Here is a 230,686-nt window from a genome sequence, read left to right as displayed (position 1 = left end):
TGACGGAGAGCTCACTGAGCGCGAACTCGAGTGCTGCCTCCACCGAGGGATCGAGACGGTCATGGCCCACGGCGTTACCTACAACGTTGCCCACGTTGCGGACGGTAAAGAGGTCTCCGGGGCCGCTGCTTGTGATCAGGTTCGGCACCAGGCGGGAATCAGCACAGGTCAGGAAGAGCGTGTCCGGGTTCTGGCCTGCGGCCAGTTCCTGCACATGGGGACGGAGCAGGTGCGCGTGGCGGCGGTGGTAGTTGTCCACGCCGGCCAGCACGGGACGCAACGGAGCCGCCGCCTCCGCCGTCGGGCCTGATTGTTCCGCCCGTCCGTGCTGCTGCCAGCTGCGCCAGGGGGCAAAGCCGCCGCGGAGCGCCGACCGTGAATTGCCGCGTGCCGGCGGCCGGTCCTGGGCGGCGCGAAGGGTGGCGGTACCGCTTTCCTCGATCTCCACGGTGCCGCCATTGCTGACGTGGCGTCGGCGCCAGGCGTCAAGGGTGTCATGGACCGGGTGGTCAAGGAAGTCGACCTCCAGCTCGACGGTCACGTGCGATCCTGGCGGGACGGAGGCCAGCACATGGCTGAGGCGGGGAAGTGCCAGGAAGCTGCAGGAGCCGTCGATGACCACCCGCCAGCGCTGTTCGTCCCGGGCGCCGAGGGGCTCCGCGTGGATCCCGGCGCGGACCACCCGCCACAGCACGGCCGCCATGGCCAGGGCGAGCCCGGTCACGACGCCGGCCAGGAGGTTGACGAACACCACGGAAAGGAGCGTGACGGCGTAGACGGCCAGGTCTCCGGTCGCGCGGGCGGTGTTGAAGTCCGCCACCTTCACCAGCCGCACGCCGATGATGATGAGCAGTCCCGCGAGGACGGCCACCGGAACCAACTCGATGACACCGGCAAGAAGGAGGGAGAACACCAAGACCCAGACGCCGTGAAGTATGGCGGACTTGCGGGTCCGCGCCCCCGCCTCCAGGTTTGTTGCGCTCCGGACGATCACCCCGGTGACGGGCAGGCCGCCCAACATCCCGGATGTCAGGTTCGCGGCGCCCTGGCCGACGAGCTCACGGTTGAAGTCCGTTCGTTCACCGTGGTGCATCCGGTCCACGGCCACCGCGGAGAGCAACGATTCGACGCTGGCCACCAGGGCGATAGTAACGACGCCGATGACGACGGCGCTCCAGTGCCCATCCGGCAGCTGCGGCAGGGACAGCGCGTCCAGCAGGGACCCGTCGAAGGTGATCCGGTCGACGTCGGACGCCAGCGGCAGCGAAAGCGCCGTGGCGGCGACAACCGCCACCAGCGGTGCGGGGATGCGCCGCAGGGACGAAGGCATGTACTTCCAGCCCAGCAGCAGGAGGATCACGGCGACGCCCAGCACCGCGGCCTGCGGGTCCAGCGAGGCGATGCTGGCCGGGAGCGCCGTGACGTTCTGCCACGCCGACTCCCCTGCCTCGGCGCCGAGCAGCACGTGGGTTTGCTGCAGGACAATGATGATGCCGATTCCGGCAAGCATGGCGTGCACGACCACGGGGGCGATGGCCAGGGCGACGCGGCCCACCCGGGCGAAGCCGAGGAGCGCCTGCAGGACGCCGGCGGCCGCCGTGATGGCGCACGTAGCCGGCCAGCCGAACTGTTCAATCAAGCCCGCAACGATGACGGTCAGCCCCGCGGCGGGACCGCTCACCTGCAGGGGCGAGCCGCCGAGGGTGCCGGCCACGAGACCGCCGATGGCTGCGGCGATCAGCCCGGCCATGACCGGCGCCCCGGACGCCGCCGCGATGCCCAGCGAGAGCGGGACCGCAACGAGAAACACCACAAGGGACGCAGGTAAATCCCAACGGAGCCCGGAGGTCAGGACTGTTCGGAGGGGAATCCGACTGCCGGTGGCAGGAGCGGAGCGTGGATCCGGGGCGGCAGGTGCGGGCATTTCAGTCCTTGGCTCGTGGGGCGGGTCCTGATCCACGCTATGGACGCCGCCGCCGGACCCGCAAGGGTATCTGTCGTGAGAAGAAACACGAGGTCAGAGCCGTATTGTCCGCGTCATAGAGCCTTCATTGCACCGTCCCGGCAGCGGCCCCGACCCGGTCTCCGGGGGCCGCCGCGGCCCCGAAAAAATCCCGGACAAATTCAAGTCACACGGGATTTTGAGCCGTTATGAAGGGGGCTGGGCCTCAAAAAGAATTTGCCCGAGCTTGGGCCGCGCCCGGGAAATGAGCAGGGGCGGCCCGGGACATGCCCTTCCCTGTCCGCACGACTGGACATGTCCCGTGTTGCCGCGAGCCGGACCGGGACATGCCCTTCCCTGGGCCGCCCGACTGGACATGTCCCTCGTTGCCGCGAGCCGGCCCGGGACATGCCCTTCGTTGGTCGTAGCCGTTGGACATAGTGGCATTATGTCCAGTCCTCGCTGCCGGAACTGGGCATGTCCCGCGGACAAACAAGTGAAGGAAACATGGAAGAACGAGCAAGGCCGGGCCAGGTCCCTTGCAGTTCAGCTTGAGGCCGGACCCCGGACTGAACTGGGCCCCGGCCTCAGGGATCCGTCTAGGCTGCAGCCACTGTCGCGCGGCTGCGCACGAACGCCTGGACGCAGGCCTCGACGTCGTCGGAGCTGTGCGCGGCGGAGAGCTGAACGCGGATCCGTGCGGCGCCCTTGGGCACCACCGGGTAGCTGAATGCCGTGACGAAAACGCCGTTGTGGAGCATGGCGTCGGCCACCTTGGCCGCCATGACGGCGTCGCCGAACATCACCGGGACAATCGCGTGCTCGCCGGGGAGCAGGTCGAAGCCTTCCTCGCTCATGCGGCTCCGGAAGAGCTCAGCGTTCGCGAAGAGCTTGCCGCGCAGTTCGCCGGAGTTTTCCACGAGGTCCAGGGCCGTGAGCGTGGCCGCGACGATTGCCGGGGCCAGCGAGTTGGAGAACAGGTACGGGCGGGCCTTCTGGCGGAGCATGGCGATGACTTCACCGCGGCCGGAGACATAGCCGCCGGACGCGCCGCCGAGGGCTTTGCCGAACGTGCCCGTGTAAATGTCCACGCGGTCCGAGACGCCGGCGTGCTCCGGCGTGCCGGCACCGGTGGCGCCCATGAAGCCCACCGCGTGGGAATCGTCCACCATCACCAGGGCGTCGTACTTTTCGGCGAGGTCGCAGATCGCTTCGAGCGGCGCCAGGAAGCCGTCCATCGAGAAGACACCGTCCGTGACGATGATCGTGCGGCGGGCCGGGTTCTCCTGCGTGGTGGCAGCGATCAGCTTGGCCTCGAGGTCGGCCATGTCCTGGTTGGCGTAGCGGAAGCGCTGGGCCTTGCAGAGCCGGATGCCGTCAATGATGGAGGCGTGGTTCAGGGCGTCGGAGATGACGGCGTCTTCCGGGCCGAAGAGGGACTCGAACACGCCGCCGTTGGCGTCGAAACAGCTGGAGAACAGGATGGTGTCCTCGGTGCCGAGGAACGCCGAAACGCGCTGCTCGAGGGCCAGGTGCAGGTCCTGGGTGCCGCAGATGAAGCGCACGCTGGCCATGCCGAAGCCGCGCTCGTCCATCGCGGTCTTCGCCGCGGCGATGATGTCCGGGTGGTCGGCGAGGCCCAGGTAGTTGTTGGCGCAGAAGTTCAGCACGTCGGCACCGGATTCGCCGATCTGCCCGGCCTTGATGCGGTTGGCCTGCGGCGAGTCGATGTGCCGCTCGGTCTTGAAGAGTCCGGCGCTGCGGATCTCATCGAGTTCGTGCTGCAGCTGGTCCTTGATGGCTGAATACATGGGTTGGCTCCTCAGCTGGTTGGATGCGGGGGCAAAGAATGCGGTCTGGAAGGACGGTGTAAAACGGGCCTAAAGAGCGGCTGGCCTAGAAAACGGTCCAGTCGAGGACCACCTTGCCGCCGACGCCGGCGCGGGCCACCTCGAATCCCTTTTCCCAGTCGGTGGCCGGCAGCGTGTCCGTGACGACGGCCGAGATGTTCGCGTGCAGGACCGGGTTGGAGGAGAGCATGGCGCTCATCGCGTACCAGGTCTCGAACATTTCGCGGCCGTAGATGCCCTTCATGGTCAGCATGTGCGTGACCACCTTGCCCCAGTTGATGTCGATGGACTGGCTGGGCAGTCCCAGCATCGCGATCCGGCCGCCGTGGTTCATGTTGTCGATCATCTCAGGCAGTGCCGTGGGGTGTCCCGACATTTCCATGCCGATGTCGAAGCCTTCGCGCATTCCGAGCTCGCGCTGGGCGTCCTTGACCCGCATCTTCGAGACGTCGATCGCGAGGTCGACGCCGAGCCTGCGGGCCAGTTCCAGCCGGGGCGCGGAGACGTCGGTGATCGCGATCTTCCGCGCGCCGGCGTGCCGGGCGACGGCGATCGCCATCAGCCCGATGGGTCCGGCGCCGGTGATCAGGACGTCCTCACCGACCAGCGGGAAGCTCAGGGCGGTGTGCACGGCGTTGCCGAAGGGATCGAAGATGGCGCCGAGTTCCGGCGTGACGGAGGGATCCTGGTGGACCCAGACGTTGGTCTCGGGGATCACCACGTACTCGGCGAAGGCGCCGTCGCGCTGAACGCCGACGCTGACGGTGTTGATGCACATCTGGCGGCGGCCGGCGCGGCAGTTGCGGCAGATGCCGCAGACGATGTGGCCTTCGCCGGAGACCCGGTCCCCCACCTTGACGTCGAGGACGTCCTCACCGGTCTCCACGACCTCGCCGTAGAACTCGTGGCCGGCGATCAGGGGTGCGTTGATGATGCCCTGCGCCCAGGCGTCCCAGGCCTGGATATGAAGGTCTGTCCCGCAGATGCCGGTGGTCATGACGCGAATCTTGACGTCGCCGGGGCCGGTTTTCGGCTCGGGACGGTCGACGAGCTCGAACCCTGCATGGGCGCCGGCCTTGTAGAGAGCCTTCATGGGTCTTCCTAACTCTGAGATTCGCTCCGCCGCGTTCTGTTCCGCCGGCACGGGCGTGTGGGACAACTCACCCCATTAGACCCATCAGAAAGCATTAGCACAACCGAATTTTTCTCAATCGACGAATTAGGAATTGCTATTGCATAGAATGGCTGGCATGGAAATCCACCAGCTGGAGATGCTGCGCGAACTCGGGGCCCTGGGCAGCGTCAAAGCCGTCGCGGAAACCCTCCTTGTGACGCCGTCGGCCGTGTCCCAGCAACTGGCCGCGCTGCAGAAGACCGTTGAGGTGCCTCTGACCCGCAAGGAGGGCCGGAACCTGGTGCTCACAGAGGCCGGGCAGGTTCTGGCGGACGCCGGAGCGGCAGTGGTCAGCGCGATGGCGGATGCGAAGATGGCCATCGGCGCGTACCACGGCTCGCCGGTGGCGCCGGTGACCCTCAGCGGTTTCCACAGTGCCGGCCAGGCGCTGTTCGCGCCGCTGGCCCGGCTCCTGGACGGCCCCGGCCAACCCCGGATCCTGCTCTCCGACGAGGACGTGGCCCAGCAGGATTTCCCGGCCCTGACGGCCCGCTACGACCTGGTGCTGGCGCACCGGATGGATCACAGCCCGCGCTGGCCCGAGGAACGCGTCGCGGTGATTCCGCTCGCGCACGAGCCGCTGGACGTGGCCCTGCCCGCCGGGCACCGGCTTGCCGGCCAGCGGGCGGTGACGGCCGACGACGTCGTCGGCGAACCGTGGGTGACCAGCCGCGCCGGCTACTCCCCCGCGGACGTGCTCTCCGCCGTCGCAGCGGTCTCCAGCCGCGAGCTGAACATTGTGCACCGCATCAACGACTACTCCACGGTGGCGGCCCTCGTGGCGGCCGGCGGCGTGATCGGCCTGCTGCCGCGGCACACCGCGCGGCCTGTGTTGAACCCGGACATTGTGCTGCGGCCGCTGGAAGGCATCAGCACCCGGCGCAGGATCGACCTCCTGGCCAGGCCGGAGAACCTTAAACGCACATCGGTCATGATGGTCTGCGAAGCACTGCAGACCATCATGACCGATTTAGTGGGCGGCTAGGGGCTAGCCCTCGACGCCGAGGCGCTGGAGGATCAGCTCCTTGACGCGGCCGGCGTCGGCCTGGCCGCGGGTGGCCTTCATGACGCCGCCGACGATCGCGCCGATCGCCTGGAGCTTGCCGGCGCGGATCTTGTCCGCGACGTCGGGCTGCGCGGCGAGGGCCGCGTCGATCGCTTCCAGAAGGGGGGCGTCGTCGGAGACCACGGCGAGGCCGCGCTTCTCGACGATTTCCGCCGGGGTGCCTTCGCCGGCGAGCACGCCGTCCAGGACCTCGGAGGCCATCTTGTTGTTGATCTTGCCGTCCTCCACCATCTTGTTCAGTTCCACGATGGTGGCCGGTGCGACACCGAGCTGGCCGGGATCGACGTCGGCGTTCTTGGCGCGTCCGACAATCTCGCCCATCCACCACTTGCGGGCCACGGTGGCGGTGGCGCCGGCGGCGATGGTTTCCTCGATCTCGTCCATCACGCCGGCGTTGACGACGTCGCGGAATTCCAGGTCCGAGTAACCCCAGTCGGCCTGCAGCCGCTTGCGGCGGGCGGCCGGCGGCTCGGGCAGGGTGGCCCGGAGTTCCTCGACCCATTCGCGGGACGCGGTGATCGGGACCAGGTCCGGTTCCGGGAAGTAGCGGTAGTCGTCGGCGTCGGACTTGGCCCGGCCAGATGTGGTGGTCCGGGTGTCCTCGTGCCAGTGCCGGGTTTCCTGGGTGACCGGCTCGCCGGAATCCAGGACGGCGGCGTGCCGCTGGATCTCGTAGCGGACGGCGTGTTCGACGGCGCGCAGCGAGTTGACGTTCTTGGTTTCCGAGCGGATGCCGAAGCGTTCGCGGCCGTGCGGGCGCAGCGAGACGTTGGCGTCGCAGCGGACGTTGCCGCGTTCCATCTTGGCGTCGGAGACGCCGAGGTTCTTGACGATTTCGCGGACGGCGGCCACGTAGGCCTTGGCGAGTTCGGGCGCGCGGCTGCCGGCGCCCTCGATCGGCTTGGTGACGATCTCGACCAGCGGCACGCCGGAGCGGTTGTAGTCCACCAGGGAGTAGTCCGCGCCCTGGATGCGGCCGGTGGCGCCGCCCATGTGGGTCAGCTTGCCGGCGTCCTCCTCCATGTGCGCGCGTTCGATCTCGACGCGGAACATGGTGCCGTCGGAGAGCTCGATGTCCAGGTAGCCGTCGTAGGCGATGGGCTCGTCGTACTGGGAGGTCTGGAAGTTCTTCGGGGTGTCCGGGTAGAAGTAGTTCTTCCGGGCGAAGCGGCACCTCTCGGCGATCTTGCAGTTCAGCGCCAGGCCGATCTTGATCGAGGACTCGATCGCGGTCTTGTTCACCACCGGCAGCACGCCGGGCATGCCGAGGTCCACCTCGTTGACGTTGGTGTTCGGCTCGTCCCCGAAGACGTTCGGCGCCGAGGAGAACATCTTGGTCTTGGTGTTGAGCTCCACATGGACCTCGAAGCCCAGGACGGGATCGTACTTCTCCATCGCCTCTTCGAAGCTGAGGGTTGCGTCAGTCATTAGTGTGAACCTCCGTGGCTCGCGGGGGCGCCAGCAGCAACCGCCGGTGCAGAATCGGTCAGAGAAGGAGCCTTGTCCAGCAACGGGCCGCCCCACTGCGCCTCCAGCAGGGATTCCAGGACCGCGCCCACGCGGTACAGCCGGGCGTCCTGGCGGGCCGGGGCCAGCAGCTGGATGCCCACCGGCAGTCCGTCCTCGTCGGCCAGGCCGCCGGGCAGCGAGAGCCCGGGGACGCCTGCCATGTTGGCGGGGATGGTTGCGACGTCGTTGAGGTACATCGCCAGCGGGTCGTTGAGCTTCTCGCCGAGCTTGAAGGCCGTGGTGGGGGCCGTCGGGGAGATCAGCACGTCGGCCTTGGCGAACGCGGCCTCGAAGTCGCGCTGGATCAGGGTGCGCACCTTCTGGGCCGAGCCGTAGTAGGCGTCGTAGTAGCCGGCGCTCAGGGCGTAGGTGCCCAGGATGATGCGGCGCTTGACCTCATCGCCGAAGCCGGCGGCGCGGGTGGCGCCCATGACCCGTTCGATCGTCAGCGGTCCCTGTTCGGGCAGGACCCGCAGGCCGTACCGGACGCCGTCGAACTTGGCCAGGTTGGAGGACGCCTCGGAGGGCATGATCAGGTAGTAGGCGCCCAGGGCGTACTTGAAGTTGGGGCAGGAGACCTCGACGATCTCGGCACCGGCGGCCTTGAGCAGCTCGAGGGATTCATTGAAGCGGTTTTCGACGCCGGCCTGGTAGCCCTCGCCGTGGAGCTCCTTGATGATGCCGATCTTCATGCCCTCGACGTTGCCTGTCCGGGCCGCGGCGACGAGGTCCTCCAGCGGGTCCGGGAGCGAGGTGGAATCGCGCGGGTCGTGGCCGCCGATCACCTGGTGCAGCAGGGCCGAGTCGAGCACGGTGCGGGAGACCGGGCCGATCTGGTCCAGCGAGGAGGCCATGGCGATGGCGCCGTAGCGGGAGACGCCGCCGTAGGTGGGCTTGACCCCGACCGTGCCGGTGACGGCGCCGGGCTGGCGGATGGAGCCGCCGGTGTCCGTGCCGAGTGCCAGCGGCGCTTCGAAGGCCGCGACGGCGGCGGCGGAACCGCCACCGGAGCCGCCCGGGATGCGGTCCAGGTCCCACGGGTTGCGGGTGGGGCCGTAGGCGGAGTGTTCGGTGGAGGAGCCCATCGCGAATTCGTCCAAGTTGGTCTTGCCCAGGATCGGCATCTTCGCGGTGCGCAGGCGCTCGACGACGGTGGCGTCGTAAGGGCTGTGCCATCCCTCGAGGATCTTCGAGCCGGCCGTGGTGGGCTGGCCGATGGTGACAATGAGGTCCTTGACGGCGATCGGCACGCCTGCGAGGACGTGGAGCTCTTCGGCGGCGGCACCGCCCGCGGCGCGGATCGCGTCCACTTCGGCGGCGACGGCGAGCGCCTCATCCGTGTTGACATGCAGGAAGGCGTGGACCTTGCCGTCCACGGCCGCGATGCGGTCCAGGTACGCCTGGGTGACCTCGACGGCGGTGACCTCGCGTGCGGCGAGCTTCTCGGCGAGCGCGGCGGCGGAGAGGCGGATCAGTTCGTTGTTCTCAGTCATGGTCTTAGTCCTCATCCAGGATTGCCGGGACCTTGAAACGGCCTTCGTACGCGTCGGGGGCACCGGAGAGGGATTGCTCGGCCGTAAACGTGTGGCCCACGACATCCTCGCGGAACACATTGGTCAGCGGAATCGGGTGGGACGTGGCCGGGACGTCATCACCGGCAGCTTCACTGACGGACTTCACTGAATCCACGATGACGGCGAGTTCGCCGGCCATCCTGTCCAGCTCTTCAGCACTCATCTCGATGTGCGCGAGTTGCGCGAGATGCGCGACGTCGTCGCGGTTGATCGCAGCCATGGATCTCCCCTGCAAGTTCGGATTATTTTCCGTCCCAGTCTACGTGGGTTGAACTGCTGTTACCGTCGGACGCCGAGACGACAGTTCGCGGCAATGTTTTGGACAAACACTGCCGCGAACTGTCGTCTGGTGGGGCTTGTTAGCCGATGCCGATGGCTCCGGTGAGGACTCCTACTCCGAGCATGACCAGGGAGATCACGGCCGTGCGCCAGAGGACCTTCTTGTGGTGGTCGCCCAGGTCCACCTTGGCCAGGGAGACCAGGAGCAGGATGGCCGGGACCAGGGGGCTCTGCAGGTGGAAGGGCTGGCCGGTGATGGAAGCGCGGGCCATATCGGCGGCGCTGACGCCGTAGTGGGCCGCCGTCTCGCTCAGGACCGGCAGGACGCCGAAGTAGAAGGCGTCGTTGCTCATGAAGAAGGTCATCGGGATGCTCAGGACGCCGGTGATGACGGCCATCAGCGGGCCCATGTCGGACGGGATGATCTGGACCAGCCATTCCGACATTGCCTTGACCATGCCCGTGCCGTTGAGGACACCGGTGAGGACCGCGGCGGCCATGACCATGCTGACGACGGCGACGATCGAGGGTGCGTGGGCGATCAGCTGGGCGCCCTGGTCCTTGACGTTGGGGAAGTTGACCAACAAGGCAATGGCGGCGCCGACCATGAAGACGAACGGCAGCGGAATGATGTTGGCGACGAGCGTCACCATGACCGCGACCGTCAGGCCGAGGTTGAACCAGAACAGCTTCGGACGCAGGGTCTTGCGGTTGGGGTCCAGGGCGGTGTCGGCCATGGCGGAGTCCTTGTCATCGACGAGGACCTCGGTGCGCTCAAGCACTGCAACGGAGGATCCCTCCGGGGAAAGGGGCGAGACGCCGGGGCCCTTGCGGCCGTGACGGTTTCCGGAACCGCCGGCCGTGCTGCCACCTGCTGCGCCGGCAGCGCCGCCGTCGAACCCTTCAGCTGAATCCGGGACGCCCCAAATCTCGGGGGCTGTGGCGCGGAGGCGGTTGCGTTCCTGCAGGCCGAGCAGCCAGGAGAAGACCAGCACCACAATGAGCCCGGCGATGAGGGACGGGATCATGGGCACGAAGACATCGTTGACGTCGAGCTTGAGCGCGGTGGCGGCGCGGGCGGTGGGGCCGCCCCAGGGCAGGATGTTCATGGTGCCGTTGGCCAGGCCGGCCACGCAGGTCAGGACCACGGGGCTCATCTTGAGCCGCAGGTAGACCGGCAGCATCGCCGCGGTGGTGAGGATGAAGGTGGTGGAGCCGTCGCCGTCGAGGGACACAGCTGCGGCGAGGATGGCCGTGCCGAGGACCACCTTGGCAGGGTCATTGCCGAGCTTGCGGAGGATGAAGCGGACCAGCGGGTCAAAGAGCCCGACGTCGATCATCAGGCCGAAATAGATGATCGCGAACATCAGCAGGGCGGCCGTGGAGGTCATGGACTTCATGGAGTCCATGACCATGGGACCGATGCCGAGGCCCGCGCCGGCGAAAAGCCCGAAGATTGTGGGGACGATGATGAGCGCCAATACGGGCGTCAACTTCTTCGTCATGATCAGCACCATGAATACCGCGATCATGGCGAATCCTAGTAATACCAGCACGGCCGGCTCCTTCTTCGTTGAATGACACCACTCCGGTGTGATGCGCACTACAGACGTTAGAGTGGCGCCCGTCACGACTGGGCCTTTGGCTCAATTGATTGGCATACTGCTTATTGGATGCATTTTGCGCATTTTGCTCACGTCCGTACTAACCCCAGGCAGGAGCCCGATGAAGCGCCGCACAGCTATGCCGGCCCTGCGCTTTTCGACCCAGACACTGCTGCTGCAGCTCGGCGTCGTGGCGCTGGTGGTGCTGCTGAGCAGCGCCGTCCACGCCTGGCTGACCTACGACCGGCTGGGCCGCGAGGCGGAAAGCCAGGCGCTGACCCTGGCCCGGACCGTGGCCTCGGACCCGTCAGTACGGGCAGAGGTCCAGTCCATCAGCGCCCTTCCCGCCGCTCCCCCGGCGTCCGAGTTGTTGTCCGGTCCGTTGATGGCTGCCGCGGAGGGTGCCCGGACGCGCACCGGGGCCCTGTTCGTGGTCATCACGGACGAGACCGGCATCCGGTTGGCGCACCCGGAAGCGGAACGGCTGGGCGAAAAGGTCAGCACCGACCCCTCCGAGGCCCTCGCCGGCCGGGAGGTCACCACCCGCAACACGGGCACGCTAGGCCCGTCCGCCGGCGCCAAGGTCCCGGTGTACGCCCCGGACTCCGGGACGGTGGTGGGTGAGGTGAGCGTGGGGTACTCCACCGAAACCATCAGCCAAAGCCTGGCCCGGGACATCGTCCCCATCGCTGCCACGGCCGCCGGCGCGCTGCTGGCCGGCGTGCTGGCCTCCTTCCTGCTGCGGCGGCGGCTCCAGCGGCTGACGCTCGGGCTGGAGCCCGAGGAGATCAGCACGCTGGTGCACGACCAGGTGGCCGTCCTGCAGGGGGTCGACGACGGCGTGATCGGCGTTGCGGCCGACGGCAGGGTCAGTGTTTTCAACGCCGCCGCCCAGCGGCTTCTCGGCGTCCCCGACCTCGCGGGCAGTGCCTGGGCCGACGCACCGGTGCCGGCCCAGCTGAAGGCCCTGACCCGGGCCGACGCGGCGGAGGGTGAAGCCGTAGAACTCGTGGCCGGGGGCCGGGTCCTGGTGGCGAGCGCCCGCAAGGCCCTGCACCGCCGCGAGGACCTGGGCTGGGTGGTGATGCTCCGGGACCGGACCGAGCTGCAGCAGCTGACCCGCCAGCTCGACGCCGTGGGCACCATGTCCGCGGCCTTGCGGGCGCAGCGCCACGAATTCGCCAACCAGCTGCACACGATCGCGGGCTTCATGAGCATCGGCCAGCCCCAGCAGGCCCAGGACTATCTCGCCAAACTGGCCGGCACCGGGCCGCTGGCGTTCCCGGTGGACCAGGCCGAGCTGCTGCAGGATCCCTACCTGCAGGCCTTCCTGGGCGCCAAGGGAGTCGAGGCGGACGAGCGCGGCGTGAGCCTGCGCCTCGGCCCGGAATCCGTGGTCCGCGGCCACGTCACCGAGCCACAGGACGTTACCACCGTGCTGGGGAACCTGATCGACAACGCCGTGAACGCCGCCGTCGCCGGTTCCGCGGCCGAGCGCTGGGTGGAAGTGGAAGTGCTGGACGAACCGGGCATCAACGGAGGCCCCGGCACACTTCACATTGTGGTGGCGGATTCCGGCGACGGCCTGGGCGCCGCAATGACAGCCGAGGAGGCCGAGGCGGTCTTCGCGGAAGGCTATACGACGTCGGACCGGCCGGCTCGGGCTGGCGCCGGCCACGGCCTGGGGCTGGCGTTGTCCCGGCAGCTCGCGCGCCGCCGCGGCGGAGATGTGCGGTTGCTCGAGGCGGGAACCCCCGGCGGCCCGGGCGCCGTGTTCGTCGCCACCCTGCCGGGAACCACCGAACCGACCACCGCTGAACCGGCTACCCGGAACCCGGCCACTGAATCAGCTGTTGCTGAACCGGGAACCACCGAACCGACTACCACCAAACCCGGCGGAGAGGACAACGATGTCTGAGGATTTCAGGGTGCTGATTGTCGATGATGATTTCCACGTCGCCAAGCTGCATGCCGCCTATGTGGATTCGGTGGCGGGGTTCCTGGCCCTGCCCCCGGCCGGGTCGGCGTCGCAGGCGCTGCAGGCCATCCACAGCCTGCGCCCGGACCTGGTGCTGCTGGATGTCTACCTGCCGGACGCGTCGGGACTGGACCTGCTGCACCAGCTGGACGTGGACACCGTGATCCTCAGTGCGGCCTCGGACACGGCGTCGCTCCGGCTCGCGTTCCGGCGCGGGGCGCTGGGCTACCTGCTCAAGCCCTTCACGGCCGAAGCCCTCTCGCAGCAGCTGCGCTCCTACGCCCGCTACCGCCGGATCCTGGCGCAGCCGGGATCGGTCAACCAGGAGACGGTGGAACGCGCCAAGCGCGCCCTGATCCCGGGCGACGTGGTCGCGTCCGCGCGGCCCCGCTCTGCCACGGAGGCCGCGGTGCTGGAATCCCTGGTTCCCGGCGAGCAGTATTCCGCCGCCGACGTCGCCGCTCGGGTTGGCGTGTCCCGGGCCACCGCCCAGCGGTACCTGTCGGCGCTGGCGGACGACGGCGCCGTCGACATCCAGCTGCGCTACGGCACCACCGGGCGCCCCGAGCACCGCTACGGGATCCCCGCCGGAACCGGCCACTAGGAACGCAAGGTGCCCGGGGTTGCGGGCTCACTGCGGCTGGCCGGCGGTGCCGTCGGGCCGCTTTTGTGCCGCCGCCTGCTCCGCCTGCACGGCCCGGTGGATGTTGCCGTGGATCATGTCCGCCCCGATGCGCCCGATCACGCCGTCGCGCTCCAGGACCGCCCGAACCGCGGGCTTGAGCCGGGTCAGGCGCAGGTTGACGTCCGACTCGCGGGCGAGGCGGGCAATGTCCGCCATCTTGGCTGCCCCCTGGGAGTCGACGAAATTGATCCCGCCGCAGTCCAGCACAATCCCGGTGAGCCCCGGCGTGGACTGGATGACCTCGCGCAGGCGGTCCTCCAGCGCGTCGGAGGTGGCGAAGAAGAGCCCGCCGTCGAACCGGATCACTGCAATGCCGGGAACGATCTCGTCACCGGGATGCTCACCGGTTTCACGGAAGACCTGGGTGCCCGGTTCGCGGCCGAGGGACGGCATCTGCGGGTGGGTGGCCACCCGGACGAGCCAGAGGAGCGAGAGGCCGATCCCGATCACGACGCCTGCGAGCACACCGAAGATGAGGGTGCCGATGATCGCGGCGACCGCAATCCAGAAGTCGAACCTTTGCACCCGGGCAAGCCGCCGCATCTCGGGCACGTTCATCATGCCCATGACGACCGCCTCGATGATCAGCGCGGCCAGCACCGGCTTCGGCAGGATCGAGAACAACGGCGCCAGGAAAAGCAGCGTGAGCAGAACAGTGGCCCCCGACGTGAGGGAGGCGAGGCCGGTCTTCGCCCCGGAGTGGTCGTTCAGCGAGCTCGCTGACAGACTCGTCGACACGGGCATCCCCTTGAAGAGTCCTGCGGCAATGTTTGCCATCGATTGGGCAATCGATTCCTGGTTGATATCGATCTGATAGCGGTGCTTGGCAGCGAACGCCCTCGCATCCCCGGCGGTCTGGGAGAAGCCGATCAGGACCAGTGCCACCGCCGCGACGGCCACGGTGGCTACGTGGTCCCACATCAGCTGGCCGTTCGGGACCTGAAGTGAGGGCAGCCCGCTGGGCACGTCGCCCACCAGGGCCACCCCTTTGGCCCCCAGATCGAACAGCGCCGCAGCCAGGAGTCCGCCCACCACCAGGACCAGGGCGCCGGGGACTGAAGGCGCGACGGCCTTCAGTCCGAAGACGACGGCCAGAGCGACGACGCCCACCACCACGGTGGTTGGCTGCGCCTCGCCTAGGGTGCCGAGCCAGGACCGCAGTTCCTGGATCGGGTTGGAGCCGGTGACCTCGGTCCCGGTGAGTTTGGGGAGTTCCCCGATGACGACGTCGATCGCCGCGCCGAATAGGAAGCCGGTGACCACGGCCTTCGAGAGGAACTGCGCGATCCAGCCCATATTGAGGACGGCAAGGAGCAGGAACAGGATGCCGGAGGCCAGAGTAATTCCGGCAACGAACGAGGCGACATCCTGATCGCCGGTGATGCCTGCGGCGAGCACGGCACTCGCGGCCACCGCCGCGAGGCCCGAGCTCGGCCCCATCGAGATCTGCCGGCACGTGCCGAAGATCGCGTACACGATGGCGCCGGCGGCCGCGGCGTACAGGCCATTCTGCAGGGGGATCCCCGCGATGCCTGCATATCCCAGGTTCTTGGGAACGATCAGGGCCGCGACGGTGACGCCGGCGATCAGATCGCCGCGCAGCCAGCTGCGGTCATACGAGCGGAATTGGCCGATGAGCGGGACCCGGGCCGGGCCCCTGACATGCGCCGTCTTCATGCGCCAGTCATACTCCACGCCCGGAGGTTCCGCCAGAGTCCAGGCGGTCCCTGCGTTGGTTCCTAGCTGGCGCTCTTCTGCGCGACGAGTTCGATCTCGACGAGCATCTTGGGGTCCAGGAACGGCAGGACGTGAACCAGGGAGAGCGTGGGACGGATGTCGCCGAAGACGTCGCCGTGGGCGCGGCCGGCCTCTTCCCACTTGCTGATGTCCGTCAGGTACAGCTTGGACTGCACCACGTCCTCGAAGCCGAAGCCGGCGTCGGCGAGCACTGCGCCGAGCTTCTGCAGGATGTAGCTGGTCTGGGTATAGAAGTCGTCGCCGACAATGCCGTCCTCGCCGCTGGCGGCGGTTGCGGAGATGTAGAGGGTGTTGTCCACCTGGACAGCCCGGGAATAGCCGAGGGCCTGTTCCCAGGTGGAGCCGGTACCGAAGGTCTTGCGCATGGTGGGCCTTTCGCAGTTGCCGCAGGGATCGGCACAACTTTAGGTCGCCAGGCGCTTGAGCCGCCAAACCGGGTTGGTTTGTGTCGGCGGCCCGGATGGTCGGCGGGGCTGGCCGACGGGCCTGCGCGGGGCCACTGCCCGGGCTAGGGGTTTTGGCTAGAGCTTCTGTCTAGAGCTCTTGGCGGTAAACGAGCAACTTGATGTCCGTGCCAGGCACCAGCCAGTCGCGCTCCGGCGCCCGGAGGAAGCCGGTCTTCCGGTAGAGGCCGTGGGCACTTTCCCAGCTCTCGCCCGTGGTGAGGGCCACGGCGTGGATTCCGGGCAGGGATTTGGCGTGGTCGATGATGGCCTGGACCATGGTCCTGCCGGCGCCGCTGCGTTGGACGGACGGGTCCACTACGAGCATCCGGAACTCGAGTTCATCGCTTTGGGCGATGTCCGCGTAGGGCTCGCCCTTGACCGCCAGCGTCACCGAGCCGAGGATCCGGCCGTTCCGCTCCGCGACCCAAACCGTCGCGTCCGCCGCACGCTGCTGGACGTTTTGGATCTGCCGCATGTACGGGTGGTCGGCGTTCTCAAAGTAGCCTGCCGCCAGGTAGGCGTCCCGGGTGATGCGCGCTATGGCGTCGTAGTCGGCCGGAACGGCGGGGCGAATGAGGATCTGCGAAGGCACCTGTCAATGGTACGGGCGCTCTGCCCGGGCCTGGACCGGAAGGGCCGTTTCCGTGACCGAACTATCACTCAGGTCACCCGCACTCAGGCCCGGGGCCGACTGGCGGAAACGACTCGCGGAAACGATTTAGAGTGGGAACTTGCCGGAGAGTTCCAGCGGCCCGGCGCACGTCCAGGCGGCCAGTCGCTCGTCGTCGGAGGGGCCGCCGGCCAGGGGGCTGGTGAGCCGCGGCCGGCGCACCCAGCAGCCTGCTTCCTCGGCGATCAGGGCCCCGGCGGCGAAGTCGTGTTCGTTGAGCCCGCGCTCACCGAAGGCGTCGAGCGTGCCGTCCGCCACAAGGCAGAGGTCCAGCGCCGCCGAGCCCAGCCGGCGCATGTCCGCGAAGCCGTCCAGCAGGTCGCCCAGGCCGGCGGCCTGTTCCGCCCTGACGTCGGGGTCGTAGCTGAAGCCTGTGGCCAGGATTTGCCCGGCCCGTCCGGGGACGGGGCCGAACAGGGAGGTCAGTGTGCCGTGCTCCTGGAGCCAGGCCCCCTCGCCGCGGGACGCGTAGTACGTGCGCCCGAGCGCCGGTGCGCTGACGACGCCGGCCAGCCAGACGCCGTCGGCGTCCGCCACCGCCACGGAGGTGGCGTAGTAGACGATGTTGCGGATGAAATTGGTGGTGCCATCGAGCGGGTCGACGGACCAGCGGTAGCCGCTGGGCTGCGCCGGCAGGACGGTGCCGCCCTCCTCGCCCGTGATGATGTCCCACGGCCGGGCCGCGGTGATGACGTCCCGGACGGCGGCTTCGGCGGCGAGGTCAAAGGCCGTCACCCAGTCTCCTGAGTCGCCCTTGTTGCTGACGTCCAGGGCTGCGGTTTTGCGGGTGGCCAGGACAGCGGCCCCCGCCGCCGCGGCCGATTTGGCCAGTTCCAGCAACGCCGGGATGCCGGGCGCGGACTCGGGAGGGACGCCGGGGCGGGCGCTCATTCGGCCGCCGCAGCGTCGACGCCGTCGGACTCGCCGTCGGCTTCAGGGGCCAGGGCGCTGTTCTCGACGCCGTCGGCGACGCTATCCGCGGAGCTTTCCGCGCCGGCGCCGGCAGGCCCGTCCGCCAGCAGCGCCCGGAAGCCGTCCTCATCCAGAACCGGGACGCCAAGCTGTTCGGCCTTGTCCAGTTTGGTGCCGGCGTTCTCGCCCGCCACCACGTAGCTGGTGTTCTTGGAGACCGAACCGGCCGCCTTGCCGCCGCGGATCAGGATGGCTTCCTTGGCTTCGTCGCGGCTGAAGCCCTCGAGGCTTCCGGTCACGACGATCGTGAGCCCTTCCAGGGTCCTGGGCTTGGACTCGTCGCGTTCGTCCGCCATCCGGACGCCTGCGTCCGCCCAGCGGTCCACGATGTCGCGGTGCCAGTCCTCGGCGAACCATTCAGTCAGCGCCTGGGCGATGACCGGACCCACGCCGTCGACGTGGGCAAGCTCCTCCTCGGAAGCCCCACGGATGCCATCCATGCTGCCGAACGCGGTGGCGAGGGCACGCGAGGCCCGCGGGCCGACGTGCCGGATGGACAAGGCCACCAGGACCCGCCACAGCGGCTGGGACTTCGCCTTCTCCAGTTCCCGGAAGAGCTTGTCCGTGGTGGCCGTGGGTTTGGACGGGGTCTTGGTGGTGGCCTTGGTGTAGAAGTAGGGCACCAGCTCGAATTCCCCTGTGCCCACGCCCTTGGACCGCTTCTCGCGGCGGACGCGGACGTCCGCGAGCTGCTCCGGAGTGAGATCGAACAGTGTCGCTTCAGTGGTCAGCGGCGGCGTGGCCGGCTCGGCGGGCTGGGTCAGCGCGATGGCGGCTTCCCAGCCGAGGGCCTCGATGTCGAATGCGCCGCGGCCGGCGAGGTGGAAGACGCGTTCGCGCAGCTGCGCCGGGCAGGACCGGGAGTTGGGGCAGCGGATGTCCACGTCCCCTTCCTTCCCGGGGGCCAACGGGGTGCCGCAGGCGGGGCATTCGGTGGGCATGATGAAGTCGCGGACGGGCGGGACCTGGGCGTCCCGGAGCGCCAGGACCGGGCCCACAATTTCCGGGATGACGTCTCCGGCCTTCCGCAACACCACGATGTCGCCGATCTTCACGCCCTTGGCAATGACCACCTCCTGGTTGTGCAGGGTGGCCATTTCCACGGTGGAGCCGGAAACCTTGACCGGTTCCATCACGCCGTACGGGGTGACCCGGCCGGTGCGGCCGACGTTGACGGCGATATCTAGCAGCTTGGTGTGGACTTCTTCCGGCGGGTACTTGTACGCCACGGCCCAGCGCGGCACCCGGGTGGTGTAGCCCAGGGCCCGCTGTGTGGCGAAGTCGTCCACCTTGATGACAATGCCGTCGATCTCGTGGGTGAGGCTGTGCCGCTTGTCGCCGTAGCGCTTGATGAAGTCCAGCACGTCGGCCAGCCCGGCGAGGACCTCGAAGTAGGGGCTCGTGGGCAGGCCCCACTCGGCGAGCTTGCGGTAGGTCTCCGACTGGCTGGCGATGTCGAGTCCCTCGCGGGCGCCGATTCCGTGGACGTACATCCGCAGCGGACGCTTGGCGGTCTCGGCCGGGTCCTTTTGCCGCAGCGAGCCTGCGGCGGCGTTGCGCGGGTTGGCCAGCGGCGCCTTGCCGGCCTCGATCAGGGCCTCGTTGAATTCGGCGAAGGCCTGGGACGGGATGAAGACCTCGCCGCGGACTTCCATTTCGGCCGGGAAGCCGGAACCGCTGAGCTGCTGCGGGATCTCTTTGATGGTCAGGACGTTGTGCGTGATGTCCTCGCCGGTGGTGCCGTCGCCGCGGGTGGCGGCCCGGACCAGCACACCGTCGCGGTAGAGCAGGTTGACGGCCAGGCCGTCGATCTTCAGTTCGGTGAGCCACGACGGCGGATTGCCGCCGTTGCTGATCTTGGCGACGCCGGCCTCGGCCTTCACCATCCAGGCCTCCAGCTCCTCGAGCGAGAAGACATCCTCCAGGCTGTACATGCGCTGCAGGTGCTGGACGGCGGTAAACGCCGCCGAGACCTCGCCGCCGACTTCCTGCGTGGGCGAATCGTTGGCCACCAGTTCCGGATGCATGGCCTCGATCGTTTCCAGGCGCCGGTAGAGCTCGTCGAACTCGGCGTCGGAGATGATCGGAGCGTCCTCCTGGTAGTACGCAAAGCGGTGTTTGCGGACCTGCTCCACAAGGTCCTCATACTCCTCGCGGATGTCCCCGGACGGCACCTGCTCCCCCTCGGGAGGTTGAGGATCCGTGGCGTGCCCCGGGGCTACTTCGGCTGCTTCTTCAGTCTCTGCTGCGGTCTTCCCTGTGCTCACAGACCTATCCTGCCCTAGATCCCCGACATTGTCCGGTCCAGGGCCGGGCCAGCGTCCGGTCAGGCCGGCGCATCCTCGCTTGCAGTCCGGGCGTCAACCACGATCACCGTGATGTTGTCCCGGCCGCCGCTATGCACCGCCGCCTGGATCAGTACGTCCACGGCCGTCTGGGGGTCCGCCTCGGCCGCAAGGATGCCGGCTATCTGTTCATCGCTGAGTTCTCCGTTGAGGCCGTCGGAGCAGACCAGCATCCTGTCACCGTCTTCAAGCGGAAGTAGCCAGTAGTCGGCCTCGGAGTCGTCACCGGTTCCCAGGGCTCGGGTCACGACGTGCCGGCGCGGATAGACGGCGGCCTCGGCCTCGGTGATGTGTCCGGCGTCGAAAAGTTCCTGTACCTCGGAATGGTCCACGCTAACCTGTGTGAGTTTGCCGTGGCTGTACCGGTACGTGCGCGAATCACCGATGTTCAGCACCAGCCAGTACGGGCCGTCCATTTCTTCCACCACAACGACGCCGGAGAGGGTGGTTCCGGCGCGGGATCCGGTGGCATGACGGATGCCGGCGTCGGCCATGACCACGTACTCCTGGAGGAGGGCGGCTGTTGCGTCCCGGACGCCGGTGGTCACCTGCGGCAGCTCGGCCAGGGTGCGCACGCAGATGCCGCTGGCAATATCGCCGGCCTCATGTCCGCCCATGCCGTCCGCCACCGCGAAGACAGGATCGGTAGCGATGAAGGAATCCTCATTCACCTCGCGGCGCAGTCCCCGGTCCGTGCCGTACCCGCAGCGCAGGCGCAGTCCCCGTTTCCCGTCCGACGGCGGGAGGGTGGCGTCTGGCGTTGGGTTCATGGCGGTCCTCAATAGGTCATGCGCGGCTGCAGTGGTGCGCGAGGGTTCACGGCGGTCACAAACCCAGCCGGATCGCAACTGCCGGTCCGACTATTGCATATGCGCCGCAGAGTGAGAAGCCCGCCACGGGCTACCGCCGGGCTTATTCTGTGCTCAGTCCAGGATCAGGCCGCGGCCGCTGCCGGGCTGCAACTGTACCGGGTGGATTTCACCGAACCCGCGGACGTCCTCGGCCGGGCGGGGCACCAGGACGAAACGATCGTCCTGTTCCAGCGCGGCCGCGGTCATCGAATCCACCAGCACGGTTCCGGGGTCCGCGAGGGCCGTCAGGCGGGCGGCGAGGTTGACGGTGGGTCCGTAGATGTCGCCGAGGCGGGAGAGGATGCGGCCCCAGACCATGGCCACGCGGGCCTGGGGCAGGATCTCGTCCTCGGTGAAGGCACGGCACAAGGCCAGGGAAATCTCGGCACCGGCCGCGGGGGTCTCGGCAATGTAGAGGACTTCGTCGCCGACGGTCTTGACCAGCCGGCCGCCGCCGACGGAGATGATTTCGGCGCATTTGTTCTCGAAGCGCTGCACCAGCTGGGCGAGGGTTTTCTCGTTCATCCGTCGGGACAGGCTGGTGTAGGACACGAGGTCGGCAAAGCCAACGGCCCGGGCCAAGGGCAGCGGCGAATCGTCCTCGTCGCCTTCACGGCCCTCTTCGCTGGACTGCAGTCCGGCCTCGGCCCGGACGGCCAGGCGCTGCACAGCGGCGTTGAGCTGCCGGCGCCAGGAATAGACAAGCATTTCCTCGAGGGCGTCAATGAGGTTCGGCAGCTCGCTGACCAGCCGCTTGCGCGCGACGGCGTCCGGCACGCCCTGTTCCTGGACCATGTCCTCCACCAGGGCCTCGATCTGCCACACGACCATCCGGTCGGTCATCTGGCCGATGGCCCGGGTGATGGAGATGGCGGCTTCCTCGGTGAGCTTGCCGTCACGCACGAGGTCCACGATGGTGGACAGGGCGGACTGGTCGCGCTCGGTGAAGGCGACGTCTTCATCCCCGAGGTTGGGAAAGCCGAGGGCACGCCAAAGTTTCCGCGCAGAAAGCAGCGAGAGTCCGGCGCCTGCGGCAACCTCACGGCGCCTGAGTTTGCGTTCACCGCCCAGCAACCGGGCCTCCAGAGCCTTGGCCGCGAGCCGTTCGGCGGACACAGTCCCCGTTGGCGGGGCGGCAGGTTCCGGGGCCGCAGGTTCGGGATCGGGTTCGGCGGGTTCGAAACCGGGTGCGGGGTCAATTCCAAGTTCGGACTCGGCGGGTTCGATGAGCGCGCCGGTTTCGGTGTCGAAGCCGGTCTCGGCGTCATCGCCGGGCGCAGCCGTGCCGGCGACGTCCTCGGGCTCCCGGGGCAAATCCGGGGCAGCGAGGTCGATGTCCTGGTGGACGTTCTCAGCGTTCATCTCTTCCACCTTCTCTCGTCTCCCACGGCCCGGCCTCGCCCGTGTTGTAGGTCATGTCATCGCCCCCGAACGCCTCGTCCCGGGGGAGATCGCCGATGGCGTCCAGAATGAAGTTTCGGAATGTCGCGACCTCCGGGACATCGGGAACCACCATTCCAACGGGGTACCCGGTCTCCAAGGATATATTCCCGGAGCGCAATAGCCGCTGCAACAACGATTGCTCAATGGCCACATGGCGGACGGCAGCGAGGGCAACCTGTTCATCGCGCCGCCTTAACATGCCGTAGCGGGTAACTAAGCGCTGGCTGGTCAGGATGTAGCGCGTGGCGTGCCACGCTATGGCCCGCGGGAGGCAATAGCCCAGCAGCACCCACGCCGCCAGCGCCAGGGCCACGGCCACCAGCCAGGGCGTCCATTCCTTCGGAATCAGGGGCATGAGCCGGGCCGGGCCGCCCTTGAGAACCCAGGCGCACGCGTAGGCGGCCAACGCCGGAACAACAATGAACGTCAGCGCCGGGACAATAAGCATCCTGGGCTGGGGCCGGGTCACCACAATCACTTGCTCTCCCGGCAGGAGCACTCTACGCATAACCGCTTTCTGCTCCGCCGTGGCCGCCGCGGCCGTCGCCCTGCCCGCCGGTCCCGGCCGGGTTCCAAGGCCTCAGGTGTACGACGTCGCCGGCAGTCACCACGTGTTCATGGCCCGCGGCGTCCACCACCAGGAGCGAACCGTATTCGTCCAGCCGCGTGGCGTGGCCAATGATTTCGTGGTCGCCGGGGAGCTGGGCACGGACCTGCTTGCCGAGGGTCGTTAGCAGGTGTTCCACCCTCTTGTGCAGCGACGGGCCGCCGGCCATGCCGGCGGCGGGGTCGCCGTCGGCGTTGCAGAAACTCCGGTAGAGGGTGGCGAAGCGGGACAGGTAGCTCTTCAGGAGCTCGGTCCGGTCCACGGTGTCGGCATTCTCCAGCAACACGGACGTCGCGGTGGGGACTGGAAGTTCGGGCTCGGTCAGCGTGACGTTCAGGCCGGTGCCGAGAACGACCGGCGGCGTGCCCGCGCCGCCGAGCGGGCCGAGCTGGGCCAGGATGCCCGCGATCTTCCGGCCCCGCACCAGGACGTCGTTGGGCCATTTCAGTTCCGCCGGAAGGCCGGCCGTTTCCGCCAAGGCCTCGCGCAGGGCGAGGGCGGCCAGGAGGGAGAGCCAGGAGAAGCTGTGGGTCGGCAACGGGCGGCCGGCCGCGTTGACCGGCCGGAGCACGAGCGAGACGGAGACGGAGCTGCGGGCCGGCGCCTCCCAGCGGCGGTCGAGCCGGCCGCGCGCGGCGCTTTGGTACTCGGCGGTCAGCACCGACAAATCCGGCCAGGCGCCGGGATCCTCGGTCACACCGCGGAGGAGGTCGGCATTGGTGGAGCCGGTGGAATCGACCACTGTCAGGCGCGGAATTCCGTTGCCGGACAGAAACGCCTCATCGCTGAGGACGCTCAGGTCCAGGGGCGGACGGTCCGGGGTTTCCTGCACGGCTTCCATGCTTGAATCCTACCGAGGAAAGCGCACCGGCTCCCGCCCCTGTTGAGTCAAACTCCGCCGAAACTCCCCACCTTTGGCCGGCAAGTCCGGCGGGTCGGCCGCACTTGCCGGGGATTTTCGGCGTCGGATCATCAAACATGGGGAATTTGCGCAGGGCAGGCGGCCGGGAAACACTCAGCAAGTTCAGAGGAAGATGTCCGGCACCAGCTGGTCCTCCGGCGCGCCGAGGCTGTACGGGCTGAAGTCCGTCACCCCTGCCGCCGCGAGAACCTCTTCGTCGGTGTAGAAGTTTCCGCTCCGGCTGCCGTGCGCCGGGACCGCATTGCTGCCGGTCAACACGGCGTGCGCGGCGTCGGCCATGATTTCGGGGCTGCGGGCACCCTTGACGATCATGTCGCCGCCGGGCATGTTGCGGATGGCCGCGGTGTCGATCAACGTGCACGGCCAGAGCGAGTTCACACTGACGCCATCGGCCTTGAGTTCCTCGGCCAGTCCCAGCGTGGTCAGGCTCATGCCGTATTTGGCCATGGTGTAGGCCAGGTGCATCCCGGCCCACTTGGGGTCCAGGTTCAAGGGCGGCGAGAGCGTGAGGATGTGCCCGGCCTCGGACGCCCGAAGGGCCGGCAGTGCCAGCTTCGAGAGCAGGAAGGTGCCGCGGACGTTGATGTCCTGCATGAGGTCATAGCGCTTCATGTCCACGTCATCGGTGGTGGAGAGGTCGATCGCGGAAGCGTTGTTAATGACGACGTCGATCCCGCCAAAGCGGTCCACGGCGGCACCGACAGCGCCGGCGACGTCGGCGTCGTTGCGCACGTCACCGACCAGCGGCAACGCCTGGCCGCCTGCGGCCTCGATCTGTTCGGCGGCGCTGTAGACGGTGCCCTCGAGCCTGGCGTGCGGCTGGCCGGTCTTGGCCATCAGGACAATGTTGGCTCCGTCCCGGGCTGCGCGGAGCGCGATGGCCAGGCCGATGCCGCGGCTGCCCCCGGAGATAAGGACAGTGCGGCCCTGGAGGGAACCGGCGGCCTGGTACGGCCCTGCGGCGGGGCCCGAAGCATCATTGCTAGAAGTCATGCCCCACACTCTAGCGGAACGATGTTACTGACGGGTAACAAGAAACTGCCGGCGCTCCTGCCCGGTTGCTTTCCTCTTAGGCGCCGCGAAACGTTGCCGCTCCCCGGAAATCCGCGGGCCGACTCCGGGCCGCCCGAAAGCAACAGGGAAGGAGCGCAGCGCCGGGGCTGGCCCGAGCCGGCCACGATCATCTTTAGCGGTCACGGCGGGAGAGGGAACGAAAATTGTAGGTTTTCTACAGCCGCGTTGGCCGATGGCGTCACTAGACTTGCCATCGAGGCCTTGCTTTTGTGCATTCCAGCTAAAGCGCCCCACGGACCAGGGCCAGCGAGTTTACAGCGACCGAACGACCAGCGACAGAGCCGGAGACACTTGATGAGCCACGATCTGACCACGACTGCGGGAAAGATTGCAGATTTCCGCGACCGCCAGGCCCGTGCAGAGCAGCCCTCCGGTCCGGAAGCGATCGCCAAGCAGCATGCGCGCGGCAAAAACACCGCCCGCGAGCGCATTGACCTGTTGCTGGACGCCGGCTCCTTCGTCGAATTCGACGCGCTGGCCGTGCACCGCTCCACCGCGTTCGGCATGGAGAAGAAGAAGCCGCTGGGCGACGGGCTGGTCTCCGGCTACGGCACCGTCGACGGCCGCCCGGTCGCCGTCTACAGCCAGGACTTCTCCGTCTACGGCGGTTCACTCAGCCAGGTCAACGGCGAGAAGATCGTCAAGGTCCAGGAATTCGCGCTGCGCAACGGCTGCCCCGTGGTCGGCATCCTCGACGGCGGCGGTGCCCGCATCCAGGAGGGCGTCGCCTCCCTGGCCATGTTCGCGGACATCTTCCGCAACAACGTCCATGCCTCCGGCGTCGTCCCGCAGATCTCCCTCATCATGGGCCCCTCGGCCGGCGGCGCGGCCTACTCCCCCGCCCTGACCGACTACGTGGTCATGGTGGACAAGACCTCCCACATGTTCATCACCGGCCCGGACGTCATCAAGACCGTCACCGGCGAAGACGTGGACATGGAAACCCTCGGCGGCGCCCGCCAGCACAACGCCAACACGGGCACCTCGACGTACCTGGCCTCCGACGAGGCTGACGCTGTCGAGTTCGTCCGCGAGCTGCTGGACTTCCTGCCCTCCAACAACCTGGCCGAGGCCCCGGTGCTGGAGCACTCCCAGGAGCTGGAGGTCGACGACGACGACCTCGCCCTGGATGCGCTGATCCCGGACTCGGCCAACCAGCCGTACGACATGCGCAAGGTCATCGAGCAGATTGTCGATGACGCGCACTTCCTGGAGATGCAGTCCCTCTACGCCCCGAACGTGATCATCGGCTACGGCCGGGTCGAGGGCCACACGGTGGGCATCGTGGCCAACCAGCCCATGCAGTTCGCCGGCACCCTGGACATTGCGGCGTCGGAGAAGGCGGCCCGTTTCGTCCGGCACTGCGACGCCTTCAACATCCCCATCATCACGCTTGTGGATGTCCCGGGCTTCCTGCCGGGCAAGGACCAGGAGTTCCAGGGCATCATCCGCCGCGGCGCGAAGCTGCTCTACGCCTACGCCGAGGCCACTGTGCCGAAGCTGACCGTGATCACCCGCAAGGCCTACGGCGGGGCCTACATCGTGATGGGCTCCAAGAAGCTTGGCGCGGACCTCAACGTCGCCTGGCCTACCGCCCAGATCGGCGTCATGGGCGCCCAGGGCGCCGTCAACATCCTGTACCGCCGCGAACTCGCCGCTGTGGCTGAGGACGGCGGCGACGTCGAGGCCAAGCGCGCCGAGGTGATCCGGCAGTACGAGGAAGAGCTGCTGAACCCGTACCAGGCCGCCCAGCTCGGCTACGTGGACGCCGTCATCGCGCCGTCCGAGACCCGGGTGCAGATCATCAAGGGCCTGCGTGCCCTCCGGGACAAGCGGGCTGCCCTGCCCGCCAAGAAGCACGGGAACATCCCGCTGTGAGCCCCACCGGCCCCCTCACCTCGCAAGTCCCCACCGGCTCCCAGCCTTCGCAAGCTCGGCCAGGGAACCCTGCCGGCGTGGGCCCATCCACCCCGCTCGAGCCAGCCACTGGGCCGGAGGCCACGCCCGAGGTCCTGTTCTCGGTCGCCAAGGGCGAACCGACGCCGGAAGAGCTGGCGGCGCTGACCGCCGTCGTGCTGTCCCTGGGGCAGAGCCAGCAGGCCGCACCGGAACGCCCCGGGGTCCGGCACTGGGTCCGCCGGCAGCAGCTTCGGCTGGCTCCGAGGCCCGGCCCGGAGGCCTGGCGCCGCAGCCTCGGCTGAGCGTCCTCGCCGGGCGCGGTGGCCTGTCCCTGAACCGGGCCCCGAAAAAGTTCAGTGACTCTTTCATAACCACCGCGGCCGGGCTAGTCTCGTCGGGTGACTACCGAAACGATTGCCTCAGACAACACTGCCCCCGTGCGCCAGCAGACGGCCATTGACGCCGTCGCCGACGCCTACACGGACACCCTGATCCGGTTGAACCCGAGCTTCGCCACGGAGCTCGGCCTGCCCGGGCACGAGACCGAGTACCAGGACTTCTCCCCCTCCGGCCACGAGGAATTCGCGGCCGCCGCGCGCGAGGCACTCGCCGCGCTGGACGGGCTGGAGCCGGTTGACGACGTCGACGCCGTCACGCTCGACGCCATGCACGAGCGGCTGGGCCTGCAGCTGGAAATCCACGAATCGGGCTGGCACACGGCCGATCTGAACAACATCGCGTCCCCGTCCCAGGACATCCGCGCGATCTTTGACCTCATGCCCACGGATACCACCGCGCAGTGGGAGCACATCGCGGGCCGGGCCCACAATGTCCCCGCCGCGATCGACGGCTACATCGAGTCGCTGCGGTCGGCGATGCAGGACGGCAAGGTGGCCGCAGCCCGCCAGGTGTCAATCGTGATCGAACAGGCCACCAAGCACGCCGCGGACGACGGCTTCTTTGCGAAGCTCGCCGCCGGCGCCAAGACCGCGGAGGGCCCGCTTCCGGCGGAACTGCAGTCAGAGCTCGACGCCGGCGCGGCGGCTGCCCGGGTGGCGTACTCCCGGCTGGCGGGTTTCCTCGAGTGCGAACTCCTGCCCGTCGCGCCGGCCAAGGACTCGGTGGGCCGCAGCCGCTACGCCCTGGCATCCCGGGACTTCCTCGGCGCCACCGTGGACCTGGAGGAGACCTACGCGTGGGGCGTCCAGGAGCTGGACCGTCTCATCGCCGAGCAGGAACGGGTGGCCGCGGAAATCCGGCCCGGCGCCACCGTGGAGGAAGCCAAGGAGATCCTGAACAACGATCCCGCGCGCCAGCTCAAAGGCACCGACGCCCTCCAGGCCTGGATGCAGGAACTCTCCGACAAGGCCGTCGCGGAGCTTGCCGGCGTCCACTTCGACATCCCGGAGGTCATGAAGACGCTGGAGTGCCGGATCGCGCCCACCGATGAAGGCGGGATCTACTACACGGGGCCATCGGACGATTTCAGCCGTCCGGGCCGGATGTGGTGGTCCGTGCCGGCCGGCGAGGACACCTTCACCACCTGGGCCGAGACCACCACTGTTTACCACGAGGGAGTCCCGGGCCACCACCTTCAGGTAGCGACAGCGACGTACCGCCGCGAGCTGCTGAACAAATGGCGGCGGAACGTCTGCTGGACGTCGGGGCACGGCGAAGGCTGGGCGCTGTACGCCGAGAGGCTCATGCAGGAACTGGGCTACCTCAGCGATCCGGGCGACCACATGGGCATGCTGGACGCGCAGCGCATGCGTGCGGCCCGCGTGGTGTTCGACATCGGCGTGCACCTGGAACTTGAGGTCCCCGAGCGCTGGGGCTCCGGGGCGTGGACCCCCGACAAGGGGTTCGAGTTCCTGAAGCAGAACCTCGCCATCAGCGAGGGACAGTTGAAGTTCGAGTTCACCCGCTACCTGGGCTGGCCGGGGCAGGCACCGTCCTACAAGGTGGGCCAGCGGCTCTGGGAGCAGATCCGGGCCGAGCTGGAAGCCCGCCCGGACTTTGACCTCAAGGCGTTCCACACGAAGGCCCTGAACATCGGCTCGGTGGGCCTCGACACCCTCAAGCGCGCGCTGCTGGGGTAGTCCCCACCGTCACCCTAACCTCGCAAGTCCCCACCGGGCCGCGGCGAGAGGGCAGTTCGCGGCAGTGTTTCCCAAAGACATTGCCGCGAACTGCCCTCTCGTGTGATCGGGGCTTCGGCCGCGAGACAATCGCCACATTCTGCCCGGGAATAACTTCACAAACGGGCAGTCTTCCGGCGGAATTCCCGGGATTTTGCACTCCCGGGAAAACTACCGCCGCGTAACATTTCTCAACATCCGTTGGTCATGCTATTCGTGGCGGTCCTAGCGTGTTCCGGTGACCACTCAGACAAGCACCCCCGCACCCGCTGGAAAGACCGGGTTCCAGCTGCCCAAATGGGCCGGCTCGTTCGGCTTCCAGATCATCGCCGCCCTGATCATCGGCTTGGGCCTTGGCCTGCTGGCCAAGTACACCGGCAGCACCAAGGCAAACCCCAACGCCCTCGGCGCCACGCTGCAGACCATCGGCTCGAGCTATGTCTCGCTGCTGCAGACCGCCGTGGTCCCCCTGATCTTCACCGCCGTCGTCAGCTCAATCTCCAACCTGCGCGCCGTGTCCAACGCCGCCCGGCTGGCGTGGAACACGCTGCTCTGGTTCGCGATCACCTCGCTGATTGCCGTGCTGATCGGCATCGGCCTGGGTGTTCTGCTGCAGCCCGGCGCCGGCACCGGCATCAGCCAGGACGCCAAGTACGCCGGCAAGTCCGGTGACTGGTGGGCCTTCCTGACCGGGCTGTTCCCGAAGAACTTCCTGGGCCTCGGCGCGAGCACCACCGTCACCGACGGCGTCGCCACCACCGCCGTGAGCTTCAACGTCCTCCAGATCCTGGTGATCGCGATCGCCGTCGGCATCGCCGCGCTCAAGGTGGGCAAGGCGGCCGAGCCGTTCCTGGCCCTGAACGCGTCCGCCCTCGCCGTCATCCAGAAGGTGCTCTGGTGGATCATCCGGATCGCGCCGCTGGGCACCGTCGGCCTGATCGGCAACGCCGTGGCCGTCTATGGCTGGGACACCATCGGCTCGCTCGGCAAGTTCACTGTGGCGATCTACATCGGCCTGGCGCTTGTGCTGTTCGTGGTCTACCCCGTCCTGGTCCGCAGCCACGGGCTGTCCGTCCGGCAGTACTTCTCCGGCGTGTGGCCGGCCGTGCAGCTGGCCTTCGTCTCGCGCTCCTCGATCGGCACGCTGCCGCTGACCCAGCGCGTGACCGAGCGGAACCTGGGTGTCCCCCGCGCCTACGCCTCCTTCGCGGTGCCGCTCGGCGCGACCACCAAGATGGACGGCTGCGCCGCGATCTACCCGGCCGTGGCGGCGATCTTTGTGGCCCAGTTCTTCGGCATCCAGCTCGATTTCACCCAGTACCTGCTGATCGCGCTGGTGTCCGTCCTCGGTTCGGCCGCGACCGCCGGCACCACGGGCGCCGTCGTCATGCTGACGCTGACGCTCTCCACGCTGGGACTGCCGCTTGCCGGCGTCGGCCTCCTGCTGGCCATCGACCCAATCCTGGACATGGGCCGCACCGCCGTCAACGTGGCCGGGCAGGCCCTGATCCCCGCGATCGTGGCCAAGCGCCAGGGCATTCTGGATGAAACCCTGTACAACGCACCGCGGAACGGGGACCCGTTCAGCGACGACGTCGACGGCGTCGACGGCACCACCGCCGCTGATCCGTCCGCTGCCGCAGCTCCCGCGAGTGGAGCTCCCGCGGCCGGACGGGATGAGCGCGAGCTGGTAGACGCGAAGGCGTAGCGACTGAACCGGCGTTCAGTACCAGCGTTTACAGGAGAAGTCCCCGGGATCCCCCGGGGACTTCTCTGGCTTAACCGACGTCTCTAATCGACGTTGGTCCAAATACGCCGGCCCGAATCCGCAGGCCCGAATCCGCGGTGGCCTAGCGGCCGCCGATCACACCCTTTTCGGCGGCCTTGGTGACGGCATCTGCTTCTGTCTGGGACAGGGTGCCGTCCTTGACGGCCTGGTCCAGCCGGGGCTTCAGTGCCGCGGCATGCTTGGCCTGTTCCGCGGTGCGCAATTCCGCCAGGGCAGCGGTGACCTTGGCCTCATCGATGCCGAGCGATTTCGCCAGGGACGCGGCCAGGGCCTTCTCCTTCGCGGCACGGTCCGGCTTCTGTCCATCAACAAGAGGAGTGGCGGGCGGGGTGGCGGGCTTGTTTGCTTCCCGGAAGGCCTTCAGGGCGTCGGTGACCTTGGCCTCGTCGACGCCCAGCTTGGCCGCGAGTTCCTTGGCTCGAGCGCCAAACTCCGCACCGCCGTGACCGTGGCCGTGGCGTCCACCGCGCATGCCGTAGCCGTCGGCGGGGTTGTTCCCCGGGGCACTCGAGCTGGGGGTCGGGGTGGGCGTCGGCGTCGTGGTGGCGGAAGCCATCCCGGCGACTCCGAGCCCGGCGCCCAGTGCCACGGCCGCCGCCCCGAGGCCGAGCGCAATCTTGGTTGTGCGTGACATCTGCTGTCTCCTGGATCTGCCGAGTGGTGACGGCGCTTGAGCTGGTGGTCCTTCCGGGGAAGTCTGCTCCTCGAGCACCTCCAGTCTGCACCAGCCCCCGGCAGAGATAGCTGTTTCCCAGCTTTCGCTTTCCTGTGAATCCGGCAGGGATGCTGTGCCGTCTGGCACCCGCCGCGGGGGTGGCAAAAGTGGATAGGCTCTGGGCATGCTGATCGTGACATCAAATGACATTCCGGGCCACCGGATCGACGCCGTCTTCGGCGAGGTCATGGGCCTGACCGTCCGCTCCCGGGACATCACCGCCCAGGTCATGGCCGGCTTCCGCTCCCTGGGCGGCGGTGAGGTGCTGGAAATGACGCGGGCCCTCTACGACAGCCGGCAGGATGTCATGGCCCGGATGGTGGCCGAGGCGGAGCAGCGCGGCGCCAACGCCATCATCGCCATGCGCTTCGACACTTCAGCGATCGGGCAGAACTGGACGGAAATCTGCGCCTACGGCACGGCCGTCTTTGCCATTCCCCTGTCTCAGGACGAGCCCGGAGCAACGGGCCAGTCGATCTACCTGACCAATTCCGGCGGCGCGGCGACCTCCGGCGGCCTGGCCAGTTCGGAGGTCCTGACCAATTCCGGCGGCGCGGCGCCCCAGCTCAAGCCTTGATTTCCGCCTGCCCGGTCTCCCTCAAAAATACTTGCGCAGAGTGCAAACATGCACGTAGTGTAAGCGCGTGCCCTCCTCACCTTCTTCTTCCGCCGCCCCGGCGGCCCCGTCCGGCGGGTCCGGCGGGTCCGGCGGATCCGCCGCTGCCCCCGGCGCCGCACCGACGTCGCGCCGCGAACCGAGCCGTCGCGAATTAAACAAGGCGGCCACCCGGCAGGCCATCACGGACGCCGCCATGGACTTGCTCCGCACGCGGGGTCCCGGAAACTTCACGGTGGAGGACATCGCCGAGGCAGCTGGCATATCCCGCCGCACGTTTTTCAACTACTTCGCCAGCACCGAGGTGGTCATTGCCTCAGTGACCCACGGGTTCCTGGACAAGGCGCTCCAGCAGTTCCGGCTCCGCCCGGCAGGCGAGCCTATCCTGGAATCCGCGCGGGCGGCCCTGGTTGAACTGGCCGACCCCATGACAGTGGCTCCAATCGCCGAGCTGTACAGCATGGGCCAGACGAACCCCATGCTCAGCCGTTCTGAACTGGAAGCCTGGGACCACTGCACCGTTGAGATCATCGACGCCGCCCGTGAGCGCTTCGCCCAGGTTTCCGGCGTCGAGATCGACGAACTGTACCTCCGCGCCCTCGCGGGCTCCATCATCTCCTGCGGTAAGGCCGCCATGGATGTCTGGTTCGCCCGGTGCGGCGGCGACCTCAGTCCGGCCTCCCTGTCCATCCTGCGCCAGCTCCTCATCGATTCCATGAGCCTCCTCGGCTCCGGTTTCGCTTCCCACTCCCCCGCCACCCCTTCCCCAGATCGGCACTGACATGGCCCTATTGCTCTACCGTCTCGGCAAGTTCTCCTACCGCCACCGCTGGCTCGTCATTTCCCTCTGGCTCGCCGTCCTGGTGGCCGTCGGCGGCGCAGCGGCGGCCTTCCACGGCACCATGTCCAACAACTTCCAGATCCCCGGCACGGAAACCCAGCAGATGGCCGACAAGTTGAAGCGGGAACTGCCCAAGTCCTCCGGCGGCTCGGCCGGCATCGTGTTCGAGTCCAAGGACGGCCAGTTCACCCAGGCCGGCAAGGACGCGGTCTCGGCCGCCCTGGCCAAGCTGAAGGCCCTTCCCGACGTTCAGGGCACCGTGGACCCGTTCGCCACCCAGGCCCAGCTGGACAAGGCCGTCGCGGACCTTGCCGCCGGCGAGCAGAAGGCGTCCGCGGGCAAGGCGCAGCTGGACGCGTCGGCCGCCCAGCTGGCCGCGGGCAAGTCCCAGCTGGCTGCGGCAGAGCAGCAGATGACCGCGGCCGGCATGTCCGCCGAGGCCATCGACGCCCAGCTCGGCCAGCAGAAGGCCGCCCTCACCGGCGGCCAGGAAAAACTCGACGCCGGGACGAAAGAACTCGAGGCCGGCGCGGCCAAGCTCGCCCTCGCCAAACGCCAGCTTGAGGCCTCGCAGGGCATGCGGTTCGTTTCCGAGGACGGCACGGCTGCGATCGCACAGGTCCAGTTCAAGACCTCGATCAACGGGCTGGCCCCCGCGGTGCGCCAGCAGGTCCAGGACATCGCCCATGGAGTCTCTTCGGCCGGAGTCACCGCCCTGGCCAGCAAGGAAATCACCGAGGACGTCTCGGAGCTGTTCGGCATCTCCGAGATCCTCGGCATTGCCATCGCGGCCCTGGTGCTCATCGTCATGCTGGGAACGCTCATCGCCGCCGGGCTCCCGCTGCTGATGGCCCTGGTGGGTGTGGCAGTGGGCGTCGGCGGCACCTTCGCCCTCAGCGGCGCCGTCGACATGAGTTCCATCTCCCCGATGCTGGCCCTCATGCTGGGCCTCGCCGTCGGCATCGATTACTCGCTCTTCATCGTCAACCGGCACCGCGGCCAGCTCCTGGCCGGCATGGACGGTGAGGAGTCCGTGGCCCTCGCCACCGGCACCTCCGGCAACGCGGTGCTGTTCGCGGGCCTGACGGTCATCATCGCCCTCGCGGCCCTCGTCATTCCGGGACTCCCGTTCCTGGCCGTCATGGGCCTGTCCGCCGCCGCAACGGTGGCAGTCGCCGTCGTCGTCGCCCTGACCCTCACCCCTGCCGTACTGTCCCTGATCGGCCCCAGGCTCATTTCGCGCCGCGTCTGGGCCAGGGCGGAGAAGCACAACGCCGCTCCCGGCCATGAGAGGGAGGACCGTGCCCGCGACGAACGCCGTAGCACCCGCGGCTGGGGTGGCCTCGTCACCCGGCACCCCATCCTGGCGCTGCTGGCCGGTGTCCTGCTGCTGGGCATCGTGGCGCTGCCGGCCAGCCAGTTGCGGCTCGCGCTGCCCGACGGCGGATCCGAGCCCGTTGAGTCTCAGGCGTTCAAGGCCTACGACGTCACCGGCCGCAGCTTCGGCGAAGGCATGACAGGCCCCATCGTGGTGGTAGGCGACTTCCCCGCCGGCCTGAGCGAGGACGAAGCCACGGCAAAGCAGCTCGACGTCGCCGACATTCTCCGCGGCACGGCCAACGTCACGGCCGCAGTTCCGGTGGCGTTGAGCGAGGACCGCCGCACCGCGGTGTTCCAAGTCATTCCGAAGGAGGGCCCGGCCAGCGCCAGCACGGTCAAGGTGGTCTCCGAGCTACGCGCCGAAAAGGACCGAATCAAGGACTCCACCGGTGTCAGCATCGGCCTCACGGGCCAGACGGCCGGCAACGTCGACGTCTCCACGAAGCTCGGCGACGCCCTGCCCCCGTACCTGGGCATCGTCGTCGGACTGTCGCTGATCCTGCTGCTGCTCGTATTCCGCTCGATCGTGGTGCCGCTGCTGGCCACGGGCGGCTTCCTGCTCTCCCTGGCGGCCGCCTTCGGAGCCGTCGTCGCGGTCTACCAATGGGGCTGGCTGGGGAGCGTGTTCGGCGTCGAGAACCCTGGCGCCGTGCTGAGCTTCCTGCCGATCATCCTGATCGGTGTGCTGTTCGGCCTGGCCATGGACTACCAGGTGTTCATAACCTCCGGCATGCGCGAGTCATTCATGCACGGGGAATCGGCCAAGCATGCGGTCCGCACCGGCTTCAGCCATGCCGCGTCCGTGGTCACCGCCGCCGCCATCATCATGGTCAGCGTGTTTGCCGGCTTCATCTTCTCGCACCTGAACATGGTCCGGCCGCTGGGCTTCGCGATGGCCTTCGGTGTCCTGGTGGACGCGTTTGTGGTCCGCATGACGATCGTCCCGGCCGTGATGTACCTGCTCGGCGGCAAGGCGTGGTGGCTGCCCCGCTGGCTGGACCGGATCCTGCCGGACGTCGACGTCGAGGGCGCCAAGCTCCGGCCCGCGGCATCGGCCACCTCATCCGAAAGCGAGCCCGAGCCGGAGGGGGTCGGCGCGCGCTGACCCTCACAGCCTGCTTGTGGGTCGCCCGAAAGCCGAGCTCCCTGAAGCCGCCCGCTGATCGTTCCGATCGGCGGGCGGCTTATTCGTTCGCGCGAGTCGGGACCGGTTGTGCGGCCGTTCGACGCCGGTTCTCTCACCGACGTCGCAACGGGTGGACCACGAACTTTGCCCACCGGCTCCTGCCATCAGAACGGTATTCACCCCCTGTAGGATCTCCGGCATGGAGACTTTCCTCTGGCCAGGCTGTGAGTCCCATCAACGTGAGAACAAGGTCGCCGTTCTTGTGCCAGGTGCGGGGTACAAGGTCGAATCCCCTCTCCTTTACTGGCCTGCAGAACAGTTGAGAGACCGCGGCTGGCAGGTTCAGGCAATTCGCTGGACCGGCGACGATGAACCTGGGGATGATCCCCACGAGTTCGCTGCTCGTGCGGTTCAGCAGGCGTTCGCAGAGTCGCCGCCGGCCGACCATCGGCTGATCGTGGCCAAGTCGTTTGGCACGTTCTCTATTCCTTGGGCGGAAGAGGCCCAAGTGCCAGCTATTTGGCTCACTCCTATCCTCACGGATGACCTCATTCGGCGAACACTTACTGAAACTGCCAAGCCGGATCTGCTGATCGGCGGATCCAAAGACAAGTTTTGGGTACCCGACGCGTTGTCAGAGGCGGCAGCTACGTTCGTTGAAATTCAGGACGCCAATCACTCGTTGGAAGTCCCGAACGACTGGCGCGCCTCCATAGCGGCGCACGTTCAGGTGTTCACTGCCATTGAGCAATTCCTGACCAGCCGCCACCCGTGAACCCACCGCAACAGTCCCCCTCTGGAGCCCGTCAACTAGGCTTGAACGGTGACCCGCCTCATTCTTGCCTCCCAGTCCCCCGCCCGCACCAAGCTGCTCAGCCACGCCGGCATCCGGCACGAGGTCCTCGTCTCGGATGTGGACGAAGACGCCGTCCAGGCCCGCTACGGCGTGACCGATCCGCATGACACGGCCCTCCTGCTCGCCCGGGCCAAGGCCGAGGCCGTGGCGTCCCTGCCTGAGGCGGAGGGCGCACTCGTGATCGGCTGCGACTCGGTCTTCGAATTCGACGGCGAAGCCCACGGCAAGCCCTACACGGCCGACGTCGCCCGCGAACGCATGCTCCGCATGAGCGGCAGCATGGGCGTCCTGCACACCGGCCACTGGCTCGTCGACTGCCGCGACACGGACGGTGACACTGACGGCGAAGGCACGGACGACGGCGCCGCCACCGCACGCGGCACCGGCGCCACGCTGGGCTCGGTGTCCTCCGCCGAAGTGCACTTCATGGAGATGAGCGCCGGGGAAATCGAAACCTACATCGCCACCGGCGAGCCGCTCCAGTGCGCCGGCTCCTTCACGATCGACGGCTACGGCGGGGCGTTCATCCGCAAGGTCGACGGCGATCCCCACACCGTCGTCGGGCTCTCCATCTCCACCCTGCGCGCGCTGCTTGGACAGGCAAATGTGGGCATCACCGAGCTCTGGACCGGCGGGGCCGTGGACCCGGCGGACGTCCGAGCTGAGTAAAGACCCGAGCGAGAGCCGAGTGGGCCCGGAGTGAACCAATTCGCCGCCCTTTGTGGCAACCCTACAAAGGAAGGGTCGTATACGCGCGGAATCCGCAAGTAATATCGGCGGAACCCTCAAAACCGCGCTAGGCTCCCTGAAGGAAAGAAGGAGACGCCTTGTCAGCAAATTCGGAGCAGTCCGCACCCACCGTGCCGGGATCAACACAGTCATCTACAGCCGCGGGCACCCGTCGGCTGACCAAGGTGCTGATCGCCAACCGCGGAGAAATTGCGGTGCGCATCATCCGCGCCGCCCGCGATGAAGGCATCGCCTCGGTGGCTGTCTACGCGGACCCCGACCGGGACGCGCTGCACGCCCGGCTCGCCGACGAGGCCTATGCACTCGGTGGCAACACCGCCGCGGAGTCCTACCTCGTGATGGACAAGATCATCGACGTCGCCCGCCAGTCCGGCGCGGACAGCATCCACCCCGGGTACGGATTCCTGGCCGAGAACGCCGAGTTCGCCGCCAAGGTGATCGATGCCGGCATCACGTGGATCGGGCCCTCCCCCGAAGCGATCTCGGCCCTGGGCGACAAGGTCCAGGCCCGCCACATCGCCGAGAAAGTCGGCGCCCCGCAGGTCCCCGGCACCGCCGACCCAGTCGAATCCGCCGAGGAAATCCTCGAGTTCGTGGACAAATTCGGCCTGCCGGTCGCCATCAAGGCGGCCTTTGGCGGCGGCGGACGCGGCATCAAGGTGGCCCGCACCCGCGAGGAAATCCCCGAACTCTTTGAATCCGCCGTGCGCGAGGCCACCGCCGCCTTCGGCCGCGGCGAGTGCTTCATCGAGCGCTTCCTGGACGCCCCTCGGCACGTCGAGACCCAGTGCCTCGCCGACGCCCACGGCAACGTCGTGGTGGTCTCCACCCGCGACTGCTCGCTCCAGCGCCGCAACCAGAAGCTCGTCGAAGAAGCCCCGGCCCCGTTCCTCACCGAAGAGCAGAACCGGCGGCTCTACGAATCCTCCAAGGCCATCCTCAAGGAGGCCGGCTACCTCGGCGCGGGCACCTGCGAGTTCCTGGTCGGCCAGGACGGCACCATCTCCTTCCTCGAGGTCAACACCCGCCTTCAGGTGGAGCACTGCGTCTCCGAGGAAGTGACCGGAATCGACCTCGTCCGCGAACAGTTCCGGCTGGCCTGCGGCGAGGAGCTCGGCTACGGCGACCCGGAAGTCCGCGGCCACTCGATCGAATTCCGCATCACCGGCGAGGACCCGGGCCGGAACTTCATGCCCGCCCCCGGCACCATCACCCTCTTGAAGAACCCCACCGGCCCCGGCGTCCGCATCGATTCCGGCGTGGAGCAGGGCGATGTCATCAGCGGCAACTTCGACTCCATGCTCTCCAAGCTGATCGTCACGGGCGCCACCCGCACCCAGGCCCTGCAGCGGTCCCGGCGGGCGCTCGAGGAAATGGTGGTGGAAGGCATCCCCACCGTCATCCCGTTCGACCTCGCGGTTGTTACCAACCCCGATTTCGCACCGGCCGACGGCGCGTTCAAGGTGCACACCCGCTGGATCGAGACTGCCTTCGTCAACGACATTCCCGCCTGGACCCCCACCGGCACCGAGGCTGAAGCGGCCGACGCCGGCGACCGCCAGCGCGTGGTCGTTGAGGTCGGCGGCAAGCGCTTGGAAGTCGTGCTGCCGGCGTCGCTGGGCTCGGTCAGCACCACGGGCGGCTCCAAGCCGGCCAAGGTCAAGAAGCGTTCCCGCGGCGGCGGCGCAGCCGCGGCCGCGAGCGGCAACGCCCTGACCTCCCCCATGCAGGGGACCATCGTGAAGGTGGCAGTGGCCGAAGGTGACACGGTCGCCGAGGGCGATCTCGTCGTCGTGCTCGAAGCGATGAAGATGGAGCAGCCGCTCACCGCCCACCGCGCCGGGATCGTCATCGGCCTCGCCGCGGCGGCCGGCGAGACTGTGGCCGCAGGCGCCGTGATCGCCATGATCGAGGACGGCGACGCACAGTAAGCGACAGCGACGGTAGGACTTCATGACGCTGCCGGTCGCGGGCGCGCCTCTAGCGCCTCCGTGACCGGCCAGTAGAGACTTGGAGTGTGAAGCCATTCCTGCTCCTCGCCTCCCGCGCGGAAGACACCGCCGCCGAGGACGAATACCGCGCCTATCTTCGCTACTGCGGGCTCAAGCCGGAGCAGCTGCACCGGATCCGGATGGAAGCCGCCCCGCTGCCCGACTTGGAGCTGTCCGACTATTCGGGCGTCATTGTGGGCGGCAGTCCCTTCACTTCCAGCGACCCGGCCGAGCACAAAAGCGCCGCCCAGCACCGGGTGGAGCGTGAACTCGCGGGGCTGCTGGACCGGATTGTGGCAGAGGACTTCCCGTTCCTCGGCGCCTGCTACGGTGTCGGCACGCTCGGACTGCACCAGGGCGCCGTGATCGACCGGACGTATGGTGAAGGGCTCGGCGGCGTAACCATCAAACTGACGGCGGAAGGGCTGCAGGATCCCCTTCTGCGCGGACTGCCGGAGACCTTCATTGCCTTCACCGGCCACAAGGAAGCCTGCACCGTCCTGCCCGCCCACGCGGTGCTCCTGGCGAGCTCAGCCGCCTGCCCGGTGCACATGTTCCGGATCAAAACCAACCTATACGCCACCCAGTTCCACCCTGAGCTCGATGCCGAAGGGCTCGTGACAAGGATCGATATTTACCGCCACGCCGGCTACTTCCCGCCGGAATCGGCCGAAATGCTCATGGAAGACGCCCGGCGGTTCACCGCGACGGAGCCGATGAAAATCCTGCGGAACTTCGTGGAGCGCTACGCGAGCTAGCCCGTGCCGCCGTCCCGCCCCGCGCGCATTCCCGCCCGGCTGCCGGGCCCGTCCGGGCCCCCCGGTTGCCGGCCCAGCCCGTACCCCGACGCTCCTGCCCGGTTCCTTTCGGGCATTCTTCCACCGACACGGAAATGCCCGGCGTGTTCGAGGAACACACCGGGCATTTCTGTCAGCAACTGGGCTGGAGCGTCAGGCTACGTTGTTCTCGTAATCAAGATCGCGGGTTTCCTTGCTCACGAACAGGGCAATCAGCGTCAGCACGGCCATGGCGGCGAGGTAGACACCCACCAGCGCCGGGCTGCCCTTGCCGACTTCCCAGAGCCAGACGGCGATGAACGGAGCCACGGCCGCACCCAGGATGCTGGAGAAGTTGTAGCTGATGGCCGAGCCGGTGTACCGGACGTTGGTCGGGAACAGCTCCGGCAACAGCGCACCCATGGGCCCGAACGTCAGGCCCATGAGGGAGAAGCCGATAATCAGCAGCGCCATGGTGCCCACGAATCCGGCGCTGAACAGCGGGACGAACAGCAGGCCGAAGGCCAGGATGCCGGCCGTAACGACCATGAGCATCTTGCGGCGGCCGAACTTCTCGGCCAGGGGACCGGAAACCAGGGTGAAGATGCCGAAGAACACGACGCCGACAATCAGCATCCAGAGGAAGTCGTTGCGCGTGTAGCCCAGACCGGGGACGAACGCGGCGGCCGCGGCCTCGGTCATCGGCTTGCCCGCCTTCTCGGCTGCGGCCTTGGCGGCATCCAGGCTGGAAGCCCGGGTTCCGTAGGTCAGCGTGAACGTGGTCATCAGGTAGAAGAGCACGTAGGTGGCCAGCATGATGAACGTGCCCAGGATCAGGTGTCGCCAGCTGCCCTTGATGACCCGGGCGAGAGGCAGCTTGGCGACCTCATTGGATTCGATGACCTTGGTGAACGCCGGGGTTTCGATCAGCTTGAGCCGGACGTAAAGGCCGATGATCACCATGACAGCGCTGAGCAGGAACGGCACGCGCCAGCCCCACTCCATGAAGGCCGTCGGCGACAGGGTGTAGCTGAAGACCAGGAAGATCACGTTGGCGATGATGAAGCCGATCGGGGCCCCCAACTGCGGGAAGGTGCCGTAGATGGCGCGCTTGTTCGCGGGGGCATTCTCGGTGGCCAGCAGTGCCGCACCGCTCCATTCGCCACCGAGGGCAAGGCCCTGGAAGAAGCGCATGACGACCAGGAGGGCCGGAGCCCAGAATTCCCAGCCTTCCACCTTCGCGGTCGGCAGGCAGCCGATCAGGAAGGTGGCAATGCCCATGGTCAGCAGCGAGGCCACGAGGGTTCCCTTGCGGCCGAACTTGTCGCCGAAGTGGCCGAAAACGATCGAGCCGAGCGGACGGGCGATAAACGCCACGCCGAATACAGCGAAGGATGCCAGCAGCTGGGCGGTCTCGTTCTGCGCCGGGAAGAACAAGGAGGGGAAGACCAGCACGGCAGCGGTGGCGTACACGTAGAAGTCGTAGAACTCGACGGTGGTGCCGATCAGGCTGGCGACAATCACGCGGCCGCGCGAGTTCACCTGCTTGGTGGACCCATGCTCCGCGGAGGTTGCAGTGGATGACATGTTGTAACGCTTTCAGGTAGACCGGTCGGATGTTCCCCCTGGGCCCGATGCCCGGGGCCGCCGGCTAGGGATTCGTATATGTCTGATGTTAGTTCCCACCGTCCAGTCAATGGACAAATAGTCCGTTATTTGGACGCCGTGTCGTCGTCTCACGTGGTGGTCGTCACACCCATTCTCACACCGTCATAAAAGCCCCGATAGGCAAAAGTCACAGCGCGTTAATAAACCGCGACTGTCCCGGAAACGCGGCATCCCTACCTTTGAAGGGACAACACCCCCCAAGGAGGTCTCCCAAGTGACTGCTGAACGCACCGCCGAAATCGGCACCGCAGATGCCGGCGCCGCCCGCACCGGCGCCCTTACCCTCGACCACCGGCCCGGCCGCTGGATCGCCAACTGGGATGCAGAAAACAAGGAACAGTGGGAATCGGCCGGCCGCTCCATCGCCCGGCGCAACCTGAACTGGTCCATCTTCGCCGAGTTTCTGGGCTTCGTGGTCTGGCAGCTCTGGTCGATTGTGGTGGTACAGCTCCCCGCGGCCGGCTTCACCTTCAGCACTTCGGAAATCTTCTGGCTGATCTCCATGCCCAGCCTGGTGGGCGCCACGCTGCGGATCCCCTACACGTTCATGGTCCCCCGCTTCGGCGGCCGCAACTGGACCATCGTCTCGGCCCTGCTGCTGCTCATCCCCTCGATAGGCCTGGCAATGTGCGTCTCCAACCCGGAGACCCCGTTCGGCACCATGCTGCTCGTGGCCGCCCTCGCCGGCTTCGGCGGCGGCAACTTCGCCAGCTCGATGGCCAACATCACTTTCTTCTACCCGGCCCGTGAAAAGGGCTGGGCGCTGGGACTGAACGCCGCCGGCGGCAACCTCGGTGCCGCCGTCGCGCAGCTGGCCGTTCCGATTGCCATCACCCTCCTGGCCGCCGGCACCGTGAACCTGCCCGTGGCCGGTCTCATGTGGGTCCCGCTGATCCTGCTCGCCGCCTTCGGCGCCTGGAAGTACATGGACAACCTCACCAGCGCCAAGGGCGATGTCGCTGGCTCGCTCGCCGCGCTCAAGGAACCGCACCTGTGGATCATGGCGCTGCTGTACATCGGCACCTTCGGCTCGTTCATCGGCTTCGCCGGTGTGTTCCCCAAGCTCATCAAGGACTACTTCCCGGCTTTCTCCTCGATCGGCGTCGGAACCGTAGCCCTGTCCCTCGCCTTCCTCGGCCCGCTGGTCGGCTCGCTGGCCCGCCCCTACGGCGGACGCATGGCGGACCGCATGGGCGGCGCCCGGATGACCGTTTCAGCCTTCGCCGCCATGGCCGTCATCACCCTCACCATGATCTGGACGCTGCCGCTGAAGAACTTCTGGCTGTTCCTGGGCCTGTTCCTGCTGCTCTTCACCGCCAGCGGCTTCGGAAACGGTGCCACCTACCGGATGATCCCCATCATCTTCGCCACCTCAAGCCGGGCAGCAAAATCAGGCGCCAGCACGGTAACCACCCAGCGGCTCGCGTCCTCGGCCCTGGGCCTGGTCTCGGCCATCGGCGCCTACGGCGGATTCGTCATCCCGCAGGTGCTCAACGCCTCGAACTCCGCCAGCGGCTCCTACACCCCGGCGTTCTACGGATTCGTGGGGGCCTACGTCCTGATGCTGGCCGTCTGCTGGTTCTTCTACATCCGCAACGCCAACCGAAATGCGATGGGACACGTCTAACATGACCAAAAGCGCCGACACGCACTGCCCTTACTGCGCCCTGCAGTGCGCCATGACGCTCACATCTCCAGCGGCTCTGACCCCGGCTGTCCAGCCGGGGTCAGACCCCGTGACGGAACAAGCTGCACCCGCCGTCGCCGCGCCGCTCCTGACAGTCGCCGGACGGGATTTCCCCACCAACCGCGGTGGCCTGTGCCGCAAGGGTTGGACCTCCGCCTCACTCTTGAACCACACCGGCCGCGTCACGGAGCCGCTGCTGAGGGGCGCCGACGGCGTCCACCGCCCGGTCAGCTGGGACGAGGCCCTGACACGGATCGTCGCGGCCGTGAAGCAGGCCCGCGCCGGGCACGGGCCGGACGGCGTCGGCGTGTTCGGCGGCGGCGGCCTCACCAATGAGAAGGCCTACCAGCTGGGCAAGTTCGCCAGACTGGCCCTGGGCACCTCGCGGATCGACTACAACGGCCGGTTCTGCATGTCCTCGGCCGCCGCAGCCGGCATGCGCGCATTCGGCCTGGACCGCGGGCTCCCGTTCCCGCTGGCCGACCTCGACGCCGCCAGCACCATCCTGATGCTCGGCTCCAACGTTGCCGAGACCATGCCGCCCTTCGTCCAGCACCTCCAGGGGGCGCGCGACGCCGGCGGGCTGATCGTCGTCGACCCGCGCCGCTCCGCCACCGCGGCGTTCACTTCCGACGGCGGCGGCCTGCACCTGCAGCCGCTGCCCGGCACCGACCTCGCCCTGCTGCTGGGCATCTCCCACGCGGTGATCCACGAAGGCCTCGCCGACGCCGGGTACATCGCGGACCGGACCACCGGGTACGAGGCCATGGCCCGCAGTGTCGGAAGCTTCTGGCCGGAACGGGTCCAGTCGATCACCGGCGTCCCCGCCGGGCTGATCCGTGAAACCGCCCGGCGGCTGGCCGACGGCGCCGGCAAGGGCGGCAGCTACATCCTCACCGGCCGCGGCGTCGAACAGCACGTCGACGGCACTGACACCGCCACGGCTGCCATCAATCTCGCCCTCGTGCTGGGCCTCCCGGGCTCGGCGCGCAGCGGCTACGGCACGCTCACCGGGCAGGGCAACGGCCAGGGCGGCCGCGAACACGGCCAGAAGGCGGACCAGCTCCCCGGCTACCGGAAGATCACCGATCCCGCCGCCCGCGCCCACATGGCAAAGGTCTGGGACGTGCCGGAAACCCTCATCCCGGGCCCGGGCCTGCCCGCCGTCGAACTCCTCAAGTCCCTTGGAGAGCCCGACGGCGTCCGGTGCCTCTTCGTGCACGGCGCCAACGTGGCTGTGTCCGCCCCGGACGCGAACGCCGTGATCGCGGGCCTGCGCAGCCTGGACTTCCTGGTGGTCTGCGACTTCTTCCTCTCCGAGACCGCTGCCGAGGCGGACCTGGTCCTGCCTGTCACGCAGTGGGCCGAGGAAGAAGGAACCCTGACCAACCTCGAGGGCCGCGTGCTGCGGCGCCGCCGGGCCCTCACTCCCCCGCCCGGGGTCCGCAGCGAACTGTGGATCATGACCCGGCTGGCCGAATTGCTGGATGCGCCGTCCACGTTCAGCGAGGACCCTGAAACCGTGTTCGAGGAACTTCGGCTCGCGTCCTCCGGCGGCCTGGCCGACTACTCCGGGATCGACTACGCCATGCTGGACCGCGGCGAGGCCGCCTACTGGCCCTACCCCGCCGGAAGCGACGGAACGCCGCGGCTGTTCCTGGACGCCTTTGCCCACGCCGGCGGCCGTGCGGTGTTCACGGCGGTGACGCCCCGACGTCGTACGCCATCTGCCGGCGCGGCCCCGGTGGCCGCTGCGGAACGCACCGGCCACGGACCTTCCGCTGCGGATCGCGCCGGGACGCCGATGACCCTGATCACCGGCCGCCTCATGGAGCATTATCAGTCCGGCGCGCAGACCCGCCGGGTGGCCGCGCTGGCCGAAGCCCAGCCCGAGGCGCGGCTGCAGCTGCACCCCGCCGCGGCCGCCGCCCAGGGCATCGCCGACGGCGACTACGTCTCGATTTCCAACGAACGCGGCGTGGTCAGCTGCCGTGCCGAGCTGAGCACGGACATCCGGCCGGAGACGGTGTTCCTGCCGTTCCACTTCCCGGAACTCGAGAGCGCCAACCGGCTCACCGAGGCCGCCACGGACCCCATTTCCGGGATGCCCGAGTTCAAGACCAGCAAGGTGTGGATCCGCCCGGCGGTTTCCGGAGGCGCTGTCTCCGGGGGCGCGGCCGGCAATCGCAGCGGTGCTTCAGCCCGCGTTCTTCAAGCAGAGGAGACCTCATGACTGAGCGGATTGTGGTGGTGGGCTTCGGGCCCGTCGCCGCGCGGCTGATCGACGAGTTGCTGCCGGCCGTGCGCAGCGGCATCGCGCATCTGACGGTGATCGGCGAAGAGTCCGAGGCGGCGTACAACCGCGTGCTGGTGGCCGATCTTGGCGTCGGCCGGACCACGCCGGCCGCCCTGGCCCTCGCCGACGCGGCAGCGCTGGTGGCCGACGGCGTCGATGTCCGGCTGGGTGTCCGCGTCCGCCGTGTGGACCGCGCCCGGCAGCGGGTTTTGCTGAGCGACGGCACCTCCCCCGGCTACGAGCGGCTCGTCTTCGCCACCGGTTCGCGCCCTGTCATCCCCAACCTCACCGGGCTCAACCCGGATCCCGCCGCGCCGGTGCTGCCGCCGGGTGTGACCGCCCTGCGGGATCTCCGTGACGCGTCCGAGCTCCATTCTGCGGTGGCGGGCGGCAAGCGCGTGGTGGTCCTGGGCGGCGGCGTGCTGGGCCTGGAGACGGCCCTGGCCGCGGCCGAGGAAGGTGCCACGGTGACCGTCGTGCACAACGGCCCGCATCCCCTGGGCCGGAACATCGACCGCGGCGGCGGCTCCGTGCTCGCGGCTTCCTTGCGGAATTGCGGCGTGCGGGTGGCCGGCAACGCCCGCTCTGTCGGCGTGGAGCACAACGCGCCCGCCGGCGGTTTCTCGGCCCTGCTGCTCGATGACGGCTCCGCGATCGACGGCGACCTCCTGGTGCTCTCCTGCGGTGTCCGGCCCCGGACCGAACTGGCGGAAGGCTGCGGGCTCTCCACCGCCGCCGGAATCTTGGTGGACCACAAGCTCCGCGCCCACCACGAGCCCCACATCTTTGCCATCGGCGACTGCGCCGAGGTCCGCTGCCCGGATCCCGAGTGCGTTCAGTGCCGGACCGCGCGCGGCCCGTCCGGGCTGGTGGGGCCGGGCTGGCGGCAGGCCGAATGGCTCGCCGACTATCTGACCCTGTTGGCCTCCGGCGCCGACGCGGAGGCCGAGTCCCTGCCGTCCCTTCCCGCGGAGCTGCCGGGCGTGATCGTGCTCAAGGCCCGCGGCATGAACATGGCCGTGGCCGGGGATGTTTCCGCGGACCCGTGGGACGACGAAGCCCTGACCGCCGGGGCCGTGAACGGCCGGGCCAGGCTGCAGATCGCCCAGTGGGCCGATCCTGAGCACGGCCGCTACGTCAAGATGACCACCCGCGCCGGCGTGCTCGAAGGCCTCGTGTCTGTGGGCATGCCACGCACCTCGGCCGAGCTGGTGCAGCTGTTCGAACGCGGCGCCGAACTGCCCGCGGACCGCTCACTGCTGTTGCGCCTGGACGGGCCGGACCAGGCCGCCTCGGCTGGCGCCGTCGACCCTTCCCGGACGGTCTGCAGGTGCGCAGGCGTCAGCGGGACGGCCATCGCTTCTGCTGTTACGGAGGGCTGCGGCACCGTGCCCGAGGTATCCACGGCCACCCGAGCCGGCACGGGCTGCGGCGGCTGCCACGACGACATCAAGGGGATCATCGAGGCCCACTTTCAGGGGGCGGTTGCCTGACCCTTCGCCGGGGCAGGCGCTAAGCCCTTAGCTGCCCAGATTTCCGGGGGCGCTGAATGGAAAGTAGGCTTACGATGTAAACGGCGGCACAGTTTGAGAGGACGAATCCATTGGAAAAGAACGGCAGCAGCGAAGACGGCTTCATAATTCCGGACCCTTCGAAGATTCGGGAGGACATTCCGGGCGACGCCGGCGATGAGGCCAACGTGATCCGCTTCAGTGAAGAGCAAGCCCTCATCGAGGAACAGGCTCACGGCATCCGGCCGGAGCGTTACGACGTTCCCAGCGGCGGACCCACCATGGCGGAAGCGCGCGGGAACATGGTTCTACCCCCCGAAGACGCGGAAAGCTCTCCCTCCAGCGACAGCAGCGACGACGGCCTTCACGGCGGCGCTGAAGAGTAGTTCCGCGGTCTGCCGAGCGCTCCGGCACCCCCTTCGGTGAAACTCAACGCCAGCCCACCGGCGCGGCCGAGTCACCCCTTTGTGGACACCGACCCGGCGGGGTCCTACTGCGCTGCGTTGTCGAACTTCTCCTGCCACAGGGCATGCTCGCGGCCCGCGTCCAGCCGGCGGTTCGGAGTCCACCTGGGCAGATATTCGGGCGCGGGCAGCTCGCGGGCAGGCTTGGGCCTGGACTTGGGCTCAGGCCGAGTCTGGACAGGCTTGGGTTTAGGACGGGTGGTGACAGGCTTGGCCACAGGCCGGGTCTGGACGGGCCTCCGGGGGTAGTTCGGCTTGGGGTCGGCCAGCGTCCAGTTGACCACGGCTCGCATGATGAGCACGAGCACCCACAGGACGAGCCCTGCCAAGATGTATTGCCAAAACACGACCAGTAACAAGATGGCCAATAGCACGAAGATAAACATGGCGACATTATGCATATGCGACACGCCCGGAGGTAGGGGCCTTACTCCCTGATCGCCCGCACGGGAGTTGCCGTCCGCATGGTCCTCCCCCGTGTAATCCGCTTCTCAGCTGGGCACCGGCGCCCGAGCTACCTGTTTGTGGACCCTCTGCCCGGCGGAGCAGGCCTTACCGCAATAAGCTGTCGAACAGCTTCTGCCACTGCGCGTGCTCGCGGGCGGCGTCCGCCCGGCGACCGGCATTCCACCGGCGCATGTGGTCCTCGGGTTCGGGCTTGGGCTCCGGCCTGACCGCCGCAGGAGGAGGAGGATAGGCCCGCTTGAGTTCTTTCCGCGGTGCCACGAGGTTTAGGTAGTCTTCCTGCCGCAGCCCCAGGCGTGTAGTGGGTGCGGGCGGCGCCGGGGCAACCTCGTCCGCGGTAAGGCGCCTGTACAAGGTCGCAAGACCCAAAAAGGCGAAGAAGGCGATGGTGAGGACCACGCCCAGAAAGATTGCGAGCAGGGATGCCAAAACCACCATGCTGAAACTCGCCCTCCAAGCCCCCTCAAAGGATTAATGCCTCATTGTCCCACCTGAGACCGATACCCAACCAGACCCGTTTAGGCCCTTTCTGATTGCACGGCGGTACCGGTAACTCTGCAGGGCATACCGGAGCATGGAGCAGTCCGCGGAAGCCCGAGTTGACCGCGCTCCTCCAGCAACGCACCCGGCCGCGGCAACGGTGGGCCTTTCTCCCATTGGCACGCCCCTGAGCCGGGGTTGGAATGAACGTAGGCTCCGTTCGTCAACAGGAGGCATCCCATGAACGTTCCGGTTATTTTGGCGCTCGGCGCGATCGTTGTGTTCGCCGTCGTCGTGGTCATGACGCGAGGCAAGGATCCGCAGCAGCGGGCCGCGGTGCTGCTGCGCACCGGGGCGGCCATCATGGCGGTGTTCACGGTCCTTGCGGGAATCGTCATTGTCGGCGACTCGCTGCAGAACCCCGGCGGAACGGCCGCGATGCTGATTACCCTGGCCTGGGTGGTGCCGATGCTCATCCTCGCGGCCGCAGCGTGGTTCTGGCCGGCTCCTACCGCTCCTATGCTGCTCGCCCTGTCTTCGGCCTTCATCGCCGCCTGCATCTGGCTGGCCTTCGACCCCGCGGCCCTGCGCAGCTTCGTCAGCGAGAACGGACCTCTCATTGCCGTCAGCGTCGTCGCGCTGGCTTTCCCGGCCGCCGTACTCGGCCTGAAGCGGACCGTGCTGGCCGGCTGGCTGCTGGTGGCCCTCGGCGTGCTACCGCTCGTGATCACCATCATCGCAAGGTCCGGCCCGGTCGGATCGATCGTCGCTGCAAGCGTGGTCCCCCTGATCGCGGGGATCAGCTACCTCCTCTCCGACCGGATGGCCCACGGCAGCACGGCATCCGGGAAGCAACAGGCAACCACCGCCTGAAAACGTCCGGTTACCCGGCCGCGTAACGCGAATCGGGCCGGAAACAATCGGCGGGTAGCATCGGGAGCATGAGCGCCGACGACGACGACATCACCGAAGAACTACTGGCGGACGCCGGGAAACTCACCGGACTGAGCCTGGAACTGCTGGGGCTCGACCCGCACCCGGACGACATGACGGCCGAGCAGCGGCTCCAGTTCGATCCCGAGGACCTGGCCGAGATGGCCGCCGTCTCACCGGAGGACCGTCACATAGCCGTGCGCCAGACCCGCCTGCTGGCCGGGCTCCTGTGGAACTCGTCCAGCATCCTGATCGATCAACTGTTCCGAGACCTCGGAACGCTCAGCACGCTCGACGTTCTCACGCCGACTGACATCGCCGGCACCTCGGTCCTGTCCTCGCTGCCGCCACAGTTCGCGGCCAGCTACGACGCGAAGTTCACCCAGAAGTTCATCGTGGTCGCCGCAGACGTCACCGCATCCCTGGCCCGGGGCTGGACCGCCCCCGGATGCCTTGCAGCCGAACTGGCCATCCGATGCCTGCTCGATCAGGCGGAAATCACCGAGGACATCTACGAACTGGACCTTCCGGAGGACTGGCGGGCCGACGTCGAGGAAGTCCTGTTGGAGGATGCCGACAGTGAAGCACTGTACTCCGAGAACCTCGACGTTCTCGAGGACGACGCCGCGAGTCTAGGCTTCGAGCAGTGGTTCAAACCCTTCGCCTCCGGCGACACGGTTCCCCCGTACGCCTACTCCTGAGTTCTCCGCCCGAGCCCTACTTCCGATCACTCCCCCGCGGCGGCGTGCGTGGCGGGGTCGTAGGGCTCGAACACGGACGAGCCGAGCATGAAGATGCCGCGCTGCGGGATCCAGAAGTCGCCGAGCCTGTCTTGGACAGGAAGGGCCGCAGTATGTCCCAGGCTGTGTCCCCTGAGGCGTGCCGTGCTTTCGCGGACAAACCACATCTGCCGCGGGCGCGCCCCAAAGCTTTGGCCGTTGGGCACCCTGCCGGTCAATCCGGTGTGCCCCGCCCCCAGCGCCGGGCCGGCGATGGCCCCCATGACGCGCAGGAACGTCCGGCTGCGCCACAGCCGCTCCGGAACGGCGCCGGACACCGCGGACATGAGCCGGGTGACCGGAGTCGCCGCCAGCGTCAGGTCCCAGACCAGGTCCACGCCGTCACCGACCTCCACGCTGAAGGAGTAGTCGTCGCGCCACCGGATCGAGATCCCGCCCGTCGACGCCGCCCCGAGGGCGCTGCCGAAGTAGCGGGGGCAGGACGACCCTGGCCCGATGGTGCTGTGCATCGTCCAGACCCCCGCGGGGTCACGGATCCAGACCGAGTTGTACCCCGGGCCGACCGAAGAGGCCGGAAAATGCCGCAGGGCCAGGATGTAGCCGGAACTGAACGGAACGCCCATCACGCCGTAGCCGGCAAAGCATTCCTCCGGGCCGGAGGGCAGCACGGGGTGCTGTTCCACGGAGTCAACAACGGTGCGGGGACTCTGCATGGCTACGGCCTCCAGTAGTCACATCTGGCCTCTTGTCACATGTGGACGTGGAGCCGCCGGGCTGCTTCGGAGATGGAGCCGCTCAGCGACGGGTACACGGTGAAGGTGCTGGCAATGTCGTCGACGTGCAGCTTCTGCGTCACGGCAATCGAGATCGCGAAGATGAGCTCGGATGCGTTCGGGCCCACCACCACCCCGCCGATGACGGTGCCGGAACCCTTGCGGGCGAAGATCTTGATGAAGCCGTCGCGGTGGTTGCGCATCTTGGCGCGGGCGTTGCTGCGCAGGGACAGCTTGATGATGTCGCCCTGGTATTTGCCGGAGTCGATCTCGGCCTCGGACACGCCCACGGAGGCGATCTCGGGCGAGGTGAAGATGTTGGATGCCACCTGGTGCAGCTTGATGGGCATGACGGCGTCGCCCAGGAAGTGGGCCACGGCGATCCGGCCCTGCATCGCGGCCACGGAGGCCAGGGCCAGGACGCCGGTGCAGTCGCCCGCGGCGTAGATGTTCGGCGCCGTGGTGCGCGAGACGCCGTCGACCTTGATGTGGCCGCTCTCGGTCAGCGCGACGCCGGCTTCCTCCAGGCCGATTCCGGCGGTGTTCGGGATGGAGCCGACGCAGACGAGGCAGTGGCTGCCGGTCACTTTTGAACCGTCGCCGAGGGTGACCACGACGCCGTCATCCGTGCGCTCCACGGTCTCGGCGCGGGCCCGCGAGAGGACCTTGAGTCCGCGGCGTTCGAAGACGCCCTCGAGGACCTCGGCGGCGTCGGTGTCCGAGCCCGGCAGCACGCGGTCGCGGCTGGAAATCAGGGTGACTTTGGAGCCCAGGCCGTTGTAGGCCGAGGCGAATTCGGCGCCGGTGACACCGGAACCCACCACAATCAGCTCTTCGGGGAGTTCGTCCATGTTGTAGATCTGCGCCCAGTTCAGGATGCGCTCACCGTCCGGACGCGCCGTGGGCAGCTCGCGCGGGTGGGCGCCGACCGCCAGCAGGATAGTGTCGGCCTCCACTATCTCGGTGCCGTCCGCGGTCAGGACCTCGATGGTGTGGTTGTCCAGCAGCTTGCCGGAGCCGATCACGATGCGGACGTTCTGGTGTTCCAGCCCGGCCTGGATGTCCTCGGACTGCTTCCGCGCCAGGCGGAGCAGTCGGTCGTTGATGTGCTTGAGGTCCGCGCGCATCGCCGGGGCAAAGTCGCCGCCGTCGACGTCGAACTTGACGCCCAGCTCCCCCGCCTCACCCATGCGGGTCATCAGGTCTGCCGTGGCGATCAGGGTTTTAGAGGGGACGACGTCGGTCAGCACCGCGGAGCCGCCGAGTCCCGCACGCTCGATGATGGTGACCTGCGCCCCCAGCGAGGCGGCGACCATGGCGGCTTCGTAGCCGCCAGGCCCTCCGCCGAGAATTGCGATGCGGGGTGAGCTGAAGTCAGGGTGCGTAGTCACAATCAACCATTGTCCACCATCCGAACCGAAGCCACCAAGAATCGGGGCCGCCGCGGGTCCGGCCGGGCATGCTGGGCAGCAGGGCCGAGCCGCGATAACTTGTACCAGTGAGTTATACAGAATTCCTCAACACGGACCCTTTCGACGCCGCCCGCGACGCCGCCGCCTACATCGCCGAAGAGACGGGCGTCGATTCCCATGACGTCGCGCTGGTCCTCGGCTCGGGCTGGGGCGACGCCGCCGAGCTCATCGGCGAGACCACCGCCACCTTGTCCGCCACCGAAATCCCCGGCTTTTCCGCCCCCTCCGTGGTGGGGCACGTGGGCACCATCCGCTCGGTGCTGACCAAAGAGGGAAAGCGGGCCCTGGTCCTGGGCGCACGCACGCACTACTACGAGGGCAAGGGCGTCCGCTCCGTGGTTCACGGCGTGCGCACCGCCGCGGCCGCCGGCTGCAAGACCCTCGTGCTGACCAACGGCTGCGGCGGGCTCAACGAGGACTGGACGCCCGGCACCCCGGTGCTCATCAGCGACCACATCAACCTCACCGCCACCTCTCCGCTGGAAGGCGCCACGTTCGTGGACCTGACGGACCTGTACTCCTCCCGGATCCGCGCCCTGGCCCGCGAAGTGGACCCGTCGCTGGACGAGGGCGTCTACGCCCAGTTCACCGGCCCGCACTACGAGACCCCCGCCGAGGTGCAGTACGCCAAGCGGATCGGAGCCGACCTGGTGGGCATGTCCACGGCCCTGGAGGCCATAGCCGGCCGCCACGCCGGCATGGAGGTGTTCGGCATCTCGCTGGTGACCAACCTCGCCGCCGGGATCAGCCCGGTGCCGCTCAGCCACGGGGAAGTCCTTGAGGCCGGCCAGGCCGCCGGACCGCGGATTTCGAAGCTGCTCGCAGAGATCATCGCCAAGCTCTGATCCGGTCACTGATGTAGGCCCTGGTCCGTGCACCGGCCGGGGGCCCACAAGCCCGGCAACAGGTCCTGGAGTACCCGCTGCGGTCATTCCACCGCGAGGTAGTCCAGGATCTTTTCCTTGTCCGACGGGAACCGCCGCTCGATCGAGTCCGCGATCCCGGCGATGCTCTGGCGCGCCAGCGCCTGCCGCCAGGCGAGTTCGGCCTGACGCATGGTCTGGGAAATAAGGCACGTCCGCGCGAAGTTCTCCTGCCGGTCCGGCTCCGGAACATTACCAAGGATCGCCTCACACCGGAAGGCAGCGTCCTGGCCCTCCAGCGCCAGCACGATGTCCAGCACCGTGATGTTCTCCGGCCTGCGCGCCAAAAGAAATCCGCCGCGAGGTCCGGAGACTGATTCCAGCACGCCGGCCCGGACCAGCGACTGAAACTGCTTGTTAAGGTAGGCGGCCGGGAGTTTGTAGAACTCGGCCAGCCGGGCGCTGTTCACCGGCTCCCCGGGCGGTGTCCATGCCATGTTGACGCAACTGTGCACGGCCCATTCCACGCCCCGGCCCATCTTCATATTCCAGACGCTACGTGTCCGGAAATTTGGGTGTCAAGGTCCCGCTGGAAGCTTTGAGATGGAACTGAAACCCCAACTCTCGATTATCTGGACGGGTATCGCTCGCGATTGGCGATAGTTTGGTTCCTATGACGTCTTCTGATGCCGACCTCGCCCGACTCCTGAGCGATGCCCGCGACTGGGCAAACCAGGACCCGGACCCCGCCACCGCCGCCACCCTGGCTGAGCTGATCCGCCTCACCGATGGAGGCGTCGCCGCGGCCCGCCAGGAACTGGCCGACAGCTTCAGCGGCACCCTCCAGTTCGGCACCGCCGGGCTGCGGGCGGCCCTGGGCCCGGGACCGAACCGGATGAACCGTGTCGTAGTCCGCCGCGCCGCCGCCGGCTTCACCGCGTTCCTCACCAACGCCGTCCAGCAGGCCTCCCCCGGCACCCGGCCGCGCGCCGTCGTCGGCTATGACGCCCGCTACAACTCCGATATTTTCGCCGAAGAAACCGCCGCGATCCTCACCGCGGCCGGTGTCGAAACCTTTCTCATGCCGGCGGCGCTGCCCACCCCGCTGCTCGCGTATGCGGTGCGGGCGCTGGACTGCGACGGCGGCGTCATGGTCACCGCCAGCCACAACCCGCCGCAGGACAACGGGTACAAGGTGTACCTCGGCCGTCACGCGGTTGAGGACAGCGGCCGCGGCGCCCAGATCGTGGAGCCGTACGATGCCCTGATAGCGGCGAAGATCGCTGGCGTCGGCGCCCTGGACTCCATCGTTCTGGCCGCGGACGGGTGGACCGTGTTGGAGCCCTCGATCGCCACCGAATACCAGGACGCCGTCGCGGCTCTGGCGGTTCCGCAGCACTTTCCGGCCCGCGGGCTGAAGATCGTCCTGACCCCCATGCACGGCGTGGGCGGGGAAACGGCTGTGGCTGTACTGAAGGCCGCCGGTTTCACCGACGTCACGCTCGTCACGGAACAGGCGCAGCCGGATCCGGACTTCCCCACGGTGAACTTCCCCAACCCGGAAGAGCCCGGGGCGCTGGATCTGGCTCTTGCGGCGGCGACGCGCGAGGGCGCCGACATCGTGATCGCCAACGATCCGGACGCCGACCGGGCGGCCGTCGCGGCGAAGGACCCGGCCACCGGCGCGTGGCGCATGCTGCGCGGCGATGAGGTGGGCGCCCTGCTCGGCGCCCACATCGTGGCGCGTCAGGCCGCCGGCGGCGAGGCGCCGGGCGGCGTGTTCGCCAACTCGATTGTGTCTTCCCGCTTGCTGGCGCGGATCGCGGCCGCGGCAGGTTACGCCCACGAGGAAACCCTGACCGGCTTCAAATGGATTGCCCGCGTGCCGGGGCTGGTCTACGGCTACGAGGAGGCGCTGGGCTATTGCGTCGCCCCGTCCCTGGTGCGCGACAAGGACGGCATCTCGGCGGCGGTGTTAATCGCCGAGCTCGCGGCCGCTGCTAAGGCAGAGGGCAAGACCATCTTCGACACCCTGGACGAGCTCTACCTGGTGCACGGGTTGCACGCGAGCGACCAGCTCAGCATCCGGGTGGCGGACCTCGGCCTGCTGGACGCGATGATGAACCGGCTGCGGGTCAGCCCGCCGGAATCGTTCGGCGGCTCCGGCGTCGAGGCCGTCACGGACCTGGCCGTGGGCACCGAGGAACTCCCGCCCACTGAGGGCCTGCTGTACCTGACCAGGGACCTCAGCCGCGTCATCATCCGTCCCAGCGGCACGGAACCGAAGCTCAAGTGCTACCTGGAAGTCATCCGCAGTGTCGGTTCGGCCGCCGAACTTCCGGCGGCCCGGGACGAGGCCCGCGCCGCGCTGGACGGCGTCCTGGCCGACGTCCGGGAGGCCCTGGGCCTCTAGAGTCCTACCTCAATGTACCCGCCCACAATCCGGGCACCGAAGGTGGCGAGCCGGAGTTCCGGGTTGCCGAGGCACTCCCCCGTGTCGAGGTCGTAGACCTCCTTGTGCAGCGGCGAAGCCACCGTGGGGCGGTCCCCGCGGGATCCGGTGATGCCGCGGGCCATGACGTTCGCCCCGGTGGCCGGGTCTTCCTGCGCGACGGCGAAAACCTCACCGGTCACGGTGCGGAACAGGGCAATCTGGCGGCCCGCAATCAATGCCGCCTCGCCCCACGCCGGTTCCAGGTCCGTCACGGCGCACACCCGGTGCCAGCCGGCGGTGGATCCAGCCTGCTCGGCGGCCTGATCCTCAAACTCGTGTAGTGCGGTTTCAAGTACGGCGGTCATCCCGGCCCCTCTCTGATACATCCCTTACGGGCTCAGCCGCTGCTGCGGCCACATATTCAAGCTAGGCCCGCGGTGTTTCATCCGGACGCGCCGGATGTGTCCGGCGCGTAAAAGAGAGCTCACACGGCCGGAAATGCGATCGTGATGCAGAAGTTAAGATCACGAAACATAAGGGAAACTGAAGCGAAATTCCCTTTGCCTAGTCTGGGACGACAAGCTGCAGAGCACCGTCTGCGGCCCATGCGAAAGGCCCACCGTGACCGGACACCCCTCAAGCCACCCGAACCAGGGCGCAGCCAGCGCCGCCCCGCGCCGTATTGTGGTGGCCGGCGGCGGCCCTGCAGCGCACCGTTTCGCCGATGCGATGCATGCCCGCGGACTCGATGGCTGGCACGTTACAGTCCTCACCGAGGAAGCCCACCTCCCCTACGACCGCGTCGCGCTGAGCAAGGCACTCACCGACAGCGACGTCGACCTCACCCTGGGCAGCGCTTCCATGTGGGACCACACGGCCCTGACCCTGAAGACCGGCGAGCGCGTCATCAGCATCGACGCCGCGAACAAGACGGTCAACACCGCAGCGGGAACCGTCTATCCGTATGACGAGCTCGTGGTCGCGACGGGCTCGGACGCGGCCCGTCTGCCCATCCCGGGCTCCGAACTCACCCACGTGTACCGCACCCTTGAGGACGTCTGGGCCATCAACAAGGCGATCGCGGACCTCACCGTGAAGCTTGGCCGCAAGGTCAACGCAGTCACCATCGGCGGCGGTCTGCTGGGCCTGGAATCAGCGGCCGGCACCGAACAGCTCGGCGCCACTCCCATCGTCATCAACGGCTCGCCGTGGCTCATGAACACCCAGCTGGACGAGGGTGCCGGACAGTCGCTCGGCCGGCTCATCGAGGCCAAGGGCTTCACCGTCCACGGCGGGGTGTTCCCCTCCGAGGTCCTCTCCGACGACGACGGCCAGGTCACCGGCGTCCTCATGGCCGACGGCCGGATCATCGACGCCGACATCGTGATCGTTGCGATCGGTGTGCGGCCCCGCGATGAACTGTTCCGCGCCGCCGATGGCCCGGATGGGCAAAAGGGAGTACAGCAGTTCCAGCTCGGCCCGCGCGGCGGCGTCGTCATCTCCGATGACTGCTCCACTGAGGTCCCCGGCATCTGGGCAATCGGCGAGGTCGCCAACTTCGGCGGCATGTGCCTGGGCCTCGTGGCCCCGGCCAACACGATGGCCGAGATCGTCGCGGACCGGCTGCACGGCGGCGACGCAACCTTCCCCGGCTTCGACACGGCCACCAAGCTCAAGCTCTCCGGCGTCGACGTCGCCAGCTTCGGCGACGCCTTCGCCCGCACCGAACACGCGCTCGAAATCGTCTACGCCGACCCCGCCCGCGGCGTCTACCAGAAGATCGTCACCACCGACGATGCCAAGACCCTGCTCGGCGGCATCTTCGTCGGCGACGCCTCGCCCTACACGTCCCTGCGCCCCATGCTGGGCCGCGAACTGGCGGCCGAGCCCGGCGCCTACCTCACCGCGGCCGGCGGCGGCGACGCCCCGGAGACCGAACTGCCGGACGACGCCATCCTGTGTTCGTGCAACAACGTCTCTGCGGGAACCATTCGCGACACCGTCAACGGCTGCGGTGCCTGCGACGGCAACGCCCCCGTCCAGGAACTCGGCGAGCTGAAGGGCTGCACGCGCGCCGGAACCAGCTGTGGTTCCTGCGTGCCGATGCTCAAGAAGCTGCTTGAGACCGAGCTGACCAAGTCCGGCGTCGAGGTCTCCAAGGCACTCTGCGAACACATCGAGCTCTCCCGCCAGGAACTCTTCGACGCCATCCGGGTTCTGGAACTGACCTCCTTCGAGGAGATCATGGCCAAGTACGGCACCGGGTCCGGCTGCGATATCTGCAAGCCGACCATCGCCAACATCCTGGCCAGCCAGAACAGCGCCTACGTCCTGGACGCTGGCCGCGGCACCCTGCAGGACACCAACGACCGCGCCTTGGCCAACATGCAGAAGGACGGCACCTACTCGGTGGTTCCGCGGATCGCCGGCGGCGAGATCACCCCGAAGAAACTCGGCGTGATCGCCGCGGTGGCCGAGCAGTACGGCCTCTACACCAAGATCACCGGCGGCCAGCGGATCGACATGTTCGGCGCCCGGCTGGAGCAGCTGCCGGAAATCTGGAAGCTGCTGGTGGATGCCGGCTTCGAATCGGGCCAGGCCTACGGCAAGAGCCTGCGCACGGTGAAGTCCTGCGTCGGCTCCACGTGGTGCCGCTTCGGGGTCCAGGACTCGGTGGCCATGGCCATCGCGCTTGAGCTGCGCTACCGCGGCCTCCGCAGCCCGCACAAGCTGAAGATGGGTGTCTCCGGCTGCGCCCGCGAATGTGCGGAGGCCCGGGGCAAGGATGTCGGCGTCATCGCCACCGCGGACGGCTGGAACCTGTACGTCGGCGGCAACGGCGGGGCCACCCCGGCGCACGCCCAGCTGCTGGCCAAGGACCTCGACGGCGAAACCCTGATCAAGTACATCGACCGCTACTTCATGTACTACATCCGCACCGCCGACCGCCTGCAGCGCACCGCGCGCTGGCAGGAAGAGCTCGACGGCGGCATCAAGCACGTCGAGGACGTGGTGGTGCACGACACCCTGGGCATCGCCGAGGACCTTGAGGCCGCCATGGCCAAGCACGTTGACACCTACGTCGACGAATGGGCCGACACGCTGAAGGATCCCGAGCGGCTCCGCCGCTTCCGCTCCTTCGTCAACGCCCCGGACCAGAAGGACGATTCCATCACCTTCGTCTCCGACGAGCGCGGCCAGATGCGCCCCGCCACGGCAGAAGAAAAGGCGCTGGCCGGCCAGCAGCCAGTCCTGATCGGCGCTTCCATCCCGGTCCGTGCCACCACCCCGGGACTGCCTGACGAGAACGAGGTATAGCCATGCAGCTCACCATTGACCTCACCGGACGCGAAGTCCTGGTCGCGGGCGCGGACCACGCCGCGCGCCAGGCCGTGCGGCGCTACGAGGCGGCCGGCGCCATCGTGTTCCGTCTCAGCTCCCCGCAGGGCGCCGGTATTGACGGCCCCCTGCCCGAGCGCCCGTTCCTGGTGGCGGCAGTCGACGACGGCCAGCCCGGCTGGGAGGCCCTGCTGGTCCGGTGCCATGCCGCCGGCATTCCGGTGGCGGCCGAGCCCGCGGGCGGCCCGATCGGACACGTCACGCTGGTCGGCGGCGGCCCCGGCACCGCCGAGCTCCTCACGGTCGCCGCCGTGGCGGCGCTGCGGGATGCCGACGTCGTCTTCTACGACCGGCTCGCCCCGTACCAGGACCTGCCGTCCCTGACCTCGGCCGAGCTCGTGGATGTGGGCAAGAAGCCCGGCCACCACAAGGTCAGCCAGGCCGACATCGAAAAGCTCATGGTGGAAAGCGCGCTGGCCGGCAACAATGTGGTCCGCCTCAAGGGCGGGGACCCCTATGTGTTCGGCCGCGGCGGCGAGGAAGTCGCGTCCTGCGTCGCGGCCGGGGTTCCGGTCCGCGTCATCTCCGGAGTCACCAGCGCCATCTCGGTTCCGGCCGCCGCCGGCATCCCGGTCACCCACCGCGAAGTCAGCCACATGTTCACCGTCGTCTCCGGCCATGCGCCGCTGACCGAGAACGAATTGACGCACCTTTCCGGGCTCGGCGGGACCATTGTGGTCCTGATGGGCATCGGCACCCTGCACCACCTCGCGGCCGGACTCCGCCGGGCCGGGATGCGGGCCGATATGCCGATGGCGGTCGTCGAACGCGGCTACCGCCCCGGCCAGCGCACCACGATCGCCGAACTGGGCACCATCACCTCCGCAGCCGCCGGCTGCAGCAACCCCGCCGTCCTGGTGATCGGGGAGGTTGTCCGGGTAGCCGAGGCCAACCGGGGCTGTGCCGAAGCCACAGCAGAGCTCGACCGACTGGCCGCGTCACTGATGGAGGCGTAAGGATTCCCATGAGCGCATTGAACGCCGTCGCCGCTACCTTCCCGGAACCCGGCACACCCTTGACACCGTTAATTCCCGCAACGTCCGGAGCACCCGCGCCGGAACCTGCGGAGGATCCGACCGAACGGGACCTTCCTTTGGACGGCTTCCGGATCGGCGTCACCTCGCACCGCCGCTCGCAGGACCTCATCGAGGCCCTCGAGCGCCGCGGTGCCGAGGTGCTTCACGCCCCGGCTCTGAAGATCGCCCCGGTCCGGGAGGACGAAAGCCTGATCGAGGACACCCGGGCGATCATCGCCGCTCGGCCCGATCTTTGCATCGCCACCACCGCCTACGGCATGCGCCGCTGGTGCGAGGCCGCGGACACGTTTGGCATCGGCGACCAGCTGCTCGAGACCCTCTCCGCCACCCGGATGTTCGTCCGCGGGCCCAAGGCCCGCGGCGCCGTGCGCGCGGCCGGGCTTGCCGACGTCGGAATCAGCAGCGACGAAACCACGGCGACGCTCGTGGACATGCTCCTCGCCGAGGGTGTGCGGGGCAAGACTGTCGCGGTGCAGCTGCACGGCTACACGGATGTCCGCCAGCTTGAGCGCCTGCGCATGTCCGGCGCCACCGTCCTGACCGTCACCCCGTACCGCTGGGTCAAGCCCGACGGCGCCGACCGGCTGCCCAAGCTCATCGAAGCCGCGTGCAGCGGCAACCTGGATGTCCTGACCTTCACGAGCGCCCCCGCCGTGGACGCCATGTGGAGCACCGCGCACGAGATGGGCGTCTATAAACAGCTCGTGGAAAGCCTGAAGACCACTGTGGCGACCGCCGTCGTCGGGCCCATCACCGCTCAGCCGCTGCTGGATGCCGGGCTGCATCCGCTGATCCCGGAACGCTTCCGGATGGGCGCCCTGATCCGGCTGGTCTGCGAGCACCTGGCGCTCAACCACGTGCGCCGGCTGGATACCGCTTCAGGAAGCATTGAGCTGCGCGGCCGCTCCCTGCGGATCAACGGCGAAGCAGTCGACATGGCACCGGCACCCCTGTTGCTGCTGCGCGCGCTCATCGGCGCCGGCGGGGCCGTGCTGTCCCGCGAAGCGCTCTCGGACCTCCTGGAACTGCGCGGTTCCGTGCATGCCCTAGACATGACCGTCAGCCGGCTGCGGTCCGCGCTGCCGGACACCCGTCTGGTGGAAACCGTGGTGAAGCGCGGCTACCGGATCCGGGTATAACGGAGGCGGCATAAAGACCCGGCCGACCAGGTGTGACGCACGACATTACCGGCCGGTAAATACTGGCGAACAGGCAGGGAAAAAGCGGCAACACCCGGGAAACACCCCGGAAAAATCGGACGCCTACGCTGGGGTTCATCAAGCACACCGGCCACACGATGGCCACCCAGCGAAAGGGCCTGCACATGTCCGCTCCGGCATTGTCTCCCACCACCGGCACGTCCCCCTCGACGGCAGCCGCTCCCGGCACCGCCTCTCCGACGACAGTCACAACGGCCGCGCGGCCCAGGATCGTCATCGCCGGCGCCGGCACGGCCGCCCAGGCCCTCGTCCGGCAACTCACCCGGACCCCGTTTGCCGGCGCCATCACGGTCCTCAGCAACCGGGACGACGCCCCCGAGGAACTGCTGGAACTCGCCGTCCTGCCCCACGTGTCCGTCCGCTTTGGCCAGCCCGCCAGCTACATCGACGCGGAAAACCGCCGGGTGACCACGGCCGACGGCATGGAATTCGACTACGACGAGCTCGTCATCGCCACCGGTTCGGCCCCCGCCGAGGCGCCGGTGGAAGGGGCCGCGCGGTGCCTGAGCTATTCCACGATCGACGACGCCGCCCGGCTGGGCGAGGCCGTCAAGGACGTCACCCGGGTCCTGGGCCGGCGCCCGCTGGGCATCCTGGTCGGCACGGGCTCCGCTGCCGGCCAGGCCGAGGCCGTGCTCCGGGCCCGGGGCGTCCGCCCCATCCGCACCACCGTCCGCCCCGCCGCCGTCGTTCCCACCATCGCCGGGTCTGTACTGCCGGCGTCCGGCGTCGTCTTCGAAGACGGCTCCAGCATGAACGGCGACCTCGTGATCCTGGCCGAGGAGCGCATCGCCCGCGACGAACTCGCCGCCACGGCCGGGCTCACCACCGCGCCGCGTGGCGGGATTGTCATCGGCCAGGACTTCCGCACCTCCGTGCCGGGGATCTGGGCGATCGGTGACGCCGCAGCCTACGATGGCGTCCGGCTGGGTCTGCTCGTGGCCTCCGGTTCGGCCGCGTCGGTGTGTGCTTCCCAGCTGCTTCAGGCCACGATGGCCCGGCCCCTGGCGGCCGCCGCTTAGCCGTGCGGGGGCGGCCCGGCTGGAACATCCACGGGGCATGTTCCTATGGCAAGATGGTTCCCTGATAAGCCGCGCACCATGCGGCGCCGCCAGGGCCCGCAGGCCCACAAGGCCCGGGAAGGGACCGCCGCGTCCCAGGCCCGCCACGAAAGGGACCACCATGAGCCACGACGCCGCCACCGCGGGCACGCCCAACATCGCCTCCTACATCGACCACACGCTGCTCAAGCCGGAGGCCGGCGAAGCGGAGATCCTCAAAGTGTGCGCCGAGGCGGCCGAATACCATTTCAAGTCGGTCTGCGTGAACCCGGTCTGGGTCAAGACCGTCAAGACCGCACTCAAGGGCTCCGGCGTCCTGACATGCTCCGTGGTCGGGTTCCCGCTGGGCGCCACGCCGAGCGACGTCAAGGCCTTCGAGGCCCGCGGCGCGGTCCTGGACGGCGCCGAAGAAGTGGACATGGTCATCAACATCGCCGCCGCCCGTGCCAATGACAAGGGCACGCTGGTGGATGACATCGCCGCCGTCGCCGACGCTGTGCACGAGGGCGGAGCCATCCTGAAGGTCATCATCGAAACGGCCCTGCTGAGCGATGACCAGAAAGTGCTCGCCTGCGAGGCCGCGGTGGAAGCCGGCGCGGACTTCGTGAAGACCTCCACCGGCTTCAACGGCGGCGGGGCCACGGCAGAGGACGTCGCACTCATGCGCCGCACCGTCGGTCCGGACCTTGGCGTCAAGGCCTCGGGCGGCGTGCGTTCCCTGGCCGACGCTCAGGCTATGATTGCTGCAGGTGCAACACGTATTGGCGCCAGCTCCGGCATTGCGATCGTCAAGGGTGAACAGGGTTCGTCCGCGTACTGATCCACGCCGGCAGCGCCCACAGTTTTGAGAGCCCCCAGGGGCCGAGGAGGAACGAATGTCCAGCAACACCACCCCGTCCCGGCGCGTCGAGAACAGCCTCGGATCCAGCATCGCCCTGTTCGTGCCCATGATGGTCCTGTTCCTCGGCGCGATCTACTCGCTGGCCTTCCTGACGCTGGAAAACGTCTGGCCGATGGCCGTCTGCCTGGTGCTCTTCGCCCTCTCGTTCTGGATCCCGCAGACGCTGATGGGCCGCTCGGATTCGGCCGGCGAAAACTAGCCTCTCCCTTTCTTAGTTGATTGAAGCTCCGGATATTCCGGAGCTTCAATCATTTAAGGACCTTCAGTCATCCAAGCAGCGCAGCTTAGCCGGGCACCAGCGCGAACAGGCCCTTGACCAGCCCCGTGCCCAGCGCCAGGGCTGCCGGGAAGTGCGCTTTGGCCACGGCCAGGCCGGCGCCGAACATCCCTACCATCGCGTAGGCGCTCACCGGGATGAGGACGAACCATTCCCGCCGCGAGCCCGCCCGGCCCAGCAGCGGGATGGAGAACGCCCCGTTGGCTCTCCAGATGTTCTTGAGCAGCGGCAGTTTCCGCAGGACCTTCGGCGGCTTGATCACCAGTGGCCAGAGCAGCGGCACTCCCCCGGTGGTGATCATGTCCCCCACAATGTGCACCAGCACCCCGGTGAGCATCGAGACCGGCAACCAGGTCCACTGGTGCGGCGCAAACCACGTCACCACGCCTGCCATAAGCAGCCCGAAGATCCAGTTGCTGATCCAGCCGTATTTCGGAAAAAGCTTCAGTGCCTTCACCGCGATGTTGATCATGAACATGCACAGCAGGCCGGCTCCAACGGACAGCAGTCCCCACTGGGTCTGCACCTGCCACTGCCCGGCGATGGTGGCCAGCAGCACGAAGAACGCCGCGCCCAGCACCGAATGGGTGCCCTGCCGGTGGCCCCCGCTGACGTTCTCAATGCCGCGCGCCACCAGGTTGGACAGCGGCGGCAGCGCATGCGCCACTGTGCTGGCCCGGTGGTCCCAGTCGCAGACAAGCGCGGTCCCCGCCGTCGCCATGGCGCCGATCACGATTCCCGTGGGATCCAGCGGGTACCAGCCGAGCGCGTACGGGCCGGTCGAGGCAATGGCTACCCACGCCGCGGCTCCCGACGCGGCGTGATGTCCTCCCATCATGCGGTTATTTCACCGCCGGTGTCGCAGATACAGCGGCATCAGCGAAAATGTTGCGGATGACGCCGTTGGCCCACTCAAGGATCTCGGCGTCCTGCAGGTCCCGGCCGCCGATCCTGGCGGTCTTGGGCTTGGGGACGAGCACGGCGTCCAGGGCAGGCTTCGCCTGCGCGCCGGGGTACATCCGGGTCAGGCGCATGAGCTTGGACTCCGGCAGCTGCGCCGGGGAGAACTTGATGAAGTTGCCCTGCAGCGCGACGTCGGACAGTCCGGCCTCGCGGGCGCCCACCCGGAACCGGGCGACGTCGATCAGGTTGGTGGCGGGCAGCGGCAGTTCGCCATAGCGGTCCACGAGCTCCGCGAGGACCTCGTCGATCGCCTCGTAGGTGATGGCGCTGGCCAGCTTGCGGTAGGCCTCCAGGCGCAGCCGTTCGCCCGGCACGTAGTCGTGCGGCAGGTGCGCGTTGACCGGCAGCTCGATCTTCATTTCGGCGGCCTTCTCCTCGGCCTCGCCCCGGTACTCGGCCACGGCCTCGCCCACCAGCCGGATATAGAGGTCGAAGCCGACGCCCTGGATGTGGCCGGACTGCTCGCCGCCGAGCAGGTTGCCGGCCCCGCGGATCTCCAGGTCCTTCATGGCCAGCTGCATGCCGGCGCCGAGCTCGTTGTGCGTCGCGACGGCCTTGAGCCGTTCCAGCGCCACCTCGCCGAGCGGCTTTTCCGCGGGGTAGAGGAAGTAGGCGTAGGCGCGTTCCCGGCCGCGGCCCACCCGTCCGCGCAGCTGGTGCAGCTGGGAGAGGCCGTACTTGTCCGCACCGTCCACGATCAGGGTGTTGGCGTTGGAGATGTCCAGGCCGGTCTCGATGATGGTGGTGCAGACCAGGACGTCGAAGCGCTTTTCCCAGAAGTCCACGATGATCTGTTCCAGCCGGCTCTCGGACATCTGCCCGTGCGCCACCTCCACCCGCGCCTCCGGGACCAGTTCACGGATCTTCGCCGCGGTGCGGTCGATCGTGGACACCCGGTTGTGGACGAAGAACACCTGGCCTTCGCGCATCAGTTCGCGCCGGATCGCGGCGGAGGTCTGCTTCTCCGTGTACGGGCCCACGTAGGTCAGCACCGGGTGCCGTTCCTCCGGCGGGGTGGCCAGCGTGGAGGTCTCGCGGATGCCGGTCAGGGACATTTCCAGGGTCCGCGGAATCGGGGTGGCGCTCATGGCCAGGACGTCCACGTTGGTGCGCATCTTCTTGAGCGCCTCCTTGTGTTCGACGCCGAAGCGCTGCTCCTCGTCAACGATCACTAGGCCGAGGTCCTTGAAGCCGAAGTCCTTGGACAGCAGGCGGTGCGTGCCGATCACGACGTCCACGGAGCCGCTCTTGACGCCGTCGGCGGTTTCCTTGGCTTCCTTGCCGCTCTGGAAGCGGGACAGCGGCTTAACCACCAGCGGGAAACCGGAAAACCGTTCGGTGAAGGTCTCGTAGTGCTGCTGGGCAAGCAGCGTGGTGGGCACCAGCACGGCCACCTGCTTGCCGTCCTGGACGGCCTTGAACGCGGCCCGGACCGCGATCTCGGTCTTGCCGTAGCCGACGTCGCCGGAGATGAGCCGGTCCATCGGAATCTCGCGCTCCATGTCTGCCTTGACCTCGTTGATGGTGGTGAGCTGGTCCGGGGTCTCCACGTACGGGAAGGCCTCCTCCAGTTCCCGCTGCCACGGGGTGTCCGGGCCGAAGGCGTAGCCGCGGGAGGCCATGCGGGCCGAGTACAGCCGGATCAGCTCGCCGGCGATCTCCTTGACCGCCCTGCGGGCCTTGGACTTGGTGCTGGCCCAGTCCGCGCCGCCCATCTTGCTCAGCGCCGGGGTGTCGCCGCCGACGTACCGGGTGACCTGGTCCAGCTGGTCGGTGGGCACAAAGAGCCGGTCCCCCGGGGCTCCGCGCTTGGACGGGGCATATTCCAGGACCAGGTATTCGCGCACCCCGTCGCCGCCACCCGCCACCCGGCGCTGGATCAGCTCCACGAACCGGCCAATGCCGTGCTGTTCGTGGACCACGGAGTCCCCGGCCACCAGCTGGAGCGGATCCACGGCGTTCCGCCGCTTGGACGGCATCCGCCGCATGTCCTTGGTGGAACCGGCGGAGGTACGGCCCAGCAGGTCAGCCTCGGTCAGCAGCGCCAGTTTGAGCGGATCCAGAACAAATCCGCGGCCGACGGCGGCGGTTGTCACCTCGATCAGTCCGGCCTGCGGATCCGCGTCGAGGGTGTCCACCCGCGCGCAGGGGATGTCGTTGTCGTGGAAGAGTTCGGCGAGGCGCTGCGCCGGGCCGGGGCCCTCGGTGACCACGACGATCCGCCACTGGTCCCGGACGCGGGAGCCAATGAAGTCCATCATTTCCGCCACGTCGCCCTGGTAGCCGCGGGGTTCCCGGGCATGCAGGTTCAGCACGTCGACGTCGGGCAGCAGCTCTTCGTCGCTGGCCAGTGAGGTGATGGACCACCAAGAGACGCCGTGCTCCAGAGCGGCGGTGCGGGTTTCGGTCAGCGAGCGGAAGCTGGCCGAATGCAAAGCTTCTGACGCCGCGGAACTTAAATCGAGCGGCGCCGTACCGCCGTCGGAGGCCTTCGACCAAGCGGCCTCGAGGAATTCTTCGTTGGTGGCGGCGAGGTCGTGGGCCCGGGTGCGGACCTTCTCCGGCTCGATCACCACCGAGATGGAACCGGCCGGAAGCTGGTCCAGGAACGGCACCATCGCATCCACCAGGACGGGGGCCAGCGATTCCATGCCTTCGACGGCGATGCCGCCGGCGATCTTCTCCAGCATGTCCGCGGCGGCCGGGAGCTGGGACTTCAGGGTGGCCGCGCGGGACATGACGGAGGGCGTGATCAGGATTTCGCGGCACGGCGGGGCGTGGAGTTCGGTGGGATGGTGCAGGCCGGGCCCGGTCAGCGAGCGCTGGTCGGCGACGGCGAACCAGCGCATCTGATCCACCTCGTCGCCGAAGAACTCGACCCGGATGGGGTGGTCCTCGGTGGGCGGGAAGACGTCCAGCATGCCGCCGCGGACGGCGAACTCGCCGCGGCGCGTCACCATGTCCACCCGGGCGTAGGCGGCGTCGGCGAGGCTCTTGACGACGCTGCTGAAGGGGGCCTCCTGGCCGAGCTTCAGGGTCACGGGCACCAGTTCGCCCAGGCCGGCGACGATCGGCTGGACGACGGCGCGCACGGGGGCAACTACGACGCGCAGCGCACCGGCAGTGGACGACTCGGGGTGAGCGAGCCGCCGCAGCACGGACAGCCGCCGGCCCACGGTGTCCGAGCGCGGGGAGAGCCGCTCATGCGGCAGGGTCTCCCAGCTGGGGAACTCGGCCACGGCGTCGGCCGGCAGGAAGGCGCGCAGGGCCTCGGTCAGGTCCTCGGCCTCACGGCCGGTCGCGGTGACGGCCAGGACCACGGGCACCGGACGGACGGCGCCGGCAGCGCCGGTTTCGTTCGCCGCCTGCGTCGTGAGTCCGTCCGCCATTTCGGCGAGCAGCGTGGACCGCATTCCGGCCGGGGCGCTGATCTGGTAGTCCTCGCTGCGGGCGGCGAACCCGCGGGCGGCCTCGGCCTGGACCCGCGCGTAATTCCGGTCTTCGGCGAGGACACGGCGCAGGCCGGTGAGAGAGGGGCCGTTGAGGCTCATAGCTGTTGCTCCTGATGTGATCACGGGGTGCAGGCAACACGAATAGCCGCAATTCGTGAGAATCCCGGGTCCTCCAAGCCTACCGCGGAGGCCACGGCCAGGCCGACGGGCTGGACCGGCGGGGCTAGGCTGGCAGGAGGAGCGGGGCCCATCCGAAGTGGCCTGGGCACCGAATGGCTTGGTAGGCCACCCGCCAACTGCTGGCTGACAAGGAGTCACCATGAACGGCACAACCGCTACCCCTGGACCCACCCGAACGCCGGCTCCAGCCCCGCAGGCAGCTTCCGCGAAGGCCGCCTCCCGGAAAACTGTGCTGGTCACCGGGGCCACCGGCTACATCGGCGGGCGGCTGGTCCCCCGGCTCCTGGAAGCCGGGCACCGGGTCAAAGTCGTGGTCCGGACCCCGGCCAAGATCGGCGGCGTGCCGTGGCTGGACGAGGTCGAGGTGGTTCACAGCAGCCTCGACGACGGCGAGGCTCTGCAGGAGGCGCTCGACGGCGTCGACGTCCTGTACTACCTGGTCCATTCCATGGCGGCCGGAGCCGGCTTCGAGGACAAGGAAAAGGCGATGGCCGGGACGGCTGCCCGCGCCGCGGCAGCAGCCGGAGTGGACCGGATAGTCTACCTCGGCGGCCTGCACCCGGCCGGGGCCGAACTGTCCACGCACATGCGCTCCCGCGAGGCGGTGGGGAAAGTCTTCCTGGACAGCCCGGTGGACGCAGTGGTGTTCCAGGCCGGCGTCGTCATCGGCTCAGGCTCGGCGTCGTTCGAAATGATCAGGCACCTGTCCGAGACGCTCCCGCTCATGCCGGCCCCAAGCTGGGTGCGCAACAAGATCGAGGCGATCGCCGTCCGCGATGTCCTGTACTACCTCGTGGCGGCGGCCTCGCTGGAAGGTGACATCAACCGGACGTTTGATATCGGCTGCCGCCAGGTGCTCAGCTACGCCGGAATGATGCAGGAATACGCCGCAGAGGCCGGACTCCCCCACCGCTGGGTCCTTGCCCTGCCCGTGCCGGCCCCCAAGCTGGCCGGCCTGTGGGTGGCGCTTGTAACGCCGATCCCGCTCTCCATGTCCCTGCCGCTCGTGGAATCGCTGCAGCACGACGCCGTTTCCCGGGAGCACGACATCGATGCCCACATCTCGGTCCCCGAGGGCGGCCTGACCTCCTACCGGCGTGCCGTGGCCCTTGCCCTGGGTAAGGAACGCGACGGCCAGGTGGAAACCACGTGGGCTAGCGCCGGGGTCGACGCCGATCCGCTGCCGAGCGACCCGGACTGGTCCGGCCACACAGTGTTCGTGGACGAGCGCAGCTTCCCCAGCGACGTGGACCCGAAGCACGTGTGGACCATCATCGAAGGAATCGGCGGCCGGAACGGCTGGTACTCCCTGCCGCTGGCGTGGCAGGTGCGCGGCTGGCTTGACAAGCTGACCGGTGGGGCAGGGCTGCTGCGCGGCCGCCGGCACCCGCATCTGCTCGCGGAGGGCGAAGTGGTGGACTGGTGGCGGGTCGAGCAGATCGACCGCGGCCGGCTGCTGCGGCTGCGGGCCGAAATGCGGGCTCCGGGCCGGGCTTGGCTCGAACTTTCCGTGGAGCCGGAGGGCACGGGTAGCCGCTACCACCAGCGCGCCATTTTCTTCCCCAAGGGCCTCAGCGGCCGCCTTTACTGGCTGGCCGTCCTGCCGTTCCACAGCGTCATATTTCCCGCCATGTCGCGGAACATCACAGCGGCCGCCAAGGATCTGGAAAACCTCGAATCGAAGCCTGCCGGGCACACCACGTAGGATGTTGGAGCCCGAAACGTCCACTTCCACATCATGGAGGACCCCCTATGGCCCTGAGTGCATCCACCACCGTCCCGCACAGCGTCGACCTTGTTACCGCGGTTTTCGTCAATGAAGACTTCCTGCGCCACACGAGCGAACTCGTCGGCGGCACCTTGGAATCTTTCGCCCTTGACGGAGATCCCGCCGGCGCCTTCAGCACCACCACCGTGCGGACCATCCCTACCACCCGGATGCCCGACATCGCCCGGAAATTTGTCGGCGAAAGCCTGAAAGTGACACAGCTCGAAGCCTGGGAGGCTCCCGCCGCCGACGGCTCCCGGCAGAGCAAGATCTCCCTGAAGGTCTCCGGCGCTCCGCTGGACGTGAACGCTGTCCAGCGCCTGGTGTCCGACGGCGGCAGCACCCGGATCGAGCTCGAGGGCAACGTCACGTCCTCGGTGCCGTTCCTGGGCGGCAAGATCGCCGACGCCGCCGAGCCGATGGTCGGCAAGGCCCTGAACCTGCAGTCCCAGCAGGCCCAGGCCTGGCTCGAGAGCCACTAGCGTCGTGGAGTTGCCAGCGTTCCTCGCCGTCGTTCTGATCATTGCCGGCCTCTGGTCCCTGGTGGTCTGGCCGCAGTTCCTGCGCCGAGTCATGAAGGACCCGCGGGCCCGCGACGCCGACGGCAAGGCCACGCGCTTCCTGACCGTTCACGTGGTCCTCGTCAGCATCTCCATGCTGCTGGGGGCCGCGACGGCCGCGATCGGCATTGCCGGGCTGGTCAGCTAGGATCCGGCACACCGGCGGCAGTAGCCGCCGGTGTGCCGGGACTCCTGCCCCGGTCAGGTTCCGGCGCTAGAATCAGCAAAAAGTGGACCGCTGAAAGGGGACCGCCACTTGCTACCCCGCCGTGCGGCCATGTGGGCACTGGGCGCCTATCTGCTGGGCCTAGGCCTCATTGCCCTCTGGCCCGTTCCCGTGGACCAGGGCGCATCTGATTTCCTGACGCGGTCGCTGCGGCAGCTGCACCGCTGGGGCGTCCCTCCATGGTTCAACTATTCGGCCGTGGAGATGGCCTCGAACGTCATCCTGTTCCTGCCACTGGGCGCCCTGGTCTCCCGGATCCTCGGCCCGCGGCTCTGGTGGGGCGGAGTTGCCGTCGGATTCCTGCTCTCCGTCCTGGTTGAGCTGGCCCAGCTCGTCTTCCTCCCGGCGCGGTTTCCCTCGGTCGTTGACGTCGCCGCGAACACCGTCGGCGCCCTGTTGGGGGCCCTCTCGGCGTTGCCCTTCATGGCACGCCGCGGGACTGTGTGATCCCCGGGCGCACCGCGTACGCTGTGAACAGGCCATAACGGGAGGACATCGGAACTGTGCGGATCTCGGTTATCGGATGCGGTTATCTCGGTGCAGTCCATGCTGCGTGCATGGCAAAGCTGGGCCACGACGTTGTGGGCATCGACCTCGACGAACACAAGGTTGCGCAGCTGTCAGCGGGCCATGCCCCCTTCTACGAACCCGTGCTGGACGAGCTGCTCTCCGAGCTTGAGGAATCGGGGCGGTTGCGGTTCACCACGGACATGGCGGCGGCCCGCGGGTCTGAGGTCCACTTCATCTGCGTGGGCACGCCGCAGAAACGCGGCGAGAACGCCGCCGACCTCCGATTCGTCGACGCGGCGGTCGCATCGCTCGCCGAATACGTATCCCCGGGCGATGTCGTTGCAGGAAAGTCCACGGTGCCGGTGGGCACCGCGGCGCGACTGGCCGAAATGCTGGCGGAGACAGAACCCGGTGCGATGCTGACCTGGAATCCCGAGTTCCTGCGCGAAGGCCACGCGGTGACGGACACCTTGAATCCGGACAGGTTTGTGTACGGCGTGCCGGACGGGAGCGAAGACCACCCCGCCGTTGCCGTGTTGGACCAGGTGTATGCTCAGCCGCTCGCGGATGGGAAGCCCCGGCTGGTGACGGACTACGCCACCGCAGAACTCGTCAAGACTGCCGCCAACTCGTTCCTGGCCACCAAGATTTCCTTCATCAACGCCATGGCCGAGGTCTGCGAAGCCACGGGGGCCGACGTCACCCGGCTTGCCGATGCCATCGGACTCGATGAGCGGATCGGCAGGAAATTCCTCAACGCAGGCATCGGCTTCGGCGGCGGCTGCCTGCCCAAGGATATCCGTGCCTTCATGGCCCGCGCCGGCGAGCTCGGCGCGGACCAGGCGCTGACTTTCCTTCGCGAGGTTGACGCCATCAACATGAGGCGCCGGACCCGCGTCGTGGAGCTTACCCGGGAGCTCTGTGGCGGCACCCTGATGGGACAGCGGATCGCCGTGCTCGGGGCGGCCTTTAAGCCCGAAAGCGACGACGTCCGGGACTCCCCCGCGTTGAGCGCCGCCGCGCAGCTGCAGCTGCAAGGCGCCGTTGTGACGGTCACCGACCCCCAGGCGCTGGCCAACGCCGCAAAACGCTTCCCGGAGCTTCCGCTCGAACCGGATCTGGAGACGGCGCTGCACAGGGCCGACGCCGTGCTGCTGCTGACCGAGTGGCAGGCATACCGGGAACTGGACCCGCACGCAACCAAGGCGTTCGTGTCGGCGCCGCGCATCCTGGACGGCCGCAACGTGCTGGACCCGGCCAAGTGGCGGGCCGCCGGCTGGACCTACAAGGGCCTGGGCCGGCCGTAACGCAGGCCGCCGTAGCGGGCCGGCCCTAGCTCGGTTCTATGAGGCTGCCGTCAGGCTGCCAGCGCCTGGCCGAGAGCGTCTTCCGCGGCCACCCATGAGAGCATGGCGCACTTGACCCGGGCGGCATAGCGGGACACGCCCTCAAACGCGGCCGCGTCGCCCAGCACCTCCGGATCGGCCGGCACCTTGCCGCGCGAACGCAGCACTTCGCGGAAGCTGTCAATGACGGTGCGGAGTTCCCCGACGCTCATGCCTTCGGCGAGGTCCGTCAGCACAGACGCCGAGGCCATGGAGATGGAGCAGCCATCGCCGTCCCAGCGCAGCTCACTGACTTTCCCGCCGGCCACGGACACCCGGACGGTGATCTCGTCACCGCAGGTCGGGTTCAGCTGGTGGGACTGGCCGCTGCTGGCGTCCTCCGGCGCGGCCGCCGCGGCCAGGCCGCTGCCGTGCCGGGCCTTGGCGTGTTCCAGGATGATCTGCTGGTAGAGCTGGTCAAGACTCATGGATGTCCGTCCTAGGCTTGGAAGTAGGCACGGACATCGGCGGCCGCGTTGAGGAACGCGTCCACATCGTCCGTGGTGTTGTACAGGTACGTGCTGGCGCGCGTCGTGGCCGTCAACCCGAGCCGGCGGTGCAGCGGTTGGGCGCAGTGGTGGCCCACCCGCACGGCAATGCCCCGGCTGTCCAGGAACTGGCCGACGTCGTGCGCGTGGACGCCGGCGACGTCGAACGCCGCCAGGCCGATCCGTTCCTGCCCCGCCGCGGGACCCAGCACACGGATGCCCGGGATGGATTCCAGGCCCTGCACGAGGCGCTGGCCGAGTTCGGCCTCCCAGGCGTGGATGCGGTCCATCCCGGTTTCGCTGAGGTAGTTCACCGCCGCGGCGAGTGCCACGGCCTGCGAAATGCGCTGGGTGCCGGCCTCGAAGCGCTGCGGGCTTGGCAGGAAGCCCGCCCGTTCCATCGTGACGGTGGTGATCATGGAACCGCCGGTCAGGAACGGCGGCATCGCGTTAAGCAGCTCCGAGCGGCCGTAGAGGGCGCCGATGCCGGTGGGGGCGAGCATTTTGTGGCCGGAGAACACCGCGAAGTCGACGTCGAGCGCCTTGAGGTCCAGGGGCAGGTGCGGCGCGGACTGGCAGGCGTCGAGCACCACCAGGGCGCCCGCGGAACGGGCCAAGGCCACCAGGGCGGCGACCGGGTTGATGGTGCCCAGGACGTTGGACGCGTGCGTGAACGCCAGGATGCGGGTGCGGGGGCCAATGATGCCGGCGGCGGCCTCCAGGTCCAGGGCGCCGGCGTCGTCGATCGGGATGAACCTGATGACGGCGCCGGTCCGGGCCGCCAGCTCCTGCCAGGGAATCAGGTTGGCGTGGTGTTCCATCTCCGTGACCACGACTTCGTCGCCCGGGGCCAGCGCGAACCGGGCTGCTTCGGGGGCGGCGCCGGGCAGGGACGCATTGAGGAAGGAGTAGGTGAGCAGGTTCAGGCCCTCCGTGGCGTTGGAGGTCCAGATCAGTTCATCCCACTCCGCCCCGACGAAGTCCGCCACGGTTTCCCGGGCGTTTTCGAACGCTTCGGTGGCCTCGACGGCGAGGTGGTGCGCCCCGCGGTGGACCGCCGAGTTCCGCTGCTCGTAGAACTCTTGCTCGGCCTCGAGCACGCTGAGCGGGTTCTGCGAGGTAGCCCCGGAGTCCAGGTAGATGAGCGGCTTGCCGTTGACGTGCTGCTGCAGGATCGGGAAGTCGTTGCGGATCCTCAGGACCTCGTCGTTCCCGAGCGTGATGGCAGAGCTGCGGAGGTGGGCTGGTGTGGCAACCATGGCGGAGACTCCTGGATCGGCGTTCGCTGCGGCGCCTCGAGCGCGCCGGCCGGAAGGCAGGCGTCGCCATTACGTCACGCAGATTAATCCTAATTATTCCATGCGTGGATGTCCCCGCAGTGCGGGTGCCTGTAGAACCGTCCCACCCCGGGCTGAGTTTGAATTGCGCCCCCGCGTCATGCGGAAAACCACTAAGCATATTTATAGTTCCTGCAGGTCTTGGCCGCTACGATGACTTCATGCAATGGAATAAGGCAGTCTCCGGGCTTCGGAATTGGGCCGCGACCGAAACTTCCCCGTGCAGGTAGACCAGACCCAGCAGCCGCTGGCCCCCTCAACTTCTCACCGCGAACTGGTTCAGGCCCTGCGATCGAAGCAAAAGACATCAAAAGGCGCCTCCGCCTACGCACGCTTCCTGAACCGTCCCGCGGGCCGCCATCTTGCCGCGCTGGCGTACAAGTTGCATATGACGCCCAACGGCGTGACGGCGGTGAGCGCCCTGTGCAGTTTCGCCGGGATAGGGCTGATCGCGTTTGCTCCGGCGACGCCGGTGATCAGTGTGCTGGTTGCCGTGCTGCTCATTCTCGGCTACGCCCTGGACTCGGCGGACGGCCAGCTGGCTAGGCTGCGCGGCGGCGGAAGCTTTGCCGGCGAGTGGCTGGACCACGTTGTCGACGCGGTCAAGATGGCTTCCCTCCACTTGGCGGTGCTAGTGGCTTGGTACCAGGGCTACGTCGAGAGGGGCGCCTGGCTGGCCGTTCCCTTGCTCTACCAGTTGCTTGCCGTGGTGCTTTTTTTCGCGATCATTTTGACCGACCAGATGAGGCGGGCGCACCGCGGATCCACCTCGACCCGATTGGCCGGGGAAGGCAGCTCATCAATTCTCTATTCCCTGGCCGTCCTGCCCACTGAGTACGGGGTGCTGTGCCTGGCATTTTTCCTGTGGTCCATCCCGCCGCTTTTTTCCGTTGTCTATGCAGTCTTTTTCGGCATCAACGTGTGCTTCCTCCTGCTGGCGATGCCGCGCTGGTACGGTGAAATGCGAAGTTATGGCTCAGCCGACAGGGCCCAGGCAGCGGCCCCCACAGAACTCTGAGGCTATTGCCGGACCGACTCCTGCATCCGGTACCACTCCACGGTGCCGCCGATGCCTTTCTCCAGGGGGACACGGTATCTCCAGCCGGAGTCCGCCAGCTTGGAGACGTCGAGGAGCTTCTGCGGAGTCCCGTCGGGTTTGGCCGTGTCCCACACTGTCGTTCCCGTGAACCCGACCGCATCCGCCACCATTGTGGCCAGCTCGGCAATGCTCACATCCGTCCCGGCGCCAACGTTGACCTGTTCCGGGCCGTCATAGTGTTCCATCAGGTGCAGGCAAGCCTCTGCCATGTCATCGACGTGCAGGAACTCCCGGCGCGGTGTTCCGGTGCCCCAGTTCGTCACCGACTCTGAGCCCGCGGCCACCGCTTCCGCATAGCGTCGGATCAGGGCCGGCAGCACGTGCGAGCCTTGCGGCGAGAAATTGTCGCCCGGGCCATAGAGGTTTGTGGGCATAGCCGAGATCCAGGCTAGCCCGTGCTGGCGCCGTACGGCTTGGACCTGGAGGATGCCGGCGATTTTCGCAATGGCGTAAGCGTCATTGGTCGGCTCCAAATGACCGGTGAGGAGGTATTCCTCCTTGATGGGCTGAGGTGCCAGCTTGGGGTAGATGCACGACGAGCCGAGAAACAGAAGCCGCTCGACTCCTGCCTCCTGCGCCGCATCCAGCACGTTGACCTGAATCTGGAGGTTTTCGCTGAGAAAATCCGCGGGATAGGTGTTGTTGGCCATGATCCCGCCCACCTTGGCGGCAGCCAGGACCACGTACCTCGGCTTCGCTTCACGAAAGAAGGCGAAAGTGGCGTCGCGGTCTTTCAGATCCAGCTCATGCGAGCTACGGCCGATCAGGTTTGTGAACCCTGCCTTGGCCAGTGAGCGCCAAAGCGCGGATCCGGCCAGGCCACGGTGGCCGGCGATGTAGAAAGGGGCCTCGCGCTCTAGCGGACCGGGCGTGAAGTGTGTGGCCTCAGTCATCCCCGCTGCCCCAGCTGCCGAGGTCGACGGTGTCGATCCATCCGCCGGGATGCTTCAGGACTTCCATGTCGGCCTCAACCATCAGCCGGGCCAGTTCCGGGGTTTCGACTGTGGCTTTCCATCCGAGTTTTTCTCTTGCCTTGGACGCATCGCCCACCAGCGCATCCACTTCGGTGGGACGAAGGTAGCGCTCGTCGAACTCGACGTGGTCTTCCCAATTGAGCCCGGCGTGAGTGAACGCAATTTCCAGGAAGTCACGGACCGTGTAAGCGGCGCCGGTAGCGAGCACAAAATCGTCGGGCTCATCGGCCTGCAGCATCCTCCACATGCCTTCGACGTACTCGGCGGCGTACCCCCAGTCTCGGACCGCGTCGAGGTTGCCCATGTAGAGCGTGTCCTGAAGTCCGGCACTGATGGCGGCCACGGCCCGGGTGATTTTGCGCGTGACAAAGGTTTCGCCGCGCCGAGGGGACTCATGGTTGAACAGGACGCCGTTAACGGCGTACATTCCGTAGGCTTCGCGGTAGTTCTTCGTCACCCAGTAGCTGTAGACCTTTGCAGCCCCATAGGGAGAGCGTGGGTAGAACGGAGTTTCTTCGCTTTGCGGCGGCGGCGTAGCGCCGAACATCTCCGACGAGGATGCTTGGTAATACCGGGTGTCGATTCCGGCCAGACGCACAGCTTCGAGCATGCGCACAGAGCCCACTCCAGTGGTGTCAGCCGTGTGCTCTGGTTCGTCAAAAGAAACCCGGACGTGCGACTGGGCCGCCAGGTTGTAGACCTCGTCAGGCTTGATTTTCGCGATCAGGGTGACAAGCCGTGCCCCGTCGCTCAGGTCCCCGTAGTGGAGGAAGAGCCTCGCATCCGGCTCATGCGGATCAACGTACAGGTGCTCTATCCTCACCGTGTTGAAGGTGGAAGCCCTGCGAATGAGGCCGTGGACCTCGTAGCCCTTCTTGAGGAGAAGTTCGGCCAGATATGAACCGTCCTGACCCGTTATACCGGTAATAAGCGCGCGTTTAATCACAAGGTCCCCCGAAGTCTCGAACGATGATGAACGGCAAATGTCCGGACCCCGGTCCTAAGGGCTCCACACGATCTGTGCTGTCATGATAGATGAGGCAGATCACACTTGCGAGCACTTTTCAGAATTCAAGATGTGCAAATTCGCAGATGCCCGGGATTGGCGCAGCCCATCACGGCCCGATGTGGCGGGAGCCATCGGCTCCCGCCACATCGCCGTCGGCAGTTAGGCGGCCGGGACCACACGCCCGCTGCGCTCCTGGCCGGCGGCCTGAAGCGAAGCGAACGTCATGTACGACTTGTTCCACGAGAAGCGCTTGGCGCTCGTGGCGTCCATCCGGTACGTGTTGAAGTCGAACCGGTTGTTCTTGGCGGTGTAGTACGGCGTCGGCGAAACGGGAGACAGTGTGCCCAATCCCTGAACGCCCTCGCCAGTCCTGGTTCCGGTGGCGAGTGTTACATCGTTGTGGTGGACGTAAAGGTTGTGCAGGTCCCAGGCGCCGTAGGTACCGCTGCCCCGGCTTCGCATCTGCGCGGCGATGCCGTTCTGGTTTTTCCCGATAACGTTCTGCCGGATCTCAACATCGGGCGAGGAGTTGACGTTGATGGCGGCCACCGCATACAGCGAGTAGTCGCTTCCCCGTCCACCCCCGGTCGCCATGCCGTAGCCGTTGCCGGTCAGCTTGTTGTCGCTGATGAGCGCCTTGTAGCTGATCTCATACCGGATTCCATCGGCATAATTGTTATTGATGGTGTTTCCGAGAATATTGACGTTGATGTTGTTGATGTCGAACCAAACGCCGGAGCCCCGATTGTTCAGGACGTTGTTACCCCGGAACGTCACGCCGTTGGAAGAGGTGGCCTTGAATCCGCCGGCTTCCCAGTCGGCTCCCCAATACCCTGCGGTGTTGTTGTTCGTGATCGAATTGTTTTCAACAACGGTGCCGTTGGATGCGTAGTGGCCCATGCCCAGCTGGCCGTTTTCAACCATCGTGTTGTTGCGGACGACAGCCCGGTGCGCGTTGGCCAACTGCAGCCCAATTCCATTGTTTCTTTTGAAAAGACAGCCTTCAACGATCCAGTCGGATCCGCCAACAAGAACCGCTCCCTTTTGGGACGGTGCGGCAAAGTTGCTGAAGGTCAGGCCGCTCAGCGTGACGCCCTGTGCCGAGGAATTGATGGCATGCGGTGTCCGCGCAATTTCCATGGTTGCGTTGGCAGGATCAGTCCCCAGCCATGTGCGGTTGGTTTGGTAATCCTGGAAAAAGCCATTGGCGCGCAGATTGCCAAGCTGCATCACACGCTTCATGGCGACGCCGTTCCGGTACACCTGCTCGCGCTTCTGACAGGGGTTGGCTTCCGCTCCACTGTTGACTTCACACTGTCCGGCATCCGAATAGGCAGCCGGCAACAGTCCGTTCTTGTACCAGCGGGCGTTGGATCCATCCTTCACCCATCCGGAGACAACATTCGATCCCTTGATGACTGCAGTGCCTGCGCCGCCAAGTGCCAGCAGCTTCTGACCGCGTTTGGGACTGATGGGGCTGCTAATCCGGTAAGTACCAGCCGACAGCCCGATGCGGGCACCTTCCGGTGACGCATTGATCACGGTCTGGATCGAAGCCCCGGGGGCCACCGTGGCATCCACAACGGGAGTGGCCGCGGAGGATGGGGCAACGAATCCGAGGCTGAACACAGCTGCCAGCGAGGCCACCGCCGCCGCTCGTCGGCCGCGGCCGGGCCGGGGTGGATTCATACCGGGCATAGGTATAACAGGGGAGAACAACATGAGAAATTTCTTTCTGTCGGCGAGCCCGTCTGTGCGCCCTTTGACCGCGATTCCCCCAGCGAAAATCGCGTCCCGGGTATGCAAGGGGCATTACGGTTGGACACTCTAGCAAGAAATTGTTGCGAAACAGCATCCAGTCGGTCGTTGACAGCACACTTCGGCTACGGTAAGCCGGGCACTCGGAGAAATGGAAAGGCCAGCCCTTATCAGGCCGGCGCGACCGATCCTACGGTGTCGTTGCCGGCACCCTGCCAACCTTCGAAATCCAGTTCATCGCCCTGGTATTTGAATTTGGGCGCAGTGACGTCCTTGAGGACGTAGCGGTTGCTTTGAAATCTGATGCTGCCCACGTCCGGCGGACGCGTCAGTGAACCGGCCTCGACATAGCCGGTGGTCGCGGTGTCCGGCCCTCGCAGGTCAACGAGGTTCCCCGCGACCACCACATTTTTGAGCACGTACTCGCCCCACGGCCCCTCGCCCCGCGGGCGGGCCTGGATTCCTATCCCGTTGAGGTTCCCGGAGACAGCGTTCTTCTCGATCGTGACATCGCTGCTGGTGTTCACGGTGATTCCCGCCCCGGTGAGCAGGCCGGTTCCAGCTCCGCGCTTCAAGGCCAGTCCGTTCCCGGTCACGGCGTTACCGGTTATGCGCCCGTTGCGGCTAATTTCGTACCGGACACCATCTGCGGCGTTGCCGGCTATTTTGTTATCGGTGATGCCGACGCCGTCGCCGGCCACGTCCACCCACACGCCCACGCCAAGGTTGTTGCTGATGTCATTGTTGGCGATGGTCGAGGACGATCTCGTGACTTTAATTCCGCCCGATTCCCAGTCCGCGCGCCAGAACTCCGCCGTATTGTTGTTGACGATGCGGTTGTTTTCAATACGAACACCTTGGGAACGGTATTGACCTAGGCCCAGCTGGCCATTAGCCACAATGGTATTGCCGGTGATGCGTGCCTTGTCTGCTTCCACCATCATGATGCCGACGCCGTGGTTAGCCGTGACGGTGCAATCCCGAACCGTCCAGTCCTGGCCGCCGACCACAACGGCGCCCTGCTGGGCCAAATTAGCGAATCCGCGAATGGTGAGGTGCTCGATCGAGACCGCTGGAGCGGTCGAAGTGATCGCAGTTCTGGTGCGTGCCAGCGTTGCGGCACGCCCAGTTGGATCCTGACTAAGATAAAGGACATTGGCCGCGTAATCCGCATAGAAGGTGGCTGCGGCGACGGCGTTTCTTGTCATGACCCGCCGTATGGGGTGGCCGTCCAGGAAAAGCGTTTCGGCGACCTGACAAGGGTTCGATTGAGCATCCTCACACTGCCCGGACTTTTCATAATCGGCCGGCAAATGGCCCCGGGCAGTCCAAACTGCCCCCACGGCTCTCCAGCCTTCGACAGGAACGTCGCCGGCCAACACAGTGTTCTCGCTGCCACGGAAGGTCTGTGAGGCCTTAGGCCGGATGGGCCGGTCCACCATGAAGCGCCCTTGCGCCAGGCAAACCACGGCGCCTTCGGGCTGAGATTCCGCCACCTGGGCGAGGTCTGCTCCTGGTTCCACGGAAACTGTGCAGGGGGCGGCGGCAGTTTTGCCAGAGTTTTCGGACGTAGGGCCCGCGGCAGTGGCGACCGCCGTCGCCGTCGCCGTTGTGGGCGGGATGCCTGCCGGGCGCGCTGGCTCTGCCTCGCTGCAGCCGCTCAGCATGAGTGCGACGGCCAGCAACAAGGCTCCCGGGTATCCCCAACAGGCACGGATCACATACTCGTCCTTCTCTAGTAAGAACCCGTTGAATCCGATAGCATGCGGTGAAATCACCGACTGCGAACGGAACCACTTGCGCGTTTTACTGGTCCACAACCGCTACCGCTCCGATCATCCTAGCGGAGAGGACACCGTAGTGGAGCAGGAGCGCAGACTGCTTGAGGGTGCCGGGCACGAGGTGGTTGAATACACCCGCCGCAGTGATGACATCGCTTCAATGCCTGCCACCCGGAAGGCAGAATTACCGCTGCGCGTCACCTGGTCCCTGCAGGATCAGGCCGCCATGCACGCCGTGCTCAGCAAGCAGCCATTTGACGTTATCCACCTGCACAATTCCTTTCCGCTCATTAGCCCGTCCATTCTGACGTCGGCCCGGCAAATGTCCGTCCCGGTCGTTGTAACGCTCCACAACTATCGGCTTGTCTGCGCCGCCGGAACGCTGCTGCGCGACGGGCAGCCCTGCTTCAAGTGCTTGAACGGTCCTCCGACGCCGGCCCTGGTCCACGCGTGCTACCGCAACAGCCGCCTGGCGACCGCTCCACTGGCCCTGTCCATTGGAACTCACCGCGCCCTGCGCACCTGGCAGCGGGGCGTAGACCGGTTCATAGTGATGAGCAATTTTGCCCGCGGAATAATGACCCAGGCTGGAATTCCAGCGGAACAGATCTCCATAAAACCGCACTTCATACCCGCCCCTGCCCAGGTTCGTGCGGGTACGGGATCCTATGGCCTCTACCTTGGACGGCTTTCTGTGGAGAAGGGCGTCTCGACGCTGATCAAGGCCTGGGATTCCTCGTTGGGCACCCTCATGATTGCCGGCGACGGACCCCTGCGCCGGGAGTTGGAGGAAGAGGCGGCCGAGCACGGGTCGTCCATCCGTTTCGTGGGGTCGCTTGACCGTGCTGACGCGCTGGACCTGCTGCTCAACGCCCGTTACCTGGTCAACCCGTCCAGGGCCTTCGAGACTTTCGGTTTGAGCGTCGTGGAGGCATTCGCACATGGCGTCCCGGCGGTGGTGCCGAGCCAGGGAGTGTTCCCGGAACTGGTGCGCGATGGCGAGAACGGCTTCACTTTTGAGCCGGGAAATGCGCTTTCCCTCCGGGCAGCCCTGCTCAAGATCAACGACCCCGCGGTATCGCTGCGCACCGGTGCGATCGCCCGCCAGGACTATCTGTCCCTCTTCACTCCGGCAAGCAACCTGAGCGCGCTTGTAGCCATTTACGATGATGTCATCGCGCGCAAGGGAAGTCCCCGGGCCTAGAAGGTCAGGTGGCGATCTTCCAGTTCAGCCGCACTCCGATTCAGCTGACCTCGACCTGACGGAACTCCACCGGCTGCTTGCCTTGATAGTTCTTGTTCAGCCCGAAGTAGCCTCCCCGGTAGGTTGAATTGTTGGCTACCCCGCTGGCTACGGCACCGTCCAGCCGCGTAAACGTAATGGTGCGCGGGGTGACGTCCACGCGGAAGCGCATCCAGGCGCCGACCTTCGGCGCGTCCGAACGCGTCTCACCCAGCAATTCCCCCTCCAGCGCTCCGACCCCGCGGGAAAATAGCCGCATGGTCCCTGCCGCGTCCAGGGTCAGGTGGTAGCCGCCCACCGTGGCCTTCGCCGTCGGGCGGTACGGCTGATCATCGGCCTGGCCGAATGCGATTCCTGCGGTCCCGCTCCTGTCCGGGACCGCCATGGGCCATCGCATGTCGAAAGCCAGCGAGTAGGTATCCCTTATGACGGGTCCCATGGATCCCAACGTGTAGGTTGAACTGGCCTCGTTGTTGAGGCTGACGGAGGAGAATTCGGGCTGCAGTGTGGGCTGATAGGTGGGGACCAGGATCCACGGCAGGTCCCCCGCCGCACGTACCCCGGATGAGAAGCTGTCCCGTTGACTCATGGCTGCCTTGCCCGAAACATACGGATAATTCGAACTCATCAGCCCGGTCACGCCCAACGCGGTCACCCTGTCACGCATCCAGCGGGTATGGATTTCCCAGCAGATGACTGGCTTGCCAAAGGCAACGAGAGCCTTGATTTCGTTGTCCGTGGCACCGTGGTAAATGCCCAGGTAGTCAAAGCGGTCCGCGAAGTCAGCGAACCGGTTCCCGAGGTTGTCGACGAAGTACCCCCACGTCTTGTAACCCCGGGCCTTCGCCTCTGCGTAATGTTTGCCGCCGGCCGTTTGCTTCCACACAAAGTGCTCTTTGGAATCCGGATAACTGTCCATCAGGTCAAGCAGGGCTTTCGTGTTTCCGCCCTGTTTGTCCTCGATGAAGATCACGCTGGTGGCCGCGTGTGCGTCCAGCACGTCTTTGAGCCGGGGAATGGGCTCACGGGGTGTCTGCGGGCCGATCCATGCGCGCGAGTCATTCCGTAGTACGCCCAGGTCCTCGTAGGTCACCTCTCCGATCTGCAGGTTGCGGCCCGTCATGCGTTCGGTATTGCTGTCATGGTGGCAGACCAGCACGCCGTCACTGGTGGCGCTGACAGAGACTTCTATGGCCTTCGCACCGCTTTGAATTGCGTGTGAATAGGCCCCGGCTGTGTGTTCGGTCCAGTTGTCCCCCGAGCCGCGATGGGCAATGTAGAACGGCGCGGTGGACATCAGCTCGGTCAGCGTGTGCATCTGCTGCGCAGCAGCAGGCGCTCCGGACGTGGAGGGCCGGCTGTTTGATGGCCCGCTCCCGCAACCGGTCAGGACGGCTGCCATTCCTGCCGCCGTCAGGAGCTGCCGGCGGGAGAGCCACCGTTGCCCAGGGGCTTCTTCAGGGACGTGTCGAAACAAGACCAGTCACCCCCGCAGCGTCGGGCGTTCCGTGGCCTGCGGCGGCCCCGTGTGCCGGGACCTTTTGGGCCTGCCGGTACCAGGCATCAAGAAGGAGAGGCAGCCGGGAGGACGACCAGCGACCCGACGGCGCCGGCCGCGGTGATGACTCGGCGTCCCTGAGTGCTGCGGCCAATCTTGCAGGCAGCCCCGGCCCGACGTCGACGATGTGGCTGATCCCGGCCGCCGTCCTGCTGACAAGGACAGGAGGGCCGGCCAAGTCAACGCAGATCACGGGCAAGCCCGCTGCGCAGGCCTCCGCCACAGCCCAGGGAGCGGAATCATGCAGGGAGGGGAAAAGCATGGCGTCGGCATCGGCCAGCGCTGCCAGGACATCCTGTCGCGGGAGCTGGCCCCGGCAGGTCACCCTGTCGGCCAGGCCGCGTCGGGCAGCTTCCGCCTCGATCCAGCGCTGGTCGGGGCCGCTGCCAATGAACTCCAGCCTCCAATTCGCCGCCGACGGATGGCTTAGGGCATTCACGGCGAGTCTGGTTCCCTTCCAAGACACCAGGCGGCCGACGAATACCGCCGTGTGGACGCCGGCCGGGGGGATGCTGCGGACGACGGCCGCCCCGGCAGGTTCCACCATTGCGTTTGGCTCGACCACCACGGCGGCCGCACCGGCGAAACGCCGCCGGACGTCCTCATTCAGGCCCACGACAATCTGGGCACGGCGGGCCATCCTTTCCGCGAAAATCCGCCGGCTCGCCCCAGTTACCGCCCGCCGGCCGAGCTCGCCCAGCGCTCCCCTGAGCCCCAGCCAGCGCAGGAGCCTGACTGGGACATAGGAGGCACCCCCGACCGGGCCCCACACCAATGGCACGGTCGAAGGAAGTGCCATCAGACCACACGGCATCCAGTCCGAAGCGAAGGTCACGTGGTGGGCCACATCGAACGGTGTCTCCTGATGGAGTTCGAGTGCTTTCTGCCCTGCCAGCCGTTGCCACAGGGGGTAGTACCAATAGACGTCCCGGTGGTGCTTCTTGAGACGAAGGCACCAGTCCGGCAGATCCAGGTAAACCACGTGGAGCCTCGATGCCAGCGCGGGGTCCGCGGCGATGGCGTCCCTGATCAGCGGTTCAAAACGACGCCTGGTGATCACCCAAACCTCGCTGTGCTGTGCGGCCGCCAGGGCAAAGGCCCAGCCTGCACCGGGCTCCGAGCCCATCCCCGGGCCGCACGCGTACGCACTGATGAGTACGCGGCGCCGGCCGGGGACGGGTCCGCCGGCGCCGCTGGCGTCGATGAACTGCTGCACGGTTGGTTCCTATCTCAACGGGGAGTGGTCAGGGACAATTCGGACAACCGGGCAGTGACGGGAGCGTTGGTTGCTGAACCCGACAGCTGCGACAGGACGCCAGTGTAACCGGGCGCCTGAAGTTCGGCCGTGGTATCGGTGGTTTCCAGCTGCCACGCAACTGGTTCCGCCCCGCTGGTTGCCCACAGTTTGGCCTTGATAGCGGTGGTTCCCTGGCCTGTGACCTGGATGCGGACCCCCAGCTGCTGGCTGTTGGTGCCTGTCAGGCCTGCAATCACGGTTTCCGGGGCCAGGTAGGTCTCAACCCCGGCAGCGGTGGTACGGACTATGGCGAGGGACACCCTGCCTGCCGAGGTGAACCGGACCTTGGCCCGGTACTCGCCCTGGTTGGCAACCGAACGTCCCACAGCGGCCAGATAAACTCCGCCGCCGGTTGCCGGCTTATCGAGTGAGACCTTGAACGAGAGGTCGGTGTCGGCCGCCAGGACATTTTTCAGGTAGGCGCCCGGCGCGTTCCCCGGACCCTGCATGATCCAGTTGCCCACGCCGCCGGAAACGGAATACCGGCTAACCGCGCCACTTACTGTCCAGGCCCCTCCGACATCCGCTGTGCCGAGCCCCTGTGCAACGACTCTGGCAAACGTATCTTTGGCAAGCGCCGAGCCAGCCGGAGCGAGCTGGGGTGTGACGTTCTGGGTGGCCTCGGCCGAGGCGCCCTTGTCGTCGGTCACAGTGAGCTTCACGGCATAGTTTCCAGCAGTGGCGTACGCATGGGTGACGGTCTTTCCTGTGCCCGTCTGCCCGTCACCGAAGTCCCACAGCCAGGAGCTTACGGTGCCATCCGGATCGGACGACGCCGAGGCGTCAAAGGAGCAGCTGAGTGCGTTGCATGCGGCGGTCAGGGCCGCCACCGGCGCCTTGTTGGGAGCGGTGACTGACACCGGTTGCGTGAGGGTGGTGCTCGACCCGAGGTTGTCAGTCACCGTCAGCCGAACCTGAAAAGTCCCGGCTGTTGCGTACGTATGGGACGGCGTGGCGCCGACGGCGGTCTGACCGTCGCCGAAATCCCATGCCAGTTCCGAGATCGTGCCGTCCGAATCCGCAGACGCCGAGCCGTCCAGGGCGCAGCTGAACGCGGTGCAGGCTGAGGTAAATGAAGCAACCGGGGCCTTGTTGCCGCTGCCGAGGTTGTAGTGCCACTGGACGTCCGACGAGGTCAGCTGGACTGGGTAGATGGCCACTTCGTCGACGCTGCCCACCATGGCACGCGATGCCGGCTGATTCGGCCAGCCGTTGAGGTTGTCCGCTCCTACCCTCCAGTAACCGTCGTAGCCCTGCGCAACCGTCGGGGTGTTGGTGCCTTGGCTGACGCCGTCCACGAACAGTTCGGAACGGCCCGGCACCATCGTGGCGACGAGGTGATGCCATTTCCCGTCATTGAGTGCTGCGCCGCTGGTGACAGTGGTGGCTGAGCCGGTCCACACACCGAAGACCACTTTGCCGTCGTTCTGCATGAAGATGTGACGGTCGTAGTTGCCGCTCTGGTCGGCCTGGCTGTTGCCGAAGCCGACAATCCGGCCGCCGGACGTAGTGGTCGTCTTGATCCATGATTCCACCGAGAAGGTCTGCGGACCGGTCTGGGACAGGCTGCTCGCCATGCTGCTGTTGGTATCAGTCAGATCAGCCGACGTGGTGCCAGCCAAGATCCCGGGCCCGCTCAGGTTCATGGTCCGGTAGGTGCCCGCGTTGCTGCCGGCGAAGTCCGCCGCTGCCGTACCGCTGGCCTCCTCAAAGCGCCAGAAGCTGGTGGCGCCGTCGCCCTTCACCGTGTCCTGATAGTTCGCGGACTGTGCGGCAACAGTGACATAAGGGGTCCACGAGGACAGCACCGCTACTGTGCCGTCGGATGCCTCAACCCGGTACGCTGCCTGCGTTCCGGGGGTAAGGTTCTTGTCGATGAACGTCAGGGTGGGGATGTCCCAGAAGCGGGAGCGGATGACCTGGGTGAAGATCGGGGCAGTGGTGCCTGCACGGTACAACTTGTAGGTGAGGTTTTCGTCGTCCTTGTCGGTAGTGGCCTTGAAAGTGACCTTGACCTGATTTGCCCGCGTGCTTGAGGCAGACGGGGTCAACGGCTTGGTCGGAGCTGTTTCGGGATCCGCCTGGAAGCGTGTTAGGCCCTGCTGGCCCGCTCCGTTGACCAGAGTGAAGTCGCCGCCCACCCACAGCTGCTTGCCATCGGTGGCCATGGCCAGCGGACCCACCTTGGTGGTGCCGGCCGCGTTGGTCTGGGGGTACCAGCCGGCGAGTTTTCCGTCATCAGGGCGCTGAACCAGCAGCATGCGGTTTGGTCCCTGGGGGAAGGCTCCGTCACTGCTGCAGTCGTGGGCATGGGAGCCCTTGTAGAGCCACCCGCCAACGAGGGCGATGGCTTCGGTGGCACCGAGGCAGTTGTTCTTCCACTTCAAGGCGCCGCTGGTGAGGTCCGCGGCGAAGGTGCCGTCGAAGCACCCTCCGCCGTTGCCGGAGTTGGCGAAGTAGACGGTGTTCTGATCGGTGATGATGTCACGCACTGTTGATTGGCAGGAGGTGGTCTTGGGCGGAACCGCCGTCGCTGCGGGGAGGGGCAGCAGGGCGCCCTGCGCGCTGTCGACGAGGCCGACCGCCCAGGAGCTGATGCCGCCGAGAGTTTCAAAGGAGCCGCCGACGTAGACCTTGCTCCCGTCGGGCGCCGGCCGCACCACCTTCACGTCGGCGTTGGCGTCCGGGTTCCAGGGCAGGAGGGCTCCGTCGCTGGCCTGCACAGCAGCCAGCCGGTTCCGGGCGGCGCCGGACACGACTCCGAACGAGCCGCCGAAGTAGACATTGTTAGCCTGGGCAGCGATGGTGGCCACGCGGAAGCTCACGTTGGGCCTGAAAGTGGAAACCAGTGCCAGGCTGGTGGTGTCAAAGGCCGCCAACCGTTGGCGGGACTGACCCGCGATTTGGGTAAAGTCGCCGCCGACGTAAACCCTGCTTTGGTCTTCCGATGCTGCAAGCGACCAGACCCTGCCGTTGGGTTGGGGCGCGAAGGAAAGCAGGTTCCCGCTTACGGCATCCACGACGGCGAGGTAGCTCCGGGGGCTCTCTTGGGTCCCCGCGGCAGCCCCGGGCGGCCGCACCGACGTGAACTCGCCGCCGATAAAGACTTTGCCCTTGGCGTAAGCCAGGGCCCGGACGTTGTTGTTGGTCTGCCAAATTGATGAGCTGGTGGCTGACAGCGTCGTCTCCCGTGCGAAGGCCGGTGAAACAAGTCCTCCCAGCAGCAGCAGCACAGCTGCCACTACTCCGGCAGGGCGCACTATGCGTCTCGTGTACATCTCGTACCTCTCTTAGATTGACCCTGGCTGCGTGGAAGACCGGCGCAACCGATGGAGGGTGTGACCGTGCCGGACCGGAATTCCGGCGGCACGATCCCGTTTGTCAGCCCTGTCAACTGCACTTATCAGGACTGAAACGAGAACCAGGAGCGTCATCGAGGAGAAGTCACAAAGACCGCTCTCGTTGACAGATGCGACCAGAACGTAGGTCATCAGGAATCCGGCGAACGTCCTGGCGGCGTATCCGGGTGTTTTGAGGGCGTAGACCAATGCGGCCACAACGGCCAGGGCGACGAGGGCGGTCCCCACAGCTCCGGTCTCCCAGAAGCTGTCCAGCCAGCTGTTGTCGATCGCCATGACGTTTATGTCGCCTTCTCCACGGCGAAGAAGAACCTTCTTGTTCCCGATACCGTGGCCGAGCCAGAACATCTGTGGATCGTAGGGCTGGCTGAGAATGAATTCCCACACCGTGGTGCGACCGCTCAACTTCTGGATTTGCGCGCTGTCCTGGTCCCGGAGGGTCCATTCGATGATCCCGGGCAGAAACGGGAGTGCCAGGCAGAGTGAGCCACCCACGAGTCCCAGCCCGCGGCGACCGGCGGGCGAAGTAAGGGTTGCGCCGAACGCAACCAACAGCCCCAGCAACAGGGCCAGTGCCGCTGTCCGGGTGTGGCTGAAAACGATCAGGGCGGTGCCAACTGCCGCGGCCGGGACCAACACCAACAGGCCAACTTTCCGTTGCGCCCACAAAAGGACTGTCAAACCTGCCAGCACAGCGCCTATTTCGCCAACGCGAGGGGCCATCATGGGCAGGAAAGCTCCTATCAGACGGGCTGACTGGAAGGGCCGGCCGTCCTGCCAAGCCAGCCCCGGCGCCAGGACTACACCGGCCAAAACGGTCAGAGCCAAGGCCGCATATGCTGCCACGGTCCCGTAGACCATCAGCCGGAAGCGCCCGCGCACGACGGACCAGAGCAAGACGGGTACCATCAGGCCCATTACAAGCCGGGTGCCCCGAAACATGGATTGCAGCGCGTCAGGCTGCACTGCGGACGAAATCACCACGTACGTTCCGTACAGCAGGTACAGGGCCAGGGGTGGTGGAATGCGGAGCCCTGCCCGCGGCGGCAGCACCATCAAAAGCGCCACGATGCAGAGCATCAACACGGCGCCTTTGAGTGAACTGCTGCTGTCGGCTCCTCCAGCTGGGTCTGCTTTGGACCAGGGCTGCACGGTGAGAAGCAACAGACCCCAGACCAGGAGGACCACAATGAAGGCTGTCCGGTCAGTGAGCCGGCTGGTTCCGGACCCAGCTTGAGGTGGCCGAACGTCCCGGGACTGTCCAGCGAGGTTTCCCCCGGCTCCCGGCAACGAACGGAGCAAGGTCATGACTTGGTCCCCGCCGTCGTGCGCGCCTCAACATCCGGCATACCGGAGCGCACCGCGGGACTCGGGCGTGCGCCCTCAGGGCTGGAATTGCGCGGTTTTGGGCGTTCTGACCGGCCAATCCCCCTCTTTCGTGTCTTATTTTTAGCCTGATCCACCATCAGGACTGCCACCACCGGGAAATTGGCCGCGTTTAGCTCGCCGATGGCCTGTTCCAGATCCTGGACCCTGTCCTTCCGTGCATGCACCACCAGTACCGTGGGGCCGGAGAAGCCCGCCGGGAGGCTGTCTTGGTTGCCGCCGGTTCCGAAATGAGAGCCGGTTGCCAGCAGCAGAAGATCGTAAGTTCCGGTCGGAGTCGGAGCGGTGCCGAAAGCGGCTGAAGCTTCACAGCCGATCTCACTGTTGACCGTGGCGAGGTCGTGGCCGGTCAATGCGCTCAGTGGTGTGGAGTCGCGGCCTGCGCCCAGCTGGCGGGCGATATCGGCCCCGGTCTCCCTGCGGAGGGCCACAACGGCCACGGACCCCAGGCTCGCATGCCCGCCGGCGGCCAGCCCCAGCAGTCCGGCAGCGCCGTGGTTGGAGTGTGTCAGCGGCCGGACTGCTATCTGCGCGGAAGAAAGTCCGAGTTTGGCGCTGGAGTTCTCTACGGAACGGAGGAGCATCTGAACGGAGCCGTTGCCATCCCGCTGACCGCCCAGTTCGAAGATCTCAGTAAGCCCGCTGGCGCGCATGATGTCGCGCCGGTCCATGATCCGATCGCTGACCTGCCGACGGATCACGGCAAAGGCCACGCCGCCCATCAGGCCCACCGCGAGGCCGAGCAGGATAAACATGAGCATCGATGGCGATTCATCGACCGCCCCCGCGGTAGCGGGCCGGACCACGGAACCGCCGCCGTTGAAGTTCTTCACTGCATCGTCCAGTGCCGCCGCGGTGGACTCTGCGCTGCTCGCCGCGTGTTCCAGTTCTTCCCGTTTGGCCAGAATACCGGCCGCATATCCGGGGTTGGTGGCCTGGGCGCTGGCAAGCGGACCGGCGAGCGAAGCCGCCGAGGCGAGACTGTCTTTGGCGGCGGCGTGTGCACGCTCCGCCAGAACGTTCATGTCAGCACGGCCAATGTCGGCCCGATACTGCAGGAAGGCGGCGGCGACTGCATTGACATTCGCCGACGCTTCCTCCGGGGTTAATCCGGCCGCTGAGATGGCGAAGGAATTGTCCGTCGTCGCGGTCGCTTTGACACTGCCCCGGAGAGCCGACGTTTCCCTGTCATCAAGGCGCAAGGCCTGGGCTGCCACGTCCACAATGGTCGGGCTCGCAATGATGCGCGCCTGGGTTTCAGCGGGGAGCTCGAGGCCAAGGGCCCCTGCCTTGGCGATCGCCGGTTGAGAGGCAACTTCCGCCGGGAGCGAGTAGTTCCCGGTGACGAGCTCTGCCCGCGCGGTGTAGGTGACTGGGTTGCGCAGCGCCCATCCTGCACCGACAAGCCCCCCAACGAGCATGACGGCAACGATTGCCTGCCAGTGCATTCTGATCACTTGCTTGGCTCCATGCCAAACAGACCACGATTCATTCATCAGGGATACCCACCTTTCCGGGTTGAGACCGATCCGCCCTGTGGCGGAAGAAACCAGACTTGTCAGTCTTGAATGGATACTGCGCGATGACATTCCTGAATTGCAGGTACCAGAGCATTGCGTTGAGAGCGGCAGCGAGGACAAGCCCCCAGGCCGCTCCCTGCACTCCGGCGGCGGCCGCCCCCGCGACCGAGACAATAACCACCAGAGACGACGTCGCCATCCGGGTCCACATGCTTCTTCTTGCGGCCCCCGCGGCGCGCAGGCCAACTACTGGGCCGGTGTTTGCCCCGTTGAATACCTGCACGAGGAACATGGGAAGGACCAGTGCCGAGGCCGCCAACCAGCCCTGACCCACCAGCGCAGCCCCCCAGGAACCAGGCAGCAGCGTGACGGTGATCCCCCACAACAGTGCTCCGGCTGCCACGGCCACGGAAAAACCGGCCGTGACACGCAGCACGCGGGAGCGTCCGCCGGCGAGCGCCCTCGCGGCCTCCGGCACCGCCACCACCCCGATGCCCTGGACCAGGACATTGACGGGTCCGAGCAGTACAAGGACCAGTTTCATTTCGCCCACGGCAGCGAGGCCGGCAAAGACTCCAAGTGCCATGAAAACGATCTGCTGGGAGCCGTTGATAGCCGCTCCCTCGAGGAGGTACCGAGGCCACAGGCCGCGCTGGGAGCGGAGCCAGGACGCCGCCATTCGGACACCCGGCACCACGCGGCAGCGGTAGCATCCCGCAATCGCCGCCAAACTTGCCGCGCCGCCCCAAGCGAGGATCAGGGTGGCCGCGTTGATACTTCCAGACAGAAAGACGATGCCGAAGGCCGGCACCATCAGCACCGCCCAGAGCAGATCGTTGTTAAAGGCAGACCTCCCCTGCCCCGCAGCGAAGAGAACCTGGCGCATGCTGTCCTGGACCAGCAACCCCGGGAGCACAGCGCCCAAGCACAGGACGAGGGATCGATACTCCGCCGGCAGCAGCTGGCTGAGCACCGCAGCCAGGGCCAGGAAGGCAACTCCGGTAAGGAGCGCCACACCGGCGACGCCGACCCGTGCCCGGTGCAGCTGCTCCGGCTCGGAAATGACGAACCTGACGGCGAAGGGTTCCGTTGCGAGGGCTCGGGAGATCCCCAGGATGAAGCAGTAAGCCGAGAAGGCCAGTGCATAGGCGCCGAAATCGGGAACGCTGACGGACCTGGCCACGAGAATTCCAACTGCGAAGTTGGTCATGCTGCTGAGCGCCTGATCTCCAAGCCCCCAGCCAACCCGTTTCACCGCGCCGGCGTGCCACGACCGGGCGCGATGCCCGCCCATCGTGCCGGCCGCAGCGTGGGTTCGGGTCATGACTTTCACTTAGGTTCCACGAGCTTGGGAGCACGGCGGCACAGCGCCAGCGCGAAGACGGGGACGTTCCGGGTATAGCGCTTCCACAGCCGGCGGGGCTCCTGGGAGAACCGGTAGGCCCATTCGAGGCCGCTCCGCTGCATCCAGCGTGGAGCCCGGCTCACCCGCCCGGCGTGCATGTCGAAGGCCCCGCCGACGCCGACCAACAGCGGCGCGGTGAGGCGGCCGCGGTAGTAATCCATCCAGGTTTCCTGCTTGGGTGCCCCGAGACCCACCCAAACGATCTGGGCGCCCGACGCGTTTATCTCCTGGACCAGAGCCGTTTCCTCCTCCGGAGTAAGCTCGCGGAAAGGCGGCGATTGGCAGCCGGCGACCTCGAGGCCGGGGATGGTGCGTCGGAAGTTCTCGATCATGTCTTCGGCAACGTGCGGCGCGCCGCCCAGGAAGTACGAGGACCATCCGTAACCGGCCGCGACCTTCAGGAGCGCGGGCATCAGGTCGGGTCCACAGACGCGGCCCATCCAGTCGGCACCTGCACTTTTACCGGCCCAGACCAGGGGCACACCGTCCGGAACGGTCATGGTCGAGCTGTTGAAGATCCGGCGGAGTTCCGGGTCGCGGCGGGCATGGAGCAACGCGTTGACGTCCGTGACGCAGACGTAGCCGCGGTGGCCGCCACTGATGTGCCGGACCAGGCGGTTGAGGGCCTGCGACATATTGACGGCGCTTATCCGGATGCCCAGGATGTCCACCCTCGGGTCTGGCGACGGGAGACCGAAACCGCCGTCGAGCCCGGGATGTGCAGTTGAGACCATGTAGATTTTCCCCCTCGGAAAATGTGTAATTGAGCAGCTAAGCGAAGTTCGCCGCCGCGCTTCCGTGCTCAGACTCCAGAATCTGCCCCAGCGCGCGGCGCAAGACCGTGCTGGACGTGTGCATCGTGTAGGGGAAGTAGACGACTTCCACGCCCACGCTCGACAGCTGCCGTTCGAGCGAGACCCCCTTCTCGGTACCTCGCCAGTCGTCACCCTTGAAGAAAACGTCGAAGTGATTGTCCCGCCAGGTGTCGAGACGGTTCGGATGAACCTCGGACACCGCTTTGTCCACGTACCGGATGTTCCTGACGATTTCGAGTCGTTCGGCCAGCGGAACAATGGGCGCCCGGCCTTTGGTTGCCCGGAGCAATTCATCGGAAACGACTCCGGCGATGAGGTAGTCACAGTGCTGGCGGGCCTGGGCCAGAAGGTTGAGATGTCCGACGTGGAACAGGTCGAAAGCTCCGGCTGCGTAGCCAATGCGAGTGGTCATTGGATGTCCTTACTTTCCAGTGGCTGTCTAAGGGAGTTCGTACCGGTGCTGGCGGTCAGTACGCGCCGACGGGTTTGATCATCTGCAGTGCGGTGCGCCAGATGATGATCAGGTCGCCGGCCAGTGACCAGTTCTCCACGTAATACAGGTCCAGCCGCACACTGTCCTGCCAGTTCAATTCCGACCGGCCGTTCGTCTGCCACATGCCGGTGAGTCCGGGCTTGATGTAGAGCCGGCGGTGCACCCGGGTCTTATAGCCGTCGACCTCACGCTGAAGCGGTGGCCGGGGACCGACCAGGCTCATATCCCCCTTGAGGATGTTCCAAAATTGCGGGAGCTCGTCCAGGGAGTACTTGCGCATCCAGCGGCCCACCCCAGTCACTCGGGGGTCGTGCTCCATCTTGAAGAGCATTCCGGCTCCCTCGTTCTGATCCAACAGCCGGGCCAGATCGTCCTCGGCGGACTCCACCATGGAGCGGAACTTGATCATCAGGAACTTCTTGCCGCCCTTGCCAACCCGTTCCTGGCGGAACAAGACCTTGCCGGGGCTGTCGCGCTTGATCAGCAAGGCGAGTAGCAGGAAAACCGGAAGCAGGAAGATCAGTGCCGAGGCAGAAGCCACGATGTCGAAGAGGCGCTTCAGGGTGTGCCGTGCTCCCGTGTACTGCGGAAGTTCGACGTGCATCAGCGGCAAACCCTCAACCGGGCGGGCATGGATCCGCGGGCCCGCCACATTGGTCAGTCCTGTAGTGAGGATCAGTTCGGTAGCCGATTCCTCCAGCTGCCAGCCAAGTTCCTGGATGTACTTACCGCCGCCTTTGCCGGGACCGGCCACGATCACCGCATCGGCACCGAACGCACGGACGGCGTCAACTATGGAGCCGGATTCCGGCACGATCGGAACTGTCCGCCGGCCGAGGTTCAGCCATTTCATGCCAGGGTTTCCCGTCAGGCATACTCCGACAACGTGATAGGCGGCTCCGGATTTCTTTTCAATCTGGTTGACGACATAGCTCACGTCTTTGGGCTTCCCGAGCACGAGAACCTGCGAAAGATAGTGCCCCTTGGCGCGTTGCCGGGTCAGCCAGCGGCGGAGCACCCATCGGGAGGAGATGAGGCCGGCCACTCCCAGAGGGAAGGCCAGGGCAAAGTAGCTACGCGCGATGTCGACGTGGAACAGGAGGCAAAGCATGGCGAGGATACCCAGAAGTGCCACCGTAGCGCTGACCACTCGCTTGTACTCGTCAACACCGATCCCCACGATTCGGGGGTCACGGGTTCGGTAGGCACCCAGGGCAAACATCCAGGCCGCCGAAATGAGTACCGAAATTTGGAAGTAACCGACGTCGAACCATCCGACTGTGACCCGAGCCTCGTCGAGCCCAAACCGGGCCGTCTGGGCGATGAGGGCGACAGAGAAGATGACGCAGACGTCACTAACGGCCAGCAGCCGGCGGTACCTGTTGCTCCAACGCGTGCCCTCCCCCAAGACGCGGGCCCGGTGCTGCAGCAGTTGGGGAGCGACGACCCCCGCAAAATCGAGACTGGGCCGGGTCAGGGCCGGGGCGGCATCCGTGTCGCGGACGGCGGTCACGGCCGGACTCCGGCACAGGATTTATCGCCGCGACGCGCGGCAGGCAGACAATAGCGCATTTTGAGACCCAACTAGTAGCCGAAGCGGTTACTGACAGATTGCTATCGCAAACCTATGAGCCGGACGCGGGGGGCACACGAGTACGTTCCACCTAACTTCGCGGCCTCATTCTTGCGGTTGGCGCGGCGGACTACCCGTTGGAGTTGCAGCCTCCGAGTAGTCACTACGTGCCGCTTCCGGCGGAGTACCCGGAGAAGGGCTTTCCCATGGTCCTTCCCGAGCAACCCGCGGGGTGTGTAAAGCTGACCGTGGTCAATGCGAAACACGTCCGACACCAGGACCTCCGCGAGGGGGCCCTGATGTTCTTCAGGGAAATTGACACGGCGCCGGCCGCCGTCGGGCGTTCCAGCTGCACACAGCGAAGGCGTCGCGGCAGACGAATGCGGATTCGAGTCATTGCCCAGTCGGAAATCCGAGGGCGATCTGGGCACGGACGTAGTCCGGCCATCAGACCCCGATGACGCGGGTGGCGCTCCAAACCTGGTTGCGGTGGGGGCAGCCGGTGCATGCCCTCCGCGATCGCCCGTGCCGCTCCTTGACGGGGCTCACGTTGACGGGGCTCACGTTGACGGGGCTCACGCCGGGTCCGCGCCTCAGAGCGGCGCGGACCCGGGAACAACCCGTTAAGGGAGCCGGCGGCGGCTGGGGGGAGAGCCTCGGTCTCAGAAGGCTCTGACGCCGCCGGCTCCGACCTTGGCGTACGGCTGCCGGCTGGGGCACCGTACGATTCCAACGAAGGAGTTGGGGGGTAGGGAGGTTATGGCCCGACCACCTCTAATGGTGGCAGTGGCTGCTTCAGCAGGCAAGAGGGTCTTTAGGACCAACTTCCCCGCAGATCATGCCATCCGTAGTCTGCCGCCCTGAAGTTTCCTCATTTTGAGACAGTTTCCTCATTGAGACCATTTCCTCATTGAGACCGTTTCTGCATTTAACACTTCGTCCTGATTGAGACCTTATGGGTTGTTCGTAGGACTGGCTTAAGTCAATCGCCCGGAGCGGATCTGCACACGAGTAGCGTTTACCTGATTTCTGTAGGCACACGGGCCATGGCACTACTTAGGGATACTCCCCCGGCCCCCCGGGCCACCCGGCCTGTACGCACCGCCGGCGCTGCCGCCGGCCAAGGGTCCAAAGTTCAGGGTTCAGGGTTCAGGTTTCAAGGTCCAGGGAGCCGTGGCCCAGCAGGTCCGCGCGCCGGCCGACGCCGAGCTTGGCGAAGATCCGGGACAGGTGCCCCTCCACGGTCCGCTGCGATACGCACAGCACCGAGGCGATCTCGGCATTCGTGGCACCGTGGGACACAAGTTCCAAGACCTCGGCTTCGCGTCCGGTCAGCGGGACCCCGTGATCGCTGTGGACCACCTCCAACTGCGCTGACATGCCGGCTTCCACGAGCCGGTGGTGAACCCGGCGCTGGACCGCGGTGAGCCTCCACCGGTCCGGGTCATCGACCAGGATCCGCTCGGCCTGCTGGGCGGCTTCAAGGGACAGGAGCCCGTGTCCACCGCCGAGCGCGTCGTCGCTGATGCCAATGAGGTCGGCAGCGTCGGACGCCGATACCGCCAGCGCGTAGGATTCCAGCAGGCGCGCCTCTGGCCCATCCACTGCCCTGCTGCTCAGGGCCAGGGCCTCGGCGTCGGCTTCGGAGACGCCACCACAGCGGAACGCGATCCGCCTGATATCGGTTTCAACGCCCCGCAGGCCCTCGTGCAACGCTTCGTCCGCCAGCCGTGCGAGTGCACTTTCGCCGCTCCCCTCCTGGCCGCCTCTGGGTTCCGCCGCCTGACAATACGCCTCCGCCAGCAGGCGAAGGGTCTTGGGCTCCCGGTAGTCCGAAAGCCGGAAGGCCAGACAATGCTGGCTCGCCTCATAGTGCCGTCCGACGGCGGCAGCCGCGTAGGCGGCCACCGCGTGGGCAAACGGCAGCAGGTTCAACGGGTCGGCGATGGCAAGTTCCTCTACGCCAAGCCGCAGTTCGGCCAAGCTTTCGCGCATGCGGCCCTGGCGCAGCCTGGAGTATCCCCGCATGAGGTGGAGCATCCCGCCGCTGTACAGCAGCCGTCCGGGCTCGCGGGCCGCGTAGTCGTCGAGGACGCTGCCGAGCCCGTCCCAGTCACCGGCCCCGATCAGGTTCAGGCAGTGTCGCACCATTAGGTCCTCGTACATCAGGGGAAGCCCTTGGCTCCCGCTGCAGGCGCCGTTCCATGCCTCGAAGTCCAGGCGCAGACCTGCGCGCAGCAGGCCTTGGGCCGACAGCAGTTCGGCGAGCAGGGATAGTGCCGGGACGCGGATTTCGGGAGGAGTGCCGGGGGTATCAACGAGTTCCCGTAGCCCGGAGTCGGCAGCCACGGACCTGCTGTCCCCCGTGCGGCTGAGGAACTCAGCGGCCACCCGGGCAGCGGCCCCCTCGTCCCACGGCCCGTCCCACGCTTCGTCCCTCTGATCTTCCTGCGGGACACGTCCCGGAGGCTGCGTGGAAGCCACGGCATCCCGGTCCGGCCTGGCGGACCCGAGCCGGGCCACGAGCAGGGCCGCCAGATACGACGATCGTCCGACGGGCACGGGGTGCGCGGACTCCAGGCACGCCGCGGCGGCCCCCCGGCGCCCGGCAATGAAGTGGGAATAGGCCAGCTGGATCCTGGCTTCGGGGAGGAACCGGGCGTCCCGGATGGCGCCCGCGGCCCGGGCAGCTGTGGCAGGATCCAGGGCCGTGTTCGCCGCGACGGCGGCTTGGAGCAGCTGCGCGGGCGGGATCTCCACACCGCAGTCCAGGGACCAGCGCAGCCGGTTCAGCGCGGCGCCGGGGAGCAGGGCACGCTCTGAGGGCAGCGACAGCACGCTCGAACGCAGGGCCGAACTGCGCCCGGCGGGGACCCGGAGGCGGATAATCTCGCCGACCATCGGGCTCGCGGGCCGGACGAGCCGGTGGTGCCCGGCCGAAACAGCGATTATTCCCGCTGTGTCCAGCGCATCGACGGCTTTGGGCCCGCTGATCTGCAGGATCTGGGCCAAAGAAAGCGGCCCAGCCAAGGCAACGATCGTGGCTGCGGTCTTTTCCTCCGGCGTCATGGAGCGCAGCTGCCGGTCAACGACGTCGGCGGCAGGAACCCGGGCCATGTCCGGGTTGGCCAACAGGTACCATACTCCGTGCCTGCAGCCCAGGGCGCCGGTGCTACGGGCATGCTGGATCAGGGACATCAGCATGAGCGGGTTCCCGTCCGCAGCGTCGTGGAACAGCGCGCTGACCCACGGTGAGACGTCGGCCCGCAAGACCTGCTCGCACAGCTGGTGTGTTCCGGTCCGGGTGAGCGGGGCAAGATCGAGCTTGGCAATAATTCCGTCGTCCCACAGCGACAGGAATTCTTCCGGGATCATCGGCCCGGGCCTGCAGGTCGCCAGGATACTGGCAGCGCCGGTGGCTGCGGCCTGGGCGAGCTGCCCGACGGTCCCGTGATCGAGGCAATGCGCGTCGTCGACGACGAACAGAGGGCGCTCCGCCTCGGATTTCAGGCTTCCCGCCATTGCCCCCACGACGGCGGCGTAGGAGTCCAGTTCCCGGTCAGGAAGCCGGGACAGGTACGGCGCCAGGGCGCCAAAGGGAACAGCGGCCAGGGCCGGGGTGGCCATCAGCCGAATCACGTGTCTGCGGGTCCCGAGTTCGCGGAGGGCGGCCTTGAGGACCGCGGTCTTGCCGGTCCCGGCGCCGCCGACGACGATCGCACCTGATCGAGTGTCGTCGCGCAGGCAACGCACCAGATCCTTGAGCACTGTTGACCGCTCGATCAAAGGTGCGGTCTCAGCCATGCTTTCCATTGCCGGTTCTTCCTGCCGCCCTCTGCCTTCCCCGGAAAGCCGACCGGGATGCCGACCGGATTCTGCCGGGTTCAGCCGAGCCGGGCGCTGTCTGCCGGAGTTGAGATGACATCTTTGAGTTCCGATCGGCTGGCGACATGCAGCTTCGAATACACCTGGTAGAGGTGCCCCTCCACCGTGCGGACCGATACATGCATCTGTTCTGCGATCTTGCGGTTCGCCGTGCCGGCAGCGGCCCGGACGGCCACTTCACATTCCCTCGCCGTCAGGGTCGAGGTGGTGAGAGAGTGCAGACCGTTCTTGGGGCTGCCGAACTTGTCATCAAGCGACTGTTGCGTCCGCTGGGCGATCCGCAGTGCGATCCGGTTACCGGCGTCGTTCGCGCAACTGACGGCCTTCCGGGCCGCATCCCGGGCGAAGACGGCGTTGCCTGATGTGTCGGCGTCCTTGGACGCCCCCAGCAAGAGTTCGCTGTCGGCCTCCCGCATGCCCTCGGCCAGCCTCGAGCACAGGGCCGCGAATTGCCCGGTCACCCGGCCACCGAGGCTGCCGAGCTTGTGGCCCATCTGGCGGTCTCCCAACCTGGTGGCGGCGGACTGGAACAGGAGCGCCGGGGCCACGGCCGAGGATTCCGTGTCGCTCTCCGCCTCGGCTGCCAGGGCGCGGATGGATGCTGCCCGCTGGCCGAGCTCGGCCTGGGCCGAGAGTTCGAAGTAGCGCGTGAGCCGTTCCGCCAGCCAGGCCGCGGGTGGCCGCGGCTGGTCCAGGTCGCCCAGCAGGAGGCCTGCCGTCTCTTCTTCGCCTTGGAGCGCGGCGGCATAGGCACAGACTGCCGTGGCCAGCCCGGTCAAAGCATCGGTGTCCTGGGCCCGGAGCTGCCACCTGCCGGCCTGCAGCCGGGAGAGGGCGTCGTCCAGGTGGCCGGCGTACAGGTCAACGACGCCGTGCCCAATCTCGAACATCCCGCCGAGCCGGGTCTGGGGCTCGGCGCCCCCGTAGGTCTCGTCAAGATAGGCGGATGCTTCCCGGAAATTTGCCGAGAGCAGAAGCAGGAGCAGGAACCTGCCCCTTACCTCACGGATTGCACGGTCCGTGAGGGGCACGTTGGTTGTGGCCGCCAGGACCTGCTTTCCCAGGGCCAGCGCCATCACGGCGTTGCCGGTGACGGCGAGGGCCTCGGTGCGGACGCTGGCAGTCACGATGCGCAGTTCGCTGCCCAGGTCCGTGGTGTCCACATGCTCGGTCGCGGCCAGGACATCGGCGTAGCGTCCCTGGAATGCGGCGAGCTCGGCCTCGGCCAGGCGCAGCTGCTCGCGGGCCGCGTCCACCGCAGGGGTGTGCTGCTCCGGATCTGCCGCCAGCCGCTCCGCGAGCTCGCGCAGCCGGGCCTTGGGATCGGATCCCGGGACCGGGCTGCGCTTTTCCAGCTCTGCCCGCAGGAGCTGTAGGGCCGCCCAATCGGACACTGGCAGCTCCCGGCAGGCGGCGTCATCCAGGGCGTCCAGAACCCGCCGCGCGGATTCCGCGTTGTTCACCAAAATGTGGGCATTCACCGATTCGATGGCCGTCAGGAGGGGGCGTTCGCTTCCTTCCGCCTCCTGAATGAACCGCAGCGCCGCCGCGGGGTCGGACGCGCTGTTCGCGGTGTGGGCCGCGGCCAGGGCCACTTCCGGGCGCACCTGCTCTCCACAGTCCAGCGCCCAGGCGACGCCGGTCGCGCTGCCGGCCTCTAGGGCGGTCGGCTCCTGGAGCACGGCCGTAAGCCGGCGGCGGAGTTCGGCGCTGCGGCCGGGCGGGACTACGCTGGCGACGATCCCGGCCGTCACGGGGTTGGCGACGCTAACCATCGGCGGATGGTCATGGGTGACCCGGATCAGGGCCCGCTCCTGGAGCGCGTCCATGTCCTGCGGGTTGGCGATCAGCATGAGGGTCTGCAGCGGGACCGAGCCCGCAAGTGCCAGCAGTTCAAAGACGTCGCGCTGGCCGGTGCCAAGCCGGTTCAGGCGTGCCTTCACGACGTCCCGGATCTCGCCGGTCAAGGCAATGGGGCCGTTGCCCAGGAACCATACGCCGTCGTGGCGGACCACTGTGCCCAGCTTGATCTGTTCCCGGGCGAGCGAATGGAGGAACAGGGCGTTGCCCCCGCTCGCGCTCCACAGCGCCCGGGCTGCGGTCAGGGAGAATCGGCCGCCGTATTCGTGATTCAGCGTTGCGGCCGTCTCGGCGAAGTCGAACGGTCCAAGGTCTACCCGCCGGAGCAGGTCATCCTTCCACAGGCCCATGATGTCGCCGCCGACGTGGGGCATGTCCACGCACGCCGCCAACAGGGTGACATGGGCCCCCGCGCTCAGCTGGGCCACCATCATGCTCGAGAGCTCATCGAGGTCATGGGCGTTGTCCACAAAGAGGATGATTCGCCGCCCCTCGGATTTGTTGTGGAGCAGCTGGGTCAGTCCGCGCAGCACCATCAGGGGGTGCTCGAGATGGGAGGCGTCGAGGTCGTTGAGGAGGACGCTCAGGGCCCCGTAGGGAAGCTTGGAGGAAATGGAGCTGCCCCTGACCTGGACAACCAGGTAATCATCGCCGAGCTGCTCAAGGGCGCGCTGGGCGATAAAAGACTTGCCGGCCCCGTGGTCGCCCACAAGCACTATGCCGCAGCCGGAACCTGACGTCAGGGTTTCGATGACGTCGGCAACAACCTGCTGGCGGGTGAAGGGTTTGTCTTTGTTCCGTCCATATCCGTTTCTTGGCGCGGGAAAAATGGCTTCTGTCTGACCGCTGCCCGCGGGCAAGCCGGCATCTTGCTGGAACATATGAGAGACCTTCGCTATCAAAGTGTGAGCGGTGATACCTCAACGGTAGGGACTACGCGTTTTTTCGGTATGCGTAAGTAGTACTCGATTACGCACCAAGTATTCCGCTGGCTCTACGTAGCTGTACTCAGTTGGACCCGAGCGCCGCGTGGCCGAAAGCAAGTAGTCGGAATCCCGTCTCGCGTGTCCCTGACGGTATCGTCCCGGAAACCGGAAAATCGGCCTGCCGCAGGCCCGGCAGGCCGCCTTACACGGCCGGAAGCCGCCCCCGGCCGGCAGCTTGTACGCTGGCCTCCGTCTGCTACCGTCCGCCGATGCCGGGAAGTTCTTCGCGGCCCTTGACGTTGAGCTTGGCGTAGCTGCGGTAGAGATGGCCTTCAACCGTGCGCACGGACACTTGGAGCTCGGCGGCAATCTGCCGGTCGGTGAGGCCGCGTACCGCGAGCGCCACAATGTCGCGCTCGCGACGGGTCAGTATGCCAAGCGAGTCATCGCTCTTGGCCGCGTCCTCACCGGGGAGGTCGTCGGCCCGGTCCAGGCACCGCTTCCGCTGGGAGTTCGCCATGCGCTCTCTCAGTGTGTCCCCCGCGGCCCGGTAGGCGTGCGCCGCGGCGTCGTAGGCAAGGGCGGCAAAGGTCCACAGTTCCGCAGCTTCACTGGTTTTCGCGGCCTCAAGGTGGTCTGCGGGGTTGTCCGTGCTGATGGCTGCGGCGTACGCGCAGATCGCGGCGGGCCGTGGGCCCTCAAGCCCGTCCCGGAGTTCGAGCAGCCTCGGCGCCGAGTCCGTGTCCCCGAGTTCCAGGCAAAAGGCCAGCGCGTCGAGTTCGAGGCCTGGGGTGTCCATGTCCGGGTCCGGGTGTCCGAGCCGCTTCAGTTCCGCGATGGCGCCGGGGTAGTTGCCGAGCCGGGCTTTTCCGTAGACCACGGCCATCGCGGCCAGCGAGCGCATGTACCGCGGCAAGGCCGCAGGTGCCGCCTCGAAATCGGCGAGGAGAAGCTCCGCCTTCGCCTGGGCGCCGACTTCGGCGGCGGCCGCGAAGGCCATGGCCGCCGTGAGGGCGAACAGCTGCTGGGGGTCGGTCAACCGCAAAGCCTCGAGCGCGGCGCTCAGGGTGTTCAAGGCCTGGGCGGCCTTGCCTTGGTAGAGCAGGATGATGCCGTGGGCCGCGTGGACTCCCCCGCCAAAGGAAATCAGGCTGGGCCCGGATGCCGCGACAAAGCTGGTCAGGAGCGTTTCCGCCCCCTGCCAGTCCCCGGAGTGGATTGCGGCGGCGGCGGAACGGACCACCAGGAAGTCGGTGAGGAAGTAGAGCTCATCGTGATCGGCTCCGGCGGCCTCGATTGCCCGGGACATCACCGCGAGGGCGCTCAGTCCCTTGCCGCCGGCGAGGAGCCGATCCGCCTCGAGGCAGAGTAGAAACGCCTTTTCGAGGGTGTTGGCCGGCCGGGTAGCGGCACCCGTCTCTGCCGCAGCCGGGGCGTCCGCCGTGGCGGCCGCGGCATACTCGCCCGCCAACGCCAGGACCATGGCTTCCATCGTGGCCAGGCGCTCCTTTGTGGCGCGAATAATGGCTTCTGCGTCATCCGGCCTGGCCTCGGCGAGGCGTTCGGCGGCACGTTGGAGCACCTGTGCCCGTTTCATGATCTCCGTCGGCGCGTGGCCCAACGCCGACATCACGGCGGCCCACAGGAGCGATCCCGCCAAGAGCCCGGGGATGCTGTCACCCTTGCCGAAATCGGCGTCGAGGATGTCCCGCGCCGCCAGGTAGTCGGAGGCGTTGTAGCGCGTCCGTGCTATCACGGCGCGGGCCGCCATCTGCAGTTCCGGATCCTTGACCAGGGCGGCAGCCTTTCGGGCGAGCTCATCCTCGTACAGCCGGCTGGCCAGTACGGCGGCCCGAAGGAGCTGCCGGTCCTCGACCTCCGCACCGCATTCGATTGACCAGCTCACGTGGCGCAGCAGTCCTTCGGCCGACGTCGGCTCGCTGTCCATCTTTCGCAGCAGGCTCTGCCGAAGTTGCAGGCTCCGCGCCGGCGAGATCAGGTTCCGCAGCGTATCGCCGTACACGGTGTGCCACAGCCGCAGCTCTCCGGTGGCGCGGTCCGTCACGCGGATCAGTTCGCTGTCGATCAGCGATCCCACGGCCTCTTCGCCGGCCACAGACTCGATGAGGTCCCTGGCCACGGGTTCCGCCAGCGCCACCAGATTGAGGGCCTGCCGTTCTTCCGGCGAGCGCAGCAGCAGCTGGCGGCGCACGACGTCGGTCAGCCGTTCGCCGTGGCTGTTGAGGTGTCGGGTAAACAACCAGACACCGTTGCGCCGGAGCAGCGTCCCGTCGTTCTTGGCGTCGTCGAGGAGCCCGTTGAGGAGCATCGGGTTGCCGCCGGAGGCCTCCCAGAGGATCTCGGCGACGTTCGGCAGCACTTGCGAGCCGAGCTCCCCCTCCAGCATCTCCGTGGTCTGCGGAAGGGTGAGCGGGCGGAGGTCGTGCCGTTCGGCGATGCCTTCAAACCACAGCTGCAGGAGCGGTTCCGGCAGGCCTGGCCGGGCGGCCGCCCCCACGAGCAGTTTCGCCCAGCCGGCCGCAGCCAGTTCCGCCAGGATCCCGGCCGTCGCCTCGTCGAGGTCGTGGGCGTCGTCGACGACGAGCAGCAGGGGCTTCTGGGTGGCGCGCTTCTGCTCCTCCAGGTGCGCCCACAGCGTCCTCAACACGGCCAGCTGCGATGTTGCTTCCTGGACCGGCAGTCCGACGATGAACGGGCCAAGGACACCGTACGGCACCTTGGTCAGCGACGCGCTGCCGTGGATCGGCACCGGCGTCACCTCGCCGCCCAGCTCCGCCACAACGGCTTCGATAAGCCTGGACTTGCCCATTCCACTGTCGCCGAGGACGAACACGGCCACATGGCTGCCGCCTTGAAGGGCCTCGACTGCCGACAACAAATCTTCCGACCTCCCGGTCAAGGCGCGGGTCGGCGCCGTGCCGGGGCTTCCCGCCGGCCCCCTAGATGAGTCCAAGCAGATCACTTCGCGAAGAAACGCCGAGCTTCGTGAACACCTGGTACAGGTGGCCCTCCACAGTTCTGACGGAAATGCCCACTTCCAGGGCGATGTCCTTGTTGGAGACCCCGTTCCCGGCAAGGGTGGCGATTTGCCGCTCCCGTTCCGTCAGCAGCGGGCCCTTGTTGCGGGGCATGACGGGCAGCGCCGGAACGGATTCCGAGAGACTCTCGAGCATGCTGTACGCGGCGTTGGCGCTGGCGGTCAGTCCGGCGCCCTTCGCGTAGTCGAACGCGAGTGCCGCGCACCTGGCCTGGACGGCGTCCAGTTCCAGGGCCGCGGCCTGCCCGGCCGCTTCGAGCATGATCGCCGCGTCCTTCTTCCGGCTGCCGACGGCGACGGTTCGGGACAGCTCGGCAAGGGGACCCTGCCGCAGGCCGGCGAGTTCCTCCATGAAAAGAAAATCCTTGACGGTTCCGTTGACGGTGGCTCCGAACATGCAGATGCCGGCAAGCGTGTGGCGGCCCTTCCGGAAATGTGCTTCAGCCGACCGCACCAGCCGGTCCTTGGCGTCGGGGTCACCGAGCCATCGCGAGGCCATGTCCAGGCAGAACTCCGTGGAAGTGGCGACTGTGAAGCGAGCCGGGCCGTCAGCCGAACGGGCCCGGTCCAGGTAGATGGTGGCCTGGACGGAGTTGCCGGTCTGAGCGTAGGCAAAAGCGGTGGCGGCGTAGGCCTGGCGCAGGGACTGCAGGCTCGCCCGGACCTCCAGCTGGGCGATCGCGGCCAGCAGCGGGTCCAGTGCCATGTATCCCCGGCCGGCATAAACGTAGGCGAGCCCGACGGCGAGGTCGGTTGCGGCGCTGCCGGAATGCAGCCCGTGCCCTGCCCGGCCGCTCGCGTCCTTGAGCATGTCGATGGCCTGGCGCCACAGGCCGGAGATGAGCAGAACGTTGAAGGAGCGCCAGGCGAAGTTTTCGCGGATGCGCGGCACGTTGGACCACTCGCCCAGCTGTCCGCCGATCTCCCGCATGAGTTTGCGGGCATCGAGTTCGTGGCCGGTCAGGGACCAGGCCTCCATCAGGATGATGGCCGATCTGAGCCGGTGCACGGGATCGGCGCCCGGGACGTCCGTGGTGGCCGCGGTGGTGAGCCGCTCCATGATGGGCTCGAAATCCCCGATGAAGGAGAAGTAGTTGAACTCGCACAGATCCAGGGACAGCGCGGCCCGGGAAAGTGCCGCCGGGGCGGCGGGCGGCTCGTCCAGGCTAAAGTCCTGGAGCCGGACTCTGGCCTGCCGGAGCAGTTCGGGGACCTGGCCGGAACGGTCCTCCAGCCAGGCCATGCAGTCGGCTTTCGCCGCTATGAATTCGGCGAAGTTCTCGGCCGCGAGGCCGTTGACCTTCCGTTCGGAGACATCGTCCAGCGCGGACATGGCCTGCAATGGCAGCCCGAGCTGGAGGTAGGCGGCCGATTTCTGGAGCTGACCCTCGGCCCACTCAGGGTCCGAGGGAGACAGGCTGCCGGCGCACTTGAGGGCAAACTTCGGGTCGAAGAGCTTGACGGCGGCCCTGGCAGCCGCGACAGCGTGGGCGGGCGCGAGCTGGGCGTTACAGTCGTGGGTCCACGCGGCGTAGGCCAGCAAATCCTCGACTGTCAGCTGATCCAGCTCATGTTCCTGGTGCCCGGGGACCTTGTCCCGGAGCTCCAGGCGTCGCTCCACGCTCAGCCAGTTGCGGACAATGTCACCGAGGTAGCGGTCGCCCAGCGTGACGAGGTGCCGGTCCGTGCGGTCGACCACGATCTGGCCGGCTTCTTCCATGTCCGCGATAACTCCGGGGCTGTACATCCTGGCGAGCCGGGACAGGGGCAGCGTCCGGGCGCATGAGAGGACGTCGATGACCTCGCGGGCCTCCGGCGATTCCCTGGCATACCTGGCCCGGACAATATCCTCCAGCGCCGTCCGGCCATCGAGCACGACCTCGTCGACGAGTGTCCACACGGATCCGGACAAGACGAGGTTTCCGCGTTCGATTTGTTCGGAGACGACGGCCTGCAGCAGCGTGGGGCTGCCGCCGACCAGCTGATGCAGCTGGCTTGCCAGGGCCGTCGAGACCCGATGGCCCAGAGCTGACTGCAGGACCTCGAGCGTTTCAAGTTCGGTCAGGTTGGCGAGCCGGACCTCGGCAAGCTGGCCCGAGGTGATGAGCCAGTAGAAGTCCGGCGGAAGGTCTGTGGTGCGCTGGGCCGTTGCGATCAGCCGGGCGGTCCGGGTCTGCAGCAGGTTCAGCAGAACCCCGGTACTGAGTTCGTCGAGGGACCCGGCATTGTCGAGCAGGATCACGCACTGGCGGCCGGCGGCGTCGTCGCGGATCAGCGAGGTAATCCCGTGCAAGATGGCGGTCGGCGAGCCTAGGGAGCTCTGCGGGAGCCGCGCAAGGGTGAAGGCGAGGCAACCGTACGGGGTTGCCGAACCAGGCCCCGAGCTGCGGAGCTGGATGGTGTACACCTCGGGGCCGAATCCCCCGAGGGCAGTCCGGCCGACCAGCGTCTTGCCGACACCCCGGTCGCCCGTGATGACAACGCCCATCCGGTCTTGCGCCAGCAGTTCCTTGCGGACACGCTCGGCATCAGCGTGCCGCGCCAAACCGGACCAGCCGTGCCTCGCGACCGGACCGGCAGCATGTTCTTCTTCGGCGGGTGCCAATGTAGTGGAAACATTCCCCCAGCCCAGCGAATCCCTCGACATGTAGTTTCCTTCGTACTGCTTTGCAGACAGCAACCCCAGACTGCCCACTTAGAAGTAGCGTATCCCTATCCCCCGACATGAGAGTAGACAGATCATAGCTGGAATGCAGAAAGCTTGGAAAGGAAACACGTAATGCGTATGCAACTAATCCGTGCGGCGCCTGCCGCGCGGCCGGATGGCTGCGCTGGAGGGCACTTGGCCACGCTTAGGTTCGGGCCGTAATTACGTGGCCTTGGCCGGGTGGAACTTTTGTTGGGCGGCCAGCAGTCCATCCCTGACCAGGACTTCGACGGCGTCGGCCGCTGAGTCGATGAGGAAGGGCAGTTCCTTCTTCTCCGGGGCGGAAAAATCGCGCAGGACGAAGTCCGCCGTCTCCATCCGGCCGGGCGGACGCCCGACGCCCACCCGCACGCGCAGGTAATCCTTGGTGGCCAGGGCCTTGGAGATGTCCCTGAGACCGTTGTGGCCGCCTTCGCCGCCGCCGATCTTGAGCCGAACGGTGTCGAAGGGGATGTCGATCTCGTCGTGGACGGCAATGACATGGTCAGGGTCGATGCCGTAGAACTGGGCCAGGGCCGAGACGGGGCCACCGGAGACATTCATATAGGACAGCGGCTTGGCCAGCACGATCCGGGGTCCGCCGATGCCCAGCCGCCCTTCCAGGACCTGGGCACGCGACTTGTGCGATTTGAAGCCGCCGCCGACGCGCGAGGCGAGTTCGTCCAGGACCATCTGACCGACGTTGTGCCGGTTGTGGCTGTACTCGGATCCGGGGTTGCCAAGGCCTACGATCAGCCAGGTGTCGGTCATGGATCAGTCCTTCGGTGGGACGCGGCAGGGTGGGACGGTCAGGCGGGACGTGTCAGGCAGGGAAGCCGGCTCCGGGAGTGGGCGGCGCGGCAGCCGACTGCACCGGAGACGACGGCGGCCGGGCCCCTGAGGGACCCGGCCACCGGTAAATTCGCCGGAATTACTCGGCTGCTGCTTCGGCTGCCGGGGCAGCTGCTTCGCCTTCTTCGCCCTCTTCGGGGATTTCGATGGCCTCGGAGATGTTGACCACGAGCGCTTCGGGGTCGGCCAGCAGGGTGGCGCCCTTAGGCAGGACGAGGTCGGAAGCGTGGATGTGCTCGCCGGCGCTGCGGCCTTCGATGCTGACCTCGACGGCGGTCGGCAGGTGGGTTGCCTCGGCCTCAAGGGAAACGGTGGTCATTTCCAGGTTGTGGACATTGCCCGGGGCCAGTTCGCCGCTGAGGTGGACGGGGACGTCAACGGTGACCTTCTCGCCGGTGCGGACGGTCAGCAGGTCGAGGTGCTCGATGATCTGCTTGATCGGGTTGCGCTGGATGTCCTTGACCAGTGCGAGGTGCTGCTCGCCGTTGATGTCCAGGGTCAGCAGGGCGTTGGCGGTGCGGACAGCCAGGGTGGTGGCCTTGGCCGGCAGGGTGATGTGGATCGGCTCGGCGCCGTGGCCGTAGATGACGGCCGGGATCAGGTTGGCCATGCGGGCGCGGCGGGCGAAGCCCTTGCCGAATTCGGTGCGGACTTCTGCTGCGAGCTTCTGCTCAGACATGGATATCTCCTCGTGGGATTTCAAGCTGTGGGACTAAACGGTGTTCAGCAAGGGCGGAGGTCTGTTCACGACCTTCAACGCCGGGCTGCTGTGCAGCTGCCCTTCAGAAGGAGATTCAGACCCAGTCGATAACGGAGACCAGCAATCCGGTTGACCGTGAATACAGCTAATGCAAACGGTCTACCGGCGCTCTCCCTCGCCAAGGTTTCGGTACAAGGCTACCAGCGGAGGGCCCGGTTTCTAAAACCGGGCCCTCCGGCCGGCCGGCGGGACGAGGCGCGGCTCAGGCCTGGCCGTCGAACAGGCTGGTGACGGAGCCGTCGTCGAACACTTCACGGATGGCGCGGGCGATCAGCGGCGCGATGGACAGCACGGTCAGCTGCGGGAAGCGCTTGTCCGGGGTGATCGGCAAGGTGTTGGTGACCACTACCTCGCGGGCGCCGGACTCAGACAGCCGGCGGGCCGCCGGATCGGAGAACACGGCGTGGGTCGCGGCGATGATGACATCCTTGGCGCCGGCGTTCTTGAGCACCTGGACGGCGCCGGAGATGGTTCCGCCGGTATCGATCATGTCATCGATCAGGACGCAGGTGCGGCCTTCGATCTGACCGACGACCGTCTTGGAGACGGCCTGGTTGGGCACGGTAAGGTCCCGGCTCTTGTGCACGAAGGCCAGCGGCGCGCCGCCGAGGCGCTCGGCCCACTGCTCGGCGACGCGGACGCGGCCGGTGTCCGGCGAGACGACCGTGACCTTGTCCGAGCCGACCCGGGTGCGGATGTAGTCGGCCAGGAGCGGGATGGCCATGAGGTGGTCCACGGGGCCGTCGAAGAAGCCCTGGATCTGGGAAGTGTGCAGGTCGACGCTCATGATGCGGTCGGCGCCGGCGGTCTTGTACAGGTCGGCGACGAGCCGCGCCGAGATCGGCTCGCGGCCGCGGCCCTTCTTGTCCTGGCGGGCGTAGGGGTAGAACGGGGACACGACCGTGATGCGCTTGGCGGAGGCCCGCTTGAGCGAATCGATCATGATCAGCTGTTCCATGAGCCAGTTGTTCAGCGGGGCCGGATGGGCCTGGATCACGAAGGCGTCGGTGCCTCGGACGCTCTCGCCGGCCCGCACGTAAATCTCGCCGTTGGCGAAGTCGTAGGCGTCCAGGGGCAGCAGTTCGGTGCCCAGCTCCTTCGCGATCTCCTTGGCCAGCTCAGGGTGCGCACGCCCCGCGGCCAGCACCAGCTTCTTCTCGCCGTGTGCCGTAATTTCGCTCATTATTGCTAGCCCTCTTCTGTCGGTGCCGGAGTAGTGGAGGATGTTGGGGCGGCGCCCGCGGCGCTGTCGGATCCGGCGAGGGCGGACTCGGCCAGGGCGGCGGAGACGGAACCGGGGCGGTTGGCCGCAACCCAGCCGTCGGAGTTCCGCTGCTTGGCCAGGGTGACGGCGAGGGCGCCGGCCGGGACGTCCTGGCGGATGATCGCGCCGGCACCGCTGTAGGCGCCGTCGCCCACACGGACGGGAGCGACGAACACGGTGTTGGAACCGGTGCGCACACCCGAGCCGATCACCGTGCGGTGCTTCTTTTCGCCGTCGTAGTTGGCGGTGATGTTGCCGCAGCCGATGTTGGTGTCCTCGCCGATTTCCGCGTCTCCGGCGTAGCCGAGGTGGGACAGCTTGGAGCCGCGGCCGATCGTGACGTTCTTGGTTTCGTAGAACGCCCCGATCTTGCCGGTCTCGCCCAGGACGGTGCCGGGGCGCAGGTAGGTGAAGGGGCCCACGCTGGCGCGCGGACCGATCGTGGAGCCGGAGCCGTGGGTGCGGATCACCTTCGCGCCCGCCCCCACTGTGACGTCGGTCAGCGTGGTGTCCGGACCGACGACGGCGTCGCGCGCCACCGTGGTGGCACCGTGCAGCTGCGTGTTAGGCAGGAGGCGGACGTCCTCGTCGAGGCTCACCGTGGCGTCGATCCACGTCGTGGCGGGATCCACGACGGTCACGCCGGCGCGCATCCAGGCTTCGACGATGCGGCGGTTGTGTTCGGCTCCGAGCGCCGAGAGCTGGACTCGGTCGTTGGCGCCCTCGACCTGCCAGCGGTCTTCGGTGACGACGGCGGCGACGCGCCCGCCCGCGGCGCGGGCCAGGGCGAGGACGTCGGTGAGGTATTTCTCGCCCTGGACGTTGTCCGTGGTGACGTGGACCAGCGCGTCGCGCAGCACGGCGGCGTCGAAGGCGTAAATGCCGGAGTTGACCTCACGGATTTCGCGTTCGGTGCTGGTGGCGTCCTTGTGCTCGCGGATCCCTGTGACGGTCCCGTCCTCGGCGCGGAGGATGCGGCCGTAGCCGGTGGCGTCGTCGAGCACGGCGGTGAGGACGGTGACGGCGTTGCCCTCGGCCTCGTGCGTGGCGACGAGCTCGGCGAGGAGTCCGCCGGTGAGCAGCGGGACGTCGCCATACGTGACAACGGCTGTGCCGCTCAGCGGACCTTCGGCGTCGAGCGCATCGAGGGCTGCCAGAGCGGCCTCGACCGCGCGGCCGGTGCCGGGCACATCGTCCTGGTCCACGATCAGGGCTTGCGGATCGAGGGCGGCGACGTGGGCGGCGACGAGGTCGCGTTCATGCCGGACCACGAGGGCCAGTTCGCGGGGGTGGATACTGCGGGCCGCCTGCAGCGCGTGGCCGACCAGGGAGCGGCCGCCGATCTCATGGAGAATTTTTGGGGTACGGGATTTCATCCGGGTACCGGCCCCTGCAGCTAGGACAATCACGGCGGCTGGGCCAGTGTTCTCGGGGCTCACGTATTGGCTCTCCTTGCTTGGTTGCGCAGTGTGTCTCGCCAGTTCCGCCCATAGGACTCGAACCTATACTCCACGGCTCCAAAGGCCGGGGTGCTGCCATTACACCAGAGCGGATCGTGCCGGGCATGACCTGTGGCACGAGAACCAATTCTGCCACGAAGGTTGATGCTCGTGCGACTCAGCGCCGCGAGAAGGGCGGCGTGCGGTGCGGCCGGACGGTAGCGGGCGGTGCGGCCGGACTGTAGGGCATGGTGCGGGCCGGTGCGGGCCGGTGCGGGCCGGTACGGCCGGACGGTAGGGCATGATGGTGCCGTGAGCAAGAGTGCAGGCGCATCCGGCGGGGCGGACGGCGGTAGCCGCAGGCACGCGCGTGCCCCTCGCCACGTTGTCCGGCCCCGCATGACGGGCCTGCAGCGCCGCACGCAGTTGATCGGTATCGGCCGGGGGCTTTTCGCTCTCCGCGGCCTGGACGGCACCACCATCGACGAAATCGCCGCCTCCGCGGCGTCTCAAAACCGGTGATCTACGGGCACTTCGGCTCCAAAGAAGGCCTGTATGCGCAGGTGGTGGAATGTGAGTTCCACTTCCTGCTGGCCTCCATCAATGAAGCCCTGGCCGAGGACGCCAAGCCACGGGTCCTGCTAGAACGGGCCGCCGTGGCCCTGCTGACCTACATCGAGGACCGGACCGACGGCTTCCCCGTCCTCATGCGCGACGCGCCGACGTCCCATCCGGACGGCGCCTTCTCCACGCTGCTCTCGCAGGTGGCGGCCCGGGTGGAGCGCATCCTCGAGGGCGAGCTCGGCCGCCGCGGCTTCAGCCCCGCCGACGGCGCCATGTACGCCCAGATGCTCGTGGGAATGGTTGCGACCACCGGCCAGTGGTGGCAGGGCAGCCGCACGCCGGACAAACGCGAAGTCGCCGCGCACCTCGTGAACCTGGCATGGAATGGCCTGACCGGGCTGCAGAAGGATCCGGGGCTCCACAGCCAGAACTGAATCCCGGGGTGGTTGGGGCGCGGATGCTGCCGCGGGACATGCCCAGTGCTGGTCCCCAGGAATGGACATATCACCAACATGCCCATCACTTGCCCGCGCCGTGGGACATGTCCAGCGGGTTTTCAGCCCTCCAAGGGACATGCCCAGTGTTGGTCTGCGCCGTGGGACATGTCCTGTCGGTTTTCAGCCCTCCAAGGGACATGCCCAGTGTTCGTCTGCGCAGTGGGACATGTCCTGTGGCCATTCCAGCCCTCCGAGAAACTTCCGTAGTGGCCGCGTTGAGCCGCTTGAACTTCCTTGCAAGGGACATGCCCGGCGCTGGTCCCGAAAACTGGACATAACACCAATATGCCCATCACTGGCCCGCGCCGAGGAACATGTCCTGTCGGTTTTCAGCCCTCCAAGGGACATGCCCAGTGTTGGTCTGCGCAGCGCGACATGTCCTGTGGCCAATCCAACCCCCGAGGGACATTCGTAGCGAGCGCGCCGAGCCCGTTGATGCCCTGCAAAGGACTTGCCCGGTGCCGGTTCCGAAGACTGGACATAACACCAATATGCCCATCCTTGGCCCGCGCCGAGGAACATGTCGTGCCGAGGAACATGGCCAGCGGGTATTCACGCGCTCCGCGGGACATGCCCAGTGCCGGTTCCGAGGGACGGACATAACACCAATATGCCCATCTTTGGCCCGCGCCGAGGAACATGTCCTGTCGGTTTTCAGCCCTCCAAGGGACATGCCCATGCCTGGTCTGCCCCGTGGGGCATGTCCTGTGGGAGTCCCACGCTCAGAGGGACATGTCCAGCCGTGCCTAAACACACTGGGCATGTCCCGCGGCCGTCGGAGCCTACTCCCCCAGCACTTCCAGGGCCTCGAGCCATTCGAGTTCGAGGGCCTCGCGTTCGCCGGCGAGATCCCGGAGTTTCGCGTTGAGCTCGGCGAGCTGGTCGAACTTGCTGGCGTCCCCGGCCCCGGCCGTCATCTGGGCGTGGATCTTGTCTTCCTGCTGCTTAAGCTTGCCCAGCTGGCGGTCGATCCGGTTCTTGGCCTTGCGGGCGTCGCGCTTTTCGGCCTCGGAGGGGCCTGCTGCGGCAGGGGCAGCACCCCCGCCGGAGGCGGTGACCGGGTTCCCGCCGCCGGTGATCGTGGAGCCCGCGAGGGCGCCTTCCCGCAGTTCAAGGTACTGGTCGACGCCGCGCGGCAGGGCGCGGATCTTCCCGTCGCCCAGGAGCGCCATCTGGTGGTCCGTGACGCGCTCCAGCAGGTACCGGTCGTGGCTGACCACAACGAGGGTGCCGGGCCAGCCGTCAAGCACGTCTTCGACGGCGGCGAGCGTATCGGTATCGAGGTCGTTGGTGGGCTCGTCAAGCATCAACACGTTCGGTTCGCCCACGAGCAGGCGCAGGAGCTGCAGCCGACGGCGTTCGCCACCGGAGAGGTCCCTGACCGGGGTCCACTGCTTCTCGTTGGTGAAGCCAAGCTGCTCCACGAGCTGGCCGGCGGTGAATTCTTTGCCGCCGACATTGAAGGAGCGCTTTTCACGCTCGATCACTTCGATCACGCGCAGGTCCGAGACGTCGTCGAGTTCCTTGACCTCTTGGGTGAGGACCGCGGTGACCACGGTCTTGCCGCGCTTGACCTTCCCGGAGCTGGGCTGGATCTCGCCGTTGAGGAGCTTCAGCAAGGTGGTTTTGCCGGCGCCGTTGACGCCTACGAGGCCCAGCCGTTCACCCGGTGCAAGCCGCAGCGTGATGTTGTCGAAGAGCTTCTGCCCGGCGTCGCCGCCGAGGAAGTCCAGCGAGACGTTCTCGAGGTCCAGGACGTCCTTGCCGAGCCGGGCCGTGGCCATCTTGCTCAGCGCCGTCGAGTCGCGCGGCTCGGGGACGTCGGCGATCAAGGCGTTGGCTGCCTCGATCCGGAACTTGGGCTTGGCGGTGCGGGCCGGGGCACCGCGCCGGAGCCAGGCGAGCTCCTTCTTCACGAGCTGCTGGCGTTTGCTTTCCACCACGGAAGCGGAACGGTCACGTTCGGCGCGGGCCAGCACATATGCGGCGTAACCGCCGTCGAACGGGTCCATGATGCCGTCGTGGATTTCCCACGTCTTGGTGCAGACTTCGTCCAGGAACCAGCGGTCGTGGGTGACCACGAGGAAGGCGCCCTGGTTGGCCCGCCAGCGGGTCTTCAGGTGCCGGGACAGCCACGCGACGCCCTCGACGTCGAGGTGGTTGGTGGGCTCGTCGAGCATGATGACGTCGTGGTCCTCGATCAGCAGCTTGGCCAGCGCAACACGGCGCTTCTGCCCGCCGGAGAGCGCGTGGACGTTGGCGTGCCAGTCGACGTCGGACACGAGTCCGCCCATGACTTCGCGGATCTGGGGATTGCGGGCCCATTCATAGTCAGCCTGGTCCCCCACGATCGCAGCACCGACGGTGAGGTCGCCGTCGAGTACGTCGCTCTGGTCCAAATAACCGATGTTAACCTCGCTGCGCTTGGTCACCCGGCCGGAGTCCGGGGTGGAACGCATGGCCAGCAGCCGCATGAGGGTCGATTTGCCGTCGCCGTTGCGGCCCACCATCCCGATCCGGTCGCCCTCTTCAAGGCCGAGGGTAATGCCATCGAGGACGGTACGGGTTGCATACGAGACCGTGAGGTTCTCGCCGCCGAGCAGGTGTGCCACTGGGAACTGCTTTCTTAGGTGTATCGATGAGGTGGATCGGTGAAGTGACGCTGTTAAATGATGAGGTGCGGTGCGCCAAAAGCTCCTAAAGGAGCGTATCGGAGATGATGCGGGCCCCGTGCACCGGGCCGTGCACCGCCATGGCGTCGAAACTGTGGTGCCGGAGGTCTTTGGCCAGCCCCTCAGCCGCCGCCGGGTTGTGGGCAAGGAACGCCACCGTGGGCCCGGAGCCGGAGACGATTCCGGCGATCGCCCCCAGGGATTCACCGAGTCCGAGGGTGTCCCGGAGGCCCGGGGCGAGTTCGATCGAGGCGCGCTGCAGGTCGTTGACCAGGACTCGGCTCAGGGCGTCGGCGTCGCCGCCGCGCAGGGCCTGGAGGATCATCGGGTCCACGGCGGTGGGTTCCTCGATCACCGCGCCTTCGGCCACGCGCAGCCGGTCCAGGGCCTGGTAGACCTCCGGGGTGGGCAGGCCGAAGTCCGCCGTCACGAGTACCCAGTCGGTCTGGGCCTTGACGAGGGCGGGCGAGAGGTCGTCGCCCAAACCGAGCCCCACGGCCGTGCCGCCGAGCAGCGCGAAGGGGACGTCGGCTCCGAGTTCTGCGGCCAGGTGGGCCAACTCGTCGCGGGACAGGCCGCTGTTCCACAATGCGTCGCAGGCCAGCAAGGTGGCGGCGGCGTCGGCGGAACCGCCGCCCATGCCGCCGGCCACAGGCACCCGTTTCGTGATCTCCAGGTGGACACCGGTGGAGTGTTCGGAGACGTCCGCCATGATGGCCGCCGCCTTGTAGGCCAGGTTGCGGTGATCGAGCGGAATGTCCAAGCCGTCGAAGGTGCTGGCGTTACTGATGCTGACGGTGATCTCGCCGGTATCGGTGCTGGTGGCGGCAACTTCTTCGTAGAGTGAGACGGCCAGGTAGACGCTGGCAACCGAGTGGTAGCCGTCCGTCCGCAACGGTCCGACGTCCAGTGAGACGTTGACCTTGCCTGGAGCCTTGACTCGAACAGTCCTCGCGGCAAAGCGCTCTCTCACTGCGTTCATGGCTCCACGCTATGGCATTGCGGCCCGGGCTCCAAGCACGGAACCGCGCCCAGGGGAAGCCATGGGGACCTCACGACGACCTCAGGTGGCCGGCTGCTCGTGCGCTTCGGCGATTCTGGCGAACGCCGCAATGTCGATCACTTCACCGCGGGCGGTGGGGTCGATGCCGGCGGTCCGCAGGCAGCGTTCGGCCTCGGCGGCGCTGCCGGCCCAGCCGGCCAACGCGGCCCGGAGCGTCTTGCGGCGCTGCGCGAAGGCTGCGTCAATCACGGCGAAGACCTGTTCCCTGGTAGCAGTCGTGACGGGAGGTTCCCGGCGTGTGAAGGAGACGAGTCCGGAATGGATTTTGGGTGCGGGCCAGAAGACGTTCATGCCGATCACGCCGGCCTTGCGCATGCTGCTGTACCAGGCGGCCTTGACCGAAGGCACGCCGTAAGTCTTGGAACCGGGCCCTGCCGCGAGGCGGTCGGCGACTTCATCCTGGACCATGACCAGGCCGTGCTGCAGGCTCGGGAAGTGCTGCAGGAGGTGGAGCACCACGGGGACGGCGACGTTGTAGGGAAGATTCGCCACGAGTGCTGTCGGTTCGGCGGGAAGCTCGGTGACCCGCATGGCGTCGGCCAGGACGAGGTGGAAATTCCCGACCGCGTCCGGCCGCCACTGGCCCACCGTGGCCGGCAGGCGCCCGGCGAGGACCGGATCGATTTCGACGGCGACCACGCTGCGGGCGGCGTCCAGCAGGCCAAGGGTCAGCGACCCGAGCCCGGGACCAACTTCCAGGACTGTCTCATCGGCCCGGATGTCAGCGGTGTTCACGATCCGCCGGATGGTGTTGCCGTCGATGACGAAGTTCTGGCCGAGGGTCTTCGTGGGCCGCACGCCGATTTCCTCTGCCAGCCGGCGGATATCGGAGGCACCCATGAGCGGTGCGGGCGCCGCTCCGGGGAGGCTTTCGGGGGCGGAGGGGCTCGGTTCAGTCACCTAGGTATCCTATCCCGGCCCGGGTACGCCGCAGGCCGGGTCCGGAGGCAATCCGGACCCGGCCTGTGCGGTCCTTGGCTGTGGTCAGTAGCCGCGGAGTCGGGCGGTCAGTGGCCGGCTGCCAGCCGCCGGGCCGGCGAACTGTCTGGCCTACTGGACTTGCGCGTGCTAGCTGGAGGCGGCCCAGCCGCAGCCCCAGGGCTGCAGGCCCCGCTGGGCGTAGACGCGGTTGGCGACGGCGATCTGCTGGGCCTTGCTGGCCGCAGCGGCGTTCGGGGCGTAGGCGCCGCCGCCGGAGCTGAGCCAGGTCCCGACGTCGAACTGCAGGCCTCCGTAGTAGCCGTTGCCGGAGTTGATGGACCAGTTGCCGCCGGATTCGCACTGGGCGATCTTGTCCCACATGCCCTGGTTCATCATGGCGGGGGCGTCTGCACCGGTGTTGGCGGCAGGCTTGGGCTTTTCCTTGGTGCCGACAGTCACCTTTTCGGTGACGGGCTGGGTGCTGACGGTCTCGGACACCAGGGTCCGGGAGGCTTCGCGGCCGTCCACAAGGACCAGCTTGAAGCTCTTGCTGGTGGTGCCGGCAACGCCGGCCTGAGTGACCGTCTTCTCACCCTTGAACATGTCCGCGCTTTCGGTGGTGAGTGTTTCGAAGGCGACGGGCTCGGTGGTTTTGGCCGTCTTGCTGACGTCGACGCGGGAGACCTTGATCACCATGTCATTGACCACGGGTGCGTTCCCGGGCTGGGACACGCGGTCGCTGGCCCCGAGCGACAGCTTGGCGTCCTCAAGGACCTTGGCCACGGTGGCCGCCGTCGTGGTGGTCTTGGATGCCTTGCCGTCAGCGACGACGCTCACGGTCTTCGGCGTCGAGATGGAAACGAAGGAGCCGGAGACGGCGAGCTGGGCGTCCTTGGGCACGGAGAGCTGCGAGGCGCTGGCCACGCCGAGTTCGGTCACGAGCCCTTCAACGGTGGGCGAGGTAGTGGAGATGGTCCGTTCGGCGCCGTCCAGGCTGACCTTGACGGCCTTTGCGAGGTTGACGTTGATGACAGCCCCGTCCTGCACATGGGCGTCCATCGAGGGCGAAACCTTGTCGGATGGCTTGAGTTCAACCTTGGCACCCTTGACGACCTCCCCGACGGTTCCGCCGAAGGACTGGACGGAGCTGACTTTGCCATCCACGTTGAGTGTGATCGTCTTGTTATTGCCGACAAAGGCCACGAGGCCCAGCACCAGTGCCACCAGCACTACGAGCTGCGTGCCGACTTTGACGAAGCTGAACTTTCCGTCCGATGTGAAGAACTTGACCACAATTGCCCGAATCTCTTGGACCTTCCGGGCACGGGGATAAGTACACGTGACCACCCTTCGTGAGCGCGCCAACGGCGGCTCCGGATAATGTCCGGAGCGTCACGGAACATGCGTGCACTGCCTCACCCAAAACGAGAGCGCGCATGTGGTTCGTTTGCCACAATGCACGCCCTGCTGGAGTGAAATTGACCGTAGGCCTTCCCCGACCCCGGCTAATAGTTGACCACTGTAATCGAAGCGTTATAAAGGCGCCAAGAATTTGTGCATACCCGGTATCTGTTCTGGACGGCTGAAGAGGGTCGATTCAGTCCCAGGATCCGTACGCCCGCACCGTATTTGCGGCGATCTGGGCGCACAGCTCTGAAAGCTCCGAACCAGTCACATCGGCCATGGCCCGGACTGTATAGGGAACCATGTAGCTCGCGTTCGGGCGGCCGCGATGCGGGTGCGGGGTGAGGAAGGGCGCATCGGTCTCGACCAGGATCCGGCTCGGCTCTGCGATGGCCAGGGCTGAGCGCAGGTCCGCCGCGTTCTTGAACGTCACGGTTCCAGCGAAGGACATGTACCAGCCCTCCGCGTTGCAGGTCCGGGCGAGGGCCTCGTCGCCGGAGAAGCAGTGGAAGACCACCCGCTCCGGGGCGCCCTCTTCGTGCAATACCTGGACGACGTCGTCGTGGGCGTCGCGGTCGTGGATTTGCAGCGTCAGCCCGAGCCGTTTGGCAATGTCGATATGGCGGCGGAACGAATAGCGCTGGTGGGCCAGGCCCTCCCCCTCGGTCCGGAAGAAGTCGAGGCCGGTCTCGCCGATCGCCCGGACCCTCGGATGGGCTGCCAGGGCCTCGATCTCGGCCAGGGCGTCCTCCAGTCCGCCGCGCCGGGCGTAGCCGGGGGCATCGTTGGGGTGCAGGGCAACTGCACCAAGGAGCCGCGAATCAAGGTCGACGGCTTTGACCGTAAACCGGGACGATTCGAGGTCGCAGCCCACTTGTACCGCACCCTGGACACCTACCGCTGCGGCGGCGTCGAGGGCGTCCTTGACGCCCACCAAGAGCTCCGCGTCGGGAAAGTCCAGATGCGTGTGGTTGTCCATGACCGGCACGGGAAGCGGTTCCGGTGCGGGCGGATACCCGCTGCGTCCTGTACCGTCGTCTCCGGACGACCGGAACGGGACAGGTGTGAGGGGATTGAGCATTCATCCACCCTAACCGGCGCCGAGATTTCCCCGGTATCCTCTGTCAGGTCCGGCAGTTGTGTTAGTAGGCTGTTAGTACGCTGTTATTTCCCCGTTAGGAAACAGGCGAACGCCGCTGAGGGGTCCGGTGGCCGCTGGCGGTCAGTTCCGGGACCCACCAGGGCTGAAAGGCTGCCGATGGATTACCACCGCACTTCCGTAGACGACATCCTCCCCGAAGGACAGAGACTCCCGGGCAGCGCTGGCCTGGAACCAAACGGAGCCGGACACCGGTCCCCGGCGCCGGCTATGGACGCGGACGCCTTCCACTCAGCCAGCAACCGGATCCTTACGGCCATTAATACGGTCATCGACGGCAAGGCCGACGCGGCCAAGCTGGCGCTCACCGTGCTTCTCGCCCAGGGCCACCTGCTCTTGGAAGACGTCCCCGGGGTAGGCAAGACGCTGCTGGCCAAGACCCTGGCCCGCACCATCGACTGCTCCGTCAGCCGAATCCAGTTCACGCCGGACCTGCTCCCGTCCGACGTCACGGGCGTGTCCATCTACAACCAGGCGACCCGGACGTTCGAGTTCCGGCACGGCGCGGTGTTCGCCAATATCGTCATCGGGGACGAAATCAACCGCGCCTCGGCCAAGACCCAGTCAGCCCTGCTGGAGTGCATGGAGGAGCACCAGGTCACGGTGGACGGCACCTCCTACCGGCTGGATGAGCCGTTCATGGTGGTGGCGACGCAGAACCCTATCGAGATGGAGGGCACGTACCCGCTGCCGGAAGCGCAGCGGGACCGTTTCATGGCCCGGATTTCCATGGGCTACCCGGACCGTGAGTCCGAGATGGAGATGCTCGAGACCCACCAGGCATCCTCTCCGCTGGCCCGCGTGACGGCGGTGGTCACCGCGGCGGAAGTGGCCGCCATGATCGCGACGGTGCAGCAGGTCTACGTGTCCCGGTCCATCAAGGAGTACACGGTGGCCCTGGGCCGGGCCACGCGTGAAAGCGGGCTTCTCCGGCTCGGCGCCAGCCCGCGGTCCATGCTCCAGCTCCTGCGTGCGGCGAAGGCCACCGCCGCGCTGGAGGGCAGGGACTTCGTGCTGCCGGACGACGTCGTTAGCGTGGCCGAAGCGGTGCTCGCCCACCGGATCATCCTCGACCGCAAGGCGGCCAGCGCGGGCGAGACGCCGCAAAGCGTCATCCGGGCCATCATCGCCAAGATCCCCGTCACGCCGGAAGTGACGGCGTCAACCAACGGAAGCGGCCGCTCTGGCCGGAAGAAGGCCTCGGCCATGGCAGCGGCGCCGTCACCCAAACTGCCGAATCCGCGCTAGGGAATGGGTCCGCCGTGGCGTTGAGGGATCGGTTGCCCGGGCACTTCTTCAGCACCCGCGGCTGGGGCCTGCTTGGCGCGGGCGCGCTGTCCCTGCTGGCCGCGCAGATCATGGGACGCCGGGACCTGCTGGCGCTGGCCGTACTGCTGCTGGTCCTGCCCGTGCTGGGGCTGGCCGGAACCCGCGTCCTGAAGCCGAGGTTCCAGGTCTACCGCGAATTCAGCCCGTCGCCGGTCGAAACGTCCGCGCGCACCACGGTGCGGCTGGCCGTCGCGCGGACCGGGCCCGGGGCGGGCCACGCGATGATGGAGGAACACTTGCCGGCCCGGTTCGGCGAATCCCCCGTCTTCAGATTCCCGGCACGTTCTGCCGCGGCCGGCACCAGCCGCTATGAGTACCACCTTCGCTCGCCCCGGCGGGGCCAGTTCCTGATAGGGCCCGTGACGGCTGAGTTCAGCGACCCCTTCGGGCTGTCCTTCCACCGTCACGCGATTGACGACGGCGACCTCCTCACCGTGACTCCCGCCGCCGTGGAACTCCCCGAGACGGGCCTCGCAGGCGCCCGCGGACACGACGGCGTCACACCCACGCGGGCCCGGGCCAATCCCAGCGACGACGACGTCATGACGCGCGAATACCGCCACGGCGATCCGCTGCGCCGGGTGCACTGGGCCGCGACCGCCCGCCATGGGTCCCTCATGGTGCGGCAGGAGGAGTCCGTCACCACGCCCGAGGCGACCATCATCCTGGATCAGCGCCTCTCGGCTTATCCCCACGGCGTGTTTGGCCACAGCGCCCTGTCCTCGGGCGGCCACTCGGGCAGCGGGGAGGGGGACGGCCATGATTTGCTGACCTGCGACGCCTTCGAGTGGGCTGTCACGGCGGCAATGTCGATCGGCGCGCACCTCGCGGAACGCAACTACTCGCTGCGGTTCCTGGACACCGCCGGTGCGCCCGCCTTCCGGAATTCGCCGTCCGCTCCGGATCCGGAAGCCGAGGCCTACACCGGAACGGCCGGACTGCAGTCCATCGCGGAAAGCCTGGCCGCCATCCAACTCTCCGGCCCCCACCACCCGCACCATCACGCCCAACAGCACCGTGATCGCGCCCCGCAACCCCGCCCGCGGGAGGCGGCGGCGGGAGCCCCGCAGGTCTTCGACGACGCCCTGATGGACAAGCTGTCCGCCCACCGGCTGCGCGGACCGGTCCTGGCGATCCTGGGCAACCTGTCCCAGGCGGAGGCCCGGGCGCTGTCACCGGCGGCCGGGTTCGGCGCGAACGCCTTCGCGCTGCTGGTCATGGACCACGCACAGGATTCCGGTGAGATGCCCGAGGTACTGGAGGCGTTGCGGCTGGGCGGATGGCGGGCCGTGGCAGTAACTGCAAGGAGCTCGCTGCCGGACGCATGGGCAGCCTTTGACCAGGCAGACCCGGCGATGTCCGCTGCGGCCGACGTCCGCCGAGGCGTGGGGGGCCGGCCATGACACTCGCACCGCACCGCAGCTCCGGATCTGGCACCGGCACGGCCGGCAAGGAAGAACCGACAGTCCTGTCCCCCGGCGCGGCATCCCGGCCGGACGGACCCGGCGCCCAGCCCTGGGTGATGGGTACCGCCGTCGCGGTGGCAGTCGCGGGAGCCGCCCTCGGCTTCAACGGCGTCTTGCGTGGGTGGGCCTGGTACTCCCCGGTCTTCAGCACGGTTCTCTCCGTCGCGTTCTCCATGGCAATGCTCCGGTCGTTGCGGGCCCGGACATGGCTCGTCGCTGCCGGCGGCCTGGTGGCGCTCATAGTGGCCCTGACCTTCATCTTCTTCCGGCAGCACAGCATTGCAGGGTTCATCCCGTCCCCGGAGACCATGAACTACCTGGGGAAGTTCCTCCGGCGGGCCAGCGATACCGTCCTGGCCGAGAGCACCCCGGTGGCCCCCAACGCCGGCATCGTCATGCTGATCTGCGCGGTCCTCGGGCTGCTGGTGATCCTCATCGATGCCCTGGCGTTCCCGCTGGCACTGCCGGCGACAAGCGGGCTGGGGATCCTGGCAATCCTCGTGGTGCCGGCCATGGTCAAGCCGCAAAGCGTGGGAGTGCTGGGGTTCGTGGGCGCCGCCGTCGGGTATCTGTTGATTCTCGGGTGCAGCCATTGGTTCACGCCGGATGCCCGCGCCCTGGCCGATACCGCCCGGAACCCCGGGCAGCTCCGGCGCGGAGCGATCACGGCCGCCGCGGCGCTGACCGTCACGCTGCTGCTGCAGCCTGTCATCCCGGGTTTCGAGCAGGGCACGTTCCCGCAGGGCTCGCGGCTGAACCCCTTCGGCGGCGCCACCGGCCTGAATCCGATGATCAGCCTGGGCAACAGCCTGCGCAGCCCCTCTGGCGAGGGCCGGATCACCTTCGCCACGAACTCGCCGACGACGCCGTACCTGCGTTCGGTGACGGTGGACAGCTTCGACGGCGATTCCTGGGCACCAGATGACCGGGAGTCCACCCGGCAGCCCGGGACCGGCAGGATCGAGTCCGGGCTGGATAGGGCCCCGACAGAGCTCCGCGTGATCACTGCCGTCAACACTGGCCAGTACACGAGCCCGTACCTGCCCGCGCCGTATGCGCCGGAAGCCGTCAACGGCCTCACGGGGCGCTGGAGCTGGGATCCTGCCACGCTGAGCATCAAGGGGATCGACACCAACTCCCGCGACCAGCAGTACCTGGTCACGTCCGTCACCCCGCAGCTCACGGCGGCGCTGTTGGCGGGGGCCTCCGAACCGGTGCGGGGGGTTCCGGAGCAGTTCCTGCGGCAACCGTCGAACGTTCCGGAGGTTGTGAGCAGCACGGCCAAGACCGTGACGGCCGGAGCCGCCTCGCCGTATGCGAAGGCCATGGCCATCCAGCGGTACCTGCGCTCCACCGAATTCAGCTACTCCCTGCAGTCCCCGGTGCAGGGCGGCTACGACGGCAACGGCCTGTCCGTACTGGCGGACTTCCTGAACCAAAAGAGCGGCTACTGCATTCATTTCGCCTCTGCCATGGCCGTGATGGCCAGGCTGGAGGGCATTCCCAGCAGGATCGCCGTGGGCTACGCGCCAGGTCGCCCCACCGGGGCCACGGTGGCGGTCTCGGGCCAGGGTCCGCTTCCGGAGTTCGAGGTCGATGCGCGGGACGCCCATGCCTGGCCGGAACTCTATTTCCAGGGCGTCGGCTGGGTCGCGTTTGAGCCGACGCCGTCCCGCGGCCTCGTTCCGGCCTACGCCACGGATGCCTCCCTGCCCAGCGGCGCCAGCACCAACGAACGCAACGACGCCCTGACCCCCGGGGACGGTTCCACGCAAGCCCCGGTTCCGGTCCCCGGCACGGTTCCGCTGCCCGGCGCCGGGACGCCGGCGCCCGGGGACGCGCGAGCGGTACAGGCACTGTACGGCGTTGGTGCGGTGCTGCTGCTGGCGCTGCTGCTGGCTTCCCCGCGACTGGTGCGCAGCGGCGTGCGGCGCCGCAGGCTGAGGAGCGCGGCGCGCGGCTATCCGGGCGCCACTGCCGGGCTGGCTTTACCGGCCTGGGCTGAACTGCGGGACCTGGCCACGGACTACGGCGTGGCCCCAGGAGCGAGCGAGACGCCGCGGCATTTCTCGGAGCGGTTGCGCGCCTCGGCAGCGTTGGGGGAACCCGGCGGCGCGGATGGGCCCGGGCATCGGGCAGCGGCGGCCCTGACCGAGGACTTTGAACGTGAGCAATACGGCCGGCCGGGGGGCGCCGCCGGACCGGCACAGAGCGCAGAGACCGCAGACTCCGAAGATCTTGTCGACTCCGCCGCGGCCAGGATCGCCCTGGTTCAGGCCTCGCTGCGGGCCAACGCGAGGCCCGTGGTGCGGCTGCGCGCGGTCTGGCTGCCGCCGTCTGTCATGTCCGGCTGGCGACGGGCCCTCCCGGCGCCCCGCCGGTTCCTCACCCGGACAGCACAACGCACCCGGCGGGGACTCGCGGAATCCTGGGGGAAGATCCGCAACTCTGTCCGCCGGGTGCGCCGTGGCTAGGTTGTGTGGCTAGGTTGTGTGCTTAGCCGGCGTACGGGTCGGCGATGCCGATGTACTGGGTGTAGAGGTATTCCTCGATGCCCTCGAGGCCGCCTTCGCGGCCCAGGCCGGACTGCTTGACGCCGCCGAACGGGGCGGCAGCGTTGGAGACCACGCCGGCGTTCAGGCCCAGCATGCCGGTCTCGAGGCGTTCGCCCATCCGGATGCCGCGGTTCAGGTCCCGGGTGAAGACGTAGGCCACCAGGCCGTATTCGGTGTTGTTCGCGAGCCGGACGGCCTCGTCCTCGGTGCCGAAGGTGATGATCGGGGCGACGGGTCCGAAGATTTCCTCGGACAGGATCCGGGTGCCCTCGGTGACGCCGGTAAGGATGGTGGGCTGGTAGAAGTAGCCCGGTCCCTCGACGGCGGAACCGCCGGTCACCGCGACCGCGCCGGCGGCGACGGCGTCGGTGACGAGCTCGTGGACCTTGTCCCGGCTCTTGGCATCGATCAGCGGGCCCACCTTGGACTCGGCCTCTGTGCCCCGGGCGGTGGTCATGTCCGCCATCTTCGCGGCGAACTTCTGCGCGAACTCCTGGGCGACGGACTCGTGCACGATGAACCGGTTCGCGGCGGTGCAGGCCTCGCCCATGTTCCGCAGCTTCGCCAGCATCGCCCCGGCCACGGCGGCGTCGACGTCGGCGTCCTCGAACACCACGAACGGGGCGTTCCCGCCGAGCTCCATCGAGGTCCGCAGCACCGTCCCGGAGGCATCCGCGAGCAGCCGGCGGCCGACCTCGGTGGAGCCGGTGAAGGACAGCTTCCGCAGCCGGGAGTCCTTGATCAGCGGACCGGTCGTGGCACCGGCGGTGGAGGTCGGGATGACGTTCAGGACACCGGCGGGCAGCCCGGCCTCGACCATCACGGCCGCGAACAGCTGCGAGGTCAGCGGGGTCAGGTTCGCGGACTTGAGCACCATGGTGCAGCCGGCGGCCACGGCCGGGGCAATCTTCCGGGTCGCCATGGCAAGGGGGAAGTTCCACGGCGTGATCAAAAGGCACGGGCCCACCGGCTTCTTGGTCACCAGCAGCCGGGATTTGCCGTCCGGGGACACCGAGTACCGGCCGAACGCGCGGACGGCTTCCTCGGAGAACCAGCGCAGGAACTCCGCACCGTAGGTCACCTCACCGCGGGCCTCGGCCAACGGCTTGCCCATCTCCAGGGTCATCAGCAGCGCGAAGTCCTCCGCGCGGGCCGTGACCATCTCGAAGGCGCGGCGCAGGATCTCGCCGCGTTCCCGGGGCGGGACCTTCGCCCAGGACTCCTGCGCGGCCGCGGCCGCGTCCAGGGCCGCCTTTCCGTCCTCGGGACCGGCGTCGGCAATGCTGAGCAGGACCTTCCCGGTGGCGGGGTCCTCCACGTCGAAGGTCTTCCCGGACGCGGCCGGACGCCACTCGCCGTTGATCAGCAGGCCCGTCGGAACGGACGCCAGCAGGGCGCTCTCCCGCTCGGCGGAAACAGTAGGCTGGGCAGTTACAGTCACAATGACTCCCTCGTCAGCAATTCGGTTGGCCCGAGTTTCTTGGCACTAGATTGTTTGAATTAGTTTTTGGTTTCGGCGCACGTTCCCGCAGGCAGGCCCGGGCGTCTGGATTACTGCCACGGTACTGCTGCGCTCACGGGCAAGTCTATGCATGGGCGCACTACCCGATCCAGAATATGCTGTGCAGCTGCACAACCGATTCCTGGCACCCGTGGGCCGGATCGGGCTGGGCGGCGCAGCTCACAGCCGCCCGGAGCACACCGCGTCTGTCACCGTGCGGCGAGGACCGCGGCATAGAGTTCGCGCTTGCTGACTTTTGCGTCATCGGCCACTGCGGACACGGCCTCCTTCAACCGGATGCCTTGCGCTATCAGCCCGTTGACGGCAGCCACGTGGTCCTCGGGACGGCCTGGTTCGCGTTCAGGAGCACCGCCCACTACGACAGCGATTTCGCCGCGCACCTCGTTGGTCTCGGCCCATTCGAGCAGCTCACGCAGGGTGCCGCGGATGACTTCTTCGTAGGTCTTGGTGAGTTCCCGGCACACCGCGGCCCGGCGGTCGGCGCCGAAGCTTTCGCGCAGGGCCCGCAGCATGGGTTCGAGCCGGTGCGGCGCCTCGAAAAACACCATGGTGCGCCGCTCGGCGTCGAGCTCCGCCAGCCGCGAGGAGCGTTCACCCGCCTTGCGGGGCAGGAATCCCTCAAAGCAAAAGCGGTCCGTCGGCAGGCCGGAGAGCGCCAGTGCGGTCAGCACGGCGGACGGTCCCGGCGCCGCGGTGACGGTGAGGCCGGCCGCTACAGCGCCTTCAACCAGCCGGAACCCCGGGTCCGAGACGGAGGGCATGCCGGCGTCGGTCACCATGACCAAGGTCTTGCCGGCCCGGACCTGGTCCAGCAGGTCGGCAGTCTTGGCAGCCTCATTGTGCTCGTGATAGCTGATGATCCGGCCGGCCACGGTGATGCCAAGGTTCTGCACGAGGCGGTGCAGCCTCCGGGTGTCCTCCGCGGCGACGATGTCCGCCGTTGTCAGCAGCTCCACGAGCCGCGCCGAGGCATCTCCGGCGTTCCCGATCGGCGTCGCGGCGAGGACGATCCTGCCGGGTCCGCCAGCGGCGGGAACACCAGCGGCCGGAACGACGGCGACGGCCTCGTCTTCGAGAGGAGGTTCGAGGGGAGGAAGGGGGGAGGTGCTGGGTTCGTGGTCCACAGGACCAGCCTACTGCCGCCCGGGCGCAGCCCTGCGAGCACAGCTGCGAAAGGTAGCATGGGCAACGTGACCCAGACCCCCACGCGGCCGCCCGAGGCTGGCCCCGCATCGCCGACAACAGGCCGGAGCAGCGCCAACGGCAGAACAGGCGCGCGGGCCGGGAGCCGCTTCCGCACGGGCCGCAACCTGGAGGGACACCGCTGGATCGGCCGCCCCGCCGAGGCCAGCACGCCAGAGGCCCTCAGGGAACGCCTGATCGGCAGCATCCAGAGCTGGCGGGACTACCCGGCGTCGCTTCGGCTCTGGTACTGGCTCATTCCGGTTCTCGCGGCCGCGCTGGGCGGCGTCCTGCGGTTCGTCCGGCTGGACACGCCCCGCAACCTGGTCTTTGACGAAACCTACTATGTCAAGGACGCCTATTCATTCCTGGTCAGCGGTTACGAGCGCAGCTGGCCAGACCGGGCGAACGACGCCTTCATCGCCGGCAATCCCGGCGTGTTGCTGAACACGCCTGAGTATGTGGTCCACCCGCCGGTCGGCAAATGGATGATCGCTGCGGGCATGTGGCTGTTCGGGGCGGACAATCCCTTCGGCTGGCGGTTCGGAGCTGCCCTGACAGGGACACTGTCCATCCTCCTGCTGGCCCTGATCGCGCAAAAACTCTTCCGCTCGCTGACCCTGGGCGCTGTTGCCGGCGTCCTGCTGGCCGTGGACGGCCACCACCTCGTCATGTCCCGGACCTCGCTGCTGGACATCTTCCTCATGTTCTGGATCCTTGCCGCGTTCGGCGCCCTGCTGATGGACCGCGACGACGGCCGGCGGCGGCTGGCAGCCCGGCTCGGCCGGCAGGCCGCGGCCTCTGCCACGAGGCGCCTCTCGGCGCTTCAGCTCACCTCCGGACCCTGGCTCGGCATCCGGTGGTGGCGCCTCGCCGCGGGAGTCTGCCTGGGCCTGGCGGTCGGCACGAAATGGTCTGCCCTGTTCTTTCTGGCCGGATTTGGCCTGCTGACCGTCTTCTGGGACCTCAGCGCGCGGCGCATAGCCGGCGTGCATGCCTGGATCAGCGGCGGCATCCTCAAGGACGGCGTCCCGGCCTTCCTCAGCATCGTTCCGGTGGCCGCCGTGGTCTACGGCGCCACGTGGACCGGCTGGTTCCGGTCCACTGACGCCTACTTCAGGCACTGGGCCGAGACCAACCCCTCGGCCGAGTGGGGCTGGCTGCCGAACGCCGTACGGTCCCTTGGGCATTACCACCTTGAGGCCTACAAGTTCCATCAGGGCCTGAGCTCGGACCACCCGTACGAGGCCAGCGCCTGGAGCTGGCTGGTCATGGGCCGGCCCACTTCCTTCTTCTACGAATCCCCCAAGCAGGGCAGCCCGGGGTGCGACTTCAGCAACTGCACCACCGCCATCCTCTCCGTGGGCAACCCGCTGATCTGGTGGAGCGCGGCCGTGAGCCTGGGCGTCCTGCTGTTCTGGTGGGCGGGACGCCGGGACTGGCGCGCCGGCGCGGTCCTGGCTGGCGTGGCCGCGGGGTATCTCCCCTGGTTCCTGTACCCGGAGCGGACCACCTTCTTCTTCTACGCCGTCTCCTTTGAACCGTTCCTGGTGCTGGCGCTGGTCTATTGCCTGGGCCTGGTGCTCGGCCAGCGCAGCGACCCCCTCTGGCGCCGGCGATCCGGGTTCTACCTGGTGGCCCTGTTCGTGGTGGCGGCCGTGCTGGTGTCCGCGTTCTTCTACCCCGTCTGGACCGCCGAGGTGATCCCCTACCAGCAGTGGCGCATCCGGATGTGGATGCCGTCCTGGATCTAGGGCAGGATTGCAGGGGAAGTCCGCCGCACTCCGGGCGGACCAGGAATGGAGACTCGGCCGTGAGAGAAGCAAGCACCGGACTGCTCGTGGAGCTGGACCCGGAGTCCAACGTGACGGACCTGCTCCTGGAGCAGCACGCGAAGGACCCCGTGCACGCCCTTTACTCCCGCAAGGGCCCCGGCGGCTGGACCGATGTCTCCGTCCAGCACTTCCTGGACCAGGTCACTGCCCTGGCCAAAGGCCTGATTGCCGGCGGACTCGCCCCGGGCGAAACTGTCGCTGTCATGTCCGCCACCCGGTATGAGTGGACGGTGGTTGACTTCGCCATCTGGTTCGCCGGCGGCGTCACCGTCCCGATCTATGAGACCTCCTCCGCGGCCCAGGTCGAGTGGATCCTGCACGACTCGGGAGCCCGGCGGGTGTTCGTCGAGGACCAAGCCAGGGCCGCCGTCGTCCAAGGCGTTTTGGACGCCTCCACCGTCCTCGGCGACCGGCTTGTCGCCGTCGTGCGGATGGAGCACGACGGCGCGGCACCGAACCTGGCGAGCCTGGCCGCCGCCGGCACCGGGGTGACCGACGCCGAGCTCGAACGCCACCGGAGCGCCGCGTCCTTGGCGGACGTTGCGTCCCTGGTCTACACCTCGGGCACCACCGGCAAGCCCAAGGGCTGCGAGATCACCCACGCCAACTTTGCCCTGGTCGCCAAGAACACGATCCTCTTCCTGCCCGAGCTCCTCCTGCAGCCGCGCTCCCGGACGCTGATGTTCCTGCCCCTGGCGCACGTTTTGGCCCGGGCGGTGCAGGTCATCTGCCTGAGCTCCGGCACCACCCTCGGCCACACCGCAAACGCCAAGGAGCTCCTGGACGACCTGTCCAGCTTCAAACCCACCTTCCTGCTGGTGGTCCCCCGGATCTTCGAAAAGGTCTATGCCGGGGCCGCGCAAAAGGCTGCCGCCGCCGGCAAGGAGCGCATCTTCACGGCGGCAGCGGCGGCCGCGGTCCGCTACTCCAAGGCACTGGACGCCGCCTCCCGGGGCAACGGCACGGGACCGGGGATCTTCCTGCGTGCCCGGCACGCAGTCTTCGACCGGCTGGTGTACCCCAAGCTCCGGCAGGCCTTCGGCGGCCAGCTGCGCTACACCGTCTCCGGCGCCAGCCCGCTGAGCTCCAACGACGCCCATTTCTTCCGCGGCGCGGGCATCCCCGTCCTTGAAGGCTACGGCCTGACCGAAACCACAGCGCCGTGCACGGCCAACACCCCTGCCCGGACCAAGGTGGGCACAGTCGGCATCCCGGTGCCGGGCACCACGATCCGGGTAGCCGACGACGGCGAGATCCTGGTCAAGGGCATCGGCGTCTTCAAGGGCTACCACGCCAACGAGGCCGCCAACGCGGAAGCGTTCGTGGACGGTTTCTTCCGGACCGGCGACCTCGGCTCCCTGGACGAGGACGGCTTCCTGACCATCACGGGCCGGAAGAAGGACCTGCTGGTCACGGCCGGCGGCAAGAATGTGGCCCCGGGTCCGCTCGAGGAGAAGATCCGCGAGCACCAACTGGTGGGACAGGCCGTGGTCGTAGGCGACGGCCGGCCGTTTGTCTCGGCATTGGTCAACCTGGACCCGGAAGGACTGCGCAACTGGTGCGCCGCCCGGAACGTGCCCGTCATGGCTCCGGCCGAAGCCGCCGCCAACGAGGGCATCCGGGCCTCGATCCAGGCCGCCGTCGATGAGGCGAACCTCCTGGTCTCCAAGGCTGAGTCGATCCGCAGCTTCGTCATCCTGGACGCCGACTTCACCGTGGAGTCAGGGCACCTGACGCCCTCGCTCAAACTCAAGCGGGCCGCCGTCGTGCGGGATTACGCGGAGCATATCAACCGCATCTACGGCTGAACCCCAAGGGCAGCGGGCCCTTTCAGACGGTGTGCCGGGTGCGCGCCGGGCCCTCTGCCTCGGTGCCGCTGCTGCCGGCCGTCGCATCAGCCGCGGCGGCAGCCTCGGTGGCGTCAGGGTCGGCGTCAGCCATGGCGCCCTTGGATGTGCGGGCCTTCTTGCCAAGCCCGCGGCGCCGGCGCGTAGGCCAGGTCAGGATGAGGGTCAGAACGGAAGCAAGCAGGACAAGGGCGCCGATGACAATCCCGGCATCCATCCAGAACTGGCCCGGGAAGAGCCTGATCAGGGTGTCCTGGAGCGTAAATGTCCAGGTCCCGTTGGCGAAGAAGATGTGGTGGAAATCGGTGAAGAACTGCTCCCAGCCGAGCACCGCGAGGGTTCCGAGGCCGATGATGATCGCGAGTGTGACGATCGAGCCGGCGAACAGGCCGCGGCGGACTCCCCCGTTGTGTTTCCTCTTCAGGTAGATCACAGCCACCAGGCCCAGCAGGATCAACAGCGTGCCGGCACCGAACGTGGACAGGATGACAGCCTTGACGTCCGCCATGTGGCTGACTTCGCCGGCCTTGAACAGCCGCTCGCCGCTTTGGTCCACAAGATCGCCGAGGTAGCGCGGCCCTGACCAGTTGCTGAGGTAGTCCACCGCGTAGGAGCCGTAGGTCATGCGGTCATCGGTGTTGAAGCCGTAACCGTCGCCGGGGAAGCCGGGCCGGTTGTATTCCACCCAGAGGAACAGAGGGCTGGTCACGGCGCGGACGGCGAGCACCAGCAAGATGATCGGGTAGATCACGGCGAGCAGCACCTGCGTCACCCGGGGCAGGACGGGCTTGGCGTTGGCCGCCTGCTCGCGTTCGGCATTCCGGCGTTCGGCATTTCTTCGTTCGACGTCCTCCTGCGGGGACCCCGGCAGGGCAGCGGTCTGCAGCGTCTCGTCAAAGCCGGAGTCCTGGCGCGCCCCGGCCGATGCCCCGGACTTTTCGGCCTCCGTCTGCAGGACTGCGGCTTCGGCCGCCTTCCGGTCAGCGCGGCTCCCGGGCTGGCGGACTGCGGACGCTGCCGCGGCGGCCGCCGCAGCGCCTGCGGCGCCGTCGACCTTCGTGGCTGCGGGCTTGTCGGCAGGGGCGACTGCTACAGAGCCTGCGGCGGACGTGGCTGTGGGCTTGTCGGCAGGGGCGGCTGCTACGGGCTTGTCGGCAGGACCTGCGGCGGCCGCGGCGGCGTCGTTCTTCGTTGCTGCGGGCTCGTCGGCAGACGCGGCTGCGGGCTTTTCGGCAGAGGTGCCTGCGGTGGGCTTGGCGGCAGAGGCCGGCTTCATCCAGTCGAACGCCGGCTCGTCGGTGTCGTCCGAGGGATCCAGATGCGGATCCGGCCGGTCGGGAGGGGTGGGACTTTTGTCTGTCACGTGGAGCTTCGCTTCCGTAGGCTTCTGTGCTGCCCGGCCTGCGCCTGGCTGCGCAACTTATCTGGCTCCGAGCCTACCGTCAGAGGATTGGGCTCGGCGGGGTGCCACCCCGTCAGTTGGCGTATTGGGCCCAAGGGATGTTCCAGTCCCCGAAGCCGTCATCGAAGTTGGCGTACTCCCCCTCGGTGTTCACTACCTGGACGACGTCGCCGGTGGTCATGTTGTCGAAGACCCACTTGGCGCCGTCCGGGCCCAGGCCGATGCAGCCGTGGGAGAGGTTCGCCTTGCCGATGAAGGGCATTGCGGAGTCCGTGGCCTGGTGGATGAACTCCCCGCTGGGCGTCAGACGGGTGGCGTAGTTCACGTCAAGTTGGCCGTAGTAGGCCGGGTCCCCCGGTTTGAGCCCGATCGTGGAGGCGTCCATGTGCTCCACGCGGTGCTTCTCCATGAACACGAGGAAGCCCCGGGCTGAGGGGAACCGGGTGTCACCCATGGTTGCCGGCCACTTCCCCGCCGGCTTGTTGTTGATGCTGACCGAGAAGGTGTGGGCCTTGGCGTCGGCAACAGCCACCTTTTTGTCCCCGATGTGGACGGTCACTTTCTTGTTGAAGTTGCCGACCTGCCCGTTGCCCAGTTCGACGCCGAACATCTTCATGTCCATGGTGATAGTGCTGTTCGCGGCCCAGAACGCCTCCGGCCGGTACCTGACGGTGTTCTTGTTGAACCAGTGGAAAGCACCCACCTGGCCGGACGTGGAGGTGATCTTGATGGCCTTTTCAACGGCGTCCCGGTTCAGGACCGGCTCGCTGAACGTGATCTGCAGGGGCTGGGCCACGCCCACCTTCATCCCGTCCAGGGGGTAAATGGCGGCGTCGGCCTCGTTGGCGGTCGAGACGGTGGTAAATGAGCGTGTGCTGTGCGTCTGGCGTCCGGCGGCGTCCAGCACGGAGTACGTGAAGTTGTACCGGGTGTTAAACGCCAGGTCGCCGGAGGAAGTCCAGGCGGATGCGTCCGCGCTCAGGGTGCCGTCGACGGTGTCGCCGGCATCGCTGGTGAGGGCCACCCGGTCAATGCGCCCGTTCTTGACCTTGAGGGATACCGGCGCCGCAGGGTTGACCTGCACGGCGCCGTCGGCGGGCGTGAGCGCGAGCTCCGCGGGGGCCACCACCGGGACAGCGAGTCCCGGCGTCGTCCGGGCCGGGGACCCCGCCTCGGAGGAAATCGCGGACTGGGCCAGCCCCGGAGCCGCCGCGGCGAAGGCCCCGCCGCCGGCTGCCAGGGCGCAGACCATCCCCAGCAGGGCGATCTTGCGGCCGGTACTCCAGGTTTTCAGGGCCATCACAGGGCCCCGGCGTTTCCACACGTCATCCTGCCAGCATAATTGAGTTACCTTGGAACCCCGGACCGTTTCGACCACGATCCGGTTACAAAAGTGCCCCCAAAACGGTCACGACAAGGGCCCCCGGACCTGAGTCCGGGGCCCCTTGGGAGACTTCCTAGTAGCGGTAGTGACCGGGCTTGTACGGCCCGGCCACGTCGACGTCCAGGTACTCGGCCTGCTCCTTGGACAGCTCTGTCAGCTCCACGTCAAGGGCACCCAGGTGCAGTCGGGCGACCTTCTCGTCCAGGATCTTGGGCAGGACGTAGACCTGCTTCTCGTATTCACGCTCTCCCTCGGGCTGGCCGGCCTTCGTGAACAGTTCAATCTGCGCGATCGTCTGGTTGGCGAAGGAGTTGCTCATGACGAAGGAGGGGTGTCCGGTGGCGTTGCCGAGGTTCAGCAGGCGGCCTTCGGACAGGACGATGATGGAGCGGCTGGCCGTTTCCGTGGCCGGGTCGGCTATAAAGACCCACTCGTGCACCTGGGGCTTGATCTCGACCTTCTTGATGCCGGGGACCTTGGCCAGGCCGGCCATGTCGATCTCGTTGTCGAAGTGGCCGATGTTGCCCACGATTGCCTTGTCGCGCATCCCGGCCATGTGCTTGGCCATGATGACGTCCTTGTTGCCGGTGGTGGTGATGAAGATGTGGCCTTCGCTGAGGACGGATTCCAGCTTGGCCACCTGGTAGCCGTCCATCGCCGCCTGGAGTGCGCAGATCGGATCGATTTCCGTGACGATCACGCGCGAGCCCTGGCCGCGGAAGGCCTCTGCGGCGCCCTTGCCGACGTCGCCGTAACCGCAGACGACGGCGACCTTGCCGCCCATCAGGACGTCGGTGGCGCGGTTGATGCCGTCCGGCAGGGAGTGGCGGATGCCGTATTTGTTGTCGAACTTGCTCTTGGTGACGGAGTCGTTGACGTTGATGGCCGGGAAGAGCAGCTTGCCCTGCTCCGCCAGCTGGTACAGGCGGTGCACACCGGTGGTGGTCTCCTCGGTGACGCCGAGCAGCAGGGAGCCGATGCGGGTCCACTTCTGCGGGTCGGCCTGGAGCGATGCGCGCAGCACGTCGAGGAAGACCCGGCCTTCCTCGGATTCGTCCTCGGCGGCGGCGGGCACAGCACCGGCGGCCTCGAATTCGACACCCTTGTGCACCAGCATGGTGGCGTCGCCGCCGTCGTCCAGGATCATGTTCGGACCCAGCTCAGGGTTGGCGTCGGCGCCCGGCCAGGTGAGGATCTGCTGGGCAGTCCACCAGTATTCCTCCAGCGTCTCGCCCTTCCAGGCGAAGACCGGGACGCCCTGGGGGTTCTCTGCGGTGCCGGTGCCGACCACCACGGCGGCGGCGGCTTCATCCTGGGTGGAGAAGATATTGCAGGAGGCCCAGCGGACTTCGGCGCCGAGCGCGGTAAGGGTCTCAATCAGCACCGCGGTCTGGACCGTCATGTGCAGCGATCCGGCAATCCGGGCGCCCTTGAGCGGCTGGCTCGCGCCGAATTCCTCGCGCAGGGACATGAGTCCGGGCATCTCGTGCTCGGCGAGGCGGATCTGATGGCGGCCCGCCTCGGCCAGGGAAATGTCCGCAATCTTGTAATCGAAAGTCATGTGAATCCTTTGTTGTGGCCGGTGGCGTTGCGTGTCTGGAGCTGGGTATCCAGGTAATTCTGGCTTTAAGCAGTCATTCGCTGCCGGCGGCATCGCTGATGGGTGGCCAGCAGGTTATTGGGGCGCTTGTTATTCCGCGGCGTGGCGCGGGGCTGTGTTGTGCTGACCGGCGTCGTGCTGACCGGCGTCGTGCTGATCAGAAGGGGCCGCCGCGGCGGCGGGCAGGAGTTCCGGCGGCAGTAGCAGGGGGATGCCGTCCTCGATCCGGTACCGCAGCTTGTTCCCGGCTTCATCTGCCGTGACGGTGACGAGCTCGTCGCCTTCCTGCACCAGGCCGGAGCCGGTGACGGGGCATCGCAGGACAGACAACAGTTCGGAACTGAGCTTGGGCATTGTGAACGCTCCCTGATGGGCGCCGCGAAAGGGCGCCGATGGCTGACGGCTTTTTGCAGTTTCCACCCTACCGCCAGTTGGCGCCTTAGGAAGGTTCGCGCAGGACGCGCAGATGCCCGCGCCTGGCGCCCTCGGCCGGAGCCGGTGCTTCCAGCGCCGGGTGCAGCGTGCGCTGCCCCTTGGCAGGTTCCGCCGCAGCCGGACGGGAGGCGGCCTCGCGGACCGCGTTGGCGAGGGCCAGAAGGTCGTCGGGGCCGGGACCGGCCGGGGTTGCCGGCATAGCCAGCCGCATGACTTCCCAGCCGCGCGGCACGGTCAGCGAGTCGGCGTGCTGTTCGCACAAGTCGTAGCAGTGCGGTTCAGCGTACGTGGCGAGCGGGCCTAGGACGGCCGTGGAGTCGGCGTATACGTACGTCAAAGTGGCCACCGCAGAATTGCGGCAGGCAGACCTCGAACAAAGACGAATTGCACCCACGACATCACAGACTACTCCCCCTCGGGCGGGGGCTCCGCATCGACACGACAGTGGTTGGCCGGGACGCGGCGGCGGCGGCGGATCGCGGTCTGGCCCGTATCGCGTAAATCATTCCGCGGGTTTAGAGTCATGATATGCAGTCATCGCACCACGATTCGGGTTTCACGGTCCGGTTGGCTGACCCCGACGCCGGACGGACAGTCGCAGGTTCCGGCCCTGCCGGCGCGCCTTTGACCGGCCCGCCCACCGCTGTTCAGGGAAAGAACTTCCGCCAGCGCCGCAGGAACCGGCACGGCCGGGGGCTTCGCGGCGAACTCATGCTTCCCACCTTGCCCGGCTACCGGACCCGTTCCGACCGGTTCGACGACTTCGTTCTGGACTCGGCGCAGCGGCTGCACGACATCTGGGGCAAACCGCTCGACGGCGTCCGCTTCGCCGTCGACGAGATCCCTCCGGGCCTGGAGCAGCTCGTGGCGGACCGCACTCCCGCGCCGATGGGCGCCTTCACGGCCGCGACGGCCGAGGACGGCCCGGTCATCACGCTGTATCGCCGCGTGGTGGAACAGGCGTGTGGAACCCGGGACGAGCTCCAGGACCTGGTGCACGACGTCGTCGTGGAATACACGGCCGAGATGCTCGGCGTACCCCCTGAGTCCCTCGACCCGGTCTATCGCCGCCGGTACTGACCGGCCCGGCCTGGGATACCGGTTCCTCCTCCGGCACCCGGCCCTGACCTTACTGACCCGGCCTGCCTGAACCCTGGCCTAGTACCCCAGCGTGACGGGGACCTGTCGCTGTCCTTCCGCTTCCGGCGCGATGGCCACTACGGAAATGTCCTGACGGCTTTCCCGCCCCAGGACCAGCGCGCCGTAGGCCTGGTCCCCGGCGGCGGATACCACATAGCCCACGAGCGGGGAGCCGCCCACGTCCGCGGGGACCTTGATGGACACCGTGGTTCCGCCGGGAATGTTGGCGGTGCTGGCGGGCCGGATCTTGCCGTCCGCCGTGATGGGTGTGTAGGTCACTGTCGCCCGGCCTGCGGGTGCACCGAAAACGAGCTGCCGGGCGCCCGTGCGGGGAACCGGAACGATGTGCTGGCTGCCCAGCCGGGCCGAGGCGGCGGAGAAGGCGACATCCGCGGCGTCCCCGGACTGCAGTCCCCTGGTGAGCCGGACTGTGGCCGCGAAGGTGACATCGGAGCTCGCCGCGACGGTATAGGTCCCGGCCGGGACCCCGGCCAGCGAAACTTCCGTGACGGCGCCGGCCTTCGCCGTGACCACGCCGCCGCCGGGCAGCGCCTTCTGGCCGTCGCGACCATACAACTTGATCTCGACCACGGCGTCGGCTGCCCCGGGCACCGCAACTTCCAGGGCCGGTCCGGCATCGGCGAAGCCGGGTTTGGCCGTGAGCGCGGCCAGGGCCGCCGGATCCTGGATCTCGAGGCCGGCGGCCACCTGGCTGACGGACGGTGCACTGCCGGGGGTAATGAAGTCGACGCCGCCCGGGGTCAGGCCACGGAGCACGCTTTGCTGGATGACGGCGGCCACCGGGCCGCCGGTGCTGCGGACCCGCACGCCGAGCCGTTCCTGTCCAGGCGCGAGCCCGGCCAGGACTATGGAGCGCGTGCTGCCGGGCGCCACGAGCAGGCCGCGGCTTCCTGGCGCCTGGATCAAGCCTTCGGAGCCAAGGAGATCCAGGCTCACCGTCGCGGGCGTGCTGGAGGCATTGGTGAGGTTCAGGACTGCCGACCGGCCGAGGGCCGTGTTGGCGCCGACCAGCCAGAGATCGTTGCCGGGTTGCTGGCAGGCGGCGGCCGCGGAACCTTGGAGATCCCCGTCCTCGGCCGTGTAGCTCAGGACGGCGCCGGCAGCTGCCTGCCGGTTGTCCAGGGCATCGGCGCTGAGGACGCTGATGTTGTCCACCTCCCGCTGGGGCACGACGCCGGCGATCAGCACGGGCGTGCGGGCCGCAGCGGCGGAGGTGGTGGGCCCAGCCGCAGCGCCCTTGGCGATTTCGGCGAGGGGGGCACCCTTGAGCGGGGCCAGCCGGCTGCCGGGAATGACGCCCGCGCTTGAGCCGAGCACCGCGGCGCTGACGGCGGTCTTCGCGGTGGCGGATTCCGGGCTGAACTGGGGGTCGGTGCCCACGGGGGTGCCCTCGAGCAGCCGGGCCGGGCCGGGGCAGACTCCGACGCTGCTGCCGGCCGGTACCGAGGCCACGGGGGCCTCAAGATGCCGGCTGGCGGGGCTTTGTGGTGTCAGCGATGCCGCCGACACCAGCCCTCCGCCCGCGGCAACGAGGGCGACCGCGGAGAGGATGCCACCGATCAGGCCGGCCCGCGGCAGGCCCTTCTTCCGCGGCGCCGCATCGGCGCCGGACGCATCTTTGGCTGGCGCACCCGCGCCGGGAACGCCAGCGGCCGGGGTTTCGGTCATCGAAGATGCGTCCGTTGACGTTTCCGGGGCCGGTCCGCCGTCGTTCTTGTTTTCGTCGCTGTTTTCGTTCTCGTTTTTGCCCTTAGACATGCTGATGTTCCTTACGCAGGGAGGCTTCGTCCCTGGACAGGCCGGTGTTGGACCGGCGGGCAGGCATGGGCACGGCCAGGAGGATGGTCAGCCCGATCATCACGGCCTGCGCGATTCCGATCAGGACGGCCCAGGGCGCTTCGTAGCGGATGCTCAGCTGGCCGCCCTGGGCGGGCAGGGTGAACGCCTGCGCCCATCCCGACGTCGTTGAGGTCAGGCGGCGGCCGTCGAGCCAAGCGCTCCAGCCCGGATCGGCCCGGTCGGCAAGAACCACCAGGCGGCCCTCGGCACCGGCCGGGACAATGCCGCCCGCGGAGACCTCCTCCGCGGACAGCAGGCCGACGGTTGCGCCGGTGCCGTCCACCACCCGGACCCGGTGGGCGACGTCGGAGGCCTTGATGCCGGGCCGGTCCAGCGGGCTGACCCGCCAGAGCCAGCCCGTACCCGTCTGGCCGACGGCCACAAGCCCGGGCACGGCGTCCATGCGGCTGGCCGTCAGTTCGGAGGCCGAATCGGCGACCCGGAGCACCACAAAGCCGACGCCGAGCCGCTCGAGCTCTCCCCGCGGATCCACGCCCTCGCCGGCCACAATGGTGGCCACGACGTTCCGGAGCGAAGCGGGGACGGCGTCGTCGTCGCGGACCGTCTCCTGGCCCGGCGCGCCCATGATGCCGCGGGCCGCGGCGATCGTGGACAGGGCGTCGAGTGTGGTGCCGGCGCCGCGCATAAGTGTTGCGTCGAAGCTTCCGTCCTCGTTGCTGGCAATAAGGAGCGTCTTGGACTGTTCCGAGCCCTCGCCGCGGTCAACCGCCGTGGCCGGCAGGGTGCGGGCCTGGGCAGGCTGGACGAGCCTCGGGGTTCCGAGACCGGCGGGGCCGCCGGCGGCTGCCGGGGCCGGCGTTGGTGCCTGCGCTGAAGGCTGCAGCAGGTTTTGAGCGCTCCACAGCGTGAACCCGGCCAGCGGTGCGGCCAGCAAAAGGGCCACGGCTGCCGCGGCCGTGCCGCGGATCAGGACCTTCCGTGCCAGCCCGGCCCCGGCCGTCCGGTCGGCGGCGTCCAGGAGTCCTTCTGCAGCGATAAGGGCGGCCCCCAGGAGGGCGAATGCGGCCGCCGAAACGGCGGGGCCGGGGAACGGCGTGACCAGGACGTCGGCGCTGGCGCCGGAGGCGACATGCCCGGCGAGCCAGCCGCCGGCCAGCATCAGGACTGCGACGGCCCACAGGCAGCGCGCCGTCCAGGTGCGTCCTGCCAGCACCATCCGGCGCGGCATGAACAGCGCGGCGAGGGCTAGCAGCAGCACCGGCAGCCCGAACAGCAGGGCCAGCAGCAGCGCCCACGGCAGTCCGGCCGGGCCGGCTGCGGACCCGCCGAAGGCGCTGAGTCCGGTGAGTCCGGCGCCGGCGTCGAAGTTCAGCGGCTGGCCCAGGGCCTGCTGCCACAGCGGGGCGGCGTCGAAACCGAGCGGCAGCCCGGGGTCGGCCAGGAGCGCCCGCGGCCGGTCCAGCACCGAGAAGGCGAACGGCAGGAACAGGGCCAGGCTGGGCAGGAGCGCCCACCACACCGTGCGGCCGCGGCGGCCCAGAAGCACGCCGCACAGGGCAACGACTGCGATGGAGGGCACTAGCAGCGACGGCGCCGCGGCGGTGACCACGGCCATGGCCAGGCCCGCGGCGGCCGCAGCCGTCCAGGAGGGCGTCCCGTTGATGCCGGGGCGGGCGGCGGGCATGGGGGTCAGCCGGCCTTGGCCCGGAGCCGGGACGGCATGGACGCCGCGGCCCGCCGCCGTGCCGGTCGCCCGGAGCAGCGCCAGGACGAGCACCGGGATCATGACGTGCGCAATCAAGGCGCCCAGCCGGCCCTGGTTGAGGGAAACCTGGAGCGCAGGTGCCGCGGCCCAGACCAGGGCGGCCGCCAAGCGCAGCCTCCGGCGCGCCGTCAGGGCACCGGCAGCGAACCACGCGCCCAGCGCGGACAGCGGCATGGCAAGGATCAACAGCCAGCCGACGGCGCCATTGGCGTCGCCGGCGCCGAGCACTCCCAGCACCCACAGGAGGTAGCCGAAGGGGTCGCCGTGGCCGGGAAGGCCCGCGCCGAGACTGATCCACCAGGTGGAGGCATGGTGCCAGATTTCGGAGAGGCGCAGTGAAACCGGGATCAGCGCGCCGCCGGAAACTGCCGGTGCCCGGAACAGGCTGAGCAGTCCCGTCAGGGAAACCGCCAGGGTCAGGAATACGGCCAGCACGGCACCGTTGCCTACCCAGCCGCGGTCCGGGGTGGCGATGGCAGCGAAGTCGTCGGCGTCGCCGGTAGGCTGCTCTGCCAGCGGATCGGTGCCCGTGGCTCCGTCGCCGAAGTCGTCGGCGCCCAGCGCCTCGATCAGGGAGCGCCGGTGCGCCCAGACCTCACGGCGCGGCGTCTGCAGCCCCGTCATGACGGAGCGCCTGATCCGGCGGGTGCGCGCGGCATTGCGGCGTCCGCGGATCACCGCTGCCGGGCGGCCCAGCGCGGCAAAGGTTGCCAGCAGTTGGGAGAACCCGTGCCCTGGGTCCTTGACGGCAATGCTCAGGATAAGTTTGAAAAGGCTCCCGACGAGGGCACCGGCGGCGTGCAGCGGGACTTTCCAGCCGGCGGCGTGCTTGAGCCGCAGATGGACCTGTGCCTTGCGTGCCGCGGCCGCGTTGCCCAGGGCATGGGGACGATGCGAGACGTGGAACATCCTCGCGCTGGGAACCACCACCACGCGGTGTCCGGCGAGGCGGTTGCGCCAGCAGAAGTCGACGTCGTCGCCGCTTCCGGGCAGTGCCGGATCGAAGCCACGGAGCTCCTCCCAGATGTCGCGGCGGACCAGCATGCCGGCGGAATTCACGGCAAAGGTATCGCTGCGGCCGTCGTACTGGCCCTGGTCGAGCTCGTCGGCATCGATCAGCGTCAGCCGCTCGGCCCACCGGCTCGTGGAGAGGCCTACGTCGATCAGCCGCCGCTCGGCATACCAGTCCAGCTGCTTGCAGCCTGCCACCGTGACCGACGGCGCGCGCTCGACCGCGTGGAGCAGTTCGGCGAGGGCCTCGGGTGCCGGTGCGGCGTCGTCGTGCAGCAGCCAGATCCACTCGGAACCCGGCGCTCCGCCGGCGCCGTCCTCAGGCCTCGGCGAGAGGGCCTTGAGCCCGGCCATGACGGCGCCTCCCATGCCGGTCCTGGGCTGGTCGACAACGGTGACGTTTGCCTTGCCCAATTCCTGTTCGAGGAGGGCTGCGGAGTGGTCGCGGGAGCCGGTGTCGACACCGATCACGGCGTCGGCGGGCCGTGTCTGGGCCGCCAGCGCCGCAAGGGTCCTGGGGAGAAAAGCACCGCCGTCGTGGGAGACCACGACGGCGGTTACTCGTACTTCTTGAAGAATTAGACTGCTCGCTTCCTAAGCCGGCGCCGCTCGCGCTCGGAGAGGCCTCCCCAGATCCCGAAGCGCTCGTCGTTAGACAAGGCGTATTCGAGGCACTGTGAACGCACGTTGCAGGCGCCGCAGACTTTCTTGGCGTCGCGGGTGGAGCCGCCCTTTTCAGGGAAGAAGGCTTCAGGATCCGTCTGGGCGCACAGGGCATCGGTCTGCCAGCCGAGCTCGCCCTCGTCGTCGAAGTCCTGCCGGGACGGCAGTCCGATCCAGACGGGCTGTGCGGTGGAAACCGAACCGGGCGAATGCAGCTCCATCGGCGGGTCGAGGGGATCGGTGTCATGATCCGGGCCGGCGAGGAGTTCGTCGTGCGCTGCGAGGAACGCCGTGGCGGCCTCCTGCAGGGAATCCTGGGTGTGTTCGTTATAGCGCTCAGCCGCGTCCGGATCGGCCGGATCTACGTACCAGTCACTCGGCACGCCGCGTGACCGGTATTTCGCCGTGGCCTGGCCGGCAACTACGGCATCTTCATGGATACGCTCTGCTAGCCCCATGGCGTCCCCCTCCTGATTTGCAGCCACTGCAAGACCCCCATGGCACTCGGTTGAGTGCCGGTTTATGTGCAGTGGCTTTAGATAACTAATTACACGCGTGTAAGTATCCGGGAGTCAAGCCACGGCGGAGATAATAATCAACTTGATACACAAAGTGCAGACACGCCACGCCCTGATTTTTTTCGCCCCTGCCGCAGGATCCCGCGGAATAATCAGGGTACTGAGCACTTTTGGGCGTTTTCATTGAGTTTTCGGCAAATTTTTCCCACCCCCACGCAGAGGCTCCCGGACGCGGCAACCGACGGCGTGATCGACGTCACGCCGTCGGGGGCCAATTGGCCGTGACAAGTGCCGTGGCAAGATGAGGACATGAGCATTCCGGCAATCGAACTGATGACAGCCCTGCGGTCCGGCCAATCCACAGCACCCCGGCTAACCTGGTACGGCCCCGATTCGGAGCGGGTTGAACTCTCAGGCCGGGTGCTGGACAACTGGGTAGCGAAGACTTCCAATCTGTTGCAGGACGAGCTCGACGCCGAGCCCGGCATGCGGTTGCGCCTGGACCTGCCCGCGCACTGGAAGTCGGTGATCCTCGCCCTGGCGGCCTGGCAACTCGGCATGGAGGTGGTCTTCGGCGACGCGGAAGCGGAGCTGCTGGCCACCGCGGACCCGGGCCCGGGCGCTGCGGCGGGCGGGTTCGACGCCGTCTTGGCTGTGTCCTTGCCGGCGCTGGCCATGCGCTGGACGGGCGAGCTGCCCACCGGCGTCCTTGACTACGCCGCCGAGGTCCGCTCCCACGGGGACATTTTCATGCCCCACACCGACCCGGACGCGGAACGGCTCGCGGTCCGCACCTCTGACGGCACGGTCCATGCACACGGCGCGCTCCTGGAGGCTTTTGCCGCGGCCCGCGACACCGGCCTGCGGCTGCTCGTTCCTGCGGCGGACGGCCTCGAAGCGGTCCTTGCGCAGTCACTGGGAACCTGGAAGGCCGACGGTTCCGTGGTCTTGGTGCACCCCGACGTCGAGGTGACCGGCAAGCTGCGGGCCGCCGAGCGCATCAGCGGGAACTGAACCTCAGGTACTGTTCCTCAGGCCTGCGGGCCGGGCAGCTCCGGGTCCCTCACGGCCTCCCGGACGGCCGTCCTGGATACGCTGGCACCGGACTGGCTGTCATGCGGCGCGTGCGGGTGCCGTTCGATGATCTCGTGGTCGTGCGAGAACTCCGGCTCTTCGTCGAGTTCCTGGTTGAACACGAGGAAGCGGTAGGCAAAGAACCGGACCACAGTGGCGACGAGGATGCCGACCACCCCGGCCAGGAAGAGCATGTTCTTGTCGGTGACGCCCATGCCGTACTTCGCGATGGCGGTGAGGCCGGTGGAGATGCCGATTCCGATCCCGTTGATGATGACGAACATCACGAACTCTCGCAGCACGTTGGCCTGCCGGCGGTGCCGGAACGTCCAGAAACGATTCGCAATCCACGAGAACACGGTGGCCACGCTGGCCCCGAAGAAGCGGGCCTTGGCCTCGCTGTCGGTCATGGGACCGTGCATCAGATAAAAAGTCAGCCCGTTGTCAATGATGAACGCGATGCCGCCGACGGCGCCGAACTTGGCCACTTCGCGCCAGAACAGCGAGGCCAGCCCGCGCATGCGCTCGTTAAGTGTAGTAATCATGACCCTCCGTGGCCCTCTGGAACTGTCGGCCATTGGGCCAAACGCCCATTTTAGCGCCGTTTCCCGGGAGTCCGCCCGCAGCGGCCGTTCCGACGGCCCCCTGCGCACCCGACGCCGGGCGGCGCCTGCGCGGGCACGGAACCGTCCCGCCAGCAGCGTTCGCGCGCTTGCCAATCCCCAAAAGCCGGGTTCCCGTGAGGTTTTCGGTAGGCTGGGACATGTGACTTTTCCTGTGATCGGTGTTGTTGGCGGCGGCCAGCTTGCCCGAATGATGGCCCCCGCCGCGACTGCCCTCGGCTTTGAGCTCCGTGTTCTCGCCGAAGGCGAGGACGTCTCTGCTGTCTCTGCCGTGGCTAACGCCCCGGTCGGCGACTACACGGACCTGGAGCATCTGCTCGAGTTCTCCCGCGGCCTGGATGTTCTGACCTTCGACCACGAACACGTCCCCACGGCGCACTTGCGGTCCTTGATCGGCGCCGGCGTGAACGTCCATCCCGGCCCGGATGCCCTGGTCAACGCCCAGGACAAGCTCGTGATGCGGGCCGCGATCGACCGGCTCGAGCTGCCCAACCCCGAGTGGGCCGCCGTCGCCGATGTCGCGGACCTTGTCGCCTTCGGCGAGCAGACCGGCTGGCCGGTGGTTCTGAAGATGCCCCGCGGCGGTTACGACGGCAAGGGCGTACGCATTGTGTCCTCAGCCGAGGACGCGGCCGGCTCCGCCGACTGGTTCGAGGCCATGTCTCCCCTGCTGGCCGAAGCCAAGGTGGAATTCAGCCGTGAGCTCTCCGCCATGGTCGCTAGGACGCCGGACGGTGAAACACGGGCCTGGCCGGTGGTGCACACCATCCAGGTCGACGGCGTGTGCGATGAAGTGATTGCCCCGGCCCTGGACATTCCCCTCGATGTTGCCGCGGCCGCGGAGAACGCCGCGGTCCGGATCGCCAGCGAGCTCGGCGTGACCGGCGTCATGGCCGTCGAACTCTTCGAGACCCCGGGCGTAGGTGCGGGCTTCCTGATCAACGAGCTCGCCATGCGCCCGCACAACACCGGGCACTGGACCCAGGACGGCTCGGTGACGAGCCAGTTCGAGCAGCACCTGCGGGCCATCCTGAACTTGCCGCTGGGCGCCACTGACCTGCTGGGGCCCGTCGTCGTGATGAAAAACTTCCTCGGCGGCGCCAACCAGGACCTCTATTCCGCCTACCCGGCGGCCCTCGCGAGCGAGCCTGCCGCGAAGGTGCACTGCTACGGCAAGGCCGTCCGGCCCGGCCGGAAGATCGGCCACGTCAACCTGGTGGGGACTTCAGCCGCCGACGTCGACTCTGTGCGGCAGCGGGCCACTATCGTGGCAGACATCATCCGGAACGGCCGGGCCCATCCCGGCACTATGCCGGCAACCTCTGAGGAGACCGCATGAGCACTGCCCCCAGCAACGCAGGCACCCCGCTCCCCCGCGCGGACACTCCGATCGTGGGCCTCGTCATGGGCTCGGATTCGGACTGGCCGGTCATGGAAGCCGCCGCCGAAGCCCTCGCAGAGTTCGGGATCCCGTTCGAGGCCGACGTCGTCTCGGCCCACCGGATGCCCACGGAGATGATCCGCTACGGCCAGACCGCCCACGAACGCGGCCTCCGCCTCATCATCGCCGGCGCCGGCGGTGCCGCGCATCTTCCCGGCATGCTCGCCTCGGTCACGCCGCTTCCCGTGATCGGCGTCCCCGTACCCTTGAAGACCCTGGACGGCATGGATTCCCTCCTGTCCATCGTGCAGATGCCAGCCGGTGTTCCGGTTGCCACCGTCTCGATTGGCGGGGCGCGCAACGCCGGCCTCCTGGCCGTGCGCATGCTGGCCTCGGGCACGGACGAACGCGCGCTCCAGCTCCGGGCTGACCTCCTGGAGTTCGCCCAGGAACTGAACGACGTCGCAACCCGGAAGGGCGCGAACCTTCGACAAAAGGTCAGCGAAGTGTTCGCCGACGGAAATGTCGCCCCGCGTAGCAACCATTAAGGCAGCCATTAGGAATCCCGGCATGAGCAACAGCTACGCCCCCACGCACCGGCCTGAGAGCCCTGAGCAGTCCGGGCGGGTACTGAGCGACCCGGTCCGGCACCCTTCCGGCGCCCCGGCCCCGGTGCTGACCAAGCGGGCGTTCGTCCTGATCCTTCTGACGCTGCTGGTACCCGGCAGCGCCCAGATCGTCGCGGGACAGCGCCGGCTCGGCCGGGTTGCGCTGCGCGTGACCTTCACGGTCTGGGCGTTGGCCCTGATCGCCGTGCTGCTCCTGCTTGTGTCCCGCTCGACGCTGATCAACATCCTCGCCGGCCCGGTGCCCTCGCTCTTGCTGGTGCTCGGCCTCGCGCTGCTGGCCATCGGCTGGGCTGCCCTGTTCCTGAACACCTTGCGGCTGATCCGGCCCGGGCTGCTCACCCCTAAGATCCGCCCCGCGGTGGTGCTGGCGCTGGTGCTGGCCATGATCCTCAGCAGCGGGTCCCTGGGCTACGCGGCCTACCTGCTCAACGTCAGCCGCGACGCCATCGGCAGCATCTTTTCCGGTTCCGGCCCCACCCTTGAACCGTCCGAGGGACGGTACAACTTCCTGATGATGGGCGGCGACGCCGGGGCGGACCGCACGGGCCGCCGGCCCGACAGCCTCTCGGTGATCAGCGTTGACGCCAAGACCGGCAGCACGGCAATCATCTCAGTGCCCCGCAACCTCCAGAACGCGCAGTTCAGCGCGGACTCCCCGATGCGCCAGGTGTACCCGGACGGCTACAACTGCGGCGACGAATGCCTGATCAACGCGATCAACACCGAGGTCACCAACCAACACCAGGACCTCTACCCCGGGGTGGCTGACCCCGGGGCGCAGGCCACCCTCGAAGCGGTGTCCGGAACGCTGGGCATTAAGGTCCAGGCCTACGTACTGGTGGACATGGACGGTTTCTCCAAGCTGATCGACGCCATGGGCGGCATCCGGATCAAGGCCGGCGGCTGGGTCCCGATCAGCGGCCCCATGGTGGATGAGGCCAACGGCATCCACGGCATGCCGGACGGCTGGATCCCGGCAGGCGACCAGACGCTCGACGGCTTCCACGCCCTCTGGTACGGGCGGTCCCGGGAATTCGTGGACGATTACGCCCGCATCCAGCGCCAGCAGTGCGTGCAGCAGGCGATGCTCAAGCAGCTGGACCCCGCAAAACTGCTGGCCAAGTTTGAGGACATCGCCAAGGCCGGCACCAAGGTGGTTGAATCGAACATCTCCTCCGGCCAGCTCGGCAGCTTCGTGGACCTGGCCATGAAGGCCAAGGGCCAGGACGTCAGCCGCCTGACCATCGGTCCGCCCGACTTCGACGCGGCTTTCTCCACGTCGCCGGACTTCGACGTCATCCACCAGCGGGTGGCCAAGCTGCTTGCGAGCCCGTCCGCCGGCGCCGCAGACGACACCGTCATGCAGCCCGGAACGGCCGCCGGGCCGCTCTCGGCCGCCGGTGCCGCGCCCGGCACCCAGCCCCCGCCCTCGCCGTCGGACTTCACCCCGGTGACCACCACGCCGGACGGGCAGCCGATTACCGAAGAGATGCTCAACCAGTTCAAACGCAACGGCGACGAACAGTCCATCCGCGACCTCGTCGCCACGAACGGCAAGTGCGCGCCGCTCTAACACCGGGCTGAACGGCGTCCACCCGCGCTCGCCGCCACCGGCGCGGGTGCCCGGATCAGGGCGACCACAGCAGTTGACCACAATTCATTGACGAGACAGTTCGTTAGACGAGACAGTTCATTTCACAAGACAGGGACCAGGCCATGTACGAACTTGAGAACGTCCTCCGGCCCTATGCCTGGGGCTCCCCGACGGCGATCGCCGATCTGCTCGGCAGGCCGGCGTCCGGCGGTCCCGAAGCCGAGCTCTGGATCGGCGCCCACCCGGGCTCCCCGTCTGTTGCGCTGACGCCGGCTGCCGGTGCCGGCCGACACGCGCCCGAAACGCACGACGACGGTCGGCTCGCGCTGGACGCGCTGATCGCCGAGGATCCGGAACACTGCCTGGGCGGCGCGAGCGTGGCCGCCTTCGGCCCGCGCCTGCCGTTCCTGCTCAAAGTCCTCGCGGCCGAGACGCCGCTGTCCCTGCAGGTGCACCCGACGCTCGACCAGGCCCGGGAGGGCTTCGCACGTGAAGAAGCCGCCGGCGTCGACCCCTCCGCCCCGGACCGCAACTACAAGGACGCCTTCCACAAACCGGAAATGATCTTCGCGCTGACCCCGTTCGAGGCGCTCTGCGGTTTCCGGCCGGCGGCGGTATCGCGGGCAGTCTTCCAGCACCTGGCAGCATGTTTCGACCTCGCCGGGCTGGAGCTGCCACCACTCGTTCCGCTGCTGCTCGAGGACCTGGCGCAGCCGGACGAGCCCGAGGCCCTCCGCTCCGCCTTTGAGCGGCTCATCGCCGGCGGCGAGGACGTCTCGCATGCCACGGAGATGATCGTGGCGGCCCTCGTCTCCGGTGCGCCCATGGATTCGCACGTGGCGGAGCTGACCACGGTGGTGAACCTCAACCATGACTACCCCGGGGACCCGGGCGTCCTGATTTCGCTGCTGCTGAACCGGATCTCGCTCGCGCCGGGTGAGGCTGTCTACCTGCCGGCCGGAAACGTCCATGCCTACCTCCACGGGCTGGGGATCGAGGTCATGGCGTCCTCGGACAACGTCCTCCGCGGCGGGCTCACGCCGAAATTCGTGGACGTGCCGGAGCTGCTCAAAACGGTCGCGTTCGAGGCCGTCGCCGTGCCCATGCTCCCCGCCGAGACCACAATGCTGGGCCAGGAACTCTTCCGTCCGCCGTTCCGGGAATTCCAGCTGCAGCGAATTGAACTGGCGCCCGGGGCGGAGCCGGTCCCGCTGGCACAGTCCGGTGCCGCCGTCGTCATTGTCACGTCCGGCTCCGTCCGGCTCGACTCCCCGAAGGGTGAGCTGCGGCTGGAACGGGGCGCCAGTGCCTTCCTGCCGGCCGCCGAGGCCCCGGTCAACTTCCACGCCGTCTCCGGCGCCACCGGCCCCGCCCTGGCATTCGCCGTCACCACCGCATTGGAAGGCTGACACCATGGACTATTTCCTGCAGAGCCCGCAGTGGGCACGGTTCCAGCGTGCGCTGGGGCGCACGGTCCACGAACAGACCGGCCCCGGGTGGCGTTTCCTTGCGGTCGAAGAATCCAATCCGGCCGGCAAACTGCTGTACTCCCCTTACGGTCCGGTGGCCGAATCGCTGGCGGCGTTCGACGCCGCCCTGAGGGCCCTGACGGACCTCGCCCGGGCCAGCGGCGCCGTGTTTGTCCGGGTTGAGCCGGTCACGGCAGGGTTTACTGCCGCCGAGGCCGACGCCGTGCTGCGCAGCCGCGGCCTGCAGCCGGCTCCGGTCAGCCAACAGCCCGATCTGAGCTGGATTGTGGACCTCGACCGGGACTTCAAGGACGTCCTAGCGGACATGAAGCCGGCCAACCGGAACCTGTTCCGCAACATCCACAAGAAGGGCGTGACATTCCGCTCCAGCCAGGACCCGGCCGAGATCGCCGTCCTCCTGGAGTTCTTGCACATGACGGCCGCCCGTAACGGCTTCAAGCCCCAAAGCGACGAGTACCTGAGCCAGGTGGCCCGCTCGCTGATGCCGGCCGGCGCAGCGACGCTGTTCATCGCGGAGCTCGACGGCCACCCCATCGCCGCGGCCCTGGCCTACGATTCGGCTGACACCCGGACCTACGCCCATGCCGCCCTCGATGACACCCACCGCAAGCTCAGCGCGGGCATCCCCCTGCTCGTCACCCTGATCGCGGACGCCCAGGCCAAGGGCCTCAAGTACGTGGACCTCTGGGGCGTGGCGCCCGCGGACCAGCCCGACCACCAGTGGGCCGGGTTCACCGCGTTCAAGAAGTCGTTCGGCGGCCGCGGGATCGCGTACCCCGGAACGTGGGACCTCCCGGTTCGGAAGGTGCGCTACGGCAGCTACCAGCTGGCCCGCAAGGGCGCCCAGCTCGCGAAGAAGCTCCGCGCCCGGTCCCGGGCCCTCGCCAACCGCTAGGGATCAAGACAACGAATCCCGGGCCGCGGAGGCGGCCCGGGATTCGTCGTATTCAGTGCTGCAGTTCAAGGATGATGCAGTTCAGTGCTGCCGCGCAGGTGCTAGTTCTTGCGGGCGTAGCCTTCCCACTTGCTGGCCTGGTGCTCGCCGTCGACGAAGCGGATGGTGCCTGACTTCGAGCGCATCACGATGGACTGGGTGAGGACCTTGTCCTTGGAATAGCGGACGCCCTTGAGGAGGTCGCCGTCAGTGATGCCCGTGGCGGCGAAGTAGCAGTTGTCGCTGGAGACGAGGTCGTTGGTCGAGAGCACGCGCTCGAGGTCGTGGCCTGCGTCGATCGCCTTCTGCTTCTCCTCGTCGCTCGTGGGCCACAGGCGGCCCTGGATGACGCCGCCGAGGGACTTGATGGCGCAGGCCGAGACGATGCCTTCCGGGGTTCCGCCGATGCCCATGAGGGCGTCGACGCCGGTGCCGGCACGCGCCGCAGCGATGGCGCCGGCGACGTCGCCGTCCATGATGAACTTCGTGCGGGCGCCGGCTTCGCGGATTTCCTCCACGAGGGGGCGGTGCCGGTCGCGGTCCAGGATCATCACATTGAGCTGGTTGACCTTGACGCCCTTGGCCTTGGCGATGAGGTGCAGGTTCTGCTTGACGGGGAGGCGCAGGTCCACCATGTCGGCCGCTTCCGGGCCGGTCACCAGCTTCTCCATGTAGAACACCGCGGAGGGATCGAACATGGAACCGCGTTCCGCGACGGCCAGGACAGCCAGGGCGTTGTTGATGCCGAGGGCAGCGAGGCGGGTTCCGTCGATGGGATCGACGGCAACGTCGCACTCGGGGCCGGTGCCGTCACCGACGTTCTCGCCGTTGAACAGCATCGGGGCTTCGTCCTTCTCGCCCTCGCCGATGACCACAACACCGTTGAAGTGGACAGTCTGGAGGAACGAACGCATGGCGTCCACGGCAGCGCCGTCGGCCTTGTTCTTGTCACCGAAGCCCACCCAGTGACCACCGGCGATGGCCGCGGCCTCGGTGACGCGGACAAGTTCCAGTGCGAGGTTGCGGTCAGGCTCGTCGATCCCGACGGCGAGCGACGCGGAAAGCGTGGAGTACTTCTGGGACATAGGCGCTGGTGTCACGTGAACCTCTTCTTCGAGTGGCGGTCGTTGAACCCGAACGGCCAGGATCGATCCGTCGCGGTGATTCGTCTGATAATGATCATAGTCGGGGCGGGCCCGCAAGGTCATGGGATGTCCGGCGCGTGACGCACTTCACCCCTGGGCGGCCCCTGCGCCGCGAATGTGAGATCGGCCCGGACATGCGCGACTATAGAGGGGTGAGTGAATTGCAGGACACCTCCCCCGCCGCCCCCGGTTCGCCGGCTGGCAGCTCCCCCGCGGCCGGCCCGGACACTTCCGGACAGCCACCGGCGAAGCCCGTCATCGCCGCCGCGGCGGCCAAGCGCGCCAATGCCTCCGTCATGGGCATGATCATCGCCCTGGTGGTGAGCATCGCCGCGTTCCTGCCGATCGTCCTCATGAACCCCTCTCCCAAGACCGACGGCTACCGGCCCAACATCAACGTCAGCGCCTCCGCGCAGAACGCGGCGGGTGTGGCAGGGTTCACACCTGTGGCGGCCGATACCGGCGACACATTTCGCGCAAACTACGCCCGATGGGAGTCCGGGGCCGGCAGCGGCGTCCCCGCCTGGGAAGTCGGCTACCTGACGCCCAAGGAATCCTTCATAGCCCTTGTGCAGACCCGCCAGGCGAACCCCACCTGGCTCCTGCAGCAGACCCAGAACGCGCCAGTGACCGGCACCCGTAACGCGGGCGGCCGGGACTGGGAACTGCGCGACACCGGCAAGGGCGAGAAGTCCATGGTGCTGGCCGAGCGCGGCACCACCGTGATTCTGTCCGGATCCGCGACGCTGGAGGAGTTCTCCACCCTGGCCGAGGCAGTGGTGAAGTCGCTTGAAAGCAACCCGCCCGCCGGGGCACAGTCCAGCGCGGTGACCGTATCCCCGGGCGCAACAGTTTCCCCTTCGGCCAGCCCTTCACCGTAAAGTGGCCATGTGGCTACTTATCTGACTCCCGCTCTCGCCTGGCAGCGTCTCCGTGAAGGCAACAAGCGTTTCGTCGCCGGCACGTCCTCACACCCCAACCAGGACGCGTCGCGGCGCTCGTCGCTGGTGGAAAACCAGCACCCCTTCGCCGTGATCTTCGGCTGCTCCGACTCCCGCCTCGCCGCAGAGATCATCTTCGACCTCGGCCTCGGCGACGCCTTCGTCGTCCGCACGGCCGGCCAGGTGATCGACGACGCCGTGCTCGGCTCGCTGGAATACAGCGTCAGCGAACTGGACGTTCCGCTGATTGTCGTCCTGGGTCACGACCGCTGCGGCGCCGTCACCGCCACCAAGGCCGCCGTGGAAACCGGCCAGATGCCGGGGGGTTTCATCCGCAGCCTCGTGGAGCGGATCACCCCGTCCGTGCTGACCTCGCTGCGTAACAATCAGACTGACATCAACGACATGGTGGTGGAGAACGTCAAGCAGACCTCGCAACGGCTGGTGGACAGTTCCCGGGTGATTTCGGGCGCAGTCGACAGCGGACGCACGGCCGTGATCGGCCTCGCCTACAGCCTTTCCGACGGCCGGGCCGACCTCGTCTCCAGCATCGGCCGGCTCTAAACCCCGGCGCCCAGCCCGTGCCGGCCGTTCACGGTTTTCGATGGGCCTCCCACTCCCAATAAGCTAGCCCCATGACTTCCACAGATGAGTTGAACACCGAAGAGTTCCGCATTGAACACGACACGATGGGCGAAGTCCGCGTTCCCGTGAACGCCCTGTACCGCGCGCAGACGCAGCGGGCAGTCGAGAACTTCCCGATCTCCGGCAAGACCCTGGAGCGCGCCCACATCGAGGCCCTGGCCCGGGTGAAGAAGGCTGCCGCCCAGGCGAACGCCGAGCTGGGGGTGCTCGACGGCGAGCTCGCCCAGGCGATCGCCGACGCCGCCGACCAGGTTGCGGCCGGCAAGTACGACGGCGACTTCCCAATTGACGTCTTCCAGACCGGGTCCGGCACATCCTCGAACATGAACACCAACGAGGTCATCGCCGAGCTCGCCTCGCGGGCCCTCAAGTCCGCCGGGAGCGATAAAGTTGTCCACCCGAACGACCACGTCAACGCCTCACAGTCCTCCAACGACGTCTTCCCGACCTCCGTCCACGTCGCCGCCACCTCCGCGCTGATCAATGACCTGGTCCCGGCCCTCGGCTACCTGGCCGAGTCGCTGGAGCGCAAGGCCACCGAATTCAAAGACGTTGTGAAGTCCGGCCGCACGCACCTCATGGACGCCACCCCCGTCACCCTGGGCCAGGAGTTCGGCGGCTACGCCGCCCAGGTCCGCTATGGCATCGAGCGCATCAACGCCTCACTCCCCCGCGTCGCAGAGGTCCCGCTCGGCGGAACCGCCGTGGGCACCGGCATCAACACCCCCGCCGGCTTCCCGGAGCGCGTGATCGAACTCCTGGCCGCCGACACTGGGCTGCCCCTGACGGAAGCCCGCGACCACTTCGAGGCCCAGGCGAACCGGGACGGCCTCATCGAGGCCTCAAGCCAGCTGCGCAATATTGCGATCTCCTTCATGAAGATCAACAACGACCTGCGCTGGATGGGCTCCGGTCCCAACACCGGCCTCGGCGAAATCGCGATCCCGGACCTGCAGCCGGGTTCCTCGATCATGCCCGGCAAGGTCAACCCGGTCATCTGCGAAGCCTCCATCATGGTCTGTGCCCAGGTGATCGGCAACGACACCGCGATCGCGTGGTCCGGCACCAACGGCGCCTTCGAACTCAACGTCGGCATCCCGGTCATGGCCGCCAACCTCCTGGAATCCGTGCGCCTGCTGGCCAACACCAGCCGCGTCATGGCCGACAAGATGATCGACGGCATCACCGCCAACGTGGAGCGCGCCCGTTTCCTCGCCGAGGCCTCGCCGTCCATCGTGACCCCGCTGAACAAGTTCATCGGTTACGAGAACGCGGCCAAGATCGCCAAGAAAGCCGTGGCCGAGGGCCTGACCATCCGCGAAACCGTCGTCTCCATGGGCTTCCTCGAGCGCGGCGAACTGACCGAAGAGCAGCTCGACACCGCCCTGGACGTCATGTCCATGACACGCCCGCCGCACAAGGCCTAGCGACTCCGGGCGGCGACGCCGCCCCGCACCGAACATCCGCCGCCGGCCGACACCTTTCCTGAAGGGTGCCGGCCGGCGGCATGTCTGCACTGTATCTCTGAACACCGCATCTCTGAACACGGCATGTCAGAACACCGCATCTCCAGACCTAGACCCGGGGAGGTTCCCCGCCGGCTGCCTCCCGCTCCTCCGCCGTGTAGGCCGCCGCCGCGGCGGCGTCCGCCATGCTGGCACCGCCGATCCGTGCCTCCCGCAACCGCCGCGTCTTGGCGGACTGGACGGAAAAGGCAGCATCGACGTTCCCGGCGGCATAGGTCAGGGCGTCCTCGGCACGGATGCCCAGGCTGCCCGCCGTCAGCACGGCGTCCTGGTTGGCGCCCAAATACGTGAACTGCCAGCCCCACTGGCTCTGCTGCCGCTGGACCAGGGCCTTGACCGCTTCGCCCGTGGCCTCGCGCGAAGAGTTCTCATGCCCGTCCGTCAGCACGGCCACAAGCACAGTGCCGGGGCGCTGGTCCTCCGGAAGGGCCGCGAGTTCCGCACCCGCCTCCCCGATCAGCCGGACCATGGCATCGTGCAGGGCAGTGCTGCCCCGCGGCTTCAGGTCCAGGGCGGGCACGTCCTGGATGTCCACCGAGGCGTAGACGCGCTCGTAGGTGTCATCGAACTGCGCGAGCGAGAGCCGGCACCGGCCCGCCACTGCCTGCTGTTCGCGCACGAACGCCGCAAACCCGCCCACAGTGTCATCGGCGATGGCGCTCATCGAACCGGAACGGTCCAGGAGGACGTACACGTGCGTCAGGGCTGAATCTGTCATGCTTCCCCATTTCCGGCCCGGACGGGGCTTCTGCCTCGCCGCGGGCCACCTGTTGCCAGCAGAAAGGCTGGACAAAAGCAGGCTACGGCCGGGCAGCGACATTATTATTCGCAACCGCACATGATTGTCCGCAAACGGCACCAGACCCGTATTTTGCACTATTAGTTATTAAGTGCAAAAATACACTTCATGGGAAACAGTGCAATTAATGCGGTAGGCCTCCGCGAGCGCAAGCGGGCCGCAACACGGGCCACCATCACCGCCGTCGCGCGTTCCCTAACCGCCGAACGCGGCCTCAGCGGCTACACAGTGGAGGAAGTGTGCGAGCGGGCAGGCATCTCCCGCCGGACCTTCTTCAACTACTTCCCCGCGAAGGAAGACGCGATCCTCGGCCACGTGGACGACGACTTCCCGGAAGAGGTGGTGGCACGGTTCATGGCAGGCGGCGCGGATTCGCCGCCCGGCGAAATATCGGCCTCACTCCTCGCCGACCTCGTGCGGCTGTCCCTCGATCTCTCCGAACGGATGAGCGCCTCCGAGGAAGAGACCCGCCAGCTGATCGGGGTGATCAAGAAGGAGCCCCAGCTAATGCTGAGGATCATCGGCGCCACCGAGGAACGCGAGGGCGAGTTCGCCCGGCTGCTCGCGGCCAGGGAAGGCGTCGCTGCCGACCATCCAGTGGTCCGCATGGCCGTTGTCCTCCTGGGAAACGTCGCCAGGAAGACCAGCGCCGACTACTTCTCGGAAGGCAACACCCGCCCGTACAAGGACATGCTGCTGGAAAACATTGCGGCCGCCCGCACGCTCTTCTCACTGCCGTTCAGCACGTCCCACTTCGACTCAGCCCATGCGGGCACAGCCCACTCCGGCACAGCCCACTCCGGCACTGTCCACTCCGACACTGCCCAGTCCAACCCTTCCGAAGGAGCGCAATGAGCGCCGCCGTCAGCACCAAGCCAGCAGCCGAGCCGCTGCTGCTGACCCAGAAACGCATCTGGATCATCTTCTCCGCCCTCATCGCGGGCATGCTGCTCTCCAGCCTTGACCAGACCATCGTGTCCACCGCCATGCCCACAATCGTCGGCAAGCTCGGCGGCGTGGAGCACCAGGCCTGGATCACCACCGCCTACCTCCTGGCTACCACCATCGTCATGCCGATCTACGGAAAGTTCGGTGACATCCTGGGGCGCCGGAACCTGTTCCTCATCGCCATCGGGCTCTTCACCCTCGCCTCCGTCGGCTGCGCCCTCGCCACCGACTTCTGGGGCTTCGTGATCTTCCGCGCCGTCCAGGGCCTGGGCGGCGGCGGCCTGATGATCCTGTCCCAGGCCATCATCGCCGACATCGTTCCGGCCAAGGAGCGCGGCAAATACATGGGCCCGCTGGGTGCCATCTTCGGCCTCTCCGCCGTCGCCGGGCCCCTGCTGGGCGGCTTCTTCGTGGACCACCTGACCTGGGAATGGGCCTTCTACATCAACATCCCGATCGGCATCGCCGCGTTCACCATTGCCTGGTTTACGCTGACGCTGCCGAACAAGAAGGCCGAAAAGCGGATCGACATCCTGGGCGTGCTGCTGCTCTCCGCGGCCACCACCTGCCTGATTTTCTTCACCGACTTCGGCGGCAAGAAAGACGAGGGCTGGGATTCGCCGCTGACGTGGGCCTTCGGCGCCGGCCTGGTGCTCGCCGCCACCGCTTTCGTCCTGGTGGAGCGCCGGGCCGAGGACCCCATCATTCCGCTGAGCCTGTTCAAGAACCGCATCTTCGTGAACTCCACCGCCATCGGTTTCACCCTGGGACTGGGCATGTTCGCGGCAATCGCCTTCGTCCCGACCTTCCTGCAGATGTCCTCCGGGACCTCGGCCGCGGAATCCGGCCTGCTGATGCTGCCCATGATGGTGGGGCTCATGGGCATGGCCATCTTCTCCGGCATCCGCATCTCCAAGACCGGCAAGTACAAGCTGTTCCCGGTCCTCGGGGCCACCCTGACTATCGCGGCAATGCTGTGGCTGACCACGCTCACGGCCGCCACCCCCATCTGGGTCATCTGCGTGCAGCTGTTCATCTTCGGCGCCGGCCTGGGCTCGATCATGCAGGTGATCGTCCTGGTGGTGCAGAACTCCGTGCCGGCAGACCAGATCGGCACGGCGACCAGCACCAACAACTACTTCCGTGAGGTCGGCGCGTCGCTCGGCGTCGCGGTCTTCGGTTCCATCTTCACCACCCGGCTCTCCGAATCCCTGACCAACGCCTTCACCGGCGCCGGGGCGTCCGCCGAGCAGGCCTCACAGTCCACCCGGACGATGGACCCGCAGATGCTCAACCAGCTCCCGGCGCAGCTCAAGGACGCGATCGTCAACGCCTACGCCGATTCGCTGGCTCCCGTCTTCTGGTACCTGCTGCCGTTCCTCGGCATCGCCCTGATCCTGGCTCTGACCCTCAAGCAGATCCCGCTCTCGGACACCGCCGGCATGGTGGCCCGCGGGGAAGCAGTTGGCGGCGAGGAAGCCGAGCGGCTCGAGGCGGCCCGCAGCGCGGCCGGCAGCGTAGCCCGCCACGCCGCCGACAACGCGGACAACACAAACGACGACGAGCCCAGTATCGAAGGGCACACGCACGACGACGAACTCAGCCGCCTGCGCGGCTGACGGTCCGGAGTCGGCCTCGGCCGACAGTCATTGCCTGCAGGGGCGCCGCAAACCTTTTGGGGGTGCGGCGCCTTCGCTGCGTCCCAGGCTAGTCACCTTCTGCGGCCAGGGCGTGGTCAGCGCCGATAGTGGACACGTCGCGGGCAGGGCCAGCGGCCCGCCGGATCAGAGCCCCAGATGCCCGGGCATGAGCTCCGGGAAGTCCTGCAGGACGGAACAATCCGACGTCGGTTTCGTCGTCGTTGGCCTCGCCGCTCCCAAGACGAAATGGCAGCGGAACACCAAGGTCAGGAAAACCTAGCCGGCCGGAATTAGCAGCATGGCCGCCGCCGTGCCGGCCAGCATGAACGGCCCGAAGGGAATGGCGGACTGCAGATTGCCGCGCCGTGCGGCGAGCAATCCGAGGCTCCACAGCCCTCCGAGCACGAACGCGGCAAAGGTCCCGGCCATGACGTGCCCCCAGCCCAGGAATCCCAGGTACATCCCCAGGACGCCCGCGAGCTTCACGTCGCCGAACCCCATTCCCGGCGGATACACGGCATGCAGGAGGAAGTAGAAGAGCCAGAGGGCCGCCCCGCCGGCGAGGACCCGCAGCCCCGGCACGCCGAACACCCCGGCGTCAGCCGTGCCGGCAACGTCCTGGCCGCCGGGAAGGAGCTGGCTGGCGGCCGCGCCCAGCAGGAGGACTCCGGCGATTGCATAGGACGGAAACACGATCCTGTCCGGGAGCAGGTGGTGCCGGACGTCGATGACAGTGAGCCGGACCGCCATCACGAAGAAATAGGCGCACGCGGCCAAGGCAAGCCAGAAGGCCAGCGGGTTGGCGGCGCCCAGGGTGCCGAGTCGTTCGATCACTCTCGGATGCTACTGGATATTCGTCCGGCCCGGCGGTCCCCGCGCGTAAACTGTGGATATGGCCGCATGGGACAGCACGAACCGGCGTGGGCCGGTCGCGCCACGCGGTCCGGCCGATCAGGCTGCGGCCTTCCGGAACCTCTGCCGGTCCTCGCCCTGGAAGTGGCAGTCGCTGAGGTTTGAGTACCTGGACCGGCCGCTCGCGGCGTCCGCGGGTTCCCCGACGGTGGCCGACTCCCCCGACGACCTCGTTCGAGGGTGGCTGCGCAGGCCCGGCGCCTTGCGGCTGGAGACTGCCGGCGGACTCGTGATCGGCAGCACCACCGGCATCAATGATTCACGTGGCGACTTGTATATCAGTTCCACGAGAAAGACCTGGCTCCTGCCTCCGCACCTGGTCACGCCGGTGTACGACGACGACGGGCTGGTGCGCCGCCGCCCGGAGGCAGCGTACGGCGAGCCGTCGTTCGGAAACGGCCGGTTCGCCGCGGTCCTGGACCCGGTGGAGCTTGCCGGGAACGCCCCGGTCCCGCTGGAGTTCCCCAACTCCAACGCCGTGGAGCTTGGCCCCATCACCGAGGTTGATCACGAGGGCCGGCCGGCCCTGGAAACCACGGTCAGCCCGAACGCCTCGTACCGTCCCGCCGATCCCGGAGCCCCGCTTTGCCGGCCCGGGCGCACGCTGCTGAGGATTGATGCCGGCACGGGCGTCTGCGTGGCCAGCCGCTGGCTTGACGCACCCGGCGGCGGCAATGATCAGAACGGCTACGGTCACTGGCTGAGGATCCTGGGCGTCGACGAATACATGCTCGATGACCTGTTCTTGGCCGAATCGATGAACCTCACAGACGTCCGGCGCCACATCAGCTGGGACGTCGCCGCGGAATAGCGGGTCTGTGACTGGCATCCGCTCACCGCCACCGCTAGGCTTCCCCGATGACTGAACCCGCCGACTACTGGCCCCCTTTCGGCCTGACCCTGACCACGCCGCGTCTTGAGCTGCGTCCCATCCGCGACGAGGAGATTCCCGCCGCGGTCGGGGCCGCCCTAAGCGGCGTGCACGAGCCGGGCCGGAACCCGTTCAGCAACCCGTGGACCGAAATCCCGGCCAACGAGCTCGGATCCAACATGGCGCAGTGGTACTGGCGGTGCCGCGGCACCATGAGCCCCCAGGACTGGACCCTCCTGCTCGGCATCTGGCACAAGGGCGAGTTCGTCGGCTGCCAGGACATCGCAGCCAAGGACTTTCCCACATTGAAGACAGTCACAACGGGCTCCTGGCTTCGCCAGAGCGTCCAAGGCTGCGGACTAGGCAAGGAGATGCGGGCCGCCGTCGCGCTCTATGCCTTCGACTGGCTCGGCGCAGAAGTAGCGGAATCCGAGGCCGCCATCTGGAACCAGCAGTCCCTGGGCGTCTCACGCTCCCTCGGCTACGATCTCAACGGCGTCACCCGCGCCGTCTGGGGCGGCAAGGCCCAGGAGGTCCAAAACGTCCGCCTCACCCCCGCCACCTTCAAACGCCCCGACTGGAGTCTGCAGGTAAAGGGCCACGAACCCACATCGAAGTACCTAGGCATCCAGAAATAGCAGTAACCCTCCCCTTCGTCGGGTTGCCGTGGTGGGGTTTGCGGTGCAGCGACGCCCCGCCGTGCTTAGACACCTCCCGTCGCTACGCTGCGGTCGCTGGGCGACCTTCGCTTCGCTTTGGTCGGCGATGCGCTCCTTTGCGGGACACCGCGGCCCCGCGATGTGGGACGATCGCCAAAGCCGGGACGCGGCCTCTCGTAAGGTGAGACGCTCACCAGCCGGTACACGGTCGTTCGCCAGGTGAGTCAAAAGCGGCCGGGACGCGGCCTTTCGTAAAGGAGCGCATCGCGGCGCATCGGACCCCGGAGGTCGCCCCGCGACCGCAGCGGGTCCCATGCGACGTGTCTAAGCGACGGCGAAAGGCCGTGTCCCGGCGAACCCAACCACGGCAACCCAACCACGGCAACCCAGCGACGGCGGGACGCCGCTGCCCGGCGAACTCAACCACGGCAACCCAACTACAGCGGAGGGCCGTGGTCCGGCAAACCGGACCACGGCCCCAAACCTGGACGAGCCTAGATTTCCGCCCCCTCCAGCAGCTCCGTCACCAGGGCCGCGATCGGCGAGCGCTCCGAGCGGGTGAGCGTGATGTGGCCGAACAGCGGGTGGCCCTTCAGCGTCTCGACGACGGCCGCCACGCCGTCGTGCCGTCCAACCCGCAGGTTGTCCCGCTGGGCGACGTCGTGCGTGAGGACAATCTTGGAGTTCTGGCCGATCCGGCTCATCACCGTCAGCAGCACATTCTTCTCCAGCGACTGCGCCTCGTCGACGATCACGAACGCGTCATGCAGCGAGCGTCCACGGATGTGGGTCAGCGGCATGACCTCCAGCATGCCCCGGTCCATCACTTCCTCCACGACCTCCTGGCTGACCAGTGCGCCGAGCGTGTCAAAGACGGCCTGCGCCCAGGGGTTCATCTTTTCCGCTTCGGATCCGGGCAGGTAGCCCAGTTCCTGGCCGCCCACCGCATACAAGGGCCGGAAGACGATCACCTTGCGGTGTTCCCGGCGCTCCAGGACGGCTTCGAGCCCGGCGCACAGGGCGAGCGCGGACTTGCCTGTGCCGGCACGGCCGCCGAGGGACACGATGCCGACCGACGGGTCCATGAGGAGGTCGATCGCCAGCCGCTGCTCGGCCGAGCGCCCGTGGAGTCCGAAGACGTCGCGGTCGCCCTTCACGAGCCGGACCTGCTTGTCCGCCCCGACCCGGCCGAGGGCCGAGCCGCGGCTGGAAAGCAGGACCAGCCCCGTGTTGGTCGGCATCTCGGCAGCGGCCGGGATGAAGACCGGCTCGTGCCCGTACAGGGTCGCAACCTCGTCCTCGCCCGCGTCGAGCTCCGCGACACCGGTCCAGCCGGAGTCCTTGACGAGTTCATTGCGGTATTCGTCGGCCAGCAGCCCCATGGCGGAGGCCTTGACGCGCATCGGCAGGTCCTTGGACACCACCGTCACGTCGCGGCCCTCGTTGGCCAGGTTTTTGGCCACCGCGAGGATGCGGCTGTCATTGTCCGCCCCGCGGAAGCCTGCCGGCAGCACCTCGGCGGAGATGTGGTTCAGCTCCACCATGAGTGTGCCGCCGTCGGCGCCGAGCGGGATGGGACGGTCCAGGCCGCCGTGCTCGAGCCGCAGGTCATCGAGCAGCCGCAGCGCCTTGCGCGCGAAGTAACCCAGCTCCGGGTCGTGCCGCTTTCCTTCGAGCTCGGTGATGACGACGATCGGCAGGATGACCTCGTGCTCTGCGAAGCGCAGGAGGGCCCGCGGATCGGAGAGCAGCACGGAGGTATCGATCACGAAGCTGCGGGCCGTGCCTTGGTTCTCTGTTCCTTCCCCGGAAACAGCAAGACCGGCCGCAGCGGAATCCGCTGCACCGGTCTTTGAGGTGGCTCGCTTGGCGCGAGAGGTAGCTTTCTGTCCCTGGTCGGTAACGACGTCGGGCAGTTGCTCAGAATTAGCCACATCGACTCCAGCCCCGGGACAATGCCCGGATTTGTTATTGGTGAGGCGGTTCGGCCTGGAGGCCGGACGCGGCCCCCCATACACCCGGTGCGAAAATCCGCTCCATGTACTGGCCTCCCCGATCGGCCGGCGAGTTGCTGCCGATGGGATAAAGGTAAGTCTCCGGGGGCGGGTTTGTCTGTCTATTTGTCGGCGATTCTTGTTGCCGTCGTGTGAACTCCGTGTGAACGCGTCAGGCGCCGAATCGGCGCTGCCTGCCGGCGTAATCGCGCAGGGCGCGCAGAAAATCGACCTTGCGGAACGCCGGCCACAAGGCCTCGCAGAAGTAGAACTCACTGTACGCGCTTTGCCACATGAGGAACCCGGAAAGCCGCTGCTCTCCGGAGGTCCGAATCACCAGGTCAGGGTCCGGCTGGCCCCGTGTGTAGAGGAACCGCGAGATGTCATCCACGGTGAGGTCATCGGCCAGTTTTCCGATGTCCGCGTCCCGGGCGACGGCGTCGTGCAGCAGTTCCCGTACGGCGTCGACAATCTCCCGCCGTCCGCCGTAGCCGACGGCGACATTGACGTGCAGGCGTTCGTGCGCGGGCGTGCGCGCCGTCAGATTGTTCAGCCGTTCGGCGAGGTAGTCCGGCAGCAGTTCGGGGGCGCCCATGGCGTGCACCGAGATGTCGGCGTCCTCATCCAGCCGGTCCAGGGTGTTGGCGATGATACCCATCAGGAGATCGAGTTCCTCGCCGGAGCGGTTCATATTGTCCGTGGAGAGCATGTACAAGGTGACCACCTTGATGCCCAGTTCCTGGCACCAGCCGAGGAATTCGTGGATCTTGTCCGCTCCGGCCTGGTGTCCCTGACTTGTGGGGGCGTTGAACTGGCGGGCCCAGCGCCGGTTCCCGTCGACCATGACGCCGACATGCCGGGGGATCCGTTCCTGGTCAAGGGAGCGCTGCAGTTTGCGCTCGTAAAAGCCGTAGAGGAGCCCGGGCATTTCCATCCGGAGGTTCACCTGGCTTCCTTGAGGTACTTGTTCAGTGCACATCCTAGGCTACCTGCCGGAGGGCCTTGGCGGGTGCAGGTCCGCCTCCGGACAGCCCCGGGAGGCTTGTTACCCTCCGGTAACTTACTAGGGCGTACGTTATTATTGCGGGATGGAAAGCAACAGTCTTGAGCCCCTGCCGGAGCCTCCGGCGAAACGGGGAACCCCGGTGGATGACGCCGCGGTGAGGCTTGCCGAACTGCTGATGATCAAGCCCAAATGGCGCGGCTGGATCCACACCGTGACTGCCCCGATGGCGCTGGCCGCCGGGCTGGTGCTGGTGATCCTGGCCCCGCCGGACCTGAAGGTCGCCTGCGCCGTCTATGCCGTCACCGGGGTCCTGCTGTTCGGCGTCAGCGCCGTCTACCACCGCGGGAACTGGTCACCGCGCGTCAAGATCGTCCTGAAGCGGCTGGACCACACGAACATCATGCTGGTGATCGCCGGAAGCTACACGCCGCTCGCCTGGGCCCTGCTGGACCGTCAGCAGGCCGAGGTGCTGCTGTGGGTGATCTGGTCCGGTGCCATCCTCGGCGTGCTGTTCCGCCTGCTGTGGACCGACGCACCGCGGTGGCTCTACGTGCCGATCTACATCGCCCTGGGCTGCGGGTCGCTGTTTTACCTTCCGGACTTCTTCGCCGCCAACGTTGCCTCGGCGGTGCTGATCTGCGTCGGGGGCGTCCTGTACATCACCGGGGCCGTCTTCTATGCGCTGAAGAAGCCGAACATCAGCTACAAGCACTTTGGCTTCCACGAGCTGTTCCACGCCCTGACCGTCTTCGCCTTCGCCGCGCACTACATTGCCATTGCCATCGCGGTGCTGGGCTGACACTGCCGAAGTCCGCAAGGCCCTCGACCACAGCTACTCCCCCGGCCCGCCAGCCTGCCTGCTGCCTTTCTGCCAGCGCAGATTCTCCCCACCTTTGGGACAGCGACGCCGCGATTCACCGGCGGTTCGGCCCGCCACGCCGGGCGCCGCCTTCAAAGGTGGGGAATTTCCGACGTCGGAGCCCTCGGCTCAGCCGGGCCGGCCTGCCGCGATGAGCTTGGGGAGCTGCCGCATGTCTGAAAAGACGGTGGTCCCGGGACCGGCCAGGCGCGCGGCCGGGGTGACGCCCCCGGCGTACGCGAAGACGTGCATTCCGGCTGCCCGGGCTGCCTGGACGCCGTAGGCACTGTCCTCGACGACGGCGCAACGCTCGGGCGCGGTGTTGAGGCTTGCGGCGGCGTGGAGGAACAGGTCCGGCGCCGGCTTGCCGTTGGCGACCTCCGTGGCGCTGTAGATGCGGCCCTGGAAGCGGGGCAGCAGCCCGGTCTTGCCCAGAGTCCGGTGCATCTTTTCGTGGCTGCCGCTAGAGGCGACACAGTGCGGCAGGGAGAGCCGGTCCAGGGCCTCCTCGATGCCGTCCACCGCTTCAAGTTCGCGTTCAAACGCCTCCTGGTACCAGTGCCCGTAGTCCCGGTCCCAGCCGTCGGCGAGCCGGATACCGAGCTGTTGTTCAACAGCGCCGACAAAGTGCGCCTCGGATTTTCCAACGAACCGTTCCACGATTTCGTCGAGTTCCAGTTCCCAGCCGAGATCTGCCAGGACGCGCTGGTCCACCCGGATGGAAATCACCTCGGAATCAACCAGCACGCCGTCGCAATCAAACACCACCAGCTCAAAGCCGTCCTGACCAATCATGAGGACATCGTAGCCAGCCGCGCGCGCATCTCCTCGACGGAAGCCGTCGGCAGGTCACAGACCATGCCGCGGCACAGGAACACCTGCGGGGCACCGTCCGGGCCCGCGCCCCGGCCCCTCAGCAGCGGCACTGGCCGGGCGGCGTCGTCGTCCTGGACCGCCACCACCAGCCCGGGGCTGGCCGAGAGCAGCAGCTCCCGGTGCAGCGCGGCCCGCTCCGGGGTGTCGGGCCCGGCGACGGCGGCCTCGACCGGGCCGGCGAGGGCGGCCTGGCCGGTCGCGAGCAGCCAGCCGGCCGCGCGGGGTGCCCGGACCGCGAGCGGAGGCAGCAGCAGGGCGAGGATGTTGGCCGCCAGGGTGCGGTGTTCGGAGGAGCCGGACAGGGCCGAGTGGGTCACCAGGGCACCGGCCAGCGCGGCGGCGCCGCTGGGGGTGGCACTGTCGAACAGCTCCAGACCGTCCCGGCCGCCCTGGGCGGTTGTGACCTGCACCGACTCCCCCGCCGCGTCCTTCAGGCCGCCGTCGGCCGCGAACCGGCCGCAGGCGGCTTCCAGGATGGCCTCGGCCAGCTCATACCAGCGGGTGCGTCCGGTGACCGCGTAGAGCGCGAACAGCCCCTCGGCGCAGAAGGCATAGTCCTCCAGCAGGCCGCCGATTCCGCGCGCCACGCCGTCGTGGGAAACGCGCATGAGCCTGCCGGGGCCATCCTCCGGCCGCCAGTGCACGCGCTGAAGGTAGTCCGCGATCCGTTCCGCGGCCTCCACCAGGTCAGGGCGCGCCAGGAGGGCACCGGCGTCGGCGAGGGCCGCGACGGCCAGCCCGTTCCAGCCGGCCACCACCTTGTCATCCCGGCCGGGCTGGGGGCGCCGGCTGCGTGCCTGCGCCAGCTGCGGGCGCACCCGCTGCCACAGCGCCGCGTCCCCGCCGGTTATCTCCCGGCCCGGATGCAGCGGCGAACCGTCGGCGCCCACGCTCCCGGGCGTGCGGACGTTCATGAGGGCCGCCACGGCGGCACCGTCGGCCGGGCCCAGGAGTGATTCGAGCCCTGCGGGAGTCCACAGGTAGCTGGCGCCCTCGGCGTGCACGCCGTCGACGACCGTATCGGCGTCCAGCGACGAGGCCAGGGCCACGACGCCGGGGTCCGGGCCTGTCGCCGGGCCGGTGTCCGATCCCGCCGCAGGTCCCGTCACCTGATCAGGCGCCAGCCCGAGGCGGGCCAGGAGCCAGTCGGCAGTGTGCCCGGCGATCACTGCGGCCTCCGCCGCCGGATACTCGGGTGTGCCGCCCAGCCGGACCCAGTGGGCGTAGACGCGCAGCAATTGGGCGTTGTCGTAGAGCATTTTCTCGAAATGCGGAACGGACCAGTCGCGGGTCACCGAATAGCGGGCGAAGCCGCCGTCGAGCTGGTCGAACAACGCCGAGCGGGACATCGCCGCGAGGGTCCGCCCGGCCATGTCGCGGGCCGCGGCGGCGGTGTCCGGGCCGGCAGCGTCAGCGCCTGGGGTGCCAAAGCGGGCGGGGTCCGCGGCCGCCTGCGGTACGGCGGCGTGCCGGATCAGGAATTCGAGCACGGCCGCAGGCGGGAACTTCGGTGCGCCGCCGAAACCGCCGTGTGCCTCGTCCTCGGACTCGGACAGGGCGGCAACGGCTTCGCCAAGGAGCGCGGCGTCCAGGGGCTCGGGCTGTCCGTCGAGGCGCAGGGCGGCGGCTGGCTGGGAGGCGGCAATGCCGCGCGCCAGAGTGGCTGCATTGGCCTCAAGGGCGCCGCGACGTTCCGTCCAGGCCTCTCTCACGGCCTCAAGGACCTGCCGGAAGGATGGACGGCCAGGCATGGGGCGGGGCGGGAAGTAGGTCCCGGCATGGAAGGCCCGGCCGTCGGGCAGGAGGAAGACGGACATCGGCCAGCCGCCTTCGCCGCTGATCGCCTGCGTGGCGGCCATGTAGACGGCGTCGACGTCGGGGCGCTCTTCGCGGTCCACCTTGATGGAGACAAAGTGGGCGTTCAGGTAGTCGGCGGTGTCCTGGTCTTCGAAGGATTCGTGGGCCATAACGTGGCACCAGTGGCAGGCCGCGTAGCCGATTGAGAGGAACACCGGCACGTCCCGGGCGGTCGCGGCGGCGAAGGCCGCGTCACCGAATGGCTGCCAGTGCACGGGATTGCCGGCGTGCTGGCGCAGGTACGCAGAAGGTTCCGCTGCCAAGGCATTCGAGGCCCTGGACAGTGGGTTGGGCGAACCGCCGTCAGCGGTTTCCGGGTCCCGCATCGCCGTTTACTTCCGGCCGGGAAACCGCGCTGTCGGCGGGCAATCCCGTGCCGTCCGCGCGGAAGCCGGCGCCGTCGGCCGGGAATACGCCACCCGGGGACCCTGCTTCCTCGGATGCTTCTTCGGCGGCCGCACGCTCGGCCTCCACCTGCGCACGGTAGCGGACCCTGCGGATACGCCGCACCATGTCCACGATCAGCAGCGCGGTCAACACCACGATGAAGGCTGTCAGCAGGAAGCCCAGCAGACCCGGGGTGACCTGGTCCTCGGACAGGCCCGGGCGCAGCGACGGCGTGGGTGTGGGCGCCGGGGTTGTTGCCAGAGCGATGAGCAAGGAATGCACGGTGAATACCTTCTGTGGAAACTGGTGTCTTTTCTACTGCGTCATTTCTGCAGTGTCTATTCTGCAGAGTCTTTTCTACGCGGGATAGAAGAGCCTTTCGTCTCTATCTTAGCCCGGCGAAGAGGTCCGTTTCAGGCAGTTCCGCCGGGATCCTGGACTCGATCAGGGAGTAGTCCTCCCACGGCCAGGACTTGCGTTGCATGGCTGCGGAGACCGCGAAGAAGAAGCCTTCCGGGTCCACCTGGGTGCGGTGGGAGCGGAGGGCATCGTCTCGGGCTTCGAAGTAATCCCCGCATTCGATCTGGGTGGTGGTGGGGTGCGTCGGCGGCGGCGGGGTGTGGCCCTCGGCGTCCGCTTCCAGCCAGGCGGCCAGTCGCTCCGCATACGGCGACTGCAGGCCGGCCTCTTCCAGCGCAGAGTGGAGCGCGCGGAAGCGGTCCGGGCTGAAGGCGCGGTCGTAGTAGAGCTTGCTGGGCTCCCAGGGTGTCCCGATGCCGGGGTACCGGGCGGGGTCGCCGGCGGCGGCGAAGGCCTCGACGGCCACGCGGTGCGCCATGATGTGGTCCGGGTGCGGGTAGCCCCCGTTCTCGTCGTAACTTACGATCACGTGGGGCTTGAAGTCCCGCACCAGCCGGACCAGCGGCGCGGCCGCCCGCTCCAGCGGCTGCAGGGCGAAGCACCCGGGCGGCAGGGGCGGCAGGGGGTCGCCCTCCGGCAGGCCGGAATCGACAAAACCGAGCCAGCGTTGCCGGATGCCGAGGACCTTCGCGGCGTCATCCATCTCGAGCCGGCGCGCCCCGGCCATGTCGCGTTTGGGGTGCGGATGTCCCTCCATCGCGGGGTTCTGGATGTCTCCGCGGGACCCGTCGGTGCACGTGGCCACCAGGACGTCCACACCGGACGCGGCATACATCGCCATCGTGGCGGCACCCTTGCTGGATTCGTCGTCGGGATGAGCATGGACCGCCAGCAAGCGAAGCGGTGCTGACGGGCTGGGGGATGCTGTCATCGTGGGACGGCTCCTCTTTCTGCTGTTCTGCTCTGTTGGGTGCGGCTTGATCTGTCCGGCCAGCCGCCGCGGAAACATCCCGGTCCGATCCACACTAAACTGGACTGGTGACTTCCGAGGATCAGCCTGCCGCGCCGGCACCTACCAGCCTAGCCAATCGTTACGGCGGCCAAAAGCGCGCGCTGACCCGCAAGGCCAAACGCAACATCCTGATCGCCGCCCTTGCCGTGGGCATTGCCTTCCTGGCCTGGGTATCGACGTCGGCGGCCACCAACAGTGTCAGCTTCAAGGACGTTGGCTACAGCACCCGCGACGCCACGCTGACGGAAATCGACTTCCAGGTCACCAAGGACCCCGCTGCGGAGGCGAAATGCGCCGTCAAGGCCATGGACTCCAAGTTCGCGATCGTGGGCTGGAAGGTCGTGGACATTGAGCCGAACGCGGCCGACGTCGGCACGGACGGCGGCCGTACCACCGCCCACCGCACCCAATTGCGCACGGAATCCCAGGCGGTTTCCGCCGTCGTGGACAGCTGCTGGATTCCCGCCGCCGGACGATAATCGGACAATAGCCGCGGCACGCGGGACTCCGTGACCCAAGCGGTATCGGGCCGCCTGCTGCACGCGTCGACACGAAAGCGGGATGCGCATGAACCCCGGAAAATCCAAGGGAACCATCGGCCGGGGCGCTGCCGGCCTGGTTGTGCTGGCCGCGGCCGTAGTCTTTGCTGTTTCGGGCTGCCAGCCCAGCTCCCCCGCGGATAATGAGGCGCCCGCGACGGCCGCCCGCGCGGACCGCCCTGGGCACGTGTTTGTGATCAATCTCGAGAATCAAGGATTCGACGCGGCGTGGGGCGCTGACTCGGACGCTCCCTACCTCTCTGAGACGCTTCGCTCCAAGGGCGTGTTGCTTTCCAAGTACTACGCAATCGCCCATCACTCTGCTCCCAACTACATTGCGCAGATTTCGGGGCAGGCCTCCAACCCCATGACCCGGAACGATTGCGCCACGTATGTCCCGTTCGTGCCGGCGGGCACCGCCGCGCTGGGGCAGGTGAAAGGCGCCGGCTGCATCTATCCCGCCTCGGTACCGACCGTCGCCGGGCAACTCAGCGCGGCTGGTAAAACGTGGAAGGGCTACATGGAAGGGATGAAGACTCCATGCCGGCACCCTGAGACCGGGGCCGAGGACCTCAACCAGGACGCCTCACCGGATGATGAATACGCGACCCGGCATAATCCCTTTGTCTACTTCGCGGCGATCACATCCTCTCCGGATTGCCAGAAGAACGTGGTCGACTTCACTGCACTTGCCGGCGATCTTAAATCCGCAGCCACCACCCCCAACCTTTCCTACATCAGCCCCAACTTATGCAATGACGGGCATGACAGTCCGTGCGCGGACGGCAGGGAGGGAGGCCTGGTCAGCGCCGACGTCTGGCTACAGAAACAGATACCCGCGATTCTGGACTCCCCGGCCTATAAGCAAGACGGCGTCCTTGTCATTACTTTTGACGAAGCTGACGGTGCAAGCAGAGGCCCAAAGGGCGTTCCCGGAGGAACAGCCGGGGGCCGCGTCGGCGCCTTGGTGCTCTCCCCCTTCGTCCGGGGCGGAACAACATCGGACAAGACGTACAGCCACTACAGCCTTCTGGCCACGATCGAGGACATTTTCTCGCTCCCGCGTCTTGCCTATGCCGGAGCGCCCGGAGTCGACGGTTTTGGACCGGACGTCTTCAACTCGCGGCCATGACCGGCCCGGCGGCCCAGGTGGCCGTGGAGGCACCGATTGCCCCATCGCCCGCCCGGCCTGCGCTGGTCTGGACCGCGGGCCTGGACCGCGGACCTGGACGGCGGACCTGTGACACGGTGTGATGCACGCCGCAGTGCTCTTTGGTTTATCCACAGCATTGACTACAATGGATCAATACCTTTCCCCCGCTGAGCTGGCTACTGCGTCATAAAAGTGGCCACCGTGGCGGGGTCTTTGCTTGTATGACCACCCAAAGGAGAAGTCCGTGTCTACCACCAACAGCGCAACTGCGGCTTGGCTTACCCAGGAAGCTTTTGACCGCCTGAAGGCAGAGCTGGACAACCTTTCCGGCCCCGGCCGGGCAGAAATCGTCCAGAAGATCGAAGCCGCACGCCAGGAGGGCGACCTCAAGGAGAACGGCGGCTACCACGCCGCCAAGGAGGAGCAGGGCAAGATCGAGGCCCGCATCCGGCAGCTCACGGCCCTTCTGCGCGACGCCCACGTCGGCGAGGCACCGGCCGACGACGGCATCGTCGAGCCCGGCATGATCGTCGTGGCCAAGATTGCAGGCGACGAGGAAACCTTCCTCCTCGGCTCCCGCGAGATCGCCGGCGACTCGGATCTGGATGTCTTCAGCGAGAAGTCCCCCCTCGGCGCGGCCATTGTCGGCCACAAGGAGGGCGACAAGCTCAGCTACACCGCCCCGAACGGCAAGGACATCACGGTGGAAATCATGTCCGCCAAGCCCTACGCCGGCTGACACCGCACCACGTTCCGTTCCGGAACACTTTCACGAAACAACGACGCCGGTCTCCCCTTCGCGGGGAGGCCGGCGTCGTGTTTTTTGGCCAGTTTCGCTGGTCAGCGTGCTGGATTCTCAGCGCCCTGGATTCTCAGCGCCCTGGATTCTCAGCGCCCTGGATTCTCAGCGTCCCGCGGTCAGCGCCCCCGGGCGCCGGGTGCTCAGCAGCAGCGCCGCCGCGACGCCGCCGATCGCCCCGCCCAGGTGGGCCTGCCACGAGATGAAACTGGCCACGGTGGGGAGAACGCCGAACAGGATGCCGCCGTAGGCCATGAACAGCACCACGGACAGCACGATCTGCCACCAATTCCGGTTGATGAAGCCGCGGACCAGCAGGAACGCGAAGAGTCCGAACACCAGCCCGGAGGCGCCCACCGTGATGCTGGCGCCGCCGATGAGCCACACCACGAGCCCGGACGCCAGCCAGCTGGCGGCCAGGGCGGTGATGAACACCCGCAGCCCTGACAAGAACACCAGGAACCCGAAGATGATCAGCGGGAGCGTGTTGGACATCAGGTGGGCAAGGCTGGAGTGCAGCAGCGGAAACGTCAGGATGTCCAGTACGCCGTCCAGGCTGCGCGGCCGCAGCCCGAAGGTGCGGTTCAGGGAATGGAACAGCGCGGTGTTGACGACCTCGATCAGGTAGAGCAACACCACGAAGGAGCCGACCACCAGCAGTCCCCGGCGGGCCCGTGCCGCGGCATTGTCCCCAACTCCCGGCGGCCCTCCCGGGGACACATCCGTCACCATGGCCCCTAGTGCACCACGATCGGCTGGAAACCCTCGGCGCGCAGCGCCGCAAGGACCTGGCTGCAGTGCTCGTGGCCCTTCGTTTCCAGGTTGACGGTGATGGAGACGTCGCCCATGCTGATGGAGCCGCCCACCCGGGTGTGGTCCAGTCCAGTGACGTTGGCGTCGTTTTCGGCGATGATGCGGGCGATGGTGGCCAGGGAGCCCGGACGGTCATCCAGCATCATCCGCACCGTCATGTACCGGCCGGCGGCGGAGAGGCCGCGCTGGATGACCTTGAGCATCAGCATGGGGTCGATGTTGCCGCCCGAGAGGACCACCGCAACGGTTCCGGGGTTTTCGATCTTGCCTTCCATGAGCGCCGCGACGCCGACGGCCCCGGCAGGTTCCACCACCATCTTGGTGCGCTCCAGCAGGAAGATCAGCGCCCTGGCCAGGGCGTCCTCGCTGACGGTGACGACGTCGTCGACCAGCTCGCGGATGATGCTGAACGGCAGCTGGCCCGGCCGGCCCACGGCGATGCCGTCCGCCATGGTGGAGACCTTCTTGAGCGGGACGAGGGCGTCAGCGGCGAGCGAGGGAGGGTACGCGGCGGCGTTCTCGGCCTGGACGCCAATAATGCGGATGTTCCGGCCGAGTTCCTTGGCGCGTGCCTTCACGGCGACGGCTACGCCCGCGAGGAGGCCGCCGCCGCCGACGCCCATGAGGATGGTGTCGACGTCGGGGACCTGTTCGAGGATTTCCAGCCCCACCGTCCCCTGGCCTGCGACGACGTCGACGTCGTCGAAGGGGTGGACAAAGACGGCGCCGCTTTCATCGGCGTAGCGCTTGGCTTCGGCAAGCGCCTCGTCCACGTTGTGGCCGTGCAGCACCACCTCGGCGCCGTGGCTGCGGGTGGCGGCCAGCTTGGGCAGTGCGACGCCGAGCGGCATGTAGATCCGGGCCTTGATGCCGAGGCTCTTGGCTGCGACAGCCACGCCCTGGGCATGGTTTCCGGCAGAGGCCGCCACGACGCCGCGCTTCTTTTCGGCGTCGGAGAGCTTGGCCATCCGCACATAGGCGCCGCGGACCTTGAAGGAGCCGGCGCGCTGGAGGTTTTCGCACTTGAGGAAGACGTCGCCGCCCACCGTGGCGCCGAGGGCCCGCGATGATTCCACCGGCGTCCGCGTAATAATCCCGTCGAGCAGCTTCTGCGCCTCCAGGACAGCGTCCAGCGTGACGGGCAGGCTCTCAAGGGTATTCACGAACTATTCTCCTTCTTCGGATCAGGCGTCGGTGCCCCGTCCGGCATCGCTGCCCGGAGCACCGCTGTTGGGTGCGGCGCCCTCGCGGCCGGGGGTTCGGCCCGGCAGATGGACGTCTTTGAAGGTGGTGTCTGCGCGGGGTTCGAGGGCAGGGCTGCCTTCTGGTCCCCCGGTTGCCAGCACTTCATCATGTTCCCACGTTCTGCCGGCAATGTAGCGAATCGACGAGTTTGCTACGGCCAGGATCGGAACGGAGAACAGTGCGCCGGGGATCCCGGCGAGGTAGGAACCCGCCGCGACGGACAGGATCACGGCCACGGGGTGGAGGGAGACGGCCTTGCCCATGACCAGCGGCTGCAGGATGTGGCTTTCGAGCTGCTGGACGCCAAGCACGATCGCCAGCATGATGAGCGCGTTGATGGGCCCGTTGGCCACCAGCGCCAGCAGCACGGCGATGGCGCCCGTGACCAGCGCGCCGACCACCGGGATGAAGGAACCCAGGAAGACCAGCACGCCCAGCGGCAGCGCGAGCGGCACGCCAATGATGGCGGCGCCGACGCCGATTCCGACGGCGTCCACGAACGCGACGAACATTTGGATGCGCGCGTAACTGACCATGGAAGTCCAGCCGCGGCGGCCTGCGCCGTCGGTGGCGCGGCGCGCTTTCCGGGGCATGAGGCTGACGAGGAAGGCCCAGATCCTGTCGCCTTCGAGCAGGAAGAAGATCAGCACGAACAACGCCAGGACCAGGCCGGCGGCGAAGTGCCCGGCAGTGCTCCCGAACGTCAGGGCACCGCTGAGGATGCTGCTGCTGTTGTTCTGCAGCGCGGCGGTGGCGTCCTCAATGTACTTGTCGATCTGTGCGGCGGTCAGATGCAGCGGGCCTTCGGACAGCCAGGTCTGGACCTGCTGCACGCCCATGAGCGCCTCCGACCACAGCTCGCCGAAGCCCTGCATGAGCTGGCGCCCCACCAGGGTCAGGGCACCGACGATTATGCCGATGAAGCCGAGCACGGTGATTGCGACGGCAAGCCCCTTGGGCACGCTGTTTTTGGCCATCCAGCGCACAGCGGGGCTGAGGAGCCCTGAGAGGAGGGCGGCCACCATGACTGGGATGATGAGGAAACTGACATGGCTGAGCAGCCACACCAGGCCCGCGAGCACGAGCAGGATCAGCCCGGCACGCCACGCCCAGGCGGCCGCGATCCGCACACCATAGGGAATGTCCTGGTCGATCTCGCGGTCGGTCCGTGACCGGGCCCCGGCACGCCCCCCCGTCCCGGCCGCGGAAGGGGTAGGGCTTGTGGCGGGTGCGGCGTCCTCAGCTGGCGTCATAGCCCCATGATTCCGCAGCAGCCGATGAATAGGAAACCAGCGGCCAGCAACCGGCCTGCGGGCCAGCCGTTGGGGCCCGCCCGCCAGGCTGGGCCGGCAGGTCAGCCCGTGGGGTCAGCCTGCGGTGGTTGCCAGCGAGGCCGAGATACCCCAGGTCATGGAGAACTGCTCCCCCGGCGCGAGCCAGCGCAGGCCCTCGCCGCTGTTGAATGCGTTGGCCGGCCCGGTCATCGGCTCGATCGCGACCGCCTTCGACCGGCCAGGAAACTCGGTCGTCACGAAGACATGGACGTAGCCGCAGCCCGCATCCTGCCACAGGCTTACCGTCCGCCCGTCGGGTGAGCGCAGCGTGTGCCGGGCGACACCGCCGTCGAACGCCAGGTCCGTATAAGCCGAATCGAGGTCCAGACTCCCCACCAGCCGGCCGCCGCGCAGGTCGAAGTCGCCGCCGACCGGCTCGGTGCTGCGCGGGATGAGGCGGTCATCGGCCACCAGCCGGGTCCGGGCATCCACGCTCACTGTGAGGTCCTCGCTGGGCACATCGCCCAGCCGCAGGTACGGGTGCGCGCCAAGCACGAACGGCGCGGGGCCCTGGGAGTCGTTGATGAGGGTTTGGCGCACCACGAGCCCCAGGTCCTCCGCCAGTTCGTAGCGGACCCGGTGCCGGAGCAGGAACGGATAGCCGTGCTGCGGGAAGACGGCCGCTTCCAGGGTCACGGAGAACTCGTCTTCGTCCACGAGTTCGTAGGAGGCGTTCCGCAGCAACCCGTGGCTGGCGTTGTTGCGGGAGACTTCGGTGATGTCGAGCTGCAGCTTCTTGCCGTTGAGGTACCAGACGCCGTCCTCCACCCGGTTGGCCCACGGCGCCAGGGTGATGCCGGTGGCGCCGGGCGGAATGTCGGCATCGCCGTAGCTCTCCGTCAGGGCAGTGTCTCCGCGGCTGTAAAGCCGCAGGCTGGCGGCGAGTTCGGTGACGACGGCCAGGGCGTCGCCGCGCCGGAGCTCGTACTGCCGCCCGGTGGCGTACCGCCGCATGGTTTCATCGGGGCCGGCTGCCGAGGGCGTCGCTGAGAGATCCATGGTGACCACCGTACAGACCTGCCCGGCAACCCGTATACCTTGGTTCCATGACTTCCAGCAGCGCGGGCGCCAGGCCATGAATCCTCCCCTGGACAGCAGCGGGCTCGCCGCCCGGTTCGAGGCGGTCTTCGGCGCCGGGCCCGACGGCGTGTGGCGGGCGCCGGGACGCGTCAACCTCATTGGCGAGCACACCGATTACAACGAGGGCTTCGTCCTGCCGTTCGCCATCGACCGGTCGGCCCGGGTGGCGCTCAGGGTCCGGCCGGATTCCACCGTGCGGATGCTCTCCACGTTTGGGAACCAGGGTCTGACCACCGCGGACACCGGCTCGCTGGCACGCGCCAGCGCCAAGGGCTGGACAAAGTACCCGCTGGGGGTCATCTGGGCCCTGCAACAGCAGGGCCTGCCGGTTCCCGGAGTGGACCTGCTCCTGGACTCCGATGTCCCCCGCGGCGCCGGCTTGTCGTCCTCCCATGCGATCGAATGTGCCGTCATTTCGGCACTGAATGAGCTCATGGATGCCAACCTCTCCGCGCAGGACATGGTCCTGGCTACCCAGCGGGCGGAGAACGACTTCGTCGGCGCGCCCACCGGCATCATGGACCAGTCCGCCTCGCTCCGGGCCACGGCCGGCCACGCCGTATTCCTCGACTGCCGGGACCAGAGCGTCCGGTTGGTGCCGTTCGACGCCGACGCCGCGGGGCTGGTGCTGCTGGTCATCGACACCCGCGTTTCCCATTCCCACGCCGACGGCGGGTACGCGGCCCGGCGGGAATCGTGCGAACTCGCCGCCGAGGTCCTCGGAGTGCCGGCGCTGCGCGACGTCGGATTCGAGGACCTGGAGGAGGCCAGCGGGCTTCTGGACCAGGAGACGTTCCGCCGCCTCCGGCATGTGGTCACCGAGAACGACCGCGTCCTGCAGACGGTGGAGCTGCTGGACACCCTGGGCCCGGCCGCTATCGGCCCGCTGCTGGATGCGTCCCATGCCTCGATGCGCGATGACTTCGAGATCTCCTGCGCCGAGCTGGACCTGGCCGTGGACACGGCGCGGTCCGCCGGCGCGGTCGGGGCACGCATGACCGGCGGCGGCTTCGGCGGCTCCGCGATCGCCCTGATCCCGGCAGGATCGGCGCAGCAGGTGCGTGCCGCCGTCGAACGGGCCTTCGCCCGGGCCGGATACGCCGCGCCGGAGATCTTCAGCGTCAGGCCCGCGGCAGGGGCCATGCGCGTGGCCTAGGCGGGGCGTAGTCTGGGCGCATGCCAGAAGCTGTCATCGTTTCCACTGCCCGGAGCCCGATCGGGCGGGCGTTCAAGGGGTCCCTCAAGGACGAGCGGCCGGACGATCTCGCCGCCGCCATGGTCACGGCGGCCCTCGCCGGGATTCCTGCGTTTGATGCCGCCGCCGGGCCGGGACGTGGCCTGGACGACATCTACCTGGGGTGCGCCGAGCCCAGCGGCGAGGCCGGCTCCAACATGGCCCGCGTGGTCAGCATCCTGGCAGGGCTGGACAACGTTCCGGCCGCCACTATCAACCGTTTTTGTGCCTCCAGCCTGCAGACGCTCCGGATGGCCTTCCACGCCATCAAAGCCGGCGAAGGCCAGGCGTTCGTTGCCGCCGGCGTAGAGGCGGTGTCCCGCTACCAGGAATGGGCCGGCGCCGGCGAGACCGACGCGAGCACGCACAACCCGCGCTTCGAGGCGGCCCGGAAACGCACCGAGGCCCGCGCGGCCTCAAACACACCGTGGACCGACCCGCGCCTGGGCAGCCGGATGCCGGACGTGTACATCGCCATGGGCCAGACGGCGGAGAACGTCGCCACAAGCTACGGCATCACCCGCGCGGAGCAGGACGACTGGGCGGTGCTCAGCCAGAACCGGGCCGAGGCTGCCATCGCCTCCGGGTTCTACGCCCGCGAAATCACGCCGTACACCCGCGCCGACGGCACGGTGGTGGACCGCGACGATTCGCCGCGTCCCGGCGTCACAGCGGAGGCCGTCGGTGCGCTGCAGCCGGTCTTCCGCAGCGGCGGCACGGTGACGGCCGGGAACGCCTGTCCGCTCAATGACGGGGCCGCCGCCGTCGTGGTCATGAGTGACGCGCGGGCCCGCGAGCTCGGCCTGGAGCCGCTGGCCCGGATCGTCTGCACCGGCGTCAGCGCCCTGTCCCCGGAGCTGATGGGCATGGGCCCGGTGGAAGCCACCCGCCGGGCGCTCACGATCGCCGGGCTGAGCATGCGCGACATCGACCTTGTGGAGCTCAATGAAGCATTTGCGGTCCAGGTGGTGGCCAGCGCACGGGAGCTCGCCATCGATCCGGAGAAGCTTAACGTCCACGGCGGCGCCATCGCGCTCGGCCACCCCTTCGGGATGACCGGCGCCCGAATGACCACCACGCTGATCAACGGGCTCCGCGCCCGCGACGCCTCCCTCGGCCTGGCGACGCTATGCGTCGGCGGCGGACAGGGCATGGCGGTAGTGCTGGAGCGGCTCAGCTGACGGGCCCCAGCTGACGCCTGGCAGTTGAGGGGCGGCAGGTGCCAGTAGCCGCAAACGCGAGGAGCCCCGCCGACGGGCGGGGCTCCTCGTTGAATACAGGGCCGACAGGTACGACGGCGGTTACTCGTCGCCGCGGAGGATGGCCAGCAGTCGGATGATCTCGACGTAGAGCCAGACCAGCGTGACCGTAAGGCCGAAGGCGGCGGTCCAGGAGAAGCGCTGTGGGGCTCCGGCGCTGATGGCAGCCTCGATGGACGTGAAGTCCATGATCAGGGAGAAGGCGGCCAGGCCGATCGCCAGGAAGCCGATGAAGACGCCGAGCGGGATGCCCATGATCTCCACGCTGGTGCTCAGGCCAAATGGCGAGTTAACGGCTCCGGTCATCATCATGACGACGTTGACCAGCGCAAACACCGCATAGCCAATCATGGCGATCAAGAAGAACCGCATGAGTTTGGGCGTCGCCCGGACCTTGCCGCTCTTGAACAGCACGAGCGTCACGGCGAAGACGGAGAGCGTCCCAACGACGGCCTGGATGCCGACTCCCGGGAAGAGGTTGTCAAGGATGCGGGTCAGGCCGCCGAGGAAGAACCCTTCGAGCAGGGCGTAGGCCAGGATCAGTCCGGGTGACGGCTGCTTCTTGAAGGTGTTGACCATCGCGAGGGCGAAGCCGCCCAGGGCCCCGAGGATCATCAGCATGGATCCCGTGCCCTGCGGGACGGCGAGCGCCACTGCGGCACCGACCACCAGGATGCCAAGGCACCCGGCAGTCTTGACGATGACGTCGTCGTACGTCATCCGGCCGATGTCGGCCGGTCCGGCAGCCGGACGGTTGTACAGGTCCTGGAGCTGTTCCTGGGTCATGCCCTGCTGCGCCGAATTCCACCCACCCTGGCCCGGGGCCTGGCCGTAGGTGTTCTGCCCATAGGGGTTCTGACCGTACGGGTTCTGGCCATACGGGGCCTGCGGGGCAGGCGGTGCCTGGGTGGCTTCGCGGAAATTCTTTCCGCTGAAGATCGGGTTTCCGCCAGTTGCCATTGCGGGTGTCCTCCAAAATAAGGGGGTGGGTGATGTTCCGGTGCGATGCGGACCACACGAAAAGGGATCTTGTATAGTCACGCTACCAATTCCCACGGCCGACGGGGAGGGATAGTTCCCCCAGGGAGCCGCCGCAACCGAACCGTGACCTTATTCGGCGGGATCTTCAGGCCCGGGATTGCCGCGTGGGAGCCGGTCGTCCGGGCCGTCGGGGACGCCGGTGCGCCTCGCACCGGTGCCGGCTGCCAGCACGGCGGCTGGTCCGTCACCACGGAAATCGTCGAGCCGCTGCGACGGGTCCCCCTTCGGCTCCGGCAGCGGGCCGGGGACCGGCGCCGGGGTTCCCGTGCCGCTGTTGACAGTGACGTCGTCGATATAGATGTCGGCCATTTGCTGATCGTGTTCGGAGCCGAGCTGGACCGTGTCGAGTGTCGTCGCGGAAATACTGACAGTGCCCGTGTAGACGGAACGCCCGTCCCACCAGATTTGGACGGTGGTCTGCGGACCGTTGGGGACCACGTGCATGACCAGCCGGTGCCAGGAGTCAGTGGGGACGTCCCGCCGCAACGTCGTGTACGCGAAGCCTGCCGGTGACGAGGTGCGGAGCACCAGCTCATGGGATATGTTCTGCCGGAAAACATCCAGGACGCGGACGCCGCCGGAAAAGAACCGGAAGTAAGGAACATTGTTCCCTGCCATTCCCTCAGCGGCGATATTGAACCATCCGTCCGCATACGCCTCGGTGTTCCCGGGGGCCAGACCCACGGTCAGCCTGGCGATGGAGCCGGGCGCGGCGGTGGTGTGCAGGCGTGCGGCACAACTGCCGGAGCGCGAGGGCCCGGTGGACACGGAGGCATTTCCGGTCCCTGCCGTCGTGACGCCGAATCCGTCCAAGGTGCCCGATTCAAAGCTGGAGGCTGCCGCCTGGATCCCGGGATAGGGGTCGGTGAGTGCCGCTGTGGAGGGAACGCAGGCCTGCGCCCCGGCGGTCTCGGGTCCGAGGCTCAGCGCCGGAATACCCAGGATCGCCAGCACAAGCGAACCCGCGAGGCACAGCTTGACCACCCGGTTCATCAGTCGGCCCTCCACGATCGGCCCCTGCCATCCACGCCGCCCCGTGTCCCAGGCCGATAGATCCGGCCAGCGGGTTCTGGACTTCGGTTCCGGACTTCCGCTCAGGACTTCGGTTCAGGCGCTCTTCGCACCATAACGCGCGAGGACTTGGAAAAAGCTTGGATTTGTCGGTTCCGCAGACCGGACGGGGCGTCGCCGGACGGCCTCACATGCCCCGGGTCGGCCGGGCGGACCGGGGCCGGGCCGGCCACTGTTTAGGCATACTCGGAATCAACAAAAGTTTTCTTTAGCAGGGCTACAGCACGGTGTCGCCGTGCCTACACGGTTGTTACCCGATCGCGACGTTCTCCCTGCTCGCAGCGGCATTCATTGCCTCCCACGGGCTGTAGCATAGGCCACACAGGGTGACGGACATCACAACGAACGACAGTTTTGCGAGGCGCTCGTCCCCTGACCGTTCGCAACGGTTGCAAAGGCGCAACCCACAGCACCCCCATGTGGAGGTTTTCAATTTGAGAAGCACAACGAGCGGCCTGTCGCAGAGACGGCGCGGCAGACTACTGAGGGCTGTGGGGGCAGTATTTGCCGCCATGGCTGCGCTACTGCTCATCGTTGCCCCGGCATCAAGCGCCACGACCCCGTCGCCGACACCATCCCCGTCGGCAACCCAGTTCACCAACAGCATCAGCGGCTTCCTGCGCGGCGACGACCGCGCACCGATCCCTGGGGTAACCATCACCGCCACAAGCGGCGATTTCACGGGAACCACGAAATCGGGACCCAACGGGGCCTGGACCATTGGCGTCCCCACCCAGGGGACCTACGAGGTCAAACTCGACGAGTCCACGCTTCCGCAGGGCATCAAACTGGCCGAGGGCCAGGAGAACCCCCGCAAGGTCACCTTCAGCCAGACCTCAAACCTCTCGGTGATCTTCACCTTTGGTAAGGGCATCGTCGTGGCGGAGGAGAACTTCGGGCAGAACCTGCTCAACCGGCTAGTGGCCGGCCTGAGCTTCGGCCTGTTGCTCGCCCTCGCGGCCGTGGGCCTGTCCCTGATCTTCGGCACTACCGGCCTGACCAACTTCGCCCACGGTGAAATGGTCACGCTGGGCGCGGTGCTGGTGTTCGCCTTCAACGCCATGCAGCTTCCGTTCTGGCTGGCCATCATCCTGGCGGTCATCGGCGGCGGCGTGTTCGGCTACGTCCAGGACGCGGGACTGTGGAAGCCACTGCGGCGCCGCGGAACCGGACTTGTTCCGATGATGATCGTCAGCATCGGCCTCGCCCTGTCCGTGCGCTACATCATCCAGTTCTATTTCGGCGGCGCCACCCAGCAGCTGCCGTTCGCCCAGAGCGTGGAAATCCTGATCGGCCCGATCTCGATCTCCCCCAACAACCTTTGGTCCCTCATCATCAGCGCCGTCGTGATCGCCGTCCTCGGCGTCGTTCTGCTCAAGACCCGCCTCGGCAAGGCCACCCGCGCGGTGGCCGACAACCCGGCCCTGGCCGCGGCCTCCGGCATCGACGTCGACTCCGTCATCCGGATCGTCTGGGTGGTCGGCGGCATGCTCGCCGCCCTCGGCGGCATCCTCTGGGCTTACTACCGGCCCGGCGTCACCTTCGACATGGGCTCGCAGATCCTGCTGCTCATCTTCGCCAGTGTCACCCTGGGCGGCCTCGGCACGGTCTGGGGCGCCCTGGTCGGTTCCATCATCGTCGGCATCTTCGTTGAGCTGACCACCGTGTTCGGCCTCGCAGCCGACCTCAAATACGTGGGAGCGTTGTTCATCATGATTGTTGTCCTCTTGTTCCGGCCTCAGGGCATTCTGGGCCGCCGCGAGCGCGTAGGTTAGGAGACAGCCATGGATTTCGGATTCATATTTTCCAGCGCCGCCGGCGAACTCTTCAGCCCGACGACAGCCGCCTACGCCCTGGCCACCCTCGGCCTCGCGGTCCACTTCGGCTACACCGGCCTGCTCAACTTCGGCCAGGCAGGCTTCATGGCAGTGGGTGCCTACGGCTTCGCCATCTCAACCCTGACGTTCCACGTGCCGTTCTTCGTCGGGCTGCTCATCGCCGTCGTCTGCTCCGCCATCTTCGCCCTGCTGCTCGGCATCCCGACGCTGCGGCTGCGGGCGGACTACCTGGCCATCGTGACCATCGCGGCGGCCGAAATCGTGCGCTATATCGTCACGACCAACCAGCTGACCGCCATTACCGGTTCGGCCAACGGCCTGGCGGCCTTCGAGGGCGACTTCTACGCGATGAACCCCTTCCCGCCGGGGACCTATGTCGGCATGAACAACCGTGACTTCTTCATCCGGGTCGTGGCCTGGGCAGTCGTGGCCTTGTTCTGCCTCATTGTCTGGCTGCTGATGCGCAGCCCTTGGGGCCGTGTGCTCAAGGGCATCCGCGAGGACGAGAACGCCGTCCGCTCGCTCGGCAAGAACGTGTACGCCTACAAGATGCAGTCCCTGATCATCGGCGGCGCGCTCGGAGCCCTGGCAGGCATGATCTTCACGATTCCCCGCGGCGCGGTTCAGCCTGCCAACTACGGCACGGAACTGACCTTCTTCCTGTACACGTGCCTGCTGCTCGGCGGCCTCGGCACTGTGCTCGGCCCGGTGGTCGGCGCCATGATCTTCTGGGTGGTGCTCTCGCTCACCCAGGGCATCCTCTACGGCCTGATCGAGTCGGGCACCATCACGTGGCTGAACACGGTCCAGGCCGGGCAGCTGCGGTACATCCTGGTAGGCGTGGCCCTCATGCTGCTGATGATCTTCAGGCCCCAGGGCGTTCTCGGCAATAAGAAGGAGCTGGCATTCGCATGAGCATTCCAAGCGAAGAGTCGCGCGAGGAACCCCGCACGTCGGAAGAAATCGACTACATGACGGACACCCGTCCGATCGCCGCCGGGGAGATCGCGCCCGGCTGCAAGAAGCGTGATCCGATCGTGGTGGCGGAAAACGTCACCCGCAGCTTCGGCGGCATCAACGCCGTCGACGTCCAGTACCTCGAGATCCCGCGGCACAAGATCACCGCATTGATTGGACCCAACGGCGCCGGCAAGACCACCTTGTTCAACCTCCTCACGGGATTCGACACCCCGAACTCGGGTACATGGCAGTTCGAAGGCCAGAGCCTCGCGGGTGTCTCCTCCTACAAGGTGGCCCGGATGGGAATGGTGCGCACGTTCCAGCTCACCAAGGTCATGGGCAAACTCACCGTCCTGGAGAACATGCGCCTCGGCGCCTCCAGCCAGTCCGGCGAGCGGCTGTCCAAGGCCTTGTTCAAGGGCATCTGGGGCGGCCAGGAAAAGAAGATCACCCAGGAAGCCAACGTGCTGCTGGAGAAGTTCAAACTGGACGCCAAGAGGGACGACTACGCAGCGTCACTCTCCGGCGGGCAGCGCAAGCTGCTGGAAATGGCCCGGTCCCTCATGGTCCGGCCCAAGCTGGTCATGCTCGACGAGCCGATGGCCGGCGTCAACCCGGCGCTGACGCAGTCGCTGCTGGACCACATCAAGAACCTCAAGGCCGAGGGCATGACCGTCTTGTTCGTTGAGCACGACATGAACATGGTCCGCCACATCGCCGACTGGGTGGTCGTGATGGCCGAAGGCAAGATCGTCGCCGAAGGGCCTCCCGCTGAGGTCATGAAGAACCCGGCAGTGATCGACGCCTACCTCGGCGCCCACCACGACGTCGATCTCGGCGACGCCGAGGGCATCAAGGAACTGGCCGCCGAACTGGTCGCCGACGACAAATCGATCGTCGGCACTGAAAACGCCGGCATCATCTCCGCCGACGTCCTCACCACCGAGGCGGAGGAAACGGAGACGAGCGGGACGACGCGCGGCCGCCGCAGCGCCGGAGAGCCGACCAGCGCCGACGAGCCGAACCGCACAGAGAAGGACACAGAATGAGCGCCACCAGCGCGGCACCGGCCGCCCAGCCCGCCTTCGATGGCGACTCGGTCGTGAAGGTCACCGATCTGGTGGCCGGCTACCTCCCCGGCGTCAACATCCTCAACGGCTGCAGCATCGAAGCCCGCAAGGGTGAGCTGATCGGCATCATCGGCCCCAACGGCGCCGGCAAGTCCACGCTGCTGAAGGCCATGTTCGGCCTGGTCAAGGTCCACTCCGGCTCGGTCGTGGTCCGCGGGCAGGACATCACCGGGCTCAAGGCCAACAAGCTGGTCACCAAGGGCGTCGGCTTCGTTCCGCAGAACAACAACGTGTTCGCCGCCCTGACCATCGAGGAAAACCTGCAGATGGGCATGTTCCAGCGGCCCAAGGACTTCGCTCAACGGTTCGACTTTGTCTCCGAACTGTTCCCGGAGCTCGGCAAACGGCGCGCCCAGCGGGCCGGCTCGCTCTCCGGAGGCGAACGCCAGATGGTCGCCATGGGGCGGGCCCTCATGATGGACCCCGCCGTGCTGCTGCTCGATGAGCCCTCCGCAGGCCTCTCCCCTGTCAAGCAGGATGAGACCTTCCTCCGGGTCCACGAGATCAACCGGGCCGGCGTCTCCGTCATCATGGTGGAGCAAAACGCGCGCCGTTGCCTGCAGATCTGCGACCGCGCCTACGTTCTGGACCAGGGCAAGGACGCTTACACAGGTACAGGCCGGGAACTTATGAAAGATCCCAAGGTCATCCAGCTCTACCTGGGGACGCTCGCAGACACTGTCGAATAGCGGTCGGCAGCATTCCCCGCAGGGGCCGTCACCAGCCGGTGGCGGCCTTCTGCGTGCCCGGCGTAATTCCGGTGCGTGAATCAGCGTGTGGTGCCGTCCGGGCGCCTCCGCAGCCACTTGCTCGGCGCCTGCGCTCGTTCCTCCCCGCCGGCCCCCTCCCCTCGCAAGCTCGGGCAGGGATCCCTGCCGCCGTGGGCCCACCCGGCGGCGTCACGCAGAGCGGACTTATGGGCACGCACCTAGCGGGCTAAGCCGGAATCCCGCCGTCGGCTGCTCCTGTGCTGGCCCAAAGCCTGCTGTGCGTGACGCCTGGGTCGCTCCCCCGGCGTGTCACCCGCCCCCGCACACAAAAGACCCCCGTCCGGACTGGACGGGGGTCTTTTGTTTGTCGGTGGGAAGCGGCTTACAGCTTGCCGAATTCTTCCTTGGCCGGCTTGTAAGTGTTGTCATCCTGGTAATCGTAGATGCCGATGTAGGCTTCGGTCGGGTCGCCGGCGTCGGAGAACGTTACGGGGCCGGACTGGCCGTCGTAGTCGATGTCCTTACCGTTGCGGAGCAGGGTGACGCAGGAGGGGAAGGTGTTGCACTTCTCGCCGCCTTCAGAGACTGCCTTGAGCTGCGCTGCGATGTCGGTACCCTTGATGCTCTTGGCGGCCTCGGCAGCCAGGGCGATCAGGTTCACGGCATCGTAGGACTCGCCCGCGTAGCTGTAGTCCTTCAGCGCCGGGTCGATCGTCAGGAGCTTCTTCTTGAAGTCATCCTTGGCGAAGGTGCCCGGGATGGTGCCCTGGGCGCCCTTGAGAGTTCCGGGCTGGAAGTCCTTGCTGTAGTCGGACATGTTGCCGTCCACCATGAAGATCTGGGTCGGCTTGACGCCCTTGCCCGTCATCAGCGGAACGATGCTCTTGGCCTGGTCGAAGGTGACCAGGGCAATGGCGTCCGGCTTGGCGGCGAGAACCTTGTCCACCTGGCTGCTGAACTGGGAATCGCCCTCATTGAAGAGCTCTTGAGCAACAACCTTGCCGCCGGCTGCCTCGAAAGAGGCCTGGATGTTCTTTGCAAGGCCGGTTCCGTAGGCGTCGTTCAGGACGATCATGCCGACCGTCTGGGCGCCACAGGTGGCCATGTAGTTGCCGAGGACCTTGCCCTGAAGCACGTCCGAGGGGGCGGTGCGCCAGTAGAGGCCCTTGTCATCCCACGAGGTGAAGTCCGGCGAGGTGTTGGCCGGGGAGAACTGGACGACGCCGGCGCCGGTGATCTGGTTGATCACGGTCTTGGAGACGCCCGAGGAGGCGGCGCCGACGATTGCGCTGACGCCCTGTCCGAGCAGTGCCGTGGTGGACTGGGTGGCGATGTCGGTCTTGGTGTCGCCGGAGTCGCGGTGGATGACCTCGACAGGCTTGCCCAGGACGCCGCCGGCGTCGTTGACCTCCTTGATGCCGAGGTTAACACCGGCAATTTCGGGCGGGCCGAGGAATGCCAGCGAACCCGTCGTCGGCAGGAGCGAGCCGATCTTCAGGGGTGTGGGGGTGGTGGTGGCCGAAGCCGGCACGGTGCCGGCTTCGCCGGCAGCGCTGGTACCGGCGCCGGTGGCGCTGGGCGCCGGGCATGCGATGCCGGCGGCCGCGGCTGAACTGGATCCCGACGAACTCGGGGCGGGTGAACCGCCACAAGCCGTAGCCAGAAGGGCGACGCCGAGGCTAAGCACTGTGAGCTTAGCGACGCGGGGCGCAACCCGGGGGAGTGAAGTCATGTACAAGCTCCTCGATCTAAAGGTGCGAACGGCCTTTGACGCGAAAGATCAGGTGTTCCTGATTCCACTTCAAGCTAGTGCAATTTCGACGTGAAAATAAGTGACTACGGTCACATCCTTATAACACTCGTTGCATAGAGGAAATCTGGAGGGTTGCAGCGCCCGCTGCAGGGCGGCGTGTAGCAAAGTGCCCCAGGTGGGACTCGAACCGACAACACGCGGATTTTAAATACGGTTTCCGGGTGCCTGTCCGGGTCTGGGTAGGTCCAAAATCCTTGTGTTCACAGGGAACTCAGTCTGCCCGAGTCCGCCTACGTCGGTCCACGCTTTCAAGAATGGTCACCGAGGTGGTCGCCAAATCGGGTGGGCTACGCGGGGAAGAAACACGGGGAGCCCGCTCCCCACCGGGACCCACCTCAGGTGCTCTGTGCGCTGCTGAGGCCGCTGCTTGTGGAACGTTCAGCCATGCTTTCGATCTGGGCTGAAAGCCTCTCAACTTGGGCCGACAGCTCGCGAATTTCCTCTCTCATCGGCTCTTCCTGGGTTTCAACCGCGGCGGTGGCACCTGCGGTAACGTGCTCCACCAGCCATGACGCTACGGCGGCGGTCACGACGCCGACAACGGCGATCCCTGAGAGCATCAATGCGCCGGCGACCACTCGCCCTGTAGCCGTGATCGGAAAGTGGTCGCCGTAACCCACCGTCGTGATGGTTGTCAGGGCCCACCACAGGGCATCCCAAAACGTCACGATGTTCGCATCTGGCTCGATCTTTTCAGCGTCGAGCACAGCCAAGGCCCCGCAATACGTCAGGAGGACAGCGGCGCCCAGGACGAACGCGATGATCCGTCCCCTCAAGGCGTTGCCGGCAGTCCGGTGCAGCACCTGGATTAGAGTCACGAGGCGCAGGAGCCGGAGGGGGCGCAACACCGGGAGAGCGAGGATAGCTAACTCGTGAATGTTCATGAGGAACCACTTGGCGCGCCGGCGGGCCAAGACCAGCATCACGAGGTAGTCGATGACGAAGGCGCCCCATGTTATGCCTATGACCTTATCCACGGTGGCTGCCGCGTCCCCGATGGGGTCACCAATAACTTGAACGGAATAGGCAGCGAGGAACACCAGAGCAGCACCCACCAACGGCCACTCAACTATGCTTTTCCAGCGATCTTGTCTCATCAGGCACATACTAGGCGACAGGTCCCTAGGCCAGCAGGAACCCGGCAGCCTACTCCCCCGCTGGATGGCGCGGAGCTGGCTACTCGATGAGTGGCCGTCTCCTGCCGCTCCATATTTTCTACAGGTTTCCCACAGGGCTGGGCCCGTAACGTCCGGTATAGCGACACGGGCTGAACGGTTCGTAGCCAGAAGGTCTAGCACACTGGCCTCCAGAAGGTTCGATTCCTTCGCAGCCCACATGCGGCCCGTCCTTGCCGTGAGACCCCAAGGACGAGCCGCACACAACGTACCGACGAGCCAAGCAGCGCGACTCACTCGAGCAGCACAGCGGAGGGCCTAGGTTGGGTACAGATTCCTGGCCTCCAGGTGGCCGGTGTCCCGGGCATGGCAAAAGACCTCCGATTCCCTTAAACCTAAAGGGAATCGGAGGTCTTTTCGTCTGTGCCCCAGGTGGGACTCGAACCCACAACACGCGGATTTTAAGTCCGCTGCCTCTGCCAATTGGGCTACTGGGGCGCCCGGTCAATGGTATCCCGTCGCCGACCGGATCAGCCCGAAAACGGGCCGGCGTAGCGGAAGGTGCCGCTAACGCCGCCGGGCCAGACGGCGAGCGGGAGCAGCTGGAAGTGCGCGCCCCAGCCGGCCTCCGGCGGTGCCACTCCGAGCGACGTGGACGGTACAAAGCCGAAGCGGGCGTAGTAGTCGGGGCTGCCCAGCAGCGCGATCCCCCGCTCCCCCGCGGCGTTGGCCCGTGCCACTGTCTCCTTCATGAGCGCGGTGCCGATGCCGTGGCGCTGCAGCCGCGGCACCACCCCGATCGGCCCGAGCCCGAGGAGCTCCAGCTCGCCCACCCAGCCGCGGGTGCTGATCACATGCCCCACGATTTCTCCGTTGAGCTCCGCAACGACGCTGAACTCGGGGAGATATTCCTGGCACTCGAACAGCCGGGCCAGCAGCTTCACCCCTTCGGGTTCGCCGTCGACGTGATGCCCGGTGACGGGCGAGATGGCAAACGCGGCGGCTGTGAGCGCGAGGATTTCCGGACGGTCCGCCGGTTCCTCGCTGCGCAGCACGAGTTCCGGTGCCGGCTTGTGCTCCCCATGGTCTGCGACGAGTTCGTGCAGAACCTCCAGCGCCCGGTCGGCGTCGGCCACGGGGACCAGCAGGTGGTCATGGTGGAAGCCGGCCAGGACGTTGCAGCTGATCTTCGCCTCGGTCAGGGCGGCGCTGACGGCCGCCGTCAGGCCGATCGCCTCGAGCGAAGAGTGCACCTGAAGCGTGATCCATGCTGCGACGAAGTCGTAGGAGAGCCCCAGGCTGTCCGCTTCCTCCCGTGTCAACACGACGGTCAACCCCTCTGCCTCGCGGACGGCTGCCGCGATGGCCCCGGCCAGGGGCTTGCCGTGCGGCCACAGGGCGTAGACGTACTCACCCTCGCGCAGTTCGGGGTGCATGGTGGCCAGGAGCGTGTGCAGGTCCTTTTCAGCTGTCATGGAGCCAGTCTAGGCGCGGGCGGTGCGCAGCCGTCCGCGCCGGACACCCCCGCGGCTGCCTGCGACGAAAACGGCGGCTGCTCCCCCGGAGGGGAACAGCCGCCGTCGTATGGCAACCGCCGGAGCGCTCGAAGCCGTTACGGCCAGGAACTATTTGGCGTCTGCCGGAACCGAGTCATTCGATGCCGCCGGGGTGCCGGCCTTGGCTTCAGGCTTGGCTTCGGCCTTGGCAGCCTCCGGGGCCGCGGGCTTCGGGGCCGGCGTCGCTGCGGCCACGAAGGCGCCGCGCGGGTTGTCCAGGTCCATCAGCTGCGTGGTGTCGCGGCCCAGGAAGAAGGCCCACAGCCAGCCGGAGATCACGCGGATCTTGCGCTCCACGGTGGGGATGGCCATGCCGTGGTAGCCACGGTGCGCCAGCCAGGCCAGCGGGCCCTTGAGGCCGATGCGGCCAAGCAGGTTGATGTTCGCCACACCCTTCCATTCGCCGAAGCCGGCGACGGCGCCCAGGTTCTTGTGCTTGTAGTCCTTGAGCGGCTTGTCCCAGCGGGAGGCCCACAGGTTCTTGGCCAAGCGCTTGGACTGGCGCAGCGCGTGCTGGGCGTTCGGCACGCAGGTGCCGTCCGGCAGGCCGCTGCCCGTGAGGTCGGGGACGGCGGCGACGTCACCGGCAGCCCAGGCGTTGTCGATGATGCCCTCGTCGCCTGCGATGCGCAGGTCTGCCAGGACGCGGACGCGGCCGCGCGGCTCGAGCGGGAAGTCGGTGGAGCGGACCATCGGGTTGGCCTGCACGCCGGCAGTCCAGACCAGGGTGTCAGTCTCGAATTCCTGGGCCGGGCTCTTGTCCGGGAGGTTGATGAGCTTCAGGGAGCCCTCGGCGTTGTCGAGGGAGGTGTTCAGCAGCACCTCGATGCCGCGGCTGCGGAGGTGCTCGACGACCCATTCCGCCTGCGGCGCCGTGACCTCGGGCATGATGCGGCCCATGGCCTCGACCAGGACGAAGCGGACTTCTTCCTGCTTGATGCGCGGGTTGTTCTTGACCGCGGCGCGGGCCAGGTCTTCCATTTCGGTGATGCACTCGATGCCGGCGAAGCCGCCGCCGACGACGACGAACGTCAGGGCGCGGGCACGCTCAACGGGGTCCGTCATGAGCGAGCCGGTCTCGATGCGCTCGAGAACCTTGTTGCGCAGGGCGACAGCCTCTTCGATGGTCTTCAGGCCGATGCCCTTTTCCGCGAGGCCCTTGATCGGGAACGTGCGGGTGATGGCGCCAGCGGCCAGGACGACGTCGAAGTAGGGAACCTCGAAGGTGTCGCCACCGTCGGAGGGTGCGACCACTGCCGTGCGGTTGGCGTGGTCGATTGAGGTGACGCGGCCCTGGATGAGCTCCGTCTGCTTCAGGTGCTGGCGGTGCGAGACGACTGCGTGGCGCGCCTCGATGTTGCCGCCAGCAACTTCCGGCAGGAAGGGCTGGTAGGTCATGTAGGGCAGGGGATCCACGAGGGTGACGATGCCACCAGCATTCGCGATCTTTTTCTGAAGTTTGAGGGCTACATACAGGCCGACGTACCCGCCGCCGACGACGAGTACCCGGGGACGGTCCTGGAGCTGAAGGGAGGATGCCATGCGTCAAGAATACCGTAGTTTGTGAAAACCTTCACTAACTATGACGGGTTGCTGGAGTCCACCGGCTTCTCGGTCCCGGTTTCGGCCCCACGTTCGGCCTTGTCCGGGCCGCGTTCGGACCCGGGTTCCGACTTGTCTGGGCTGGGTTCGGACTTGGGTTCAGACTTGACCGGCCCGTCCGGCCCGTCCTTCGGGGACGTTCGCATGGCGGCCCGCAACTGGACGGCAGCGGCCACCACGATTCCCACGAGCAGGCACCCGAAGCCCAGGACCACCGCGGCCGGCAGGGCGTTGTCCAACCGGGACGGCTTCTCCGCGACCGGCACGGTCGCTTCGGGCAGGGTGGGCACAGCGCTGGAGGGGGAGGGCGCCGCAGCCGGTGCCTTCGTGGCGAGGTTTCCGCGCCGGTGGACCCGGATCCAGTCCGAAATCGATCCCAGCGGATTTGCCTTGGTTTCCGGGACATCAGCCTTGAGGGCGGCCTCGGCGTTCAGTACGCCGAAGCCGTAGAGCGGATCCTTCCCGGGGGCCCCGGCATCCTTGGCCGTGCTGACGATCCGGTTGATGACCTGGCTCGCGGACATCTCGGGCCATTTGGAGCGGATCAGGGCAGCGACGCCGGAAACGATGGGCGTGGCCCCGGAAGTGCCCGCCCACTCGGCATAGCCACCGGCGGGCATGCCGCCGACCAGGTCCTCGGCGGGAGCGGCGACCCCGATGCTGATGCCCTGTGAGGAGGAATCGATGCTGGCCGCGCCCTTGCGGTCCAGGCCTGCGACCGTCAGGACGCCGGGAATCGTGGCAGGCGCGCCGACCTGGATGTTGCCGCCCACGCGGTTGCCCGCAGCGGCGACGATCACGACGTCCTTCTGCTCGGCGTAGAGGAATGCTGCGTCCCAGCTCTGCGGCCATTCCGGCGACGTGCTGCCGAGGGAGATGTTAATGACGCGTGCGCCGTTGTCGACGGCCCAGCGCACCGCCTCCGGGATCTGGTCCTGGTCGCTCTTGCCGCCCGGGTTGGCGGAGCCCAGCCAGGTGGAGACGGACAGCAACTGGGCTTCCGGGGCGACGCCGACGATCCCGTCAGGGCCAACGGCGGGGCCCGAGCTGGGTTTGGCGCTGGCGCTCGGTTTAGCGCTCGGTTCGGGCGACTGATGCCCGCGCCCAGCGAGCATGGTGGCCACCAGGGTGCCGTGTTCGGGTTTGGCACCGATGCTCGCCTGGCCGTTGGCACTGCCGGCGTCGGAAATGTCGGAGCCCCCGGCGAGCACGCCAGCCAGGTCCGGATGCTTGCCGTCCACGCCGCTGTCAATCACGGCGACTTTGACGCCGGCGCCCTTGGAAACGTCCCAGGCTTTGGTGATGCCGGACTCGGCGAGCCAGTATTCCTTGTCCCGCCAGGAGTCGGCGTAGGCGGGCGCGGCTGAGGTCAGCGCCGCGGTGGACGCTCCGCCGGCAAGGGCCAAGGCCATCAACGCGGAGGCGGTCCGGCGGCCTGTTGCTCTGGTCATTCAGGTCCTATCGGCGGTTGCACCAGCGGCGCGGCGCGCGGGGCGCAGCTGCTGGGCGGGATCATCGGATGCTGAGGGCAATACCGTCAAGAATATCGTGTTCACTGGCTACTGCCGTGGTGATGCGGCCGCCCGTGACATCGGCCAGGCGTTGCAGGACCCTCCGCCACACGAGGCCGCCGGCGCCGATCACGTCCACCCGGCCGGGGTGCATGTACGGCAGCGCGGCCCGCTCCTCCCGGGTCATCTCGAGCAACTCGGTGCATGCCTTCCGGACCGCATCCAGGTCCAGTTCGGTGCCGTGGATCGCGGCCGGCGAATACTCCGGCAGGCGCAGCGCATGCGCCGTGATGGTGGTGACGGAGCCCGCCACGCCGACGACGACGGTGGTGCGTTCCAGCGGAACGGTTTGTGCCGCCTCGCTGATGGCGGCGTCGACGTCGGCCTCTGCCGCAGCGATCTGCTCCGGGGTGGGCGGATCGCTGCGCAGGTGCCGTTCGGTCATCCGGACGCAGCCGACGTCGACCGAGCGGGCGGCGATGACGCCGTCGGCGTTGCCCAGCACGAACTCCGTGCTTCCGCCGCCGAGGTCTACCACCAGGACGGGGTCCTCGCCTCGGGAGGGCAGGACACTGCTGGCGCCGGCGAAGGACAGTGCGGCTTCTTCGTCGCCGGTGATTACCTCGGGCTCGACGCCGAGGATGGCGCGGATGCCGTCGACGAAGACCTGCCGGTTGCGGGCATCGCGGGTGGCGGAGGTGGCCACGAAACGCACCTGCTCGACTCCGTGCTCGCGGATGAGGGCAGCGTAGTCCCGGGTCGCGGCGAACGTGCGCTCGAGCGCTTCCTGGGCCAGTTCGCCCGTGGAATCCACGCCCTGGCCCAGCCGGACCACGCGCATTTCCCGCACGATGTCGGTCAGCCGCGGTGTGGGCTGCCCTGTTGCGCCGCCTGCGGCTGTGGCCGCGCCCGTGTTCACGTCTGCGTTTACGTCCGCGATCAGCAGGCGGATGGAGTTGGTGCCGCAGTCAATGGCCGCCACCCGGGTCACTTGGACTCCCCCGTGCCGGCCGTGCTGGCGGTCTCTCCCGTGCCGGGGGTGCCGGCGGTGTCTCCTGCGCCGGCGGTGCCGCGGGATTTGCGGACCGGGGCGGGCCGGCCCACGATCTCCGGCAGGCCTTGGGGTCCATGGCGGCTGAGGTCCCGGGACGGTGCCTCGCCGCCGGTGTCCCAGGCGCCGTCGCAGTAGCACCGGTCCACGGTCCACCATTCGGCGATGGCCGCGATCGATTCGTCACCGAGCGGGTTCACGCCGGGGCCGGCGGCCAGCGAGTGCCCCACGAGGACGTGCAGGCATTTGACGCGGGTCGGCATTCCGCCGGCCGAGACGCCGTCGATTTCCGGAACGGCACCGATGCCGCAACGCGCGCCGATCTCGGCACGGGAGGCCAGATAGGCCTCGTGGGCGGCGCGGTACCGGGCCGCGAGGCCGGCGTCGGCGGCGAGCCGGTCGTTCATTTCGTTCATCAGCCCGGCTGCCTCCAGCCGCGACACCGCCGCGGTGATCACCGGGTGCGTGAGGTAAAAGGTGGTGGGGAACGGCGTCCCGTTGCTGAGCCGCGGCGAGGTGGCGGCCACGAGTGGGTTTCCGCAGACGCAGCGGGCCGGGATCTCGACAACATCCCGCACGGGTCGGCCCAGCTGGCGGCTCAAGACCTCGAGGTCCTGCGGCGACGGCAGGCGGGAGGCCTCTGGGGCGTTTGCCCTGTGCCGTGGCGCCGACGCCGGGGCGCCGCCGTTCTTGTCCGGTCGGTTCTGGTCCACTCGGTTCTCGTCCACGGGAGTGGCACCTTCCTGCCCGGTTCCGGATTGTCCGCGGGACAATCCCGGCGGCGGGCGCCGCTTCTAGTCTGTTGCCGATCGCCTGATGGACTCCCAGAGGGAGTCCACCCACGGCAGGTTGGCCGGGTCTTGTGCTGATGCTGCACCCGCCGTGCCACTGGACTGCGCGGCAGGAAGATCGCTGCCGAATACCCAGTAGCCCGTCTCTCCGGGCATAACCATGTTAATGCGGTCGCGGGCCTGCTGTTTCACGAAGTTGGGATCCTGCCACCGCGACACCTGGCGTTTGAGGTCCTCCTGCTTGGTCTGTTTGGCCGCGATATCGGCCTGCAGCGCCGCGATTTCGGCGCGTTTGTCGAGGAAGATCTTCACGGTGGGGGCCAGCAGGATGGTGATGGCAATCATGACGACGCCCAGGGCAAGCAGCCGGCCGGAGAACGCTTTGGCGGGCACTGGATCGAGGGATTCGTCGGCACTGCCTGCCGCGGTCCGGCCCGTTGCCTTGCCGGCAGCTTTCCCCGGCGCCGGCCGGGTTGCGGGTTTCGTGGCCGGCGCTGCCGCGGAACCGTTGGCGGCCGGCTTGCCCGCTGCGGGTGCTGCGGCACGTGGAGAGGCCGGAGCAGCGCCGCGGGGCGTGGCCGGCGCCCCGCTGCGGGAGCCGCCAAAGTCCGCCTGGATGACTTCGCCGCCGTCGTCTGTTGCCCCCAAACTTGTGGCCGCAGGCTTGGTGGGTGCAGCCTTGGTGGGCGCAGGCGTAGCCCGGGGAACATTCGGGCGTCGGGTAGCCATGTCACTCCTTCAAAAGCGGGCCAAAACAGAACCGGTGGCCATGGTCTTTCAACCATAGCCACCGGTCACCGGTTTTCGCGGCTAACTAGCCTTTGAAACGCGGGAACGCGCTGCGTCCGGCGTACCGTGCGGCGTCGTCGAGTTCCTCTTCGATGCGCAGCAGCTGGTTGTACTTGGCAACGCGCTCGGAGCGGGCCGGGGCACCGGTCTTGATCTGTCCCGCGTTGGTGGCAACGGAGATGTCAGCAATGGTGGTGTCCTCGGTTTCGCCGGAGCGGTGCGAGGTGATGGTGGTGTAACCGGCACGCTGGGCCAGTGACACGGCGTCCAGTGTCTCGGTCAAGGAACCGATCTGGTTGACCTTGACGAGCAGCGAGTTCGCCGTCTGGGTGTCGATGCCGCGCTGCAGGATGGCCGGGTTGGTGACGAAAAGGTCATCGCCCACGAGCTGGACCTTGTCGCCGATGGTGTCGGTGAGGGTCTTCCAGCCTTCCCAGTCGTTCTCGTCCAGCGGGTCCTCGATGGAAACCAGCGGGTAGTCGGCCACGAGCTCGGCGTAGTAGGCGCTCATCTCGGTGGCGGAAAGTGCCTTGCCTTCGAACTGGTAGGCGCCGTCCTTGAAGAACTCGGAGGAGGCGACGTCCAGGGCCAGGGCGATGTCCTTGCCCGGGGTGTAGCCGGCGTTCTTGATGGCTTCCTGGATCAGGTCCAGGGCGGCACGGTTGGACGGCAGGTTCGGCGCGAAGCCGCCCTCGTCGCCCAGGCCGGTGGACAGGCCCTTGGCCTGCAGGACGGACTTGAGGTTGTGGTAGACCTCGACACCCCAGCGCAGGCCCTCGGAGAAGGTTTCCGCGCCGATCGGGACAATCATGAATTCCTGGATGTCCACGTCAGAGTCGGCGTGCGAGCCACCGTTGAGGATGTTCATCAGCGGCACGGGCAGGACGTGCGCGTTGGGGCCGCCGAGGTACTTGTACAGCGGCAGGTCCGCGGAGGCGGCGGCAGCGTTGGCCACGGCCAGCGAGACACCCAGGATGGCGTTGGCGCCCAGCTTGCCCTTGTTGGGGGTGCCGTCCAGGTCGATCATGGCCTGGTCGATGCTGCGCTGGTCGGTCGCGTCGAAACCGGTCAGGGCCGGGGCGATCTGGTCGATGACCGCGTCGACCGCCTTCTGGACGCCCTTGCCGAGGTAGCGGCCCTTGTCACCGTCGCGGAGCTCAACGGCCTCGTGCTCGCCGGTGGAAGCGCCGGAGGGAACTGCTGCGCGGCCGATCTGGCCGTCCGAGAGCAGGACTTCAACTTCTACGGTCGGGTTGCCACGGGAATCGAGGATTTCGCGGGCGTGGATGGCATCGATAAGCGCCATGGATATGCTCCTTTGGGTGAAGCGATCTGCAGGGAATCTGACTGCTTGGACTCTGGCTGTGCGTGAAGCTGGAAAGCCGACGTCGTCGTCGCTACTAGCGTAGTCGAGAGTGGCGCAGGTTACGGAAACCTATCCAAACCCCGGACGTCATGATGCGGCCGCATCTTTTCTATGGCAGGTTTTCTAGGGCAGGTTTCTAGGGCAGGTTTTCTAGGGTAGGGCGCCGTTGCTGTCCTGAAAGCGGCGGAGGGCTCCGCGGAGGGCCCGCTCGGCGTCGAGCCCGCTGGCCCGGGCACCGGCCACGATCCCGAACAGCAGGTCGCCGAGTTCCGCCTCGGTGGCCGGGATCTCGACGCCGGTACCGCCCGCAGCCGGTGCCAGGTGCGCGCGTTCGGCCCGGTCCAGGAGCTTTTGGGCCCGGGCCAGGGCCGGCAGCGCGGCGGGAACGCCGTCGAAGACGTGGCCGCGTTCGGGCTTCTCGGCCTTCTTGACGGCATCCCATTTCAGGATGATCTCCTCCACGGTTGCCGGGAAGGAATCCTGCAGCGAACCGTCGGGCCGGAACACGTGCGGGTTGCGCCGGATCATCTTGTCCGACAGGGCGCGGGCGACGTCGTCGAGGCCGAAGGCGCCACGTTCCTCGGCGAGGCGGGCATGCAGGACCACCTGAAGCAGCACGTCGCCCAGCTCGGACTTGAGTTCGGCGTCGCCGCCGGCCGTCTCGATGGTCTCAGCGACCTCGTAGGCCTCCTCCAGGAGGTACTCCACGAGGGATTCGTGGGTGAGGGCACCCATCCAGGGGCAGTGCTCGCGCAGGGCCGCAATCAAAGCGACGAGCCCCTGGACGGGTGAAGTGTCCTCGTTAGCCAAGGTCGGAGTAGGCCTCGTTGATGTATTCCACGAGGGCTTCCTTCTCCTCGAGCGGGAGGAAGGCGGCCTCGGCTGCGTTCAGCGTCAGTTCCAGCAGGTCATCGAGGTCGTAGTCGAACGTCTCGACGAGCAGCTCGAACTCGTCCGTCAGCGTGACTCCACTCATGAGCCGGTTGTCGGTGTTAATGGTGACGTTGAAGCCGAGCTGGTAGAGCATGTCCAGCGGGTGGCTTTCGATGCCGTCGCCGAAGCCGGCGATGGCGCCGGTCTGCAGGTTCGAGGAGGGGCAGATCTCCAGGGCGATGCCGCGGTCGCGGACCCAGCTGGCGAGCTCGCCCAGGGTCACCATGCCGATGGTGTCGTTGACTTCGTCGCCCTCGGCGATGTCGTCCTCTTCGAATTCGATCGTGACGTCCTCGGCGATCCGCACGCCGTGGCCCAGGCGCAGGGCCCGGCCGTCGACAAGCGCCGACTGGATGCTTTCCAGGCCGGCGGCTTCACCCGCATGGACGGTGGCCGGGAAGTTGTGCTGGGCGAGATAGGTGAAGGCGTCTTTGAAACGGGACGGCAGGAAGCCGTCCTCGGCACCGGCGATGTCGAAGCCGACGGCGCCGTTGTTGCGGTGCCGGACAGCCAGTTCGGCGATCTCCTGGCCGCGGTCAGCGTGGCGCATGGCGGTGATGAGCTGGCCCACCTGGATGTCGCGGCCGGTCTCGGCCACGGCGTCCACGCCGGCTTCGAGGCCTGCCTGCACGGCCTCCACCACTTCGTCCAGGCTCAGGCCCTTCTGCAGGTGCTGTTCGGGTGCCCAGCGCACTTCGCCGTACACCACGCCGTCGTCGGCCAGGTCTTCGACGAATTCCTTCGCGACGCGGAACAGGCCTTCTTTGGTCTGCATCACGGCGATGGTGTGGTCGAAGGTCTCGAGGTACCGGACCAAGGAGCCGGAGTCGGCGGATTCGCGGAACCACTCCCCCAGCGCGACGGGGTCAGTCGAGGGCAGCGTGTGGCCGACGGCCTCCGCGAGTTCAATGATGGTGGCCGGGCGGAGTCCGCCGTCCAGGTGGTCGTGCAGGGAAACCTTGGGAAGGACCTTCAGGTCGAAGTCAAGGTCAGGGGCAGCGTCAGGAATAGTCTCAGTCACGTTCCAACCATAGGGTCGCCGGGCGCGGGAAGCTACTTTCTGGATACTCCGGCCTCAGTGGGCGGACCGGCCAGCATAGTGCCGCGCATGCCCGCCGCCCGTTCCCCGGAAGCGGGTTCCGGGACGTGATCGGCATCGGCCGGGGCCGGACGGGCGTCGTTGCGGCCAAGGCGCTTGTGCCACCAGCGCAGGAGGTGGTCAATGAGGACACCGAGCACGATGGCGAACACCACCGCGATCCCCGCGCTGAGGAGCGGGTTATGGTGCAGCCACGGGAAGGAACTGGCCAGGACGCCGATGCCGATCGAGTAGGCCACCCACGTGAAGCACGCGAACGCGTCCAGGAAGAAGAATCTCCGGTGCGGGAACGCCGTCGTGCCCGCCACATAGTTGACCGCGACACGACCCCACGGAATGTACCGGGCGGTGAAGATCAAGACGGCGCCGCGCTTCTCGAGCTCATAGTGTGCCCACCCGAAGACTTTTTGGACCTTGGGTTTGCGCATCCAGCGGAACCGCTCGAGGCCGATCTTGCGGCCGAGCATGTAGGCCATGTTGTCGCCGGCGATGGCTCCAACGAGGGCAGTGAGGCCGAGGATCCACAAGTTGGGCTGGCCGCTGTGCAGGGAGTACGCCGCTAGGGCAACGATGAGGGTCTCGCTGGGGACCACCATCGCGAAGCCGTCCACGAAGAAGAAGACCAGCAAAAGGGGGTAGATCCACCACTGGCCAGCGGCATGGAGCACGGCCTCGTTAATGAACTCCATGCGGGCGGTGCTCCTTGATGACTGGGAACGGACAACTAAGCCGTACCGTACATGCGATGACAGTGGGTGGAACGTTGGAGGACGTGCGCCACCAAACGTGACGCAAATCGCTCCTTAGTGTCCCATGGGCGGTGCCAATCCGCCTAGGACTCGACGGGCGGAACGGAACGCGTCGGTTCCTCCGGCGTGCGGCCGCGCACCTTGCTGATCACGCGGTCCAGGATGATGCCCAGGACAATGGCGCAGATGATCGCAATGGCCGCGGCCAGCACATGGTTTTTCTGAAACCACGGCCCAACAGACAGTCCGATCCCCACCGAGTAGCCGGCCCACAGCAGTGCCGAAAGTACCGTCAGGCTGATGAATCTGGGCCGCGGGTAGTGCGTGGCGCCGGCGGTCAGGTTGACGGCCACCCGTCCGATCGGGACGAAGCGCGCCACGAGGATCAATGAGGCGGGCCGTTTCCGCAGTTCCCGTCCGGCCCAGCGGAAGGCTGCCTGCATGCGGGGACCCCGCTGCCAGGCCCAGCGCCGCGTTCCGGTCCCGCGGCCGATCAGGTATGCCACGTTGTCGCCCAGAAATGCGCCTGCGGCGGCGGTGGCCATCAGGAGCGCCGGATTGGGAACATCCGCCGTGGCGGCGACCGCAGCCAGGCCCACCACCACCGACTCGCTCGGGATCGGTGGAAAGAAGCCGTCGATCACGCAGCAGGCGAAAACCAGGAACAGGACCCAGGGTTGCCCTGCGGCGGCGAGGATGAAGTCGTTGATTGCCTGCACAGCTTCCTTCCGCGCGGCGGGGCCAGATAGATCCAAGCGCAGGCTCGGCCGGAGCCGGGCCTGCGCTTGCAAGAGTACTGCGGTGGAGCCAGTGTTGTGGAGTCAGTGTACCGAAGGTCGCTACCGCCGGTTGCCCTATCACTTGTGGCGGCTAAACCCGGGGTTTGGGGACCAAAAGTGATAGGGCAACGGGCTAGGCGATGCGGTCGATGATGAGCTTCTGGGCGGGTCGGGAGCCCTCCGGTGCGATCAGGGCGGCGTGTTCGAGCGCTTCCTTGGCCCGCTCGAACTTCTCCGGGGTGTCCGTCAGGAGGGTCATGAGCGGTTCGCCCGCCCGGACCGTGGCACCGGGCTTGGCGTGCATCCGCACTCCGGCCCCGGCCTGGACCTGGTCCTCCTTGCGGGCGCGTCCGGCGCCGAGCCGCCAGGCCGCGACGCCGACGGCCATCGCGTCGAGCTCCACCAGGACGCCGTCGGCCGGGGCGTAGATGACCTCGGATTCCTTGGCAACCGGGAGCTTGGCGCCCGGGTCCCCGCCCTGGGCCTGGATCATCCGGTTCCAGACGTCCATGGCCCGGCCGTCCCGCAGGGCAGCCCGGGGATCGGCGTCGCGGACGCCGGCGCAGGCCAGCATTTCCTCCGCGAGCCGGACGGTGAGTTCGACGACGTCGTCCGGGCCTCCCCCGGCGAGGACCTCCACGGATTCCTCAACCTCGATCGCGTTGCCCGCGGTGAGGCCCAGGGGCGTGTTCATGTTGGTGAGCAGGGCCACCGTGTTGACGCCCGCGTCCTTGCCCAGGGCCACCATGGTCTCGGCCAGTTCGCGGGCACGGGCCTCGTCCTTCATGAACGCGCCGCTGCCCACCTTGACGTCGAGCACCAGCGAACCGGTGCCTTCGGCGATCTTCTTGCTCATGATCGAGGAGGCGATCAGCGGGATGGCCTCCACGGTCCCGGTGACGTCGCGGAGCGCATAGAGCTTCTTGTCCGCCGGGGCCAGTCCCGCGCCGGCCGCGCAAATGACAGCGCCGACGTCCTGGAGCTGGGCCATCATTTCCTCATTGCTCAGGGCCGCACGCCAGCCCGGGATGGACTCGAGCTTGTCCAGGGTGCCGCCGGTGTGGCCGAGGCCGCGGCCCGAGAGCTGCGGCACGGCCACGCCGAAGACCGCCACCAGGGGCGCCAGCGGCAGGGTGATCTTGTCCCCGACGCCGCCGGTGGAGTGCTTGTCCGACGTCGCCTTGACGCCGCCGTCGGGCCTGCGCAGGCTGGAGAAGTCCATCCGCTCGCCGGAGGCGATCATGGCCGCGGTCCAGCGGGAGATCTCGGCCCGGTCCATGCCGTTGAGCAGGATGGCCATGTTCAGGGCGGCCATCTGTTCGTCGGCGATGGCGCCGCGGGTGTACGCGTCGATCGTCCAGTCGATCTGGGCCGGGCTGAGCACGCCCTTGTCCCGCTTGATGCGGATGATGTCGACGGCGTCGAACGCTTCGGTATTGCTGGTGGTCTGAGTCACTTGGGTCACCGGGGTTCCTCCAGGTGTTGGGGGCCAAAGGCATCGGGAAGGACCTGGTCCATGGTCTTGATTCCCTGCGTGGTCATGAGCTCCATGTCCGGAGCCCGGAATTCGTAGAGCAGCTGGCGGCAGCGCCCGCACGGCATGAGGACGTTCCCGCCGGCGTCGACGCAGTAGAAGGCGCGGAGCTTTCCCCCGCCGGTCATCTGCAGATTGCCCACCAGGGCGCACTCGGCGCACAGGGTCAGCCCGTAGCTGGCGTTTTCGACGTTGCAGCCGCTGACGATCCGCCCGTCTCCGGTGAGGGCCGCGGCCCCCACCGGAAACTTCGAATACGGCGCGTAGGCGTTCTTCATGGCGGACACCGCAGCGGCTTCGAGCGCTGCCCAGTCGACGTCGATGCTGTCCATTCTCAGCCCTTGATGTACGGTATGCCGTCGGCGGCCGGCGGCCTGGAGCGGCCGACGAGCCCTGCCACGGCGAACACGGTCACGACGTACGGCAACATGGCCATGAACTGGCTCGGCACGGGGGTGCCGATGATCGTCACGATGCTTTGCAGGTTGTCGGCGAAGCCGAACAACAGCGCGGCGAAGAACGCCCCGATCGGGTTCCAGCGGCCCAGGATCATGGCGGCGAGGGCAATGAAGCCGCGGCCGCCGGAGATTTCCTTGGTGAAACTGTCGATCGCCACGAGGGTGAAGAACGATCCGCCGATTCCGGCGACGGCCCCGCCGATCGTGACGTTCCAGAAACGGGTCGCGTTGACGTTGATACCCAGAGTGTCAGCCGCCTGCGGGTGCTCGCCCACGGCACGGACGCGCAGGCCCCACTTCGTCTTGAACAGCGCGACCCAGATCACGATCACGGCCACATACATCAAGTAGCCCACCACGGACTGCTTGAACAGGATGGGCCCGATGATCGGGATGCCGGACAGGACCGGGATATCGATGATGGGCAGCTCGGCGGGCGAGTTGTATTTCTCGGGGTCCGACTGCATCACGGTGGTGAACAGGAAGCCGGTGAGCCCGGAGACCAGCACGTTGAGCACGACGCCGACGATGATCTGGTTGACCACATACTTGATGCTGAACAGCGCCAGCACCATGGAGACCAGGGCGCCTGCCACGGCCGCAGCAAGCAGGCCCAGGTAGGGGTTGTGCGTCAGGCTGGCGACGAGTGCGGCCGTGAAGGCACCGCCCAGGAGCTGGCCTTCGATGGCGATGTTGACGACGCCGGCGCGTTCGCACAGCACGCCCGAGAGGGAGCCGAAGACGATCGGCACGGCGAGTGTCACGGACCCGGCGATGAGGCCGGCCAGCGAAATGCTGGGGGTCCGGGCGCCGCCCACCACCCAGATCAGGAATGCGAGCACGAACACGACGGTGAACACGGCCGGAAGCCAGCTCGGCGGCCGGACGTTATTTCTCGCCTTCAGGACCAAGGCGTAGCCAGCGAGGCCCAGCAGGATCATGGAGAGCACAATGCCGGACAGGAACGCGGGCACTTCGATCGCCGGCAACTGGAAGAAGTCTCCGCCGGAGGAAACGCCGAACTTGGCGTTCGCCTGCGGGCCCAGCAGGCCGAAGAAGATGAAGGCGACGGTGGCCAGCACCGCCAGCGTGACCGGCAGCTTCCAGGTTACGGGCTTCGCGGACACCGCGGGCCTGCGGCTCTTGTCAGGCTGGGATTCTCCCTGGACGGGCGAGGTTGCTGTTGTGCTCATGCGGCACCTCCGGTGGTTGCGGCCTGCTTGGTTTTGCCGGCGGTGGCGGCCTTCTTCTTGCGCGGGTTCAGTCCGAAGATCGACCGGACCAGGGGCGGCGCCGCGATGAACAGCACAATGAGCGACTGGACCACGAGGACGATGTCGATCGGAGTTCCGGTCTGGATCTGCATCTGGACGGCGCCGGCGCGGAAGGCGCCGAACAGCAGGCCTGCGGCAAAGGTACCCCACGGGGACGAACGTCCCAGCAGGGCCACTGTGATCGCGTCAAAGCCGTAGGTTGCCGCGACACCATCGGTCAGGACCTTCTCGGTGCCTGCCACCTGCGCCACACCGGCCAGGCCGGCCAGGCCACCGGCAATGGTCATCACCAGGATGGTGGCCCGGGAGACGTTGATGCCGGCAGTGAGAGCTGCCTTGGGGTTGGCCCCGACGGCGCGGAACTCGAACCCGAGCGTGGAGCGGTTCAGCAGCCACGAAACAAACACGGTGGCCGCAATGGCCAGCAGGAATCCCAGGTGCAGCCGGTACTGGCTGCCAAAGAGCAGCGGGTACGCGGCGCTCGGGTCCAGGATCGGCGAGATCGGTGTGTCCGCCCCCGGACGCTGGAACAGATCCGTGTCCAGCAAGTAGCGCAGGAAATACAGGGCGATGTAGTTGAACATGATGGTCACGATGACCTCGTGGGCGCCCGTCCTGGCTTTGAGCACGCCGACGATGCCGCCCCAAACAGCGCCGCCGACGACGCCGGCCACGAGGACCAGCAGCAGGTGCAGCCCAACCGGCAGGTGCAGCGCGAAGCCGACCCACGAGGCGAGGATGCCGGCCATGATGATCTGGCCCTGCGCACCGATGTTGAACAGGCCCGCGCGGAAGGCCAGGGCGACGCCGAGGCCTGCGGTGATCAGCGGGGTGGCGATGGTCAGCGTCTCCATGAGGGGGGCGAACTGTCCAGCCACGCCGGCCCCACGGGGATTGAAGACCGCACCCTGGAAGAGCGCGACGTACGAGCCGGTGGCGGCGGACCAGACGGCGGTGAGGAAATCAGTGGGCCGGGCAAAGAGATAGCCGGCCGTGGTGCCGACCACCTTGTCTGTCATGGCGATGAGCAGGCCGCCCAGGATCAGTGCGAGCAGCACCGCCAGGATGGTCACGATGCCATTGCCGGTGAAGATCTTGCGCAGCAGCGATTCTTCTTCCGGGGCGCCGGGAAGGGATCCGCTCTGGGTGGAGACGGGAACGGCCGATGGCTGGTGGGCTCCGCCCGCGGTGTCCAGGGAGGTGACGAAGGCTTCATCGTCCTCGAGCGGCTCGGGCTCCACTGCGGTGGCTTGGGCTACCGGGAGCCGGTCCGGGTCCGGTGCGGCCGCGGGCCGCGGCTCGGTGTTCTCACTCATGGTGGTCTCCTACGGCGCCGGAGCCGGGCTCCTGCGCGGACGGGGCGGCGGGCGCCTGGCTCGTGGCCGGCGTCGTTGCGGGGTTGTCGGCCGGGCTTTCTGGTGTGTACCCGGCGGGATTTTCTGCTGTGTTCGGTGCGGCGTTGCCAGAGAGAGATTGCGCCGAGCGCTTCCCTGCGGCTTCGGCCTGGGCTTCGTCCGGGGAAACCCCGGCCATCATCAGGCCCAGGACGTCGCGCCCGGTGCCGGCCGGGACAATCCCGACCAGCCTGCCTTTGTACAGCACGGCGATCCGGTCGGCGAGTTCAATCACCTCGTCCAGTTCGGTGGAGACGATCATGACGGGCGTGCCGTGGTCCCGCTCCGCGACGATCCGCTTGTGCAGGAACTCGATGGAGCCCACGTCCACGCCGCGGGTGGGCTGGGAGGCGATGAAGAGCCGCAGCGGCCGGGACAGCTCCCGGGCCATGACGACTTTCTGCTGGTTGCCGCCGGAGAGCGTGCCGGCCGCGAGCGAGCCGGACGGGGTGCGGACGTCGAATTCCTGGATCCGGGTCTTGGCGTTCTCCAGGACCTTGGCCGGGCTCATGCTGATGCCCTTGGCGAACGGCGCCTGGTCGTAGCGGTCCAGGATCAGGTTCTCGGCGATGGAGAACGTGCCAATCAGCCCGTCGAGTGAACGGTCTTCCGGTACGAATCCGACGCCGGCGTTGAGGACTTCCTTGACGCTGCGGCCCAGGAGTTCTTCGCCGTCGAGGGTGATCGAGCCGTGGGCCCTCTCGTGCAGGCCGAGGATGGCCTCGGTCAGTTCGGTCTGGCCGTTGCCCTGGACGCCGGCAACGGCGAGAATCTCGCCGCGGGCGATCCCGAAGCTGATGCCGGCCACCACATGCTGGCCGCTGGGTGCGATGACGGTGAGGTCCTTGACCTCGAAGGTGGTCTCCTGCGGATTGGCGGGAGCCTTGTCCAGGGTCAGGCTCACGGCCCGGCCCACCATCATGGACGCCAGCTCGGTGGTCGAGGCGCCGGGATCGGCCGAGCCCACCACCTTGCCGCGCCGGATGACGGTGATGGTGTCCGAGACGGCCTTCACCTCACGCAGCTTGTGGGAAATGAAGACGATGGAGGTGCCGTGGCTTTTGAGCTGGCGCATGATGTCCAGCAGCTCATCGGTGTCCTGCGGGGTCAGCACGGCGGTGGGCTCATCGAGAATGAGCACCTTGGCGTCGCGGACCAGTGCCTTGATGATCTCGACGCGCTGCTGCACGCCCACGGGCAGGTCTTCGATCAGCGCGTCGGGGTCGACGTCGAAGCCGTACCGGTCGGAGATCTCGCGGATCTTCCGGCGGGTGTCCTCTAGGTCCAGGAATCCGCCGGTCTTGGTGGTCTCCGCTCCCAGCGCGACGTTCTCCGCGACGGTGAAGACGGGGACCAGCATGAAGTGCTGGTGCACCATGCCGATGCCGGCCGCCATGGCGTCGCCGGGGCCGCGGAAGGTGACCGGATTGTCGTCAATAAGGATTTCGCCCTCAGTGGGCTCGTACAGTCCGTAGAGGACGTTCATCAGCGTGGACTTGCCAGCGCCGTTCTCGCCGAGCAGACAGTGAATCTGCCCGGGTTCAACAACCACATCGATGTGATCGTTGGCTACCAGGGAGCCGAAGCGTTTAGTAATGCCCTTGAGTTCAAGTTTCAAAACTCTGACCAATCTCGAGGTGTCCGGAAGGCTTGGTCCGGACGCGTATGGGGGCTGCAGCACCAGCTTAGTGCCTGCGCTCTGAGGCGCAGCGGGCCGCAACGAAAAGCGCCACAGCCCGTGCGGTGGTGACCGGACGGGCCGTGGCGCTTAGCGGAGGAAGTTAGGCCTTCGGGCTGGCTGCGGATTCAACCTTCAGCTTGCCGTCGGCGATGTCCTTCTTGATCTGGTCCAGCTCGGACTTCAGTTCGGCCGGCACCTGGGCATCCAGGTCGTGGAACGGAGCCAGCTGGACGCCGTCGTTCGCGAGGGTGCCGACGTACGGCTTGTTCGTGAACTGGCCTTCCTTGTCCTGCTTGACCACCGTCTCGACGGCCTCGCCCATCTGCTTCATGACGGAGGAGAGCATGATGTCCTTGTAATCCGGTGCCGTGAGGAAGCCGTCGGAGTCAACCCAGATGAGCTTGACGTCCTTGCCTGCCGCCTTGGCTTCCTGCAGGGCTGCGCCTGCACCCTTGCCGACCGGACCGGCGACGGGCATGACGATGTCGGCGCCCTGGTCCAGGAAGTTCTGGGTGAACTGCTTGCCCTTGTCCTGCTTTTCGAAGTCGCCGGTGAAGGAGCCGTCCTGCTTGGCCTTGTCCCAGCCAAGAACCTTGACGTTCTTGCCCTTCTTTTCGTTGTAGTACTTCACACCGTCGGCGTAGCCGTCCATGAAGATGGTGACCGTGGGGATCTTGATGCCGCCAAAGGTGGCGACCGTTCCGGTCTTGGTGGTGCCTGCTGCGAGGTAGCCAGCCAGGAACGCGGCCTGGGCCGTGTCGTAGATGATCGGCTTGACGTTGGCCACCGGGGTTTCGTAACCGAAGTCGATGATGGCGAAGTGCTTGTCCGGGTTCGCGGTGGCCTGGGCCTTCGTGGCGTCGCCGAGCAGGAAGCCGACCGTGATGGTCAGGTTGCAGCCGGCGGCGACCATGGCGCGCAGGTTCGGCTCGAAGTCGTTGTTGGTCTTGGACTCGGCCTCGTTGACCTTGATGCCGAGATCCTTCTCAGCCTTCTTCAGGCCCTCGTAGGAGGACTGGTTGAACGACTGGTCATCGAACCCACCCGAGTCGGACACGATGCAGCCCTTGAAGTCGCTGGAAGTGGCAGTGGCGGTGCTGGCCTCCGGGGCAGCCCCGCAACCGGTCAGCAGGAGTGCAGCCGCGCCCGCGGTGGCGACGCCGGCCATTGATCCGCGCTTGACGGTGGCACGCAGAGAGTTCTTCAATTTTCCTCCAGGAAGAAAGAGTAGGCGCTACGACGGAAGTTCAATGAGTGTCTGTCTGCGGTGTTCCGCTGAACTCTGTTTTCACTGATGGATTCGCAGCACTGCGCCGAGGCGCACTGATGCAAGCTACTTTAGTGGTCTGCGCCACGTCCAGATAACACACTTCCCGACGAATCCCCAGATTGTTGAGAACTTGTTACCTAGTGGTAGCCGGGCCCTTCTGCCGGCGACGGCGCACAGACGCCTCCGGCGCCGGTTCCCGCAGGAACTGGCGCCGGAGGCGTCGTGTATCTGGTGGGGCTTACCCCCGGGACTAGAGCCGGACCAGCATCTTGCCGGTGTTGGCGCCGTCGAGCAAATCCATGAAGGCCTGCGGTGCGTTGTCCAGGCCGTCCACCACGGTCTCGTCGTAGCGGACCGTACCGTCGGCAAGCCAGCCGGACATGGTCTCGACAAACTCGGCCATGTGCTGCCAGTAGCCGCCCACCAGGAAGCCCTTGAGCGTCAGCTGTTTGCCGATTGCCAGCATGAGGTTCCGTGGCGCCGGCGTGGGCTCGGTTGAGTTGTACTGCGAAATGGCCCCGCACATGGCCACGCGGCCGCCGACGTTGAGCGCGGACAACGCCGCTTCCAGGTGCTCGCCGCCGACGTTGTCGAAGTAGACGTCAATCCCGCGCTCACCTGCGGCCGCAGCGAGCTGCTCGGCCACGGGCGCGTCGTGGTAGTTGAACGCGGCGTCGAAGCCGAGTTCGAGGAGCCGGGCCACTTTCTCCGGCGAACCGGCGCTGCCGATCACGCGCGATGCGCCCATGGCTTTGGCGATCTGCCCCACGAGCGAGCCGACCGCGCCGGCGGCACCCGAAACGAAGACGGCGTCGCCGGGCTTGAAGTCTGCGACCTTCAGCAGTCCCGCGTAGGCGGTCAGCCCGGTCATGCCGAGGGCGCCGAGGAACGCGGAGGCCGGGGCCAGATCGGTGCGCGCCGGGCTGGTGGCCGCGGCATCGATGACGGCGTATTCGCGCCAGCCGAGGCTGTGCACGACCGTATCGCCGACGGCGCGCCCTTCGGCCCGGGATGCGATGACTTCGCCGACGGCGCCGCCCTCCATCGCGGCATCCAGCGCAAACGGCGCGGAGTAGGACTTGACGTCATTCATGCGCCCGCGCATGTACGGGTCTACGGAGATGTAGAGGTTGCGGACCAGGACCTGGCCGTCCTGCAGTTCGGGCAGCGGCGACTCGGCGAGGCGGAAGTTTTCCGGGACCGGCCGGCCGTGCGGGCGGGACGCCAGCTGGATCTCGCGGGTGGTGGCGGGAAGGGTGAGGGTTTCGATGTTGGCGCTCATGCGGCTACCTCCAGGATGGTGATGTCGACAGTGATGTTGCCGCGGGTGGCGTTGGAGTACGGGCAGATCTGGTGGGCTTTGGCCACGAGGGACTCGGCGGTTTCCCGGTCCACGGCTGGCAGGGCGATCTCCAGCTCTGCGGCCAAGCCGTATCCGGCACCGTCCTCGAGCGCACCGAAATGGATCTTGGCGGCGACAGCGGAATCCGTCAGGTCGGCTTTTTGCTTGCGTCCCACCAGGCGCAGGGCCGAGTGGAAGCATGCGGCATAGCCGGCGGCAAAGAGCTGCTCGGGGTTGGTTCCGGCGCCGTCGCCGCCGAGTTCCACCGGGCTGGCGAGAGTGACGCTGAGCTTGCCGTCCTTGCTGATGGCAGTGCCGTCGCGGCCTTCGCCGGAGGCCAGGGCCTCGGCTGTGTAGAGGGTCTTCATGGGGTTTCCGTTCTGTGGGCGGGAAATCTTGGCGGGCTTTGGCCCGGGGAAAGGCTGAGGGGTGTAAGGGGTAAGGCTTAGATACGGATTGGCTTAGTGGGAGGCGTGGAGCGCATTGGTCAGCCGGCCCAGAGTGTCGCGGAGCTGGTCCAGTTCCGCGGAGGTGAGCCCGGCGGCGTCCGCCAAGCGCTGCGGAATGCCGCTGGCCCTGGCGCTCAGGGCGGCGCCGGCGTCGGTGAGGAAGACCTCCACGCGGCGCTCGTCTTCGGTGGACCGGCGGCGCTGGACGAGGCCCAGCGCCTCAAGCCGCTTGAGCAGCGGCGACAGCGTGCCGGAGTCGAGCCCCAGCTCCTCCCCCAGTTCGCGGACGCTGCGCGGCTCCGCTTCCCAAAGCACCAGCATGGCGAGGTACTGCGGGTAGGTCAGGCCGAGCTCCTCCAGCATGGGCCGGTAGGCGGCCGTGGCGGCGCGCGAGGCCGAGTACATCGCGAAGCACACCTGCCGGTTCAGGCGGAGCGCTTCCGGACTGGCAGGGCGGCCCTGTTCTGGCGTTGTCATGGTTCCACCGTACGCCACAATTCAGTTGTGCACAATTCGGTTGTGCGCAACCAAAGCGGCGCTACGTCGAGGCACCCGCTGAAATTCCCCATGTTTGGAGGGCAGCGACGGCGTGTCGGCCGCGACTCTGGCGGGTCCCGGCGTCGTGCCGGCAAAGGTGGGGAGACTCAGCGCGGCGGCCCTGCCCGCAGTAGAAGGCCGGGAGCAGACGGAGCGGCGACCCGCACCGCCGGCGCGTCCCGGCGTCGTGCCGGCAAAAGTGGGGAGACTCAGCGCGGCGGCCCTGCCCACAGCAAAAGGACCACGCTGGCCCAGAGGTAACGGCGGACCGCCGCGGTCAAAGTTGCGGGTGGCCGCCGGCCGGGAAAGATTTAGAGGTCGCGGATGGTGCGCAGAGCCGCCGCCGTGAGCACCTGGATGCCGAGGCCGAGCGCCCGCTCGTCAACGATGTAGTCGCCTCGGTGGAGGTCGTACTCTTCCCCGCCGGGGGTCTTGGTGCCGAGGCGCATCATGGCGCCGGGGGTGTCAGCCAGGAACCAGGCGAAGTCTTCCCCGCCCATGGACTGCGGGGTCAGGACCACGGCGCTCTCGCCGATTTCGGCTCGGGCCGCCGCCTCGATCAGCGCGGTTTCGTGCTCGGAGTTGACCACCGGAGGCACGCCGCGGGTGTGTTCGAGGTGGACGTCGACGCCGTAGGGCTCGGCGATCTGCCGGATGATGTCGTCGAGCAGCTCGCCGGCGTCGTGCCAGGCCTCGCGGTCCAGGCACCGCATGGTGCCGGCCATGTAGCCGCTGCCGGGGATGGCGTTCGGGGCCGAGCCGGCGGAGATCTGGCCCCAGACCACGGACACGCCGCTGCGGACATCGACGCGGCGGGACAGCACGGCGGGGACGTTGACCGCGATCTGGGCCAGGGCGAAGACCAGTTCCTCGGTCAGGTGGGGGCGCGAGGTGTGGCCGCCGCGGCCGGAGAGTTCAATCTTGATGGTGTCCGAAGCGGAGGTGATGGCCCCGATCCGAGTGCCGATCTTGCCGATCTCGATCCGGGGATCGCAGTGCAGTGCCAGGATGCGCGGCACGCCTTCCAGGACGCCCTGCTCGATGCACGAGGTGGCGCCCCCGGGCATGGTTTCCTCGGCTGGCTGGAAGATGATCCGGACCGTTCCCCGCAGCGGGGACTGCTCATGCATCCGCTGCAGGACCAGGGCGATGCCGAGCATGGTGGTGGTGTGGATGTCGTGGCCGCAGGCGTGGGTGACACCGTGGTTCTTCGAGGCGAACTCGAGGCCTGTTTCCTCGATGATCGGCAGGGCGTCGATGTCCCCGCGCAGGGCGGTGGCGATGGGACCCTGTCCGACGTCCACCGTCAGGCCCGTGCCCTCGAGGCGTCGGGGTTTGAGCCCGGCTTCCTCAAGCCGTTTCGCCAGCTTGTCGGTGGTGCGGAACTCCTTGAACGAAAGTTCCGGGTGCGCGTGGAGGTCGCGGCGGAACGCGATCAGCTCCGGCAGGAGGGGCTCCAGCCACGGCCCCACGAGAGTCGTGGGCTCAGCTTCAGTCGAGTAGTTACGCACGGAATCACTCTATCCAGCGGACAACGAATAGCGGCATCGGGTACGGCGCGTTACGGATTGCTGAACATTCCACACCGCTGATCCGCCCCATTCCGCCTAAAGTACGTCCGTGTCACCCTTGGCCTTGATGGCGTCCACGGCCTGCTTGACCCGCTGCGAGTGTTCCTTGGTGGTGACCAGCAGGGCGTCCGGGGTGTCCACGATCACGACGTCCTTGATGCCGATCAAAGCGATCACCCGCTTGGTATCGGAGACCACCACGCCGCTGGCGTTCTCGGTGAAAACGCGTGCGCCCTCGCCCAGTACCGTGACCTCGTCGACTTCCTTGGCGCTGTTGAGCCGGCCCACGGAGGCGAAGTCCCCGACGTCGTCCCAGAGGAACGTTCCGGGCACCACGGCGACGTCGCCGGCCGCGGCCGCGGGCTCGGCCACAGCGTAGTCAATGGCAATCTTGGGCAGCGTGGGCCACACCCGGGCGGTGACGGCGTCGCGCTCCGGGGTGTCCCAGGCCTTGGCGATTTCCTGGAGTCCGGCGAAGAGCTCGGGCTGGTTGGCCTCGAGGTGCTTGAGCATCAGCGAGACCGGCGCCACGAACATGCCCGCGTTCCAGACGTATTCGCCGCTGTCGACGTACTGCTGGGCCACTTCTTCGCTGGGCTTCTCCACGAACTCCACCACGGACTGGGCGCTGGGCGCGTCGGGGATGTGGAGGTTCGCGCCGGAGCGGATGTAGCCGAATCCGGTGGAGGGATGGGTCGGCTTGATGCCGATGGTGACGATCTTCCCTGCGGCCGCGGTGTAGACGGCCTCGCGGACTGCGTCCTGGAAGAGGTCATCCGGGCTGATGACCTGGTCCGCGGCGAACGAGCCCATGATGGTGTCCGGGTCCCGCTCATGGAGGATGGCCGCGGCGAGGCCGATCGCCGCACCGGAGTCCTTGGGTTCGCTTTCCAAGACAAGGTTGGAATCCAGGACCTCAGGGAGTTGGCGGCAGACGGCTGCCTTGTGGGCGGAGCCGGTCACCACCAGCACGTGCTTGCCGGCGACGGGCTGGAGGCGGTCATAGGTTGCGCGCAGCAGCGTGCTGCCCGACCCGGTGAGGTCGTGAAGGAATTTCGGGGCTGCTGCCCGTGACAGGGGCCAAAGACGGGTCCCCACCCCGCCCGCCGGAATAACCGCAACAAAACGGTCCAACGGTGAATCCTGGCTTGTCACTTTGTCTGTAGTCATCACGGCTACTTTAGCCGACGGCGGCCGAATCGGCCCCGATTGGGCCGGGATCGGGGCCTTCCAGCCCCTGCGACCGGGGACAAATGTGGCGTTCGTCTCAAAACCGATGCAAAACCGCGCCGAGGCCTGTCAACAAGGGGTTCCTAAATTGAATAAGCTGTGAGCGAAGCCTAGATTTAGGCTTGAGCTTACGAGTGCTCTCGCAGCAGGCGTTCCCCCCGCGTGGATCCCATGCCAGCGCCGCTGTGTTGCAGGGAGGTTTATTCAGTGCCGACAAAACCAGCTGGCACCTTGTACCGCGGCCGTGAAGGCATGTGGTCCTGGGTTGGACACCGCATTACCGGTGTAGTGATTTTCTTCTTCTTGTTGGTCCACGTGCTGGACACCTCATTGGTGCGTGTGTCCCCCGAGGCCTACACCGCAGTGATTGGTACTTACAAGAACCCCCTCATGGCCCTGGGTGAAACGGGCCTCGTCGCGGCGATCGTGTTCCACGCCTTCAACGGCCTGCGGATCATCGCCGTCGACTTCTGGAAGAAGGGTGCCAAGTACCAGCGTCAGATGCTCTGGACGGTCCTGGGCCTCTGGGTCGTCGTGATGGTCGGCTTCTCCATCCGCCACCTGTCCCTCGCCTTTGGAGGTCACTAAGCCATGACTGCAATGATTCAGAGTCCGCGCAGCGGCAAGATCCAGCCCAAGTACCGCCGCACCGGCGGTTCCCGGGGCAACTTCGAGATGCTCGCCTGGCTCTTCATGCGCCTCTCCGGCGTCGTGCTGGTGGTGCTGATCTTCGGTCACCTGTTCGTCAACCTGATGGTCGGCGAAGGCATCCACGCGATCGACTTCGGCTTTGTGGCCGGCAAGTGGGCCGACCCGTTCTGGCAGTTCTGGGACCTGGCCATGCTGTGGCTCGCCATGCTGCACGGCACCAACGGCGTCCGCACGATCATCAATGACTACGCCGAAAAAGACGCCACGCGCCTGTGGCTGAAAATTGTGCTTTACGCGGCCACCACCGTCATCATCGTCCTGGGCACCCTGGTCATCTTCACGTTCAACCCGTGCCCCGTGGCCAACGGCGTGCAGCTTCCCGGCGGCTTCTGCCCAGCGCCATAGGGGCGCTGCCGTAATGGTTCCAGCCGTAACGGCAAAGGCCAAAACGGCGGAACCGCCGCGGACCGCGGCCCCTACGGGCTAGACCCTACGGTCCCCCACGGCAACTGATCTTGCCTGCCGAGCGCAGGCGCAGATTGCATGAGAATTCACCGGGCAGGCGCGGCCTGCCGGTGGGTTATAGCGAATTTTGAGAGAAAGAGCGTCTGGTATGCAGGTCCATAAGTACGACGTCGTGATCGTCGGTGCCGGTGGCGCCGGGATGCGCGCGGCGATCGAATCAGGTCAGCGCGCCCGAACAGCAGTACTGACCAAGCTCTACCCCACCCGGTCCCACACCGGCGCGGCGCAGGGCGGCATGTGTGCGGCCCTGGCCAACGTCGAGGAAGACAACTGGGAGTGGCACACCTTCGACACCATCAAGGGTGGCGACTACCTGGTTGACCAGGACGCCGCCGAGGTCATGGCGAAGGAAGCGATCGACGCCGTCCTGGACCTGGAGAAGATGGGCCTGCCGTTCAACCGCACGCCCGAGGGCCGCATTGACCAGCGCCGTTTCGGTGGCCACACCCGTGACCACGGCAAGGCACCGGTCCGCCGTGCCTGCTACGCCGCCGACCGCACCGGCCACATGATCCTGCAGACCCTGTACCAGAACTGCGTCAAGCACAACGTCGAGTTCTACAACGAGTACTACGTCCTGGACCTGCTGACCGTCGAAGAGGACGCCGTCCGCGAGGACGGCACGCCGTACAAGCAGAAGCGCGTCGCCGGCGTCGTGTCCTACGACCTCGCCTCCGGCGAGCTGCACGTCTTCCAGGCCAAGTCCGTGGTGTTCGCCTCCGGCGGCGCCGGCAAGGTCTTCAAGACCACCTCCAACGCCCACACCCTCACCGGTGACGGCATGGGCATCGCGTTCCGCCGGGGCATCCCGCTGGAGGACATGGAGTTCTTCCAGTTCCACCCGACAGGCCTGGCCGGCCTGGGCATCCTGCTCTCCGAGGCCGCCCGCGGCGAAGGCGCAATCCTGCGCAACTCCGAGGGCGAACGCTTCATGGAGCGCTACGCGCCCACCATCAAGGACCTCGCCCCGCGCGACATCGTGGCCCGCTCCATGGCCAACGAAGTCCGTGAAGGACGCGGTTGCGGCCCGAACAAGGATTACGTCCTCCTGGACCTGACCCACCTCGAGCCCGCGCACATTGATGCCAAGCTGCCGGACATCACCGAGTTCGCCCGCACCTACCTGGGTGTGGAGCCGTACACGGAGCCAGTTCCGGTGTTCCCGACGGCGCACTACGCCATGGGCGGCATCCCCACCAACATCACCGCCGAGGTCCTCCAGGACAACGACACGGTGGTCCCGGGCCTGTACGCCGCCGGCGAGGTCGCCTGCGTCTCCGTCCACGGTTCCAACCGCCTGGGCACCAACTCGCTGCTGGACATCAACGTGTTCGGCAAGCGCGCAGGCATCGCCGCCGCCGAATACGCCAAGACCGCAGATTTCGTGGAGCTCCCCGCTGACCCGGAGGCCTACACGCTGAACCTGCTGGACCACGTCCGCACCTCCGATGGCACCGAGAAGGTCGCTGCGATCCGCAAGGAACTGCAGGACACCATGGACGCCAACATGCAGGTGTTCCGCACCGCCGAGACGCTGAACACGGTCCTGAAGGACATCGCCTCCTTCGAGGAGCGGTACCAGCGCATCAACGTCCAGGACAAGGGCAAACGCTTCAACCTGGACCTGCTCGAGGCCGTGGAGCTGGGCTTCCTGCTGGAGCTCGCTAAGGTCATGACCGTGGCGGCCCTGCACCGCGAGGAATCCCGCGGCGGCCACTTCCGCGAGGACTTCCCCGAGCGCGACGACGAAAAATTCATGAAGCACTCCATGGCGTACAAGGATGAGCACGCCCCGGCGGATGGTTCCGCCGAGTCGATTGCCGGTATCCGGCTTGCCACCAAACCGGTGGTCTTTACGCGCTACGAGCCGATGGTGAGGAAGTACTAAGATGAGCGCTGAACTCGCTGAGCCAGCATCCAAGATCGAACTGCCCGCCGGCGTCGGCGGCGGCGGGGAGATCCCGTCCTTCGACGTCACGCTGCGCGTGCGCCGCTACAACCCCGAGGTCTCCGAGGACGCCACGTGGGATGACTTCAAGGTCACCATGTACGGCACCGACCGCGTCCTGGACGCCCTGCACAAGATCAAGTGGGAGATGGACGGCAGCGTCTCCTTCCGCCGGTCCTGCGCCCACGGCGTCTGCGGCTCCGATGCCATGCGCATCAACGGCCGCAACCGCCTCGCCTGCAAGACCCTGCTGAAGGACCTGGACACGTCCAAGCCCATCACGGTCGAGCCGATCAAGGGCCTGCCGGTGGAGAAGGACCTGATCGTGGACATGGAGCCGTTCTTCCAGTCCTTCCGCGAAGTCATGCCCTTCCTGATCAACCGCGGCCACGAGCCCACCAAGGAACGCCTGCAGTCCGCCGAGGACCGCGAACGGTTCGACGACACCACCAAGTGCATCCTCTGCGCCGCGTGCACCTCGTCCTGCCCGGTGTTCTGGACCGACGGCCAGTACTTCGGCCCGGCCGCGATCGTCAACGCGCACCGCTTCATCTTCGATTCCCGCGATGACGCCGGCGACATGCGCCTGGAGATCCTCAACGACAAGGAAGGCGTGTGGCGCTGCCGCACCACCTTCAACTGCACCGAAGCGTGCCCCCGCGGCATCCAGGTCACGCAGGCAATCGCCGAGGTCAAGCAGGCCATCCTCTCCCGCAAGATCTAACGACCGGTTCCACCGGCTGCACTAGCTCCCTATCACCGGCCGTTTTACGTACGGGAGCTGCCGACGACGGCGCCTCTCACCTTACGGGTGGGGGCGCCGTCGTTCGTTTTCCCCCTCACATGAAAGGGGACACCGTGTCCCGCTCAGAAAAAGTCTCTTTCCAAGGTTCCACCGGTGAACTGCTTTCCGGCGTTGTGGATCTTCCGGACGGCCCGGTCAAGGGCTGGGGCGTGTTCTCGCACGGCTTCACCCTGGGCAAGGACAGCCCGTCGGCCTCCCGGATGTGCAAGGCCCTGGCGGACAACGGTGTGGGCATGCTCCGGTTCGACAACCTGGGGCTCGGCGAGTCCGCTGGAATGTGGTCGGAGGGGTCCTTCAGCCACAAGGTGGCAGACACCGTCAAGGCCGCCGAATTCATGCGCGACTCCGGCCGACCGATCTCGCTGCTCGTGGGCCACTCCTTTGGCGGAGCCGCTGTTTTGGCCGCCGCGCAGGAGATCCCGGAACTCGACGCCGTGGCCACGGTGGGTGCGCCCTTCTCCCCCAAGCACGTGGCCCACGTCTTTGACGCGGCGCTGGACCGGATCCTGAGCGAGGGAAGCGCCGAGGTGGACCTTGGCGGCAAACGGGTGGAGATCCGCCGGCACTTCGTCGAGGACCTCGAAAACGCGGACCTGACGGACTGCATCCGGCAGCTGCACAAGCCGCTCATGGTGCTGCACTCCCCCACCGACAACACGGTGGGGATCGAAAACGCCAGCACCATCTTCCAGACGGCCCGCCACCCGCGCAGCTTCGTCTCGCTCGAGGGCAGCGACCACCTTCTGACCGGCAAAGGCCAGGCGGCCCGGGCCGCGAAGATTATTTCGGCGTGGGCCGACCAGTACCTCGACGCCTGAACGCGGCGGACAGCGACCTCCGCCGGGCCCGGTGCTCCACCGGCGTCTTGCCCGGCTGGACGCGCCGGGCGCCCCAGCCGGTGGTCGCGGTGGCGGGCTCGTTCTTAAGGTCTTCCTCCCGGATCGCCACCCACGCGGCGCAGATCACGTAGACCTGGCTGACCAGGTTGAACCAGATCAGCAGGCCGATGATGATGGCGAAGGGCGCCAGGATGGGGTTCTTGCCGGCACTGGCCAGCAGTTGGGTGCTGAAGATCTGCAGGATGGTGGTGCCCACCGCGGCGAGCGTGGTCCCCTCCAGCAGGGAGCGCCGGGCCGGTTTCAGGCCCGCGGCCACCCGGTACATAATCAGGGCGGTGCCCCAGCCGAGCAGCAGCGGCACAACGATCGTGATGGAGGTGGTCAGGGGCCCGGCCAGCGACGGATCGAGGTTCAGCTGCGCGGTCACCCAATCGGCCGCCGTGCCGAACACCAGTGAGACGGCGGCACTGATCACCAGCGTCAGTCCAAGCAGGACCAGGGTGCCGACGTCGCGCAGTATCTGCAGGACCGGATTCATCCCCCTTGGGCCGAGCTGCATCATGCCGCGCACGCCGTCGCGGATGCCGCCGACCCAGCCTAGGGACGTAAACACCGTCACCACAGCGGCGATCCCGGCGGCCCAGCCGAGGCTGGTGGGGTTCAGCAGTTCATAGGGATCGACCAGCCCGTCGCTGCCATTGACCTTTAAAAGCCCGGGCGCGGTCACGGCCACGGCCTTGATGACCTGGTCCAGCAGGGCCGGATGACCGCTGAGGACCAGACCGGCCAGGGACAAGCCGGTGGCCAGGAGGCCCGTGACGGAGAAGAACATCCTGAACCCGATACCGGCGCTCATCAGCGGGCCAAGTTGGCGGCCGTAGTGCAGGAACGCGCGCATGGGCAACAAGGTGTTGAGCCGGGCCAAGAGCCACATCATCATCGCCGTCAGCGACGCAATGGTCCCGCCGCCGGAACGCCGAACCCGGCCCCATTCGACCCTCTTGCGGATGACTTCCAGTTTCAGCCCGGCCAGATCGGTGGGAAGCGGCGGCTTATCGGGCGTCTGCGGTGCCGTCCGGGCCTCTGTCGTGGTCAGGTTTGGTCCCAAAGTCAAGCTCTTCCCGTAGCTGCCAGATGCCGTTGTCGTCGTGCTCGTAGAGTCCCATGCTAGCCACAGGGAACGTGGCCCTGTAGTCCTTGAGGACCGTTTCGGCCTCGTCGAGGCTTTCTGGGGCAACGTCGTGGGCCACGGTAACGTGCGGATGGTAGCCGAACGGCAGTTCCCGCTCCAGCGGGCCGGACTGCAACTGGCGGTGCAGGTTCACGCAGTCCCCGAAGCCGTCCTCAACGTTCAGGAAGACCACCGGGGACACCGGCCGGAAAGACCCGGTCCCCGCGATGGTCACCGTGAAAGGCTCCTGCCCGCGCGCCACGTCCCGGACATGGCGCTGGGTGGCGGCCCAGTCCTGCGTCATGGTGGTGGTGACGAGCGTGATGTGGGCCGGGACGACGGCGGCCATCGGATCCCCGAACGAGGCCCGCCAGCGCTGGAGCTCCTCGGCGATGTCCGCCGGGAACCGCAGGATCACGCCGATGCTCATGCCTTCGCTGCGCTGTCCGTTCGACGGGGCGGCTTTCGCGGTGACTTTGCTGACGGAGGCCATTGACCTAGCGGACTCCCTGGGCGCCGGCGTAAGGCAGGAAGCCCACCTTGGCGTAGACGTCGCGCAGAGTGAGCGAGGCAATCTCCCGGGCCTTGTCCGCGCCGAGGGCCAGCAGCCGGTCCAGCTCCGCGGGATCGTCCAGCAGCTCCTTGGCACGGTTCCGGATCGGAGTCAGGTGCTCCGTGACCACCTCGGCGAGGTCCGCCTTGAGATGCCCGTACATCTTGCCCTCATACGCGGTGACGAGGGCGTCGACACTTTGCCCGCTGATGGCCGAATAGATGGTCAGCAGGTTGGACACGCCCGGCTTCGCCTCACGGTCGAATCGGATTTCCGTCTCCGCATCCGTCACAGCCGATTTGATCCGCTTGGCGGTGACCTTGGGATCGTCCAGCAGGTTGATCAGGCCGGCCGGTGACTCGGCCGACTTGGACATCTTGCCGGTGGGGTGCTGCAGGTCGTAGATCTTCGCGGATTCCTTCTGGATGAAGGGCTGGGGCACCGTGAACGTATGGCCGAACCGGGAGTTGAACCGCTGGGCGAGGTCACGGCTCAATTCCACGTGCTGACGCTGGTCCTCGCCCACCGGGACGCCCTGCGGCTGGTACAAGAGGATGTCCGCAGCCTGCAGGATGGGGTAGGTGAACAGTCCAACGCTGGCATGGTCCGAGCCCTGCTTGTGGGCCTTGTCCTTGAACTGGGTCATGCGGGACGCCTCGCCGAAACCAGTGATGCAGTTCAGGACCCACGCCAGCTGGGCGTGCTCCGGCACCTGGGACTGAACGAACAGCGTGCACTTGTCCACGTCCACGCCGCCGGCGATGTACTGAGCGGCCGTCACCCTCGTGCGGTGGGCCAGCTCGGCGGGATCCTGCGGAACGGTGATCGCGTGCAGGTCAGGGATGAAGAAGACGGCGTCGTACTCGTCCTGCATCCGGACCCAGTTCACGAGGGCGCCGAGGTAGTTGCCCAGGTGCAGGGAGTCGGCCGAGGGCTGCATGCCGGAAAGGATGCGGTGCCGGGCCGCGGTGGCCGCCGGAGCGGACTTGCCGGCGGCAGACTCAGCGTCGGTCACGGTTGAAGTGGTGGTCATTCGTGGAAGCCTTAAGACTAGAGCCGGTAGTCCACTACCAGCGGGGCGTGGTCGGAGAAGCGTGTGTCCCAGGACGCTGCCCGGTCAACAACGGCTGACACTGCGGCAGCAGCGAGAGCGGGCGTGGCCATGTGGTAATCGATGCGCCAGCCGGTGTCGTTGTCGAAGGCCTGGCCCCGTTGCGACCACCAAGTGTAGGGGCCGTCGACGTTACCCGCCAGGCCCCTGTGAACATCCTTCCAACCGATTTCTTCGCCGAAGAAGCGGTCAAAATAGGCCCTCTCCTCCGGCAGGAAGCCGGCACGTTTGACGTTGCCCTTCCAGTTCCTGATGTCCAGCTCCGTGTGGCCGACGTTGAGGTCGCCCACCACCAGAGCATGATCACTGTGCTTGGCGAGCTCGGGCAGGCGGTTGATCATGACGTCGAGGAAGCGGAACTTGTCATCCTGCTTGGGAGTGCCGACTTGGCCCGAGTGTACGTAGGCACTCACGACCGTCAGCTGTGAGGCCTCTCCGGCCTCATCCCGCACGATGTAGTCCGCCTCGACCCAGCGTCCGGTGGTGGCGAAGAAATCGTCGCCGATCCCCACCCGGGTGGCGACGGGCTCTTCGCGCGAGGCGATGGCAACGCCGGCCCGGCCCTTGGCTTCGGCCTCGGCGTGGAGGATGTACCAGCCCTCGCCGAGCAGTTCCTGGACGATCGCGTCGGGCGCGCGGACCTCCTGGAGGCACAGGATGTCAACCTCGCGCGGCTCAAGCCACTCCGCCATGCCGTTCTTGTAGGCGGCACGTAGGCCGTTGACGTTGACTGATGCGATGCGAAGGTGGTCCTTCTTCAATGCCGAGCTCACCCGATCCACTCTAGTCGATGATGGTTCCGCTAACGGGTGCGTCGCCGTCGCCCGAGGATTTGATCATGTCCCGCGCGTTGGTGGCGGTGATCTCGATGGTCTCCAGGGCGCGGCTGATCGTGTCGCGGTCCGCGGACTCGCCCTTCGCGCGCTCCTCTTCGACCACCCGGACCTGGACCTGGACGATCTTGAAGGAGTGGTCGAGTTTCATGTCCCGGACGCCGTCCGATTCGCGGCGTTCGCTGACCACGCGGGTGCCGCCGTGGTCAGCGCTGCCTGCTGCCGGCGGCCGCCCGGCGGCGGCGTTGAAGGCGTTCTGCGCCTCGTTCAGCCTGGCCCCGGCCTTCTTGGCGGCCTTCTGGATGCTGAACACCACGAAGGAGGCCAGCGCCAGCCAGAAGCCGGCGATGATCGCCACGATCCAGCCCACGACGTCGTTCTGGTTCGCCGCGAAGATCACGGCCACAACGAACGCGATGATGAAGACCAGCAGCCCCGGCCCGCTGATACGGAGCATGGAGAACCGGCCCCGGGCCGTGGTGTCGTTGGACGTGGATGAGGAGCTACCCAGAGATTGCATGAGCCCATTATCGCAAACGGGGCCGGCCGCCCGCTGCGCTTCCACCCCGGGCGAACGCCGCGCCCAGGCTGGGCCGTACGTCAGGACCGCATTTAGGTCTGAACAGCCTAGGTCAGCACGGCGTTTAGGTCAGAACCAGGCAGAACGGGTGGCCGCTGGGGTCCGTGTAGACGCGGAAGGTGTCCGTGCCGGCGTCGAGGCTTGTCGCGCCGAGCCGGAGCACCTCCGCTTCGGCGGAGTCGAGGTCCGCGACGAGCACGTCCACGTGCATCTGCTGCGGGTGCTCGGCGTCGGGCCATTGCGGACGGACCAGCCGTTCCACGCGCTGCAACGCGATCGCGGGGCGGTCGGCGGCGTCGCCGATGGAAATGAATTCGTCGTTCTCCTGGACCCGGATCATGCCCAGCAGTTCCTGGTAGAAGCTGGCGAGCTTGTCCGGATCCTCGCAGTCGATGACCAGGGCCTGCCATTTGCCGATCATGGGTTCTCCTTGTGTCGAAGGACGGCTACTTGAGGAACAGCTTGCGCAGGCGGCTTGTGGTGAGCAGGACGCCGAGGGCAATCATGACGAGGTAGTAGCCGATGTGCACGGCGGTGGCCGGGGTGAAGACCCCCACGCTGATCTGGCGCAGCAGTTCCACGCCGTGCCAGAGCGGCATGGCCTGGATGAGCCACTGGATGGACTGGGGGTAGACGCTGAGCGGGTAGAACGTGGCGCTGAAGAGGAACATCGGCAGCATCACGAAGTTGATCCAGTCCATCTGCTGGAACGTCTTCATGAAGCTCGTGATCCCCATGCCGAAGCTCGCGAAGCCGAAGGCGATCAGCACCGAGGCCGGGATCATCAGGATGGCCCACGGCGTGGTGATCAAGCCCATCACGCCCATCACGGCTGTGAAGCCGGTGGCGTACATGGCCCCGCGCAGCAGGGCCAGGAAGATTTCGCCCATGGCGACATCCAGCGGCCCCAGCGAGGTGTAGAGCATGCCCTGGTAGAGCTTGGCGAAGTTCATCTTGAAGAAGACGTTCCAGGTGGAGTCGTAGACGGCGCCGTTCATGGCGGAGACGGCCAGCAGGGCCGGCGCGATGTACGCGGCGTAGCTGATCTCCTGGCCGCCCGGGCCCTGGACGGAACCGACAATCGCGCCCAGGCCAACGCCCATGGAGATCAGGTACAGCACGGGTTCGAAGAACCCGGAGACCATGACCATCCAGTTGCTGCTCTTGGTGGCCATAAGCCCGCGGGCGACGACCGCGCGGACGTTGCGGGAGTAGATGGGCCCGAAGCGCCGGTTGCGTGCGGCCTCGGTGACGCTGTGGTCCCCCGCGTTGAAACTTCCGGTCAGGACGCTCATGAGGCCATCCTTTTGGCGAACTGGCGTTTGGTCAGGACCCAGCCGGCAGCCGCCAGGCCCAGCAGGAAGACGACGTGGACGATGGTGAGCCACGGCTCTTCCTCATACCCGTAGCTGACCACGCGGCCAAGTTCCGTGCCGTGCCAGATCGGCGAGATCCAGCCGATCCAGCGGACACCGAGCGGAAGCGTGTCCAGCGGGAAGAACGTGCCGGAGAACAGGAACAGCGGCATGACGATGAACCGCATGACCATGGCGAATTGGCCCCGGTCCTCCTTGATGGTGGCGGCGTAGGCCATGAGCGGCAGCCCGAAGGACAGGCCAGCGAGCGTGGCGATGAGGATCGACACCCAGCCCCAGGCGCCGGGTGCGGCGCCGAACAGCGCGACGACGGCGAAGTAGATGGCCGACTGCAGCAGGAAACGGAAGGTCACGGCGATGACCTGGCCGCCGGCGATCTGCTCCGGAGTCAGCGGCGAGGCGTGCGGGCCGTAGTAGACGCGCCGCCATTTGAAGCCGTCCATCACCGGGAACGTGAACTCGTTGGCGGCCGTCATGACGGCCGCGGAGATCAGCAGGGCTGGCGCGATGAATGTCAGGTAGCTGACCCCGCCGAACACGCCGGCGCCGTTGGCTTGGACCAGCGTGGCCAGGCCAACGCCCATCGCGAACAGGTAGGCCACCGGCTGGCCCACGCCATACATGACGATGGTCCAGCCGTAGCCCTTCATGACGCGGAGGACCTGTTCGGCGTAGAAGAAGGCGCCCCAGCGGCGGGCGCGGGCGGCCGAGACTTCCGGCGAGTGCGCGCGTAGGGCCGGTGCCGCCGTCGTCCCCGCCTGGAGTGTCGGTTCTGGTATCTGAGTCAACTCTGCTTTCTTAGTCAACGAGGCTCCTGCCGGTCAGACGCAGGAAGACGTCTTCGAGTGAGGAGCGGCGGACCAGCGAGGTGACCGGCCGCAGGCCGCGGGCGGTGACCTGCTCCAGGGCGGCCTCGCCGTCGTGGGCGTAGATGAGCACCCGGTCCGGCAGGGTCTCGAGGCGTTCGCCGATGCCTTCGAGCTCCGCGCCGACGCTCGCATTGCGCTCCGAGCCGAAGCGCAGTTCAAGGACCTCCCGGGTGGAGTATTCGCGGATCAGGCTGGCCGGCGATCCTTCGGCCATGATCTTGCCCTTGTCCACCACGATCAGGCGGTCGCACAGCTGCTCGGCCTCGTCCATGTAGTGCGTCGTGAGGATCAGGGTGACGCCCTGTTCCTTGAGCCGGAACAGCCGGTCCCAGAGGATGTGCCGCGCCTGCGGATCCAGGCCGGTGGTCGGCTCGTCCAGCAGCAGGATCCTGGGCTCGTTGATGAGCGAGCGGGCGATGGTCAGGCGGCGTTTCATGCCGCCGGACAGGGCGTCCACCTTGGACTTGGCCTTGTCCGTGAGCTGGGCGAATTCCAGCAGCTCGTCGGCCTTGGGTTTGAGGTAGCTCATGGGCAGGCCGAAGTAGCGGCCGTACACCAGCAGGTTGTCCCGGACCTTCAGTTCCTCGTCCAGGTTGTCCTGCTGCGGCACCACGCCCAGATGGGCGCGGACTTCCGGCCCGTGCTGTTCGGGGTCCAGGCCCATGATGTTCAGGCTGCCCGACGTGCGCTGCGAGACCCCGCCGATCATCTTCATCGTGGTGGACTTGCCGGCGCCGTTGGGGCCCAGCAGGCCGAAGGCTTCCCCGGCGGGAACACGGAAGGAGATACCGTCGACGGCGGTGACGTCGCCGTAGCGTTTGGTGAGGTTTTCGGCAGTGATGACGTACTGCGGAGCGGCGTCGGAGGGGCTGGTCACGGCTGATTCTTTAGCGGCAAGTTCGGACACCCGCACTACGGTAGTGGATCCCCGCAAACTATGAAAGAGTCTTTTCGTAAAAACGCCGGACGTATCCGATCCGTTATGCCCCGCGGCGGTGAAGCGTGCCGAACCCTGCGGTGGTTGAGCCTGCATACAAGGCTCAACCACCGCGCGTGGCACTTTATTCGGCCCTTAGGCGAGTCCGGAGTGGCTGTCCTCTGCCAAGTCGCCTTCCTCTGCTAATTGGCGTTCTGCGGTTTCCACCACGTTGGCGAGGAGCATGGCGCGGGTCATGGGGCCCACTCCCCCGGGGTTCGGCGAGATCCAGGCGGCGACGTCGGCCGCAGCGGGGTCAACGTCTCCGGTGACCACGGCCTTGCCGTTGCCGTCGTCCACCCGGCTGACCCCGACGTCGAGGACGATCGCGCCGGGCTTGAGGTCCCCGGCCTTGATCATGTGCGGCTGCCCGGCCGCAGCGATCACGACGTCGGCCTGCCGCAGTTCCGCCGGCAGGTCCACCGTTCCGGTGTGCGCCAGGATGACCGTGGCATTGACGTCTTTGCGGGTCAGCAGCAGACCCACCGGGCGGCCGATGGTGACGCCGCGGCCCACCACGAGGACGCGCTTGCCCTTGAGGTCGATCCCGTGCCGGGTCAGCAGCTCGACGCAGCCCTTGGGCGTGCAGGGCAGCGGGGACTTCATGGGTCCGCTGACGTTGGCCACCAGCCGGCCCAGGTTCATCGGGTGCAGGCCGTCGGCGTCCTTCTCGGGATCCATGGCCTCCAGGATGACGTCCTGGTCGATGTGCTTGGGCAGCGGAAGCTGGACGATGTAGCCGGTGCACTCCGGGTTCTCGTTGAGCTCGCGGACCACGGCCAGCAGTTCTTCCTGGGTGGCCTCTTCCGGCAGGTCGCGTCGGATGGACGTGATGCCCACCTCGGCGCAGTCCTTGTGCTTGCCCCCGACGTACCAGGTACTGCCGGGATCGGAGCCCACCAGGATGGTGCCCAGTCCGGGAGTGATGCCCTTGGCCTTGAGTGCGGCCACGCGCCCGGTCAGCTCGGACTTGATGGCGGCGGCGGTAGCCGTGCCGTCAAGGATCTGAGCTGTTCTTGCAGTCTTAGCAGAAGTCATGGCCTACCACTGCTCGTGCTGCGGGTACAGCGGGAAGTCGGCGGCGAGCTTGTCCACGCGGGCCTGCAGGGACTCGATCTCCGTGGCGGCTCCGGACTTGAGGGCCGTGGCGATGATGTCCGCAACCTCGGTGAACTCCTCGGCGCCGAAGCCACGGGTGGCCAGGGCCGGGGTGCCGATGCGCAGGCCGGAGGTGACCATCGGCGGGCGGGGGTCGAAGGGTACCGCGTTGCGGTTGACGGTGATGCCTACCGAGTGCAGGAGGTCCTCGGCCTGCTGGCCGTCCAGCTGGGAGTTGCGCAGGTCCACCAGGACCAGGTGCACGTCGGTGCCGCCGGTCAGGACCGAGACGCCGGCCTCGGCAACGTCGGCCTGGCTGAGACGCTCGGCGATGATCTTGGCGCCTTCGAGCACGCGTTCCTGGCGTTCCTTGAATTCCTCGGTGCCGGCGATTTTGAAGGCCACGGCCTTCGCGGCGATCACGTGCATGAGCGGGCCACCCTGCTGGCCGGGGAACACCGCGGAATTAAGCTTCTTGGCCCATTCCTGCTTGGCCAGGATCACGCCGGAGCGGGGGCCGGACAGCGTCTTGTGCACCGTGGAGGTGACGACGTCGGAGTACGGGACCGGGCTCGGGTGCAGTCCGGCGGCGACGAGGCCGGCAAAGTGCGCCATGTCGGTCCAGAGCAGGGCGCCGACCTCGTCGGCGATCGAGCGGAAGGCTTCGAAATCCAGGTGCCGCGGGTAGGCGGACCAGCCGGCGATGATTACCTGCGGCTTTTCGGCGATGGCCTGCTCGCGCAGCTTGTCCATGTCGATCCGGAAGTTGTCTTCCTCGACCTGGTAGGCGGCCACGTTGTAGAGCTTGCCGGAGAAGTTCAGCTTCATGCCGTGGGTGAGGTGCCCGCCGTGTGCCAGGGAGAGGCCCAGGATCTTGTCTCCGGGGGTGATCATGGCGGCGAGCGCGGCGGCGTTGGCCTGCGCGCCGGAGTGCGGCTGCACGTTGGCGTATTCGGCCCCGAAGAGTTCCTTGACCCGGTCGATCGCGAGCTGCTCGGCGACGTCGACGTACTCACAGCCGCCGTAGTAGCGGCGGCCGGGGTAGCCCTCGGCGTACTTGTTGGTCAGGACGGAGCCCTGCGCTTCCATCACGGCGCGCGGGGCGAAGTTCTCGGAAGCGATCATTTCCAGGGTGCCGCGCTGGCGGCCCAGTTCCTGGGCCAGTACGGCGGCGATTTCCGGATCGAGTTCGGCCAGCGGCTGGTTGCTCACGGCGGCTGAGGTGGCGGTAGTAGTAGTCACGAGGAACTCCTGGTAGGCAACGGGTACGGCTATTGGTCAGGCTACCGGCTGGCCCGTTGCACCGCCCTATGATTACGCGCTCCTTGCCAGCAGAACTGACAGCGGACCGCGACAGTGGCGGGTGACACCCCGCACGGGCGCCAGCAACGGTACGGCAGCGGTAAATGCTGCCGACCGGTAAGACATGACCCTCGGCCCAGGCGTACGATCCGTGGTCTTCGTGAGTGCCGCTCCCTGATGGTTAGCCATCCAACGCCAGTTGCGACGGGTTAACACTACCAAAACCCTTTCAAACCTGCCCTTGAAGCGCAGGTAGGCTGGTCCTCGTGACTGACGAGAACCTGACTGCCTCCTACATCCTGACCCTGTCCTGCCCCGACCGGCCCGGCATCGTGCACGCCGTCGCCGGAGCCCTGCTGGTGGCGGGCTGCAATATTACAGACTCCCAGCAGTACGGCAGCCAAGGCACGGGCACCTTCTTCATGCGGGTGGAGGCGACGACGGCGGCGGCCCAGGTGGAGCTGCAGGCGGCACTCGAGCCCGTGGCGCAGGCCTTCGGGATGCAGTGGAGTCTCAACCCCGCCGGCCGGAAGGTCCGCACCCTGCTGATGGCCAGCACCTCGGCCCACTGCCTGAACGATCTGCTGTTCCTGCAGCGCTCCGGCACCCTGCCGATCGAAATTCCGGCCATCGTGTCCAACCACCGTGATCTCGAGGGTTTGGCGGAGTTCTACGGCATCCCGTTCCACCACATCCCGGTCACCCCGGACACCAAAATCCAGGCCGAGGACGCCCTCCGGGTACTGATGAAGGAGCACGACATCGAGCTCACCGTCCTGGCCCGGTACATGCAGATCATCTCTGACGAGCTCTGCACCGAGCTCACGGGCAAGGCCATCAATATCCACCACTCGTTCCTGCCCTCCTTCAAGGGCGCCAAGCCCTACCACCAGGCGCATGCCCGCGGCGTGAAGCTGATCGGCGCCACGGCGCACTATGTCACGGCCGCCCTGGATGAGGGACCGATCATCGAGCAGGAAGTGATCCGGGTGGACCACCGGCGCACCGCCGAGCAGTTCGTCCAGATGGGCCGCGACGTGGAGGGCCGTACCCTCGCCCAGGCTGTGCAGTGGCACGCCGAGCACCGTGTCCTGCTCGACGGCAACCGGACGGTTGTCTTTAACTGAATCCGGTTCTTCACTAGAGCTATGGACTCCACCCGCAGGGACCGGCTCGAATCGTTCGTGGCGCTGCTGAAGAACGAGGGCCGGCACGCCGTGCTGGGGTTGGATTGCGGCCAGGGCGCCGATGGGCTGCACTTTGTGCAGTCCGGCATCCATTTCACCGGCGTCGACCGGTCCGAGGAGAACATCCACGTTGCCCGGGGTCACGGGCTGGAGGCCTCAGTGGCGGGCCCGGCAACGCTGCCGTTCGCCGACGCCGCGTTTTCCTCGGTGTGGGCGGTGGACGCATTGTCGGGCCTGGCCCCCGAGGAGTGGGACGACGTCGTCCGCGAACTTGGCCGGGTGGCGGAACCCGGCGCGCCAATCGCCGTCGTATTCCCCGTCCCCGACCCGCGCGGCGACGGCGGCACCCGCAGCAAGGGCTTCACGGTCCTCCGCTCCCCCGCCTGACCCTTCCTTCCCCGTTGCGCTATCACTTAGGGCTGCTCTGAGCGCGCGGGATCATGCGGTGATCGCAACACCTGATCATTGAAGGGTGTCGATTGCCGTGGTGAAATTCTCGAGTCGTTTGGTGGCTGAGGTTGTTCAGGAGTTCTGGCAGCAGGTTGCTGATGGTGCCCGTTTCGACGAGGCCGGTGCCTCGGTTGGATGGTCCGTCACGACGGTGCGCCGCGAGTTGCGGTTCACGGGAGGGATCCGGCCCCGCAGGGGCCGGATCCTGACCGGCCGGTC

The 230,686-nt window shown here is 67.2% G+C and carries 187 protein-coding genes, 2 tRNA genes and 1 pseudogene (1 of these 190 cut by a window edge); 72 read left to right on the top strand and 118 right to left on the bottom strand.

Translation table 11 applies throughout. The features are described 5' to 3' along the window. From ACFRJ8_RS10825 to tdh, 3 genes are all read right to left on the bottom strand, one after another. Positions 1–1,924: the 5' portion of a SulP family inorganic anion transporter gene (locus ACFRJ8_RS10825; protein ID WP_377986116.1), read on the bottom strand. The gene continues 407 nt to the left of window position 1, outside the view; the window shows 1,924 of its 2,331 coding nt (coding positions 1–1,924); its start codon is at positions 1,922–1,924; the stop codon falls past the left edge of the window. Between the two features lie 617 nt (positions 1,925–2,541). Beyond that, positions 2,542–3,753 carry a glycine C-acetyltransferase gene (locus ACFRJ8_RS10820; protein ID WP_377986114.1) on the bottom strand — a complete coding sequence of 404 codons (1,212 nt, stop codon included), beginning with the start codon at positions 3,751–3,753 and terminating at the stop codon, positions 2,542–2,544. A gap of 85 nt (positions 3,754–3,838) precedes the next feature. Next, entirely contained in the window at positions 3,839–4,885 is a 1,047-nt protein-coding gene (gene tdh, locus ACFRJ8_RS10815) for an L-threonine 3-dehydrogenase (RefSeq protein WP_370119437.1), read from the bottom strand. 157 nt (positions 4,886–5,042) lie between these two features. Between tdh and ACFRJ8_RS10810 the strand changes: the two genes are divergently transcribed. Continuing rightward, positions 5,043–5,951: a LysR family transcriptional regulator gene (locus ACFRJ8_RS10810; protein ID WP_079551528.1), complete on the top strand. Its 909-nt coding sequence runs from the start codon at positions 5,043–5,045 to the stop codon at positions 5,949–5,951. A gap of 3 nt (positions 5,952–5,954) precedes the next feature. On the opposite strand, the gene gatB is transcribed toward ACFRJ8_RS10810, so the two are convergent. The 4 genes from gatB to ACFRJ8_RS10790 all read right to left on the bottom strand — a co-directional run bounded on the left by gatB (position 5,955) and on the right by ACFRJ8_RS10790 (position 10,950). Next, positions 5,955–7,460: an Asp-tRNA(Asn)/Glu-tRNA(Gln) amidotransferase subunit GatB gene (gene gatB / locus ACFRJ8_RS10805; protein ID WP_377986112.1), complete on the bottom strand. Its 1,506-nt coding sequence runs from the start codon at positions 7,458–7,460 to the stop codon at positions 5,955–5,957. Continuing rightward, positions 7,460–9,034, bottom strand: a complete 1,575-nt coding sequence (gene gatA, locus ACFRJ8_RS10800) for an Asp-tRNA(Asn)/Glu-tRNA(Gln) amidotransferase subunit GatA (protein WP_377986110.1) — start codon at positions 9,032–9,034, stop codon at positions 7,460–7,462. The genes gatB and gatA overlap by 1 nt, the downstream gene beginning before the upstream one ends. A 4-nt stretch (positions 9,035–9,038) precedes the next feature. Next, positions 9,039–9,335 carry an Asp-tRNA(Asn)/Glu-tRNA(Gln) amidotransferase subunit GatC gene (gene gatC / locus ACFRJ8_RS10795; RefSeq protein ID WP_026537696.1) on the bottom strand — a complete coding sequence of 99 codons (297 nt, stop codon included), beginning with the start codon at positions 9,333–9,335 and terminating at the stop codon, positions 9,039–9,041. A 139-nt stretch (positions 9,336–9,474) separates the two neighbouring features. Then, on the bottom strand, positions 9,475–10,950 hold the full coding sequence (locus tag ACFRJ8_RS10790; RefSeq protein WP_377986109.1) for a CitMHS family transporter: 1,476 nt from the start codon (positions 10,948–10,950) through the stop codon (positions 9,475–9,477). A gap of 169 nt (positions 10,951–11,119) precedes the next feature. On the opposite strand from ACFRJ8_RS10790, the gene ACFRJ8_RS10785 reads away from it, so the two are divergent. Continuing rightward, entirely contained in the window at positions 11,120–12,916 is a 1,797-nt protein-coding gene (locus ACFRJ8_RS10785; RefSeq protein ID WP_377986107.1) for an ATP-binding protein, read from the top strand. After that, positions 12,909–13,580, top strand: coding sequence for a response regulator (locus ACFRJ8_RS10780; RefSeq protein WP_377986105.1), 672 nt, complete (start codon positions 12,909–12,911; stop codon positions 13,578–13,580). Before ACFRJ8_RS10785 ends, ACFRJ8_RS10780 begins: the two co-directional genes overlap by 8 nt. A 27-nt stretch (positions 13,581–13,607) precedes the next feature. Here the strand turns inward: ACFRJ8_RS10780 and ACFRJ8_RS10775 are convergent, their stop codons facing one another. From ACFRJ8_RS10775 to ACFRJ8_RS10730, 10 genes are all read right to left on the bottom strand, one after another. Beyond that, entirely contained in the window at positions 13,608–15,338 is a 1,731-nt protein-coding gene (locus ACFRJ8_RS10775; protein WP_377986103.1) for a SulP family inorganic anion transporter, read from the bottom strand. 62 nt (positions 15,339–15,400) lie between these two features. Further along, the gene (locus ACFRJ8_RS10770) at positions 15,401–15,784 is read right to left on the bottom strand and encodes a RidA family protein (RefSeq protein ID WP_377986101.1); all 384 of its coding nucleotides are present in this window, start codon (positions 15,782–15,784) and stop codon (positions 15,401–15,403) included. Positions 15,785–15,953: 169 nt separating this feature from the next. Then, positions 15,954–16,457, bottom strand: a complete 504-nt coding sequence (locus ACFRJ8_RS10765; RefSeq protein WP_377986100.1) for a GNAT family N-acetyltransferase — start codon at positions 16,455–16,457, stop codon at positions 15,954–15,956. 126 nt (positions 16,458–16,583) lie between these two features. Further along, positions 16,584–17,426 (bottom strand): inositol monophosphatase family protein, encoded by an 843-nt coding sequence (locus ACFRJ8_RS10760; RefSeq protein WP_377986098.1) that lies wholly within the window; start codon positions 17,424–17,426, stop codon positions 16,584–16,586. After that, positions 17,423–19,774, bottom strand: coding sequence for an NAD-dependent DNA ligase LigA (gene ligA, locus ACFRJ8_RS10755; protein WP_377986096.1), 2,352 nt, complete (start codon positions 19,772–19,774; stop codon positions 17,423–17,425). Before ligA ends, ACFRJ8_RS10760 begins: the two co-directional genes overlap by 4 nt. A 59-nt stretch (positions 19,775–19,833) precedes the next feature. Then, positions 19,834–20,622, bottom strand: a complete 789-nt coding sequence (locus ACFRJ8_RS10750) for a PP2C family protein-serine/threonine phosphatase (RefSeq protein ID WP_377986094.1) — start codon at positions 20,620–20,622, stop codon at positions 19,834–19,836. Between the two features lie 153 nt (positions 20,623–20,775). Next, positions 20,776–22,065 (bottom strand): adenylate/guanylate cyclase domain-containing protein, encoded by a 1,290-nt coding sequence (locus ACFRJ8_RS10745; protein WP_377986093.1) that lies wholly within the window; start codon positions 22,063–22,065, stop codon positions 20,776–20,778. Further along, the gene (locus tag ACFRJ8_RS10740) at positions 22,055–22,654 is read right to left on the bottom strand and encodes a PH domain-containing protein (RefSeq protein ID WP_377986091.1); all 600 of its coding nucleotides are present in this window, start codon (positions 22,652–22,654) and stop codon (positions 22,055–22,057) included. The genes ACFRJ8_RS10745 and ACFRJ8_RS10740 overlap by 11 nt, the downstream gene beginning before the upstream one ends. Continuing rightward, entirely contained in the window at positions 22,647–23,594 is a 948-nt protein-coding gene (locus ACFRJ8_RS10735) for a biotin--[acetyl-CoA-carboxylase] ligase (protein ID WP_377986090.1), read from the bottom strand. Before ACFRJ8_RS10735 ends, ACFRJ8_RS10740 begins: the two co-directional genes overlap by 8 nt. 183 nt (positions 23,595–23,777) lie before the next feature. Continuing rightward, positions 23,778–24,668 carry an SDR family oxidoreductase gene (locus ACFRJ8_RS10730; RefSeq protein WP_377986089.1) on the bottom strand — a complete coding sequence of 297 codons (891 nt, stop codon included), beginning with the start codon at positions 24,666–24,668 and terminating at the stop codon, positions 23,778–23,780. Between the two features lie 375 nt (positions 24,669–25,043). Here ACFRJ8_RS10730 and ACFRJ8_RS10725 point away from each other — a divergent pair, with 375 nt between their 5' ends. The 4 genes from ACFRJ8_RS10725 to ACFRJ8_RS10710 all read left to right on the top strand — a co-directional run bounded on the left by ACFRJ8_RS10725 (position 25,044) and on the right by ACFRJ8_RS10710 (position 30,494). Continuing rightward, positions 25,044–26,627, top strand: a complete 1,584-nt coding sequence (locus ACFRJ8_RS10725) for an acyl-CoA carboxylase subunit beta (RefSeq protein WP_377986088.1) — start codon at positions 25,044–25,046, stop codon at positions 26,625–26,627. A 77-nt stretch (positions 26,628–26,704) separates the two neighbouring features. Then, positions 26,705–26,950 carry an acyl-CoA carboxylase subunit epsilon gene (locus ACFRJ8_RS10720; protein ID WP_377986087.1) on the top strand — a complete coding sequence of 82 codons (246 nt, stop codon included), beginning with the start codon at positions 26,705–26,707 and terminating at the stop codon, positions 26,948–26,950. A 96-nt stretch (positions 26,951–27,046) separates the two neighbouring features. After that, positions 27,047–28,747, top strand: coding sequence for a DUF885 domain-containing protein (locus ACFRJ8_RS10715; RefSeq protein WP_377986086.1), 1,701 nt, complete (start codon positions 27,047–27,049; stop codon positions 28,745–28,747). 277 nt (positions 28,748–29,024) lie between these two features. Beyond that, positions 29,025–30,494 (top strand): dicarboxylate/amino acid:cation symporter, encoded by a 1,470-nt coding sequence (locus ACFRJ8_RS10710; protein ID WP_377986085.1) that lies wholly within the window; start codon positions 29,025–29,027, stop codon positions 30,492–30,494. Positions 30,495–30,636: 142 nt separating this feature from the next. On the opposite strand, the gene ACFRJ8_RS10705 is transcribed toward ACFRJ8_RS10710, so the two are convergent. Beyond that, on the bottom strand, positions 30,637–31,209 hold the full coding sequence (locus ACFRJ8_RS10705) for a hypothetical protein (protein WP_377986084.1): 573 nt from the start codon (positions 31,207–31,209) through the stop codon (positions 30,637–30,639). Positions 31,210–31,414: 205 nt separating this feature from the next. Between ACFRJ8_RS10705 and ACFRJ8_RS10700 the strand changes: the two genes are divergently transcribed. From ACFRJ8_RS10700 to ACFRJ8_RS10670, 7 genes are all read left to right on the top strand, one after another. Continuing rightward, positions 31,415–31,867 (top strand): YbjQ family protein, encoded by a 453-nt coding sequence (locus ACFRJ8_RS10700; protein WP_377986083.1) that lies wholly within the window; start codon positions 31,415–31,417, stop codon positions 31,865–31,867. 67 nt (positions 31,868–31,934) lie between these two features. Further along, positions 31,935–32,687 (top strand): TetR/AcrR family transcriptional regulator, encoded by a 753-nt coding sequence (locus ACFRJ8_RS10695; RefSeq protein WP_377986081.1) that lies wholly within the window; start codon positions 31,935–31,937, stop codon positions 32,685–32,687. Position 32,688: 1 nt separating this feature from the next. Beyond that, entirely contained in the window at positions 32,689–35,232 is a 2,544-nt protein-coding gene (locus ACFRJ8_RS10690; RefSeq protein ID WP_377986079.1) for an MMPL family transporter, read from the top strand. A gap of 220 nt (positions 35,233–35,452) precedes the next feature. Beyond that, positions 35,453–36,028 carry a hypothetical protein gene (locus ACFRJ8_RS10685; protein ID WP_377986078.1) on the top strand — a complete coding sequence of 192 codons (576 nt, stop codon included), beginning with the start codon at positions 35,453–35,455 and terminating at the stop codon, positions 36,026–36,028. 48 nt (positions 36,029–36,076) lie between these two features. After that, complete coding sequence (locus tag ACFRJ8_RS10680; protein ID WP_377986077.1) at positions 36,077–36,778, top strand: Maf family protein; 702 nt, start codon at positions 36,077–36,079, stop codon at positions 36,776–36,778. A 158-nt stretch (positions 36,779–36,936) separates the two neighbouring features. Further along, positions 36,937–38,790 (top strand): biotin carboxylase N-terminal domain-containing protein, encoded by a 1,854-nt coding sequence (locus tag ACFRJ8_RS10675; protein WP_377986076.1) that lies wholly within the window; start codon positions 36,937–36,939, stop codon positions 38,788–38,790. Positions 38,791–38,876: 86 nt separating this feature from the next. Next, on the top strand, positions 38,877–39,608 hold the full coding sequence (locus tag ACFRJ8_RS10670; RefSeq protein WP_377986075.1) for a glutamine amidotransferase: 732 nt from the start codon (positions 38,877–38,879) through the stop codon (positions 39,606–39,608). Positions 39,609–39,800: 192 nt separating this feature from the next. On the opposite strand, the gene ACFRJ8_RS10665 is transcribed toward ACFRJ8_RS10670, so the two are convergent. Further along, positions 39,801–41,213, bottom strand: a complete 1,413-nt coding sequence (locus tag ACFRJ8_RS10665; RefSeq protein ID WP_377986074.1) for an MFS transporter — start codon at positions 41,211–41,213, stop codon at positions 39,801–39,803. 295 nt (positions 41,214–41,508) lie between these two features. Between ACFRJ8_RS10665 and ACFRJ8_RS10660 the strand changes: the two genes are divergently transcribed. From ACFRJ8_RS10660 to ACFRJ8_RS10645, 4 genes are all read left to right on the top strand, one after another. Then, on the top strand, positions 41,509–42,921 hold the full coding sequence (locus ACFRJ8_RS10660; protein WP_377986073.1) for an MFS transporter: 1,413 nt from the start codon (positions 41,509–41,511) through the stop codon (positions 42,919–42,921). Between the two features lies 1 nt (position 42,922). Beyond that, entirely contained in the window at positions 42,923–45,214 is a 2,292-nt protein-coding gene (locus tag ACFRJ8_RS10655; RefSeq protein WP_377986072.1) for a molybdopterin oxidoreductase family protein, read from the top strand. Further along, complete coding sequence (locus ACFRJ8_RS10650; RefSeq protein ID WP_377986071.1) at positions 45,211–46,770, top strand: FAD-dependent oxidoreductase; 1,560 nt, start codon at positions 45,211–45,213, stop codon at positions 46,768–46,770. The genes ACFRJ8_RS10655 and ACFRJ8_RS10650 overlap by 4 nt, the downstream gene beginning before the upstream one ends. Positions 46,771–46,880: 110 nt before the next feature. Next, complete coding sequence (locus ACFRJ8_RS10645) at positions 46,881–47,174, top strand: hypothetical protein (RefSeq protein ID WP_377986070.1); 294 nt, start codon at positions 46,881–46,883, stop codon at positions 47,172–47,174. 104 nt (positions 47,175–47,278) lie between these two features. On the opposite strand, the gene ACFRJ8_RS10640 is transcribed toward ACFRJ8_RS10645, so the two are convergent. Together ACFRJ8_RS10640 and ACFRJ8_RS10635 are read right to left on the bottom strand one after the other, a co-directional pair. Then, entirely contained in the window at positions 47,279–47,638 is a 360-nt protein-coding gene (locus tag ACFRJ8_RS10640; RefSeq protein WP_377986069.1) for a hypothetical protein, read from the bottom strand. A 166-nt stretch (positions 47,639–47,804) separates the two neighbouring features. Then, positions 47,805–48,155, bottom strand: coding sequence for a hypothetical protein (locus tag ACFRJ8_RS10635; protein WP_377986068.1), 351 nt, complete (start codon positions 48,153–48,155; stop codon positions 47,805–47,807). A 282-nt stretch (positions 48,156–48,437) separates the two neighbouring features. Here ACFRJ8_RS10635 and ACFRJ8_RS10630 point away from each other — a divergent pair, with 282 nt between their 5' ends. Together ACFRJ8_RS10630 and ACFRJ8_RS10625 are read left to right on the top strand one after the other, a co-directional pair. Beyond that, positions 48,438–49,070 (top strand): hypothetical protein, encoded by a 633-nt coding sequence (locus tag ACFRJ8_RS10630; RefSeq protein ID WP_377986067.1) that lies wholly within the window; start codon positions 48,438–48,440, stop codon positions 49,068–49,070. Positions 49,071–49,138: 68 nt separating this feature from the next. After that, positions 49,139–49,831 (top strand): hypothetical protein, encoded by a 693-nt coding sequence (locus ACFRJ8_RS10625; RefSeq protein WP_377986066.1) that lies wholly within the window; start codon positions 49,139–49,141, stop codon positions 49,829–49,831. Between the two features lie 26 nt (positions 49,832–49,857). On the opposite strand, the gene ACFRJ8_RS10620 is transcribed toward ACFRJ8_RS10625, so the two are convergent. Together ACFRJ8_RS10620 and ACFRJ8_RS10615 are read right to left on the bottom strand one after the other, a co-directional pair. Continuing rightward, positions 49,858–50,583, bottom strand: a complete 726-nt coding sequence (locus tag ACFRJ8_RS10620) for a hypothetical protein (protein ID WP_377986065.1) — start codon at positions 50,581–50,583, stop codon at positions 49,858–49,860. 35 nt (positions 50,584–50,618) lie between these two features. Then, positions 50,619–52,034: an NAD(P)H-quinone dehydrogenase gene (locus tag ACFRJ8_RS10615; protein WP_377986064.1), complete on the bottom strand. Its 1,416-nt coding sequence runs from the start codon at positions 52,032–52,034 to the stop codon at positions 50,619–50,621. A gap of 107 nt (positions 52,035–52,141) precedes the next feature. Between ACFRJ8_RS10615 and ACFRJ8_RS10610 the strand changes: the two genes are divergently transcribed. Then, positions 52,142–52,960, top strand: a complete 819-nt coding sequence (locus tag ACFRJ8_RS10610) for a purine-nucleoside phosphorylase (RefSeq protein ID WP_377986063.1) — start codon at positions 52,142–52,144, stop codon at positions 52,958–52,960. A gap of 83 nt (positions 52,961–53,043) precedes the next feature. Here ACFRJ8_RS10610 and ACFRJ8_RS10605 read toward each other — a convergent pair whose 3' ends face one another. Continuing rightward, on the bottom strand, positions 53,044–53,523 hold the full coding sequence (locus ACFRJ8_RS10605) for an RrF2 family transcriptional regulator (RefSeq protein ID WP_377986062.1): 480 nt from the start codon (positions 53,521–53,523) through the stop codon (positions 53,044–53,046). 128 nt (positions 53,524–53,651) lie between these two features. On the opposite strand from ACFRJ8_RS10605, the gene ACFRJ8_RS10600 reads away from it, so the two are divergent. Then, entirely contained in the window at positions 53,652–55,391 is a 1,740-nt protein-coding gene (locus tag ACFRJ8_RS10600; RefSeq protein WP_377986061.1) for a phospho-sugar mutase, read from the top strand. Here ACFRJ8_RS10600 and nirD read toward each other — a convergent pair. Continuing rightward, positions 55,388–55,777 carry a nitrite reductase small subunit NirD gene (nirD, locus tag ACFRJ8_RS10595; RefSeq protein WP_377986060.1) on the bottom strand — a complete coding sequence of 130 codons (390 nt, stop codon included), beginning with the start codon at positions 55,775–55,777 and terminating at the stop codon, positions 55,388–55,390. The two genes, ACFRJ8_RS10600 and nirD, sit on opposite strands and share 4 nt — an antisense overlap. Positions 55,778–56,033: 256 nt before the next feature. Between nirD and nirB the strand changes: the two genes are divergently transcribed. The 6 genes from nirB to ACFRJ8_RS10565 all read left to right on the top strand — a co-directional run bounded on the left by nirB (position 56,034) and on the right by ACFRJ8_RS10565 (position 63,229). Beyond that, a complete protein-coding gene (gene nirB / locus ACFRJ8_RS10590) occupies positions 56,034–58,730 on the top strand; it encodes a nitrite reductase large subunit NirB (RefSeq protein ID WP_377986059.1) in 2,697 nt (898 codons plus the stop codon). 2 nt (positions 58,731–58,732) lie between these two features. Continuing rightward, positions 58,733–59,767: a uroporphyrinogen-III C-methyltransferase gene (gene cobA, locus ACFRJ8_RS10585; protein ID WP_377986058.1), complete on the top strand. Its 1,035-nt coding sequence runs from the start codon at positions 58,733–58,735 to the stop codon at positions 59,765–59,767. 8 nt (positions 59,768–59,775) lie between these two features. After that, entirely contained in the window at positions 59,776–60,987 is a 1,212-nt protein-coding gene (locus ACFRJ8_RS10580) for a uroporphyrinogen-III synthase (RefSeq protein ID WP_377986057.1), read from the top strand. A 185-nt stretch (positions 60,988–61,172) separates the two neighbouring features. Further along, positions 61,173–62,090, top strand: coding sequence for an FAD-dependent oxidoreductase (locus ACFRJ8_RS10575; RefSeq protein WP_377986245.1), 918 nt, complete (start codon positions 61,173–61,175; stop codon positions 62,088–62,090). A 160-nt stretch (positions 62,091–62,250) separates the two neighbouring features. Further along, complete coding sequence (deoC, locus tag ACFRJ8_RS10570) at positions 62,251–62,949, top strand: deoxyribose-phosphate aldolase (protein ID WP_377986056.1); 699 nt, start codon at positions 62,251–62,253, stop codon at positions 62,947–62,949. A 55-nt stretch (positions 62,950–63,004) separates the two neighbouring features. Then, positions 63,005–63,229: a hypothetical protein gene (locus ACFRJ8_RS10565; protein ID WP_377986055.1), complete on the top strand. Its 225-nt coding sequence runs from the start codon at positions 63,005–63,007 to the stop codon at positions 63,227–63,229. 85 nt (positions 63,230–63,314) lie between these two features. Here the strand turns inward: ACFRJ8_RS10565 and ACFRJ8_RS10560 are convergent, their stop codons facing one another. Both ACFRJ8_RS10560 and mfd read right to left on the bottom strand, forming a co-directional pair. Continuing rightward, positions 63,315–64,145 carry a metal-dependent hydrolase gene (locus tag ACFRJ8_RS10560; protein ID WP_377986054.1) on the bottom strand — a complete coding sequence of 277 codons (831 nt, stop codon included), beginning with the start codon at positions 64,143–64,145 and terminating at the stop codon, positions 63,315–63,317. Positions 64,146–64,149: 4 nt separating this feature from the next. After that, positions 64,150–67,821: a transcription-repair coupling factor gene (gene mfd / locus ACFRJ8_RS10555; protein WP_377986053.1), complete on the bottom strand. Its 3,672-nt coding sequence runs from the start codon at positions 67,819–67,821 to the stop codon at positions 64,150–64,152. A 220-nt stretch (positions 67,822–68,041) separates the two neighbouring features. Here mfd and ACFRJ8_RS10550 point away from each other — a divergent pair, with 220 nt between their 5' ends. The 5 genes from ACFRJ8_RS10550 (at position 68,042) to ACFRJ8_RS10530 (ending at position 72,273) form a co-directional block, all read left to right on the top strand. Beyond that, a complete protein-coding gene (locus ACFRJ8_RS10550; protein WP_377986052.1) occupies positions 68,042–69,607 on the top strand; it encodes an SDR family oxidoreductase in 1,566 nt (521 codons plus the stop codon). Between the two features lie 47 nt (positions 69,608–69,654). Beyond that, entirely contained in the window at positions 69,655–70,152 is a 498-nt protein-coding gene (locus tag ACFRJ8_RS10545; protein WP_377986051.1) for a DUF2505 domain-containing protein, read from the top strand. A gap of 4 nt (positions 70,153–70,156) precedes the next feature. After that, a complete protein-coding gene (locus tag ACFRJ8_RS10540) occupies positions 70,157–70,378 on the top strand; it encodes an SCO4848 family membrane protein (protein ID WP_377986050.1) in 222 nt (73 codons plus the stop codon). Positions 70,379–70,486: 108 nt separating this feature from the next. Continuing rightward, positions 70,487–70,903, top strand: a complete 417-nt coding sequence (locus ACFRJ8_RS10535; RefSeq protein ID WP_377986049.1) for a VanZ family protein — start codon at positions 70,487–70,489, stop codon at positions 70,901–70,903. 56 nt (positions 70,904–70,959) lie between these two features. Continuing rightward, the gene (locus ACFRJ8_RS10530) at positions 70,960–72,273 is read left to right on the top strand and encodes a UDP-glucose dehydrogenase family protein (protein ID WP_377986048.1); all 1,314 of its coding nucleotides are present in this window, start codon (positions 70,960–70,962) and stop codon (positions 72,271–72,273) included. Positions 72,274–72,323: 50 nt separating this feature from the next. Here ACFRJ8_RS10530 and sufU read toward each other — a convergent pair whose 3' ends face one another. Continuing rightward, a complete protein-coding gene (gene sufU, locus ACFRJ8_RS10525) occupies positions 72,324–72,779 on the bottom strand; it encodes a Fe-S cluster assembly sulfur transfer protein SufU (protein ID WP_277526177.1) in 456 nt (151 codons plus the stop codon). A gap of 11 nt (positions 72,780–72,790) precedes the next feature. Next, on the bottom strand, positions 72,791–74,098 hold the full coding sequence (locus tag ACFRJ8_RS10520; RefSeq protein WP_377986047.1) for an aminotransferase class V-fold PLP-dependent enzyme: 1,308 nt from the start codon (positions 74,096–74,098) through the stop codon (positions 72,791–72,793). A 298-nt stretch (positions 74,099–74,396) separates the two neighbouring features. Between ACFRJ8_RS10520 and ACFRJ8_RS10515 the strand changes: the two genes are divergently transcribed. Continuing rightward, positions 74,397–75,194 carry a CDP-alcohol phosphatidyltransferase family protein gene (locus ACFRJ8_RS10515; RefSeq protein WP_377986046.1) on the top strand — a complete coding sequence of 266 codons (798 nt, stop codon included), beginning with the start codon at positions 74,397–74,399 and terminating at the stop codon, positions 75,192–75,194. Between the two features lie 2 nt (positions 75,195–75,196). Here the strand turns inward: ACFRJ8_RS10515 and ACFRJ8_RS10510 are convergent, their stop codons facing one another. The 4 genes from ACFRJ8_RS10510 to ACFRJ8_RS10495 all read right to left on the bottom strand — a co-directional run bounded on the left by ACFRJ8_RS10510 (position 75,197) and on the right by ACFRJ8_RS10495 (position 80,539). Then, entirely contained in the window at positions 75,197–76,168 is a 972-nt protein-coding gene (locus ACFRJ8_RS10510; RefSeq protein WP_377986045.1) for a GDP-L-fucose synthase family protein, read from the bottom strand. Beyond that, positions 76,161–77,195, bottom strand: coding sequence for a GDP-mannose 4,6-dehydratase (gmd, locus tag ACFRJ8_RS10505; protein WP_377986044.1), 1,035 nt, complete (start codon positions 77,193–77,195; stop codon positions 76,161–76,163). The genes ACFRJ8_RS10510 and gmd overlap by 8 nt, the downstream gene beginning before the upstream one ends. Positions 77,196–77,417: 222 nt before the next feature. Continuing rightward, complete coding sequence (locus ACFRJ8_RS10500; RefSeq protein ID WP_377986043.1) at positions 77,418–78,980, bottom strand: right-handed parallel beta-helix repeat-containing protein; 1,563 nt, start codon at positions 78,978–78,980, stop codon at positions 77,418–77,420. A 206-nt stretch (positions 78,981–79,186) separates the two neighbouring features. Beyond that, complete coding sequence (locus tag ACFRJ8_RS10495) at positions 79,187–80,539, bottom strand: right-handed parallel beta-helix repeat-containing protein (RefSeq protein ID WP_377986042.1); 1,353 nt, start codon at positions 80,537–80,539, stop codon at positions 79,187–79,189. Between the two features lie 274 nt (positions 80,540–80,813). Between ACFRJ8_RS10495 and ACFRJ8_RS10490 the strand changes: the two genes are divergently transcribed. Further along, a complete protein-coding gene (locus tag ACFRJ8_RS10490; protein WP_377986041.1) occupies positions 80,814–82,001 on the top strand; it encodes a glycosyltransferase family 4 protein in 1,188 nt (395 codons plus the stop codon). Between the two features lie 40 nt (positions 82,002–82,041). On the opposite strand, the gene ACFRJ8_RS10485 is transcribed toward ACFRJ8_RS10490, so the two are convergent. From ACFRJ8_RS10485 to ACFRJ8_RS10400, 18 genes are all read right to left on the bottom strand, one after another. Then, positions 82,042–83,442 (bottom strand): glycerophosphodiester phosphodiesterase, encoded by a 1,401-nt coding sequence (locus tag ACFRJ8_RS10485; protein WP_377986040.1) that lies wholly within the window; start codon positions 83,440–83,442, stop codon positions 82,042–82,044. 55 nt (positions 83,443–83,497) lie between these two features. Then, on the bottom strand, positions 83,498–84,814 hold the full coding sequence (locus ACFRJ8_RS10480; RefSeq protein ID WP_377986039.1) for a glycosyltransferase family 4 protein: 1,317 nt from the start codon (positions 84,812–84,814) through the stop codon (positions 83,498–83,500). 14 nt (positions 84,815–84,828) lie between these two features. Further along, positions 84,829–88,173: a PKD domain-containing protein gene (locus ACFRJ8_RS10475; protein ID WP_377986038.1), complete on the bottom strand. Its 3,345-nt coding sequence runs from the start codon at positions 88,171–88,173 to the stop codon at positions 84,829–84,831. Between the two features lie 12 nt (positions 88,174–88,185). Continuing rightward, complete coding sequence (locus ACFRJ8_RS10470; protein ID WP_377986244.1) at positions 88,186–89,334, bottom strand: O-antigen ligase family protein; 1,149 nt, start codon at positions 89,332–89,334, stop codon at positions 88,186–88,188. 224 nt (positions 89,335–89,558) lie between these two features. Next, positions 89,559–91,097 (bottom strand): hypothetical protein, encoded by a 1,539-nt coding sequence (locus tag ACFRJ8_RS10465; protein ID WP_377986037.1) that lies wholly within the window; start codon positions 91,095–91,097, stop codon positions 89,559–89,561. A gap of 31 nt (positions 91,098–91,128) precedes the next feature. Next, positions 91,129–92,370 (bottom strand): hypothetical protein, encoded by a 1,242-nt coding sequence (locus ACFRJ8_RS10460; protein WP_377986036.1) that lies wholly within the window; start codon positions 92,368–92,370, stop codon positions 91,129–91,131. 119 nt (positions 92,371–92,489) lie between these two features. Continuing rightward, on the bottom strand, positions 92,490–93,299 hold the full coding sequence (locus ACFRJ8_RS10455; protein ID WP_377986035.1) for a WecB/TagA/CpsF family glycosyltransferase: 810 nt from the start codon (positions 93,297–93,299) through the stop codon (positions 92,490–92,492). Between the two features lie 37 nt (positions 93,300–93,336). Beyond that, complete coding sequence (locus ACFRJ8_RS10450; RefSeq protein ID WP_377986034.1) at positions 93,337–93,792, bottom strand: adenylyltransferase/cytidyltransferase family protein; 456 nt, start codon at positions 93,790–93,792, stop codon at positions 93,337–93,339. A 55-nt stretch (positions 93,793–93,847) separates the two neighbouring features. Next, positions 93,848–95,386, bottom strand: a complete 1,539-nt coding sequence (locus ACFRJ8_RS10445; RefSeq protein WP_377986033.1) for a sugar transferase — start codon at positions 95,384–95,386, stop codon at positions 93,848–93,850. Between the two features lie 1,209 nt (positions 95,387–96,595). Continuing rightward, positions 96,596–99,250 carry a LuxR C-terminal-related transcriptional regulator gene (locus ACFRJ8_RS10440; protein WP_377986032.1) on the bottom strand — a complete coding sequence of 885 codons (2,655 nt, stop codon included), beginning with the start codon at positions 99,248–99,250 and terminating at the stop codon, positions 96,596–96,598. 80 nt (positions 99,251–99,330) lie between these two features. After that, complete coding sequence (locus ACFRJ8_RS10435; RefSeq protein ID WP_377986031.1) at positions 99,331–102,072, bottom strand: LuxR C-terminal-related transcriptional regulator; 2,742 nt, start codon at positions 102,070–102,072, stop codon at positions 99,331–99,333. A 301-nt stretch (positions 102,073–102,373) separates the two neighbouring features. Beyond that, positions 102,374–105,100: a LuxR C-terminal-related transcriptional regulator gene (locus ACFRJ8_RS10430; RefSeq protein WP_377986030.1), complete on the bottom strand. Its 2,727-nt coding sequence runs from the start codon at positions 105,098–105,100 to the stop codon at positions 102,374–102,376. Continuing rightward, positions 105,078–107,822, bottom strand: a complete 2,745-nt coding sequence (locus ACFRJ8_RS10425) for a LuxR C-terminal-related transcriptional regulator (protein ID WP_377986029.1) — start codon at positions 107,820–107,822, stop codon at positions 105,078–105,080. The genes ACFRJ8_RS10430 and ACFRJ8_RS10425 overlap by 23 nt, the downstream gene beginning before the upstream one ends. 222 nt (positions 107,823–108,044) lie before the next feature. Next, positions 108,045–108,632: an aminoacyl-tRNA hydrolase gene (pth, locus tag ACFRJ8_RS10420; RefSeq protein WP_377986028.1), complete on the bottom strand. Its 588-nt coding sequence runs from the start codon at positions 108,630–108,632 to the stop codon at positions 108,045–108,047. A gap of 160 nt (positions 108,633–108,792) precedes the next feature. Further along, positions 108,793–109,392 carry a 50S ribosomal protein L25/general stress protein Ctc gene (locus ACFRJ8_RS10415; RefSeq protein ID WP_377986027.1) on the bottom strand — a complete coding sequence of 200 codons (600 nt, stop codon included), beginning with the start codon at positions 109,390–109,392 and terminating at the stop codon, positions 108,793–108,795. A gap of 283 nt (positions 109,393–109,675) precedes the next feature. Continuing rightward, positions 109,676–110,656 carry a ribose-phosphate diphosphokinase gene (locus tag ACFRJ8_RS10410; RefSeq protein ID WP_026537748.1) on the bottom strand — a complete coding sequence of 327 codons (981 nt, stop codon included), beginning with the start codon at positions 110,654–110,656 and terminating at the stop codon, positions 109,676–109,678. Positions 110,657–110,661: 5 nt separating this feature from the next. Beyond that, positions 110,662–112,176, bottom strand: a complete 1,515-nt coding sequence (gene glmU / locus ACFRJ8_RS10405; protein WP_377986026.1) for a bifunctional UDP-N-acetylglucosamine diphosphorylase/glucosamine-1-phosphate N-acetyltransferase GlmU — start codon at positions 112,174–112,176, stop codon at positions 110,662–110,664. 42 nt (positions 112,177–112,218) lie between these two features. Beyond that, a tRNA-Gln gene (locus tag ACFRJ8_RS10400) sits at positions 112,219–112,290 on the bottom strand. Between the two features lie 285 nt (positions 112,291–112,575). On the opposite strand from ACFRJ8_RS10400, the pseudogene ACFRJ8_RS10395 reads away from it, so the two are divergent. Beyond that, positions 112,576–113,174 (top strand): annotated as a pseudogene (locus ACFRJ8_RS10395) (TetR/AcrR family transcriptional regulator). A gap of 845 nt (positions 113,175–114,019) precedes the next feature. Here ACFRJ8_RS10395 and ACFRJ8_RS10390 read toward each other — a convergent pair. The 5 genes from ACFRJ8_RS10390 to ACFRJ8_RS10370 all read right to left on the bottom strand — a co-directional run bounded on the left by ACFRJ8_RS10390 (position 114,020) and on the right by ACFRJ8_RS10370 (position 120,378). Continuing rightward, a complete protein-coding gene (locus ACFRJ8_RS10390; RefSeq protein WP_377986025.1) occupies positions 114,020–115,849 on the bottom strand; it encodes an ABC-F family ATP-binding cassette domain-containing protein in 1,830 nt (609 codons plus the stop codon). A gap of 85 nt (positions 115,850–115,934) precedes the next feature. Next, the gene (locus ACFRJ8_RS10385) at positions 115,935–116,891 is read right to left on the bottom strand and encodes a 4-(cytidine 5'-diphospho)-2-C-methyl-D-erythritol kinase (protein ID WP_377986024.1); all 957 of its coding nucleotides are present in this window, start codon (positions 116,889–116,891) and stop codon (positions 115,935–115,937) included. Positions 116,892–116,972: 81 nt separating this feature from the next. Next, on the bottom strand, positions 116,973–117,872 hold the full coding sequence (gene rsmA / locus ACFRJ8_RS10380; protein ID WP_377986023.1) for a 16S rRNA (adenine(1518)-N(6)/adenine(1519)-N(6))-dimethyltransferase RsmA: 900 nt from the start codon (positions 117,870–117,872) through the stop codon (positions 116,973–116,975). A 168-nt stretch (positions 117,873–118,040) separates the two neighbouring features. After that, positions 118,041–119,186, bottom strand: a complete 1,146-nt coding sequence (locus ACFRJ8_RS10375) for a transglycosylase family protein (RefSeq protein ID WP_377986022.1) — start codon at positions 119,184–119,186, stop codon at positions 118,041–118,043. Positions 119,187–119,490: 304 nt separating this feature from the next. Beyond that, positions 119,491–120,378: a TatD family hydrolase gene (locus tag ACFRJ8_RS10370; RefSeq protein WP_377986021.1), complete on the bottom strand. Its 888-nt coding sequence runs from the start codon at positions 120,376–120,378 to the stop codon at positions 119,491–119,493. Between the two features lie 177 nt (positions 120,379–120,555). Here ACFRJ8_RS10370 and ACFRJ8_RS10365 point away from each other — a divergent pair, with 177 nt between their 5' ends. The 3 genes from ACFRJ8_RS10365 to ACFRJ8_RS10355 are packed head-to-tail and all read left to right on the top strand — an operon-like array spanning position 120,556 to position 125,725. Then, positions 120,556–121,704 carry an AAA family ATPase gene (locus ACFRJ8_RS10365; protein ID WP_377986020.1) on the top strand — a complete coding sequence of 383 codons (1,149 nt, stop codon included), beginning with the start codon at positions 120,556–120,558 and terminating at the stop codon, positions 121,702–121,704. Between the two features lie 14 nt (positions 121,705–121,718). Beyond that, positions 121,719–123,188, top strand: coding sequence for a DUF58 domain-containing protein (locus ACFRJ8_RS10360; RefSeq protein WP_377986019.1), 1,470 nt, complete (start codon positions 121,719–121,721; stop codon positions 123,186–123,188). Next, complete coding sequence (locus tag ACFRJ8_RS10355; RefSeq protein WP_377986018.1) at positions 123,185–125,725, top strand: DUF3488 and DUF4129 domain-containing transglutaminase family protein; 2,541 nt, start codon at positions 123,185–123,187, stop codon at positions 125,723–125,725. Before ACFRJ8_RS10360 ends, ACFRJ8_RS10355 begins: the two co-directional genes overlap by 4 nt. Positions 125,726–125,747: 22 nt before the next feature. Here ACFRJ8_RS10355 and ACFRJ8_RS10350 read toward each other — a convergent pair whose 3' ends face one another. Both ACFRJ8_RS10350 and rsmI read right to left on the bottom strand, forming a co-directional pair. Continuing rightward, the gene (locus ACFRJ8_RS10350; RefSeq protein WP_377986017.1) at positions 125,748–127,247 is read right to left on the bottom strand and encodes an NAD-dependent succinate-semialdehyde dehydrogenase; all 1,500 of its coding nucleotides are present in this window, start codon (positions 127,245–127,247) and stop codon (positions 125,748–125,750) included. A gap of 269 nt (positions 127,248–127,516) precedes the next feature. Beyond that, positions 127,517–128,338: a 16S rRNA (cytidine(1402)-2'-O)-methyltransferase gene (rsmI, locus tag ACFRJ8_RS10345; RefSeq protein ID WP_277526236.1), complete on the bottom strand. Its 822-nt coding sequence runs from the start codon at positions 128,336–128,338 to the stop codon at positions 127,517–127,519. 171 nt (positions 128,339–128,509) lie between these two features. Between rsmI and ACFRJ8_RS10340 the strand changes: the two genes are divergently transcribed. Continuing rightward, positions 128,510–130,264 carry a dolichyl-phosphate-mannose--protein mannosyltransferase gene (locus ACFRJ8_RS10340; protein WP_377986016.1) on the top strand — a complete coding sequence of 585 codons (1,755 nt, stop codon included), beginning with the start codon at positions 128,510–128,512 and terminating at the stop codon, positions 130,262–130,264. A 59-nt stretch (positions 130,265–130,323) separates the two neighbouring features. Further along, entirely contained in the window at positions 130,324–132,153 is a 1,830-nt protein-coding gene (locus tag ACFRJ8_RS10335; protein ID WP_377986015.1) for an AMP-dependent synthetase/ligase, read from the top strand. 22 nt (positions 132,154–132,175) lie between these two features. On the opposite strand, the gene ACFRJ8_RS10330 is transcribed toward ACFRJ8_RS10335, so the two are convergent. The 5 genes from ACFRJ8_RS10330 to ACFRJ8_RS10310 all read right to left on the bottom strand — a co-directional run bounded on the left by ACFRJ8_RS10330 (position 132,176) and on the right by ACFRJ8_RS10310 (position 137,458). Beyond that, positions 132,176–133,555 carry a TIGR01906 family membrane protein gene (locus ACFRJ8_RS10330; protein WP_377986014.1) on the bottom strand — a complete coding sequence of 460 codons (1,380 nt, stop codon included), beginning with the start codon at positions 133,553–133,555 and terminating at the stop codon, positions 132,176–132,178. A gap of 112 nt (positions 133,556–133,667) precedes the next feature. Beyond that, positions 133,668–134,894, bottom strand: a complete 1,227-nt coding sequence (locus ACFRJ8_RS10325) for an Ig-like domain-containing protein (RefSeq protein WP_377986013.1) — start codon at positions 134,892–134,894, stop codon at positions 133,668–133,670. A 157-nt stretch (positions 134,895–135,051) separates the two neighbouring features. After that, positions 135,052–136,539, bottom strand: coding sequence for an adenosylhomocysteinase (gene ahcY, locus ACFRJ8_RS10320; RefSeq protein ID WP_377986012.1), 1,488 nt, complete (start codon positions 136,537–136,539; stop codon positions 135,052–135,054). Positions 136,540–136,668: 129 nt separating this feature from the next. Further along, positions 136,669–136,932 carry a Trm112 family protein gene (locus ACFRJ8_RS10315; RefSeq protein ID WP_377986011.1) on the bottom strand — a complete coding sequence of 88 codons (264 nt, stop codon included), beginning with the start codon at positions 136,930–136,932 and terminating at the stop codon, positions 136,669–136,671. 85 nt (positions 136,933–137,017) lie between these two features. Next, a complete protein-coding gene (locus ACFRJ8_RS10310; RefSeq protein WP_377986243.1) occupies positions 137,018–137,458 on the bottom strand; it encodes a DUF3499 domain-containing protein in 441 nt (146 codons plus the stop codon). A gap of 83 nt (positions 137,459–137,541) precedes the next feature. Here ACFRJ8_RS10310 and ACFRJ8_RS10305 point away from each other — a divergent pair, with 83 nt between their 5' ends. Further along, positions 137,542–138,093, top strand: coding sequence for a metallopeptidase family protein (locus ACFRJ8_RS10305; protein WP_377986010.1), 552 nt, complete (start codon positions 137,542–137,544; stop codon positions 138,091–138,093). Positions 138,094–138,171: 78 nt separating this feature from the next. Here the strand turns inward: ACFRJ8_RS10305 and ACFRJ8_RS10300 are convergent, their stop codons facing one another. From ACFRJ8_RS10300 to ACFRJ8_RS10290, 3 genes are read right to left on the bottom strand one after another with little or no spacing between them, the layout of a single operon-like run. Beyond that, a complete protein-coding gene (locus ACFRJ8_RS10300) occupies positions 138,172–139,932 on the bottom strand; it encodes a DUF5719 family protein (RefSeq protein WP_377986009.1) in 1,761 nt (586 codons plus the stop codon). After that, the gene (locus tag ACFRJ8_RS10295; RefSeq protein ID WP_377986008.1) at positions 139,925–143,299 is read right to left on the bottom strand and encodes a glycosyltransferase family 2 protein; all 3,375 of its coding nucleotides are present in this window, start codon (positions 143,297–143,299) and stop codon (positions 139,925–139,927) included. The genes ACFRJ8_RS10300 and ACFRJ8_RS10295 overlap by 8 nt, the downstream gene beginning before the upstream one ends. Positions 143,300–143,328: 29 nt before the next feature. After that, positions 143,329–143,871: a WhiB family transcriptional regulator gene (locus ACFRJ8_RS10290; protein WP_377986242.1), complete on the bottom strand. Its 543-nt coding sequence runs from the start codon at positions 143,869–143,871 to the stop codon at positions 143,329–143,331. Between the two features lie 369 nt (positions 143,872–144,240). Here ACFRJ8_RS10290 and ACFRJ8_RS10285 point away from each other — a divergent pair, with 369 nt between their 5' ends. Continuing rightward, positions 144,241–144,945 carry a TIGR03089 family protein gene (locus tag ACFRJ8_RS10285; protein WP_377986007.1) on the top strand — a complete coding sequence of 235 codons (705 nt, stop codon included), beginning with the start codon at positions 144,241–144,243 and terminating at the stop codon, positions 144,943–144,945. A gap of 17 nt (positions 144,946–144,962) precedes the next feature. Here the strand turns inward: ACFRJ8_RS10285 and ACFRJ8_RS10280 are convergent, their stop codons facing one another. Next, positions 144,963–145,550: a GtrA family protein gene (locus ACFRJ8_RS10280; RefSeq protein ID WP_377986006.1), complete on the bottom strand. Its 588-nt coding sequence runs from the start codon at positions 145,548–145,550 to the stop codon at positions 144,963–144,965. Between the two features lie 220 nt (positions 145,551–145,770). Here ACFRJ8_RS10280 and ACFRJ8_RS10275 point away from each other — a divergent pair, with 220 nt between their 5' ends. The 5 genes from ACFRJ8_RS10275 (at position 145,771) to ACFRJ8_RS10255 (ending at position 151,617) form a co-directional block, all read left to right on the top strand. Then, positions 145,771–146,967, top strand: a complete 1,197-nt coding sequence (locus ACFRJ8_RS10275; protein ID WP_377986005.1) for a 5-(carboxyamino)imidazole ribonucleotide synthase — start codon at positions 145,771–145,773, stop codon at positions 146,965–146,967. Then, on the top strand, positions 146,964–147,557 hold the full coding sequence (purE, locus tag ACFRJ8_RS10270) for a 5-(carboxyamino)imidazole ribonucleotide mutase (RefSeq protein WP_377986004.1): 594 nt from the start codon (positions 146,964–146,966) through the stop codon (positions 147,555–147,557). The genes ACFRJ8_RS10275 and purE overlap by 4 nt, the downstream gene beginning before the upstream one ends. A 22-nt stretch (positions 147,558–147,579) precedes the next feature. After that, positions 147,580–149,211 (top strand): LCP family protein, encoded by a 1,632-nt coding sequence (locus ACFRJ8_RS10265; RefSeq protein ID WP_377986003.1) that lies wholly within the window; start codon positions 147,580–147,582, stop codon positions 149,209–149,211. Between the two features lie 143 nt (positions 149,212–149,354). Next, positions 149,355–150,641 carry a mannose-6-phosphate isomerase, class I gene (gene manA / locus ACFRJ8_RS10260; RefSeq protein ID WP_377986002.1) on the top strand — a complete coding sequence of 429 codons (1,287 nt, stop codon included), beginning with the start codon at positions 149,355–149,357 and terminating at the stop codon, positions 150,639–150,641. A 4-nt stretch (positions 150,642–150,645) separates the two neighbouring features. Next, positions 150,646–151,617 (top strand): lipid II:glycine glycyltransferase FemX, encoded by a 972-nt coding sequence (locus ACFRJ8_RS10255; RefSeq protein ID WP_377986001.1) that lies wholly within the window; start codon positions 150,646–150,648, stop codon positions 151,615–151,617. A 101-nt stretch (positions 151,618–151,718) separates the two neighbouring features. Here ACFRJ8_RS10255 and glpX read toward each other — a convergent pair whose 3' ends face one another. Further along, complete coding sequence (gene glpX / locus ACFRJ8_RS10250; protein ID WP_377986241.1) at positions 151,719–152,741, bottom strand: class II fructose-bisphosphatase; 1,023 nt, start codon at positions 152,739–152,741, stop codon at positions 151,719–151,721. A 194-nt stretch (positions 152,742–152,935) separates the two neighbouring features. Here glpX and ACFRJ8_RS10245 point away from each other — a divergent pair, with 194 nt between their 5' ends. The 3 genes from ACFRJ8_RS10245 (at position 152,936) to ACFRJ8_RS10235 (ending at position 155,814) form a co-directional block, all read left to right on the top strand. After that, a complete protein-coding gene (locus ACFRJ8_RS10245; protein ID WP_377986240.1) occupies positions 152,936–153,682 on the top strand; it encodes a DUF4245 domain-containing protein in 747 nt (248 codons plus the stop codon). 9 nt (positions 153,683–153,691) lie between these two features. After that, positions 153,692–154,306 (top strand): carbonic anhydrase, encoded by a 615-nt coding sequence (locus tag ACFRJ8_RS10240; RefSeq protein ID WP_377986000.1) that lies wholly within the window; start codon positions 153,692–153,694, stop codon positions 154,304–154,306. Between the two features lie 71 nt (positions 154,307–154,377). Beyond that, on the top strand, positions 154,378–155,814 hold the full coding sequence (locus ACFRJ8_RS10235) for a class II fumarate hydratase (protein ID WP_377985999.1): 1,437 nt from the start codon (positions 154,378–154,380) through the stop codon (positions 155,812–155,814). A 148-nt stretch (positions 155,815–155,962) separates the two neighbouring features. On the opposite strand, the gene ACFRJ8_RS10230 is transcribed toward ACFRJ8_RS10235, so the two are convergent. Further along, a complete protein-coding gene (locus ACFRJ8_RS10230) occupies positions 155,963–156,631 on the bottom strand; it encodes a VWA domain-containing protein (protein ID WP_377985998.1) in 669 nt (222 codons plus the stop codon). 189 nt (positions 156,632–156,820) lie between these two features. Here ACFRJ8_RS10230 and ACFRJ8_RS10225 point away from each other — a divergent pair, with 189 nt between their 5' ends. Both ACFRJ8_RS10225 and ACFRJ8_RS10220 read left to right on the top strand, forming a co-directional pair. Then, positions 156,821–157,567 carry a TetR/AcrR family transcriptional regulator gene (locus tag ACFRJ8_RS10225; protein WP_377985997.1) on the top strand — a complete coding sequence of 249 codons (747 nt, stop codon included), beginning with the start codon at positions 156,821–156,823 and terminating at the stop codon, positions 157,565–157,567. Further along, positions 157,564–159,279 (top strand): DHA2 family efflux MFS transporter permease subunit, encoded by a 1,716-nt coding sequence (locus ACFRJ8_RS10220; protein WP_377985996.1) that lies wholly within the window; start codon positions 157,564–157,566, stop codon positions 159,277–159,279. Before ACFRJ8_RS10225 ends, ACFRJ8_RS10220 begins: the two co-directional genes overlap by 4 nt. 297 nt (positions 159,280–159,576) lie before the next feature. Here the strand turns inward: ACFRJ8_RS10220 and ACFRJ8_RS10215 are convergent, their stop codons facing one another. After that, positions 159,577–160,134, bottom strand: coding sequence for a prepilin peptidase (locus ACFRJ8_RS10215; RefSeq protein ID WP_377985995.1), 558 nt, complete (start codon positions 160,132–160,134; stop codon positions 159,577–159,579). Positions 160,135–160,192: 58 nt separating this feature from the next. Here ACFRJ8_RS10215 and ACFRJ8_RS10210 point away from each other — a divergent pair, with 58 nt between their 5' ends. Together ACFRJ8_RS10210 and ACFRJ8_RS10205 are read left to right on the top strand one after the other, a co-directional pair. Further along, positions 160,193–161,023, top strand: coding sequence for a hypothetical protein (locus ACFRJ8_RS10210; RefSeq protein ID WP_377985994.1), 831 nt, complete (start codon positions 160,193–160,195; stop codon positions 161,021–161,023). A gap of 47 nt (positions 161,024–161,070) precedes the next feature. Beyond that, positions 161,071–161,721 carry a GNAT family N-acetyltransferase gene (locus tag ACFRJ8_RS10205; protein ID WP_377985993.1) on the top strand — a complete coding sequence of 217 codons (651 nt, stop codon included), beginning with the start codon at positions 161,071–161,073 and terminating at the stop codon, positions 161,719–161,721. A gap of 515 nt (positions 161,722–162,236) precedes the next feature. On the opposite strand, the gene ACFRJ8_RS10200 is transcribed toward ACFRJ8_RS10205, so the two are convergent. Next, positions 162,237–163,676, bottom strand: coding sequence for a PhoH family protein (locus tag ACFRJ8_RS10200; RefSeq protein ID WP_377985992.1), 1,440 nt, complete (start codon positions 163,674–163,676; stop codon positions 162,237–162,239). A gap of 232 nt (positions 163,677–163,908) precedes the next feature. After that, positions 163,909–164,670 (bottom strand): isoprenyl transferase, encoded by a 762-nt coding sequence (locus ACFRJ8_RS10195; RefSeq protein ID WP_377986239.1) that lies wholly within the window; start codon positions 164,668–164,670, stop codon positions 163,909–163,911. Positions 164,671–164,824: 154 nt separating this feature from the next. On the opposite strand from ACFRJ8_RS10195, the gene ACFRJ8_RS10190 reads away from it, so the two are divergent. Next, a complete protein-coding gene (locus tag ACFRJ8_RS10190) occupies positions 164,825–165,541 on the top strand; it encodes a hemolysin III family protein (RefSeq protein WP_377985991.1) in 717 nt (238 codons plus the stop codon). 189 nt (positions 165,542–165,730) lie between these two features. On the opposite strand, the gene ACFRJ8_RS10185 is transcribed toward ACFRJ8_RS10190, so the two are convergent. The 4 genes from ACFRJ8_RS10185 to mca all read right to left on the bottom strand — a co-directional run bounded on the left by ACFRJ8_RS10185 (position 165,731) and on the right by mca (position 170,012). Further along, positions 165,731–166,396, bottom strand: a complete 666-nt coding sequence (locus tag ACFRJ8_RS10185; protein ID WP_377985990.1) for an HAD family hydrolase — start codon at positions 166,394–166,396, stop codon at positions 165,731–165,733. Beyond that, positions 166,393–168,660, bottom strand: a complete 2,268-nt coding sequence (locus ACFRJ8_RS10180) for a thioredoxin domain-containing protein (protein WP_377985989.1) — start codon at positions 168,658–168,660, stop codon at positions 166,393–166,395. Before ACFRJ8_RS10180 ends, ACFRJ8_RS10185 begins: the two co-directional genes overlap by 4 nt. Next, positions 168,638–169,003 (bottom strand): hypothetical protein, encoded by a 366-nt coding sequence (locus tag ACFRJ8_RS10175; protein ID WP_377985988.1) that lies wholly within the window; start codon positions 169,001–169,003, stop codon positions 168,638–168,640. Before ACFRJ8_RS10175 ends, ACFRJ8_RS10180 begins: the two co-directional genes overlap by 23 nt. Before the next feature lie 103 nt (positions 169,004–169,106). Next, complete coding sequence (gene mca / locus ACFRJ8_RS10170; RefSeq protein WP_377985987.1) at positions 169,107–170,012, bottom strand: mycothiol conjugate amidase Mca; 906 nt, start codon at positions 170,010–170,012, stop codon at positions 169,107–169,109. Between the two features lie 107 nt (positions 170,013–170,119). Between mca and ACFRJ8_RS10165 the strand changes: the two genes are divergently transcribed. The 3 genes from ACFRJ8_RS10165 to greA all read left to right on the top strand — a co-directional run bounded on the left by ACFRJ8_RS10165 (position 170,120) and on the right by greA (position 172,524). Next, the gene (locus tag ACFRJ8_RS10165) at positions 170,120–170,572 is read left to right on the top strand and encodes a DUF4307 domain-containing protein (protein ID WP_377985986.1); all 453 of its coding nucleotides are present in this window, start codon (positions 170,120–170,122) and stop codon (positions 170,570–170,572) included. Between the two features lie 88 nt (positions 170,573–170,660). Further along, on the top strand, positions 170,661–171,764 hold the full coding sequence (locus ACFRJ8_RS10160; RefSeq protein ID WP_377985985.1) for an alkaline phosphatase family protein: 1,104 nt from the start codon (positions 170,661–170,663) through the stop codon (positions 171,762–171,764). 265 nt (positions 171,765–172,029) lie between these two features. Then, the gene (greA, locus tag ACFRJ8_RS10155; protein WP_229992877.1) at positions 172,030–172,524 is read left to right on the top strand and encodes a transcription elongation factor GreA; all 495 of its coding nucleotides are present in this window, start codon (positions 172,030–172,032) and stop codon (positions 172,522–172,524) included. Positions 172,525–172,689: 165 nt separating this feature from the next. On the opposite strand, the gene ACFRJ8_RS10150 is transcribed toward greA, so the two are convergent. The 4 genes from ACFRJ8_RS10150 to ACFRJ8_RS10135 all read right to left on the bottom strand — a co-directional run bounded on the left by ACFRJ8_RS10150 (position 172,690) and on the right by ACFRJ8_RS10135 (position 176,975). Continuing rightward, positions 172,690–173,316: a rhomboid family intramembrane serine protease gene (locus tag ACFRJ8_RS10150; protein WP_377985984.1), complete on the bottom strand. Its 627-nt coding sequence runs from the start codon at positions 173,314–173,316 to the stop codon at positions 172,690–172,692. Positions 173,317–173,321: 5 nt separating this feature from the next. Next, positions 173,322–174,560 carry a threonine ammonia-lyase gene (gene ilvA / locus ACFRJ8_RS10145; protein ID WP_377985983.1) on the bottom strand — a complete coding sequence of 413 codons (1,239 nt, stop codon included), beginning with the start codon at positions 174,558–174,560 and terminating at the stop codon, positions 173,322–173,324. Between the two features lie 21 nt (positions 174,561–174,581). Further along, positions 174,582–175,895, bottom strand: a complete 1,314-nt coding sequence (locus ACFRJ8_RS10140) for an AI-2E family transporter (RefSeq protein ID WP_377985982.1) — start codon at positions 175,893–175,895, stop codon at positions 174,582–174,584. Between the two features lie 114 nt (positions 175,896–176,009). After that, positions 176,010–176,975, bottom strand: coding sequence for an aldose 1-epimerase family protein (locus ACFRJ8_RS10135; RefSeq protein ID WP_377985981.1), 966 nt, complete (start codon positions 176,973–176,975; stop codon positions 176,010–176,012). Between the two features lie 76 nt (positions 176,976–177,051). On the opposite strand from ACFRJ8_RS10135, the gene galK reads away from it, so the two are divergent. Further along, a complete protein-coding gene (gene galK, locus ACFRJ8_RS10130) occupies positions 177,052–178,212 on the top strand; it encodes a galactokinase (RefSeq protein WP_377986238.1) in 1,161 nt (386 codons plus the stop codon). 20 nt (positions 178,213–178,232) lie between these two features. Continuing rightward, the gene (locus ACFRJ8_RS10125; RefSeq protein WP_377985980.1) at positions 178,233–179,471 is read left to right on the top strand and encodes an acetyl-CoA C-acetyltransferase; all 1,239 of its coding nucleotides are present in this window, start codon (positions 178,233–178,235) and stop codon (positions 179,469–179,471) included. A 120-nt stretch (positions 179,472–179,591) separates the two neighbouring features. Here ACFRJ8_RS10125 and ACFRJ8_RS10120 read toward each other — a convergent pair whose 3' ends face one another. Both ACFRJ8_RS10120 and ACFRJ8_RS10115 read right to left on the bottom strand, forming a co-directional pair. Next, positions 179,592–180,509 carry a Bax inhibitor-1/YccA family protein gene (locus ACFRJ8_RS10120; RefSeq protein WP_377985979.1) on the bottom strand — a complete coding sequence of 306 codons (918 nt, stop codon included), beginning with the start codon at positions 180,507–180,509 and terminating at the stop codon, positions 179,592–179,594. 150 nt (positions 180,510–180,659) lie between these two features. Next, positions 180,660–181,598: a hypothetical protein gene (locus ACFRJ8_RS10115; RefSeq protein WP_377985978.1), complete on the bottom strand. Its 939-nt coding sequence runs from the start codon at positions 181,596–181,598 to the stop codon at positions 180,660–180,662. A gap of 575 nt (positions 181,599–182,173) precedes the next feature. On the opposite strand from ACFRJ8_RS10115, the gene ACFRJ8_RS10110 reads away from it, so the two are divergent. From ACFRJ8_RS10110 to ACFRJ8_RS10095, 4 genes are read left to right on the top strand one after another with little or no spacing between them, the layout of a single operon-like run. Beyond that, positions 182,174–183,436: a branched-chain amino acid ABC transporter permease gene (locus ACFRJ8_RS10110; RefSeq protein WP_377985977.1), complete on the top strand. Its 1,263-nt coding sequence runs from the start codon at positions 182,174–182,176 to the stop codon at positions 183,434–183,436. A gap of 9 nt (positions 183,437–183,445) precedes the next feature. Next, on the top strand, positions 183,446–184,414 hold the full coding sequence (locus ACFRJ8_RS10105) for a branched-chain amino acid ABC transporter permease (RefSeq protein ID WP_377985976.1): 969 nt from the start codon (positions 183,446–183,448) through the stop codon (positions 184,412–184,414). Beyond that, complete coding sequence (locus tag ACFRJ8_RS10100; RefSeq protein ID WP_377985975.1) at positions 184,411–185,508, top strand: ABC transporter ATP-binding protein; 1,098 nt, start codon at positions 184,411–184,413, stop codon at positions 185,506–185,508. The genes ACFRJ8_RS10105 and ACFRJ8_RS10100 overlap by 4 nt, the downstream gene beginning before the upstream one ends. Continuing rightward, the gene (locus ACFRJ8_RS10095) at positions 185,505–186,278 is read left to right on the top strand and encodes an ABC transporter ATP-binding protein (RefSeq protein ID WP_377985974.1); all 774 of its coding nucleotides are present in this window, start codon (positions 185,505–185,507) and stop codon (positions 186,276–186,278) included. Before ACFRJ8_RS10100 ends, ACFRJ8_RS10095 begins: the two co-directional genes overlap by 4 nt. A 403-nt stretch (positions 186,279–186,681) precedes the next feature. Here ACFRJ8_RS10095 and ACFRJ8_RS10090 read toward each other — a convergent pair whose 3' ends face one another. The 25 genes from ACFRJ8_RS10090 to ACFRJ8_RS09970 form a co-directional block, all read right to left on the bottom strand. Then, positions 186,682–188,031, bottom strand: coding sequence for an ABC transporter substrate-binding protein (locus ACFRJ8_RS10090; RefSeq protein ID WP_377985973.1), 1,350 nt, complete (start codon positions 188,029–188,031; stop codon positions 186,682–186,684). Positions 188,032–188,447: 416 nt separating this feature from the next. Beyond that, entirely contained in the window at positions 188,448–189,209 is a 762-nt protein-coding gene (locus tag ACFRJ8_RS10085) for a potassium channel family protein (protein WP_377985972.1), read from the bottom strand. Between the two features lie 442 nt (positions 189,210–189,651). After that, positions 189,652–189,725: transfer RNA gene (locus tag ACFRJ8_RS10080), tRNA-Leu, on the bottom strand. A gap of 32 nt (positions 189,726–189,757) precedes the next feature. Continuing rightward, the gene (locus tag ACFRJ8_RS10075; RefSeq protein WP_377985971.1) at positions 189,758–190,702 is read right to left on the bottom strand and encodes an N-acetyltransferase; all 945 of its coding nucleotides are present in this window, start codon (positions 190,700–190,702) and stop codon (positions 189,758–189,760) included. Between the two features lie 150 nt (positions 190,703–190,852). Then, entirely contained in the window at positions 190,853–192,325 is a 1,473-nt protein-coding gene (locus ACFRJ8_RS10070) for an NAD(P)/FAD-dependent oxidoreductase (RefSeq protein WP_377985970.1), read from the bottom strand. 38 nt (positions 192,326–192,363) lie between these two features. After that, positions 192,364–193,836, bottom strand: a complete 1,473-nt coding sequence (locus ACFRJ8_RS10065; protein ID WP_377985969.1) for a S8 family serine peptidase — start codon at positions 193,834–193,836, stop codon at positions 192,364–192,366. A 61-nt stretch (positions 193,837–193,897) separates the two neighbouring features. Then, the gene (locus ACFRJ8_RS10060; RefSeq protein ID WP_377985968.1) at positions 193,898–194,887 is read right to left on the bottom strand and encodes an exopolyphosphatase; all 990 of its coding nucleotides are present in this window, start codon (positions 194,885–194,887) and stop codon (positions 193,898–193,900) included. Continuing rightward, positions 194,884–195,576, bottom strand: a complete 693-nt coding sequence (locus tag ACFRJ8_RS10055) for a DUF501 domain-containing protein (RefSeq protein WP_377986237.1) — start codon at positions 195,574–195,576, stop codon at positions 194,884–194,886. Before ACFRJ8_RS10055 ends, ACFRJ8_RS10060 begins: the two co-directional genes overlap by 4 nt. A gap of 165 nt (positions 195,577–195,741) precedes the next feature. After that, positions 195,742–196,467, bottom strand: coding sequence for a septum formation initiator family protein (locus ACFRJ8_RS10050; RefSeq protein WP_377985967.1), 726 nt, complete (start codon positions 196,465–196,467; stop codon positions 195,742–195,744). 85 nt (positions 196,468–196,552) lie between these two features. Beyond that, on the bottom strand, positions 196,553–197,833 hold the full coding sequence (gene eno, locus ACFRJ8_RS10045) for a phosphopyruvate hydratase (RefSeq protein WP_377985966.1): 1,281 nt from the start codon (positions 197,831–197,833) through the stop codon (positions 196,553–196,555). A gap of 210 nt (positions 197,834–198,043) precedes the next feature. Continuing rightward, positions 198,044–198,628, bottom strand: a complete 585-nt coding sequence (locus ACFRJ8_RS10040) for a MazG nucleotide pyrophosphohydrolase domain-containing protein (RefSeq protein ID WP_377986236.1) — start codon at positions 198,626–198,628, stop codon at positions 198,044–198,046. Between the two features lie 67 nt (positions 198,629–198,695). Continuing rightward, positions 198,696–199,847, bottom strand: coding sequence for an adenosine deaminase (locus tag ACFRJ8_RS10035; protein WP_377985965.1), 1,152 nt, complete (start codon positions 199,845–199,847; stop codon positions 198,696–198,698). Between the two features lie 32 nt (positions 199,848–199,879). Continuing rightward, complete coding sequence (locus ACFRJ8_RS10030) at positions 199,880–200,614, bottom strand: DedA family protein (RefSeq protein WP_377985964.1); 735 nt, start codon at positions 200,612–200,614, stop codon at positions 199,880–199,882. A gap of 143 nt (positions 200,615–200,757) precedes the next feature. Further along, entirely contained in the window at positions 200,758–201,393 is a 636-nt protein-coding gene (locus tag ACFRJ8_RS10025) for a DedA family protein (protein WP_377985963.1), read from the bottom strand. Between the two features lie 193 nt (positions 201,394–201,586). Further along, positions 201,587–202,909 (bottom strand): thymidine phosphorylase, encoded by a 1,323-nt coding sequence (locus tag ACFRJ8_RS10020; protein ID WP_377986235.1) that lies wholly within the window; start codon positions 202,907–202,909, stop codon positions 201,587–201,589. Between the two features lie 5 nt (positions 202,910–202,914). After that, positions 202,915–203,319, bottom strand: a complete 405-nt coding sequence (locus ACFRJ8_RS10015) for a cytidine deaminase (RefSeq protein WP_377985962.1) — start codon at positions 203,317–203,319, stop codon at positions 202,915–202,917. 2 nt (positions 203,320–203,321) lie between these two features. Further along, complete coding sequence (locus tag ACFRJ8_RS10010) at positions 203,322–204,638, bottom strand: ABC transporter permease (protein WP_377985961.1); 1,317 nt, start codon at positions 204,636–204,638, stop codon at positions 203,322–203,324. Next, positions 204,635–206,035, bottom strand: coding sequence for an ABC transporter permease (locus tag ACFRJ8_RS10005; RefSeq protein ID WP_377985960.1), 1,401 nt, complete (start codon positions 206,033–206,035; stop codon positions 204,635–204,637). The genes ACFRJ8_RS10010 and ACFRJ8_RS10005 overlap by 4 nt, the downstream gene beginning before the upstream one ends. Then, entirely contained in the window at positions 206,028–207,731 is a 1,704-nt protein-coding gene (locus ACFRJ8_RS10000) for an ABC transporter ATP-binding protein (RefSeq protein ID WP_377985959.1), read from the bottom strand. The genes ACFRJ8_RS10005 and ACFRJ8_RS10000 overlap by 8 nt, the downstream gene beginning before the upstream one ends. A 163-nt stretch (positions 207,732–207,894) precedes the next feature. Beyond that, on the bottom strand, positions 207,895–208,962 hold the full coding sequence (locus ACFRJ8_RS09995) for a BMP family protein (RefSeq protein ID WP_377986234.1): 1,068 nt from the start codon (positions 208,960–208,962) through the stop codon (positions 207,895–207,897). Between the two features lie 352 nt (positions 208,963–209,314). After that, entirely contained in the window at positions 209,315–210,346 is a 1,032-nt protein-coding gene (locus tag ACFRJ8_RS09990; RefSeq protein WP_377985958.1) for an NADP-dependent oxidoreductase, read from the bottom strand. Continuing rightward, positions 210,343–210,774, bottom strand: coding sequence for an organic hydroperoxide resistance protein (locus tag ACFRJ8_RS09985; RefSeq protein WP_377985957.1), 432 nt, complete (start codon positions 210,772–210,774; stop codon positions 210,343–210,345). Before ACFRJ8_RS09985 ends, ACFRJ8_RS09990 begins: the two co-directional genes overlap by 4 nt. Positions 210,775–210,867: 93 nt before the next feature. Continuing rightward, the gene (locus ACFRJ8_RS09980; RefSeq protein ID WP_377985956.1) at positions 210,868–211,332 is read right to left on the bottom strand and encodes a MarR family winged helix-turn-helix transcriptional regulator; all 465 of its coding nucleotides are present in this window, start codon (positions 211,330–211,332) and stop codon (positions 210,868–210,870) included. A gap of 371 nt (positions 211,333–211,703) precedes the next feature. Continuing rightward, positions 211,704–212,903, bottom strand: a complete 1,200-nt coding sequence (locus ACFRJ8_RS09975) for an amidohydrolase (protein WP_377985955.1) — start codon at positions 212,901–212,903, stop codon at positions 211,704–211,706. Between the two features lie 96 nt (positions 212,904–212,999). Then, positions 213,000–214,133, bottom strand: a complete 1,134-nt coding sequence (locus ACFRJ8_RS09970; RefSeq protein ID WP_377985954.1) for a mannose-1-phosphate guanylyltransferase — start codon at positions 214,131–214,133, stop codon at positions 213,000–213,002. Between the two features lie 267 nt (positions 214,134–214,400). Here ACFRJ8_RS09970 and sdhC point away from each other — a divergent pair, with 267 nt between their 5' ends. The 5 genes from sdhC (at position 214,401) to ACFRJ8_RS09945 (ending at position 218,940) form a co-directional block, all read left to right on the top strand. Continuing rightward, entirely contained in the window at positions 214,401–214,781 is a 381-nt protein-coding gene (gene sdhC / locus ACFRJ8_RS09965) for a succinate dehydrogenase, cytochrome b556 subunit (protein WP_090583363.1), read from the top strand. A 3-nt stretch (positions 214,782–214,784) separates the two neighbouring features. Further along, entirely contained in the window at positions 214,785–215,249 is a 465-nt protein-coding gene (locus ACFRJ8_RS09960) for a succinate dehydrogenase hydrophobic membrane anchor subunit (protein WP_377985953.1), read from the top strand. A gap of 208 nt (positions 215,250–215,457) precedes the next feature. After that, positions 215,458–217,257 (top strand): succinate dehydrogenase flavoprotein subunit, encoded by a 1,800-nt coding sequence (gene sdhA, locus ACFRJ8_RS09955; protein ID WP_377985952.1) that lies wholly within the window; start codon positions 215,458–215,460, stop codon positions 217,255–217,257. 1 nt (position 217,258) lies between these two features. Further along, positions 217,259–218,041 (top strand): succinate dehydrogenase iron-sulfur subunit, encoded by a 783-nt coding sequence (locus tag ACFRJ8_RS09950; protein ID WP_018774751.1) that lies wholly within the window; start codon positions 217,259–217,261, stop codon positions 218,039–218,041. A gap of 134 nt (positions 218,042–218,175) precedes the next feature. Continuing rightward, positions 218,176–218,940 (top strand): alpha/beta hydrolase family protein, encoded by a 765-nt coding sequence (locus ACFRJ8_RS09945; RefSeq protein ID WP_377985951.1) that lies wholly within the window; start codon positions 218,176–218,178, stop codon positions 218,938–218,940. On the opposite strand, the gene ACFRJ8_RS09940 is transcribed toward ACFRJ8_RS09945, so the two are convergent. The 11 genes from ACFRJ8_RS09940 to glyA all read right to left on the bottom strand — a co-directional run bounded on the left by ACFRJ8_RS09940 (position 218,903) and on the right by glyA (position 228,770). Next, the gene (locus ACFRJ8_RS09940; RefSeq protein ID WP_377986233.1) at positions 218,903–220,069 is read right to left on the bottom strand and encodes a YihY/virulence factor BrkB family protein; all 1,167 of its coding nucleotides are present in this window, start codon (positions 220,067–220,069) and stop codon (positions 218,903–218,905) included. The two genes, ACFRJ8_RS09945 and ACFRJ8_RS09940, sit on opposite strands and share 38 nt — an antisense overlap. After that, entirely contained in the window at positions 220,014–220,625 is a 612-nt protein-coding gene (locus tag ACFRJ8_RS09935; protein WP_377985950.1) for a 2'-5' RNA ligase family protein, read from the bottom strand. The genes ACFRJ8_RS09940 and ACFRJ8_RS09935 overlap by 56 nt, the downstream gene beginning before the upstream one ends. 4 nt (positions 220,626–220,629) lie before the next feature. After that, positions 220,630–221,718 (bottom strand): tryptophan--tRNA ligase, encoded by a 1,089-nt coding sequence (trpS, locus tag ACFRJ8_RS09930; RefSeq protein WP_377985949.1) that lies wholly within the window; start codon positions 221,716–221,718, stop codon positions 220,630–220,632. Positions 221,719–221,735: 17 nt separating this feature from the next. Continuing rightward, a complete protein-coding gene (locus ACFRJ8_RS09925) occupies positions 221,736–222,569 on the bottom strand; it encodes an exodeoxyribonuclease III (protein WP_377985948.1) in 834 nt (277 codons plus the stop codon). Positions 222,570–222,579: 10 nt separating this feature from the next. Next, positions 222,580–223,149 carry a hypothetical protein gene (locus ACFRJ8_RS09920; RefSeq protein WP_377985947.1) on the bottom strand — a complete coding sequence of 190 codons (570 nt, stop codon included), beginning with the start codon at positions 223,147–223,149 and terminating at the stop codon, positions 222,580–222,582. 124 nt (positions 223,150–223,273) lie between these two features. After that, on the bottom strand, positions 223,274–223,630 hold the full coding sequence (locus ACFRJ8_RS09915) for a VOC family protein (protein WP_377985946.1): 357 nt from the start codon (positions 223,628–223,630) through the stop codon (positions 223,274–223,276). A gap of 25 nt (positions 223,631–223,655) precedes the next feature. Then, complete coding sequence (locus ACFRJ8_RS09910; RefSeq protein ID WP_377985945.1) at positions 223,656–224,504, bottom strand: ABC transporter permease; 849 nt, start codon at positions 224,502–224,504, stop codon at positions 223,656–223,658. Next, positions 224,501–225,373 carry an ABC transporter permease gene (locus tag ACFRJ8_RS09905; RefSeq protein ID WP_377985944.1) on the bottom strand — a complete coding sequence of 291 codons (873 nt, stop codon included), beginning with the start codon at positions 225,371–225,373 and terminating at the stop codon, positions 224,501–224,503. Before ACFRJ8_RS09905 ends, ACFRJ8_RS09910 begins: the two co-directional genes overlap by 4 nt. A 10-nt stretch (positions 225,374–225,383) precedes the next feature. Then, entirely contained in the window at positions 225,384–226,331 is a 948-nt protein-coding gene (locus tag ACFRJ8_RS09900) for an ABC transporter ATP-binding protein (RefSeq protein WP_377985943.1), read from the bottom strand. A gap of 195 nt (positions 226,332–226,526) precedes the next feature. Beyond that, a complete protein-coding gene (locus tag ACFRJ8_RS09895; RefSeq protein WP_377985942.1) occupies positions 226,527–227,468 on the bottom strand; it encodes a bifunctional methylenetetrahydrofolate dehydrogenase/methenyltetrahydrofolate cyclohydrolase in 942 nt (313 codons plus the stop codon). A gap of 3 nt (positions 227,469–227,471) precedes the next feature. After that, positions 227,472–228,770: a serine hydroxymethyltransferase gene (glyA, locus tag ACFRJ8_RS09890; protein ID WP_377985941.1), complete on the bottom strand. Its 1,299-nt coding sequence runs from the start codon at positions 228,768–228,770 to the stop codon at positions 227,472–227,474. Positions 228,771–229,096: 326 nt separating this feature from the next. Here glyA and purU point away from each other — a divergent pair, with 326 nt between their 5' ends. Together purU and ACFRJ8_RS09880 are read left to right on the top strand one after the other, a co-directional pair. Next, positions 229,097–229,957 (top strand): formyltetrahydrofolate deformylase, encoded by an 861-nt coding sequence (purU, locus tag ACFRJ8_RS09885; RefSeq protein ID WP_377985940.1) that lies wholly within the window; start codon positions 229,097–229,099, stop codon positions 229,955–229,957. A gap of 21 nt (positions 229,958–229,978) precedes the next feature. Next, positions 229,979–230,404: a class I SAM-dependent methyltransferase gene (locus ACFRJ8_RS09880; RefSeq protein ID WP_377985939.1), complete on the top strand. Its 426-nt coding sequence runs from the start codon at positions 229,979–229,981 to the stop codon at positions 230,402–230,404. The last annotated feature ends 282 nt before the right edge of the window (positions 230,405–230,686 follow it).

The sequence above is a fragment of the Arthrobacter sp. NPDC056886 genome (genome assembly GCF_042788715.1).
Lineage (GTDB): Bacteria > Actinomycetota > Actinomycetes > Actinomycetales > Micrococcaceae > Arthrobacter.
This window is presented reverse-complemented; position numbering and strand designations above follow the sequence as displayed.

Bases quoted from the DNA above. Each gene is read 5' to 3' on its own strand.
- ACFRJ8_RS10460 (WP_377986036.1), bottom strand. From the start codon at position 92,370: ATGACCAACTTCGCAGTTGGAATTCTCGTGGCCAGGTCCGTCAGCGTT.
- ACFRJ8_RS10050 (WP_377985967.1), bottom strand. From the start codon at position 196,467: ATGGCTACCCGACGCCCGAATGTTCCCCGGGCTACGCCTGCGCCCACC.
- gatC (WP_026537696.1), bottom strand. From the start codon at position 9,335: ATGGCTGCGATCAACCGCGACGACGTCGCGCATCTCGCGCAACTCGCG.
- ACFRJ8_RS10550 (WP_377986052.1), top strand. From the start codon at position 68,042: ATGAACGGCACAACCGCTACCCCTGGACCCACCCGAACGCCGGCTCCA.
- ACFRJ8_RS10090 (WP_377985973.1), bottom strand. From the start codon at position 188,031: ATGACTTCACTCCCCCGGGTTGCGCCCCGCGTCGCTAAGCTCACAGTG.
- sdhA (WP_377985952.1), top strand. From the start codon at position 215,458: ATGCAGGTCCATAAGTACGACGTCGTGATCGTCGGTGCCGGTGGCGCC.
- ACFRJ8_RS10565 (WP_377986055.1), top strand. From the start codon at position 63,005: ATGTCCAGCAACACCACCCCGTCCCGGCGCGTCGAGAACAGCCTCGGA.
- ACFRJ8_RS10180 (WP_377985989.1), bottom strand. From the start codon at position 168,660: ATGCGGGACCCGGAAACCGCTGACGGCGGTTCGCCCAACCCACTGTCC.
- ACFRJ8_RS10110 (WP_377985977.1), top strand. From the start codon at position 182,174: ATGGCTGCGCTACTGCTCATCGTTGCCCCGGCATCAAGCGCCACGACC.
- ACFRJ8_RS10425 (WP_377986029.1), bottom strand. From the start codon at position 107,822: ATGTCGAGGGATTCGCTGGGCTGGGGGAATGTTTCCACTACATTGGCA.
- ACFRJ8_RS09985 (WP_377985957.1), bottom strand. From the start codon at position 210,774: ATGAAGACCCTCTACACAGCCGAGGCCCTGGCCTCCGGCGAAGGCCGC.
- ACFRJ8_RS10735 (WP_377986090.1), bottom strand. From the start codon at position 23,594: ATGGAAGCCGTGCAGGAAACCCCGGACCGTCCGCCCCTGGACCTGAGC.
- ACFRJ8_RS10095 (WP_377985974.1), top strand. From the start codon at position 185,505: ATGAGCGCCACCAGCGCGGCACCGGCCGCCCAGCCCGCCTTCGATGGC.
- ACFRJ8_RS10105 (WP_377985976.1), top strand. From the start codon at position 183,446: ATGGATTTCGGATTCATATTTTCCAGCGCCGCCGGCGAACTCTTCAGC.
- eno (WP_377985966.1), bottom strand. From the start codon at position 197,833: ATGGCGCTTATCGATGCCATCCACGCCCGCGAAATCCTCGATTCCCGT.
- ACFRJ8_RS10085 (WP_377985972.1), bottom strand. From the start codon at position 189,209: ATGAGACAAGATCGCTGGAAAAGCATAGTTGAGTGGCCGTTGGTGGGT.
- ACFRJ8_RS10655 (WP_377986072.1), top strand. From the start codon at position 42,923: ATGACCAAAAGCGCCGACACGCACTGCCCTTACTGCGCCCTGCAGTGC.
- ACFRJ8_RS10210 (WP_377985994.1), top strand. From the start codon at position 160,193: ATGGCCGCATGGGACAGCACGAACCGGCGTGGGCCGGTCGCGCCACGC.
- ACFRJ8_RS10475 (WP_377986038.1), bottom strand. From the start codon at position 88,173: ATGTACACGAGACGCATAGTGCGCCCTGCCGGAGTAGTGGCAGCTGTG.
- ACFRJ8_RS10150 (WP_377985984.1), bottom strand. From the start codon at position 173,316: ATGGTGACGGATGTGTCCCCGGGAGGGCCGCCGGGAGTTGGGGACAAT.
- ACFRJ8_RS10775 (WP_377986103.1), bottom strand. From the start codon at position 15,338: ATGAAGACGGCGCATGTCAGGGGCCCGGCCCGGGTCCCGCTCATCGGC.
- ACFRJ8_RS10810 (WP_079551528.1), top strand. From the start codon at position 5,043: ATGGAAATCCACCAGCTGGAGATGCTGCGCGAACTCGGGGCCCTGGGC.
- ACFRJ8_RS10605 (WP_377986062.1), bottom strand. From the start codon at position 53,523: ATGAAGATGGGCCGGGGCGTGGAATGGGCCGTGCACAGTTGCGTCAAC.
- ACFRJ8_RS10385 (WP_377986024.1), bottom strand. From the start codon at position 116,891: ATGAACGCAGTGAGAGAGCGCTTTGCCGCGAGGACTGTTCGAGTCAAG.
- ACFRJ8_RS10220 (WP_377985996.1), top strand. From the start codon at position 157,564: ATGAGCGCCGCCGTCAGCACCAAGCCAGCAGCCGAGCCGCTGCTGCTG.
- ACFRJ8_RS10415 (WP_377986027.1), bottom strand. From the start codon at position 109,392: ATGTCTGAGCAGAAGCTCGCAGCAGAAGTCCGCACCGAATTCGGCAAG.
- gatA (WP_377986110.1), bottom strand. From the start codon at position 9,034: ATGACTGAGAACAACGAACTGATCCGCCTCTCCGCCGCCGCGCTCGCC.
- ACFRJ8_RS10225 (WP_377985997.1), top strand. From the start codon at position 156,821: ATGGGAAACAGTGCAATTAATGCGGTAGGCCTCCGCGAGCGCAAGCGG.
- sufU (WP_277526177.1), bottom strand. From the start codon at position 72,779: ATGAGTCTTGACCAGCTCTACCAGCAGATCATCCTGGAACACGCCAAG.
- ACFRJ8_RS10820 (WP_377986114.1), bottom strand. From the start codon at position 3,753: ATGTATTCAGCCATCAAGGACCAGCTGCAGCACGAACTCGATGAGATC.
- ACFRJ8_RS10285 (WP_377986007.1), top strand. From the start codon at position 144,241: ATGAGCATTCCGGCAATCGAACTGATGACAGCCCTGCGGTCCGGCCAA.
- ACFRJ8_RS10640 (WP_377986069.1), bottom strand. From the start codon at position 47,638: ATGTTTATCTTCGTGCTATTGGCCATCTTGTTACTGGTCGTGTTTTGG.
- ACFRJ8_RS10365 (WP_377986020.1), top strand. From the start codon at position 120,556: ATGGATTACCACCGCACTTCCGTAGACGACATCCTCCCCGAAGGACAG.
- ACFRJ8_RS10065 (WP_377985969.1), bottom strand. From the start codon at position 193,836: ATGACCAGAGCAACAGGCCGCCGGACCGCCTCCGCGTTGATGGCCTTG.
- ACFRJ8_RS10070 (WP_377985970.1), bottom strand. From the start codon at position 192,325: ATGGCATCCTCCCTTCAGCTCCAGGACCGTCCCCGGGTACTCGTCGTC.
- purE (WP_377986004.1), top strand. From the start codon at position 146,964: ATGAGCACTGCCCCCAGCAACGCAGGCACCCCGCTCCCCCGCGCGGAC.
- ACFRJ8_RS09880 (WP_377985939.1), top strand. From the start codon at position 229,979: ATGGACTCCACCCGCAGGGACCGGCTCGAATCGTTCGTGGCGCTGCTG.
- ACFRJ8_RS10580 (WP_377986057.1), top strand. From the start codon at position 59,776: ATGAGCGCATTGAACGCCGTCGCCGCTACCTTCCCGGAACCCGGCACA.
- ACFRJ8_RS10125 (WP_377985980.1), top strand. From the start codon at position 178,233: ATGCCAGAAGCTGTCATCGTTTCCACTGCCCGGAGCCCGATCGGGCGG.
- ACFRJ8_RS10370 (WP_377986021.1), bottom strand. From the start codon at position 120,378: ATGCTCAATCCCCTCACACCTGTCCCGTTCCGGTCGTCCGGAGACGAC.
- ACFRJ8_RS10725 (WP_377986088.1), top strand. From the start codon at position 25,044: ATGAGCCACGATCTGACCACGACTGCGGGAAAGATTGCAGATTTCCGC.
- ACFRJ8_RS10255 (WP_377986001.1), top strand. From the start codon at position 150,646: ATGGACTATTTCCTGCAGAGCCCGCAGTGGGCACGGTTCCAGCGTGCG.
- ACFRJ8_RS10440 (WP_377986032.1), bottom strand. From the start codon at position 99,250: ATGGCTGAGACCGCACCTTTGATCGAGCGGTCAACAGTGCTCAAGGAT.
- ACFRJ8_RS10005 (WP_377985960.1), bottom strand. From the start codon at position 206,035: ATGAGTGAGAACACCGAGCCGCGGCCCGCGGCCGCACCGGACCCGGAC.
- mca (WP_377985987.1), bottom strand. From the start codon at position 170,012: ATGACAGCATCCCCCAGCCCGTCAGCACCGCTTCGCTTGCTGGCGGTC.
- ahcY (WP_377986012.1), bottom strand. From the start codon at position 136,539: ATGACTTTCGATTACAAGATTGCGGACATTTCCCTGGCCGAGGCGGGC.
- ACFRJ8_RS10315 (WP_377986011.1), bottom strand. From the start codon at position 136,932: ATGCCCAAGCTCAGTTCCGAACTGTTGTCTGTCCTGCGATGCCCCGTC.
- ACFRJ8_RS10545 (WP_377986051.1), top strand. From the start codon at position 69,655: ATGGCCCTGAGTGCATCCACCACCGTCCCGCACAGCGTCGACCTTGTT.
- ACFRJ8_RS10650 (WP_377986071.1), top strand. From the start codon at position 45,211: ATGACTGAGCGGATTGTGGTGGTGGGCTTCGGGCCCGTCGCCGCGCGG.
- ACFRJ8_RS10410 (WP_026537748.1), bottom strand. From the start codon at position 110,656: ATGAGCGAAATTACGGCACACGGCGAGAAGAAGCTGGTGCTGGCCGCG.
- mfd (WP_377986053.1), bottom strand. From the start codon at position 67,821: ATGAGCCTCAACGGCCCCTCTCTCACCGGCCTGCGCCGTGTCCTCGCC.
- ACFRJ8_RS10740 (WP_377986091.1), bottom strand. From the start codon at position 22,654: ATGCGTAGAGTGCTCCTGCCGGGAGAGCAAGTGATTGTGGTGACCCGG.
- ACFRJ8_RS10305 (WP_377986010.1), top strand. From the start codon at position 137,542: ATGCAGTCATCGCACCACGATTCGGGTTTCACGGTCCGGTTGGCTGAC.
- ACFRJ8_RS10780 (WP_377986105.1), top strand. From the start codon at position 12,909: ATGTCTGAGGATTTCAGGGTGCTGATTGTCGATGATGATTTCCACGTC.
- glpX (WP_377986241.1), bottom strand. From the start codon at position 152,741: ATGTCCCAGAAGTACTCCACGCTTTCCGCGTCGCTCGCCGTCGGGATC.
- ACFRJ8_RS10560 (WP_377986054.1), bottom strand. From the start codon at position 64,145: ATGATGGGAGGACATCACGCCGCGTCGGGAGCCGCGGCGTGGGTAGCC.
- ACFRJ8_RS10140 (WP_377985982.1), bottom strand. From the start codon at position 175,895: ATGACGCCAGCTGAGGACGCCGCACCCGCCACAAGCCCTACCCCTTCC.
- ACFRJ8_RS09935 (WP_377985950.1), bottom strand. From the start codon at position 220,625: ATGGCCTCCGTCAGCAAAGTCACCGCGAAAGCCGCCCCGTCGAACGGA.
- ACFRJ8_RS10245 (WP_377986240.1), top strand. From the start codon at position 152,936: ATGCGCGACTATAGAGGGGTGAGTGAATTGCAGGACACCTCCCCCGCC.
- ACFRJ8_RS10620 (WP_377986065.1), bottom strand. From the start codon at position 50,583: ATGCAGAGTCCCCGCACCGTTGTTGACTCCGTGGAACAGCACCCCGTG.
- ACFRJ8_RS10450 (WP_377986034.1), bottom strand. From the start codon at position 93,792: ATGACCACTCGCATTGGCTACGCAGCCGGAGCTTTCGACCTGTTCCAC.
- manA (WP_377986002.1), top strand. From the start codon at position 149,355: ATGTACGAACTTGAGAACGTCCTCCGGCCCTATGCCTGGGGCTCCCCG.
- gatB (WP_377986112.1), bottom strand. From the start codon at position 7,460: ATGACTGACGCAACCCTCAGCTTCGAAGAGGCGATGGAGAAGTACGAT.
- ACFRJ8_RS10750 (WP_377986094.1), bottom strand. From the start codon at position 20,622: ATGAACCCAACGCCAGACGCCACCCTCCCGCCGTCGGACGGGAAACGG.
- ACFRJ8_RS10185 (WP_377985990.1), bottom strand. From the start codon at position 166,396: ATGATTGGTCAGGACGGCTTTGAGCTGGTGGTGTTTGATTGCGACGGC.
- ACFRJ8_RS10485 (WP_377986040.1), bottom strand. From the start codon at position 83,442: ATGGCAGCCGTCCTGACCGGTTGCGGGAGCGGGCCATCAAACAGCCGG.
- ACFRJ8_RS10205 (WP_377985993.1), top strand. From the start codon at position 161,071: ATGACTGAACCCGCCGACTACTGGCCCCCTTTCGGCCTGACCCTGACC.
- ACFRJ8_RS10730 (WP_377986089.1), bottom strand. From the start codon at position 24,668: ATGACTTCTAGCAATGATGCTTCGGGCCCCGCCGCAGGGCCGTACCAG.
- ACFRJ8_RS10010 (WP_377985961.1), bottom strand. From the start codon at position 204,638: ATGAGCACAACAGCAACCTCGCCCGTCCAGGGAGAATCCCAGCCTGAC.
- ACFRJ8_RS10135 (WP_377985981.1), bottom strand. From the start codon at position 176,975: ATGGATCTCTCAGCGACGCCCTCGGCAGCCGGCCCCGATGAAACCATG.
- ACFRJ8_RS10195 (WP_377986239.1), bottom strand. From the start codon at position 164,670: ATGGAAATGCCCGGGCTCCTCTACGGCTTTTACGAGCGCAAACTGCAG.
- ACFRJ8_RS10700 (WP_377986083.1), top strand. From the start codon at position 31,415: ATGCTGATCGTGACATCAAATGACATTCCGGGCCACCGGATCGACGCC.
- ACFRJ8_RS10785 (WP_377986107.1), top strand. From the start codon at position 11,120: ATGAAGCGCCGCACAGCTATGCCGGCCCTGCGCTTTTCGACCCAGACA.
- pth (WP_377986028.1), bottom strand. From the start codon at position 108,632: ATGACCGACACCTGGCTGATCGTAGGCCTTGGCAACCCCGGATCCGAG.
- ACFRJ8_RS10665 (WP_377986074.1), bottom strand. From the start codon at position 41,213: ATGTCATCCACTGCAACCTCCGCGGAGCATGGGTCCACCAAGCAGGTG.
- ACFRJ8_RS10100 (WP_377985975.1), top strand. From the start codon at position 184,411: ATGAGCATTCCAAGCGAAGAGTCGCGCGAGGAACCCCGCACGTCGGAA.
- ACFRJ8_RS10500 (WP_377986043.1), bottom strand. From the start codon at position 78,980: ATGTTGTTCTCCCCTGTTATACCTATGCCCGGTATGAATCCACCCCGG.
- ACFRJ8_RS10635 (WP_377986068.1), bottom strand. From the start codon at position 48,155: ATGGTGGTTTTGGCATCCCTGCTCGCAATCTTTCTGGGCGTGGTCCTC.
- ACFRJ8_RS10030 (WP_377985964.1), bottom strand. From the start codon at position 200,614: ATGGAGTTCATTAACGAGGCCGTGCTCCATGCCGCTGGCCAGTGGTGG.
- ACFRJ8_RS10230 (WP_377985998.1), bottom strand. From the start codon at position 156,631: ATGACAGATTCAGCCCTGACGCACGTGTACGTCCTCCTGGACCGTTCC.
- ACFRJ8_RS10760 (WP_377986098.1), bottom strand. From the start codon at position 17,426: ATGAGCGCCCGCCCCGGCGTCCCTCCCGAGTCCGCGCCCGGCATCCCG.
- ACFRJ8_RS10745 (WP_377986093.1), bottom strand. From the start codon at position 22,065: ATGAACGCTGAGAACGTCCACCAGGACATCGACCTCGCTGCCCCGGAT.
- ACFRJ8_RS10510 (WP_377986045.1), bottom strand. From the start codon at position 76,168: ATGACTGAGGCCACACACTTCACGCCCGGTCCGCTAGAGCGCGAGGCC.
- ACFRJ8_RS10190 (WP_377985991.1), top strand. From the start codon at position 164,825: ATGGAAAGCAACAGTCTTGAGCCCCTGCCGGAGCCTCCGGCGAAACGG.
- deoC (WP_377986056.1), top strand. From the start codon at position 62,251: ATGAGCCACGACGCCGCCACCGCGGGCACGCCCAACATCGCCTCCTAC.
- ACFRJ8_RS10435 (WP_377986031.1), bottom strand. From the start codon at position 102,072: ATGTTCCAGCAAGATGCCGGCTTGCCCGCGGGCAGCGGTCAGACAGAA.
- ACFRJ8_RS10770 (WP_377986101.1), bottom strand. From the start codon at position 15,784: ATGCGCAAGACCTTCGGTACCGGCTCCACCTGGGAACAGGCCCTCGGC.
- ACFRJ8_RS10685 (WP_377986078.1), top strand. From the start codon at position 35,453: ATGGAGACTTTCCTCTGGCCAGGCTGTGAGTCCCATCAACGTGAGAAC.
- ACFRJ8_RS10120 (WP_377985979.1), bottom strand. From the start codon at position 180,509: ATGGCAACTGGCGGAAACCCGATCTTCAGCGGAAAGAATTTCCGCGAA.
- ACFRJ8_RS10040 (WP_377986236.1), bottom strand. From the start codon at position 198,628: ATGGGTGCCCTCACCCACGAATCCCTCGTGGAGTACCTCCTGGAGGAG.
- ACFRJ8_RS09915 (WP_377985946.1), bottom strand. From the start codon at position 223,630: ATGATCGGCAAATGGCAGGCCCTGGTCATCGACTGCGAGGATCCGGAC.
- ACFRJ8_RS10280 (WP_377986006.1), bottom strand. From the start codon at position 145,550: ATGATTACTACACTTAACGAGCGCATGCGCGGGCTGGCCTCGCTGTTC.
- nirD (WP_377986060.1), bottom strand. From the start codon at position 55,777: ATGACCGCCGTACTTGAAACCGCACTACACGAGTTTGAGGATCAGGCC.
- ACFRJ8_RS10015 (WP_377985962.1), bottom strand. From the start codon at position 203,319: ATGGACAGCATCGACGTCGACTGGGCAGCGCTCGAAGCCGCTGCGGTG.
- ACFRJ8_RS09960 (WP_377985953.1), top strand. From the start codon at position 214,785: ATGACTGCAATGATTCAGAGTCCGCGCAGCGGCAAGATCCAGCCCAAG.
- ACFRJ8_RS10455 (WP_377986035.1), bottom strand. From the start codon at position 93,299: ATGGTCTCAACTGCACATCCCGGGCTCGACGGCGGTTTCGGTCTCCCG.
- ACFRJ8_RS10600 (WP_377986061.1), top strand. From the start codon at position 53,652: ATGACGTCTTCTGATGCCGACCTCGCCCGACTCCTGAGCGATGCCCGC.
- ACFRJ8_RS10325 (WP_377986013.1), bottom strand. From the start codon at position 134,894: ATGGCCCTGAAAACCTGGAGTACCGGCCGCAAGATCGCCCTGCTGGGG.
- ACFRJ8_RS09920 (WP_377985947.1), bottom strand. From the start codon at position 223,149: ATGCAATCTCTGGGTAGCTCCTCATCCACGTCCAACGACACCACGGCC.
- ACFRJ8_RS10630 (WP_377986067.1), top strand. From the start codon at position 48,438: ATGAACGTTCCGGTTATTTTGGCGCTCGGCGCGATCGTTGTGTTCGCC.
- cobA (WP_377986058.1), top strand. From the start codon at position 58,733: ATGCAGCTCACCATTGACCTCACCGGACGCGAAGTCCTGGTCGCGGGC.
- ACFRJ8_RS10160 (WP_377985985.1), top strand. From the start codon at position 170,661: ATGAACCCCGGAAAATCCAAGGGAACCATCGGCCGGGGCGCTGCCGGC.
- ACFRJ8_RS09970 (WP_377985954.1), bottom strand. From the start codon at position 214,133: ATGACTACAGACAAAGTGACAAGCCAGGATTCACCGTTGGACCGTTTT.
- ACFRJ8_RS10520 (WP_377986047.1), bottom strand. From the start codon at position 74,098: ATGGTTGCCACACCAGCCCACCTCCGCAGCTCTGCCATCACGCTCGGG.
- ACFRJ8_RS10625 (WP_377986066.1), top strand. From the start codon at position 49,139: ATGAGCGCCGACGACGACGACATCACCGAAGAACTACTGGCGGACGCC.
- ACFRJ8_RS09895 (WP_377985942.1), bottom strand. From the start codon at position 227,468: ATGACTTCTGCTAAGACTGCAAGAACAGCTCAGATCCTTGACGGCACG.
- ACFRJ8_RS10235 (WP_377985999.1), top strand. From the start codon at position 154,378: ATGACTTCCACAGATGAGTTGAACACCGAAGAGTTCCGCATTGAACAC.
- galK (WP_377986238.1), top strand. From the start codon at position 177,052: ATGAATCCTCCCCTGGACAGCAGCGGGCTCGCCGCCCGGTTCGAGGCG.
- ACFRJ8_RS10355 (WP_377986018.1), top strand. From the start codon at position 123,185: ATGACACTCGCACCGCACCGCAGCTCCGGATCTGGCACCGGCACGGCC.
- ACFRJ8_RS10265 (WP_377986003.1), top strand. From the start codon at position 147,580: ATGAGCAACAGCTACGCCCCCACGCACCGGCCTGAGAGCCCTGAGCAG.
- ACFRJ8_RS09950 (WP_018774751.1), top strand. From the start codon at position 217,259: ATGAGCGCTGAACTCGCTGAGCCAGCATCCAAGATCGAACTGCCCGCC.
- ACFRJ8_RS10470 (WP_377986244.1), bottom strand. From the start codon at position 89,334: ATGCTCTGCATCGTGGCGCTTTTGATGGTGCTGCCGCCGCGGGCAGGG.
- ACFRJ8_RS09980 (WP_377985956.1), bottom strand. From the start codon at position 211,332: ATGACAACGCCAGAACAGGGCCGCCCTGCCAGTCCGGAAGCGCTCCGC.
- trpS (WP_377985949.1), bottom strand. From the start codon at position 221,718: ATGACCACCACTTCAACCGTGACCGACGCTGAGTCTGCCGCCGGCAAG.
- ACFRJ8_RS10575 (WP_377986245.1), top strand. From the start codon at position 61,173: ATGTCCGCTCCGGCATTGTCTCCCACCACCGGCACGTCCCCCTCGACG.
- ACFRJ8_RS09910 (WP_377985945.1), bottom strand. From the start codon at position 224,504: ATGAGCGTCCTGACCGGAAGTTTCAACGCGGGGGACCACAGCGTCACC.
- ACFRJ8_RS09995 (WP_377986234.1), bottom strand. From the start codon at position 208,962: ATGGCCGGCGTCGCCACCGCGGGCGCGGCTGCACTCCTGCTGACCGGT.
- ACFRJ8_RS09990 (WP_377985958.1), bottom strand. From the start codon at position 210,346: ATGAGCGCCAACATCGAAACCCTCACCCTTCCCGCCACCACCCGCGAG.
- ACFRJ8_RS10300 (WP_377986009.1), bottom strand. From the start codon at position 139,932: ATGTCTAAGGGCAAAAACGAGAACGAAAACAGCGACGAAAACAAGAAC.
- ACFRJ8_RS10290 (WP_377986242.1), bottom strand. From the start codon at position 143,871: ATGGGGCTAGCAGAGCGTATCCATGAAGATGCCGTAGTTGCCGGCCAG.
- ACFRJ8_RS10340 (WP_377986016.1), top strand. From the start codon at position 128,510: ATGGGCAACGTGACCCAGACCCCCACGCGGCCGCCCGAGGCTGGCCCC.
- ACFRJ8_RS10705 (WP_377986084.1), bottom strand. From the start codon at position 31,209: ATGTCACGCACAACCAAGATTGCGCTCGGCCTCGGGGCGGCGGCCGTG.
- ACFRJ8_RS10690 (WP_377986079.1), top strand. From the start codon at position 32,689: ATGGCCCTATTGCTCTACCGTCTCGGCAAGTTCTCCTACCGCCACCGC.
- ACFRJ8_RS10075 (WP_377985971.1), bottom strand. From the start codon at position 190,702: ATGACAGCTGAAAAGGACCTGCACACGCTCCTGGCCACCATGCACCCC.
- tdh (WP_370119437.1), bottom strand. From the start codon at position 4,885: ATGAAGGCTCTCTACAAGGCCGGCGCCCATGCAGGGTTCGAGCTCGTC.